The sequence below is a fragment of the Microbacterium sp. SA39 genome (assembly GCF_000967865.1).
In the GTDB taxonomy this organism is placed as follows: domain Bacteria; phylum Actinomycetota; class Actinomycetes; order Actinomycetales; family Microbacteriaceae; genus Microbacterium.
In genome coordinates, this window is record NZ_JXRU01000037.1 from 115,344 (window position 1) to 285,157 (window position 169,814).

160 protein-coding genes, 5 tRNA genes and 1 pseudogene (1 of these 166 only partly in view) are annotated in these 169,814 nt (G+C 68.1%); 107 read left to right on the forward strand and 59 right to left on the reverse strand.

What is annotated here, in order from left to right; translation table 11 throughout:
• The 34 genes from RS85_RS13945 to RS85_RS14105 form a co-directional block, all read left to right on the forward strand.
• Nucleotides 1–67 carry the end of a serine/threonine-protein kinase gene (locus RS85_RS13945; RefSeq protein WP_046014066.1) on the forward strand. 1,586 nt of this gene lie to the left of the window's left edge, so only the last 67 of its 1,653 coding nucleotides appear in the window; its start codon lies off the left edge, out of view; it ends in the stop codon at nucleotides 65–67.
• Nucleotide 68: 1 nt separating this feature from the next.
• Nucleotides 69–1,484: an RDD family protein gene (locus RS85_RS13950; RefSeq protein WP_046014067.1), complete on the forward strand. Its 1,416-nt coding sequence runs from the start codon at nucleotides 69–71 to the stop codon at nucleotides 1,482–1,484.
• A 58-nt stretch (nucleotides 1,485–1,542) separates the two neighbouring features.
• Nucleotides 1,543–6,054, forward strand: a complete 4,512-nt coding sequence (locus RS85_RS13955; RefSeq protein WP_046014068.1) for an FtsK/SpoIIIE domain-containing protein — start codon at nucleotides 1,543–1,545, stop codon at nucleotides 6,052–6,054.
• Between the two features lie 79 nt (nucleotides 6,055–6,133).
• Nucleotides 6,134–6,838 carry a WXG100-like domain-containing protein gene (locus RS85_RS13960; protein WP_235282445.1) on the forward strand — a complete coding sequence of 235 codons (705 nt, stop codon included), beginning with the start codon at nucleotides 6,134–6,136 and terminating at the stop codon, nucleotides 6,836–6,838.
• Nucleotide 6,839: 1 nt separating this feature from the next.
• The gene (locus tag RS85_RS13965; protein WP_046014069.1) at nucleotides 6,840–7,412 is read left to right on the forward strand and encodes a Tox-REase-5 domain-containing protein; all 573 of its coding nucleotides are present in this window, start codon (nucleotides 6,840–6,842) and stop codon (nucleotides 7,410–7,412) included.
• 12 nt (nucleotides 7,413–7,424) lie between these two features.
• On the forward strand, nucleotides 7,425–8,180 hold the full coding sequence (locus RS85_RS13970; RefSeq protein ID WP_046014070.1) for a hypothetical protein: 756 nt from the start codon (nucleotides 7,425–7,427) through the stop codon (nucleotides 8,178–8,180).
• A 55-nt stretch (nucleotides 8,181–8,235) separates the two neighbouring features.
• Entirely contained in the window at nucleotides 8,236–8,643 is a 408-nt protein-coding gene (locus RS85_RS13975; RefSeq protein ID WP_152642432.1) for a hypothetical protein, read from the forward strand.
• A 44-nt stretch (nucleotides 8,644–8,687) separates the two neighbouring features.
• Entirely contained in the window at nucleotides 8,688–8,981 is a 294-nt protein-coding gene (locus tag RS85_RS13980) for a WXG100 family type VII secretion target (protein WP_235282446.1), read from the forward strand.
• Nucleotides 8,982–9,109: 128 nt separating this feature from the next.
• Nucleotides 9,110–9,334: a hypothetical protein gene (locus RS85_RS13985; RefSeq protein ID WP_046014073.1), complete on the forward strand. Its 225-nt coding sequence runs from the start codon at nucleotides 9,110–9,112 to the stop codon at nucleotides 9,332–9,334.
• A gap of 10 nt (nucleotides 9,335–9,344) precedes the next feature.
• On the forward strand, nucleotides 9,345–11,042 hold the full coding sequence (locus RS85_RS13990; protein ID WP_046014074.1) for an ABC transporter substrate-binding protein: 1,698 nt from the start codon (nucleotides 9,345–9,347) through the stop codon (nucleotides 11,040–11,042).
• Between the two features lie 82 nt (nucleotides 11,043–11,124).
• Nucleotides 11,125–11,826, forward strand: a complete 702-nt coding sequence (locus RS85_RS13995) for a WXG100-like domain-containing protein (protein ID WP_046014075.1) — start codon at nucleotides 11,125–11,127, stop codon at nucleotides 11,824–11,826.
• Nucleotides 11,826–12,395 carry a scabin-related ADP-ribosyltransferase gene (locus tag RS85_RS14000; RefSeq protein ID WP_052703575.1) on the forward strand — a complete coding sequence of 190 codons (570 nt, stop codon included), beginning with the start codon at nucleotides 11,826–11,828 and terminating at the stop codon, nucleotides 12,393–12,395. Before RS85_RS13995 ends, RS85_RS14000 begins: the two co-directional genes overlap by 1 nt.
• 149 nt (nucleotides 12,396–12,544) lie before the next feature.
• Nucleotides 12,545–12,898 (forward strand): hypothetical protein, encoded by a 354-nt coding sequence (locus RS85_RS19080; protein WP_152642433.1) that lies wholly within the window; start codon nucleotides 12,545–12,547, stop codon nucleotides 12,896–12,898.
• Nucleotides 12,898–13,347 carry a hypothetical protein gene (locus RS85_RS19085; protein WP_052703577.1) on the forward strand — a complete coding sequence of 150 codons (450 nt, stop codon included), beginning with the start codon at nucleotides 12,898–12,900 and terminating at the stop codon, nucleotides 13,345–13,347. The genes RS85_RS19080 and RS85_RS19085 overlap by 1 nt, the downstream gene beginning before the upstream one ends.
• 186 nt (nucleotides 13,348–13,533) lie before the next feature.
• Nucleotides 13,534–13,707: a hypothetical protein gene (locus RS85_RS19735; RefSeq protein ID WP_160298631.1), complete on the forward strand. Its 174-nt coding sequence runs from the start codon at nucleotides 13,534–13,536 to the stop codon at nucleotides 13,705–13,707.
• Nucleotides 13,708–13,840: 133 nt separating this feature from the next.
• Entirely contained in the window at nucleotides 13,841–14,266 is a 426-nt protein-coding gene (locus tag RS85_RS14015; protein WP_046014076.1) for a hypothetical protein, read from the forward strand.
• A gap of 100 nt (nucleotides 14,267–14,366) precedes the next feature.
• A complete protein-coding gene (locus RS85_RS14020; RefSeq protein ID WP_046014077.1) occupies nucleotides 14,367–14,639 on the forward strand; it encodes a hypothetical protein in 273 nt (90 codons plus the stop codon).
• Nucleotides 14,636–14,959, forward strand: a complete 324-nt coding sequence (locus tag RS85_RS14025) for a hypothetical protein (protein ID WP_046014078.1) — start codon at nucleotides 14,636–14,638, stop codon at nucleotides 14,957–14,959. Before RS85_RS14020 ends, RS85_RS14025 begins: the two co-directional genes overlap by 4 nt.
• 67 nt (nucleotides 14,960–15,026) lie before the next feature.
• A complete protein-coding gene (locus RS85_RS14030; RefSeq protein WP_235282447.1) occupies nucleotides 15,027–15,368 on the forward strand; it encodes a hypothetical protein in 342 nt (113 codons plus the stop codon).
• Complete coding sequence (locus RS85_RS14035) at nucleotides 15,365–15,649, forward strand: hypothetical protein (protein ID WP_046014080.1); 285 nt, start codon at nucleotides 15,365–15,367, stop codon at nucleotides 15,647–15,649. Before RS85_RS14030 ends, RS85_RS14035 begins: the two co-directional genes overlap by 4 nt.
• A gap of 199 nt (nucleotides 15,650–15,848) precedes the next feature.
• A complete protein-coding gene (locus RS85_RS14040) occupies nucleotides 15,849–16,406 on the forward strand; it encodes a hypothetical protein (RefSeq protein WP_052703578.1) in 558 nt (185 codons plus the stop codon).
• Nucleotides 16,403–17,572 (forward strand): hypothetical protein, encoded by a 1,170-nt coding sequence (locus RS85_RS14045; RefSeq protein ID WP_046014081.1) that lies wholly within the window; start codon nucleotides 16,403–16,405, stop codon nucleotides 17,570–17,572. Before RS85_RS14040 ends, RS85_RS14045 begins: the two co-directional genes overlap by 4 nt.
• Before the next feature lie 224 nt (nucleotides 17,573–17,796).
• Nucleotides 17,797–18,279: a hypothetical protein gene (locus tag RS85_RS14050; RefSeq protein WP_046014082.1), complete on the forward strand. Its 483-nt coding sequence runs from the start codon at nucleotides 17,797–17,799 to the stop codon at nucleotides 18,277–18,279.
• Between the two features lie 26 nt (nucleotides 18,280–18,305).
• A complete protein-coding gene (locus RS85_RS14055) occupies nucleotides 18,306–18,956 on the forward strand; it encodes a hypothetical protein (RefSeq protein ID WP_200894843.1) in 651 nt (216 codons plus the stop codon).
• Nucleotides 18,953–19,483, forward strand: a complete 531-nt coding sequence (locus RS85_RS19090) for a hypothetical protein (RefSeq protein WP_052703579.1) — start codon at nucleotides 18,953–18,955, stop codon at nucleotides 19,481–19,483. Before RS85_RS14055 ends, RS85_RS19090 begins: the two co-directional genes overlap by 4 nt.
• 82 nt (nucleotides 19,484–19,565) lie before the next feature.
• Entirely contained in the window at nucleotides 19,566–20,267 is a 702-nt protein-coding gene (locus tag RS85_RS14065) for a WXG100-like domain-containing protein (RefSeq protein WP_046014083.1), read from the forward strand.
• A gap of 3 nt (nucleotides 20,268–20,270) precedes the next feature.
• Nucleotides 20,271–20,912, forward strand: a complete 642-nt coding sequence (locus RS85_RS14070; RefSeq protein ID WP_046014084.1) for a hypothetical protein — start codon at nucleotides 20,271–20,273, stop codon at nucleotides 20,910–20,912.
• 81 nt (nucleotides 20,913–20,993) lie between these two features.
• The gene (locus RS85_RS14075) at nucleotides 20,994–21,695 is read left to right on the forward strand and encodes a WXG100-like domain-containing protein (protein ID WP_046014085.1); all 702 of its coding nucleotides are present in this window, start codon (nucleotides 20,994–20,996) and stop codon (nucleotides 21,693–21,695) included.
• Nucleotides 21,695–22,297 (forward strand): hypothetical protein, encoded by a 603-nt coding sequence (locus RS85_RS14080; protein ID WP_046014086.1) that lies wholly within the window; start codon nucleotides 21,695–21,697, stop codon nucleotides 22,295–22,297. The genes RS85_RS14075 and RS85_RS14080 overlap by 1 nt, the downstream gene beginning before the upstream one ends.
• Nucleotides 22,294–22,779: a hypothetical protein gene (locus RS85_RS19095; RefSeq protein WP_052703580.1), complete on the forward strand. Its 486-nt coding sequence runs from the start codon at nucleotides 22,294–22,296 to the stop codon at nucleotides 22,777–22,779. Before RS85_RS14080 ends, RS85_RS19095 begins: the two co-directional genes overlap by 4 nt.
• A gap of 372 nt (nucleotides 22,780–23,151) precedes the next feature.
• Nucleotides 23,152–23,853: a WXG100-like domain-containing protein gene (locus RS85_RS14090; RefSeq protein ID WP_046014087.1), complete on the forward strand. Its 702-nt coding sequence runs from the start codon at nucleotides 23,152–23,154 to the stop codon at nucleotides 23,851–23,853.
• Entirely contained in the window at nucleotides 23,853–24,497 is a 645-nt protein-coding gene (locus tag RS85_RS14095; protein WP_052703581.1) for a polymorphic toxin type 15 domain-containing protein, read from the forward strand. Before RS85_RS14090 ends, RS85_RS14095 begins: the two co-directional genes overlap by 1 nt.
• Nucleotides 24,498–24,507: 10 nt before the next feature.
• Nucleotides 24,508–25,068, forward strand: a complete 561-nt coding sequence (locus RS85_RS14100; protein ID WP_046014088.1) for a GAD-like domain-containing protein — start codon at nucleotides 24,508–24,510, stop codon at nucleotides 25,066–25,068.
• Between the two features lie 137 nt (nucleotides 25,069–25,205).
• Nucleotides 25,206–25,928 (forward strand): hypothetical protein, encoded by a 723-nt coding sequence (locus tag RS85_RS14105; RefSeq protein ID WP_046014222.1) that lies wholly within the window; start codon nucleotides 25,206–25,208, stop codon nucleotides 25,926–25,928.
• Between the two features lie 21 nt (nucleotides 25,929–25,949).
• Here the strand turns inward: RS85_RS14105 and RS85_RS14110 are convergent, their stop codons facing one another.
• Both RS85_RS14110 and RS85_RS14115 read right to left on the reverse strand, forming a co-directional pair.
• Nucleotides 25,950–26,420 (reverse strand): dehydrogenase, encoded by a 471-nt coding sequence (locus tag RS85_RS14110; protein WP_052703582.1) that lies wholly within the window; start codon nucleotides 26,418–26,420, stop codon nucleotides 25,950–25,952.
• A gap of 54 nt (nucleotides 26,421–26,474) precedes the next feature.
• Nucleotides 26,475–27,464 (reverse strand): malate dehydrogenase, encoded by a 990-nt coding sequence (locus tag RS85_RS14115; RefSeq protein ID WP_046014089.1) that lies wholly within the window; start codon nucleotides 27,462–27,464, stop codon nucleotides 26,475–26,477.
• Nucleotides 27,465–27,516: 52 nt separating this feature from the next.
• On the opposite strand from RS85_RS14115, the gene ypfJ reads away from it, so the two are divergent.
• Nucleotides 27,517–28,407 carry a KPN_02809 family neutral zinc metallopeptidase gene (gene ypfJ, locus RS85_RS14120; RefSeq protein WP_046014090.1) on the forward strand — a complete coding sequence of 297 codons (891 nt, stop codon included), beginning with the start codon at nucleotides 27,517–27,519 and terminating at the stop codon, nucleotides 28,405–28,407.
• Nucleotides 28,408–28,428: 21 nt separating this feature from the next.
• Complete coding sequence (gene pip, locus RS85_RS14125; RefSeq protein WP_200894844.1) at nucleotides 28,429–29,421, forward strand: prolyl aminopeptidase; 993 nt, start codon at nucleotides 28,429–28,431, stop codon at nucleotides 29,419–29,421.
• A gap of 31 nt (nucleotides 29,422–29,452) precedes the next feature.
• Here the strand turns inward: pip and RS85_RS14130 are convergent, their stop codons facing one another.
• The 6 genes from RS85_RS14130 to RS85_RS14155 all read right to left on the reverse strand — a co-directional run bounded on the left by RS85_RS14130 (nucleotide 29,453) and on the right by RS85_RS14155 (nucleotide 35,017).
• Nucleotides 29,453–31,264 carry an aldehyde dehydrogenase family protein gene (locus RS85_RS14130; RefSeq protein ID WP_082087635.1) on the reverse strand — a complete coding sequence of 604 codons (1,812 nt, stop codon included), beginning with the start codon at nucleotides 31,262–31,264 and terminating at the stop codon, nucleotides 29,453–29,455.
• Nucleotides 31,265–31,292: 28 nt separating this feature from the next.
• Complete coding sequence (locus RS85_RS14135; protein WP_046014091.1) at nucleotides 31,293–32,681, reverse strand: MFS transporter; 1,389 nt, start codon at nucleotides 32,679–32,681, stop codon at nucleotides 31,293–31,295.
• Between the two features lie 28 nt (nucleotides 32,682–32,709).
• Nucleotides 32,710–32,973: a glutaredoxin domain-containing protein gene (locus tag RS85_RS14140; RefSeq protein WP_046014092.1), complete on the reverse strand. Its 264-nt coding sequence runs from the start codon at nucleotides 32,971–32,973 to the stop codon at nucleotides 32,710–32,712.
• A 48-nt stretch (nucleotides 32,974–33,021) separates the two neighbouring features.
• The gene (locus RS85_RS14145) at nucleotides 33,022–33,999 is read right to left on the reverse strand and encodes a cation transporter (RefSeq protein ID WP_046014093.1); all 978 of its coding nucleotides are present in this window, start codon (nucleotides 33,997–33,999) and stop codon (nucleotides 33,022–33,024) included.
• Complete coding sequence (locus tag RS85_RS14150; protein WP_235282448.1) at nucleotides 33,996–34,490, reverse strand: transporter substrate-binding domain-containing protein; 495 nt, start codon at nucleotides 34,488–34,490, stop codon at nucleotides 33,996–33,998. The genes RS85_RS14145 and RS85_RS14150 overlap by 4 nt, the downstream gene beginning before the upstream one ends.
• A gap of 71 nt (nucleotides 34,491–34,561) precedes the next feature.
• Nucleotides 34,562–35,017 (reverse strand): adenylyltransferase/cytidyltransferase family protein, encoded by a 456-nt coding sequence (locus RS85_RS14155; protein WP_046014094.1) that lies wholly within the window; start codon nucleotides 35,015–35,017, stop codon nucleotides 34,562–34,564.
• 119 nt (nucleotides 35,018–35,136) lie between these two features.
• Between RS85_RS14155 and RS85_RS14160 the strand changes: the two genes are divergently transcribed.
• Nucleotides 35,137–36,357, forward strand: a complete 1,221-nt coding sequence (locus RS85_RS14160; RefSeq protein WP_046014095.1) for a glycosyltransferase — start codon at nucleotides 35,137–35,139, stop codon at nucleotides 36,355–36,357.
• Nucleotides 36,358–36,361: 4 nt separating this feature from the next.
• Here the strand turns inward: RS85_RS14160 and RS85_RS14165 are convergent, their stop codons facing one another.
• From RS85_RS14165 to RS85_RS14190, 6 genes are all read right to left on the reverse strand, one after another.
• Nucleotides 36,362–37,777 carry a sugar nucleotide-binding protein gene (locus tag RS85_RS14165; protein ID WP_046014096.1) on the reverse strand — a complete coding sequence of 472 codons (1,416 nt, stop codon included), beginning with the start codon at nucleotides 37,775–37,777 and terminating at the stop codon, nucleotides 36,362–36,364.
• 7 nt (nucleotides 37,778–37,784) lie between these two features.
• Complete coding sequence (rfbB, locus tag RS85_RS14170; protein WP_046014097.1) at nucleotides 37,785–38,783, reverse strand: dTDP-glucose 4,6-dehydratase; 999 nt, start codon at nucleotides 38,781–38,783, stop codon at nucleotides 37,785–37,787.
• Nucleotides 38,780–39,652, reverse strand: a complete 873-nt coding sequence (gene rfbA / locus RS85_RS14175) for a glucose-1-phosphate thymidylyltransferase RfbA (protein ID WP_046014098.1) — start codon at nucleotides 39,650–39,652, stop codon at nucleotides 38,780–38,782. Before rfbA ends, rfbB begins: the two co-directional genes overlap by 4 nt.
• A gap of 96 nt (nucleotides 39,653–39,748) precedes the next feature.
• Entirely contained in the window at nucleotides 39,749–41,005 is a 1,257-nt protein-coding gene (locus tag RS85_RS14180) for a hypothetical protein (RefSeq protein ID WP_046014099.1), read from the reverse strand.
• 14 nt (nucleotides 41,006–41,019) lie between these two features.
• On the reverse strand, nucleotides 41,020–41,667 hold the full coding sequence (locus RS85_RS14185) for a hypothetical protein (RefSeq protein ID WP_046014100.1): 648 nt from the start codon (nucleotides 41,665–41,667) through the stop codon (nucleotides 41,020–41,022).
• Nucleotides 41,668–41,728: 61 nt separating this feature from the next.
• Nucleotides 41,729–42,661 carry a glycosyltransferase family 2 protein gene (locus tag RS85_RS14190; protein ID WP_046014101.1) on the reverse strand — a complete coding sequence of 311 codons (933 nt, stop codon included), beginning with the start codon at nucleotides 42,659–42,661 and terminating at the stop codon, nucleotides 41,729–41,731.
• Between the two features lie 98 nt (nucleotides 42,662–42,759).
• Here RS85_RS14190 and RS85_RS14195 point away from each other — a divergent pair, with 98 nt between their 5' ends.
• The 5 genes from RS85_RS14195 to RS85_RS14215 all read left to right on the forward strand — a co-directional run bounded on the left by RS85_RS14195 (nucleotide 42,760) and on the right by RS85_RS14215 (nucleotide 50,054).
• The gene (locus RS85_RS14195; RefSeq protein ID WP_200894845.1) at nucleotides 42,760–43,503 is read left to right on the forward strand and encodes a CDP-alcohol phosphatidyltransferase family protein; all 744 of its coding nucleotides are present in this window, start codon (nucleotides 42,760–42,762) and stop codon (nucleotides 43,501–43,503) included.
• On the forward strand, nucleotides 43,496–44,554 hold the full coding sequence (locus RS85_RS14200; protein WP_046014102.1) for a hypothetical protein: 1,059 nt from the start codon (nucleotides 43,496–43,498) through the stop codon (nucleotides 44,552–44,554). Before RS85_RS14195 ends, RS85_RS14200 begins: the two co-directional genes overlap by 8 nt.
• A complete protein-coding gene (locus tag RS85_RS14205; protein WP_046014103.1) occupies nucleotides 44,551–45,909 on the forward strand; it encodes a phenylacetate--CoA ligase family protein in 1,359 nt (452 codons plus the stop codon). The genes RS85_RS14200 and RS85_RS14205 overlap by 4 nt, the downstream gene beginning before the upstream one ends.
• A gap of 161 nt (nucleotides 45,910–46,070) precedes the next feature.
• A complete protein-coding gene (locus RS85_RS19895; RefSeq protein WP_046014104.1) occupies nucleotides 46,071–48,815 on the forward strand; it encodes a right-handed parallel beta-helix repeat-containing protein in 2,745 nt (914 codons plus the stop codon).
• 90 nt (nucleotides 48,816–48,905) lie between these two features.
• The gene (locus tag RS85_RS14215) at nucleotides 48,906–50,054 is read left to right on the forward strand and encodes a glycosyltransferase family 4 protein (RefSeq protein ID WP_046014105.1); all 1,149 of its coding nucleotides are present in this window, start codon (nucleotides 48,906–48,908) and stop codon (nucleotides 50,052–50,054) included.
• 33 nt (nucleotides 50,055–50,087) lie between these two features.
• On the opposite strand, the gene RS85_RS14220 is transcribed toward RS85_RS14215, so the two are convergent.
• Complete coding sequence (locus RS85_RS14220) at nucleotides 50,088–50,783, reverse strand: arsenate reductase/protein-tyrosine-phosphatase family protein (RefSeq protein WP_046014106.1); 696 nt, start codon at nucleotides 50,781–50,783, stop codon at nucleotides 50,088–50,090.
• Between the two features lie 117 nt (nucleotides 50,784–50,900).
• On the opposite strand from RS85_RS14220, the gene RS85_RS14225 reads away from it, so the two are divergent.
• Both RS85_RS14225 and RS85_RS14230 read left to right on the forward strand, forming a co-directional pair.
• Nucleotides 50,901–52,295 carry a polysaccharide biosynthesis tyrosine autokinase gene (locus tag RS85_RS14225; protein WP_046014107.1) on the forward strand — a complete coding sequence of 465 codons (1,395 nt, stop codon included), beginning with the start codon at nucleotides 50,901–50,903 and terminating at the stop codon, nucleotides 52,293–52,295.
• The gene (locus tag RS85_RS14230) at nucleotides 52,292–53,626 is read left to right on the forward strand and encodes a hypothetical protein (RefSeq protein WP_046014108.1); all 1,335 of its coding nucleotides are present in this window, start codon (nucleotides 52,292–52,294) and stop codon (nucleotides 53,624–53,626) included. Before RS85_RS14225 ends, RS85_RS14230 begins: the two co-directional genes overlap by 4 nt.
• Here the strand turns inward: RS85_RS14230 and RS85_RS14235 are convergent.
• Nucleotides 53,623–54,810 carry a DUF1972 domain-containing protein gene (locus tag RS85_RS14235; RefSeq protein ID WP_046014109.1) on the reverse strand — a complete coding sequence of 396 codons (1,188 nt, stop codon included), beginning with the start codon at nucleotides 54,808–54,810 and terminating at the stop codon, nucleotides 53,623–53,625. The genes RS85_RS14230 and RS85_RS14235 overlap by 4 nt on opposite strands.
• Nucleotides 54,811–54,871: 61 nt before the next feature.
• On the opposite strand from RS85_RS14235, the gene RS85_RS14240 reads away from it, so the two are divergent.
• Both RS85_RS14240 and RS85_RS20220 read left to right on the forward strand, forming a co-directional pair.
• On the forward strand, nucleotides 54,872–55,894 hold the full coding sequence (locus RS85_RS14240) for a glycosyltransferase family 4 protein (RefSeq protein ID WP_046014228.1): 1,023 nt from the start codon (nucleotides 54,872–54,874) through the stop codon (nucleotides 55,892–55,894).
• A 196-nt stretch (nucleotides 55,895–56,090) separates the two neighbouring features.
• Complete coding sequence (locus RS85_RS20220) at nucleotides 56,091–61,490, forward strand: PKD domain-containing protein (RefSeq protein WP_046014110.1); 5,400 nt, start codon at nucleotides 56,091–56,093, stop codon at nucleotides 61,488–61,490.
• Between the two features lie 82 nt (nucleotides 61,491–61,572).
• On the opposite strand, the gene RS85_RS14250 is transcribed toward RS85_RS20220, so the two are convergent.
• Both RS85_RS14250 and RS85_RS14255 read right to left on the reverse strand, forming a co-directional pair.
• Nucleotides 61,573–62,520 carry a glycosyltransferase family 2 protein gene (locus RS85_RS14250; protein ID WP_046014111.1) on the reverse strand — a complete coding sequence of 316 codons (948 nt, stop codon included), beginning with the start codon at nucleotides 62,518–62,520 and terminating at the stop codon, nucleotides 61,573–61,575.
• Between the two features lie 4 nt (nucleotides 62,521–62,524).
• Nucleotides 62,525–64,057, reverse strand: coding sequence for a sugar transferase (locus RS85_RS14255; RefSeq protein WP_046014112.1), 1,533 nt, complete (start codon nucleotides 64,055–64,057; stop codon nucleotides 62,525–62,527).
• A 337-nt stretch (nucleotides 64,058–64,394) separates the two neighbouring features.
• On the opposite strand from RS85_RS14255, the gene RS85_RS14260 reads away from it, so the two are divergent.
• The 3 genes from RS85_RS14260 (at nucleotide 64,395) to RS85_RS14270 (ending at nucleotide 67,244) form a co-directional block, all read left to right on the forward strand.
• Entirely contained in the window at nucleotides 64,395–65,528 is a 1,134-nt protein-coding gene (locus RS85_RS14260) for a low temperature requirement protein A (protein ID WP_046014229.1), read from the forward strand.
• Between the two features lie 170 nt (nucleotides 65,529–65,698).
• On the forward strand, nucleotides 65,699–65,986 hold the full coding sequence (locus RS85_RS14265; protein ID WP_152642434.1) for a hypothetical protein: 288 nt from the start codon (nucleotides 65,699–65,701) through the stop codon (nucleotides 65,984–65,986).
• 139 nt (nucleotides 65,987–66,125) lie between these two features.
• A complete protein-coding gene (locus tag RS85_RS14270) occupies nucleotides 66,126–67,244 on the forward strand; it encodes a fatty acid desaturase family protein (protein ID WP_200894851.1) in 1,119 nt (372 codons plus the stop codon).
• Nucleotides 67,245–67,322: 78 nt separating this feature from the next.
• Here the strand turns inward: RS85_RS14270 and RS85_RS20085 are convergent.
• From RS85_RS20085 to RS85_RS14285, 3 genes and pseudogenes are all read right to left on the reverse strand, one after another.
• Nucleotides 67,323–67,514: pseudogene (locus RS85_RS20085) on the reverse strand (response regulator transcription factor); the annotation flags it as partial.
• Nucleotides 67,515–67,647: 133 nt separating this feature from the next.
• Nucleotides 67,648–69,024: a hypothetical protein gene (locus RS85_RS14280; RefSeq protein WP_052703583.1), complete on the reverse strand. Its 1,377-nt coding sequence runs from the start codon at nucleotides 69,022–69,024 to the stop codon at nucleotides 67,648–67,650.
• A gap of 206 nt (nucleotides 69,025–69,230) precedes the next feature.
• Nucleotides 69,231–69,536 (reverse strand): DUF7882 family protein, encoded by a 306-nt coding sequence (locus RS85_RS14285; protein ID WP_052703584.1) that lies wholly within the window; start codon nucleotides 69,534–69,536, stop codon nucleotides 69,231–69,233.
• 109 nt (nucleotides 69,537–69,645) lie between these two features.
• Here RS85_RS14285 and RS85_RS14290 point away from each other — a divergent pair, with 109 nt between their 5' ends.
• From RS85_RS14290 to RS85_RS14305, 4 genes are all read left to right on the forward strand, one after another.
• On the forward strand, nucleotides 69,646–69,954 hold the full coding sequence (locus RS85_RS14290) for a hypothetical protein (protein ID WP_046014115.1): 309 nt from the start codon (nucleotides 69,646–69,648) through the stop codon (nucleotides 69,952–69,954).
• Nucleotides 69,955–70,085: 131 nt separating this feature from the next.
• Entirely contained in the window at nucleotides 70,086–71,411 is a 1,326-nt protein-coding gene (locus RS85_RS14295; RefSeq protein ID WP_046014116.1) for a VCBS repeat domain-containing M23 family metallopeptidase, read from the forward strand.
• A gap of 48 nt (nucleotides 71,412–71,459) precedes the next feature.
• Nucleotides 71,460–72,305, forward strand: coding sequence for a hypothetical protein (locus RS85_RS14300; RefSeq protein WP_046014117.1), 846 nt, complete (start codon nucleotides 71,460–71,462; stop codon nucleotides 72,303–72,305).
• Between the two features lie 59 nt (nucleotides 72,306–72,364).
• Nucleotides 72,365–75,418, forward strand: coding sequence for a hypothetical protein (locus RS85_RS14305; RefSeq protein ID WP_152642435.1), 3,054 nt, complete (start codon nucleotides 72,365–72,367; stop codon nucleotides 75,416–75,418).
• Nucleotides 75,419–75,430: 12 nt separating this feature from the next.
• Here RS85_RS14305 and RS85_RS14310 read toward each other — a convergent pair whose 3' ends face one another.
• Nucleotides 75,431–75,751 (reverse strand): hypothetical protein, encoded by a 321-nt coding sequence (locus tag RS85_RS14310; RefSeq protein WP_082087638.1) that lies wholly within the window; start codon nucleotides 75,749–75,751, stop codon nucleotides 75,431–75,433.
• Nucleotides 75,752–75,842: 91 nt separating this feature from the next.
• The gene (locus RS85_RS19840) at nucleotides 75,843–75,995 is read right to left on the reverse strand and encodes a hypothetical protein (protein WP_162836777.1); all 153 of its coding nucleotides are present in this window, start codon (nucleotides 75,993–75,995) and stop codon (nucleotides 75,843–75,845) included.
• A 175-nt stretch (nucleotides 75,996–76,170) separates the two neighbouring features.
• Here RS85_RS19840 and RS85_RS14320 point away from each other — a divergent pair, with 175 nt between their 5' ends.
• The gene (locus RS85_RS14320) at nucleotides 76,171–76,656 is read left to right on the forward strand and encodes a hypothetical protein (RefSeq protein ID WP_052703586.1); all 486 of its coding nucleotides are present in this window, start codon (nucleotides 76,171–76,173) and stop codon (nucleotides 76,654–76,656) included.
• A 128-nt stretch (nucleotides 76,657–76,784) separates the two neighbouring features.
• On the opposite strand, the gene RS85_RS14325 is transcribed toward RS85_RS14320, so the two are convergent.
• The 3 genes from RS85_RS14325 to RS85_RS14335 all read right to left on the reverse strand — a co-directional run bounded on the left by RS85_RS14325 (nucleotide 76,785) and on the right by RS85_RS14335 (nucleotide 77,102).
• Nucleotides 76,785–76,857, reverse strand: a tRNA-Phe gene (locus RS85_RS14325).
• A 69-nt stretch (nucleotides 76,858–76,926) separates the two neighbouring features.
• Nucleotides 76,927–77,000: transfer RNA gene (locus RS85_RS14330), tRNA-Asp, on the reverse strand.
• A 29-nt stretch (nucleotides 77,001–77,029) separates the two neighbouring features.
• A tRNA-Glu gene (locus RS85_RS14335) sits at nucleotides 77,030–77,102 on the reverse strand.
• A gap of 210 nt (nucleotides 77,103–77,312) precedes the next feature.
• Here RS85_RS14335 and RS85_RS14340 point away from each other — a divergent pair.
• The gene (locus tag RS85_RS14340) at nucleotides 77,313–78,662 is read left to right on the forward strand and encodes a M23 family metallopeptidase (RefSeq protein ID WP_046014121.1); all 1,350 of its coding nucleotides are present in this window, start codon (nucleotides 77,313–77,315) and stop codon (nucleotides 78,660–78,662) included.
• Between the two features lie 81 nt (nucleotides 78,663–78,743).
• Here RS85_RS14340 and RS85_RS14345 read toward each other — a convergent pair whose 3' ends face one another.
• Genes RS85_RS14345 through RS85_RS14355 form a run of 3 tightly spaced genes read right to left on the reverse strand, consistent with a single transcriptional unit; the run spans nucleotide 78,744 to nucleotide 80,963 of the window.
• Nucleotides 78,744–79,235 carry an inorganic diphosphatase gene (locus tag RS85_RS14345; RefSeq protein ID WP_046014122.1) on the reverse strand — a complete coding sequence of 164 codons (492 nt, stop codon included), beginning with the start codon at nucleotides 79,233–79,235 and terminating at the stop codon, nucleotides 78,744–78,746.
• A 43-nt stretch (nucleotides 79,236–79,278) separates the two neighbouring features.
• Nucleotides 79,279–79,965, reverse strand: coding sequence for a TMEM175 family protein (locus RS85_RS14350; RefSeq protein ID WP_046014123.1), 687 nt, complete (start codon nucleotides 79,963–79,965; stop codon nucleotides 79,279–79,281).
• 29 nt (nucleotides 79,966–79,994) lie between these two features.
• Complete coding sequence (locus tag RS85_RS14355) at nucleotides 79,995–80,963, reverse strand: LysR family transcriptional regulator (protein ID WP_046014124.1); 969 nt, start codon at nucleotides 80,961–80,963, stop codon at nucleotides 79,995–79,997.
• A 116-nt stretch (nucleotides 80,964–81,079) separates the two neighbouring features.
• On the opposite strand from RS85_RS14355, the gene RS85_RS20090 reads away from it, so the two are divergent.
• The 3 genes from RS85_RS20090 to tilS are packed head-to-tail and all read left to right on the forward strand — an operon-like array spanning nucleotide 81,080 to nucleotide 84,250.
• On the forward strand, nucleotides 81,080–82,453 hold the full coding sequence (locus RS85_RS20090; RefSeq protein WP_046014125.1) for an MFS transporter: 1,374 nt from the start codon (nucleotides 81,080–81,082) through the stop codon (nucleotides 82,451–82,453).
• A complete protein-coding gene (locus RS85_RS20095; RefSeq protein ID WP_046014126.1) occupies nucleotides 82,450–83,223 on the forward strand; it encodes a 3-hydroxybutyrate dehydrogenase in 774 nt (257 codons plus the stop codon). Before RS85_RS20090 ends, RS85_RS20095 begins: the two co-directional genes overlap by 4 nt.
• A gap of 34 nt (nucleotides 83,224–83,257) precedes the next feature.
• Nucleotides 83,258–84,250 (forward strand): tRNA lysidine(34) synthetase TilS, encoded by a 993-nt coding sequence (gene tilS / locus RS85_RS14370; protein WP_046014127.1) that lies wholly within the window; start codon nucleotides 83,258–83,260, stop codon nucleotides 84,248–84,250.
• On the opposite strand, the gene RS85_RS14375 is transcribed toward tilS, so the two are convergent.
• Nucleotides 84,251–84,850, reverse strand: a complete 600-nt coding sequence (locus tag RS85_RS14375; protein WP_046014128.1) for a DUF937 domain-containing protein — start codon at nucleotides 84,848–84,850, stop codon at nucleotides 84,251–84,253.
• A 97-nt stretch (nucleotides 84,851–84,947) separates the two neighbouring features.
• Here RS85_RS14375 and hpt point away from each other — a divergent pair, with 97 nt between their 5' ends.
• The 4 genes from hpt to folP are packed head-to-tail and all read left to right on the forward strand — an operon-like array spanning nucleotide 84,948 to nucleotide 89,026.
• Nucleotides 84,948–85,499, forward strand: coding sequence for a hypoxanthine phosphoribosyltransferase (gene hpt / locus RS85_RS14380; RefSeq protein WP_046014129.1), 552 nt, complete (start codon nucleotides 84,948–84,950; stop codon nucleotides 85,497–85,499).
• Between the two features lie 59 nt (nucleotides 85,500–85,558).
• On the forward strand, nucleotides 85,559–87,559 hold the full coding sequence (gene ftsH, locus RS85_RS14385) for an ATP-dependent zinc metalloprotease FtsH (RefSeq protein ID WP_046014130.1): 2,001 nt from the start codon (nucleotides 85,559–85,561) through the stop codon (nucleotides 87,557–87,559).
• A 1-nt stretch (nucleotide 87,560) separates the two neighbouring features.
• Complete coding sequence (gene folE, locus RS85_RS14390) at nucleotides 87,561–88,217, forward strand: GTP cyclohydrolase I (protein ID WP_046014131.1); 657 nt, start codon at nucleotides 87,561–87,563, stop codon at nucleotides 88,215–88,217.
• Complete coding sequence (folP, locus tag RS85_RS14395) at nucleotides 88,217–89,026, forward strand: dihydropteroate synthase (protein ID WP_046014132.1); 810 nt, start codon at nucleotides 88,217–88,219, stop codon at nucleotides 89,024–89,026. The genes folE and folP overlap by 1 nt, the downstream gene beginning before the upstream one ends.
• 7 nt (nucleotides 89,027–89,033) lie before the next feature.
• On the opposite strand, the gene RS85_RS19745 is transcribed toward folP, so the two are convergent.
• The 6 genes from RS85_RS19745 to RS85_RS14420 form a co-directional block, all read right to left on the reverse strand.
• Nucleotides 89,034–89,183, reverse strand: a complete 150-nt coding sequence (locus tag RS85_RS19745; RefSeq protein ID WP_160298632.1) for a hypothetical protein — start codon at nucleotides 89,181–89,183, stop codon at nucleotides 89,034–89,036.
• A 90-nt stretch (nucleotides 89,184–89,273) separates the two neighbouring features.
• Complete coding sequence (locus RS85_RS14405) at nucleotides 89,274–89,825, reverse strand: hypothetical protein (protein ID WP_046014134.1); 552 nt, start codon at nucleotides 89,823–89,825, stop codon at nucleotides 89,274–89,276.
• Between the two features lie 77 nt (nucleotides 89,826–89,902).
• Nucleotides 89,903–90,028, reverse strand: a complete 126-nt coding sequence (locus tag RS85_RS20155) for a hypothetical protein (protein WP_268748009.1) — start codon at nucleotides 90,026–90,028, stop codon at nucleotides 89,903–89,905.
• Between the two features lie 23 nt (nucleotides 90,029–90,051).
• The gene (locus tag RS85_RS14410) at nucleotides 90,052–90,981 is read right to left on the reverse strand and encodes an alpha/beta hydrolase (protein ID WP_160298633.1); all 930 of its coding nucleotides are present in this window, start codon (nucleotides 90,979–90,981) and stop codon (nucleotides 90,052–90,054) included.
• Between the two features lie 329 nt (nucleotides 90,982–91,310).
• A complete protein-coding gene (locus RS85_RS14415) occupies nucleotides 91,311–91,718 on the reverse strand; it encodes a hypothetical protein (protein WP_235282451.1) in 408 nt (135 codons plus the stop codon).
• Nucleotides 91,719–91,723: 5 nt separating this feature from the next.
• Nucleotides 91,724–92,095 (reverse strand): DUF6507 family protein, encoded by a 372-nt coding sequence (locus tag RS85_RS14420; RefSeq protein ID WP_046014137.1) that lies wholly within the window; start codon nucleotides 92,093–92,095, stop codon nucleotides 91,724–91,726.
• A gap of 127 nt (nucleotides 92,096–92,222) precedes the next feature.
• Between RS85_RS14420 and folB the strand changes: the two genes are divergently transcribed.
• The 6 genes from folB to RS85_RS14450 are packed head-to-tail and all read left to right on the forward strand — an operon-like array spanning nucleotide 92,223 to nucleotide 96,829.
• A complete protein-coding gene (gene folB / locus RS85_RS14425) occupies nucleotides 92,223–92,618 on the forward strand; it encodes a dihydroneopterin aldolase (protein ID WP_046014138.1) in 396 nt (131 codons plus the stop codon).
• Complete coding sequence (gene folK, locus RS85_RS14430) at nucleotides 92,615–93,154, forward strand: 2-amino-4-hydroxy-6-hydroxymethyldihydropteridine diphosphokinase (protein WP_046014139.1); 540 nt, start codon at nucleotides 92,615–92,617, stop codon at nucleotides 93,152–93,154. Before folB ends, folK begins: the two co-directional genes overlap by 4 nt.
• The gene (locus tag RS85_RS14435) at nucleotides 93,151–93,633 is read left to right on the forward strand and encodes a DUF3180 family protein (protein WP_046014140.1); all 483 of its coding nucleotides are present in this window, start codon (nucleotides 93,151–93,153) and stop codon (nucleotides 93,631–93,633) included. Before folK ends, RS85_RS14435 begins: the two co-directional genes overlap by 4 nt.
• Complete coding sequence (locus tag RS85_RS14440) at nucleotides 93,584–94,165, forward strand: PH domain-containing protein (protein WP_046014141.1); 582 nt, start codon at nucleotides 93,584–93,586, stop codon at nucleotides 94,163–94,165. Before RS85_RS14435 ends, RS85_RS14440 begins: the two co-directional genes overlap by 50 nt.
• Nucleotides 94,162–96,132: a PH domain-containing protein gene (locus RS85_RS14445; protein ID WP_046014142.1), complete on the forward strand. Its 1,971-nt coding sequence runs from the start codon at nucleotides 94,162–94,164 to the stop codon at nucleotides 96,130–96,132. The genes RS85_RS14440 and RS85_RS14445 overlap by 4 nt, the downstream gene beginning before the upstream one ends.
• Nucleotides 96,133–96,136: 4 nt before the next feature.
• Entirely contained in the window at nucleotides 96,137–96,829 is a 693-nt protein-coding gene (locus RS85_RS14450; protein WP_046014143.1) for a DUF2520 domain-containing protein, read from the forward strand.
• Between the two features lie 16 nt (nucleotides 96,830–96,845).
• Here RS85_RS14450 and RS85_RS14455 read toward each other — a convergent pair whose 3' ends face one another.
• Entirely contained in the window at nucleotides 96,846–98,717 is a 1,872-nt protein-coding gene (locus tag RS85_RS14455) for a DUF2207 domain-containing protein (RefSeq protein WP_046014144.1), read from the reverse strand.
• An 80-nt stretch (nucleotides 98,718–98,797) separates the two neighbouring features.
• On the opposite strand from RS85_RS14455, the gene lysS reads away from it, so the two are divergent.
• Nucleotides 98,798–100,330 (forward strand): lysine--tRNA ligase, encoded by a 1,533-nt coding sequence (gene lysS, locus RS85_RS14460; RefSeq protein WP_046014145.1) that lies wholly within the window; start codon nucleotides 98,798–98,800, stop codon nucleotides 100,328–100,330.
• A gap of 13 nt (nucleotides 100,331–100,343) precedes the next feature.
• Here the strand turns inward: lysS and RS85_RS14465 are convergent, their stop codons facing one another.
• A complete protein-coding gene (locus tag RS85_RS14465) occupies nucleotides 100,344–101,462 on the reverse strand; it encodes a DUF4192 family protein (protein ID WP_046014146.1) in 1,119 nt (372 codons plus the stop codon).
• A 112-nt stretch (nucleotides 101,463–101,574) separates the two neighbouring features.
• Here RS85_RS14465 and RS85_RS19845 point away from each other — a divergent pair, with 112 nt between their 5' ends.
• From RS85_RS19845 to RS85_RS14480, 3 genes are all read left to right on the forward strand, one after another.
• Nucleotides 101,575–101,748, forward strand: a complete 174-nt coding sequence (locus RS85_RS19845; RefSeq protein ID WP_162836778.1) for a hypothetical protein — start codon at nucleotides 101,575–101,577, stop codon at nucleotides 101,746–101,748.
• Nucleotides 101,749–101,839: 91 nt separating this feature from the next.
• Entirely contained in the window at nucleotides 101,840–103,300 is a 1,461-nt protein-coding gene (gene cls / locus RS85_RS14475) for a cardiolipin synthase (RefSeq protein WP_046014148.1), read from the forward strand.
• A 38-nt stretch (nucleotides 103,301–103,338) separates the two neighbouring features.
• Nucleotides 103,339–104,076 carry a hypothetical protein gene (locus RS85_RS14480; RefSeq protein WP_046014149.1) on the forward strand — a complete coding sequence of 246 codons (738 nt, stop codon included), beginning with the start codon at nucleotides 103,339–103,341 and terminating at the stop codon, nucleotides 104,074–104,076.
• Nucleotides 104,077–104,100: 24 nt separating this feature from the next.
• Here the strand turns inward: RS85_RS14480 and RS85_RS14485 are convergent, their stop codons facing one another.
• On the reverse strand, nucleotides 104,101–105,099 hold the full coding sequence (locus tag RS85_RS14485; RefSeq protein ID WP_046014150.1) for a diacylglycerol/lipid kinase family protein: 999 nt from the start codon (nucleotides 105,097–105,099) through the stop codon (nucleotides 104,101–104,103).
• A gap of 105 nt (nucleotides 105,100–105,204) precedes the next feature.
• Between RS85_RS14485 and serS the strand changes: the two genes are divergently transcribed.
• From serS to RS85_RS14505, 4 genes are all read left to right on the forward strand, one after another.
• Nucleotides 105,205–106,566 carry a serine--tRNA ligase gene (serS, locus tag RS85_RS14490; RefSeq protein WP_046014151.1) on the forward strand — a complete coding sequence of 454 codons (1,362 nt, stop codon included), beginning with the start codon at nucleotides 105,205–105,207 and terminating at the stop codon, nucleotides 106,564–106,566.
• Nucleotides 106,563–107,384, forward strand: coding sequence for an HAD family hydrolase (locus RS85_RS14495; protein WP_046014152.1), 822 nt, complete (start codon nucleotides 106,563–106,565; stop codon nucleotides 107,382–107,384). The genes serS and RS85_RS14495 overlap by 4 nt, the downstream gene beginning before the upstream one ends.
• A 42-nt stretch (nucleotides 107,385–107,426) precedes the next feature.
• Nucleotides 107,427–107,511: transfer RNA gene (locus RS85_RS14500), tRNA-Ser, on the forward strand.
• A 24-nt stretch (nucleotides 107,512–107,535) separates the two neighbouring features.
• Nucleotides 107,536–108,771 (forward strand): LCP family protein, encoded by a 1,236-nt coding sequence (locus RS85_RS14505; protein ID WP_046014153.1) that lies wholly within the window; start codon nucleotides 107,536–107,538, stop codon nucleotides 108,769–108,771.
• Nucleotides 108,772–108,811: 40 nt separating this feature from the next.
• Here the strand turns inward: RS85_RS14505 and RS85_RS14510 are convergent, their stop codons facing one another.
• Entirely contained in the window at nucleotides 108,812–109,399 is a 588-nt protein-coding gene (locus RS85_RS14510) for a TetR/AcrR family transcriptional regulator (RefSeq protein WP_046014154.1), read from the reverse strand.
• Nucleotides 109,400–109,492: 93 nt separating this feature from the next.
• Here RS85_RS14510 and RS85_RS14515 point away from each other — a divergent pair, with 93 nt between their 5' ends.
• The gene (locus RS85_RS14515; protein WP_046014155.1) at nucleotides 109,493–111,781 is read left to right on the forward strand and encodes a glycoside hydrolase family 3 C-terminal domain-containing protein; all 2,289 of its coding nucleotides are present in this window, start codon (nucleotides 109,493–109,495) and stop codon (nucleotides 111,779–111,781) included.
• 51 nt (nucleotides 111,782–111,832) lie between these two features.
• Here RS85_RS14515 and RS85_RS14520 read toward each other — a convergent pair whose 3' ends face one another.
• Together RS85_RS14520 and RS85_RS14525 are read right to left on the reverse strand one after the other, a co-directional pair.
• A complete protein-coding gene (locus RS85_RS14520) occupies nucleotides 111,833–113,233 on the reverse strand; it encodes a rhamnulokinase (RefSeq protein ID WP_046014156.1) in 1,401 nt (466 codons plus the stop codon).
• Nucleotides 113,230–115,272 (reverse strand): bifunctional rhamnulose-1-phosphate aldolase/short-chain dehydrogenase, encoded by a 2,043-nt coding sequence (locus RS85_RS14525; protein WP_046014157.1) that lies wholly within the window; start codon nucleotides 115,270–115,272, stop codon nucleotides 113,230–113,232. The genes RS85_RS14520 and RS85_RS14525 overlap by 4 nt, the downstream gene beginning before the upstream one ends.
• A 116-nt stretch (nucleotides 115,273–115,388) precedes the next feature.
• Here RS85_RS14525 and RS85_RS14530 point away from each other — a divergent pair, with 116 nt between their 5' ends.
• The 3 genes from RS85_RS14530 to RS85_RS14540 all read left to right on the forward strand — a co-directional run bounded on the left by RS85_RS14530 (nucleotide 115,389) and on the right by RS85_RS14540 (nucleotide 118,476).
• Nucleotides 115,389–116,147, forward strand: coding sequence for a DeoR/GlpR family DNA-binding transcription regulator (locus tag RS85_RS14530; protein ID WP_052703587.1), 759 nt, complete (start codon nucleotides 115,389–115,391; stop codon nucleotides 116,145–116,147).
• A 67-nt stretch (nucleotides 116,148–116,214) separates the two neighbouring features.
• Complete coding sequence (locus tag RS85_RS14535) at nucleotides 116,215–117,000, forward strand: SDR family oxidoreductase (RefSeq protein WP_046014233.1); 786 nt, start codon at nucleotides 116,215–116,217, stop codon at nucleotides 116,998–117,000.
• 27 nt (nucleotides 117,001–117,027) lie between these two features.
• The gene (locus RS85_RS14540; protein WP_046014159.1) at nucleotides 117,028–118,476 is read left to right on the forward strand and encodes a rhamnulokinase; all 1,449 of its coding nucleotides are present in this window, start codon (nucleotides 117,028–117,030) and stop codon (nucleotides 118,474–118,476) included.
• 31 nt (nucleotides 118,477–118,507) lie between these two features.
• Here RS85_RS14540 and RS85_RS14545 read toward each other — a convergent pair whose 3' ends face one another.
• Nucleotides 118,508–119,440, reverse strand: coding sequence for a sugar-binding transcriptional regulator (locus RS85_RS14545; protein ID WP_046014160.1), 933 nt, complete (start codon nucleotides 119,438–119,440; stop codon nucleotides 118,508–118,510).
• Between the two features lie 142 nt (nucleotides 119,441–119,582).
• Here RS85_RS14545 and RS85_RS14550 point away from each other — a divergent pair, with 142 nt between their 5' ends.
• The 4 genes from RS85_RS14550 (at nucleotide 119,583) to RS85_RS14565 (ending at nucleotide 124,363) form a co-directional block, all read left to right on the forward strand.
• On the forward strand, nucleotides 119,583–120,626 hold the full coding sequence (locus RS85_RS14550) for an NAD(P)-dependent alcohol dehydrogenase (RefSeq protein WP_046014161.1): 1,044 nt from the start codon (nucleotides 119,583–119,585) through the stop codon (nucleotides 120,624–120,626).
• Nucleotides 120,626–122,215 (forward strand): sugar ABC transporter ATP-binding protein, encoded by a 1,590-nt coding sequence (locus RS85_RS14555; RefSeq protein ID WP_082087640.1) that lies wholly within the window; start codon nucleotides 120,626–120,628, stop codon nucleotides 122,213–122,215. Before RS85_RS14550 ends, RS85_RS14555 begins: the two co-directional genes overlap by 1 nt.
• Nucleotides 122,212–123,219 carry an ABC transporter permease gene (locus RS85_RS14560; RefSeq protein ID WP_046014162.1) on the forward strand — a complete coding sequence of 336 codons (1,008 nt, stop codon included), beginning with the start codon at nucleotides 122,212–122,214 and terminating at the stop codon, nucleotides 123,217–123,219. The genes RS85_RS14555 and RS85_RS14560 overlap by 4 nt, the downstream gene beginning before the upstream one ends.
• A 70-nt stretch (nucleotides 123,220–123,289) precedes the next feature.
• Complete coding sequence (locus RS85_RS14565; protein ID WP_046014163.1) at nucleotides 123,290–124,363, forward strand: substrate-binding domain-containing protein; 1,074 nt, start codon at nucleotides 123,290–123,292, stop codon at nucleotides 124,361–124,363.
• A gap of 78 nt (nucleotides 124,364–124,441) precedes the next feature.
• On the opposite strand, the gene rhaI is transcribed toward RS85_RS14565, so the two are convergent.
• The gene (gene rhaI, locus RS85_RS14570; RefSeq protein WP_046014164.1) at nucleotides 124,442–125,608 is read right to left on the reverse strand and encodes an L-rhamnose isomerase; all 1,167 of its coding nucleotides are present in this window, start codon (nucleotides 125,606–125,608) and stop codon (nucleotides 124,442–124,444) included.
• Between the two features lie 142 nt (nucleotides 125,609–125,750).
• On the opposite strand from rhaI, the gene RS85_RS14575 reads away from it, so the two are divergent.
• Nucleotides 125,751–126,755: a LacI family DNA-binding transcriptional regulator gene (locus tag RS85_RS14575; protein ID WP_046014235.1), complete on the forward strand. Its 1,005-nt coding sequence runs from the start codon at nucleotides 125,751–125,753 to the stop codon at nucleotides 126,753–126,755.
• Nucleotides 126,756–126,772: 17 nt separating this feature from the next.
• Here the strand turns inward: RS85_RS14575 and RS85_RS14580 are convergent, their stop codons facing one another.
• Entirely contained in the window at nucleotides 126,773–129,388 is a 2,616-nt protein-coding gene (locus RS85_RS14580; RefSeq protein WP_046014165.1) for a glycoside hydrolase family 78 protein, read from the reverse strand.
• A gap of 92 nt (nucleotides 129,389–129,480) precedes the next feature.
• On the opposite strand from RS85_RS14580, the gene RS85_RS14585 reads away from it, so the two are divergent.
• Nucleotides 129,481–130,329 carry an NAD-dependent epimerase/dehydratase family protein gene (locus RS85_RS14585; protein ID WP_046014166.1) on the forward strand — a complete coding sequence of 283 codons (849 nt, stop codon included), beginning with the start codon at nucleotides 129,481–129,483 and terminating at the stop codon, nucleotides 130,327–130,329.
• A gap of 14 nt (nucleotides 130,330–130,343) precedes the next feature.
• On the opposite strand, the gene RS85_RS14590 is transcribed toward RS85_RS14585, so the two are convergent.
• The gene (locus tag RS85_RS14590; protein WP_046014167.1) at nucleotides 130,344–131,228 is read right to left on the reverse strand and encodes an SMP-30/gluconolactonase/LRE family protein; all 885 of its coding nucleotides are present in this window, start codon (nucleotides 131,226–131,228) and stop codon (nucleotides 130,344–130,346) included.
• A 39-nt stretch (nucleotides 131,229–131,267) separates the two neighbouring features.
• Between RS85_RS14590 and RS85_RS14595 the strand changes: the two genes are divergently transcribed.
• Both RS85_RS14595 and RS85_RS14600 read left to right on the forward strand, forming a co-directional pair.
• A complete protein-coding gene (locus tag RS85_RS14595; RefSeq protein WP_235282452.1) occupies nucleotides 131,268–132,230 on the forward strand; it encodes an aldo/keto reductase in 963 nt (320 codons plus the stop codon).
• Nucleotides 132,227–135,226 carry a glycoside hydrolase family 2 TIM barrel-domain containing protein gene (locus RS85_RS14600; RefSeq protein WP_046014168.1) on the forward strand — a complete coding sequence of 1,000 codons (3,000 nt, stop codon included), beginning with the start codon at nucleotides 132,227–132,229 and terminating at the stop codon, nucleotides 135,224–135,226. Before RS85_RS14595 ends, RS85_RS14600 begins: the two co-directional genes overlap by 4 nt.
• Before the next feature lie 129 nt (nucleotides 135,227–135,355).
• On the opposite strand, the gene RS85_RS14605 is transcribed toward RS85_RS14600, so the two are convergent.
• Genes RS85_RS14605 through RS85_RS14615 form a run of 3 tightly spaced genes read right to left on the reverse strand, consistent with a single transcriptional unit; the run spans nucleotide 135,356 to nucleotide 139,896 of the window.
• On the reverse strand, nucleotides 135,356–136,615 hold the full coding sequence (locus RS85_RS14605) for a four-carbon acid sugar kinase family protein (RefSeq protein ID WP_046014169.1): 1,260 nt from the start codon (nucleotides 136,613–136,615) through the stop codon (nucleotides 135,356–135,358).
• Between the two features lie 27 nt (nucleotides 136,616–136,642).
• On the reverse strand, nucleotides 136,643–137,899 hold the full coding sequence (locus tag RS85_RS14610; protein ID WP_046014237.1) for a RuBisCO large subunit C-terminal-like domain-containing protein: 1,257 nt from the start codon (nucleotides 137,897–137,899) through the stop codon (nucleotides 136,643–136,645).
• Complete coding sequence (locus RS85_RS14615; RefSeq protein WP_046014170.1) at nucleotides 137,899–139,896, reverse strand: glycoside hydrolase family 127 protein; 1,998 nt, start codon at nucleotides 139,894–139,896, stop codon at nucleotides 137,899–137,901. Before RS85_RS14615 ends, RS85_RS14610 begins: the two co-directional genes overlap by 1 nt.
• A gap of 209 nt (nucleotides 139,897–140,105) precedes the next feature.
• Here RS85_RS14615 and RS85_RS14620 point away from each other — a divergent pair, with 209 nt between their 5' ends.
• The 4 genes from RS85_RS14620 to RS85_RS14635 all read left to right on the forward strand — a co-directional run bounded on the left by RS85_RS14620 (nucleotide 140,106) and on the right by RS85_RS14635 (nucleotide 143,979).
• The gene (locus tag RS85_RS14620; protein WP_046014238.1) at nucleotides 140,106–141,449 is read left to right on the forward strand and encodes an ABC transporter substrate-binding protein; all 1,344 of its coding nucleotides are present in this window, start codon (nucleotides 140,106–140,108) and stop codon (nucleotides 141,447–141,449) included.
• A gap of 64 nt (nucleotides 141,450–141,513) precedes the next feature.
• Entirely contained in the window at nucleotides 141,514–142,395 is an 882-nt protein-coding gene (locus RS85_RS14625) for a carbohydrate ABC transporter permease (protein WP_046014171.1), read from the forward strand.
• Nucleotides 142,396–142,397: 2 nt separating this feature from the next.
• Nucleotides 142,398–143,312 carry a carbohydrate ABC transporter permease gene (locus RS85_RS14630; RefSeq protein ID WP_046014172.1) on the forward strand — a complete coding sequence of 305 codons (915 nt, stop codon included), beginning with the start codon at nucleotides 142,398–142,400 and terminating at the stop codon, nucleotides 143,310–143,312.
• A 4-nt stretch (nucleotides 143,313–143,316) separates the two neighbouring features.
• Nucleotides 143,317–143,979 (forward strand): aspartate/glutamate racemase family protein, encoded by a 663-nt coding sequence (locus tag RS85_RS14635; RefSeq protein WP_046014173.1) that lies wholly within the window; start codon nucleotides 143,317–143,319, stop codon nucleotides 143,977–143,979.
• A 241-nt stretch (nucleotides 143,980–144,220) separates the two neighbouring features.
• Here the strand turns inward: RS85_RS14635 and RS85_RS19750 are convergent, their stop codons facing one another.
• Both RS85_RS19750 and RS85_RS14640 read right to left on the reverse strand, forming a co-directional pair.
• Nucleotides 144,221–144,385: a hypothetical protein gene (locus RS85_RS19750; protein WP_160298634.1), complete on the reverse strand. Its 165-nt coding sequence runs from the start codon at nucleotides 144,383–144,385 to the stop codon at nucleotides 144,221–144,223.
• Between the two features lie 121 nt (nucleotides 144,386–144,506).
• Nucleotides 144,507–145,487: a sugar-binding transcriptional regulator gene (locus tag RS85_RS14640; RefSeq protein ID WP_046014174.1), complete on the reverse strand. Its 981-nt coding sequence runs from the start codon at nucleotides 145,485–145,487 to the stop codon at nucleotides 144,507–144,509.
• A gap of 152 nt (nucleotides 145,488–145,639) precedes the next feature.
• On the opposite strand from RS85_RS14640, the gene RS85_RS14645 reads away from it, so the two are divergent.
• The 4 genes from RS85_RS14645 to RS85_RS14660 are packed head-to-tail and all read left to right on the forward strand — an operon-like array spanning nucleotide 145,640 to nucleotide 151,248.
• The gene (locus RS85_RS14645; RefSeq protein ID WP_046014239.1) at nucleotides 145,640–147,142 is read left to right on the forward strand and encodes an apiosidase-like domain-containing protein; all 1,503 of its coding nucleotides are present in this window, start codon (nucleotides 145,640–145,642) and stop codon (nucleotides 147,140–147,142) included.
• 3 nt (nucleotides 147,143–147,145) lie between these two features.
• Entirely contained in the window at nucleotides 147,146–149,239 is a 2,094-nt protein-coding gene (locus tag RS85_RS14650) for a beta-galactosidase (RefSeq protein ID WP_046014175.1), read from the forward strand.
• A 27-nt stretch (nucleotides 149,240–149,266) separates the two neighbouring features.
• Nucleotides 149,267–150,184 (forward strand): NAD-dependent epimerase/dehydratase family protein, encoded by a 918-nt coding sequence (locus RS85_RS14655; protein ID WP_046014176.1) that lies wholly within the window; start codon nucleotides 149,267–149,269, stop codon nucleotides 150,182–150,184.
• Nucleotides 150,181–151,248: a mandelate racemase/muconate lactonizing enzyme family protein gene (locus RS85_RS14660; protein WP_046014177.1), complete on the forward strand. Its 1,068-nt coding sequence runs from the start codon at nucleotides 150,181–150,183 to the stop codon at nucleotides 151,246–151,248. Before RS85_RS14655 ends, RS85_RS14660 begins: the two co-directional genes overlap by 4 nt.
• 5 nt (nucleotides 151,249–151,253) lie before the next feature.
• On the opposite strand, the gene RS85_RS14665 is transcribed toward RS85_RS14660, so the two are convergent.
• Nucleotides 151,254–152,327, reverse strand: a complete 1,074-nt coding sequence (locus RS85_RS14665; RefSeq protein ID WP_160298635.1) for a LacI family DNA-binding transcriptional regulator — start codon at nucleotides 152,325–152,327, stop codon at nucleotides 151,254–151,256.
• A 103-nt stretch (nucleotides 152,328–152,430) separates the two neighbouring features.
• On the opposite strand from RS85_RS14665, the gene RS85_RS14670 reads away from it, so the two are divergent.
• Genes RS85_RS14670 through RS85_RS14695 form a run of 6 tightly spaced genes read left to right on the forward strand, consistent with a single transcriptional unit; the run spans nucleotide 152,431 to nucleotide 158,690 of the window.
• Nucleotides 152,431–153,630, forward strand: coding sequence for a Gfo/Idh/MocA family protein (locus RS85_RS14670; protein WP_046014179.1), 1,200 nt, complete (start codon nucleotides 152,431–152,433; stop codon nucleotides 153,628–153,630).
• 33 nt (nucleotides 153,631–153,663) lie between these two features.
• Complete coding sequence (locus RS85_RS14675; protein ID WP_046014180.1) at nucleotides 153,664–154,881, forward strand: sugar ABC transporter substrate-binding protein; 1,218 nt, start codon at nucleotides 153,664–153,666, stop codon at nucleotides 154,879–154,881.
• Nucleotides 154,882–154,940: 59 nt separating this feature from the next.
• Nucleotides 154,941–155,894, forward strand: coding sequence for a carbohydrate ABC transporter permease (locus RS85_RS14680; RefSeq protein WP_046014181.1), 954 nt, complete (start codon nucleotides 154,941–154,943; stop codon nucleotides 155,892–155,894).
• A 12-nt stretch (nucleotides 155,895–155,906) separates the two neighbouring features.
• Nucleotides 155,907–156,767 (forward strand): carbohydrate ABC transporter permease, encoded by an 861-nt coding sequence (locus RS85_RS14685; RefSeq protein WP_082087642.1) that lies wholly within the window; start codon nucleotides 155,907–155,909, stop codon nucleotides 156,765–156,767.
• A 58-nt stretch (nucleotides 156,768–156,825) separates the two neighbouring features.
• Complete coding sequence (locus RS85_RS14690) at nucleotides 156,826–157,614, forward strand: ThuA domain-containing protein (protein ID WP_046014182.1); 789 nt, start codon at nucleotides 156,826–156,828, stop codon at nucleotides 157,612–157,614.
• Entirely contained in the window at nucleotides 157,611–158,690 is a 1,080-nt protein-coding gene (locus RS85_RS14695; RefSeq protein WP_046014183.1) for a Gfo/Idh/MocA family protein, read from the forward strand. The genes RS85_RS14690 and RS85_RS14695 overlap by 4 nt, the downstream gene beginning before the upstream one ends.
• A gap of 22 nt (nucleotides 158,691–158,712) precedes the next feature.
• On the opposite strand, the gene RS85_RS14700 is transcribed toward RS85_RS14695, so the two are convergent.
• The 6 genes from RS85_RS14700 to RS85_RS14725 are packed head-to-tail and all read right to left on the reverse strand — an operon-like array spanning nucleotide 158,713 to nucleotide 164,703.
• Complete coding sequence (locus RS85_RS14700; RefSeq protein WP_046014184.1) at nucleotides 158,713–159,567, reverse strand: phosphogluconate dehydrogenase C-terminal domain-containing protein; 855 nt, start codon at nucleotides 159,565–159,567, stop codon at nucleotides 158,713–158,715.
• On the reverse strand, nucleotides 159,564–160,361 hold the full coding sequence (locus RS85_RS14705; RefSeq protein WP_046014185.1) for a sugar phosphate isomerase/epimerase family protein: 798 nt from the start codon (nucleotides 160,359–160,361) through the stop codon (nucleotides 159,564–159,566). The genes RS85_RS14700 and RS85_RS14705 overlap by 4 nt, the downstream gene beginning before the upstream one ends.
• A complete protein-coding gene (locus tag RS85_RS14710; protein WP_046014186.1) occupies nucleotides 160,358–161,140 on the reverse strand; it encodes a triose-phosphate isomerase family protein in 783 nt (260 codons plus the stop codon). The genes RS85_RS14705 and RS85_RS14710 overlap by 4 nt, the downstream gene beginning before the upstream one ends.
• Complete coding sequence (locus RS85_RS14715) at nucleotides 161,140–161,610, reverse strand: ribose-5-phosphate isomerase (protein ID WP_046014187.1); 471 nt, start codon at nucleotides 161,608–161,610, stop codon at nucleotides 161,140–161,142. The genes RS85_RS14710 and RS85_RS14715 overlap by 1 nt, the downstream gene beginning before the upstream one ends.
• A complete protein-coding gene (locus RS85_RS14720; protein ID WP_046014188.1) occupies nucleotides 161,603–163,342 on the reverse strand; it encodes a dihydroxyacetone kinase family protein in 1,740 nt (579 codons plus the stop codon). The genes RS85_RS14715 and RS85_RS14720 overlap by 8 nt, the downstream gene beginning before the upstream one ends.
• Complete coding sequence (locus RS85_RS14725; protein WP_200894848.1) at nucleotides 163,339–164,703, reverse strand: MFS transporter; 1,365 nt, start codon at nucleotides 164,701–164,703, stop codon at nucleotides 163,339–163,341. Before RS85_RS14725 ends, RS85_RS14720 begins: the two co-directional genes overlap by 4 nt.
• 120 nt (nucleotides 164,704–164,823) lie before the next feature.
• On the opposite strand from RS85_RS14725, the gene RS85_RS14730 reads away from it, so the two are divergent.
• The 4 genes from RS85_RS14730 (at nucleotide 164,824) to RS85_RS14745 (ending at nucleotide 168,785) form a co-directional block, all read left to right on the forward strand.
• The gene (locus RS85_RS14730) at nucleotides 164,824–165,552 is read left to right on the forward strand and encodes a FadR/GntR family transcriptional regulator (protein ID WP_046014190.1); all 729 of its coding nucleotides are present in this window, start codon (nucleotides 164,824–164,826) and stop codon (nucleotides 165,550–165,552) included.
• Nucleotides 165,553–165,637: 85 nt separating this feature from the next.
• Nucleotides 165,638–165,726: transfer RNA gene (locus RS85_RS14735), tRNA-Ser, on the forward strand.
• Between the two features lie 154 nt (nucleotides 165,727–165,880).
• Nucleotides 165,881–168,343, forward strand: coding sequence for a glycosyl hydrolase family 95 catalytic domain-containing protein (locus RS85_RS14740; RefSeq protein ID WP_046014191.1), 2,463 nt, complete (start codon nucleotides 165,881–165,883; stop codon nucleotides 168,341–168,343).
• 43 nt (nucleotides 168,344–168,386) lie between these two features.
• Entirely contained in the window at nucleotides 168,387–168,785 is a 399-nt protein-coding gene (locus RS85_RS14745; RefSeq protein ID WP_046014241.1) for a VOC family protein, read from the forward strand.
• 194 nt (nucleotides 168,786–168,979) lie between these two features.
• Here RS85_RS14745 and RS85_RS14750 read toward each other — a convergent pair whose 3' ends face one another.
• A complete protein-coding gene (locus RS85_RS14750) occupies nucleotides 168,980–169,522 on the reverse strand; it encodes a DUF3800 domain-containing protein (protein ID WP_046014192.1) in 543 nt (180 codons plus the stop codon).
• Nucleotides 169,523–169,672: 150 nt separating this feature from the next.
• Between RS85_RS14750 and RS85_RS19550 the strand changes: the two genes are divergently transcribed.
• On the forward strand, nucleotides 169,673–169,814 hold a 142-nt coding region (locus RS85_RS19550; protein ID WP_200894772.1), incomplete at its 3' end, for a helix-turn-helix domain-containing protein.

Genomic DNA, 169,814 nt, shown 5'->3' on the forward strand with positions numbered 1-169,814 from the left:
CATCGACGTGATGCTGCGACGCGACGACGGACGGGTCTCCGAGCGCGTGCGGGGGTGCGTCGACTGACATGATCTGGGAGATCGACGAGCAGAAGCAGACGATCGAGGGACTCGACGCGCAGGGCCGCCCCGATCCCGCGTACGCCGCGGCCCTCGGGCTGCTGCGCGCCCCGTTCGGCCGACGCGCGCTCGCCGCGATGATCGACGGCGGTATCTGGGTGCTGCTGCAGCTGCCCCTGTGGATCGGTGCACTGCCGCTCGTGCTCAAGCTCGCGAGCGGATCGATCTCGTCCTACGGCTTCATCAATCACCCGGATTTCGTGTTCTCGGTCGTCATGGCATCGGTGTCGACGCTTCTCAGCCTCATCTTCCTCATCGTGCAGCTGCTCCTCCACGGCCTGAAGGGCCGGACGATCGGCAAGGGCCTCACGGGTCTGCGGAGCGTCGATGTGCGCACGCTCGAGCGTCCACGCGTCGGCGCCGTGCTGCTTCGCTTCCTCATCGTCGTGGCCGCAGGCATCGTCCCCGTGCTGGGACCGGCGGTCATCCTCGCCTCTCCGACGTTCGATCCCGAAGGCCGCGGGCGCGGGCTCCACGACAAGGCGACGAAGATCTGGCTCGTCGATGTGCGCAACGGTCTGAACCCCTATGACGAGAAGCGCATGCGCGTCGCGCGCAAGGTCGTCAAGGCCGAACCCACGCCGGAGCGCTCCGCGCTGCCCTCCCTCGCCACCCCGGTGGACCCGGGGGCGCAGCCGCAGTACCGGCCGGGCAGCCGGGTGAGTGCCGGAGTGCTCGGAGTCGCACGACCGTACGAGGCGCACGAGCGTCCGACGGTGGGTCTGCCGACCGTCGCGCCGGTGGTCGATCTCAGCACGGGCGAATCGGGCAAGCCGGTGCTCGGCGGGTACCGCATCCCGGACGGAGAGCGCACGGCCGGCACGGACCGCTCGGTCGCTGCCGCTCCGACGGCTGCCCCCGTCGCGGCGCAGCCGGCTACCGCTGCACCGGCGCCGCAGCCCACGGCCGTTCCGGCGCCGCAGCCCACGGCCGTTCCGGTGGCGCAGCCCGCGCCGCCGGCATCCGACCCGGCATCCGTCCCCGCTCCGGCACCGGTCTCTGTTCCTGAGCCGGTCGCACCGCCCGCCCCGGAGCCCGCCGTCCGCTTCGGGCTGCGCTTCGACACGGGCGAGAGCATCCTGATCACCGAGCCGGTGGTCCTCGGACGCAACCCGGATGCCGCCGAGCATCCCGGTGCCCGCGCGATCGCACTCGTCGACGACAGCCGTTCGCTCTCGAAGACGCACATGCTGGTACGGCCGGTCGAGGGAGGCCTCGAGGTCATCGACTGCCGCTCGACGAACGGGTCGGGCCTGATCCGCGGCGGCACCGAGTACGGCATCGCCGCGGGGACGCCCGTGCAGACGGTGGACGGCGACAGGATCCGGCTCGGCGACCGCGTGGCCGCGGTGGTCCGCGCGTGATCGCACGTGAACGAATGACGATGGTCGCTGGCGCGCTCTGCGCCGTGGGGGGATACACATGAGGCTGAAGCTGACTCTGCACCGTCAGGGGGGCGAACCCGTCGACATCGTGATCACGACGGACTCCACCGCCACGGCGGGCGATGTGGCGCGCCACGTCGCATCGGCAGACCCGACGCGCTCGACCCCGGTCGCCGAAGGCGATGTGCTCACACTGGCGGTCGCGCCCCCGAACGGCGAACGTCTCGTGCCCCTGCAGCCCGACGTACCGATCGGCGAGGCCCCGATCGGATCCGGCTTCGCGGCATCCATCATCAACTACGGTCCTGACCATTCCTTCGCGGGCCAGCGGGATGCCGCGGGCGTGCTGCTCGCGACATCGGGAACGCTCGCCGGGCAGGAGTTCCCCATCTCCTCGGGGCACGTCTTCCTCGGCCGAGACGCCGGCAACGACGTCGTCCTCGCGGACCCCATGGTCTCGAAGCGGCACGCGCGGCTCGAGGTCGGCACCCACATCGAGGTCGTCGACCTGAACTCCGCCAACGGCGTGCTCGTCGACGGCCTCGCGGTGCAGCGCGTACGGATCGAGGAGGGCGAGCCGTTCGTCATCGGTGGCACGACGCTCGTGCTGCGCCTCGCCCGCTCCTTCGACGGATCGGCCGGCGAAGAGCCGATCATCGAACGCGGCGGTGGTCTGATGTTCAACCGCAGCCCCCGCGTCGAGGTGCGCTACCCCGGCACGGCCTTCAAGTTGCCGCGCCTGCCCACCGAGAAGATCGGCAAGATGTTCCCGTGGGCGATCATGGCCGCCCCGATCCTGATGGGCATGGCGTTGTACGCCATGAACGGGAACCCGCGTTCGCTCCTGATGATCGTGATGACCCCGCTGATGGCGTTGGGCAACATCATCAACCAGTCCGCGCAGAGCAAGAAGAGCGGGAACCATGAGGTGCTCCTCTTCGAGAGGCAGTACGAACAGCTCGAGGAGGATTTCTTCCGGGGCAAACCCGAGGAGGAGCGCGCCCGCAACGCGGAGGCGCCCGCGGTCGCCGAGATCTACGACCATGCGATGCGACTCGGCCCGATGCTGTGGACGAGGCGGCCGGAGCACTGGAACTTCCTCGGTCTGCGGCTCGGAAGCTGCCGACTCCCGGCGCGGAACAAGATCGACGACGCCGAGGTGCCCGACGGGCTTCCCGAGTTCATCGATCGCGTCGACCGCTTGCGGGAGCGCTACGAGTTCGTCGATGACGTTCCGGTGTTCGACACCATGGCGGATGCCGGCTCGATCGGCATCGCCGGCCCGCAGGGTCCCGTCGCCGACACGATGCGCGGCATCGCGGTGCAGATCCTGGGGCTGCACGCCCCGAACGACGTGGTCGCGGTGGCGTTCGCCGATTCGGCGTGGACGCCGGAGCTGGATTGGCTCAAGTGGATGCCGCACACCTCCAGCGAGAAGAGCCCGTTCCGCGACATGGCGCTCGCCGACTCCGCCCCGACGAGTGCGGCTCTGCTGAGCACGCTCGAGGAGTACGTCCAGCGAGCGGGAGAAGGCCGCGGCGAGCCGCGCGGGCCGTTCAAGGAGGAGTGGAATCCGCTGCTCTACGGCACCGACGTCTCGCGCGCGGCCGGTGACCATCTGGGCACCCCGCCGCTGTCGGTCATCGTCTTCGTGAGCGGTGACGCACCCGTCGATCGCGGACGCCTCACCGATGTGCTCGAGCGCGGCGCCGATCACGGCGTGCACGCGGTGTTCGTGTCGCCCACGGTCGAGTCGCTCCCGGCCGTGTGCCGCAGCTACATCGACGTCACCGACGGGCTCGACGATGCGCGGGTCGGTCTCGTCCGCAACGGCGAGTACTTCGAACACGTGCGGGTCGAGGGTGTCTCGAACGCGTACATGCACATGCTCGCTCGGCGCCTCGCACCGGTGCTGGATGCCAGCACGGCGGTGCACGACTCGTCCGACATCCCGGGCTCGGTGATGTTCCTGCAGCTCGTCGACCCGGCCATCGCCGAGGACCCGCACGTGGTGATCGAGCGCTGGCGGCAGAACAACACGATCGTCGACCGCTCCCCGAGCCCGAGGCCCCGCCTGAAGAAGGCCAGCACTCTGCGCGCGATCATCGGTCAGGGTGCGAGCGACGCCATGGCCCTCGACTTGCGCACGCAGGGTCCGCACGCGCTCGTCGGTGGGACGACGGGTGCCGGAAAGTCCGAGTTCCTGCAGGCGTGGGTGCTGGGCATGGCGGCGGCGCACAGCCCCGACCGCGTCACCTTCCTCTTCGTCGACTACAAGGGCGGATCGGCCTTCGCCGACTGCGTCGAGCTGCCGCACTGCGTGGGCCTCGTGACCGACCTGAGTCCGCACCTCGTGCGCCGCGCCCTGACCAGCCTGCGCGCCGAGCTGCAGCACCGCGAGCATCTGCTCAACCGCAAGAAGGCGAAGGACTTGATCGAGCTCGAGAAGCGGCAGGACCCGGAGGTCCCGCCCGCCCTCGTGCTGGTGATCGACGAGTTCGCCGCGCTGGCATCCGAGATGCCGGAGTTCGTGGACGGCGTCGTCGACATCGCGCAGCGCGGTCGTTCGCTCGGCATCCACCTGATCATGGCGACGCAGCGCCCAGCCGGCGTCATCAAGGACAACCTGCGCGCGAACACCAACCTGCGCATCGCTCTGCGCATGGCCGACGAAGCCGACTCGCGCGACGTCGTCGACGACGGCGTGGCTGCGACCTTCCCGGCATCCATCCCCGGACGCGCGATCGCCAAGACGGGTCCCGGCCGCCTGGTGCCGTTCCAGTCCGCCTACGCCGGCGGATGGACCACCGAAGAGGATGGGGCCACGGCCGAGGTGCGCGTGGCACCGCTGCGCTTCGGTGCCGCGGGAGAGTGGGAGCCGGATCTGCCTGCCGAGTCCGACTCGCACGAGGTCGACCTCGGCCCGAACGATCAGAAGCGCATCGTGTCGACGCTCATCCGGGCGAGCGAGACGGCGGCGCTCCCGCGTCCGCGCCGGCCGTGGCTCGACGACCTCGCGCCGCTCGTCGATCTGCGCGACCTTGCGAACGAGGGCGACACGCGCATCCCGATCGCCCTCGTGGACGTGCCGGAGAAGCAGCTGCAGCAGTCGGCCGTGTTCGCGCCCGACCGCGACGGCTCGCTCGTGATCTACGGCACATCGGGATCGGGCAAGTCGACCGTGCTCAAGACGATCGCGACTGCGGCAGGCATGCGGCCCGATCTAGGCCGCGTGCAGGTGTACTGCCTCGACTTCGCGTCCGGTGCGCTGGGCGCCCTGGCGACCCTCCCGCACGTCGGGTCGGTGGTCGACGGTGCGGACGTCGAGCGCATCCAGCGACTGCTGCGCACCCTCGACGGGGAGATGGATCGCCGTGCCGCCGCGTTCTCCGCGGCCAGCGCCGCCTCCGTCCAGGAGTATCGCGACCTGAAGGATCCGCGGATGCCGCGCATCCTGCTGCTGATCGACAACTACCCCGAGTTCAAGAAGGACTGGGAGGTCGCGGCGGGCCGCAGCGCGTTCTACCGCATGTTCATGCGCATCCTCGGCGAAGGCCGCACGCTGGGCGTGCACACGGTCATCACGGCCGACCGCGGGAACGCGGTGCCGAGCGCCGTCGCGGCGAACATCTCGCGACGCGTCGTGCTGCGCATGGGCGACCCGAGCCAGTACATGCTGCTCGCGGCGCCGCGCGACGTGCTCGACGAGCAGTCGGCACCGGGGCGCGCGATCGTCGACGGTCACGAGGCGCAGATCGCCGTGCTCGGCGGGACGCTGAACGTGGTCGAGCAGACCAAAGCCCTCGCGGCGCTGGGCGACGAGCTCCGTGCGAACGGCGTGCGCGACCTGCCCGAGATCGGCGCGCTCCCGACCATGGTCCTGTCGGCGGAGATGCCGACGAAGATGGACGGGATGCCGGTGTTCGGCGTCGCCGACGACACGCTCTCCGCGCACGGGTTCGAACCCATCGGTTCGTTCGTCATCACCGGACCTCCTGCGTCGGGCAAGACGAACACTCTGAAGGCGCTCGTCGTCGCCATGGAACGGTTCGATCCGAGCATCCGGTTGTACCACTTCGGTACCCGCCGTTCTGAACTCAAGGACTTCCGTCCCTGGGTGAAGAGCGCGACGCGTCCGGAGGACGAGAAGGATCTCGCGACCGAGCTCGCCGAGCTCGTGGTGAGCGATGCTTCCGGCGGTCGCATCATGATCGTGATCGAAGACATCCCGCATCTCGCCGACGGCCCGGCGGATCGTCCGATGCGCTCGCTTCTGCAGGCCATGAACAACAGCGACCACATGCTGATCGCGGATGCCGAGATCAGCCGCGCCAGCGGCAGCATCGGCGTGCTGGGCGAATGGAAGATCGCCCGACAGGGGATCGTGCTGAAGGCCGACACCTACGACGGCGACGCGATCTTCAAGACGCCGTTCGGACGGGTCAAGCGCACCGACTTCCCGGTGGGGCGAGGAATCTTCGTGCAGGCGGGTCGCACCGTGACGATGCAGATCCCGTTCGTCCCGGACGCGCCGGCAGCGCGGGTCTAGTGCGCAGGGGAGTGGGCACCTCTGCCCATTCCCGTTCGCGCAAGCGGTACCTAAGCTCCCCCGAGGAGGGTGGTGCGCCATGGGGATGATGTTGCCGAACGAGCTCATCTGGGTGATGGAGAAGCTCGGGTTCGAGTGGCCGGATGTCGACGAGGACGAGCTACGCCGTGGAGGCGACATCGTCAACACCTTCCGGGGCGAGTTCGAGGGTGCTGTCCAGTCGATCGACCGCAAGATCAACGGCGACCTCGCGGCAGCCATGCGAGGGCAGGCGGGGCCGGCGTTCGTGTCGGCGTGGAACACGAACCGATCGCAGAACCTGCAGAAGATCATCGACGTGCTCGGTCCCGTCCCCGCGGCGATCGACGTTGCGGCCACCGTGGTGACAGGGCTGAAGATCAAGGTGATCGCCGACGTGACGACCACCATGATCGCGCTGGTGGGAATGCTGACGAATCCGATCACCGCGGTGGGTGCGGGGCCGATGCTCATCATCAAGAAGAGAGTGCTCAACGCAGCCGTCGACATGGCGGTAGAGGAAGCCCTCGGGCAGCTGCTGCCGATGATGATCGAGCCGCTCGCGGAGGAACTGCCTGCAGTGATCGCCGCAGCATTGGACGCCCCGGTCGTCGAGGCCGTCGTCGGGGACACGGACGAGTTCTACGCCGATCTGCAAGCGCTCGAACAGGCACAATCCGAATTCGAGCTGAGTTCGACCGACATCGACAGTCTGATCGATCGGCTGATCGTCGATCTGTCCGGACTGAACATCACGGGGAGCTGACGTGGCCGGCAAAGCAGACGAGATCGGTGAGATCGCCGGGCGCGCTTTCAAAGACGTCGGCCATACGCTGAAACCGGTCGCGGAGCTGCCGACAGGCCTGATGCGGAAACAGCGTCGCAACCAGGACGACGTCGAGGAGAACGACTCTGCGGATGGCCTGTTCGACGGAGGTCAGCCGACACGGTCAGGTTCTGATGCGCGAGGACTGACTGATGGTGGTCCTGGTCACTGGGCCGAATCGCCGAGGCGGACCAAAGGCCAGGAATACCAGGAGTTCATCACAGGTGTCGAGCGGGGCACCGAGTATCGAGTCGATGGTGTGAATTTCGATGGGTATGACGGCACTCGTGGTGTGCTTCTCGATGCCAAGGATTGGCGGGATTTCCCCCCGGTGGACAGAGACTTCTGGCACAAGGGAACGTTGAACGAGATCGACAACCAGGTGACCGCCGCGGACGGGACGCCGATCGAGTGGCATTTCTCGACGCAGTCTGCGAAGAGCGAAGTCGATCGCCTGCTGCAACGGAACGACATGGTCGGTGACATCACCACCGTCTTCACGCCGGTTGGCTAGCATGGGAGCGCTATGGACAGCTTGAAGCCCTACTTCGGAGTCTTCTGGGGTGCGCGTGCGCAGACATTCGGTGAGTTCGCCGATCAGACGCGTGATTTCCTGCTCGGCTTGAGGAGCATTCATCCCGCATTCGCGACGCTGTACGTGCTGGGTGACAAAGCCGGCGATGAGGAGAAGCTCGGGGATGATCTCGAGAACCTCGACGCGCTCACGCGGGAACGAGGCTGGAACCGAAGCTCGCCCAGAGCGTGGTTCAGCGTCCTCGACCCTGACGGGTATCCGACACGCGAGACGGTGGTCGACGTCGGGTGGAGCCTCAGCATCGTGAACCAACCCGAGGGCGCGAAGACGCGCGACTTCGTGAGCATCGCGATCACGTCGGGGCAATCGGGAAGGCGAGTTCATCGAAATCGTGTCCTGCTGATGGTCGACGATGGGTCCTCGGCTTTGGTCGCTCCCGCTGTGGCGGAGCGGGTCTTCCGGTATCTGATCGAGTTCTGGCAAGCCGAACGAGGATGGCTCACCGAGGAAGGGTTTCGCTCGGCGGTGTGGGATGAGTCCACCCGCGAGCAGCTTGGCTGGCTGAATTTCCGAGACGATCCGGCCTTCGCCCGGTTCCTGCCCTCCGACACTCCGCTGGAACCGTACCGTGAGGGCATCATCTTCCGAATCGGCGACGGAGATGTGTTGAGCTCCGGAGACCAGGCGGCTGTCGCCACCGGCCGGGCGATACAGGACGCAGTGCGGGCTGAGCGAAGCGAGACATGACTCGCGCCGCGGCGTGTCCGGATCTCTGGTGACGTCGTACGGACCGTTCGCGGAGATGACCCCGTCCGGGCAGGTCGGCTGGATCGACGTGCGAGACGGACCCATCATCGATCAGGTCCGGCGGATGCTCGGCCACCTCGATGGTGCCGACAAGTACACATACAGCATCTGGCGCGGGCCGGATCCGGTCGAGGGTGACGGAATCCTTGTTCCGATCAGCGACGAGCGAGCCGTCCGGGTGGGTGCCCACGAGGTCTTCACCGCTGATGAGGCGGCCGCCATCTTCGACCACTTCTACCGGACTGACAGCGTGTCCGACGAGTTCCAGCGCCGCGAACTCGACCTTTCACAGGATCAGTCGGTTCGACATCGCGCGATTCGACGCTCTGACGACTCACACCGCAGACTCATGGGCACCACTCCCCATTTGTCGATCGGGGATCGTTGGCTAACCTCTTCGTAAGAGGCCGAGCGGCCTGAACGAGAAGACAACTGGAGGCGGTTCTCATGGCCCATGATTTTGGCGCAACGTACAGCGAGATGGAAAGCGCCTCGGCGCGACTTCGCGACGGACGCAGTGCAGTCAGCGACACGCTCAAGGAGCTGCAAGGCATCATCGACGATCTCGTGCAGGACGGCTTCAAGACGGAGAACGCGTCTGACGCCTACGCCACGGCGTACGAAGAGCTCACGACGTCGCTCGACGACGCCGCAGAGGCCGTGAACGACATGGCACAGGCCCTGGACCGCATGGCGGACCAGATCCGCGACACCGACGCCAACATGGCCGGCGGCGCCTGAACCATCGCGCATCGAGAGGTCGTGGGGTTGATCGCAAGATCAGCCCCACGGCCTCTCTCCATGCATGGGGCATGAGCGGACCGCCCCGAATAGAATCAGTCGGGGAACACGACCGGAGGACACGAGCGATGAGCGGAACACAGAGCTACTACTGGTACAACCTGACCTCGCAGTCGGTGGTGCGTGCGGACGAGCGTCCTTCGGAGGACGTCATCGGCCCGTTCGGCTCGCCGGAGGAGGCAGAGGAGTCGCCCGCGATGCTGCTGGAGCACGCACGCGCCTGGCTCGAGAGCGAAGAGAGCGAGCCGTTCCGCGCGCTGGTCGAAGAAGAAGACGGCACCGACCTCACGTGACGGACGGCTCATGAGGGGGGAGCGCCGCGTCGCGGCACCGATCGCTGCGCTGCTCGCCGTCGGGCTGGTCTCGTGCACCCCGGCGCTGCCGGAGACGGTCGTGCCGGACACGCAGATCACCGTCGGCTGGACCGGCGGCTTCACGTCGGTCAATGCCGCAGCCTCTCCCACCCGGGGCAACGTCGACATCGCGGAGACGATCCGCGCCGACTTCGGCGATCTCGTCGACGGCGAGTTCGTGGCCGACGAGGGCTTCGGCACGGTGACGATCGTCTCCGATGATCCGTTCACGGTGCGGTACGACCTCGCCGAGCCGGTCTGGTCGGACGACATCCCGCTCGACGCCGCGGACCTGCTGCTGGCATGGGCGGGGACGGCGGGTTACTTCGTGGCTTCCGAAGATGCGGCCGCCGATGCGGATGCCGTCGAGATGGAGGTCCCCGCTCTCGACGAGTTCGCGCGGGCGATCGACGTGACCTATCCGCAGCCGACCATCGACTGGCAGCGGGCGGTCTCCGCTCCCGTGCCCGCGCATGTCGTCGGACAGCGCGCCCTCGGTATCGACGATCCGATGGAGGCCAAGCAGGCCGTCATCCGCGCGATCCAAGAGGGCGACGACGACGCGCTGGCCGAGATCGCCACGGTGTGGAATGAGGATTTCGAGCTCGGGAAGGACGGGAAGCTCGCCGACGAACTTCTGCTCTCCAGCGGTCCGTTCCGGATCGACGAGGTCAGCGAAGACGAGGACGGACAGAGCGTCGCGCTCGTGCCCAATCCGTCCTATCGCGGTCTCGTGACGCCGAAGGTCGCCCGCATCGAGCTCGTTCCGAACGGTGACGCGCCGGAGAGCGAGGCCGGCGAGCGGCTCGACGTCGTGCAGCTCGCTCCCACCACCGCGAACCGCGAGATCATCCGCCAGCTCGAGCGCCAGGATTTCACGGTCGACACCCGGCACGACGGGACTCTCTGGGCGCTGATGCTCGACCCGACCGGGGTCTTCACCGGGGCGCAGGCCCGGGCGGCATTCCTCCGCACGGTGCCGGCGACGGCTCTCACCGAGCGCGGGTCCGGCGTCTGGGCGACCGCGTACACAGGCACCACCTCGATGCTGTCGGCACCGGGTTCCCGTGCGTACGACATCGTCAACGAGGACTCCGGTTTCTCGGCCGCGCTCGCCACTCCCGCCGACGACGCCGCCCTGGAACGGGAGAGTGCCGGGATCGCGCCGGGTGCGTCGGTGTGCGTGTTGTACGACGCCGGCAGCGAGTTCGCGGTGGGCGCGTTCGCCGCCCTGAGCGAAGCCGTCGCAGAAGCGGGCTGGAGCATCGCGGACTGCGGCAGTGCCGACTTCGCGGGTTCACTCGCGGCGGGCGCCTGGGATGCCGTGATCGCCCGGGTGCCGATCCCCGAGACGCCGGAGCAGATCCTCGATCAGTGGGGCAGTCAGGGCGCGGCATCCATCAGCGGGAGCGTCGATCCGGAACGCGATGCGCTGGTTGCCGAGTACGCGCAGACCACCGACGTGTACGAGGCGAGAGACCTTCTCGCCCAGATCGAGGCGACCATCGTCCGCGCCGCTGTCGCCCTGCCCATCGCCGTGAACCCGCGGGCGACGATCATCGATCGCGCCGTGACCGGCATCGCCCCGCGCACGGGCGCCGCGGCACCGCTCACGTACGGCGTCACGCAGTGGGAAGTCGTGCCGTGATTTCGGCGGGGTGGGTTGTTCTCCCCATCGCGGATATGCGGTCGCGACTCATAGAGTCTTCAATGGAGGTGTCGCTGTGGGAATGATGTTGCCGAATGAGCTTGTCTGGGTGATGGAGAAGCTGGGTTTTGAGTGGCCGGATATCGATGAGGACGAGGTTCGTAAGGGTGCCACGTTGGTGCGGAACTTCGGGTCGGATCTGGAGGGTGTGATCCAGGCGGTCGATCGTCAGGTGAATGGTGATCTGGGTGGGGCTCTGCGGGGTCAGACGGGTCCGGCGACGATGTCCGCGTGGAACACGAACCGGTCGCAGAATCTGCAGCAGCTGATCGACATCATGCCTCCGGCGGCGACGGCGATGGATGTCGGTGCGGATGCGATCTTCGCGTTGAAGATGAAGGTCATCGTGGATGTGTCGTCGACGTTGATCACCCTGGTGGCGATGTTGACGAATCCGATCACGGCGGCGGGTGCGGGTCCGATGCTGTTGATCAAGAAGAAGTTGTTGAATGCGGCGGTGGATATCGCCGTGGAGCAGTTGTTGATGCAGTTGGCGCCGATGTTGATCGAGCCGATGGCGGAGAAGCTGCCCGCGGTGATCGATGCGATCCTGGACGCGCCGATGGTGGAGGGTCAGGTCGGGGACTCGGATGAGTTCTATGCGGACCTGCAGGCCCTCGACGACGCGCAGTCGACGATGAAGCTGCATGGGTCGGACATTCAGACGTTGACGTCGAATTTCTTCTCGGAGTTCGAGGCGTTGGACTTCGGAGGGGATGACTGATGAGTGCGATCAAGCCGATCATCCGTGAGGTGAAGCAGTCGGTGCTGAAGGGCTTCGCTCACGCGAAGGACAAGCTGCACCAGCTCGCTGACAACCTCACCCAGCATGTCGATGACGTCGCCATCCGGGTGCGGGGCCAAGACCGGTTCGACGGTGCACCCGACGCGCCGACTCCTCTGCCGCCGAATCGCTTTCGCACCGACGACCGGACTCCTGAAAACATCTTCGCCGATGGCTTCCGACCGCGCGACCCGTCGCGGACGGATCTGGAGCAATACGTGCTGTATAACGTGCCTTCCAACTTCGTCGGCACCTCCAAGGATCCGACGTTGTATCTGAGGCCCCCGATCCCGACGCCCGACCCCGGATACCGCTACGTCATCCAGGACCCAGGTAATGGGGTCGACGTCAATCAGGCGTTCCCGAACAACCCCTATGCGAGCGAGTTCGAGGTGGCCTATCCGGGCGGAATCCCGACAGAGTTCATTGTCGGAGCGCAGCGAATAGGTGACGACCGTACAAGCCTCGGGGACTTCATTCCCAACCCGAACTTCCAAGGGGTGAGATAGTGGCTGAGATGAGATGGACGTATCAGATCGACCCCGCCTACGACCCTCGCGGCGAGATCCCAGGAGAAGCCGTCATCTCTGCCGCTCCGTGCGATGACGCGGGCAATGTGACGGGGCCGTGGCAGCAGAACCCGAACTACCGACCGACCGTGCTCGCCCAGCTGCTCAGCTCCCTTCCTGCAGACAGGTTTGTCATCGCTTTCGGGGCTTACTTGAGGGGAGAGTATTCCCGGGCGCAGCTTCGCGGCGAGTTCGAGAAGACAGAGTTCCACGCTCTCGCCACCGAGGATCGGGAGTCACTGCTGGTCATAGACGAGGGCGACGGGCCTGCGTATTCGTTGTTCACGACGCGCGAGCTTCTTCCTCGTGATTCGCCTCCTCCGACGATCGCTTTGCGAGGATCGCAGATTCTGCCGATTGCATCGAACTGTCGTGGCTTCGTGATCAACCGTTCCACCTTCGGATCGTTGTGGCTGCCCACCGCTGATCTTCTCGAGGATTGATGAAGAACCTGACATACGACGGCATCATCGCCGCTGCGGGAAATGTCTCTGTCCCCGCGACGGTTTCCGTAGTGCAGGATTTCGATCGACCGAACGGAAGGGAGTACACCGTCACGGTCGAGTTCGATCGACACGAGTTCACCGGCATGGGCGCAGATGCGTTCTGGGCCTTCGAGCGAGCGCGTGAACAGTACGAGCCTCTCGGGTGGAGGGTCGCGGTCCAAGGCGCTTCGGTGCATTGCTTTCCCAGCGGCATGCAGGGCGAGGCGGGCGCCCTCGTGGTGTACAGGCACCCGGAATCGCTCGAAGATGCGCAACCGGAGCCGGTCGTGACCTTCGCGGCCGCGGCGCTCGACGAGATCGTGACCTTCGCCGAGCAGATGGCAGCGCAACGAGAACGGATGGAGCCGTTACGCCGATCAGGTCAGACCGACAGGCGCCGACCATGAGAATCACCCCGTGATTCTCGTACGTACGTCGTCCTCAGGCTTCGGCATCGATGTAGCGCTGCTCGACGAGATACGTTCGCGGCGAGTGGACTGAGCACGGCTCGTCCTGGTGCCTGCGAGATTTGCTCCGCATTCTGGGTCACGGGTCTCGGACGGGCGGAAACGCTCGGCGTCAGCGACGAGTTCATGGCAGAGATCCGCCGCTGCCGCCACTGTGGCGCGTACTGGGAGGTCGGTGCGTTCAGTCACCCCAAGGTGATCACTCGGGCGCAGGCGACGCGAGAACTCCCCGACATCGATCGCCTCGAACAGGGGCTCGGGATCGCGTTCCCCGATCCGCAGACAATCGAAAGCGAGTGAGTCGGACAATGCCGACACGCCCGCCCATGGCCTGACTCGATGGTCAGGACATTCTGGTCACACGAGGGATCGTTCGGGAGGAAGAGACGCACATGACGACACCAGTCATCGACCCCGCAGATATCCTGAAAGCATGACGGCAGGGTCGCGCGGGATCCAGGTGATGCGCGAAGGGATCGTGCGAGACGCCACTGTATCGTGGCGGTTCGAGGAGCCCTTCTCCTGGGTCGTGGAGGTGCGCAGCTCCGGATTCGGCACGGCCGAAGCACGCGCGGACGACGCGTTCGAGGCGCTCTGTCTCGTACGGGAAGAGCTGGAGCCGTTCGGCTGGCGGATCGGCGTAGCGGGTTCGCACGCCGATGTATGGCCGAGCGGAATGGCCCGCGACCAGGGCGGCGGTCTGCGCGCGTATCGGATGACATCCGAGAGCGTGGGGGATCTCGTGGACACGTTCGAGCCGGTTGAACCCGCGTCGGTGACCACGGTGGCCGTGCAGCGGTCGGAGACCGAGCGGCTGTACGACGCGATTCGGCATCGGGCGCGAACGGGTGAGGACTGATGAAGAATCTGACCTACGACGGCGTCATCGCTGCTGCGGGTGATGTCTGTGTTACCTCGATCACGCCAGACCGATCGGCGCCGACCATGAGAGTGGACCCGTGACAGCGCACGTCGACTCGACGTACCCGGGTGCCTGCGAGGTCTGCTCGGGGTATTGGGCGACGTACGCGCCGGAGGCGCGCGCCGCGATCATCGGCGAGAGCGAAGAATTCATGGCAGAGGTGCGTCGCTGCCGCTCCTGCGGCACCTACTGGGAGGTCGGCGCCTTCAGCTACCCCCAGGTCATCTCCCGCGACCAGGCTCGGCGCGAGCTTCCTGAGCTCGATGCTCTCGAGCAGGCGCTGAGTATCGACTTCCCGAACCCTGCATGAGCCTGAGCGAAGCACGCACGATGATGGATGCCACGCTCACCGCCGCGATCATCGCGTACGTCGGATACGGCTCGCGGCGTACGCCGGGAGCCGATGACGCGGCGGTCCTCGCGATGGACGTGCCCGACGCCGAAGCACTCCTCGGCGAGGTGAAACAGATCGTGAAGGCCAGCGACGCCCTGAGCATCCGCAGAGAGGCCTTCGGCGATCAGGACAAGTCGACTCTCTTCGGCATCGAATTCGAGAAGATCCGCCCCGGCCTGAGCGCTGAGGCTCTTCGCGCTCTCTCCTGGCGGTGGTCCTACCATGCGTTCTTCTGATGGGCGGCGGTAGCGTGCAGTACCAGCCCCGGCTTCGACGGAGGAGCGACAGATGCCGCATGACGACATGACCGTTGACGATGTGCTCGACCTGGTTCGCGCGCATCTCCCCGCTGCGACGAAGGCGTACAGGAGGTCGGATGTCGAACTGACCTTCGTCCTGTACGACGCCTTCGCCGTGCGCGGCTCGTACGATGACTACGGCAGCGGCAGCTGGGGATTCGGCATCCTCTTGGGCGGAGACGCGTCGGTGTCCGAGGTGCTCGGAAGGCGGCTGTCGATCCGCGGAACTCGGGATCAGGTTCGGGAAGCACTGAAGGCCATCGACGAGTATGTGCGGTTGCGGGTGGGGCGCGAATATCTCGCGGCCTACGAGGCCGCGTACGGGGCGAGAGGGTTCCAGCCGTGACAGACCAGAACACAGATCTGAGCGAAGCCATCGTGGTCTACCTCACCAACTACCCCGGAAAGAACGAGGCCGCGTTCGAGGCGCGGTACGGCTCGACGGGAATTCGCGAGCAGGTACGTGCGATGCTGGACGAGACGATCAGCACCCGGATCGACTGGGCAGGCATGTCCCTCAGCGAGATCGGTGACGAGCTCGAACGCGTGATGCACGTGAGGCACCCGGAGCTGTCGGATGCCGCGATCAGCAAGCTCCGCAACTACTACACGTACCTGGTCAAATGAGGGGGAACTGACCGATGAGCGCGATCAAGCCGATCATCCGCGAGGTGAAGCAGGCGGTCCTCTCGGGCATGGCCCTTTCACGCGACAAGCTGCACCAGCTGACCGACAACATTGGCAACCATGTCGATGACGTCGCGAAGCGGGTCCGCGGACAGGATAAGTTCGAGGGCCGCGATGCACCGTGGGCGCTGCGCGGCGGATGGGACCGGAACTCCTCGACGCAGCCGGGCGACTATGGGCCGGCGGGCGGTACGACCACGATCACAAGAACGACCGTCCGGACCCGGAGGACTACCTCAGCGAGGACTACATCCGGCGGCACCTCGCACGGTTCGATGACGGTGAGAGCCGCATCTACGTCACGGACTCGCTCAACAACTACGGGCCCGCGCAAGCGGATCACGACGCCTTCGTCTTTCCGACCGAGGACCTCGACCGGGTCCTCGACGAGGCGGGCCACGACACCGACAAGCTCGAGGATCTGCTCGGGTTCGATCGGGGCTCGCTGCGCGACGACGACGGCAACCCCCTCCAGATCGAGATCCGGCACTTCTCGCCCGATGAGCTCGACGGACTCACCGTTCCGTCGGGACGCGAGGACGGTGCGAACCAGAACTGGCTGCCCGGCGGCTATCTGCCGACCGGCGTTCCGGAGGCCGTGATCACGATGCCCGACACGGCCACCGGCTCGCGCAACGGCGGCGGCGGGCCGGCATCGTGGCCGGGAACCTCCGGCGGCAGCTACGAGTTGCGGTGACCCGCACCATGATCTTTCGCAAGAGGCAGCGCTCGGTCGGCCCGGACCTTCCGGACGGCACTCGCGCCCTGCATCCGTTCGATGATCGGCTCGGACGCACATCGGGGGTCGCGCAGATCAGCGCCGCGGATGCCGAGGCACGCTGGGAGGCGGGGGAGGAACTCCACCTGGTCCCCGCGCACGACCCGGGCGACGTCGTGCCGTGGTCTCTCACGGCCCGACGCGGTCACGACTACGTGGTGAACGAGTACGCCGCTGACGGTCGTCGCATGCGGAGTGAGCGGTGGGTGCAGGACGGCGACCGGGTGCGCATGGCCCGTGGCGAGGCGCGGTTCGAACAGGGTGGCGCTCAAGGGCCTCCCGCGTATCAGGTGGAATGGGATGCGTACCCCGGTGGAGCGATGCGGATCGAGATCATCGGTCCGCGCGTGGAGGACGACGAGGTGACCGGATTCCGGTCCGCTGCGCAAGCGCAGATCGAGCGGCCCGCGCCCGCCCTCGACGCGGTTCTCGACCTGCGGGAGGCCGACGACCTCGACCCTTCCGACTTCTCTGGCCTCGCCCCGCGGGAAGCCGCCGAGCTCTATGCGCGCAGCCGTGCCCGGGGTGCGGCTCCGCTCACGACCCAGGACGTGTTCGGGGAGGCATCGCTCCGCACCGGGGCGGTCGTCCTCGCCACGTCGCGCCAGATCGTCGGCGTGATCGACGCGATCGTCCACTCGGGCGCCACCGCAGGCAATCCCGCCGCGAACGTCCCGGTGCTCCGACGGGGATCGGCGACCATCATCCCGCTGGGGGCGCAGGGCGATGCACCGGAGTACTGGGCCGACGTGCGCGCCCAGTTGGTGGCGCTCTCGAACAGCGTGCGATGGGCTCTCGAGCATCGGGCAGGAGGGCGGGTCACCCTCGACCTCTTCGACGTGCCGGCCACGGAGGTGCGCTCGTATCGGTCGCGCCTCGTGGCAGCAGGCGCGACGCGCGCCGGTCTCTGGCGCCCCGAGCCAGCTCTCGCCGTGGTCCTCGTGGTGTCGGGGGATCCGGATGCCGGCACGCTGACGCACGCACTCCACCTGATGCCGAGCGCGTGGGTGACGTCGCCCGAACCGCTCGAAGAGCCGATCGACGTCGCCTGGTCCTGGGCAGAGGTCGAAAGTGCTGCCGGATAGTCTGGTGAGAAGCCGAGGAGAGGATCGCAGCGCATGTCGACTGCCGTCGAGGGTCTGAACGTGAGCGTCGTCCCGCGGATCTATGGGGCGAACGAGCTCGGAGTGCTGGCGATCACCGCACCCGGTGAGGCGCACCCCCGCGTCCAGTACGCCGGCGGCGAGCTCTTCGTGGGACTCGACGAATCGAGCGACCGAACCGCGATCACCGAGGGCCAGGCGGAGGGGTGGGCCCAGCCCTGCCCCGAAGTCGCGGTCGCTGCCGTCTCGCCGAGGAACTCTACGACGCGGGCGCCCCGCTCGTCAGTGCGCACCCGATCGTGCGGACGGATGCCGAGTGGGCGCCGTTCCCGTGGCGCGAGCAGTTCCCCGCGCTCGAGATGCGGTTCGAACGCGTCCTCCGCCTGTTCAGCGTGCGCGCGTACGAGGCCCAGACGGCGGCCCTGCAGCGCCCGGACGTGCGCTACATCGACCCCAAGGTCCGCGTGCTCGATTCCGGTGTCACGACCACGTTCGCGGCGTGGCCGAAGGGCGTCGCGTCGCTTCTCCCCGTCGTCGACAACGTGATCGTCGCGAACAGCTCCGGCGAGGGCACGCAGCTCAGCGTCACGACCATGGCGCAGTTCCTCGAGGCAGGCGGCGACGCCATCGTCCGTACAGGTCTGTCGCCGGCGCGGTACTTCGTGCCGGGCGAGGCTCCGCGCAATTGACTTCTGGTCGACCGATGGATTTCGACATGGACCTGCACCGAGATGCCGCGCTGGCGTTCGGGGCGACGTCGTTGCGCGCGGGGGGAATGCTCCCTTATGAAGGGCGCTCGCTGCTCGGCCGGCCGGAGGGCCTCCCTCCCGAAGTCTTCGTGACGCGAGAGGACGGATGGGTCGCCCCGAACAATCCGATCCTCATCCGCGGAGCTGCCAGGATCATGCCGCTCGCGTGGCGCGGCGAACCCGAGAGTGGCTACAACGCCTACGCGGAGGTGGGGCAGCTCGCCGCCTTCGCGTCGAGGGTTCAGGACACGGGCTCCTACTGGGCGGGTCCGTGGCGCACGCTCGGCGAACTCGAGGAGTGCGACGGCGCCAGCATCCGCTCGTATGTCGACGCGCTCCGGGCGGCGGGGGCGACGCAGGTCAGCTCCTGGACATACTCCGATGCCTTCGGCGTGGCGCTCGTCGGGGCCGGCGTCGAGGATGAAGCAACGGTGTCGCTCGCACTCCACGTCGTGCCCGTCGGTTGGGTCTCCGAGCGCTACGCCAGCGGCCCTGTCCCCGGCATCGATGTGAGATGGTCGTGGGCAGAGGTGATCGATCTGTTCGCCGCCCGGATCGCCGCCGAGCAGCCGCCCGACTCGGCCGCGGCTCACGAGCCGGAGCGAGGCATGCGATGAATTGGCCCGCGAAGATCACGGAGCTCATGCGGTTGAAAGCGCAGATCGATCATCTGGACGTCGATCACATCTTCCCGCACACGCTGCCATCGGTCGCGGCGACACCCGACCGGTTGGCCGCGTACGAGGAGCACACGGGACTGAACCTCGATCAGGGGCATCGGTCTTTTCTTGCCGCGGCGGATGGATGGAGCGCGTTCTTCGAGACGCAGGATCTCTTGAGTGTCGAGCAGTTGGCCTCAGGCGAGCACCGTGACCTCTTCACGGCCTGGATCGATACGGCTCCGCCGCAGGCCCGAGCGCAAGGATATTCCTCGAGGACTCTGTTCCCGATCGCCGTCGATCTCGACATGCCGTTCCACGCGGCGATGCCGGTGATGGATGCGCGTGTGGCGAGTCAGGTCCTCTCCCTGGACGCGACGGGGATCATCGAGACGTTCGACTCCTTCGAGGCGTACTTCGATGGGATGATCGCCTACACCCGGCGCACCCTGGTCGACTTCGAAATGGGAAAGTACCGCCTCTGACGCGAACGCATGGGCTGATCTCCCCATCGCGTCGGCATCCGCTTCCTGGGTAGCGTCAGGGCCGGAGGTGGTCGACGTGGGAATGATGTTGCCGGACGAGCTCATCTGGGTGATGGACAAGCTGGGCCTCGAGTGGCCCGACATCGATGAGGACGAGGTGCGCAAGGCCGCCGTCTACGTGCGCGCCTATCGCGACGACATGGAGGCGCTCGTGCAGACCGCCGACCGCCGGATCAACGGCGAGCTGGCGGCCGCGATGCGCGGTGAAGCCGGCACCGCGCACGTGACGGGGTGGAACCGCAACCGCTCGGAGAACGTCCAGCAGCTGCTCGACATCCTGGGTCCGGCCGCCGTGGGCATCGACATCGCCGCCGACATCGTGCTGGCTCTGAAGATGAAGGTGATCGTCGATGTCACCCTCACGCTCGCCCAGCTGATCCCACTGCTGGCTGCAGGACCCCTCGGGGCGGGCGGGGCCGCAGTGCTCATCCTCGCGCGCAAGAAGCTCTTCTCGATGGCGATGGAGATCACGCTCGAGAAGGTCATCGACGAGGTGCTTCCTCTGGCGATCGAACCTCTTGCAGAGCAGGTCCCTGGGCTGGTGATGGCGCTCATGGATGCGCCTGTGGTCGAAGGCACGGTCGGCGATGTCGACGAGTTCTTCGCGGATCTCGATGCTCTCGACCAGGCGGCCTCCGACATGGATGCTCACGCCGCCGACGTCGAGGACCTCACTGATCGGCTGCTCGCCGACATCGCCAATCTGCAGATCTCGGGAGCCTGACCCATGACGCTGAAGAAGTTCATGCACGACCTCGTGGACGCGGTCGACGGTGCGGGGCATGAGTTCAAGCAGGGTTTCGCGAGCGCCTTCCGCAAGCGCGGCGGCAAGCACAGAGCGGATGCCGACGTCATCCGCGGGTGGGATCGACGCAACGTCGACTACGAGCCTCGCCATCGTGGCGATGGTAAGCCACCGACATCGCACGCGAAGGACTACGACATCCGGGATGACGTGCGGCGGGGGCTCGATTCACTCGGGCACGTGCCGAAGCACGCCGATCCCGACTACGACGCCGCGCGGGACCTCGGGACCTCACTGGGCAAGGACGTCCGCGGCCTCCCGGGGGATGTGCTCGACGAGGTGAAGGGCGTGCCGAAGAAGGCGCCGAAGCAGCTGCTCGAGGAGCTGTACGAGGACGCGATCGGTCAGGACAACCCCGACAAGTACGGCCAGACGCCCCAGGGAGACATGCGGCTGCTCGCGCCGGCGAGCGAAGCCGCTGATCTCAGCGGTCTGAGCAACGGCGAACTCGAGGAGCGGTTCGGGCTCGCCCCCGGTTCGCTCGACGGGGCGACCGTCGAGGTCACGTCGATCCCGGGTTCCCGCTTCGCCAGCGTCGAGTTCGAACGTCCCGAGCAGAGATGATTCTCCCGGCCGGGGAGCGCTACCCATGGTGTGAATAAGCGAGGGCGACGTACAGTCTGAGCAGGAGGTGTCGCTGTGGGGATGATGTTGCCGAATGAGCTTGTCTGGGTGATGGAGAAGCTGGGTTTTGAGTGGCCGGATATCGATGAGGATGAGGTTCGTAAGGGTGCGAGCCTGGTGCGGAACTTCGGGTCGGATCTGGAGGGTGTGATCCAGGCGGTCGATCGTCAGGTGAATGGTGATCTGGGTGGGGCTCTGCGGGGTCAGACGGGTCCGGCGACGATGTCCGCGTGGAACACGAACCGGTCGCAGAATCTGCAGCAGCTGATCGACATCATGCCTCCGGCGGCGACGGCGATGGATGTCGGGGCGGATGCGATCTTCGCGTTGAAGATGAAGGTCATCGTGGATGTGTCGTCGACGTTGATCACGCTGGTGGCGATGTTGACGAATCCGATCACGGCGGCGGGTGCGGGGCCGATGCTGTTGATCAAGAAGAAGTTGTTGAATGCGGCGGTGGATATCGCGGTAGAGCAGTTGTTGATGCAGTTGGCGCCGATGTTGATCGAGCCGATGGCGGAGAAGCTGCCCGCGGTGATCGATGCGATCCTGGACGCGCCGATGGTGGAGGGGCAGGTCGGGGACTCGGATGAGTTCTATGCGGACCTGCAGGCCCTCGACGACGCGCAGTCGACGATGAAGCTGCATGGGTCGGACATTCAGACGTTGACGTCGAATTTCTTCTCGGAGTTCGAGGCGTTGGACTTCGGAGGGGATGACTGATGAGTGCGATCAAGCCGATCATCCGTGAGGTGAAGCAGTCGGTGCTGAAGGGCTTCGCTCACGCGAAGGACAAGCTGCACCAGCTCGCCGACAACCTCACCCAGCATGTCGACGACGTCGCCCGGCGCGTGCGCGGCCAGGACAGTTACAACGGCCCCGAGGGCAATGGGGTGCCGGGCTCCGGCCGGCCCGACAACGGTGCGGATTCCGGTCGCGGAGTGGACAGGGGTGATGGCCGCGACCACCTCGGTCATTACGCCAACGGTCAGGAGAACAAACCCTGGGTGGACAAGGAGAAGCTCGGCCTGGAGAACTATGGCAACGACAACGACGTCGAGGTCATCACCACCCAGGTGCGAGTCGACTATCCCGGTTCACCCCAAGACGGTCGTCGGTATGACGGGCTGGTGAGGAACGACGATGGTCCGAATACGTACGACGGGATCGAGATCAAGTCGGGCGACGCCATTGCCAACTACACGAGGCCGGGGAACACGCAGTATCAGTTCGACAATGCGGTGAACGACGGCACGCCCGCCCATGGCAGACTCGATGGTCAGGACATTCTGGTCACACGAGTGATCGTTCGGGAGGAACCATGACGCGGTACGGACCCTACGCGGAGACCACCCCTCGCGGGCAGACGGGCTGGCTCGACGGGGCACGCCGGCCTGTGCCCGAGCATCTGCGTCTCATGCTCGGTCACCTGGACGGCGACGGCAAGTACACCTACAGCATCTGGCGTGCGACGAATCCGGAGAGCATCATCGTGACGCGCAAGGATGCCGGCGACACGTTCCTGCAGGCGGCTGGTTCGGCGTCGGCCATGACGATAGAGATCCGGAAGCCCGGCCCCGACGGCAAGGGCCGTCTCTACACCGTCGGTCGGGACGTTGCGACCGATAAAGCCGCGATCCTCATTCCGATCAACGACAAGCGGGCGGTGCGGGTCTCCGCCAACGAAGTCTTCTCCGCGGACGAAGCGGCCGCGATCTTCACGAAGTATCACGAGACTGGCACCCTCGCAGAGCCGTTCGTCTTCCGCGAACTGGACCTGTCCCAGGACCAGTCTGTGGCGCGCTAGGAGACCGAGGATCGATTGCTTTCTCTACGTCGACAAAGTTGGCGCCGGTCCTGAGCATTCGAGCATCCCGATCAACTCCGCTTCTCCCTGAACCGGATGGACGGCTCGTCGTTCTGGGCGTACAGCCTGGAACCGACCGAGTTCCCGAGCCGTACACGCTCCGCGAACTCGATGTGACCCGGTGACGGTGGGCTGATCCACCCATCGCGCGACACGGCGTCACTTCGGTTGGGAACCTCGGTATGCGGGAGACGATCGCGGCGATCCATGCGGATGGTCGGTCTGGTACTGTCCTCCATCGCGGGCAACGCTACCCATGGTGTGGATGAGTGACGGCCACGTACAGTCTGTGCAGGAGGTGTCGCTGTGGGAATGATGTTGCCGAATGAGCTTGTCTGGGTGATGGAGAAGCTGGGTTTCGAGTGGCCGGATATCGATGAGGACGAGGTTCGTCAGGGCGCCACTCTGGTGCGGAACTTCGGGTCGGATCTGGAGGATGTGATCCAGGCCGTGGATCGCAAGGTCAACGGCGACCTCGCCGGAGCGATGCGGGGCCAGACCGGGCCCGCCACGATGAGCGCCTGGAACGCCAATCGTTCGCAGAACCTGCAGCAGCTGATCGACATCATGCCGCCGGCGGCGACCGCGATGGACATCGGAGCGGATGCGATCTTCGCCTTGAAGATGAAGGTCATCGTCGATGTGTCGTCGACGTTGATCACCCTGGTCGCGATGCTCACGAATCCCATCACGGCGGCCGGCGCGGGCCCGATGCTGCTGATCAAGAAGAAGCTGCTCAATGCAGCGGTCGACATCGCCGTCGAGCAACTGCTCAACCAGCTGGCGCCGATGGCGATCGAGCCGCTCGCAGAGCAGCTTCCCGCCGTGATCGACGCGATCCTCGATGCGCCGATGGTGGAGGGGCAGATCGGAGACTCGGATGAGTTCTACACCGATCTGCAGGCACTGGAAGAGGCGCAGTCCACCATGAAAGTGCACGGCGCGGACATCCAGACACTGACGTCGAACTTCTTCTCGGAGTTCTCGGCGCTGGACTTCGGAGGAGATGACTGATGAGTGCGATCAAACCGATCATCCGCGAGCTGAAGCAGGCCGCACTCAAAGGCGGCGTGCACGCCAGGGACAGGCTGCACCAGGTGACCGACAACATGAACGACCACCTCGAGAGCGTGGTCCGGCAGGTCAGGGGCAACGACCGCTTCGAAAGCTCGATCGACGTGAGTCTCAAACGCTTCAAGAGGAATCCGAAGCATGACTCGACCGAGTACAACAGCCAATATAACGAGCAGATGGACACCCTGCAGAGCATGTCGGCGGCCGACTGGCTGCGGAATCGCATCGAGTACTTGAATAACGGCCGCACGTCCGACTCGCTCCGGGCGCAGCAGGATGCCCGAGAGGACGCGCTCCAGAACCGGATCGCCGAACTCATCGAGAACGACGACATGGACTTCGATCAGGCCACCGAGGTCGCGGAGCGATGGATGACCACTCAGGCTGCACTGCACCGACTTGATGGAATCGCGGGTGGAGACGTCACGGATGTCCCGCGGGTAGGCGACACGCGGATCAACTCCTCGCTGGGTTCCCAGTGGAGGTCGCGAGTGGGTGACATCGACACGGCGATCATCGATTTCGTGAACGCCAACCCCGGCGTCGACCTGAACAACGTCAACATCAACGTCATCCTCCGTTAGGTTGAATAGCATGGTTGAGATCGCTGATTTCGTGGTGCACGCGCCGGTTCCGGCGGAGATAGTCGAGGACTACCGCGGCCGCGTTCCCGACGAGCTCGTGGAGATCTGGGAGCAGTACGGGTACGGAACCTTCGCGGACGGTTTCCTGCGGGTCATCGACCCGAAGCTCTACGAGGCCGAGGTGGGGGACTGCATCGGCAAGACCCAGGGCGACGGGATAGCGATCCCGATCATGGTCACCGGCCTCGGGGACCTGATCACCTGGGAGCCCAGCCGCCCTGGTGTCACCGGCATCCTTTACCGGCTCGGCGACACGACGGGTCTGGGTTCGCTGAAGACGTTCCTCACACTGACTCGTGCAGGCGGAGCCAAGCACCTGTCGAGAACGCTGAAGTGGGACATCTTCCCGAAGGCGGTCGCGGCGCACGGCGAGCTGCCGTACGAGCAGTCGTTCATCTTCGTCCCCCTGCTGTCGTTGGGTGGTCAGGAGAAGGTCGAGAACCTGCACAAGCGGGAGACCATCGCCTCGATCCAGGTCGCTGTAGACCTCCAGGGCGTCATCGGGCACTGAACGGCTGTTCGGGAACCATCCAGCCCGTCGCGAGATTCAGACTCGCCGTGGCAAGATGTTGCGTGGGGGGTCCTTTCGTGACTGATGTGAATGCCACAACGGAGCTGGAAGCTGTCGACACGACGGAGGCGAGGGGGATCGCACCGTTGCGCCTCGAGTTCGCCGGCGAGTGGCACGACCTGCCGACCGATCGACCGTTCATCGTCGGACGCGAGGGCGACCTCGAGATCGACGACAACCCCTATCTGCACCGCCATTTCCTCGAGCTGCAGCACCGTGACGGGCTGTGGTGGCTCGCCAACATCGGGGTGCGGCTGGCCGCGACGATCTCCAGCGCCGGCGGTGCGGTGCAGTCCTGGCTCTCGCCGGGTGCGCGCATGCCCCTCGTCTTCGAGCGCAGTGTCATCGTGTTCACGGCCGGCCCGTTCACCTATGAGCTGAGTCTGCACACCGAGCAGGCGCCGTACGACGTGTCCCGCCAGGTCGAGGCGCAGATGAGCGGCGAGACCACCGTGATGCCGGCCAGCTTCACGCCGCTGCAGAAGCAGCTGATCGTGGCGCTTGCCGAGCCGATGCTGCGCCGCGAGGGCGTGAGCATGAACGAGCTGCCGTCATCGAGCGATGCGGCCAAGCGTCTCGGGTGGACGATGAGCAAGTTCAACCGCAAGCTCGACAACGTGTGCGACAAGCTCGACCGCATGGGAGTGCAGGGCCTCCGCGGTGGTGCCGGCAAGCTGGCGACCAACCGGCGCGCGCGTCTGGTCGAGTACGCGGTCACCTCGCAGGTCGTGACCCGTGCCGACCTGCCGCTGCTCGACGACGAGGCGCTGCGGAGTCAGAGCGACTCCGACGGCGACTGAACCGGCCGGCTCAGGCTCCGCTCAGCGCGTCGCGTCGGCGAGGTGGCGAGCGTCGTGGCTCAGCACCTTGACGATGATGCCGTGACGGCGCAGCTCAGCGGCCGTGCGCCGGCCTTCCTCGGCGTCGCGTCCGAGGGCGTGGATGTTCGCGACGACCAGCACGTCACCGACGTTCAGCGTGGCGATGAGTCGGCCGAGCCGATCGCTCCAGCTCTCGAGGATGTCGGGCGCCGGATGGCGGAACCCCTCGATCGGCACGCCGAAGCGGGTCAGATCTTCGCGCTGCTCGGTCACCGACGGCATCCCCTCGCGGGAGACGACGAGGCCCACCAGACGCGAACCGACCGGGCGGGCGAGCCACCAGTCGCGGTTCTGCTGCAGCTCGGTGAAGCACTTCGGGCACTCGGCGGCGGCGTGCGGCAGGTGCAACGGGCTGGTGAGCACGTCGTCGACCGACGCCGCTGTCTTCATGGGCTCAATCGTCTCGGTCATCGCGCACCTCCGGCATCCATTCTGCCCTGATCCGGCGCCTCGCGGTGACCAGTCTCAGAGCATGCCGAGCGATCGCACCGCCTCGCGCTCGTCGACGAGCTCGGCGACCGACGCGTCGATGCGGGCGCGAGCCCAATCGCTCAGCTCCAGCCCCTCCACGATCTGCCATTCGCCGTCCACAGAACGCACCGGGAAGGACGAGATGAGCCCCTCCGGTACGCCGTATTCGCCGTGCGAGACGACGCCGGCCGACGTCCAGTCGTCGGTGCCGTGGACCCAGTCGCGCACGTGGTCTATCGCCGCATTCGCGGCGGAGGCTACCGACGACGAACCGCGCACCTCGATGATCTCGGCACCGCGCTTCGCGACGCGGGGGATGAAGGTGTCCGCGAGCCAGGCCGGCACGTCTCCGACGATCTGTTCGAGCGCCTCGTGCACCGGCCGACCCCCGACCGTGGCGTGCGAGATGTCGGGGAACTGGGTCGCCGAGTGGTTGCCCCAGATCGGTACGCGCCGGACCGTGTCGACCGGAGCGGCGAGCGCGAGGGCGAGCTGTGCGCGCGCACGGTTCTCATCCAGCCTCGTGAGCGCGGTGAAGCGCTCGGCGGACACGCCGTCGGCGGATGCGGCGGCGATCAGCGCGTTGGTGTTGGCCGGGTTTCCGACGACGGTGACGCGCACGTCGGATGCCGCGTTGGCGGCGATCGCGGCGCCCTGGGGGCCGAAGATCCCGGCGTTCGCCGCGAGCAGGTCGGCGCGCTCCATTCCGGGTCCGCGTGGTCGCGCACCGACGAGCAGCGCGAGATCCGCACCGTCGAATCCGACCGCCGGGTCATCCGTCACCTCGACGTGCTGCAGCAGCCCGAAGGCGCCGTCCTGCAGCTCGAGCGCCGCACCCTCCGCGGCCGCGAGTCCCTGCGGGATCTCCAGCAGTCGCAGCCTGACCTTCTCCTCCGGGCCCAGCAGGTCGCCGGCCGCGATGCGGAACAGCAGCGCGTAGCCGATCTGCCCGCCCGCGCCCGTGATGGTGATCGTCGTCGTCATGTCTTCGAGCCTACGTCCGTTGCCCTCCCGTCGCTCGGAGTACCCTCGACGCATGACCTTCAACCCCGACGCCGACCTCTCGAACAACACCACGCGTCGACGCGGACGCAACACCGCCATCGCCGGCGGTGGCGCCGTGGGCGTGCTCGGCATCATCGCGCTGATCGCCGGTCCGTTGCTCGGCATCGACCTCTCCGGCCTGTTCGGCGGTGGCACGGCGCCCGGCGGGGGCAGTGAGCCCGCGGGTGGCTCGGTGATCGAGAACTGCGACACCGGGCAGGACGCGAACGAGAATGTCGACTGCCGCATGGCGGGTGCGCAGCTCGCGCTCGACGAGTACTGGGGCGAGAAGGTGGAGAACTACGGCGCCCCGCAGCTGATCGTCGTCGACGGTGCCACGAACACGGCGTGCGGCACGGCATCCAACGCGGTCGGTCCCTTCTATTGCCCCCCTGACCAGACCGTCTACATCGACCCGACGTTCTTCCAGCTCATGCAGCAGCAGTTCGGAGCATCCGCCGGCAACCTCGCCCAGCTGTACATCGTCGGCCACGAGTGGGGTCACCACATCCAGTCCATCACCGGCGTGATGGAGCGGTATCCGAACAACGGCACCGGCCCCGACAGCAACGGTGTGCGAGTGGAGCTCCAAGCCGACTGCTACGCCGGCGCATGGATCGGCCGTATCTCGGAGCAGGAAGACGACAACGGCGTTCCGTACCTCCAGCCGACGACTGAAGAGCAGCGAATCGACGCCTTGAACGCGGCCTTCACGGTCGGTGACGACAACATCCAGGAGCAGTCGTCCGGAACCGTCAACCCGGAGAGCTTCACGCACGGCACCAGCGAGCAGCGTCAGCGCTGGTTCGCCGAGGGGTACCAGAACGGACTCGGCGTCTGCGAGCAGCCTCTCACCCTCCCCGGCGATCAGCTGGATCCGTAGCACCGATAACGGGGGAGGTCGATGACGATGAACCTGGATGCGCTGTATCCGCCGATCGAGCCGTACGAGACGGGCGAGCTGCTCGTCGGCGACGGCCACCGCGTGTACTGGGAGGTCAGTGGCAACCCCGAGGGCAAGCCGGTCGTGTTCCTGCACGGCGGGCCGGGCAGCGGGACATCGCCGTGGCAGCGGCGTTTCTTCGACCCTGCCGTCTACCGCATCGTGCTGCTCGACCAGCGCGGCTGCGGTCGCAGCACCCCGCACGCCAGCGCGCCGGACGCGGACTTCCGCTTCCTCACGACCTTCCATCTGATCGCCGACCTCGAGCTGCTGCGCAAGAACCTCGGCATCGCGGCGTGGCAGGTGTTCGGCGGTTCCTGGGGGAGTGCGCTCGCGCTCGCGTACGCGCAGGCGCATCCGGATGCCGTCACCGAACTGGTGCTCCGCGGGATCTTCACCCTGCGACGAGAAGAACTCGAGTGGTTCTACGAGGGCGGCGCTGCCGCGATGTTCCCGGACCTGTGGGAGGAGTTCATCGCCCCGATCCCGGTGCTGGAGCGCTCCCGCATGATCGAGGCCTACGACCGTCGGCTCTTCGATCCGGACCCGGCCGTGCACGTGCCGGCCGCCGTGGCCTGGACGACCTGGGAAGCATCGACGGTGAACCTGCTGCCGGATGCCGAGCAGATCGCCGCGATGGCGGACCCCGCGAAGGCGACCGCATTCGCGCGAATCGAGAACCACTTCTTCGTGCACCGCGGCTGGTGGGAAGAAGGTCAGCTGATCGCCGGGGTGGACGCCATCCACCACATCCCCGCGGTCATCGTGCAGGGCCGCTTGGACGTCTGCACCCCGATGATGACCGCGTGGGATCTGCACCGCGCCTGGCCGGAGGCGGAGTTCGTCGTGGTCGACGGCGCAGGACATTCGGCCGCGGAGCCCGGCATCCAGCAGGCACTGCGCGCCGCGACCGACCGGTTCGCCACACCACAAACGGTCGTTGAGCGAGCGTAGCGAGACGAAACGTCAACGACCGGATAAGGCGTCAGGCGCGTAGCGCCTTCATCAGCGTCTTCACGAGGCCGAGAACGCCCCCGTTCGCGCGGTAGCGCGTAAGGCCCTCGCTGACCGCGGCGCCGGTGCGTGCCGAGACGAACCACGGCGGCTTCGGCAGGATGGTCACGCGGCCGCCGCCGCCCTTCGACAGGCTCAGGGAGCCAACGATCCACCTCGGGAACGGACGGAACGGGCCGCGGATCACGGAGCGCTCGACCCGGTCCAGCAGCAGGGCGTTGTGCACGACGCCGATGCCGCTGCCGACGTCGTCGATCGTGTTCCCCGGGTAGGCGCCCCAGGTCAGCGTCGGCGTGATGAACCCGAACGCGGTCCACCCGTTGATCGCGATCGAGCCGTACCGCAGCGCGGTGATCGCCCGTTCGAAGCCCGCACCGAGCTTCTTCTCGGTGACGGGGTCGATCAGCAGGTTCGCGCCCAGGGTGCCCTGCAGCTTCTCGTTGGCGTGGGCCACGGCGGCGTCGAGGAAGGCCTGACCTGTACCGGGTACCGTCACCACGCCGAGGACAGGAGCGAAGTACTCCGTGGTCTGCAGCGCTGCCGGGTCGTCGTCCCCCTCGATCTCGACGAGGAGCCGGTCGCCGAGCACGAGAGCGTCCGGATACTCGTCGGCCGCGCCCTGCATCCTCGAGGAGGAGCCGGGGTACCAGATCGGTCGTTCGGGAGCGTTGGCGAAGGCCCGCCGGAGCGCCGCGCGGAAGGCGTCGGCCTGATCCCAGTCGGAGGACAGGATGACGACCTGCCCGGCGATGCAGTTGTGGCCGGAGTTCTGCAGCCGCATGGTCGCGACGTGCTCGGCGTGGTAGGTGATATCGGCATCCGTCCACCGTCCCGGCACGATGATGATGGGCGAGACGCCGCCGAGCTCCGCGGTGATCGGTTTCTTGAGCTGCGGGTGGTTCTCGCGCCGTCGCCGCGCGGTGGCCGCGGCTCCCGCGCCCTTCGACGGACCCCAGACGATCGCGTCGAACGTCGCGGCGGAACCCGTGATGTGCACGTGCGCGAGGCCGGGGTGTGCGGTGAGGTGGGCGCCGACCTCCGGACCGCCGCGGACGATGCGCAGGAACCCCGGTTCGATGAGCGGAGCGAGGGCCCGCTTGTACACGGGCACGAGAGCATCCTGCGTGGGATTCACCTTGAGCAGCGCGGTGCGGTTGTGCGCGAGCAGTTCGTACATGACGTCGAGGACGGGGATCGAGGTGATGTTCCCGGCACCGAGCACGAGGCCCACACCGCCGGAGTCGGCGGGGGTGCGCTGCCCGAGCCCTGCGGCGGCGCGTGCGGCGTTCGGCGTGACGCCCGGCTCCATCCAGACCTCACCGGTGTATCCCGAGAGCAGGAACCGATCAATGCCGGTCAGCGGGAACGCGTGAACGCGCGTGCGGCCGCCCGGTGCCCGGGTGAGGCGGATGCCGTCGAGCGCGTTCCGCCCCGCGGCGAGGCGCGAGAGAGTCTCGATGTACGCGTCGAGCGCGCCGAGCACGCTGTACGGCCCGCTCAGCCATTCCTCGCCTGCGAGCCGATGCCGCGCGTCGAGGCCCTTGGATGCGGACGCGGTCTGCGCCCAGTCCTCCGACGCCGCGGCGACGCTCGTGCGCACGGCCCGCAGCAGTGTGACGCGCTGGCCGACGGTGAGCGCGGACCACGTGCGCGCACCGATCTGCAGGTGGCCGATCGCGACGTCGAGCCGCTCGCGCACGCCCTCGTCGAGCGCGGGAGCCGCGGCTTTCGGCGTCGGCGGCGCGGGGGCAGTCGGGGCGTCGGGCGTGGTCGCAGAAGTCATCGGCGTCTCCTTCGGACGGGGTCCCAGCTTATGCGCCGGTGCGGGCGGCCACATCGATGTCGTGCCGGCGCAGGCGGTAGCGGCGGAGCGTCAGCAGGCTCGCCGCCATGAGTGCCGCCGGCACGATGCTGAAGCTGAGCACGATGCCGGTGATCGCGGCATCCGGCTGTTCCACGGCAGCTCCGGCGACCGTCGACACGTAACCCGTCGCCGCGAGCGTCAGCGACACGGCGGTCGCGCCGAGCGCGAACCCGACCGTCTCGCCGGCGGTCCAGATGCCGGTGAACGTCCCGGCCCGACCGGGCCCGCTCACGCGCTCGTCATACGAGATCACATCGGGCAGCATCGCCATCGGCAGCGACTGCAGTCCCGCGTACGCGACGCCGGCGACCGCGACCGAGGCGTAGATCCATGCTCCGGGCGTCCACACGGCGGCGGCGATGGTGAGCGCGGCCGCGCAGAAGAGGATGATGGCCATCGCGAAGGCCCGTTCCTTGCCGACCCGCCGCGCGATCACCGTCCACGCGGGCGTCGCGAGCAGGGCGGGGCCGACGAGGGCGACGAAGACGAACGTGACGGCATCCTCGGAGGCCAGCACCCAGGTCGCGACGTACTGCGCGCCGGCGAGCATCGTGCCCGTCGCGAGAGCCTGCAGCAGGAAGGTGCCGAGCAGGGCGCGGAACGGCTGGCTGCGACGCAGAGCCCGGAAGCCGGAGAGGTACTGATCGCGCCAGGCGGATGCCGGGGCGACCGCGGTCGACGCCTCGGGGCGTCTCGCCGCGCCGGCGACCCGGGCGGCGATGAGCATGCCGATTCCGATCACGAGACCTGCCGCGATGCCCATGATCAGGTAGCCGAGGACCGGATCGGATCCGGCGTTCCGCAGAGCGGGCCCTCCGGCGCCGAAGAGCAGGATCGATGCGGTGAGCACGACCACGCGCCAGCCGAGCAGACGGGTGCGCTCGTCGTAGCCGGCGGTCAGCTCGGCGGGCAGGGCGACGTACGGCACCTGGAACAGGCTGAACGCGGTCGCCGTCGCGAGGAAGGCCAGCAGCACGCAGATCGCGCCGGTGATCGGACCCCAGGAGGGCGGCACCGCGAAGGTGAGTGCGAAGAACAGCGGGAGCGTCACGGCGCCGGTGATCATGAAGCCCCGCCGCGAGCCGGTGCGCGCGAGCTGCCGGTCGGACGCGGCGCCGATCAGCGGGTCGATGACCACGTCCCAGATCTTCGCCAGCGTGACGATGAGTCCCGCCGCGAGAGCGGCCACACCGAGATTGTCGGTCAGGAAGTACGTCAGCACGAGGCCGGGAAGGGTGGCGTAGCCGCCCGTACCGACGGAGCCGATCGCATACAGGGCGATCGTTCGCGGCGACAGCCGGACGGATGCTCGTTCGGGTCGAGCCTCGGTGCTCATCGCGCCAGTGTATCGGCGCGGTGATCGATCAGATCAGTGCGAGTTCGCGCAGCTTCGACTCGACGTCGGCGTTCGACGGCTCGACGTGGTGCGAGGAGTCGGGGTACAGCACCACCGGGATGTTCATGCGTCCCGAGATCTCCTTCGCGACGTCGGCCGCGGCGGGGTCGGCCTCGAGGTCGACGTAGGTGTACTCGACGCCGAGCGTGTCGAGCTGCTTCTTCGTGCGGCGGCAGTCGCTGCACCATTCGGCGCCGAACATCGTGAGGGTGTCAGAGGAGGGTGAAGTCATGATTCCAGCCTACGGCCGCTCAGCTGAGTGGGCTCCGAGCCCGGGGAATCATCGACCGGTGTCGGCCTCGTCGGGGAGGCGCTCGGACGGGACGATCACGACGTCCTGCACCTTCCAATCGAGCCTCGCGACGCCTTCGGCCGTATCGGTCAGCTCATGGACGGTGACCTTCCGTCGTCGCGGCACGACGAACGCCTCGATGTGGAAGACCTGGCCCTGGTCGCGCATGCGCACCGCGGCATCCGACACCCAGGGAAGCCCGCGGAGGTAGGCGACGATCTCGGCGGCGAGCGGATGCGCCTTCTTGCTGTCGTAGGTGCGGGCGCGCTGATCCATGAGGTCGACGATCGCGGCCTTCGTGTTGCGGAAGCCGTCCCAGATGATGCCGAGCGAGATGAACAGGGCCGCGGCGCCGTCGAGCCACCACACTCCGGCACCGACCCCGAGCACGCCGACGATCGAGGCGACGGTCGTCTGCCAGTCGGCCTTGGCCATATCGGCGTCGGCATACAGCAGCTTGTTGTGAAGCACGGGTGCGAGCTTGGACTTCGCCGGGCCGTAGAAGAACACCGGGCCGATGATGACGACTGCCATCACACCGACCATGAGCCAGCCCTGCCAGATCGTCTGGCCGAACAGCACGACGGTTCCGATCGTGGGATGCTCGGCGGCGATGAGGCCGGTGACGGCCTCGACCGCCAGGTTCACCCCGACCGCCAACAGGGCGACGCCGGCGACGAGATGACCGACACCCATCGCCCGGTGCAGGCCGTACGGATGCTTCAGGGTGGGGCGCCGCCGCACGAAGATCAGGGCGGTCAAGAACGCGATCTGCGGGATCAGGGAGAGCATGTCCTCGATCCAGGCCGTGCGCATCGCCTGGGAGTTGCCCACCACGAGAGCGATCACGGCGATCGTGATCGAGGTGTAGACGATGGTGAAGATCTCCCACCGCACCGCCCGCCGGATCGCTTGTTCCTGCTCTTTCGGCAGGGTCGTCCGTCCGAACTGGTTCGTCTTCGTCATCGGCCGACCTCCTCGTCCAGGAAGGTCTCGAGGGTGGAGAGGAAGGCGTTCTCGCCGAGCGGCACCAGCATGACGATCTCGCGGCCATCCGCGCCTTCGATCCCCGGATACCCGCGGCTCACCCCGGCGCGCTCGACCCAGGGGGTGTCGGCCGTGATGCCGCCGGCGATGAGGTCGAGGTCACCGGCCTCGAGCATCGTGACGAGGGTCTCCTCGGAGGCGACGGTCCAGTCTGTTTCGGCCCGGATGCTGTCGGCGAACTCGTCGACGAGTTCGACGATGCTGCCGGACGGCTCACCGTCTCTCACCTCGACGAGGTCGCCGTCCGGCGAGGTGCCGACGCGGAGCTCGCTCCCGGTGACCGCGTCCAGGGTGCCGTCCGGGTCTGTGGGAATCGAGAGTCCGCAGCCGGCGAGGGTGCCGCAGAGCGCCAGTGCCGCGATGACGAGAGCCGTTCGAGGGAGACGAGGGGAGCGCGGCGAGGTCTTCACAAGTTCAGTGTGCCCCGCGCGCCCTGCGGCTCGCAAAGGCGTTGACGCGCCTGCAGGGCGTCGTGAACTGATCAGCGAGACATCGCGGCCGCGGGCGTTCCGGCGCCCGCGGTGATCGCGTCGAGCGCGCGGCGCAGCGACGAGCTGGACGTGTGGGCCGTGTACGGGAAGTACACGACCTCGACACCCACCTCGGCGAACTCCTGCTCCAGACGCAGGCCCTTCTCGGTGCCGCGCCAGTCGTCGCCCTTGAAGAAGTGCGTGAACTGCACATCTCGCCAGGAGTCCATCTTCGACGGCGTGGACTCGACGTAGACGTCGTCGACGAAGGAGATGTGCTTGACGATCTCCGCTCGCTCCGCGGTCGGGATGACGGGCTCGATGCCCTTCACCTGGCGCAGCATCTCGTCGCTCACGACGCCGGCGATCAGAATGTCGCACTGCTGCTTGGCGTGACGAAGAAGGTTCAGATGCCCGACGTGAAACAGGTCGAAAGCACCAACGGCATAGCCGATACGCGTCCCCATGATCTCCCCAGATCAGTATTTCCCCAGAAGGCGGATCCCCATCCGCCGTGCGACTCCCACAGCCGCGATCTTCGAGTGTAGCAGCAACGTGTTCCTCACCCACAGAAACCCATGAAACGATGGATGCCGCAGACCATGCGCAGGCAGAAGCGGGGGAGCACGTGGGGGCAGCCGTCACGGTCATCGTGCCGACCTTCAACGAGAGCGGAAACGTCGCCGAGCTCGTGGCGCGCACCGCCGCCGCGCTCGCGGGACGCGACGCCGAGATCCTGTTCGTCGACGACAGCACCGATGACACTCCCGCCGAGATCGCCCGCGTCGCCGCGGACGCGCCGATCTCGGTGCGCGTGGTGCATCGCGCCGAGAACACGGGTGGCCTCGGCGGCGCCGTGGTCGTGGGGCTGGAAGCCGCGGCATCCGACGTCTGCATCGTGATGGACGGCGACCTGCAGCATCCGCCCGAGCTGCTGCCCGCCCTGCTCGACCGGTTCGCGGTCGGCGACGCCGACGTCGTCGCAGCCTCGCGGTATGTCGGCGGCGGTGACACCAGCGGTCTCGGCACGGCCGTGCGCTTCGGCGTCTCACGCGCGGCGACCTGGCTGACCCGGGCGATGTTCCCCATCCGCCTCGCCCGAAGCACCGACCCGATGACCGGATTCTTCCTCGTCGACCGGAGCCGGCTCGACCTCCCGGCGCTCCGGCCGCAGGGGTTCAAGATCCTGCTCGAGATCCTGGCGCGCACCGACCTGCGCATCGCGGAGATGCCGATGGAGTTCGGCGAACGGCGGCACGGCAGCTCCAAGGCCAGCATGCGGCAGGGGGCGACCTTCCTCGCCCATCTCGCGCGCCTGCGCTTCGGCAAGATGTCTCTCTTCGCCCTGATCGGCCTGATCGGTGCCGTGGCGAACCTCGCGATCATGTGGGGCCTGACCTCGGCAGGCGTGCCCTACGTCTGGGCCGCCATCATCGGTGCCGAGGTCACGATCATCGGCAACTTCCTGCTGCAGGAGCGGTTCGTGTTCGCCGACATGCGGACGGACGCCCGGGCGCTCGGCATCCGCTTCGCCACGTCGTTCGCGTTCAACAACGTCGAGGCCGCCCTGCGCATCCCTGTGATGGCGCTGATGGTGGAGACCTGGCACATCTCCAGCGTGTTGGCCACGGCCCTCTCGCTGATCGTTGCCTTCTTCGCCCGATTCCTGTTCCACTCGCTCGTGGTCTACGCGCCCGAACGGCGGCGCAAGTCCGACGGCAGCGTCGGCGAACCGCCCGTCGACACCGCCGCGCAGCGTGTGATCCGCGCGATCGACGTCGAGGTGATGAAACCGGGCGAGCTCTAGCCGCTCAGTCCTCGTCTGCCGAGAGATAAGCCGCGAGGGCGGCGCCCGCATCGCGCGGGGTCCAGCCGGTCGATTCGATCCGGCCGAGATCGAGCACGCTGTTGAGCGGGCGCGGGGCGATCGGACCCTCCTGGCCTGCGAAGTACTCGTCCGTCGTCACATCGCTGACCGCCGCAGGGTCGTGGCCCGTGAGCCGGTACACCGCACGGGCGATGCCGGCCCAGGACTGCGCCTCGCCGGCACCGGTCACGTTGTACACGCCGTAGGGCGCCGCCGTCGTCACGAGGTGCCGGATCGCGGAGGCGAGGTCGGAGGTGAACGTCAGACGTCCGATCTGGTCTCCGACCACGCGGGGGGCGCTGCCGCGCTCGGCGAGCGAGGCCATGGTGCGCACGAAGTTGCGCCCCTCGCCGATCACCCAGGAGGTGCGGACGATGTAGTGCCGCGGCACCGTGGCGACGATCGCGTCGCCGGCCGCCTTGGTCTGCCCGTACACGCCGAGCGGGCGCGCCGGGTCGGTCTCCGAATAGGGCCCCTGCTTCGTGCCGTCGAACACGTAATCGCTCGAGACGTGCACGAGCGTGATGCCGTTCTCGGTGGCCACCCGGGCGAGCGCCGCGACCCCGGTCACGTTCGCCGCCCACGCGTCGGCGCGGCCGTCCGCCGTCTCGGCGAGGTCGACCGCGGTGTAGGCGGCGGCGTTGATGATGGTGCCGAAGTCACGCCAGTGCCGGGCACCCGCCGGGTCGTCGCGCAGATCGAACTTCTCACGGGTCGCATACTCGATGTGGTCGGCATCGCCCAGAGTCTCGCGCAGAGCGAGTCCGAGCTGGCCGGCCGCGCCGACCACCAGGGTCTTCCGGGGCCCGATCGGTGTCACATCGGCGAGGCGCGGATGTGCGAGGTCCTTTGCCGAGATCTCGACCTCCGACAGCAGGATCGGCCAGGCGATCGCGGCGGTCTCGTCGGCGAGGTTGAGGAACGAGTACTCCGCGTCGGCCGACCAGTGGTCGTTCACGAGGTAGGTGTACGCGGTGTCCGCCTCGAGCGTCTGATAGGCGTTGCCGACGCCGCGGGGCACCAGGATCGCGCGTGACGGGTCGATCTCCGCCGTGAAGACCGCGCCGAACGTGTCGCCGGCCCGCAGGTCGACCCAGGCGCCGAAGATCCGGCCGGTCGCGACCGACACCCACTTGTCCCAGGGTTCGGCGTGGATGCCGCGGGTCGTGCCGACGGCGTCGTTGAAGGAGACGTTGTTCTGCACCGGACGGAAGTCGGGGAGTCCGGCGGCGACCATCTTCTCGCGCTGCCAGTTCTCCTTGAACCAGCCGCGGGAGTCGCCGTGCACGGGCAGCTCGACCAGCAGCAGACCGGGGATGGGAGTCTCGGTCACCGCGAGCGTCTTGCCGAAGTCGGTCATCACTGACTCACTGCCCCTTCGCGGCGTAGAACGACTCGGTGGCGTCCTTCGACGGCGCCCACCAGTCCTCGTTCGCGCGGTACCAGTCGATGGTCGACGCCAGTCCCGACTCGAAGTCGGAGTACTGCGGCGACCAGCCCAGCTCGGTGCGGAGCTTCGTCGAATCGATCGCGTACCGCAGGTCGTGGCCGGCGCGATCGGTGACGTGGTCGTACGCGTCGGCCGGAAGGCCCATCTGCGTGAGGATCAGCTCGACGACGGACTTGTTGTCCTTCTCGCCGTCGGCCCCGATCAGATACGTCTCGCCGATCGCACCCTTCTCCAGAATTGTCAGGACTGCCGACGAGTGGTCGTCGGCGTGGATCCAGTCGCGCACGTTCTGCCCGGCGCCGTACAGCTTGGGACGGATGCCGCGGATCACGTTCGTGATCTGCCGGGGGATGAACTTCTCGACGTGCTGGTACGGGCCGTAGTTGTTCGAGCAGTTCGAGATCGTCGCCTGCACCCCGAACGATCGCACCCAGGCGCGCACGAGCAGATCGCTCCCGGCCTTCGTCGACGAGTACGGCGACGAAGGGTTGTACGGGGTCTGCTCCGTGAAGCGCTCCGGGTCGTCGAGCTCGAGGTCGCCGTAGACCTCGTCGGTCGAAATGTGGTGGAGGCGGCGGTCGTGCCGGCGAGCGGCCTCGAGCAGCGTGTACGTGCCGATGATGTTGGTGTCGAGGAACGGACGCGGGTCGTGCAGCGAGTTGTCGTTGTGCGACTCGGCCGCGTAGTGCACCACCGCGTCGGCCTTCGCGAACAGGGTGTCGACGAGTCCGGCATCCGCGATGTCGCCCTCGACGAGTTCCACACGATCCTCGGGGAGCCCGGCCAGCGACGCGCGATTGCCCGCATAGGTGAGCTTGTCGAGCACCGTGACGTGAGCGTCGGTGTGCGCGACGACGTGGTGCACGAAGTTGGATCCGATGAAGCCGGCGCCGCCGGTCACGAGCAGGCGGGTCATGCGCGGCCCCTCTCCAGGAGCGTCAGAAGGTACGAGCCGTAGCCCGACTTCACGAGCAGTTCGGCGCGGGCCCGCAGCTCGTCGTCGTTCAGGAAGCCCTGCCGCCACGCGACCTCCTCCGGCACGCCGATCCGCATGCCGGTCCGGCGCTCCATCGTGCGCACGTAGTCGGCGGCATCCGTCATCTGATCGAACGTTCCGGTGTCGAGCCAGGCCGTGCCGCGCGGCAGCACTTCGACCTGCAGCTTGCCGCGTTCGAGGTACTCGCGGTTCACGTCGGTGATCTCGTATTCGCCGCGCGCACTGGGCTGGAGGTTGCGCGCGATCTCGACGACGTCGTTGTCGAAGAAGTACAGACCGGGCACCGCGTAGTTGCTCTGCGGGTTCTTCGGCTTCTCCTCGAGCGAGACGGCCTGACCCTCGGCGTCGAACGCGACGACGCCATACGCCTCGGGCTCGGCGACCCAGTAGGCGAAGACCGCGCCGCCGTCGATGTCGGCGAAGCGCTTGAGCTGCGTACCCAGACCGGGGCCGTACAGCAGGTTGTCGCCGAGCACGAGGGCGACACTGTCGTCGCCGATGAAGTCCGCACCGATCGTGAAGGCCTGAGCGAGGCCGTCGGGGGAGGCCTGCTGCGCGAAGGTGAGCGAGATGCCGAACTGCGAGCCGTCACCGAGCAGCCGCTCGAAGTGCGCGGCGTCGTGCGGCGTCGTGATGATCAGGATGTCGCGGATACCGGCGAGCATCAGGGTCGACAGCGGGTAGTACACCATCGGCTTGTCGTAGACCGGGATCAGCTGCTTCGAGACGCCCAGCGTGATCGGATGCAGCCGGGTCCCTGAACCACCCGCAAGAATGATGCCCTTCATGATCCCCCTCGTGAAAACGTCGATGTCCGTGGTGGCGTCACAGAGCGGACGGCCATCCCCTGCCGTCCACGACCCCCACAGCCGTATCCGACGACTCTATCGGTTCGGGTCGGGAGGCGCCGAGGCGGGCACGAGCCGACTCGCATCATTCCTGCGTCGACGTCCGATCTCCGCGATCGGGATCGCAGTCAGCGCGAGCAGCAGAGCGAGGGTGCGCGAGGAGGTGAGCAGCGGACTGAAGAACGTGTCCCATGCGCCGAGGAGCAGCAGCAGGACGGCGAGTCCCGATGCCGCCTTGAGCGAGATGCTGCGGGCAACCGCGTACACCGCGCACGCGACGAGCATGACGGAGAAGAGCGCTCCGACCGGGCCGAAGCGCAACCACATGTCTCCGAGCACGGAGTGGACCTCGTACTGTCGCCCGAACATATAGCCCTCGACGTAGCCGTTGTCGGGGTCGTAGTTCAACTCGCTCATGCCTGTCTTCGCGATCCAGACGTCCTGCGAGGTCGGCAGGACTCCGCTCCCGAAGCCCTGCGGGCGGTGCGAGATCAGTGCGGTTGCAGCACCGAGTTCCGGGCGCCCTCCGGCGATCAGCGAACCCGAGGCGTCGATCTGCGCCTGAGTGCGCTGCTGCGCCGCGTCGCCGAGAGCGCCTTCGAGGATCAGGGCCTGCAGCATGCTGAACGCCCCCAGGCTGAGCACCGCCAGCAGCACCAGCGTCTGCACCGGGCGCGGGCGCCGCTGTCCGGGCGGCATGAAGATCTGCCACAGCACGATCACGCCGGAGAGAAGCAGGAATGAGGTCATCGACCGTGAATCAGACGCCAGACAGACCACGGCGAGAGCACCCAGTGAGACGACGTCGAGCCACCGCCTCCGGCTCGTGGAAGCGAGTCCGAGGACGATGATGATCACCGGAACCGCGAGAGAGTACTTCCACAGATTGGCGGAATTCCCGCCCGTGAGCGCCACGTTCATCAGCGCCCCCACGCCGAACGCGACGGCCGTGGCGCCGATGCCCAGCAGAGTGCGGGCCCAGAGCAGCACGCCGACTCCGCCGGCGAGCGAGAGGAGCGTGAACGTCTGCTCGAGCATCAGCGATGTGGAGGTCGGGCGGGTGCCCTCGAAGATCGTCAGCACGCCTCCCCACACGGCGGCGATCGCCGCAAGGGCGAGGAGCGGGCGGATGAAGCGGAACTCCTTCATCGTCGGCCACCACACCGGAAGCAGTGCCACGGCGGTGAGCAGCGACAGGCTCACACCCGGTCCGAGTTGATAGCGGAACGCGGATGCGGCGGCTGCAACGGCCGCGATGATCGCCGTGGTGGTGTACTTCTCCAGATGGAGCATGTCGGCTCTCGGGATCAGCGGAGATCCCCGCGGAACACGGCGGTCTTGGCGCCGAACAGATAGTCCACGGTGAGGGTGACGTCTTCACGAGCGGATTCCGCGATGGAGAACACATACGTGCCCTCCGCGGAATCGCCGGGAGCCAGAGTGCCTTCGAACGGTGCTCCGCCGGGCTGGGTCAACGCGCCGGCCGGCGCACGGTCTTTGCCGGAATAGGCGTTGACGACGATGTACTCGAGGTCGACCGGCTCCGTGCCGTCGTTCAGGATGCGGACGGTCGCCCTGATCGCTGGGCCGGAGGTCTCTCCGGCGCTGGTCGCCTCGCCCTGCACGGCCTGGAGGCTGGAGAGCGAGATCTCGATGCCGTCGTCCGTGACGATCGTCTCGTCGGGGGCGACGGGGGAGAGCTCGGGGAAGGGAGCATCGCTCTCGAGCGGAGCGGGGGTGGGCGTCTGCGCGGGACGCGGAGCGTCGGGGCTCACGATGTCACGCGGAGGTACAGTCGGCGTGGCCGACGGTGACGGCGATCCCGCCGGGCTGCCCGAGAACAGCGGCGGGAGGACGAATGCGGCGGCGACCGCCAGGGCGATGACGACGATCAGGATCGTGAGTGGGATCCAGGCCCGACGACGTGTGGGTTCCGACCCCTCGGCTGCTTCCACCGTATGACCCCCATGACCGATACCGCGCGGTGCCCCGTTGGACGAGGGGCGTGCTCAGAGTTTAGACCGAGACCTCGCGGTCTGAACGAGCCGAGGTCATCAAGCGGCGTCCGTCGCGCACGCCGCGCCAGGCGGCTCGCAGCGGTGGTATCGGACGCAGGAACTGACGGCGCCCACCACGGAGCAGCACCTGCCAGGCATTGCGCCCCGCGCTGCGCGACCACGCCTCGGCATCCTTCCGGTCCAGCAGCAGCGCCGCGAAGAGCAGCCGATTGCGGATGTTGTAGTAGTAGTACAACTCGGATTTCGCCTCTGCACGCTGTCGTGCGGAGCGATGAGTGCCGCCTTCGTCGTGCACCGCGACGGCCTCGTCGACGACCAGGAGCCTGCCACCGGCCCTGCTCGCACGCACCGAGATGTCGACGTCCTCCCAGTAGAGGAAGTAGTCGTCGTGGAATCCGTCCAGTCGCTCCCACAGCGGGCGCGGAACCCACAGGCAGGCGCCGCTCAGCCACGGCATCCGACGGGCGTCGGGCTGCTCCCGTCGCCGCCGCGGACCGCCCATCGAGCCGTCGTCGAGGTAGACGTCCATGCCGGCGAACCAGGTTCGTCCGTGCGCGTCCTCCACGCGCGGGGAGGCCAGCGTCATCCCGTCCTGGGTCGCTGCCGCGAGGGCGCGAGTCGAGCGCGCGTCGATATGCGCGTCCGGATTCAGGAGCAGGACGTCGGTGGCGCCGAGCTCTCCGAAGGCGACCGCGGCGCCCGCGTTGACCCCTCCTCCGAAGCCGGCGTTGTCCGCCATCGCGACAAGATGCCACCCCTGTCCGGTACACAGGTGCTCGACTCTGACCCGTTCCTCGGGGCTGGAGAGGTTGTCGACGACGATGATCCGGGCATCGGGCACGGCGGCGGCCGTGGCCGTCAGGTTCTCCTGCAGAAGGCGGGACGACGCGTAGTTGACGACGATGATCCCCAGCACTCGTGACTCGCTCATCGATGGTCCTTCCAGATCGCGACGGATCCGCCCTCCAGGGGTGCGAATGCTGTCGATATAGTGAAGGCTACATTTCGACGCCGCCTGGGGGATTTGTCGTGTCAGAGATCCGTGCCGCCATGACGCTGCTGAAGCAGGCGCAGAAGTCGTCGAAAGGCGCGGCGGCGTACTCGCGCTACGTCAACCGACCGCTCGGGCGTCCCCTCGCGGCGACCGCCTACGTGCTGAAGATGACCCCGACCCAGGTGACGATGGTCAGCGCCCTGTGCACGCTGACCGGTGTCGTGCTGATCGCCCTGCTCGCCCCGACGCTGTGGTCGTCGATCCTGGTGACCGCCCTTCTCGTGCTGGGCTACGCCCTGGACTCCGCCGACGGCCAGCTCGCACGGCTCACCGGCACCGGTTCGCTCGCCGGTGAGTGGCTCGATCACTTCTTCGACTCGCTGAAACTCGCCACCATCCACCTCGCCGTGCTGGTGTGCTGGTTCCGGTTCTACGAGATCGAGGACCACTGGCTGCTGGTGCCACTCGCGTTCGCCGCGATCGCGAACACCTTCTTCTTCGGCATCATGGCCGCCGACTTCCTGCGGCGCATCCACCGCCTCCAGGCCCCCGTCCAGACTGCCGAGGCGCCGCGAGAGGCCTGGCGCTCCGGCTCGCTCTACTCGATCGCGGTGATCCCGACCGACTACGGCTTCCTGAGCCTGGCGTTCGTGCTGCTGTGGTGGCAGGACGGATTCGTCTTCGTCTACACCGCCCTCGCCGCCATCAACGCGCTCATGCTGTGCCTCGCCGCAGTGCGCTGGTACCGTTCGATCCGCGGATTGGGCGCCGATGCCTGAGTCCACCCGTCCGCTCCGCGTGATGCAGTCCTTCGGGACGCCGCGCGTGACGACCAATCCGTACATCACGATGCTCGATGAGGCGCTCGCCGCCTCCCCCGAGGTCGAGCACTTGCGATTCTCGTGGCGTGAGGCGCTCCTCGGCCGCTATGACGTCTTCCACTGGCACTGGCCCGAGGTGAAGCTCCACGGTGGCAGCGCCGTATCGTCCGTCGGCAAGTACGCGCTCGCCGCACTGCTCGCGCTGCGCCATACTGTCGATCGACGTATCGCCGTCGTGCGCACCGTGCACAACCTCGAGCTGCCCGACGACAATGCGGCTCGACTCTGGCTGCTGCGTCGCATCGACCGCCAGCCCGACCATCGGATCCTGCTCAACGAGACCACGCCGCTTACGCCCGAGACGGCGCAGACGGTGATCCTGCACGGTCACTACCGCGACTGGTACCGGCCGGAGCCGGGGGCCGCGGCCATGAAGGGTCGGCTCGGCACGTTCGGGGGTGTGCGTCGGTACAAGGGCGTGTCGGGCTTCGTCGACGCCTACGCCGAGGCCGTGGCCATCGATGACGGCATCAGCATGGTCGTCGGCGGCAAGGCATCCAGCAAGGAGCTGGCCGACGATCTGCGCGCCCGTGTGGCGGATCTGCCCGGGGTGACCCTGCAGCTCGACTTCCTGAGCGATGCGGAACTCGTCGAACTCGTCACCTCCTGTGAACTCATCGTGCTCGCCTACCGTTTCATGCATAATTCCGGCAGTGTGCTGGCTGCGCTCTCGCTCGACCGGGCGGTGCTGGTTCCGCGCAACGCGCCCAACGAGGCTCTGGCCGCCGAGGTCGGCGCCGAGTGGGTGCAGATGTACGACGGCGAACTCGACGGTCGACGTCTCGTCGATGCGCTGTCCGCGGTGCGCCGGATCGCATCGGACCGCCCCGATCTCTCCCGGCGCGAATGGGTGGATGCCGGAGCGGCGCACGCGAACGTCTATCGTGCGGCGCTTCATGCCCGCAGGGGTCGGCGCCGACCGCGCGGAACCACGGCGGTCGGAGCATGATGCGGGAGGCGGCGTTCCGGCTGAAGACCGCGCTCGGAGGCCGCAGCAGCACCGACGCGTACCGCGAGTTCCTCGCGATGGACGCCCTCGATCCGGAGGCCATCGCCGAGGTCTCCGCACGGCGTTCGGCGGAGCACGCGCAGTTCGCCTTCGCGCGCAGTCCGTTCTACCGCGACCTCTACTCGTCGCATGGCTTCTCGGCCGCCGACCTGCGCGACCCGGCTTCGTTCTCGAGCCTGCCGATCGTCGACAAGGCGATGCTGCGCGAGAACTTCGACCGGATCCGGACCGATGAGGCGAATGATCGCACCAGCGTCACGTCCAAGACCGGCGGAAGCACCGGCCTTCCCCTTCACCTGCTCCGCGACCTGCGATTCCCTGCGCGCGCGCTCGAGTGGCGCCTGTTCCAGTGGTGGGGTGTGAACCCGTGGGACGACCGGGGGATCGTCACGCGTCACGTGCTGACCGGGGCCGCTCGAATCCGGCATGACCTCGGATGGCTCCCGTCACGGCGGGTGCAGCTCGACGCATTCCAGATCACCGATGAGGCCGTGACCGAGTTCGTGAGCGCCTGGAGTCGGGTGCGACCGCGATTCCTCATCGGCTACGGCGGCGGGGTGCTCGACACGGTGCGACGGATGCAGAGGCTCGGGCTCACCGTCACGCCTCCGCGTGCTGTCGCGGTCACGGCGGCACCGCTCACCGCGGGTACGCGCGCCGAGATCGAGACGGCGTTCGGCGCTCCCTGCTTCGACCACTACCGCTCGGCGGAGATCCCCTGGATGGCGGGCGAATGCGCGCATCAGAGCGGCCTGCACGTCTTCGCCGACGCCCGTCGGATCGAGATCGTCGACAGCGAGGATTCGGTCGTCGCCGACGACGTTGAGGGCGAGGTCATCGTGAGCGATCTGACGAACCGGGTCTTCCCGGTCGTGCGCTACCGCCTGGGGGACATCAGCCGTTTCCTCCCGGGGACGTGCGCCTGCGGGCGGGGGCTCCCGCGCCTGGGAGCGATCTCCGGCCGCTCCTCCGACGCCGTGCGTCTGCCGGACGGCACCACCATCGCGGGAGCGCTGGGCCATATCTTCGACGACTCCCCTCTTGCGATCCGGCAGTTCGAGATCGTCCAGGACGCGGACTATTCCGTCACTCTGCGGTGCATCCTGAGTGATGCGCCCGACGCCCAGGCGGGCATCGATGCAGCAGCCGCGAAGCTGCGTTTCGCGACGAAGGGGATCGTGCCCGTGACGGTCGAACGCGTCGACAGCATCCCGCAGATCGGGGGCAAGATGCGGTTCATCCGCAGTGCCGTCACCTCGCTTCCCGCGGACGGTTCTGCCCCCGCGAGCGACTGAGATATCGGTTTGACAACGATCTTCGCGAACATCTGTATAGAATGATCCCTGGCCGCCGCCCTCCGGGTAGGCGGTGCGTACCGATACTGCACACCATCTCGCCCGGAGGGGGCTAGCTGGAGGGGCGCGGTGTACGCGGGCAAACCCCCAAGGAGAACCAGTTGCGTTCGCGACGTAAGTCCATCCGATCCCACCCCTCCCATACGATCGCCGCGAGCACCGCGGCAGCCATCGCCGCCGGAGCACTGATCGCCGGCCTCTTCGGCGCTCCCGCTCAGGCAAGCGAGTCACCCGAGCCGGACCCGTCGTCGACCGCGGACTCCGCGCCGACGGCCAGCGACACCCCAGCACCTGCTGCCGACGGCGTCGACGAGGCGAAGAGCACTGATCAGCCGGCCGAACAGCCGACCGAGGATACCGCCGACGTTCCAGCCGCCGAGCAGAAGGCAGCGCCATCCGCCCTCGCCGCGCCGACGGTACTGCTCGCCGACGACTTCACCCGCAGCACTGCGGCAGGGTGGGGTCGCTCCGACAACGATCTCGCGTATTCGTCGTGGTCGTCGCGCAACGACGTGGCGGGCGTCGACGGTTCGGCGGCGACGCTCTCGCTCAACCCTGGCGAGTCCGCGTATCTGACTCCCCGTGCGGTTCAGGCGGGCGACGTCAAGATCTCGGCGGACATCCGCCTGAAGGCCAACGGCGGACGCAGCTACTACGCATACACCACACGCGTGCAGAGCGACGGATCGTCGTATCGCCTGCGGGTGGTCACCGACGCGGACGGGAAGGTTCAGCTCTCGGTCCTGCGCAGCAAGGACCGCATCGACACGGAGCTGAATTCCGTCGCTGTGCCTGAGAGCCTGCTCGGCGACACCTGGTTCACGCTCGACGCGACCGTGACCGGCACCGACGACGTCCTCTTGGAAGCGCGTCTCACACCTCAGGGTGAGACTCCGGGAGCGCCCCAGCTCATCGCCACCGACCGCTCGGCAGCGCGCCTCTCCGCGCCGGGTGGCCTCGCCGTCTGGGGCTACGCCTCCAGCAGCGCGAAGGGACAGACCGTTCTGCAGATCGACTCGCTGTCGGCCGTGGTCGCGACGACGCCGCTCAGCGGCGAGCAGCCGGTCGAGCCCGAGCCGCCGGTCGAGCCCGAGCAGCCGGCCGAGCCCGAGCAGCCCACAGAGCCCGAGCAGCCGGCCGAGCCCGAGCAGCCGGCCGAGCCCGAGCAGCCCACAGAGCCCGAGCAGCCCACAGAGCCCGAGCAGCCTCAGCCGGAGCCGAACACGTCCTCGCGCGGCGCGGCGACGGTCGGAACCGCGACCTACGCGGTTCCGACGGGCGCGGTGTTCGTGAACGGCGCCTCGTCGTCCGGAGCGCAGAACGGCTCTGCGGAGTCGCCCTTCCGCACCGTGCAGGCCGCAGTCGACGCGTCCCGCGCCGGATCGACGATCGTCATCCGCGGTGGTGAGTATCACGAGTCCGTCAACGTGCCGTTCAGCAAGACCCTGGTCATCCAGGCCTACCCCGGTGAGGCCGTGTGGTTCGACGGCTCGAGGAGCGTCACGTCGTGGACGCAGTCCGGTTCGAGGTGGGAGAGCGGGGGATGGAAGTCCGAGTTCAGCAGTGACATGCTCAACGGCAACGCGAGCTGGTTCGTCGACCCCAAGTACCCCATGGCCAACCGTCCCGACATGCTGTTCATCGATGGGGTGGCGCAGAAGCAGGTGGCATCGGCGGCGGAGGTCGTCGCGGGCACGTTCGCGGTCGATTACGCCTCCGACCGGTTGATCCTGGGCACCGACCCGGCCGGTCGCCAGGTACGGGTGAGCGACCTCCCGCAGGCACTCAACGTCCAGTCGGCGAACTCGGTCCTGCAGGGCTTCGGCGTGCGTCGCTACGCGACGTCGTACGACGTGCTGGGAACCGTGCGCATGCACAACGTCGGGACGGTCCTGCGCGACCTCGTGATCGAGGACAACGCCACGATCGGACTCTTCGTGGGCAACGACCGTGCGACGGTCGACAACCTCACGATCCGTCGCAACGGGCTGCTCGGGTTCTCGCTCACCACGGCGTACGACTCGAAAGTCACCGACTCGCTCTTCACTGACAACAACGTGGAGCACTTCAACGGCTCTCCGGTCGCCGGAGGCATCAAGGTGACGCGTTCGCGCGGTGTCCTCATGAGCAACGTCGACACCAGCCGCAACATCGGCAGCGGCACCTGGTTCGACGAGTCGTGCTTCGACGTGAAGATCGTCGACGTCACCTCCAACGGCAACACCGAGATCGGCATCCATGCCGAACTGTCCTCGCGGGTCACGATCGCCCGCAGCCAGGTGTTCGACAACAAGGAGGGCATCCGCATCTTCGACACCGAGAACGTGCTCATCACGAACAACGATCTCGGCAACAATTCGCGGCACGACATCAACCTGATGCAGGACGAACGTCGTCAGGCGACGCACCGCGTGGGTCGCGACCCACGGGTGAGCGGCGCGGACCCGACGGTCACCTGGATCACGCGCAACATCGACATCCGCAACAACGTGTTCGGCGCGGGAGGTCCGCGGGCCATCTTCGCTCATGACACGGCGACGGGCCGCGCCGTGGACACCTGGAACCTCAGCATCGCGGGCAACCTGTTCAGCAGTTCCGCCGGCGGGCCCTCGATGGTGACGTGGGGTGGCTCCGGTGACGTCTACGAGACGTTCCAGACGCCCCAGGCGCTCGCCTCCGCGAAGAACGGATCATGGGCCAACGCCATGACCGCGAAGCCGGAGCCGTTCGCGTCGATGGCAGACGACATCAAGGCCAACGCCTCGATCGCTCTGCCGGTCCTTCCGGAGGTCGCGACCCTGCTTGGGCTCACGACGGGAGCCGAGCTCCTCGGCAGCGGCAACTGACGACCGCCTCCGCCCGCCATCGTCCGCCGGACCATGGCGGGCGGATCGCGTCCGGGACGAACGCCGGGTGGAAGCGGGCACAATGGAGACGTGACACACGACACGCGTTCGCCGTTTCTGCTGGTCCACGCCGGGTGGGAGCTCTTCGGCTCCGATCGGATGCTGTTGGAGACCGCGGTCGCACTCACCCGGGCCGACGAGCGCGTGGTAGTCGCCTTGCCGGAGCCGGGGCCGCTCGTCGAGCACCTCCGAGCGGCCGGCGTCGAGGTGCTGATCCCACCGATGTTCGCGTTGCGCAAGTCCGTCCTCCACCCGCGCAATTGGCTGCGAACCGTGCGCGACGCGATCCGCGGAACGGTCGCGGCCGTCACCATCGTGCGCCGACTGCGCCCGAAGGCTCTTTACGTCAGCACCATCGTGCTTCCCCTCTGGCCGATCGTCGGGCGGCTCCTGCGGGTTCCGACGGTGACGCATGTGCACGAGGCGGAGGCCTCGGCGGCGCGCGTCGTGAACCTCGTCCTCTACGCCCCGCACCTCGCGTCCCATCGACTCATCGTGAACAGTGAGTTCACCCTCCGCACCGTGGGCGACAGCATCCCCGCGCTCGCGAGGCGTGCGACGGTGATCCCCAACGGCGTCGCCTCTCCGAGCGACGTCCCCGCGCCACGAGAAGACCTCGACGGCCTGCACGTCGTGTACGTCGGGCGCATGTCGCACCGCAAGGGTCCCGATGTGGCGCTCGACGCGATCGGCCTTCTCCGACGACGAGGAGTGGAAGCCGATCTGCAGTTGATCGGCGCGGTGTTCGCGGGCAACGAGTCGTACGAGGAGGTTCTCACCGCCCGGATCAAGGAACTCGGTCTGGGCGACCAGGTCACCCACCACGGTTTCCGCGCCGACATCTGGCCGGTGCTCGCCGGAGCAGATGTGGTCGTCGTCCCTTCGCGCCAGGACGAATCCTTCGGAAACACCGCGGTGGAGGGCATCCTGGCGGCGCGGCCGGTCGTTGCGAGCGACATCGCCGGGCTGCGGGAGGCCGTCGGCGGATACTCCGCTGCCCTCTTCGTGCAGCCGGGGGACGCCGAGGCGCTGGCCGACGCGCTCGCGACGATCGCCGCGGACTGGGCGACCTACCGATCGCGCGCCTCATCCGCCCGCGAAGCGGCTCTGCAGCGCTTCGCCCCTGACGCCTATCGCCGATCTGTAGCCGACCTGATGAAGGAGCTCGCGCGCGACTGACTCAGCGCCGGCGTCGCTCCTCGGCCGCCGTCGTCAGCGCGCGTTCGCCTTGGACTTGGGCTTGGAATCATCCTTCACCGCGGTCGGTGCCGACGGCGAGGCGCTGAGGAACTCCGTGACCTGGGCGTGGAAGCTCTTCACATCCCCGACGGTGACACGGAGCATCGCGTGGTGCTCGCGGTCCGATCGGTGGTGGGCGTCGGCGATGTCGTAGGGCTCGCGGCCGGGCCTACCGAACAGCGAGCGTCGCGACGGGGGCAGCGTGACGAAGCCGCGTCTGGTGTGCAGGGCATCGGCGTAGACCCGGAGCTCTCGCTCATCGTCGGCGAGTGAATCGAACTGTGCCACGAGTTCCAGCTCGGGTTGCCGCACCGGCTCGGCACCCAGATGGATGGCCTCGCGCAGCGTGAACGCACGCGAGCGCACCTCCGGGGCAAGCGTGGCCACCACTGAGCGCTCGGCGCGACTCGCGGTCAGGATCAGGTCCGCGGAGCGCAGGTCATCGATATCGACCGCCTGCGAACGATGCGTCTCGGCGGACGCGGCATCGGTCTCCTCGGCGGCGATGGAGGCCGAGACCTGGCAGATCTCCAGGGCGCCCCGGCCGACGCGCGTCCCTGCGCTCGAGATCTGCCAGTCGCCCGCGCCGGTCTGAGCGCGCATCACGATCTCCATCAACGGCGATCGGCAGACGTTGGCTTCGCAGACGAAGATCAGTCTGTGCGTCACAAGTTCCCCCTCGTGGAACCGTCGACTCCGGTTCGATCATCCAACATAGGCGATAATGGGGCCGATGGCGCATCGCGCGACTTCGCGTCGCGCTGTGTCGAGGGGATACGGGGACACATGACACTGCAGGACTACTTCCAGTCGCTCAAGAGCCACTGGATCGTGATCGTCCTCCTGACCCTGGTCGGAGGAGGATCCGCCTACGCCTACTCGCAGTTCGTCGACCCCGAGTACCGCGCCGAGTCCCAGGTGATGGTCATTCCCACCCGTGGTGAGAACACGAGCGAACTGCTGCAGGGGTCCAACTACGTGCAGAGCCTCGTCCAGACCTACACGCTCCTGGTCAGCTCGCCCACCGTCCTCGATCCCGTCATCGAGAACCTCGGTCTCGAAGAGACGCCGAACCGCCTCGCGCGGCGCGTTGACGTGAACGTGCCGCTCAACACGGTCGTCATCGAGATCGGCGTCACGGATGCCGACGGCAAGACCGCGAGCGACACCGCCAACGCGATCGCCGACCAGCTCGCCGACGCGGTGCGCAACGTCTCGCCGACGAGTGCCGATGGCGAACCCGCCGTGCGCATCGAGACCATCTCCGCCGCGCGCACACCGACAGTGCCCGTTTCTCCGAACACGCGCAACAACGTGATCCTGGGCGCCGGAGTGGGCTTCGTCGCCGGTGTCGTGTTCGCGGTGCTCCGTCGCCGCCTGGCCACCCGGATCACCACGGCGCGCTCGCTGAGCGAGGTCACCGAGGTCGCTCTCCTGGGCGAGATCCCCGAGGCTTCGGACAGCCAGGCCATCGCTCGAGTCATCCGTTCCCAACCGGACGGCCGGGTGGCGGAAGCGATGCGACAGGTCGCCGCCAGCCTCAAGTTCGTCGACGTCGACAAGCACCGCCGAGTCATCCTCGTCACCTCCTGCTCGGCGCAGGAAGGCAAGTCGTCGGTCAGTCTCGGACTGGCCATCACCCTCGCCGAGGGCGGTCGATCGGTCCTGTTCATCGAGGCCGACCTCCGCCGTCCGAGCACGGCCCGCTACACCCAGCTGGAGGGCGCGGTGGGGCTCACGACCGTGCTCATCGGCGATGCCGAGCTCGACCAGGCCGTGCAGCAGTGGGGGCGACCGGGCCTGGACATCCTGACCGCCGGCGCGCAGCCGCCCAACCCCGGCCAGCTGCTGTCCAGTGGCGGGTTGCATCGCGTCGTCGAGGCAGCGCGCGAGTCCTACGACTACGTCATCATCGACACCGCACCGGTGCTGTCGGTGAGTGACGCGCTGTGGCTGTCGACGATGGCCGACGGCACGCTCTTCGTCGTGCGATCGAACCGCACCAAGGGCGCCGACCTCACCCGGGCGCTCACCTCGCTGGAAGCGACCAGGACCCCGGTGCTCGGTATCGTGCTCAACGGCGTGCGCGGTGCCGCCAAGAACCCGTATTACACCGACGATCGCTCCACGGGTCTCGGCCGGCGTCTGTTCCGTCGCGGCGCCCCCGGCTCGTCGCAGTGAACTCCGTCCGCGCTCTCAGCGCGCGTGCGCTGACCATGGTGATCTCGCTCGTCTGCGGCGTGATCACGACGCGGATGATCCTCGGCGAGACCGACATCCAGCACTACGCGCTGTACTCCCTGCTGATCACGATCCCTTCGCTGCTGACGTTCACCGACCTCGGCAGCGGCGCCGTCCTCGTGAACGCCGTCGCCACCAGCGACGACATCCGCGCCGACCGCACTCTGCGGCTGCAGATCACCTCGGTGGGCCGCGTACTGCTGATGTTCGCGACCGGCTTGATGCTGATCAACACCGTGCTGCTCGTCACCGGCGGATGGCGGGCGCTGTTCGGCGACGCGGGCGCGATCCCGGGTGCCTCACTCGCCGCCTTCCTCTGCATCAGCCTTTTCAGCCTCTCGATCACATTGGGCGTGTGGTTCCGCATCCTTCTCGGACAGCGCCGCAACCACATCGTGATCCTCGTCCAGGGCGCGATCTCCCCTGTCACCCTCGGCGGAGTCTGGCTCATGCTCACCTTCGGCGGCCGCGACTTCGACGCCTATCTCGCGATCGCCTCCTACGGGGCGTCGCTGTTCTCGGCGATCGTCGGATTCCTGCTCGTCACCCGATCCACCGCGCCGCTCATCCCCGATGCCCTGCGGATGCTGCTGCGCTTCCGCAGCGTCCGCGGTGTGCGCGTGATGGACGTCGGCTGGCCGATGCTGGCGCAGATGATCACCTATCCGATCGCGGTGGGATCTCAGCGCTATGTGCTGGCGCAGTTCGGCACCCCCGTCGACGTCGCGGAGTACGGCGTGGCCGGGCAGGTCTTCTTCGCCCTCAACGGCCTCGTCATGGCGGCGGGGGTCGCGCTGTGGCCCCAGTTCGCCCGTCTCCGCCATAAGGGCGAACTGCGTCGAGGCCCATTCCTCCTGTCGCTGATCTTCGCCGGCGCGATCGCGGCGGCCACGTTCATGGTCTGGCTGGTCGCGCCCTGGCTGTTCGAGTTCATCACGCAGGGCGAGCTCGAGGTGCGCACGCTGACGATCCTCTCGTTCGGATGCATGATCATGCTGACGGCAGCGGTCTACCCGCTGGGCATGTTCATCATGGACAAGCCGGGCATCCGGTTCCAGGTCATCCCGACGCTCGCCATGGCGACCGTCAGCATCGTCCTGTCGATCGTGCTCACACCGATCCTCGGAATCGTCGGACCCCTGATCGGGGTGTCCTTCGCACTGACCGTGTGTCAGATCATTCCGTACTCGATCTACATCCATCGACACCGCGACCGTCTGCTCGGGGTCGAGGCTCAGTCGAAGGCGGAGACGCCGACCGACGTCGACTAACCGGGCCAGTCCGCCTGGGCGCGGCGCGCGCGGCGCGCTGCGGAGTGGATGGACTCGCCGCGAGCGATGCGGACGGCGAGGTCCTCGTACGCCGAGGTGACATCGTCCCAGGAGAAGGCCTCAGCGGCGCGGCGGCGCAGCGCCGCGGAGTCCTCGATGACCGCGTCGTCGTCTGCCTCGGCGGCATCGACCGCGCGGGCGACATCGGCCGGACCGGTGAAGTACCAACCGCGTCCGTCGAGCACCTCGCGGTTGAACACAACGTCGTAGGCGATCACCGCTGTGCCGGCTCCCATTGCGCGGAGCAGCGAGGGATTCGTGCCGCCGACGGAGTGCCCGTGCAGGTAGGTGGAGGCGTGGTGGTAGAGCGCATCGAGGAGCTCCTGGTCGTAGACGGCTCCGAGAAGTCGGATGCGCGGGTCCGCTGCGGCGATGCGCTCGATCGCGGCCGTGTACTCCGCCGCGTAGGGAGCCGAGCCGACGACGACGAGAGGCTTGACGGCCTCGGATGCCGCATAGCCCTCGACGATCTCCCGCACATGATTCTCCGGTTCGAACCGGGCGACGACGAGGTGGTACCCGCGCGGTTCGAGGCCGAGCTCGTGGATGCCGGCGACCGGGGCGTGGTCGAGCAACGGCGCACCGTAGCGGATCAGCTCGCTGTCGACGCCGAACTGATGTTCGTAGTAGTCCGCGATCCCCGGCGCGTCGGAGATGATCGCGTCCGCACGCCGGACGCCGAACGCCTCGGCCCAGCGGTAGTAGGCCTTGCCGCGCGAACCCCACTTCGATCGACGCCACTCCAGGCCGTCCATATGGAGGGCGACCGGGATGCGGCGGGCGCGGAGAAGGGGCAGGAACGGCGAGTTCGCCGCATTGAAAACGAAGGCCGCGTCGGGGCGGCCCCTGGTGATCGAGTGCAGCGTCGAGAGCGCCGTATGGCTCAGCGTCTCAAGCGCCTTGTGGCGAACCGCGAGGAGCGTCACGCGCCGCATGCCGAGATACGTCTCGCCGACGGTGCCGGCGTCACGTCCGTAGACGAGCACACGGTGACCGCGCTGCACGAGACGGCGTCCGACCTCTTCCACGGCGGTCTCGAAACCACCATAGGCGGCGGGGATGCCGCGCGTGCCGATCAGTGCGATGCGGAGCGGCGGCGTCGAAGAGATCGAATCGGAGCGCATCGCCTCAGTATGCCCGAGCCGGGGCCGCAGCCTCGTCCTGGCCTCCGACTATCCTGGGGCGGTGTCTGCATCGCACCGAGCCGATCGTCCCCTGTCGTGGGGTTTCCCCGCCGAGCAATCGGTGAGCGTGTGGGAGGAGCGGCACTCCCGCGGGGAGGTGCCGAGCGTCTGGCCGTACGGGCTCGACGGAGTCCGCGAGTTCGCCCCCGTGCACGTGCTCGATCTGCCGGCCCCTGACCGCCTCGCGCGGCTCCGGGCGCGCGCCGGCCTCGGACCCCGTTCGCGCGTCGGCCTGGCCTTCACCTGGGACGAGAACGCCGCTTTCCGGCTGCAGGTGACTCGCCCGCACGAGCGCTTCGTCTCCGGAGTCATCTGGCTCACCGATCTGATCGAGCGGGGCGCTGTTCCCGCTCGACTCATCGAAGTGCTCCGTCGCGCCGAGGCGCTCTGGGTTCTCAGCGAGGCGCAGGTCGAGCCGCTGCGCGAGCTGTTCGGTGCGAGGGGGCCGCGCGTCGTCGCGGTCCCGTTCGGAGTGGATGCCGAGTTCTTCTCACCCCGCCCGTATCCCGCGCAGCCGCGGATCGTGAGCATCGGGAACGACCGCGATCGAGACCCGCAGACACTCTTCCGCGCGCTCGCGCTCGTGCGCGAAGCGCGACCGGACGTCGAACTCGTCGTGCAGACCTCGGCGTCGGGCGCGCCTGACGGCGTCGAGGTCGTACAGCGGATGACTCACCGCGAGCTGCGCGAGCTCTACGGCACGGCGAGTGTCGTTGCCACCGCCACGCGTCCCAACCTCCACGTGTCGGGGATGACGGTGACCCTGGAGGCTCTCGCGACCGGGCGCCCTGTCGTGAACACCGACACGCCGGGCATGGGGCAGTACGTGGCCGAGGGGCGGACGGGCAACCTCGTGCCGGTCGGAGATGCCGACGCCATGGCCCGGCGTCTGATCGCCCTGCTCGACGATCCCGCCGGTGCCGAGGCGATGGGGCGGGACGGCCGTCGAGTCGTCGAGGAGAGCTTCCGGACACAGGTGATGTGCGCGCACCTTTCCACGCTTCTCCTCTCCGTCGCGGAGTGACACGCGGTTCGAGGAGAACTCGCCGAAACTCGTCATGGCGCGACTGGGCCGAGTGCGCTATCGTTGGCGCGGATGCGTCTATGGGGGACGCTGGGGGATTTCAATCTGCTTGCCGCCATGCGGCAGTGCCTGGGGAGGCGCTATGCGAGTCCAACGACTCGATTCGATCGGTCATGATTTCAATTCACGGGCCGGAATGTTCCGTCGTGTCGCGATCGGAGTCGTCACCGCTCTGGTACTCGGTCTCCTGGGGACGATGCTGACTGCGCCTGCTGCGCAGGCCGACACGGCCCCGACAGATCCGACGCTGCCGGCGACGGTGAGTGCCGATCCGCTGCCGACGACGCAGATCAACGGCATCGTGTGGGCGCAGGCGGTGGCAGGCAACAAGGTCTACGCCGGCGGTCAGTTCACCAGCGCGCGCCCCGCGGGCGCGGCGGCAGGAACGAACGAGACCCCGCGCTCGAACCTCCTCGCCTACGACATCACGACCGGTGTGCTCGACGCATCGTTCAACCCGCAGGTGAACGGCCGCATCCTCGCGGCCGCGGTCTCACCCGACGGATCCCGCCTCTACATCGGCGGCGGCTTCACCGCCGTCGATGGCCAGAACCGCTATCGACTCGCCGCGTTCAACACCGCCACCGGGCAGCTGATCGGCAACTGGACCCCCGGCACGAACACGGTCGTCCAGGGCATCGTCGCCACCGACACCACGGTCTACGTGACCGGCGAGTTCTCGAACATCAGCAACACCACGCGTACCGGCGTCGCCGCTCTGAGCGCGTCGACGGGCGCCGTACAGGCCTTCAATCCGGTGCTCGCCGGCGGGTACGGCGCACGCGCCGTCGTCGTCTCGCCCGATAAGTCGAAGGTCGTCATCGCCGGATCGTTCACCTCGACCAACGGATCGACGAATCCCGGCCGCGGCATGGCGGCGCTGGACGCGACGACCGGCGGAAGCCTTCCTTGGGCGATCAACAGCGTGATCCGCAACGGGGGGACCGGCGCGTCCATCTACTCCCTCGCCTCTGATGGCGACAGCGTGTACGGCAGCGGCTACGACTTCGGCGGTTCCAAGACGGAAGACGACTTCGAGGGCGCGTTCCGCGCCAACTGGAGCGATGGCTCGATGGTCTGGATGGAGGACTGCCACGGTGACACCTACTCGGTGTACCCGACCGGCGGCGTGCTCTACACCGCGGCGCACTCGCACTACTGCGGCAACATCGGAGAGTTCCCGCAGCTCGATCCGTGGAACTTCAACTTTTCACTCGCCTTCGACAAGAACCCGTCGGACCGCACGATCACGCCCGACATCTACGGTTACCGCAGCTTCACCGGCAACCCTGCCGCCAAGCTGCTGCACTGGTACCCGACGTGGCAGCCCGGCACGGTCTCCGGAATGAGTCAGGCGGCCTGGTCGGTCACCGGCAGCGGCGACTACCTCCTCTACGGCGGCGAGTTCACGGCCGCGAGTGGTACTGCTCAGCAGGGCCTCGTGCGCTTCGCGAAGCCGGGCAAGGCGCCGAACAAGGTCGGCCCCACCATCAAGGGCGGCGCGTACCAGATCAGCGCGCAGTCGTTCCGCCCCAGCCAGGTGCGGGTGGCATGGTCGGCCAATTACGACGCCGACAACGCCAAGCTCACTTACGACGTGTACCGCCGCGACATCACGCAGCCGATCTACACGACCACGGCCGACTCGACGTATTGGGTCCGCCCGCGCATGACCTTCTCGGACACCGCGGTCACCGGCGGGCAGGCGTATGAGTACCGCGTGAAGGTCACCGACCCGAACGGCAACTCGACGACCTCTGACTGGACGTCGGTGACTGCTGCGACGTCGGGCACCGCGAACACCTACAACTCCGCGATCCTCGACGCGGCGCCGAAGTACTACTGGCCTCTGAACGAGACCTCCGGTGCCTCCGCGATCGACTGGATGGCGGGTAACGACCTCAATCTCGCAGGTGGCACGACGCGAGGCCTGCCCGGCCAGGTGCAGGGAGAGGCTTCCGCGTCCACTGCCTTCAACGGCTCGAACGGAACGGCCGCGTCGTCGGTCTCCGAGGTCGCGCCGAACACGTTCTCCGTCGAGGCATGGTTCCAGACGACGAGCACCAGCGGTGGGAAGATCGTGGGCTTCGGCAACAACGCGACCGGGGTCTCCGGAAGCTACGACCGCCACATCTACCTGAGCAACACCGGTCAGATCACTTTCGGCGTGTATCCGGGTGGCACGCGCACTCTCACGAGCAGCAGCGGCTACAACGACGGAAAATGGCATCAGGTCGTCGGCACGATGAGTTCCGCCGGCATGGTGCTGTACGTCGACGGGGTTCGCGTGGGAGCGCGCACCGACACGACGACCGGTCAGGACTACAGCGGATACTGGCGGGTCGGGGGAGACAGCCAGGGTGGCTGGCCTTCGGCCGGTTCCTCGAACTTCCTGAACGGGCGTATCGCGGACGTTGCGGTGTACCCGACCGCGATCTCGCGGAATGACGTCGATGCCCACTGGGTCGCCTCCGGGCGCACGTCAGCGCTGCCGGCAGCGCCGGCCGACGCATACGGCAAGGCCGTGTTCGATCTCGATCCGACGTTCTATTGGCGTCTGAACGAGACCTCCGGCACCGTCGCGGCGGATGCCGGTCGCGACGCCAGCACCGGAGCGTACAAGACCAGTGGCAACGCGTCGATTCAGCGCGGACAGACCGGAGCTCTGGCCGGAACGACCGACAAGGCGATCCGCTTCACCTCGTCCAAGGTCGGTTCCACGTGGACCAATCGACAGAACGTGATCAGCGACCGTCAGTACGTCTCTCCGAACACGTACTCGATCGAGACCTGGTTCAAGACGACCTCTAGCGGTGGCGGCAAGCTGATCGGCTTCGGCAACAGCAACTCCAACAATGCCAATGCGAGTTCCAACTACGACCGTCACATCTACATGGATGGGGCCGGCCGGCTCAAGTTCGGCGTCTACAGCGGCGGAACGCAGATCCTGACCGCGCCGAGCACCTACCGTGACGGGCAGTGGCATTATGTAGTGGCGCAGCAGTCTGCGAGCGGCATGCAGCTGTTCGTCGACGGTGTCGAGGTGGCCTCGAACGAGGTCTCGACCGCCGACCAGTACAGCGGCTACTGGCGGCTCGGAGGAGACACGACCTGGGAAGGCGACCCCTTCTGGGTCGGCACGCTCGATGAGCCGGCCGTGTACGCGGCTCCGCTGACGGCGAGCCAGGTTCTCCAGCACTATCAGCTCGGCGCGACGGGCACGCCGAACGAGCTGCCGGTCGCTCAGTTCACCGCGGCGACCACGGATCTCTCTGTCGCGTTCGACGGATCGACGTCGAGCGACCCGGAAGGACCGATCGCGGACTACAGCTGGGACTTCGGCGACGGACAGACGGGCACGGGCGTCACCCCGACCCACGTCTACGATGCGGCCGGCACCTACACGGTGACTCTGACGGTTCGTGATGGCGGCTCGCTGACATCCTCGATCAGCCACGACGTGATCGCCCGGAACCCGAACGTGTTGCCGACGCCCGCGTTCAGCGAGACCAAGGACTTCCTGAAACTCTCTGTCGATGCCTCGGCCAGCACGGACACTGACGGTACGATCGCCGCGTACGCATGGAACTTCGGTGACGGCGCGACGGCCACCGGGCCCACCGCCGAGCACACCTACGCCGCAGCAGGCACCTACCAGGTGTCGCTCGCGGTGACGGATGACCGGGGCGGCTCGGCGACAACGACCAAGTCGGTCCTGGTCGAAGCGGCCAACGTCGCTCCGACCGCCGTGGCCAACGTGGTCCGGGGGGCGGACGGAATGTCCATCACTGCAGAAGGCGCCGGATCCAGCGACAGCGACGGCACGATCGCCGCGTACGCATGGAACTTCGGCGACGGCGCCACGGCTACCGGTGCCACTGCGACGCACATGTACGCGACGGCGGGCACGTACACCGTGACTCTGAAGGTCACGGATGACGACGGGGCCACTCATCAGGTCACGGCCTCGGTCATCGTGGCTTCTGCGGCGACCGAAGACGTCATCGCGAAGGATGCCTTCGAGCGCACCACGACGGCGTCGTGGGGCACAGCTGAGGTGGGCGGCGCCTGGGCGACGACCGGCGGCGCGGCGGCGTTCTCCGTCGGAGACGGCGTGGGCAAGTTCGCGCTGGCTCCCGCGGCGACCCGGGAAGCACGACTGGCCGGAGCCTCCGGCACCCAGACGGTCACGTCGCTCACGATCGGCTCGAGCAACGCCACGAACGGCGGCGCGTTCAACCTGACGGTCAATGGCCGTCAGGTGGGAAGCGACACGTATTCGGGGCGTGTCAAGATCGAGGCGAGCGGTGCGATCCGGCTCTACCTCCTGCGAGGCGAGACCGCGATCGGTAACAGCGTCGTGCTGGCCGGGAACTACGCCGCCGGTGAGAAGCTCTCGCTCGCGCTGTCGGTCCGCGGCACGTCGCCGACGAACCTCTCGCTGAAGGTATGGCGGACCGGAACGACCGAGCCCGCCTCACCGCAGTTGCAGGCGACCGACACCACGGCTGCTCTGCAGACGGCTGGTTCTGTGGGGCTGAAGATGGCGGTCAGCTCGGTGTCGACGGTGTCGACGGTGATCTCGATCGACGACTACAAGGTGGTGACGGGCGCCACGGTGACTCCGCCCGCCAACCAGGCGCCGACGGCCGCGTTCACCTCGACGACGAGCGGGCTCACCGCGAACGTCAACGGGGGGACCTCGAGCGACTCAGACGGCACCATCGCCTCGTACGCCTGGAACTTCGGCGACGGGGGCATCGCGACCGGTGCGACCGCGTCGCATGCGTACGCCGTGTCCGGCACGTACAACGTGACGCTCACGGTGACCGACGATGATGGGGCGACGCGTTCGATCACGAATCCTGTGACGGTGACGGCACCGGTGAACCCGCCGGACCCGGCGGCTCCGGTTCCGCTGGCGACGGACGAATTCAACCGAGCCGTGACAGGCGGTTGGGGCACTTCCAACCTCGGCGGTGCTTGGGCGACGACTGGCGGCAACGCCGCATTCTCGGTGGCGGCAGGGCAGGGCGTCGTTACGCTCGCTCCGTCGCACACTCGAGAGGCGCGCCTCGCCGTGTCCGCCACCAACACGGTGCTGGATGTCACCTTCGCCGCTGACGTGGCGTCGGTCGGTGGAACCACCAGCATCACGCTGCACGGCCGCACCGTCGGGACGTCGGTCTACTCAGCTCGCCTGCGGCTCGAGCCGGCCGGTGTGGTGCGCATGTACATCCTCCGCGACGAGACGGCCATCGGGAACAGCTTCGTTCTCCCGACCGCCTATGTCGCGGGGCAGGTGCTGCACGCGCGCCTCTCGGTGACGGGAACCAACCCGACGACCATTGCTGCCAAGGCATGGGTCGAGGGCCAGACGGAGCCGCTCGCATGGCAGCTGCAGGGAACGGATGCAACAGCGGCCATGCAGGCTGCGGGCGGAGTCGGTATCAAGACCGCTGTCAGTTCGGCGTCGACCAACGCGTCAACGAAGCTCTCCTTCGAGCGCTTCGCCGCAGTGGTGCCGCAGCCGTAGAAACTGTCGGAGGAGGGGTGTGCGGCTTCGGCCTCACACCCCCTCTCTGTCCACCTCGCGCTCCAGGCGATGGCGCAGCCTTCTACGCGGTGCCGGTGGTCGAACGCGCGTACTCGGGAGTGACTCGACCGAGGGCGCCAAGGATGCGTCCTTCGGCGAACCAGGCGCGACGCTGCAGCACCGCATGCGCCGCGACGTTCCCGCGCCAGTGGGCCAGCATGCCCCGAATGGAGAAGACGATCAGGCGCAGCACTCCGCCGCCCAGATGGAGGGCACGCAGGAGCACCCTGCGAAGAGGGGAGCGGCTCCGGGTGAGGAGCGTGGTGCGCATCTGTCCCTGCGAGACCGTGCGTCGGCGTACGAACTCCCTCGTGGTGCGAGCGAGAGGGATCTCGTCCCTCACCACAGAGTCGGCCGAGGCGACGATGGACCCCCCCGCCGCGAGCACGGCTTTCCCGAAGAGCATGTCCTCCCCGCCGGCGAGTCCGAGGCTGGCGTCGAATCGCACCCCCATCGACCGCACTTGCGTTGCGTCGATCAACACGTTCCCCGTGGCGAGGGCGTCCAGGTACTGGCCGGTCCTGCGGCGGCGCCGGCGCATGAAGCCGCCGGCCACGATCCAAGGGTCGGTCCCGTCTGGCCACACATACTCGACGTAACCCATCACGACCGCTGGGCGATGCGAGGCCCAGACCTCGATCAGCGTTTCCAACCATCCGGCCTGGGGCATCACGTCATCGTCGACCATCGCCACCAGCTCCCCGACTCGGGCGGCGTCGAGCGCCGCTTGCCGCGCAGCGGCGATACCGGGAGTGGGTTCCGACACGTAGTCGACTCCGGCGTCAGTCGCGATGTCTACCGCCGAGCGGAGAGGGTCGTTGTCCACGATCGCGATGCGCACACGGCCGATCGCGCTGCCCGCGTGAGCGCGAATCGCCGCGACGAGAGCGGGAAGCAACTCGGTTCGACGATATGTCGTCACAGCGACCAGGACGGGCGGACCTTCGCCCTGCGGCGACGAATTGCTCATCCGATCAGTATGCCCCGCGGGGCTGCACCATGACCTTCGCGGTGCGCCACATGATCTGGAGGTCGTTCATGACCGACCAGTTCTCGACGTAGCGCAGGTCGAGACGCACACTCTCATCCCATGACAGATCGCTGCGACCGGAGACCTGCCAGAGACCCGTGATGCCCGGCTTGATGTACAGGCGACGGAACACGGTGCCGTCGTAGGCGGTCACCTCGCTGGGCAGGGGCGGACGCGGGCCCACGACGCTCATGTTCCCGATGAGGACGTTCCAGAACTGGGGAAGCTCATCCAGTGACAACTTGCGCAGCACGCGGCCGATGCGGGTGACCCGGGGGTCGTCCTTCATCTTGAACAGAAGGCCGGCGCCCTGGTTCTGCTCCTTCAGAGCGGCGAGCTGCTGCTCGGCATCCGTCTTCATCGAGCGGAACTTGATCATCTTGAACCGCCGGCCGTCCCGCCCGACCCGCTCCTGGAAGAAGAAGACGGGGCCGGGAGAGTCGAGCTTGATGAGCAGAGCCAGAGGAAGCGCGAGGAGCCCGATCGGGACGAGAGCCAGCGCGGCGACGGCGATGTCGAGAGCGCGCTTGAGCAGGTGCTGTCCGCCCTCGTAGGTCGGGATCTGCACCTGGATGAGCGGGAGCCCCTCGACCGGAGCGAACGAGATCCGAGGGCCGGCGACATCGGTGAGCCGGCTCGACAAGACGAGCTCGGCAGCGGTGCCCTCGAGCTGCCAGCTCAGCTGCTTCACGAACTCGGGGTCGCCCTCGGGACGGCTGGCGACGATGATCGTGTCGGCGCCCAGCTCGGCGGCGACCGACGACACGGTGTTCACGTTCCCCAGAACCGGGAACCTCGTGCCGTCGATCTCCACCTCACGGGCATTGCCGTCGAGGAGCGTCGCGCCGACCACCTGGTAGCCGGACGCGCCGATCGGATGCAGCGTGCGCACCACGTACTCGACGTCATCCCTGTTCCCCACGACGAGTGTCCGGGAGGTGAACCTCCCGGACACTCGTTGCGCCTGGAGCCAGTGGCGCCACAACCACCTGGTCACCAGAAGTGTCAACACACCGACCGGCAGCCCCAGCAGCAGCGTCAGTTGCATCGACTCCCATGCGAGCAGCACCGCCACGATGGCGATGATCCCGAAGGCGAGCCCGCTGGCGTGAGCCACGCCGCGGTACTCGGTGGCGCTCGCACGGAACAACGCGGCGTCCCGCGTGTGCAGAGCGCTGAGCATGAGGTACCAGAGCGCGGCGAGGGGGATGCCGTCGCGAAGGACCTCAAGCCCGGCGACGCCGGTGATCAGCTGGACCGTCGCGGTCAGGCCGACGGCGAACAGGATGACGGCCGCATCCGTGATCCGCAGTCGCATCCGATAGCGACGCTCCCACTGACGGCGTCTTTCCAGAGTTGCGGAGGCGCGGGGTGTGACCACCGTGCGCGTCACCGACTTGGTCGCTCTCGGAGCAGCGATCGGCATGAAGACCGCGCCCGGACGAGAGATGCTCAGAGCATCCTCGACGGAAGTCATGCCGAGGCCCCTTGAGCCGTGAATGTACGCAAAAATCCCCAGTGCGACATCAGTTGTTTCCCCAGATTTCCCCAAACCATGAACCCCACGTTCACGGCAATCGTCTGCGTCCCGACCCCTCGGGTCCTGCTGAAACTCGGTGATCCCACTCACGGAGTGCATTTCGCCGTCCCACACGGCGGTCGCTAGCAGCAGGCACAGCAGACTCAGATCACTGTAGCGGAAGGAGGGCGCCAGCGGAAGGTTTATCTGCCGAATGGATGTATCGGTTTTTTCGGACGGCTATTCTGACGCGGTGACCGCGAACCCCGACGCCCCGCGCTTCCAGCTCCGCCCGATGGCGCCCCGAGACCCCGCTCAGCCGCACCGCGCCGCCAGCCCCCTGGAACTCTTCTTCGATCTCGTCTTCGTCGTCGCGGTCAGCATCGCCTCGGCCCAGCTGCATCACGCACTCAGCAACGGTGACTTCCTGCACGGGGTCACCTCTTACACGATGCTCTTCTTCGCGATCTGGTGGGCGTGGATGAACTTCACCTGGTTCGCCACTTCCTTCGACACCGACGACTGGCTCTATCGCGTCACGACCTTCGTGCAGATGGGAGGCGTGCTGGTGCTGGCCGCGGGGATCCCTCGAGCCTTCGACGAGGGCGACTTCACGATCACGGTGCTCGGCTATATCGTCATGCGCGTCGCGATGGTGGGGCAGTGGCTCCGCGCCTCCCGCGCGGCAGGCCCTCTGCGAGAGGCGACGCGACGGTATGCCCTGGGTATCGCCGCCGTGCAGGTGCTCTGGATCCTGTTCCTGCTGATTCCCTCCGGTACGCTGCAGATCGCGGCCTTCGTGATCTTCGCGCTGATCGAGATCAGCGTGCCGGTGTTCGCGGAGCACCGCAGGCAGACGCCGTGGCATCCGCACCACATCACCGAGCGGTACGGGCTGTTCACCCTGATCGTGCTCGGCGAGAGCCTCCTCGCCTCGGCGAACGCGATCATCGACGCCCTCGACGAGGTCGACGCGCTCGGTCCGCTCATCGCGATCTCGGTGCTCACGCTGGTCGTCACGGCATCGCTCTGGTGGATCTACTTCTGGCCGCCGCATCACCGCGCCATCTCGTCCTTCCGCCGCTCGCTCCGCTACGGCTACACGCACTACTTCGTCTTCGCCGCTGCCGCCGCGTTCTCGGCAGGCATCGAGGTGGAGATCGACGTGCTCACCCACGAGAGTCGCATCTCGAACCTCGCCGCGTCCTTCACCGTCACGGTGCCCATCGCCGTCTTCCTCATCGGCATCTGGTGGATCGCGATCCGCGAGAACGCGGATCGGGTCGTGAACACGGTCGTGCCCGTCGGTTCGCTTCTCGTGCTGTTCGATCCGGTGCTGCCGATCCCGGTGACGCTGTCGGCACTGATCCTGGTGATCGTCGTGGTGACTCTGGTCCTTCGTCCCCCGGTGCCGCGCGACGAAAACTGAATGCTGCTATGCTGATGGAGCAACGTGTGTGCTGTGCCCCTCTCGGCCGCCACGTCGCCACTGATCAGGGCCATCACGGACCACGCACATCGATGCGCGCGGCATCCGCTCTGAATCTCACAACTTGCGGAGCGCCCACGCGTGCCCGCCACACAGCAATGAGCACCACCATGAGCATCACCACTTTTCCCCCGTCCGATCCGCTGGCCTGGAAGCAGGCCGACGCCGACGTCCACGTCGCCACCCGTGCCGGCGAGTTCGCCGGTTTCGTCGAGTTCGACGGCACCGCCCACCTCGTGCGCGACAACCACGGCACCGAGCTCGGCGCCTTCGATTCCCTCGACGACGCCCGCTCCGCACTCGAGCGCAACCACGAGGTCCGCACGCCGCGCGCGCACGGCCGCGGGAGTCAGTTGCCCATCGCGTTTCGACGTCGGCCGCGGCGCGCGCGAGCCTGACCGAAAACACATCGGTCGCGCCCCGTCAAGGGGGGCGAATGTATTCCCGGAGGCGCATGCGGCCGGGGTTAGTGTGAGGTAAGCGTTGGGCAGTCGCCTTGGGCTTCCATAGCTCAAGGGCTCCGATCGACGGGAGAGCATCATCTCCATCACCAAGGTCGAAACGACCGCAGCAACGCTGGGACCGATTCGTCAGACGTACGCCGGGAACGCTGAGTTCCCCCCGATGGCGCAGGCCTACAAGCAGGTCTCGCAGGTCGTGAAGGAGACAGGTCTCCTCCGACGGGCGCAGTGGTTCTACGTCGCCGTCGCCGCCGGCATCGCCGTCGCGCTCGGCGGTCTCATCACGGGCTTCATCCTGCTCGGCGACAGCTGGTTCCAGTTGCTCATCGCCGCAGGCCTCGGCATCGTCCTCACGCAGATCGCCTTCCTCGGTCATGAGGCGGCGCACCGTCAGATCCTGACCACGGGCCCGGCGAACTTCAAGCTCGCCCGGATCGTGATCGCCTTCATCGGCATGAGCTACGCGTGGTGGGACTCGAAGCACACCAAGCACCACGGAAACCCGAACCAGGTCGGCAAAGACCCCGACATCGAGGTCGACACGATCTCGTTCCTCGAAGAGGATGCCGCGAAGGCCAAGGGTCTCATCAAGCTGATCACCCGCAAGCAGGGCTGGCTCTTCTTCCCCCTGCTCACGCTCGAGGGGCTGAACCTCCACTTCCTCGGCCTGAAGTACCTTCTGACGACGAAGAACGTCAAGGGACGCTGGATCGAGCTCAGCATCATCGCTGCTCGTTTCGTGCTCCTCCTCGTTCCCGTGTTCATGATGCTCCCGCTCGGAATGGCGTTCGCCTTCCTGGGCGTGCAGTTCGCCGTCTTCGGTGTCTACATGGGTGCCGCGTTCGCACCGAACCACAAGGGCATGCCGATCATCGAGCCCGGCGCCCGTCTCGACTTCTTCACCAAGCAGGTGCGCACCTCCCGCAACATCAGCGGTGGATGGGCGACCACCTGGCTCATGGGCGGCCTCAACTACCAGGTCGAGCACCACCTCTTCCCGAGCATGCCGCGTCCGCACCTCGCCAAGGCGCGGGAGATCGTCCGCGACTACTGCCTCGCGAATGACGTGCCGTACACGGAGACCAACCTCCTGCGTTCGTACAAGATCGTGATCGACTACCTCAACCGGGTCGGCCTCTCCGCCGGCGCGGACCCGTTCGACTGCCCCGCCGTCGCGCAGTTCGGCCGGGCGTAACAGCTCAGCATCAGCCCGGCATCGCGAGAGCTTTCTCCGCGGTGCCGGGCTTTTCTGTGCGCGGCCCGCGCGATCGGCTCAGAGCAGACCGAGCTCCGGCGCCAGTGTGACCGCCCTCGTGCGGTGCGAGACCTCGAGCTTCTCGAAGACGTGCAGCAGATGCGTCTTCACGGTCGCCTCGCCGATGAACAGCTCGCGGGCGATCTCCGGATTCCTGCGGCCTCTGGCGACCAGGCGGAGCACCTCGCGCTCACGCGGACTCGGCGCCGGCCGCGAACCTCGATCACGTCTTCTGTCATGCCTCTCACACTGCCCGCCGGGAGCGTCCGGCGACGGCCGTGGAACGGATGAGGGCGGCATCCACCGATCGGTGGATGCCGCCCTCAGACCCTGGAGGAACGTGTCAGCGCTTGCTGCTCTCGTCGGCGTCGACCACGTCGATCGTGATCTTCTCGAGCGGGCGGTCGTCGTCGAATTCGTCCTCGAGCACCTCGTCGCCGCGGAACTCGTCGCCGGACGTCTCGTCGGCGGATGCTGCTGCGTCGGTGGTCGGAGCCGACTCGGTGACCTCCGGGAGTGCCTCTTCGGAGAAAAGGCCGTCCGGTCGGATCAGCTCGCGCACTTCGGCCATGAAGCTGGTCAGCTGCTGCTGCTGCCAGCGCAGCTGACGGGTGCGGTCCTCGGCGTCATGCAGCACGGCGGTGGTGTGGCCGGTGACCGAGTCGACGATCTTCTGAGACTTCACACGCGCCCGGTCGAGGATCTCGCGAGCGCGCAGCCGTGCGTCGGCCTCGATCGTCTGCGCCTGCGAGCGGGTCAGACGCTCGTAATCCTCGGCCCTGGCCGAGATGCGCTGGGCGTGCTCGAGCGAGGCGGCCACCTGCTCGTTGGCGTCGGTCGTGATGCGCTCGGCGTGAGCGACGGCCTGGTTGTGCAGCACGAGGAACTCCTGTTGCGCATCGTCCTGTCGGCGCGTCAGCGTCTCTTCGAACTCGAGGACCCGCGCGTTCATATCGCGCACCTCGCGCTCGGCATCCGCACGCAGCTGGGTCGTCTCACGGGTGACGAGCGAGCGCAGCGCCGCAGCGCCCTTCTCGGCCTCCGTGCGGATCGCGGTCGCTTCCTGCGCTGCCTGGTTCACCTTCTCGGCGGCGTGCGCGGCCTCGCGCTCGATGCGCGCCTCGTGCGCGGCGTACTCGGTGTCCATCTTCAGACGCACCTGGTCGGCGTCGCGCTGCGCCTGGGCGGTGATGCGCTCGGCATCGGCCTGTGCCTCTGCGCGCTGTGCGGTGACCTCCTCCCGAGCCGACGACATCAGCCGGTCGGCCTGCACTGCCGCGTTCTGGATGAGGACGTTGGCCTGTTCCTCGGCGACGCGCAGGATGGCCTCGAACTGCTGACGCGACGGCGCCTCCTTGCCGTCGGGCTGCGGCGCGTCGACGAGTTCCGAGGTGAGCGTGGCGATCTGCTGCTCGGCGTCGGACGCCTTGGCCGCTGCGGCGGTGAGCTCGCCCTCGAGAGCCTCGCGAGCCGACCGTTCCTCGGCGCGAATCGTCTCGACCGTCTCGGTCTCGCGCGCCTTGGTCTCGGCGAGGTCGCTCTTGAGCTTGTCGAGCTCGGTGCGGAGGGTGCTCAGCGCGGCATCCACTTCGCCCTTGTCATAGCCGCGGAATCCCACAGTGAACGGCGCCTGCGGTTCGCGCGGGTTGGTCTCGATCAGCTGATCGAAGAAGTCTGGCGACCGCTCGTCGCGATCGTTGCTGCCGGAGGATTCGCTCATGAGGTTCAAGCCTTTCTGACGAGGCCACGTCGCGGAGCTGCGGGTCCGTCCCGTCGTGCGGGAGCGCGTGGGCCGTTGGGGAGGTCGTGTGGGGCTCACGCCACGGCCGAGACCTGGCGGAGGTCAGGCCGAGCGCTGGTGCGCATCCAGCCTAGTTGCGTCTGCCGTCTCATGCGCGCTCAGTTTCCACGGGCGGCGATGGCGTCTCAGCGCCCCGCGACCAGATTGTCCAGCACGAGTTCTCCGGTGGCGTTGAGGGCCTTCATCATGTCGGCGATCAGGTGCGGATCGACGGGAGGCGGATCTGCGCTGTCGAAACCGAACTGCAGCGGGATCGCCGGATGGATCCAGACCGTGGCCCGCTGGTCGACGGCGTGGTCGATCGGGCGCCACGTCATCATGAAGCTCTCCTGGCGGCGGAGCTTGGTCGCGATGACGATCTTCAGATGCGCCAGCGTCTTGTCCTCGATGAGGATCGGTTCCGAGGTGCCGTCGTAACGGAGTCTGCCCATGAATGAAAGGTACACCGCGCGGCACGGCCCCGAGCATCGTCGTATGCCCGGGAATCGCCGCGTGCGCAATCCCCTTCTGAAGAGAAATGCGTCAGGCTACGTTCTGCGGATGACGGACAACGGGGAGGCGAGCGGAATGAGTGAGACGCGGACCATGGTGCGTACCCAGGTCACGGTCGACGACGTCCGGTTCCTGCTGGCTCAAGGCCAGGATCTCGACGCTCTGAAAGGGGCGATCGAGGCCGCCGTGCGATCGGGACCGCGGTTCGTCGAATTCATCGTGGTCGGGAACCGCTCGGTGAGCGTCCTCATGTCGGAGGGGACCAAGGTCGTGATCTCCGTGGACACGGTCGAGTTCGACCACCGCGACAACGGCGATGACTCCGCACCTTTCGGCGGCGCCTACGACCTCCTCTGACGACGGCGATCGATTCGACGGTTTCTGCGCGATGCAGGGCGATGCTCACGGGCTGACCGTTCGGCCACTGGTACGGTGACGGCGGAGGACACAGAGTCCCTGGGGCCGAACGAGCAAGAGAGCACTCCGAGATGAAGCGAGCATCCCGTTGGCGTCTCGCGCGTGTCGGCATGATCGTCGCCCTGACCCTGGTCCTCGGAGTTCTCGTACCCTCTCTTTCGGGCAGCGCTCCGGCCGTTGCGGCGACCGACGGTCAGATGGTGTATCCCTCGTCCGGCAACATCCAGTCGAAGGTCGGCGACGGATGCCGCGGCAATTACCGCGCTCACGAGGGCATCGACATCACCGGCGGAGCCTTCATCCCGATCGTCGCCGCCTACGACGGTGTGGTCAAGACCCGCACGTACCACAGCGGCTACGGCAACTACGTCGACATCGAGCACCCCGGCGGGTACGTCACCCGCTACGCCCACATGAACGCGCCCGGTTTCTTCGCGCCGGGAACCCGGGTCACCCGGGGTCAGCAGATCGGGATCGTGGGCAAGACCGGGGCCACCTCGGCCTACCACCTGCACTTCGAGGTGCGGCTGAACGGGGCCGTCTACACGTCCATCAACGGCGGATTCACCTGCCTCTCCAACGTGACGGTCGGCAACTTCATCCCGCTGGTCTTCCCCGGTCTCGGTTCCGGTCCCGGCTCTACGGTCTCCTCCGCCGACTACACCGGAGATGACAAGTCGGATCTGCTCGTCGTCGCGGGCAACGGCGACCTGAGACTCCGCGCTGGCACGGGAACCGGCGGCTTCCAGTCTGCATCGACGCCTTTCGCAGGATGGGGTGCAACCAGGAGGCACGTCACCCGTTCCGACTTCAACGGTGACAGCAAGGCCGATCTGTTCGCTGCCCGCGCCGACGGCATCCTCGAGTTCTACGCCGGTACGGGAGCCGGCGGGTTCCAGGCGGTGACGACGCCGGGCGATGGCTGGTTCGACATGCTGCATGTCACCTCGGGAGCGGATTTCACGGGCGACGGTCGGCAGGACGTGCTCGGCGTGGCATCCGACGGTGTCATGACCGTCTATCCGGGTAACGGCACGGGCCGATTCGGGGGGCCGTACACGGTCGTCGGTACCGGCTGGCAGGGATTCCTCTACGTGGTGGGGGGCGACTTCGGCAACGACGGGCGTGGCGACATCCTGGGGGTCGCCGATACCGGCGATCTCTACTACTACCCGGGGGTGGCAGGCGGCTTCGGTGCGGCTCGCATGGTCGGCGGCGGATGGCTGGAGGTGACGGCGGTCACCGGCGGCGTCGACTACGACGGCGATGACCGTGCCGATCTTCTGGGCCGCAGCCGTGCGGGGGAGCTGTTCCTGTACTCCGGCAACGGTGCCGGAGGATTCTCGAAGAGAACGCTGGTCAGCTCGGACTGGGCTGATCAGCTCGCGATCCGATAGCGGTCCGGCACACGTCGGTATCCGGTCGCTTCCGCGTATCGTGGGCGCATGGCCGACCCTACGCTCGAGGACATCGCGAGGGCACTCTGCTCCGGGCCTCCTGAGGACTTCGTCTCCGCGCGCAACACCAGAGCCAAGGAAGCGGAAGATGCCACTGTCGCCGCGGAGATCCGTGCCCTGCGCAAGCCGTCCACCGCGGCCTGGGTCGTGAACGTCTTCGCGCAGGAGCGCTCCGATCAGTTGGACCAGGCGCTGCAGCTCGCCGCCGAGCTCCGCGAGGCGCAGGAAGATCTCGACGCTCCCGCCCTCGCGAACCTCGGCAGAGAGCGTCGCCAGCTCACCCGGAGGCTGGCCGAGACCGCCGCGGATCTCGCGGGGTCTCGTGGCGAGCGCATCACGCCGGCGACCCTCGAGGCCGTCGAGCAGACCATCTCGGCCGCGTTCTTCGATCCTGACGCCGCTGCCGCCGTCGCCTCCGGACGCCTCATTCGAGCGCTCGAGCCGACCGCGAGCGCCGACGACGTACGCGATGCCGTCGCGGGGGAGATCAGGGCTCTCGCACCATCGCCCGCGAGACCGGCGGACGAGTTGCAGGCCCGCCGCCTGCGTCGCGAGGCCGAGAAGCGCGTCACTGCGGCGGAAAAGGAGCTCGCGGCGGCGGAGCGCGAGCTGGCGAAGCAGGACAAGGCGCTCGACGCGCTGCAGACCCGCGCCGCCGAGCTCTCCGAGGAGGAGGCCGACCTCGAGGCGCGGCTCGCGAAAGTGCGAAAGGAAGCGGAGCAGCTGCGGAAGGAGAAGCCGACCGTGGAAACGCATCGCATCGAAGCCGCAGAGCGAGCGGATGCTGCCGCCGTCGAGGTCGACGACGCACGACAGGCGGTCGAAGAACTCTAGGCGTACTTCGAGAGCCCGCTGCGCACGTCGAACCGTCCGGACGTCGATAGAGTTCCTCCATGCGAGCGACGACGGCCGTACGACAGAGGTCGTCGCGCTTTCGCGGGGTCGTCGCACTGAGCGTCGTCCTCGTGCTTCTCGCCGCGGGTGCGGGGGTCGGCGTGGTCTTCGGCGATGCGCTCGGCATCCGCGCGGAGCCCGCTCAGCAGATGGGCGGGGAATCGCGCGCGGTTCCCGTGGTGGCGGCATCCGTCCCTCCGCCGGCGATCACCGTGGTCGGCGGAGAGTCGACCGAGCGGATGCGCGTCGCTGTCGACGAGCTCGAGGCGGCGTTCTCCGGCGTCGACACGCGGGGCACCGCGTCGCTGGCCGTCGTGATCTCCGGTCCGCCCGCAGATGAGGCCGACGAGGAGAGCTACCTCCTGACGGGTACTCGGGACGCGCTGCGCATCGAGGCGTCCGGCGAGGCCGGTGCAGCACGCGGAATCTACGACACCGCCGCCGTGATTCGGCAGGGGAGGGACATCGCCGCCGGCATCGGAGCCGAAGTCACCTCACGACTGCCGTTCCGGATGGTCGATCTCGGTGCTGTCGGCGTCGTCGCCGACCCTGAGGAGTGGCGGGCAGGGACCGATTACTCGCACGCGTCGAAGGCGTTCGCGGATGTGTTCCTCGCCGATGCGCCCTACATCGACCAGGACGCGCTCGCCGAGGCGTACGAGGACTATGACGCGTTTCTCCGTCGAGTCATCGCGGACGGGTACAACGCCGTCGCTTTTCCCGGGTTCGTCGAATTCGTCACATTCGACGACGTGGAGGGCGTCTATGCGGACGGCGACTCGCACGTCGACAAGGCTCTGGCTCTCAGGGAGGCGTTCGGCCCGTTCTGGGATCGCGCAGAGGAGCTCGGGATGCAGGTCTTCCTGCGTACCGACATGCTCACTCTCACCTCGCCGCTCGAGGCATACCTCACCGACCGGTTCGGCTCGCTCGACACTGCGTCGCCGGAGCTGTGGGAGGTCTACACCGCAGGGCTCGACGAGCTGTACGCCGCGGAGCCCGCGCTCGACGGCGTGCTCGTCCGGATCGGCGAGGCGGGACGCGTGTACGACGTCGAGGGCTGGGACTACCACTCGTCTCTCGCGGTGACCACGCCTGAGGCGGTCCGCGCGATGCTCACGGCGCTCACCAGCCAGGCTGAGGATTCGGGACGCGAGGTGATCTTCCGCACCTGGAGCGTCGGTGTCGGCGAAGTCGGGGACATGCATACGAACGTCGAGTCGTACGAGGCCGTGCTCGGCGGGATCGACTCGCCTGCGCTCATCGTGTCGACGAAGTACACGCTCGGCGACTTCTACAGCTGGTTGCCGCTCAACGACACCCTGCGCCAGGGGGATCACCGTCGCATCATCGAGTTCCAGAGTCGCCGTGAGTTCGAGAACAACGGCGCTTTCCCGAACGATCTCGGCGCCGAGTACGCGTGGGCGCTGCAGGAGCTGCTCGCGTCGAACGACCGCATCGAGGGGATCTGGGCCTGGGCGCAGGACGGCGGTCCGTGGCGCGCCGGCCCGATGATCCTCTACGGAAAGGCCGGGTTCTGGCAGCTCGCCGACCTCAACTCGCAGTTGGCCGTCTCGCTCGCGCGGGACCCGGATGCCGACCCGGCCGAGGTCACGGCGGGCTGGGCTCGGGAGTGGTTCTCCGACGACCCGGCGACCGTGCAGGCGATCGCGGACGCGATGGCCCTGTCGCGCACCGCGATCGAGCACGGGCTGTACATCGCGCCGTTCGCCGAGCAGCGCGTCTCCGCGATCGGACTCGAGCCGCCGCCGATGATGTGGATCTTCGAGTGGGACATCCTCACCGGCGACTCGGCGGTGCTCGACGTGATGTACACGATCTCCCGTGACCGCTTCGGCGAGGCCGTGGCCGGCGGCGACGTCGCGTCGGATGCAGTGGAGCAGATGCAGGCACTCGTCCAGGGCACCGACGCGTCGACCTGGCGTGACCCCGCTCTGCGCGAGGCGTTCCTCGGGAGTCTCGAGTACGAGCAGGACACGCTCGAGCTGCTCGGCTCGTACCGCGCCATGATCCTCCACCAGGCCGCCTGGCACGACACTCTCTCGCCGGACTCCTACGCCGCATGGCAGAGCGCCCGTGACACGTACCAGGTACAGGCCGCCGCTCACCTTGGCACCTACGAGGGCGATGTCGCGCATCCGGCGTTCAACCTGACGGCCGCCGGCCTCGGCGTCGAACGTGCGGACCGCGATCTTGCGATGGCGTGGCTGGCCCGGGTGCTGCTCGTGCTCACGGCGGCCTGGGTGCTGATCGGCATCCTGTCCGCGCGCACGCGGCTGGTCCGGCGTCCGGGCGCGATGGCCGCGCGCGCGACCTGGGTCAGTGCGACGCGCCCGTGGCGCGCGGGGGAGTCGACGCTGGGGATGCTCCGCGCCGATCACGTGCTGCTGGCCCTGGTTCCGGGCGCTCTGCTCGTCGCGACGAGGGCCGTGCAGACCTCGTTCCTGTCCTGGGTGCATCTCGCGGTCACGCTCGGCGCCTGGACCGTGTTCGTCGCCCTGCTGCTTGTGCTGTTCCGTGGACGGTGGGGGTGGGCGGTGCTCGCCACCGTCGGTGGAGTGGTGGTGCTCCGGTGCGCGCTCGTACTGGCCGCTCTGTCGTTCATGGGCCCCGGCGGATACTGGTTCGCGTTCTGGACCGATTCGGTGCGCCGCACGCTCTACATCACGGTGGCGTTCGCCCTCTTCGTCTGGCTTTTCGTCGCGGTCGGGTGGGCGCTCGCCGTGCGCATCGGAGTGCGACGGGCGTGGGGCGGGATGCTCGCGGCGGTCGGCGCCGGGCTCGCCGTGCCCTCCGCGGTCATCGCGGCGGTCGGGCTGGAGCGGGCGCTCACGGTCTGGAACGACCAGATGGGCCTGCTCCCGTGGGGTCTCTCTCGGATCCTCGGCATCACGGTCTACCTCGACATCCCCGCTTCGAGTGCGTGGGTGGCGGCGGGGACCGGAGTGGCGCTCGCGGCCGTCGGGTTCGCCCTGCTCTTCATCGGAGGAGCGGTCGGGGCGCGTCGCGACGCGGTGCCCAGCACGGGTTGAGGAAGAGGCCAGTCAGGCGAGGGACCGGTGCTTGCCGCGGACGGGTTGGAGACGGCCCCGCAAGAACGGCAATGCCGGCGCCCGGTACTCGAGCGCCGTCGTCTCGGCTGCGTCGAAGGCTACCTCGGCCTGCCCGAAACGCCAGACCCGGTTGAAGAGGAAGACCTCGAGCACGACCGGTCGGTCGGAGGGGACCTGCCAGGTGCCCAGACCCCACTGCGTCGGCTGACCGCGTCCGGCGATGACCAGCGTCGGCCGGACTCCGGCGTACAGCGCGAACCACGGCTTGTGCATCGTGAGTTCGATGCGTCGCGAGCCGCTGGTGTCCGGCATCGATGCTCCTGCGATCGGGGGATGTCGTCACCGGCATCCTCTCACTCTCGCGTCGAGGACGCGGACGAGAGGATGCCGGTGGCGGGGGAGTTCAGCCGCCCGAGGGGTTCTCGACAGGGGTGCCGTCGTCGTCGAGTCCGTGCTCGGTCGTGGCTTCGTCCGCCTGTTCGGGCGCGCCGCCGGAGGCCGTGTCGGCCTCTTCGTCGCCACCGGGAGTGCCGTGCGTGTTCTGAGGATCGCTCATCGTGTTCTCCTTCGTTCCGGTTCGTTCGTCTCGCGACCGTAGACCGAGGGATGCTGCGGGGGAGAGGCCCTTGACGGATCGAATCCACCGCATACGGCAGAATGCGAGCGTGAAGCCATCGAACGTCGCCGAACCGGCGAGGCCGCGGTCTCGACCGGTCCAAGGACTTTTCATCGTGGGTACCGCGCTGGCTGTGTGGTGGCCGGCGTTCACGATCGGCGCCTGGGGCACGCTCTTCTTCGACCAGTTGCTCACGGTGTGGGTGATCTCGACCGCGGCGTGCCTCATCGTGCTGGTGCAGCCTCGACCCGCGCACCATCGGATCCGGCGAGCGATCGCCCTCGCCATCCCGTCGGTCTGGCTGTTCCTGTCGTTCTTCACCGACCCCGGCGACGACGAGCTGCTCCTCATCGTCGACCTGCTGGCGATCTTCATCGCCGTGACGGGGCTGCCGCTCACCCTCTGGGTGATGTTCAAGCTGTTCTGGCCGGAGGCGATGGGGCGGATGCCGAAGCGCCTCACGGTCGCCGCCGTCGTCATCGTGGGCGGAATCGCGATCGGAAGCTTCGCCCTCGGTGCGAACCACCCGCTGTTCCTCACTTGCGAGGACTTCGCGATCTCCGGCAACTCCGAGCCGCCGGGATGCGTGAAAGTGGGATAGGAGGGGCGTTTCGTCTCGCTTCGCTCGCTCAACGACCGGGAGGTCGGAGCGCTCAGCAGGGGAAAGCAAAACCCCCACCATGTTAGAAGCTAGGTGGGGGTTTCTAAGGTGACGTAATGATCACCCTGTGGCTCCGACGGGCGTCGATCCCGTGACCTCACGATTTTCAGTCGTGCGCTCTACCAACTGAGCTACAGAGCCGTGCGACCGGCGAACCTGTCGCGTCCTAGACGAAGAGCCCCCTCCGAAGAAAGAGCTCATCGCATGGAGCGACCCTGACGGGACTTGAACCCGCGACCTCCGCCGTGACAGGGCGGCACGCTAACCAACTGCGCTACAGGGCCATACTTGTTTTCAATTGTATCGGATGGAGTGACCCCAACGGGATTCGAACCCGTGCTACCGCCGTGAAAGGGCGGCGTCCTAGGCCGCTAAACGATGGGGCCGGAGTCAGTCCCGAAGGACTTCCTTGCCGACGCTCAAGCATAAGGGATGTTTCGAGCAAATCGCGAATCGAGGGCGCGGCGGCTTCCTAGAAGTGGCATTCAGGAGGACGATGGGCACGTCAGGCGTGCCACGGCATCCGACTTCACCCCTGTTGCAGATGTGAATGTTGTTGTTAGTGTGACATGTGTGAAACCGGCGGAAGGGGCCGAGTGAACGACAGGAATACACGGGATGCTGCTGCGGCGGCATCCGCGGAATGTGGCTGTGCGCCCAGTCCGACGGAGAGCCGCGCCCTCTCGAAGGCCGGGATCAGCCGCCGCGGAGCCCTGGGGCTCGGCGTGCTCAGTGTGGTCGCGCTCAGTGCTTTCGGCGTCTCATCGGGAGTCTCCGCCGCCTATGCCGCCTCGTACCCCAGCTGGGACGACGTTCAGAAGGCGAAGCAGAACGAGGCCGCCGCCGCAGCCGAGGTCACGCGCATCGAAGGCCTCATCCAGGCACTGACGCAGAAGGTCGCCGAGACGCAGGCCGCAGCGCAGGTCGCCTCCGACGAGTTCTACGTCGCGCAGCAGGCGTATTTCGCCGCGATCGCCGAGGCCGATTCGTTGCAGGCGAAGGCTGACGAGCAGGCCGCCGTCGCCGACGAGTCGGCACGCAAGGCCGGCCAGGTCGCGGCGCAGCTCTACCGCAACGGTGGCGACGACACTTCGCTCGAACTGTTCTTCGCGGGTTCTGCCGACAACGCCGATCAGCTGCTCGCGCGCTTGGGCACGATGGACAAGCTGCTCGAATACAACCAGTCGGTCTACGACGACGCGGTCGCCGCTCGGAATTCTGCGCAGTCGCTGAGCGATCAGGCCGTCGTCGCGCGGAACGAGCGCGATCGTCTGCAGCAGGTCGCGGAGGAGAAGATGCAGGCGGCACAGGCCGCGGCCGACGCCGCGCAGGCCGCGCTCGACGAGCAGTCGACGAATCTCGCGACGATGCAGGCGCAGCTCGCCGCGCTCAAGGACACCACGGCCACGACCGTTGCCCAGTACCAGGTCGGCGTCGAGATCGAGAAACAGAAGCAGCGGGAGCGCGAAGCGGCCGAAGCCGCGGCCAACGCCGGTGGCAACAGCGGCGGCGGCGGCACTGCGGGCTCAGGCGGCTGGGTGCGTCCGCACGGCGGCGATCGCAGCTCCGGTTACGGTCCCCGCTCGCAGCAGTGCAACTCGCGCGGCTGCTCGTCGAGCTGGCATTACGGCATCGACTTGGCCAACGGATGCGGCGCTGCCATCTACGCCGCGTACGGCGGAACGGTCGAGTACGCGGCTCCGAACGGCGGCTACGGCAACTACGTCCGCATCCAGCACGGCGGAGGCGTCGCCACAGGCTACGCGCACATCAAACTGCAGGGCTTCGCGGTGCGCCGCGGGCAGTGGGTCGACGCCGGTCAGGTCATCGCCTACGCGGGCAACACCGGCGGATCCTTCGGCTGTCACCTGCACTTCGAGGTCTACATCAACGGCCGGTACACCAACCCCGCCGACTTCATGGCCGACCGCGGCATCTCGATCTGAGCATCCGCCACCTCGACGACATGCAGAAGACCCCCGGCCGCCAAGGGCGGAACCGGGGGTCTTCCTCGTCGAGGGCAGCGCTCAGTGGCCCTGCTCGCCGAAGCGGACGATGGCTTCGTCGAGGATGCGCTGCGCCTCGGCAGCGTTCCCCCACTCGTCGACCTTGACCCACTTGTTGGGTTCGAGGTCCTTGTAGTGCTCGAAGAAGTGCGAGATCTCCTTCTTCGTGTAATCGGCGATGTCGTCGATGTCCTGGATGTGCGCCCAGCGCGGATCCTTGGAGAGAACCGCGACGAGCTTGTCGTCTCCGCCGGCTTCGTCGCTCATCTTCAGCACCGCAACGGGGCGTACCTCGACGACGACGCCGGGGTAGATGGCGTGGTCGAGGAGCACGAGCACGTCGAGAGGATCGCCGTCCTCGCCGAGCGTGTTGTCGAAGTAGCCGTAGTCGGCCGGGTAGCCGAAGGTCGTGTAGAGCACGCGGTCGAGATGCACTCGCCCGGTCTCGTGGTCGACTTCGTACTTCACGCGGCTGCCGCGCGGGATCTCGATGACGGCGTCGTGTGCGCCCATGCGTGTGCTCCTCAGGATGACGGGTTGGATGCCGCGGACCAGCCTACTCGCGCGCGCCGGAACCGCCGGTTCCTTCGTCTCCGACGGTCTCATCCGCGCGCCCCGGAGTGCGTCGGGGCCAGAGCCTGTTCAGTGCGTGCGCGAGCACTCCGGTGAGGAGCAGGAGAAAGAGCGCGAAGTAGCCCTGGTCGCCGATGGCGACGGCGATCCCGAGCGCCAGGGCGAAGAGGATGATCGCTGCGACGTCGCCGGCCACCTCCTGCCGCACGCGTGAGATCGGCGCGCACGTGAGGTCGGGATGCCGCAGCAGGTAGAGCTTCGCTGCGAGGGTGGCGCTCTGAGTGAGGATCAGGGTGCCGATGTAGACCGTCTCCTGCAGCGGATCCGTGTCCATCTGCCCGAGCATCGCCGTCGGCACGGGCAGCCAGACGATCGTCGCCAACCACGCGATGTTGATCCAGAGGAGCGCGGGAGTGATCGCCGTGACCTCGGTGTACTGGCGGTGATGCTCCATCCAGAAGTTCGCGATGAGCAGGAAGCTGAGCGCGAAGCTGAACAGCTGCCCGCCGTTCGCGGCGAAGAACTCTCCTGTGGCCAGGCCCTCGGTGCCGGCATCCGACACCGCCTCCAGCAGAGGGAGGATCAGCAAGGTCATGGCGATGGCGACGACCGCGTCCGCGAACGCCCTGAAGCGGTCGGTCGAGAAGCGGAGGCTCGTGTGATCGGTCACGGCGCCAGACTAGACCGCTCGGGGATCTGTCAGGCCTCGCCGGCCGTCGGAGCGCCCAGAAGTGCGTCCTGGACAGCGGCGGTGCGACGCCGCAGCGCATCGGCGACCGCGGCCACGGCCGGCTGACGCAGCGAGTCCGGCCGCAGCACGAGCCAGTACGGCAGGCGCTCGGCGAACTCCCCTGGCAGAAGGCGCACGAGGTCCGGATGCCGGTCGGCGAGGAAGCACGGCAGGAACCCGATGCCCGCCCCGGCCCGGGTGGCCTCGACATGCACGAAGACGTTCGTGGAGCTGAGGGAGTCTCGCATGCCGGGGACCAGGCGCCGGGGTGCATCGAGGACATCGACCTGCAGCATCGAGTCGACGAAGTAGACCAGAGGGTGCTCGCTCAGCTCGGCGATGCCGGCAGGTGTGCCGAACTCGTCCAGATAGCCGCGGGCGGCGTACATGCCCAAGGTGTAGTGGCCGAGCAGGATCGCCTCCGCGCGGTGCACCTGCGGCTCGCCGACCACGACCTCCATGTCCAGACCGGAGCGGTGCTGGAGAGCGCGGCGGGTGACATTGACGATCTCGACGCTGAGACGCGGATGCCGCCGACGCAGTTGTGCGAGGGCGGGAGCGATGACGAATGCGCTGAACCCGTCGGTGGCGGACACGCGCACGACGCCGGCGATGTGGTCGGCTTGCTCGCCGTCGTCGTGGATGCTCGCCAGTGCGGCCTCGACGTCCTCCGCGGCCCTCACGGCTCGGCGCCCCAGGTCGGTCAGCTCCCATCCGCCCGGGGTGCGGGCCAGCGCCCGCCCGCCGAGACCGGCTTCCAACGCGGCGATCCGGCGGGAGACGGTGGTGTGGTTCAGCCCGAGGCTTTCTCCGGCGGTGGTGAAGCGCCCGGTGCGCGCGACAGCCAACAGGACGAGGAGGTCGTCGGGGCTGGCGGAGAATTCAGGTGATGAGTTCACATCTGCAATTCTGCACCCCGTCTCTGCTCGACTGGTCATTGGTGCACAGAGTGCGACGTGCTCATACTTGCTGTGGCTTCCCCCACCCGGTGGGTCGCGGGGCCCAGGGCAGCAGCTGTCGATGCGGACACTGCAGAACACGAAGGAGTGCACCCATGAGCGTCAGGAAAGCGACGACCGTCCCCGAGACCGAGCCTCGGACATCCGGACTCAAGAAGATCGTGGCCGCCTCGATGGTGGGCACCGTGGTCGAGTGGTACGAGTTCTTCCTCTACGCCACCGCCGCCTCGCTGGTCTTCGGAACCTTCTTCTTCCCGGATGCCGGCACCGAGCTCGACGGCATCATCGCCGCCTTCCTGACTTACGCGGTGGGCTTCGTCGCGCGTCCGCTCGGAGGCATCGTGTTCGGCCAGATCGGGGATCGGCTGGGGCGCAAGCACACCCTGCAGATCACGATCATCCTCGTGGGCGTCGCCACGTTCCTGATGGGGTGCCTGCCGGGGTTCGACACCATCGGCTACTGGGCGCCCGCGCTGCTCGTGGCGCTCCGCTTCATCCAGGGCTTCGCCGTCGGCGGCGAGTGGGGCGGTGCCGTGCTGCTCGTCGCCGAGCACAGCCCGGACAGGTCCCGAGGCTTCTGGTCGAGCTGGCCGCAGGCCGCGGTCCCCGTCGGCAACCTCCTGGCCACGCTGGTGCTGCTCGGGATGTCGTGGATCCTGCCGTCGGATCAGTTCCTGGGCTGGGGCTGGCGCGTCGCCTTCTGGCTGTCGGCGATCGTCGTCATCGTCGGCTACTACATCCGCACCCACGTCAGCGAGGCACCGATCTTCCTCGAGGCCCGCGCCCAGGTCGAGGCCGACAAGGCCGCAGGCTACGGCGTGCTGGAGGTCGTGAAGAAGTACCCGCGGGGCATCTTCGGGGCGATGGGGCTGCGCTTCGCGGAGAACATCCTCTACTACATCATCGTGTCCTTCACGATCGTGTATCTGAAGACCGTGCACGAGTACGACACCAGCCAGCTGCTGCTGGCCCTCCTGATCGCCCACGTCATCCACTTCCTGGTGATCCCACAGGTCGGCAGGCTCTCCGATGCGTTCGGCCGCCGGCCGGTGTACCTGGCCGGTGCGGTGCTCGGCGCCACCTGGGCGTTCTTCGCATTCCCGATGTTCGACACGCAGAACCCGTTCCTGATCATCGCGGCGGTCACCATCGGACTCTGCTTCCACGCTCTGATGTACGCCGGACAACCGGCCATCATGGCCGAGATGTTCCCCACGCGCATGCGCTACTCCGGTGTCTCGCTCGGCTACCAGGTCACCTCGATCGTCGCCGGGTCTCTGGCGCCGATCATCGCGACCGCGCTGTTGCAGCAGTACCAGTCGTGGATGCCGGTGGCGGTCTACGTGGCCGCGGCCTGCGCCGTCACGGCCTTCGCGGTGATCACGATGAAGGAGACCCGCGGCGTCTCCCTGCTCGACGTCGACGCCGCCGATGCGCGCGCGAACGGTCTGGTCAGGGTCGCCCGGTGAGCGCCGCACCGCAGCCGCTCGCCGGCCGGCGGGCTCTCGTCACCGGCGGGGCCAGCGGAATCGGACTGGCCGTCGTTCAGGAGCTCGCGGCTCGCGGCGCGCACGTCATCGTCGCCGACCGGGATGCCGCGGGGTGCGAGACCACGGCGACGGCGGTGGGCGGTTCGGCCTGGACCGTGGACCTGCTGGATCCGGCGGCGCTCGCGGATGACCGGCTGGCAGACGCGCTGGCCGGGGTGGACATCCTGGTGAACAACGCCGGGATCCAGCACGTCAGCCCGATCGAGGACTTCGATCCCGGTGAATTCCGCAGGATCACGACCCTCATGCTCGAGGTGCCGTTCCTGCTGATCCGCGCCGTTCTCCCCGCGATGTACGAGCAGCGCTTCGGACGGATCATCAACGTCTCCTCGGTGCACGGGCTGCGCGCCTCGCCCTACAAGTCCGCGTACGTCGCGGCCAAGCACGGGCTCGAGGGGCTGTCGAAGGTCACCGCGCTGGAGGGCGGCGAGCATCGTGTCACCAGCAACTGCGTCAATCCCGGGTACGTCCGGACGCCGCTCGTCGAGAAGCAGCTTGCCGATCAGGCCCGCGTGCACGGCATCCCCGAGGCGGAGGTCCTGGACCGGATCATGCTCACCGAGAGCGCGATCAAGCGACTGGTCGAGCCGGCCGAGGTCGCAGGACTCGTGGCGTGGCTGGCGAGCGACGAGGCGGCCATGGTGACCGGGGCGAGCTACACGATGGACGGTGGCTGGTCGGCTCGATGAGCGGGACAGCGACGCACCCCGCTAGCGTTGAGAGGTGCCGTCGCTGAAACCCGCAGTAGCCGAGATCCGCCTCGCCGTGCGCACCGCGCTCGCCGGCCTCCCCGAAGGGGCTGCTGTGGTGGTGGCGCTGTCGGGCGGCGCGGATTCACTCGCGCTCGCCGCGGCCACAGCGTTCGAGGCGCCGAAGCGCGGACTCCGCGTCACCTCGCTCACCGTCGATCACGGACTGCAGGGCGGATCGGACGAGGTGGCAGCCGCCGCTGCGCACATCGCCTCAGGTCTCGGCCTCGAAGCGCAGGTGGTGCGCGTTCAGGTCGACGATGAGGGAGGCCCGGAGGCAGCGGCCCGTGACGCTCGGTATCAGGCTCTGCGCGATGCGGCATCCGCGGTCGGGGCATCCGCCGTGCTCCTCGGCCACACGCTTGACGATCAGGCCGAGACGGTGCTGCTCGGACTGGCCCGCGGCTCCGGCGCGGCGAGCCTGCAGGGCATGGCGCCTTCGCGCGAGGACGACGACGGGGTGCGCTGGCTCCGCCCACTGCTCGGTGTGCGCCGGGAGACGACGCGCGCCTTCTGCGCGGCATCCGATCTGACGCCTTGGGACGACCCGCACAACTCGCACGACCGCTACGCGAGAGTGCGAGTGCGCGACCGGGTGCTCCCCGTGCTCGAGACCGAGCTGGGGCCGGGGATCGCCGAGGCGCTGGCCCGCACCGCCGAGCAGCTCCGCGAGGACGCCGAGGCCTTCGACGAGATGATCCACGAGACGATCGAGGACATCGTCGAGCATGCGGAGGCGGGGATATCGGTCAGCGTCGCTGCTCTCGCCGCGAATCCCGCCGCCCTGCGGAACCGCATCATCCGCCTCGTCGTCGACAGCGAATTCGGCGTGAGCCTGACCCGCACGCAGACCGTCGAGGTCGCGAGACTCGCGACGGACTGGGCGGGTCAGGGACCGATCGATCTGCCCGGCTGCGCGGCGGTTCGCCGCGGCGGGCAGATCGTCTTCACCGCGCGGGGGCGCTGACTACTTCTTCCCGCCGAGCAGGCCACCCAGAAGGTCGCCGATCCCGCCGCCGCCCGACTTGCCGCCTCCGAGCAGTCCGCCCAGCACGTCGCCGATCCCGCCGCCGCCCGCGTTGCCGCCGGAACCGCCGTTGCCGCCTCCGAGCAGGCCGCCGATGATGTCGCCGATACCGCCGCCGGATTCCTGCGCACCGGCATCCGTCTTGGCGGTCTTGTCCTTCGTGGCGTTGGCGATGAGTCCCATCACGATCGGCGCGAGGATCGGAAGGAGCTTGCCGAAGTCGATACCGGGGGTCGCCTTGGACTCGGTGAGCTTCGTGGTGACCTCTTTCTCCTTCTCGCCGAGGATGTGCGCGACGATCTTGCCGCCGTCGGCCTGATCGACATCGTCGACCTTGGCCGCACTCGTCGAGCCCTTGTGCTTCTGCAGCGCCTTCTGGATCGCCGCGGAGCCCTCTTCGGTCTCGGCATTCTTCGCCAGGCCGCCCAGCAGCACCGCGCCACCCTGCTCAATCGCGACCTTCGCATCGTCGCGCGAGACGCCGAGCTTCTCGGCGATGTCGTCGACCGGAACCTGCTTGAGGATGTCGTCAAGAGCCATGGTGAATCCTTCCGTCGGTGGGCGTCAGCCCGTCTCCCCGCCACAGTAGTGCGGATGCCGGGATCGAGCACGTCTTCGCGTCACCTAAAATCGATCCATGCGCGCCGCGGAAATCCAGGACGACCTTTCCCAGATCCTCGTCACTGAGGAGCAGATCCTCGCCAAGCTCGACGAGCTCGCGGCGCAGGTCGCCGTCGACTACGCGGGCAAGGAGCTCGTTCTCGTCGGCGTGCTCAAGGGGGCGGTGATGGTGATGGCGGACTTCGCCAGGGCTCTGCCGTTCCACGCCCCGATGGACTGGATGGCGGTCTCGAGCTACGGTGCGAGCACCAGGTCCAGCGGTGTGGTGCAGATCCGTAAAGACCTCGACACCGATCTCAACGGCAAGCACGTGCTGATCGTCGAGGACATCATCGATTCGGGCCTCACGCTCAGCTGGCTGCTCGAGAACTTCCAATCCCGCGGTGCGGAGTCGATCGAGGTATTGGCGCTGCTGCGCAAGCCCGAGGCGGCGAAGGTCGTGATCGACTGCAAGTACGTCGGATTCGACATCCCCACGGATTTCGTCGTCGGATACGGACTCGACTACGCCGAGCGGTACCGCAACCTGCGCGACGTCGCGGTCCTCGCGCCGCACGTCTACAGCTGATACGCCGTGGGTGAACGCACAGCGGGAGCCTAGGGCACGCGCGATACGCTGATCCGACCATGGATGTCAAGAAGCTCACCCGGAATCCGCTGATCTACGTCGCGCTGATCGGCGTGCTGCTCTTCGGCGGCTTCCTGCTGATCTCGAACCTCGGCGCCCCCAAGCAGATCACGACCGAGGAGGGGCTCGAACTCCTTTCCGGCACCACGGTGACCGAGGTCGTGACCACCGACGGCGACCAGCGCGTCGACCTGACGCTGTCGAAGCCGTTCGAGGGCGCGGAGAACGTGCAGTTCTACTACGTCGAGGCGCGTGCCGAACAGGTGGTCTCGGCCATCAACGAGTCCTCGCCGAAGGACGGCTTCAACGACGCGGTGCCGCGGGCGACCTGGTTCGACGGCTTCCTCTCTCTCCTCCTTCCGCTGGTGCTGCTCGGTCTGCTGTTCTGGTGGCTGCTCTCGTCCATGCAGGGCGGCGGCGGCAAGGTCATGCAGTTCGGCAAGTCCAAGGCCAAGCTCGTCAACAAGGAGACCCCGAGCGTCACCTTCGCCGACGTCGCCGGTGCCGATGAGGCGATCGAAGAGCTCCACGAGATCAAGGAGTTCCTGCAGGATCCCGCCAAGTTCCAGGCGATCGGCGCCCGCATCCCGAAGGGCGTGCTGCTGTACGGCCCTCCCGGAACCGGCAAGACGCTGCTCGCGCGCGCGGTCGCCGGTGAGGCCGGCGCCCCGTTCTACTCCATCTCCGGATCCGACTTCGTCGAGATGTTCGTCGGTGTCGGAGCGTCACGTGTGCGCGACCTCTTCGGCCAGGCCAAGGAGAACGCCCCCGCCATCATCTTCATCGACGAGATCGACGCCGTGGGCCGTCACCGCGGCGCCGGGATGGGCGGCGGCAACGACGAGCGCGAGCAGACGCTCAACCAGATGCTCGTCGAGATGGACGGCTTCGACCCGAACGCGAATGTGATCGTGATCGCGGCGACGAACCGCCCCGACATCCTCGACCCCGCTCTGCTGCGCCCCGGACGCTTCGACCGTCAGATCGGCGTGGACGCGCCCGATCTCAAGGGGCGCCAGAGGATCCTCGAGGTGCACAGCAAGGGCAAGCCCCTCGCGAAGAGCGTCGACCTCGAGGTCGTCGCCCGCAAGACTCCCGGGTTCACCGGTGCCGATCTCGCCAACGTGCTGAACGAAGCGGCGCTGCTCACCGCGCGCTCGAACGCCCAGCTCGTCGACAATCGCGCGCTCGACGAGGCGATCGACCGCGTGATCGCCGGACCGCAGCGCCGTACCCGCGTGATGCGCGACAAGGAGAAGCTGATCACGGCGTACCACGAGGGCGGACACGCGCTCGCCGCCGCAGCGATGAACTACACCGACCCGGTCACGAAGATCACGATCCTGCCCCGAGGCAAGGCGCTCGGCTACACCATGGTGCTGCCGCTCGACGACAAGTACTCGGTCACCCGCAACGAGCTCCAGGACCAGCTGACGTATGCGATGGGCGGCCGCGTCGCGGAGGAGATCATCTTCCACGACCCCACCACCGGTGCCTCGAACGACATCGAGAAGGCGACCTCGATCGCCCGCAAGATGGTCATCGAGTACGGCATGACCACACAGGTCGGTCCGGTCAAGCTCGGCAGCGAGGGCGGCGAACCCTTCGCCGGCCGCGACATGGGCCGGGGCCGCGAGTACTCCGAGCGCGTCGCCGAGCGGGTCGATGCCGAGGTGCGCGCCCTGATCGAGCAGGCGCACAACGAGGCCTACGAGGTCATCAGCGCGAACCGCGACATCCTCGACAAGCTCGCGCTGGCTCTGCTCGAGGAAGAGACCCTCGACCACAACCAGATCGCCGAGATCTTCACCGAGATCAAGAAGCTCCCCGAGCGCCCGCTCTGGCTGTCCAGCGAGGACCGTCCGGTCTCCGAGCGGCCGCCGATCGAGGTGCCGAAGAAGGACGTCTCGCTCGCGGCATCCGTCGAGGCTCCGGCCTCAGCGCCGCGTGCGCAGCAGGGGTCGGCCAGCGCCGGCAAGCCGCGCCCCGCGACGGCCTGACGTGACCGTCGACAGGGCGCGCGTCGAGCGGCTCACGCGAGAGCTGCTGGAAGCGATCGGCGAAGACCCCGATCGGCCGGGGCTGAAGCAGACGCCCACGCGCATGGCCGAGCTCTACTCGGAGTTCTTCGCCGGAGTCGGTGCGGACGCCGCGGAGCCCCTGGCTCGCACGATCAGCGTGACCCGCGGGCCCGCCCCCGATACTCTCCCGTCGGGAGCGGTGCTGCTGCGCGACATCCGCTTCCGCTCCGTCTGCGAGCACCATCTCCTGCCGTTCGCGGGTCACGCCCACCTGGCGTATCTGCCGGGCGAGCAGGTGGTCGGTCTCGGCGCCCTCGTGCGAGTGGTCGAGATCCTCGCCGCCCGCCCGCAGGTGCAGGAGCGGCTCGGAGAGCAGATCGCAGACACGATCGCGGAGCACCTCGACACCCGCGGCGTGCTCGTGGTGCTCGACGCTGCGCACGGCTGCGTGACGATGCGCGGTGGCAGGCAGACCGAGGCGTCGACGCTCACGATCGCCGCGCGCGGCGAGTACACGGATGCTGCCGCCCGGGCCGAGCTCATCACGCTGATCGGCTCGGCGGCAGGCTCTTCTGGCGTCGACCGGCCGCAGCGAGACGAAATGCCCCACCGTTCGACGGCTGAGGGATCACACTGATGACCGGGATCTGGGGCATCGTCAACGTCACCCCCGATTCGTTCAGCGACGGCGGCCGGTATCTCGACGTCGATCGGGCTGTCGCCCATGGTCTGCGACTGCGCGCAGACGGAGCCTCAGTGCTCGATGTGGGTGGGGAGTCGACCCGTCCCGGTGCGGAGCGCGTCGGCGCCCAGGTCGAGCAGCAGCGCGTGATCCCGGTGATCGAGCGGCTCGCCGCAGCCGGGGTGCCCGTCAGCGTCGACACTCTGAGCGCAACCACTGCGGCTGCCGCCGTGCGTGCGGGGGCTCGGATCGTCAATGATGTCTCAGGTGGCCTCGCCGACCCCGACATGCGTGCGGCGGTCGCGGAGTCTGGCGCCGACTACGCGGTCGGGCACTGGCGGGGTTCTTCGGCCGATATGTACGCGAACGCCGAGTACCGCCGTGTGGCGCGAGAGGTCGCTGGAGAACTGCAGGAGCGCATCGGCGAAGCCGCGGCATCCGGCATCGCGCCGTCGCGCCTGATCGTCGATCCCGGCATCGGCTTCGCGAAGGCCGGAGCGCAGAATTGGGATGTGCTGCGCGGACTCGACGAGATCGTGGCGCTTGGCCCGCGTGTACTCGTCGGCACTTCGCGGAAGCGGTTTCTCGCCGAGACTCTGCAGCGGGATGCCGCGACCGATGACGAGATCTCCGAGATCCGCCGTGATCTGGCCACGGCTGTCACCAGTGCTCTCGCGGCGCGTGCGGGCGTGTGGGCGGTCCGCGTGCACGATGTCGCCTCCACTCGCGATGCACTCGCCATCGCTCATGCCTGGCGCGGATAACTGATATCTAGGCCCGGAGATCAGCTGCGCAGCTGGTGATCGGGCGGGCGTTCATGTCTCGTTCGGGCGTGCACCGCGGGGAGCCGTCGTCGGCGACCGCGGCCTCGTAGGTGAAGTTCACCTCTCGTGCCTGATCGAACAGGTCAGCATCACTCATCGGTTCCGCACATCCCGTCAGGGCCAACAGACCGCCGATGCTCAGCGCAACGGCGACTGCGCGATGGATGACTCGACGGGTGGTCATGTGTCAGTTGTCGGGCCAGTAGCGGGGCGTGCCGTCGTCGTTGTAGCCGAAGCTGGGGGGATCGGCGGGGTGTTCGAGAAGGGCACGCGGGGTGGCCTGAGCCGAGTCCTTGGGAAGCATCGCGCTGGCGATCGTGTGGGAGTCCCCGGGTTGGCAGGTGCTGTCGGCGTAGATGGTGCCGATGTCGTAGTTGTCGCCGGGGCTGATGTCGACGGTGAGACGGTCGATGTGCGCGTCGGGGTTTCGGGCTTCGACGACGATGTCGGTGATGCCGTCGGTATAGGTGCGGGCCGTGATGTCGGTCCACCCGTTCTCGTCCAACCACGCCCCGATCCGCTCCGCTGCTTCAGCGGGGGTGCCGTCGAGGTGCCACTCGGGAGGAGTTGCTCGAGACATCCGGAACCTGTACCCGTCCGAATCGCAGCTCTGCGGTCGATCCCCGTATTGATCGATCTCCCACTCCCCGTCGAGGATCTGCAGTTGCACGTCGGCGACCGCGGCCTTGTAGGTGAAGTTCACCTCTCGTGCCTGATCGAACAGGTCAGCATCACTCACTGGTTCCCCACAACCCGTCAAGCCGGCAAGAATGCCCATCGTGACAATCGCGAATCCGGCTCGTCTTCTGATCCGTCTCATTGTCGGCCTTCCGCGGTGGCCATCGCCTCGACGAGGTCGACCACTGTCTGTTTGAACGACTGGGACACGGGATCAAGGTACCCGACGGCCTCGTTGTCCATCACCGGCACGGGATCCCCCATGGGTGTGCTCTCGGCTCCGTCGATCAGGTAATACCACTGGGTGCTGCGTTGGGAGTTGTGCCCCTCAGTGCGCTCTCCCATCTCACCCCTGCCGTCGCCGTACCCGGTGACCCATCCGCCGTCGGAACTGAAGGTGTCCACACCGCGAAGGGTACGAGGGTCGACCGGATGCTCGGAGCCCGGTCACCGTCCGATGGGTGCGATGAAATCGTCTGTCGCATGAGTGGCGTGCACCGCACGGAGAGGGTGCCCTGAGAGATCTGCCGTTCCAGCGCTCGAGCGGCGTCTTCAGTGACGCCGGCCGAGCCGTACAACCAGACATTGTCGACGAGCTCGGGATTGTCGGCGATCATCTGCGCGCCCGCCGTCGTCGCCAGGGAATGCAACCCGAGATTGCGCTGCGCACCAGGACTGCTCACCTCGAACCCCCGTTGCAGCTGCGCCAGCCGCTCTGCGCCACCACCGGGCCGTTCGATGTTCCAGGCGTTACTGGTGCCGCCAGAGTCCCACTCCATGAAGAGCACCACGGCGGACTCGGCAGAAGGATCGGCCCGTGTCAACGCACGAGATAGAGCCTTTTCCATTTTGACCGCGCTGTCGGCCCATTCGCCGAGCGATGCCATATCGGTCTCGATCCCGTGCGTGAGGGTGGTGATCTGGTCGGCGTTGTCGACATCGCCGAATCCCAAGCTCGCTCGCGGACTGTTGTCGTCGGTCTCCAGGAACAGCGACAAGAGAAAGACAGGTGTCTGGTCGGCACTGCCACTTGCATCCTTGAGCATGTCGTCCAGCTCTCGCAGCTGTCCCCGGTGCTTGTCATCGAGGTCGTCGCGTGCGAGGAGCTGCTTCAACGTCTCCCGATTGAACCGGGTTCGATCTTCGGCGCGCAGTCCGTTCAAGTTGTTGACCGCGAACGGGGCGAGGGCGAGCAGCTGTGCCAGGGGGGCCGCCATCCAAGGGTCCGCGCCCGTTCCGGCCGTGGACTCCGCTGCGAGTCCTTCCCACAGTCGAGCCGCGCGCTCCGGAGCGACGAAAACGACTGCTCCTGCGAAGTCGGGGTGCGCGGCGATCCACGCCTCGACCTTCGAAGAATCGGCGATACCCAGCCAGTCGATGCGCGAGGCCACCGCTGCGGAGAGAGACGTCTCGAGGTGATCAGCGAGCCCTACCGTCGTCGTCGGGCCCATCGGATATGGCGACGCGGTGACACCCCAGAAAGTATGTGAGACGCGCAGTGCCGTGCCGTGAGCGCCGTAGACCTCGTCGCCACCGGTGAGCACGCTCAAGTCGCCAGCCAGGCCCTCCTCTGCCTCCTCGAGATCGCGACGGAAGCGTTCGATGTCAGCGTGGAGCGTGTCGATCGCGCTGTCGTCGCGCTCACAGCCGCGATCCGCTCAGCGAGCGAGGCACGGCGGAGGTGCAGGGCAGCGAAGACGTACATCGCGTAGTCGTCGAGCAGACGGCTCGCCGCCAGCAGCACAGTCGCGAACTCCTGGGCGGCGGCGTTCGGCTGATCCAGCAGGAGGTGTGCGCCCTCCGCGCCGGCCACCTCGAAGACTTCCGGCAACCGACTCCAGCGATCCAATGCATCATCGCTTGCTGTCGACATGACGCGAGCCGCGCCGGCGACCTGCGCGGCGAGCTGCTCGATCTGCCCCACATCGAGCACCTGAGGCAGCGCTGTCGACACCAGGTTCACCATGTCGGAACCAACGAGTAGGCGCCACGGGGTGCTATGCCCCAGGCGTCCTCCGCATAGCGTTCCGCAGCTTCGACGTTGCCCGCCATCTCGACATCGCCGGCGATGATCGCGACCGTCGCCGCCCCCACGCCCTGAGCGGCCGCGCTGATGGCGTACATCACCTTGCCCGGAACCAGTCGGCGATCCGACATGAACGACGACCATGCGTGCGAGAGAGCCGTCCGCCCGTCGATACTCAGCACTGATTCGCCCGCGGAAGCAGCGTCATCGATTTCGGAATGCACTTTCTCGAAGTCGAGACCGAGATCGTCGATGCCGGCCAGCACTCCCGCGACGCCATCTGGATCCACACGCCACTCGCTCATCCTGCGACCCCCCGATCGTGGTGCGCGACACCGCACACCACGAGCCTACTGTCGACACCGACAACCAGCCAGATCGCCGACACATATCACCCTCGGGGACCGACCGTCTCCCCCGTACGCTAGATGCATGGACTTCCTTGACGAGATCGCCCTCACCGGGCTGACCGTGTTCGGCCGTCACGGCGTGTACGACCATGAGCGGGAGTACGGCCAGGAGTTCACCGTCGATCTCCGGCTGCGTCTCGCGCTGGAGCAGGCCGCAGCGACGGATGATGTGAACGACACCGTGCACTACGGGGAGCTGGCGCAGAACGTGGCCGCTGTGGTCGCCGGGGAGCCGGTGAACCTCATCGAGACCCTCGCTGAGCGGATCGCGGTCGTCGCCCTCGAAGACCTGCGCGTGCAGAACGTCACGGTCACCGTGCACAAGCCGCACGCGCCCATTTCGCTCTCGTTCGCCGACGTCGCGGTCACGGTGCACCGCACGCGCACGCCCGACGGCCTGGAGGACATCACCGCATGAGCCGGAACCTCGCCAAGCCCCTCGGCATTCCGGAGCCTCGGCCGGGGCGACCGGACGCCGTCGCGGTCGTCGCCCTCGGTGCGAACCTCGGGGACCGCCAGGCGACAATCCTCTCCGCTGCCGAGCGCATCGCCCGGCTGCCGCTGGTGACCGACGTGCGCCTGTCCCGTCTGCTCGAGACGGTCGCGCTGCGCGTGGACGGCCCCGATCCCGAGGCTCCCGCCTACGTCAACGCCGTCGCGCTGGTCACGACGCGGCTCGCTCCGGAGATTCTGCTCGGGATGCTGCACGCGATCGAGGATGAGAACGGCCGCGAGCGCCACGAGCGCTGGGGTGACCGCACGCTCGACCTCGACCTGATCGCTTACGGCGACGTCGTCTCGGATCACCCGCGCCTGCGGCTCCCGCACCCTCGTGCCGCCGAGCGGCTGTTCGTGCTGGATCCTTGGCTGGATCTGGACGCCGAAGCGGACCTCGTCGGCCACGGCAGAGTCGCCGATCTCGCAGCCGAGCTGCGGGCGCGGGGCAACGGATGAGACGCACCTCGGCAGGCCTCCTCGCCGTGCTCGTTCTCTTGACGGCGGGCGCCGGCTATCTGCTGGATCATCTGCTGACCGCGGGCGGCCGCGCCACGTTCACCCCGTCGCTGCTGTTGCCGGTGCTGCTCCTGCTGATCGCGGTCGCATCGCTCGGCGTCGCCTGGCCGGTGCGGCACAGTGTGCGCTCGGGCACCAGGATCGATCCGTTCCGCGCCTTGCGGGCGGCGACCCTCGCCCGCGCCTCGAGCCTGCTCGGGGCGATCATGGCGGGTTTCGGCGCGGGGCTCCTGCTGTTCCTCCTGTCGCGGCCCATCGATCCGCCGGTAGGGTCGACTGTGGCCATGCTGGCCCTGATCGGGAGCGCGATCGTCCTCGTGATCGCCGCGCTCATCGCCGAACAGTTCTGCACCCTGCCGAAGGATCCTGATGACTCAGAACCCAGAGACCGCGCCCCTGAACCCGGCGGAGGGCACTGATCGCGACGCCCTCGACCAGGGTACGTACACGCAGCTGCGCACGGCACGGAGCGAGGCCCGCCTCGAACTCGACGGCACCTGGCACCAGATCTCGCCGCGCTACGTCGTGTCGCAGATCGTGCAGAACGTGATCTTCATCGCCTTCATCGCCGTCGTGGCGCTGGTGCTCAGCCTCGTCCTCGATCAGGACTGGGTGTGGATCCCCGCCGGCGTCATCCTGCTCTTCACGGTGATCGCGCTCATCATCCTGCCGCGCCAGGCGAGGGCGATCGGCTACATGCTGCGCGCCGACGACATCGTCTTCCGCAAGGGCATCCTCTGGCAGCGCATGATCGCGGTCCCCTACGGGCGCATGCAGCTCGTCGACATCACCCAGGGTCCGCTCGACCGCGCCTTCGGCATCTCTCAGCTGAAGATGGTGACGGCTGCGGCGACAACCGGCGTGCAGATCCCCGGGCTCACCCAGTCGGCATCCGAGGCGCTGCGCGACACCCTCATCGAGGTCGCCGAGACCCGCCGGACCGGCCTGTGAGCGAGCAGCAGTTCCCGGCGGCCCCGAACGCGCCGTCACCCGCCCAGGTGGGTGACCCGTCGACGACTCTCGCGGACGGCGAATGGCATCGGATGCATCCGCTCACGCCGCTGTTCAAGGGCGGGCTCGTCCTGATCATCGTCGCCGGCCTCCTCATCGCGAACATGCGGGACCGGATCATCGCCTGGTTCGTCACGCTCTTCACGCCGGAAGACGTGAACTACGGCGACTACACGGGCGGCGACCCGGTCGACTGGGTGTTCGAGAACAACCTGATCCTGCTGGTCCTCCTCGGCGTGCTCGGCCTCGTCATCGTGCTCGTGCTGGCCTTCTGGCTGCTGTGGCGCTTCCACCAATTCCGCATCACCGGCGATCATGTCGAGGTGCGCAAAGGCATCGTCTTCCGCTCGCACCGGCGCGCACCGCTCGACCGGGTGCAGGGCGTCAACCTCACCCGTCCTTTCCCTGCCCGCCTCATCGGACTCGCCAAGCTCGAGGTCGTCGGCGCCGGCAACGATGCGAACGTCGACCTGGAGTATCTCGCCACATCGCGCGCCGAGTCGGTGCGCTCCGACATCCTGCGGCTCGCCTCCGGCGCCAGGGCGGCGCGTCAGGCCGCCCTCAACCCGCAGTCACCTCTCGGGGGGACGGGTGCCGCACCGGCATCCACTCGGGCTCAGCTGCGCGGTTCCGTGAACGAGGGCGTCACCAGCCTGATCTCCGGCGTCGATCTGGCGGATGTCGCTCCCGAGAGTGTCGTGAAGATCCCGACCGGTCGTCTGATCGGATCGCAGCTGATCTCGGGACTGCTGTGGGTGCTGTTCTTCGGTGCGATCTTCGCGATCGCGCTGGGCAGCACGATCATCGGCATCCTCGTCGACGGCGACCCGGAGGGCGGAGTGGTGCTGCTCGGCATCGGTCTCGGCATGGGGATCCCGATGACCATCGCGGTCGTCGGTATCACCTGGGCGCAGATCTCGAAGTCCCTGCGCTACTCGATCGCTCCCACGCCGGACGGCGTGCGCATCACGTACGGGCTGCTCACGACCGTGACCGAGACCCTTCCGCCGGGACGCATCTTCGCCGTCGAGGTCTCGCAGTCGCTGCTGTGGCGTCCGTTCGGCTGGTGGACGATCAAGATCAACCGGATGAGCGGGAAGAGCGTCGCGGCGCAGCAGTCGGGCAACGCCCAGCAGTTCAACGTGGTGCTGCCGGTCGGCAAGCGCGCCGATGTCGAGCGCGTGCTGGGCCTCGTACTGCCGGATGTGCCGGCCGCGAGCATCCCCTTCCTCTGGGAGCAGGGCATCGTCGGCCCGGCCGATGGCGACCCCTTCCGTCGGATGCCGCGCCGGGCGTGGTGGCGTCGTCCGCTGTCCTGGAAGCGCCATGGCTACACGGTCGCCGACTTCGGACTGCTGCTGCGCCGGGGATTCGTGTGGCGCAAGCTCGCGATCTTCCCCCTGGCGCGCTTGCAGGGCGTCTCGCTCTCGCAGGGGCCCATCGACCGGGCGCAGCGCGTATCCGGCGCGCAGGTGCACACGGCTCCCGGCCCGATCACGGGATACCTCTCCGGACTCGAGCGCGAGGACGCGCTGGCACTGCTCGGCGACGTCAGCCGGGCGGCGGCAGAAGCCGCCTCCCGGGACACCAGCCATCGCTGGAGCGAGCACGCTGCGCCTCCTGCGCCTCCCTCGTACGTGCCGCCTGCGTATGCGCAGCCCGCGTATGCGCACCTTCCGGCGCCCTCGGGGCCGCCCGTCGCGCTGCCTGCTCCGCCGGTCGGGCCGCCTGCTCCGCCGGTAGGACCGCCGCCGGTCTCGCCGCCGCCTCCTGCTTCCCCGGTGGCGCCACCGGTTGCGCCTCCGCCCGCTCCACCGGTCGCGCCGCCGCCTGCTCCGCCGGTCGCGCCGCCTCCCGCTCCGCCCGTGGCGCCGCCGCCCGCGCCGCCCACCACGAACGGGGAGTGACGCGGTGCTGCGCGACGGGCGTCTCGGCGTCGGCATCATCGGCGCGGGCCAGGTCGGCCCGGTGATCGGTGCGGCTCTCGGCGGCGCGGGACACGCGATCGTGGGTATCACGAGCGGCTCGGACGACGAACGCGCATCCGCAGTGCTGCCCGGAGTGCCGGTGCTCGACGCTCTCGAGGTCGTTCGCCGTGCGGAACTGGTGATCATCGCCGTCCCGACGGACCAGCTCCCCTCGCTCGTCGCGGGCATCGCCGAGGTCGGCGGGTGGCAGATGGGCCAGCTCGTGCTGCACACCGATCCTGCCCACGGCGCGGAGGTCCTGCGACCCGCCGCTGAGCAGGGTGCGATCCCCCTCGCCGTGCACCCGGCGATCACCTTCACCGGAACCTCGATCGACCTGCGACAGCTGCACGCCGGTTTCGCGGCGGTGACCGCGCCTGCTCCGGTGCTGCCGATCGCGCAGGCGCTCGCCGTCGAGATGGGCTGCGAGCCGATCGTGATCGCCGAGGAGGACCGGCCCGCCTACACGGACGCCATCCAGGCGGCGACGGAGTTCTCCCGGTCGATCATCCATCAGTCGACCGCGCGGCTGCGCGCGATCGGTGTCGAGAACCCGGGCGGCTACCTCTCGGCGCTCGTGCAGTCGACCGTCGAGCGGGCCCTGCGCGAAGCATCCGGTCCTCCACCGCTGCTCTGACGGCTCACTCGCCGCGTCACCGGCCGCCGGAGAAGCCCCCGCCACCTCCGCCACCGGAGAACCCGCCGCCGAACGACCCGCCGGAACTCGACGACGTGCCCGCCGATGGCGAGGTGTACGCGGCCGCTGCGTGCGACGAGGACGTGAACGAGGAGAGATACACGCCGAGGTACGGAGTGCTCGGGTCTCCGATCCAGCCGGGACCGCGCTGTGCGGCCGAGTACGCACGCTCGAGCACGTCGCCCCACTCCTTCTCCATGCCGAAGAGCATCGCGTAGGGCAGAAGCCGCTCGTAGACGTGGATCACATCCGCGGTGCCCTCCTGCCGCCGCTCGGCGCCGCTGTACGACTGCAGCATGCGCAGGCGGTCGGCCTCGGCGACGCGGATGAACTCCTCGACGCCCTTCAGATGCTCGAGCTCCCGGGCGCCCTCGGGCGTCAGCACCGTGTGCTTCGAGAACGAATACCAGCTCGCGATGAGCACGAGGACGACGCCGAAGGAGCCCGCCACGAGCGCAGGTACCGCGGAGATCCGACCGCTGATCACCCCGGCGAGCGAGAGTCCGAGACCGGCGACCGCGACCGCGATCGCGATCCATTGCACGATGGCGGCTCCCCGGCTGCGGGCCGTCGTGGTGAGCCCTCGCGTCTGCGCTGCGGTCTTCCCGCTCTGCACCAGCGCGCTCATGCGCCCCGCGAAGGACTCGCTCGCGCGCGGAACATCGACGACACCGCCCTCATTCGCCTTCAGGAACAGCGCGTCCAGGGCCTCCACGTCGAGCTGGTCGGAGATGCGCGATCCGGCGATGCGGCGCAGCCGCGGATTCTCCGGCGACCCGCCTTCCTCGATCCGCAGCGTTCCGCGCACCGCGAGGTGCACGATCTCGGCCGGGATGACGTCCTTCGCGCCCGGCACGATCGCCGCGGCGAGCAGCGGCGGCATCGAGTCGGGCACGTCGTACTGGGCCACGATCACTCCGGTGGCAGTTCCGCGGCGTCGTTTGAACGCGGAGACGCTCAGCCAGGCGCCCACCGACAGGCCCGCGGCACCGATGGCCGCCGCCCAGGGCAGGGTGTCGGTCACCGGATTCGGCGTGCGGGCGGACGGCTGCACGACCGTGGCCGGCTCGAAGCCGATCGCGACCGTCACGCCGTCGCCGGCCGGACGCTCTCCCGACTCGACCCGGAACATCGCGCGATCGCCGTCGATCACCGGCCCCTCGAGGTCGCACGTGTCGGTCGAGCCGGAGACGCCTGCGTAGCAGCTCGCCGATCCGGCGAGTCGTTCGCTCATCGCGGCGTCGAACACGATGTCGGCCCGGAAGCGTTCGATGGGTTGGGTGCTGTCGAGCGGGAGAAGATCCCAGTAGAACTCGTCCACCGCGGGGTTTCCGGTGCCTTCGCCTCGAGAACCTCTCGTCGCGCCGGCGGCCAGCACGACATCGCGCATCTCGTACTCGATCACGTATGTGGTCAGGCCCTGCACGTAGTCGTCGTCGCCGGTGAGGATGAGGAGCAGACCATCCTCCTCGTCGGTCTCGAACGGCACGTCGACTCCCGCCTCGTCGGTGACCGAGAGGACGCGCGTATCGATTCCGGCGTTCTGGTAGGACGTCGGGAGTCCGCGGACGATGCCGCGGTTCTGGTCGTATTCGGGGAATCGAGCGACGAGCGTCTCGGTGACGTTCATCCGGGCTCGGCCCTCGTCGTCGACTCCGACCTCGTACAGCGCATCCCATGAGGCGTAGGAGAAATCGTCGACGTCGGTCTGCGCTGCAGCGGACCCCGCCGCATCGGCGGAGAGTGCCACTGCTGCGGTAGGCATCGAGACCGCGCTCAGGGTGAGGATGAGGACGGCGGTGGCGCGGATGATCCGTGAGGCGGTCATTCTCCGAGGCTACCCAGCCCGCGCGAAGGAGTCGGCGTGCCGCCTCGGTAAACTGGGGAGGACTTCAAGGAGCCCCGCACATGACTGACGCGTCCGCCGCGCCCGATTCGGCCTCGGCCGACCCTTCGAACGAAGAGGACGTCCACGAGCAGAAGGCCGTGCGTCTCGCCAAGCGCGAGCGTCTGATCGAGAGGCGGAAGGATGCCGCGGGCGGCGCCTTCCCCGTCAGCGTTCCCGTCACGCACACGATCCCCGTGCTCCGCGCGCAGTACGGCGAGCTGGAGGCAGGCGCCGAGACCGGCGTCGTCGTCGGTGTCGCCGGGCGCGTGGTGTTCAGCCGCAACACCGGCAAGCTCTGCTTCGCGACGCTGCAGGCAGGTGACGGCTCGCGCATCCAGGCGATGATCTCGCTCGCGAATGTCGGCGAGGAGTCGCTCGCGGACTGGAAGGAGTTCGTCGATCTCGGCGACCATGTCTTCGTCCACGGCGAGGTGATCTCCAGCCGCCGCGGCGAGCTCTCGATCATGGCCGACGAGTGGACGATCGCGTCGAAGGCGATCCTCCCGCTGCCCAACGCGTACTCCGAGCTCAGTGAAGAGGGGCGCGTGCGGAGCCGCTACCTCGATCTGATCGTCCGTGAGCAGGCGCGCACCACGGTCCGCGCTCGCGCGGCGGTGAACGCCAGCCTGCGTGCCACCTTCGCGAACCACGACTATCTCGAGGTGGAGACGCCGATGCTGCAGGTGCAGCACGGCGGAGCATCCGCTCGCCCGTTCGTCACGCGCTCGAACGCGTTCGACACCGAGCTCTACCTGCGCATCGCGCCGGAGCTGTACCTGAAGCGCGCGGTCGTCGGCGGCATCGAGCGCGTGTTCGAGATCAACCGCAACTTCCGCAACGAGGGTGCCGACTCCACGCACAGCCCCGAGTTCGCGATGCTCGAGGCCTACCAGGCCTACGGTGACTACGACCAGATGGCCGCGCTCACGCAGGAGCTCGTGCAGCAGGCGGCGATCGCGGTGACCGGCTCGACGACCGTGACCTGGGCCGACGGAACCGAATACGACCTGGGCGGCGAGTGGGACCGCATCTCGATGTACGAGTCGCTCTCGGCGGCATCCGGTCGCACGATCACGCCGCGGGACTCGGTCGACGATCTGATCGCCTTCGCCGAGGCGAGCGGCGTCGATCTGCCGCCGCAGGCGACACACGGCAAGCTCGTCGAAGAGCTCTGGGAGCACTTCGTGAAGAGCGACCTGGTGCGTCCCACGTTCGTGATGGACTTCCCCGTCGACACCTCGCCACTGGTGCGCGAGCACCGGTCGATCGACGGCGTCGTGGAGAAGTGGGACCTGTACATCCGCGGCTTCGAGCTGGCCACAGGGTACTCAGAGCTCGTCGATCCCGTGATCCAGCGCGAGCGCTTCGCCGAGCAGGCGAAGCTCGCGGCACGTGGTGACGTCGAGGCGATGCCCATCGATGACGAGTTCCTGCGGGCCCTGGAGCACGGCATGCCGCCGTCCGGAGGCATGGGCATGGGCATCGACCGTCTGCTGATGGCGATCACCGGGCTCGGGATCCGCGAGACCATCCTCTTCCCCCTCGTCAAGTAGCGGGCGCGCCCGGTCATTCCACAGGGCCGCGGCGGAACGCCCACTCGGGAAGGATCGCGCCGCCGATCATCGTCTCGAGGAGAGCCGCAAGCCCGTACTCCGGATCGATCTCGCGAACCAGCGCGAGGTAGTGACCCGCGTGGGTCGATCGGCCGAGAGCCCACGAGAGCCAGGCGGCCGCCGTGAGCGGCGCGGGCCGTGAGGTGCGAGGCGCGCGCGCCGCTGCGAGACGGACGACCGACAGTGCGTTGCGGAGCCGCACGAGATCGGGCGTGCGGCCGCGGCCGAGGAACACCTCGCCCAGGTCGTCGGGGACGCTGGTGCCCGACCCCGCGAAGGCGAGCTGAGCGGAGAGAGTGCGCATGCCACCGGTGAGATCGGTCGCCCATTGCGCGATCGCGACGTCACGGAACAGCGGCCGATCGAGGCACCAGAGCAGAGCGGCTGTCGCGAACGGCGGCAGATCGTCGGGTTCATGCACCACGGACTCGAAGAATGCCGGGACGTCTTCGAGCATCACGAGAGCGGCGATGGCCAGCGGGTTCTCACGCCCGGTGAGCGTGCCGCACTTGTCGCGGCAGAGAATATCGGTGAGGTCGGCGAGTGCCTGGCCCACGCGCTCCTTCTCGGCGAGGTCGGCGTGCGGGAGTGCCGTGCCGGCGAACTGGTCTTCGTACACATCGCCGTCGGCACGAGGTTCCGTAACGGGCACGATGTCGGCGAGGGCCCCGATCTCGGGGTCGCCGACGAGGTAGCTCGACCAGCCGGCCGGCGTCACGCACAGGGCGTCGACGACGCGGAGCCCGGCGTCCTCCGCGCAGCCGAGCAACTCCTCGACCTCGACCGCGAACGGCAGGACGAGACCATCGCGCGTGGGATGCGGCTCGGAATCGGTGTAGACGACCACGGCGACGGCATCCGTCCCGTCGACGCGAGAGACGAGGCCGACGGCGGTGTCGGCGTACTCCTCGAGGGAGATGTCGGGGTCAGGCAGATCGAGGCGCATCGCCCCATAGGAGCGGGAGCCGCGGAACGGGAGGATGACGATGCTCTCGCGGGGAGTGAAGCCGGCGAGAGCAGGGACGAGGCGGAGGAATTCAGCGGAACCGGAGGCTCGGAGCAGTGTGGTCATTCCAGGAGTGTCATCGAACGGCGAGGCGCGATGTCGCGAAAACGGCGCCTGTGGACCGGCGACCTGGAAGGCGCCGACTGTGGACGAAGAGTCGCTCGCGTACGATGGAGGGATGGAGAACTTCTGGATCGCTGCGGCATGGTCGATCCTGCCGACCATCGGAGTGTGCATCGTGTTCTTCATCGTGATCCGCGGCATCCTGCGGTCCGACCGTACCGAGCGCAAGGTGCACGCGAAGATCGAGGCCGAGGAGCGCGCGGCGCGCGGCCTCCCCCCTCGCACCTGAGCGGCGTCCGAGCCATCGGCTACTGTGTAGCCCATGCGCGACGGACCGCGCGACCCTCCGGTGATCGTCGCCGGGGGAGCGAGGGGAGACGATGACGCCGGAGGCCTGGGGCTGGTGGATCGCCGGCTTCCTCTTGGTCCTCGACCTCGTCATCCGCACCACGGCGATCATCGTGATCCCGCGCAATCGACGGCCCACCGCCGCGATGGCCTGGCTCTTGGCCGTGTTCTTCATCCCCTTCATCGGCGTCTTCCTCTTCCTCCTGATCGGCAATCCGCGTCTTCCACGCGCGCGTCGTCGCAAGCAGGACCAGATCAACGAGTACATCGCGCAGACCAGCGAGCATCTGCATTTCGGCACGCTCCGCCCGGATGCACCGGGATGGTTCGGCCCGATCGTGGAGATGAATCAGAGGCTCGGAGCTCTGCCCCTCTCCGGCGACAACGGCGCGCACCTCATCTCGGACTACCAGGAATCACTCGACGCGATGGCCGACGCCATCCGCGAGGCGGAGGACTACGTCCACATCGAGTTCTACATCCTGCAATCCGATGAGTCGACCGACAACTTCTTCCGTGCGATGGAAGAGGTCGCGGCCCGGGGCATCGAGGTGCGGGTGCTCCTCGACCACTGGGCGAATCGCTGGAAGCCGCGTTACCGGCAGACGATCAAGCGGCTGAACGCGATGGGCGCGAACTGGCAGCTGATGCTTCCCGTCCAGCCGCTCAAGGGCAGGATGCAGCGCCCCGACCTCCGCAACCATCGCAAGCTCGTCGTCGTCGACGGCAAAGTGGCCTTCCTCGGCTCGCAGAACGTCACCGACTCGACCTACAACCTGCCGAGGAACATCAAGCGCGGGCTGCACTGGGTCGACCTGATGGTGCGCATCGACGGGCCGGTCGTGCTCAGCGTGAACGCGATCTTCCTCAGCGACTGGTACAGCGAGACCGACGAGGTCCTCGAAGAGATCGACATAGCGCATGCCGAGATCGGCTCCGGCAACCTCGACTGCCAGGTGGTCCCCTCCGGGCCGGGATTCGAGCTCGAGAACAACCTGCGGCTGTTCCTCGGACTGCTGTATGCGGCCAAGAAGCGCATCATGATCGTCAGCCCCTACTTCGTCCCCGACGAGGCGCTGCTGCTCGCCGTCACCGCGGCCGTGGACCGCGGTGTCGAGGTCGAGCTGTTCGTCTCCGAAGAGGGTGACCAGGCAATGGTCTACCACGCGCAACGCAGCTACTACGAGGCGCTCCTCAAGGCGCAGGTGCGCATCTGGATGTACCGCAAGCCCTACATCCTCCACACCAAGAGCCTGACGATCGACGACGAGGTCGCGGTCATCGGCTCGAGCAACATGGACATGCGCTCCTTCGGTCTGAACCTCGAGGTGTCGATGCTCGTGCGCGGCGAGGAGTTCGTCGCCGAGATGCGCGCCGTCGAGGACAAGTACCGTTCGCTGAGCCGCGAACTGACGCTGGAGGAGTGGATGCAGCAGCCGCTGCGATCGACCGTCCTCGACAATCTCGCCCGCCTCACCTCCGCCCTGCAGTGAAGGTGCTTCCGGAATCATGGACGAGTACCCTGTGTCCCATGGCCCCTCGTACGCGTCTCGCCGTCCTCCTCTCCTCTCTTGCCGGGATCGCGCTTCTCGCCGCGGGATGCACGACGACACCGGGCGCGGAGACTCCGACCAACTCCCCGGCGCCGAGCGCGACCACGGGTGACGACGCCGGCGACATCGAGGGAGTGCTCCTCGACGATGGCCGCATGTTCGCCGTCGTCACCTGGGGATCGTCCGGCTGCATCCCGCAGGTCGACGAGGTCGCAGCCGAGGGGCAGACCGTCACGGTGACGCTCGTGGACCTCGACGACGAGAACGGCGAGGAGAAGGTCTGCACGGCCGACTTCGCGCCCCGCGCGAGCATCGGCGCCCTTCCGGAGGGTGTCGATCCGACCGCCGAGATCACCCTGAACGTCACCTACGGCGACGTCACCGACGACGCCGAGCTCGACGGCGGCGCCGCCTTCTCCGGGAAGCCCGGCAGTTCCACGGAGTATCAGCCCTCGGCCGGCTGGTTCGACGACGGCAGCCTGGTGCTGCTGACCTGGGGTTCCTCGTCGTGCGCGCCGGTCGTGGAAGCCGTCGAGGGGGCCGGAAACGCGGGCACCGTCACGTTCGTGACCGATGCCGAGCAGGTGTGCACCATGGATATGGCGCCGCGCGCGACGATCATCGCCTTCCCCGACGACGAGGTGGACGACGACGACTTCACACTCACGCTGACCGGCGGCGGACTCGAGGGCGACGTCAAGGTGCACAGCAGCTGACCACCGGACCCCGGGCTGTGCGGCTCAGAGCAGCGACACCGGGTGGCCGGCAGGGAGGGCGAGCAGCAGCGCGCCGGGATCCGCGCGGCAGGTGATGCGCACGGCCTCGCCGAACTCGTCGCCGTCGAGCTCCACCGGCGTCGGAGCCGGTGCCGCTGCCTCCGCAGCGACACCGCGGAAATAGTGCACCGAGGCGTCCCTGCCGCGCCGTTCGAGCACGCGTCGTCCGGCACGGAACCGCCGCAGGACCGAGTTGTCCCACCAGATCTTCCGCCAGACGCCGAGCCAGCCGAGCACGCCCGTCGGCTGGATGACGGCGAAATCGAGCCTCGAGTCGGTGATCGAGGCATCCGGAATCAGGGCGATTCCCGCGGGCAGCGTGCCGCAGTTCGCGAACAGGATGCTGTACACCTTCGTCGAGTGCAGGCGTCCGTCGTCGATCTGGTACACGGCGCGGAACGGTCGCGCGCCCGGCAGCGATCTGGCCGCACCGTCGACGTACGCGATCCACCCGACCGATCTCTTCAGGTCGGAGCGCGTGTTCGCGATCATGTCGGCGTCGAGGCCCATTCCGGCCAGCACCACGAAGGCGTGCTCCGACTGGTTGCCGTCCGCGCGGACCAAACGTGCCCAGCCGATGTCGATCGGATGCCGGAAGTCGCCCAGCGCTGCGCGGATCATCTCGGTCGGATCGCCGAGCGGCAGCCCGAGGTTGCGCGCCAGCAGGTTGCCGGTGCCGCTCGGCAGGATCGCCAGCGGCACCCCGGAGTTCGCGATCGCCTCGGAGACGGCGCGCACGGTGCCGTCTCCGCCTGCGACGAGTACGACATCCACGCCGCGGGCCAGCGCCAGTCCGGTCGCCGCCTGTCCGGCATCCTCGATCGTCGTGGGGTAGAACGCCGGATGCTCCCATCCGGCTTGCTTCGACTGGTCGCGCATCAGGGCTCTGAGACGCTTGGCGTCGACCTTGATCGGGTTGTACACGAGCGCCGCCTGGCGGCGGGCGGAATCGCTCGTGGTCATGGCGCTACTCTAAGCCCGGTCCGCGGGCGTCTCGCGTCTCGCCCAGGCCTGCGGGGGCTCGTCGGGCGCGGCTGACCGCACGGGCGCGCGCCCTAGACTTGGTGGATGATCGACCTCGCACTCCTCCGCGATCAGCCGGAGATCGTCCGCCGTTCACAGGCTGCTCGTGGGAATGACCAGGGCACCGTCGACGCCGCACTCGAGGCCGACCGATCGCGGCGCCAGGCGCTGACGGCGTTCGAGGAGCTGCGGGCCGAGCAGAACGCCTTCGGCAAGCAGGTCGCCAAGGCGCCGAAGGAGGAGAAGGCTGCTCTCGTCGCCCAGGCCAAGGATCTCGCCGAGCGTGTGAAGCAGGCCCAGTTCGCGGCGAACGAGGCTGCCGAGGCGGCATCCGTCGCACTCGCCCGCATTGAGAACGTCGTGATCGAGGGTGTGCCGTCCGGTGGCGAGGCCGATTTCGTCGAGCTGCGTCGCGTCGGCGACGTGCCGACCTTCGACTTCGAGCCGCGCGACCACCTGGAGCTCGGCGAGCTCCTCGGTGCGATCGACATGGAGCGCGGTGCGAAGGTGTCGGGTGCGCGCTTCTACTTCCTGCGCGGCATCGGCGCCCGCCTCGAGATCGCCCTCATGAACCTGGCGCTGGACAAGGCGCTGCAGAACGGGTTCGTGCCGCTGATCACGCCGACGCTCGTGCGCCCGGAGATCATGCAGGGCACCGGCTTCCTCGGCGAGCACGCCGACGAGGTCTACCACCTCGACAACGACGATCTGTATCTCGTCGGCACCAGCGAGGTCGCGCTCGCCGGCTACCACAAGGACGAGATCGTCGATCTGACCGACGGCGCGCTCCGCTACGCGGGATGGTCGACCTGCTACCGCCGCGAGGCCGGTTCGCACGGCAAGGACACCCGCGGCATCATCCGCGTACACCAGTTCAACAAGCTGGAGATGTTCGTCTACACGAACCCGGAGGATGCCGAGACCGAGCACCTCCGTCTCGTCGCACTGCAGGAGGAGATGCTGACCTCGCTCGGCCTCTCCTACCGCGTGATCGACGTCGCCGCCGGGGACCTCGGATCGAGCGCCGCCCGCAAGTACGACATCGAGGCGTGGGTCCCGACCCAGGGCGCGTTCCGCGAGCTCACCTCCACCTCGAACTGCACCACGTTCCAGGCCCGGCGCCTCGACGTGCGGTACCGGCCGGGCCCTTCGACAGGCTCAGGGACCCACGGCGAAGGAGCAGCGACCCAGGCGGGGGCGAAGACGCAGCACGTCGCGACGCTGAACGGCACGCTCGCCACCACGCGCTGGATCGTCGCGCTGCTCGAGACCCACCAGCAGGCCGACGGTTCGGTGCTCGTCCCGGAGGTGCTGCGCCCGTACCTCGGCGGACTCGACATCATCCGACCACTCGGATGGGTCGACGCCGACGCCGCCCTTCCGCAGGCTCAGGGACCCACTTCATGAGCGCACCCTGGCTCGTCGGTCTCGACGTCGACGGCACGATCATCCTGCAGGACGAGTCGATGAGCCCCGGCGTGCCCGAAGCGGTCGCCCGCGTCCGCGACGCGGGTCACGAGGTCACGATCGCCACCGGCCGCAGCTGGATGGCGACGCGACGGTATGTCGAAGAGCTCGGACTCACCGCGGAGTACGTGGTCTGTTCGAACGGCGCCGTCACCATGCGCCGCGTGGGCGAGGAGTGGGAGCGCTGGAACGTCGAGACCTTCGACCCGCGGCCGGTGCTCGCGCTGCTGCAGGAGCGTCTGCCGGAGGCGCGTTACATGGTCGAGCTCGCCTCGTCGCAGCGGCTCTACACGGCAGTGCTCGACGACTGGACCCTCGACGGTGGTCGACAGGTCGACTTCGACGAGCTCGGCGTCGAGCCGGTCTCGCGCATCGTCGTCGTCTCGCCGGGGCACGATGAGGAGGATTTCCATCGGCTGGTGGCGGATGCCGGACTCAATGAGGTCTCCTACGCGATCGGCTGGACGGCCTGGCTCGACATCGCCCCGCAGGGCGTCGACAAGGGCACCGCGCTGGAGCAGGTGCGCACCGAACTCGGCATCGAGGGCGAACGCGTCTTCGTCGCAGGCGACGGCCGCAACGACATCGGCATGTTCGGCTGGGCCCGGTCGCATGGCGGGCGCGCGGTCGCGATGGGGCAGGCTCCCGCCGAGGTGAAGGATGCCGCGGGTGAGATCACGGACGACGTCGCCGACGGCGGTCTCGCGTCGGCTCTCGACACGCTTCCAGCACCCGCCCAGGTCGACGCGCGAGAATAGAACTCGGCTAGACTCACGCGTTGTCGGCAGTTGCGACTGTCGGGAGGGTTGTCCGAGCGGCCGATGGAGCTGGTCTTGAAAACCAGTGGGCAGAGATGTCTCGTGGGTTCGAATCCCACACCCTCCGCATACTGACCTTGAAAGGCCACGAGTGAGCGAGAACTCCCGACGCCGTCGCACCATCGCGCGTCACGGTCAGCAGCGGACCCCCGGGGCGGTCGGCCAGCTGATGAAGTTCCTCGCGATCGGTCTCGCGGTCGTGCTCGTCAGCGGGTTCGGCGTCGGCGCCTACATCCTCTATGACTTCTCCAGCACCGTCTCCGCCAACGCGGTCGATCTGGAAGGTCAGGAGCAGCTCCCTCCCGAGATCGGCGCGTACAAGGAGGGCTTCAACCTCGTCCTGACCGGAGTCGACACGTGCGAAGAGGAGTACAAGGACCTCTTCGGAGATCGCTGCACCGGCCGTGATGCCGAGGGCACGCTCAACGATGTGAATCTGCTCGTCCACGTTTCGCAGGAGCCGCGTCGCATCACCGTCGTCAGCTTTCCCCGAGACCTGATGATCCCGATCCCGGAGTGCACCGACGCGGAGGGCAACGTCCAGTCGGGCATGAGGAAGCAGCAGCTCAACGTCGCGTACTCGGACGCGGGACTGAACTGCGTCGCGAAGACGATCGGCGAGCTCACCGGCCAGGAGATCCAGTTCGCGGCATCCGTCACCTTCGGCGGCGTGATCGAGATCACGAATGCGATCGGTGGCGTCGAGGTCTGCCTCGCGAACCCGATCAAGGACCGCTACACCGGCCTCGACATGGCTGCCGGCCAGCACTACCTGCAGGGTCTTCAGGCCCTGCAGTTCCTCCGCACCCGCCACGGTGTCGGCGACGGCAGTGACCTCGGCCGCATCGGCAACCAGCAGCAGTACATGTCGAGCCTGGCGCGCACCCTCATCAGCGGCGAGACGCTCGGCAACGTCCCGATCATGCTGAAGCTGGCGAACATCGGGCTGAACAACCTCGAGACCAGCACGTCGCTCGCCGATCCGATGAAGATCGTGCAGATCGCCCTGGCCGTGAAGTCGGTGCCGTTCGAGGACATCGTCTTCCTGCAGTTCCCGACGGTCGCCGACAGCTCGGATCCGAACAAGGTGGTGCCGAACGAGGCGGCCGCGAGCGTCATGTGGGATGCCATCGCGGCGAATGCGCAGTTGCAGATCACACATCAGAACACCAGCGACGAGGGGGTCGTGGTGCAGGAACCTGCCGCGCCGGTCGACGGCGCGACTCCTGACCCGAACGCCACTCCGTCGGAGGTCGTCGCGCTTCCTGACACGATCAAGGGCAACTCGGCCGCACAGCAGACGTGCTCGAACGGCAACGTCCGCTAGTCAGGCGTGCGGATGCGCCTCGCAGATCGCGGGCGCTGCCCTAGGGGGAGGCTTCCGCTGCAGCGGGATGCTGAAGCGCCTCGATGAGTGCGGCCATGATGCCGGGCATGTCGACCGTGGGGTCGATCATCCACTGCAGCTGGAGGCCGTCGGATGCCGCCTGGATGATGCGCGCCAGCGTTTCGGGATCGAGCCCCGGACGCTGCTCGTCGGTGGTGAAGTTCGCGGCGATCGTCTCGCGCAGATGTGCGCTGCGCTCGAGGAAGTACGCGTGCGCCGGGTGCCCGGGGTCGGCGGCGTCGACGGAGAGGCGTGAGAAGAGTGCGACGAGCCCTGGCACCCGGGTGTTGTGTCGGATCACCTCGAGGAAGCCGTCGCGCGCGTCCGCTGCGCCGAGGAAAGCCGGGTCGAGCCCGTCCTGCTCGTCGCGCTTTCGCAGCACAGCGGTGAACAGCTCCTCCTTGGACCCGAAGTAGTGCAGGAGGGCCGCGGGGGTGACGCCGACGACCTCGGCGATCTCCTTCAGCGAGGCGTTCTGGTAGCCCCTGCGACCGATGACGTCGAGCGCGCTCTCGAGGATCTCCTCGCGCCGCGCGACGCCTTTCGCGTACGAACCTCGTGCAGCCATGACTCGACACTAATCCTGAACGACGTTTGGAATCTAATACTGAAGCGCATATAGTTTTCGCAAGGACACCGCCGTCGCCGCGAAAGGAATCCCATGACCGAGATCTCGGCCCCCGACCTCACCCTCGAGGAGAAGGCGTCGCTGACCAGCGGTGCGGACTTCTGGACCACGAAGGGCGTCGGGCGCGTCGGCATCCGCTCGGTGATGATGACCGACGGTCCGCACGGTCTTCGCAAGCAGGCGGGTGGCACCGATCACCTGGGACTCGCCAGCAGCGTGCCGGCCACCTGCTTCCCGCCCGCGGTCGGCATCGGGTCGTCGTGGGATCCGGAGCTCATCGAACGAGTGGGCGCGGCGATCGGCGTCGAGGCTGCCATCGAAGACGTCGCCGTCGTGCTCGGCCCCGGGATCAACATCAAGCGCTCGCCGCTGTGCGGGCGCAACTTCGAGTACTTCTCCGAGGATCCGATCGTGTCGGGCGTGCTGGGTGCCGCCTCCGTGCGCGGGGTGCAGTCGCAGGGCGTCGGCACGTCGCTCAAGCACTTCGCCGCGAACAACCAGGAGTTCGACCGGATGCGCGCCAGCTCCGACGTCGACCCGCGTCCTCTCCGCGAGATCTACCTGCGCGGCTTCGAGCGAGTGGTGAAGGATGCCGCGCCCTGGACGGTCATGTGCTCGTACAACAAGCTCAACGGCGTCTGGACCTCGGAGAATCCGTGGCTGCTCACGAGCGTGCTGCGCGACGACTGGGGCTTCGACGGTCTCGTCGTCTCGGACTGGGGCGCCGTGAACGACCGTGTCGCCGGCGTCGCGGCCGGGCTCGACCTGGAGATGCCGGCATCCGGAGGGCGCACCGACGCGCAGCTGGTCGAGGCCGTGCGCGCGGGAACGCTCGATGAGGCCGTGCTCGACACCGCGGCATCCCGCGTGATCGATCTGGTCCGCAAGGCGGGAGAGCGTCCGGCTGTCTCGGCTCCCCTCGACGTGGACGCGCATCACACGCTCGCCCGTGAGGCCGCGGGGCGTTCGATCGTGCTGCTCAAGAACCACGGTTCGCTTCTGCCCCTGGCGCCGGAGCAGAGGGTCGCGGTGATCGGTGCGTTCGCCACCGAGCCGCGTTTCCAGGGCGCCGGCTCCTCGCTCATCAATCCCACGCGCGTCGACAGGGCGCTGGACGAACTCCGAGCTGTGGGCGGCGACAACGTCTCCCACGCCGCGGGGTTCTCCGTCGAGGGCGGCGCGGTCGCGGCATCCGGTCGCTCTGCCGACGAGTTGCGCGCCGAGGCAGTCGCGGTCGCCGCGGCGGCGGACGTGGCCGTGGTCTTCCTCGGGCTGCCCGCGGCGGAGGAGTCCGAAGGCTTCGACCGCGAGCACATCGATCTCCCGGCAGTTCAGCTGGCGCTTCTCGAGGCCTTGGTCGAGGCGAACCCGCGCACCGTCGTCGTGCTCTCCAACGGCGGAGTGGTCGCGCTGCCCTTCGCCGACCGCGTGCCGGCGATCGTGGAGAGCTGGCTGCTCGGACAGGCGGGCGGCAGCGCTGTCGCCGACGTGCTGTACGGCACGGTGAACCCGTCGGGCAAGCTCACCGAGACGGTCCCCGTGCGTCTGGAGGACAACCCTTCGTTCGGCAACTTCCCCGGCGAGTTCGGTCACGTGCGCTACGGCGAAGGTCTGCTGGTCGGCTACCGCTGGTACGACGCGAAGGGTCTCGACGTGACGTTCCCGTTCGGCCACGGGCTGTCGTACACGACGTTCGCGTACGGCGACGCCACGGCATCCGTGGAAGCGGACGGGGACCTACGCGTGCGCGTCGAGGTGACGAACACGGGTGATCGGGACGGCCGCGAGGTCGTGCAGGTGTACGTCGCCCCCGAGCGGTCGATCGTGCAGCGGGCGCCTCGCGAGCTCAAGGCGTTCGCATCCGTCGCGCTCGCGGCGGGCGAGACTCGCACCGTCGAACTCGTCGTGCGCCGCGAGGATCTCGCGTACTGGGACGTGCGCATCGACCGCTGGGTGGTCGAAGGCGGGGAGTACCGAATGGAGGTCGCGGCATCGAGTCGCGACATCCGCTCGTCAGTCCGGGTGTCGGTGGTCGGCGACGACGTCGTCATCCCGCTCACCCTGAGCTCGTCGATCGGGGACGTCGTGGCGCATCCGATCGCCGGGCCCATCGTCATGGGTGCGCTCGGCGGATTCCTCGGAGAGCTCTCCGGCGCCGATTCCTCAGCCGCATCGATGATGCCGAACGATGAGGCGATGGAGAAGATGATGGCGTCGTTCCCGATCGGCCGACTCATCGGATTCCCTGGCGTCGACGTGTCGCACGAGCAGGTGGAGCAGTTGCTCGCGGCGGCCAACGCGGGGGAAGTGCCGTCCGAGTAGGCCTGTCGGCGGGTGCGGGGGCGGGTGCTGATGCTGCGACGACCGCGGAGATCAGCCCTGCGGCGCGAACCGTGTCGGGGCGTGGGTCGCGGCGACGAGCGCCCGCAGCTCCTCGAGCATCGCGGGGGCGGCGCCGAGCGCGCGCGCCTGCACGAGCACGTTGCCGAGTGCTGTCGCCTCGACCGGGCCTGCGAGCACGGGGAGCCCGGTGCGGTCGGCGGTCGCCTGGCAGAGCAGTCCGTTGAGCGATCCTCCGCCGACGAGGTGGATGCTGTCGAGCTCTCGACCGGACAGGTCGGATGCCGTCGCCACCGCTGCCGCGAAGGCCGCGGCGATCGACTCGATGATGCTGCGCACGAACCCTGCCCTCGTCGCAGGGACAGCGTCGCCGAGCAGCGCACCGATTCGGGTGGGCATATCGGCGGGCGCGCTGAGCGACGGGTCGTCCGCGTCGAAGAGCGCCACGTCGGCACTCCCTGCGGACGCCGCGGCCAGGAGTTCCGCGAGGTCGAGCGAGACGCCGTCCTCGGCTTCCCACGCGCGCACGGTCTCACTGAGCAGCCAGAGCCCGGTGACGTTGTGGAGGAAGCGGTAGCGGCCGTCGACGCCCAGCTCATGCGTGAAGTTCGCGTCCCGCGCGGCATCCGTCAGTACCGGCTCGTGCAGCTCCAGTCCGACAAGGCCCCACGTGCCGCAGGAGATGTACGCGGCTGACGGCGACGACATCGGCACGGCGGCGACGGCGGACGCGGTGTCGTGCGATCCGACCGCGATGACGGGCAGCCTCGCTCCGAGTCGCTCGGCGATCTCCGGACGGAGTTCACCGATCACCGCGCCGGGAGCGACCAGCTCGGGCAGCACCCCCTCCGGGATGCCCAGGCGTTCCGCGAGATCCGTGTCCCACTCGCCGGTCTCGACGCCGAGCAGTCCGGTCGTCGAGGCGTTGGTGCGCTCGGCGACTCGAACGCCGGTCAGGAGGAACGCGAGCAGATCCGGGACGAGGAGCGCGGTGTCGGCGTCGCGGAGCTCATCGTCGACCCGGTACTGGTACAGCGTGTTGAACGGCAGGAACTGCAGGCCGTTGCGGCGGTAGAGCTCGGCGAACGGCACGAGATCGTGCACCTCCCTCACCCCACGGGTCGTGCGCTCATCGCGGTAGTGGAAGGGTTCGGCCAGCAGTTCGCCGTCTCGGAGCAGTCCGTAGTCGACAGCCCACGAGTCGATGCCGATGCTCTCGATCGCGGGCTCGCGGCGGATCGCCTCGGCCAGGCCGTCGAGGATGTGCTCGTACAGCGCCGCGAAGTCCCAGTGCAGGCCGTCCTCTCGCTCGACGGGCCCGTTCGAGAAGCGCGAGACGAGCTCGAGGTCGAGTGTCCCGTCGCCGACCCGTCCGATCATGACGCGCCCGCTGGTCGCTCCGAGGTCGACGGCCGCGACCGCGCGGACGCTCATCGCAGGAAGGCGGCGGCGACGCCGGAGTCGACCGGGATGTGCAGGCCGGTCGTGCGGCTGAGCTCGGGCCCGGTCAGCACGAACACCGCGTCGGCCACGTTCTCCGGGACGACCTCGCGCTTGAGGATCGTGCGGTTCGCGTAGTACTGGCCGAGGTCTTCTTCGGCGACACCGTAGGTCGCGGCGCGGTTGGCGCCCCAGCCGGACGCGAAGATGCCGGAGCCGCGCACGACGCCGTCGGGGTTGATGCCGTTCACACGGATACCGTACTCCCCGAGTTCCACAGCCAGCAGGCGCACCTGGTGGGCCTGGTCGGCCTTGGTCGCCGAGTAGGCGATGTTGTTCGGACCGGCGAAGACGGAGTTCTTGGAGGAGATGTAGATGATGTCTCCGCCGAGCTTCTGGTCGATGAGCGCTCGGGCTGCGGCCTTCGAGACGAGGAACGATCCCTTCGCCATCACGTCGTGCTGCAGGTCCCAGTCCTTCTCGGTGGTCTCCAGCAGTGGCTTCGACAGGGACAGCCCGGCGTTGTTCACGACGAGGTCGACCCCGCCGAAGGCGAGGAGCGCGGCGTTCAACGCGGCCTGGATGGCATCTGCATCCGCCACGTTCGCCGCGACGCCGATCGCGACATCGGTGTTCCCGAGCTCGGCGGCGGCGGCCTGTGCCTTCTCGAGATCGAGGTCGGCGATCACGACGCAGGCGCCTTCGGCGGCGAGACGGGTGGCGATCGCCTTGCCGATGCCGGATGCCGCTCCGGTCACGAACGCGATGCGGCCCTGATGCGACTTCGGTTTCGGCATTCGCTGCAGCTTCGCTTCCTCGAGCGACCAGTACTCGATGCGGAACTTCTCAGCATCCGAGATGGGGGAGTAGGTCGAGAGCGCCTCGGCGCCGCGCATCACGTTGATCGCGTTGACGTAGAACTCGCCGGCGACGCGGGCGGTCTGCTTGTTGGCGCCGTAGGAGAACATGCCGACGCCGGGGATCAGGACGATGAGCGGGTCGGCGCCACGGATCGCGGGGGAGTCGGACGTCGCATGGGCGTCGTAGTAGGCCTGGTAGTCGGCGCGGTACTCCTGGTGGAGTTCGCGCAGTCGCGCGATCTGCTCATCGACGGATGCCGTAGCCGGCAGGTCGAGGATGAGCGGCTTGACCTTGGTGCGGAGGAAGTGATCGGGGCAGCTGGTGCCGAGAGCCGCGAGGGCAGGTGCTTTCTCGGATGCCAGGAAGTCGAGGACCACGTCGGCATCGGTGAAGTGCCCGATCTGCGGGCGGTCGTGCGAGGCGATGCCGCGGATGGTGGGAGCGAGGGCTGCTGCGCGCTCGCGGCGCTCGGCCTCGGGGAGCGCTTCGAAGCCGGAGCGGACGCCGCCGAACGGCTCGGACTTCCCGTGCTCGGCGATGTAGGCGGATGCTGTCTCGATGATCCACAGGGAGTTCGCCTCGGCCTCTTCCGAGGTGTCGGCCCAGGCGGTGATGCCGTGACCGCCGAGGATGCAGCCGATCGCCTGCGGGTTCGCTTCTTTGATCGCGGCGATGTCGAGTCCGAGCTGAAAGCCGGGGCGACGCCACGGCACCCAGGCGACCTTGTCGCCGAAGATCGTCGCGGTCAGTGCTTCGCCGTCCGCCGCCGTCGCGATCGCGATGCCGGAGTCGGGGTGCAGATGGTCGACGTGCGCGGCGTCGACGAGTCCGTGCATGGCGGTGTCGATCGAGGGCGCTGCGCCGCCCTTGCCGTGCAGGCAGTAGTCGAACGCGGCGACCATCTCGTCTTCGCGTTCGAGTCCGGGGTAGACGTCCTTCAGCGCGAGCAGGCGGTCGAGGCGCAGGACGGCGAGACCCGACTCCTTCAACGTGCCGAGGTCTCCGCCGGAGCCCTTGACCCACAGCAGCTCCACCGGCTGGCCGGTGACGGGGTCGGTCGCGGTGCCCTTGGCCGAGGTGTTCCCGCCGGCGTAGTTCGTGTTCTTCGGGTCGGCGCCCAGGCGGTTCGACCGCTCGATGAGGGCGGCGGAGGTGGGGTTGGCATCGGCCATGCGGGACTCCAGACGTTGTTATGTCTTGTGAAGTATGACAAAAGATAACGAAACGCGCAATGTGTTCCATCCGGCCTGGCTTGTGAATCTCTGTTGTGTGTACCAGTGTTTGTGACATGAGCATGGGGTCCCTCGACGGCGAACAACGCAAGGCGACGCTGGCCGCGGTCCTCGAACGAGACGGCATCATCCGTCTGTCCGCCGCTGCCGAGGAGCTCGGGGTCTCGACGATGACCGTTCGCCGCGACATCGTCGACATGGAGATCGCCGGGATCGTCCGTCGCGTACGCGGCGGGGCGATGCCCGCGCTCGGTCCCAAGCCCTTCCAGGAGAGGAGCGCGCGATCCGCGCGCGCGAAGGCGACGATCGCAGAGAAGGCGTTGCGCCTGGTGCCGAACAGCGGCGCCGTCGCGCTCGACGCCTCTTCGACCGTGGCCGCCCTGGGTGCCACGCTGGGCGGCCGGAACACGATCATCGTCGCCACGAACTCGTGGGAGGTGTTCCAGGCCGTGCGTCGAACGGGAGGGCCACGCCCGCTGTTGATCGGAGGCGAGCCCGAGGAGCGCACCGACAGCTTCGTCGGGCCGATCGCCTGCGAGGCCGCCGCCTCCATGCTCTACGCGCGCTTCTTCGCGTCGGCCAGCGCGATCGACGTCGATCACGGGTCCAGCGATGTCTCCCTCTCGGAGGCGCAGGTGAAGCGTCAGTTCGCGTCGGTCGCGGGGGAGACCATTCTCTGCGTCGACGCGACGAAGCTCGGGCAGCAGGATGTCGCGCGCAGCTTCGACTGGGAAGCCGTGGGTGTGCTCATCACCGAGCTCGACCCCGCGGACCACAGACTGGATGCCTATCGCGAGCGGGTCGAGATCCTGTAGAACCGCGGCAGGCCGCTCATATGAGCGCCCGGTGTTCTTGGATGAGCGTCGCGACTATGCTCGCCTCATGTCTGGAAACATCACTGGCCCGCTCCACGGCCGCATCGCGGTCGTCACGGGTGGCGCACGGGGCCTCGGCTACGCCATGGCCCGATCTCTCGCGGATGCCGGAGCCGATGTCGCTCTTCTGGATCTGCTCGACGGTGTCCGCGATGCCGCGGAAGCGCTGGCGGCGGACACGGGGCGCCGGTGCGTCGGCATCACCGTGGATGTCACGGCTGAGGCATCCATCGCCGACGCCTTCGGCTCCGTCGCTCGCGATCTCGGCATCGCCGACGTGCTCGTCAACAGCGCAGGGATCACGTCGGGTACTCCTCTCATCGACACGCAGCTGGCGAGCTGGCAGCGCGTGCTCGACGTGAACCTCACGGGCACGTTCCTCGCCGGTCGCGAGTTCGCACGCCGGCACGTCGCTGCCGCTCGCGGGAATCCGGCGAGCATCGTCAACGTCTCATCGATGTCGGCGTTCGCCGTCAACATCCCGCAGACGCAGGCGGCGTACAACACCTCGAAGGCCGCGGTCTCGATGCTCACCAAGAGCGCGGCGATCGAATGGCTGCCGCTCGGCATCCGCGTGAACGCGATCGCACCCGGCTATTTCGCGAGCGACATGACACGGGATTTCGTGGCGTCGAACCCGGAGATGGCGGAAGACTGGGTGCGCCGCATCCCTGCAGGACGCATGGGTGAGCCGGATGAACTCGGCGGACTTCTCGTCTACCTCGCGAGTGAGGCCTCGAGCTATGTGGTCGGTCAGAGCATCGTCATCGACGGGGGATACACCACCGTGTGATCACCGCGCGGACCATAGGCTGAGACCATGCCCGCACTGCCTTCCCGCTCGGCGAACTTCCGCGCCGCAGCGATCGACCTCGGCGGTTCGAGCGGTCGTGTCGTCAGCGCCTCGGTCGGTGACGGGCAGCTGCGGATCGACGGGGTGCGCCGGTTTCGCAACCGCGCGTTCACCGACGAACTCGGGCTCCGCTGGGATGCGCAGCGCCTGCACCGCGACGCCATCGCGGGGCTTCGGTCGCTGCGGGAGGAGGGCAGCGCCTTCGCCAGCGTCGGAGTGGATGCGTGGTCCGGCGACTACGGTCTGCTCGGCTACGACGGACTCGTCGATGCGCCGTTCCACCAGCGGGATTCGCGCACGGACCGCAGCTTCCCTCTTGTGGAGGCGCGGCTCCCTGCTGCCGACACGTTCCGGCAGACGGGTGTCACAGCGCTGCCGATCATGACGATCTACCAGCTCATGGCCGACCAGGCGGTCGGGCGTCTCGACACCGTACGGCGGATGCTGCTGATCCCCGATCTCATCTCGCACTGGCTCGGCGGTGAGGAGGTCTCCGAGGCCACCAACGTCTCGAGCACCGGTCTCGCCCTGCCGTACGGCGAGGGCTGGGACACAGAGCGGATCGACGCCCTGGGTCTGCCCGCCGCGATCTTTCCCGGCACTGTCGGGCCGGGAACCGTGACGGGCCGCATGAACGACGGCATCCTTGCCGGGGGCGATCGGACGGAAATCACCGCGGTCGCGTCTCACGACACCGCGAGCGCGGTCATCGCGGTCCCCGCCGAGAACGAGCATTTCGCCTACGTCTCCTGTGGCACGTGGATACTCACCGGCGTCGAGGTCGATCATCTCATCACGAGTGAGCGTGCCCGCGCGGCCGGCTTCACGAACGAGCTCGGTCTCGACGGCACCGTGAGGTTGTTGCGCATCGCTGCCGGACTCTGGATCGTGAACGAGTGCATGCGAGAGTGGGGCATCGACGGCTGGGGCGCGAGGAGTACTGCCGCTCGCCGTGCGCTGATCGCCCGTGCGGAGGCGGCTCCGGCATCCCGCATCCTGATCGACACCGGCGATCCGCGTCTGCTGCGCCCCGGCCAGATGACGGCGCGCATCGCCGCGCTGATCGCGGAATCGGGAGGGCAGGCGCCGACCGATCATGCAGCGATCGTCCGGCTCGTGCTCGAGAGCCTGGGCGCGTTCGTGGCACGACAGGTAGAGGAGTCCGCCGCGCTGTCGGGTGTCGACGTCCGGGTCGTCCACCTCGTCGGCGGGGGGTCCGAGTCCCCGATCCTCGCGCAGGCAGTGGCCGACCGATCTGGGCGACCGGTTCAGGCCGGGCCGTCCGAGGCGACCTCGATGGGCAACATCCTGGTGCAGGCGCGCACGCACGGCGCTGTGCGCGGCGGACTCAGCGACCTGCGACGAGTCGTGCGCGCGTCGACGGTGCTGCGCCGCTACGAGCCGCGCCCGCGGTGAGTGGGCCGGGGCGGTCGAAGCCGCGCCGGACTCAGACGCCGGTCTCGAGCAGGCGTCGAGCGAGGGCGGCGTCGGTGACGAGGGAGTCGATGAGCCCTGACCGCAGGGCAGCGGCGACGGCGCCGGTCTTCGACGGGCCGCCCGCGACGGCGATGACCTCGGGGATGCGGCGGAGCTGCTCGGTGGACACCGCGAGCGAGCGCTCGGCGACCGAGCCGACGGGGGTGCCCGTCTCGTCGATCAGGGTCGCGCAGATCTCCGCTTTGACGCCCGAGGCCAGCAGCTCGTCGAGCACGCCCGCCCTCCCTGCATTGTCGTAGAGCTGCGAATCGGGCGGGCTCCATGAGCCGATCGCGACGATGGCCTTGGTGACGTGGTCGAACCGCCGGAAGGTCTCCATGATGCCGGGCTCGCGTCGGAGGGCTGACGCGGTCGCGGCTGTCTCCACGAGCAGCGGGGCGAAGATCGCACGCGACCGGCCACCCGAGATGCGGCTGACCTGACGGATCACCTCGACACCGTTCTCGGGAGTGGGGGCGGCGACGCCGGCGAGCTGCACGACCTCGCAGGTCGCGAGCGTGCGCAGGTGTCCCGCCATCGCCGTCAGGGTGCGGCCCGCGGTGAGGCCCAGCACGTCGCCCTCGGTGACGATCTCGCTGAGGAGGTCGGCCGCGGCACGACCCAGGCGATCCTGGATGAGCTCGGGGGTCGTGCCGGGCGTGATGACGGCGAGGGCGCGCGTGAGGCCGAACCTCTTTCGCAACTCCATCGAAAGGTCGAGGTCGAGCGAGTCGGGCGCCTCGATCGTGATCTTCACCAGCCCTTGCTCGAGAGCTTCCTCCAGCATCCGGGCGATCTTGAAACGCGAGACGCCGAGCTCGTCGGCGATCTCGATCTTGGTCAATCCGTCCAGATAGTGCCGTCGCGCCACGTGCGAGATCCGGACCAGTTCATCGGGTCCCATGCTGCCTCTTCACTCTGTCGGGGGATGTCGAGTCAGCTTACCCCGGTTTCGGTCGATGCGCTCATATGAGCGCATGCTTGTCTCATCCGTCAGGGATGCCCTAGGGTCGGTCGAGCACTCACGACTGCACCGAAGGAGCCCGATGAAGAGCATGGAAACGCCGACGACGATGCGTGCGAGCGTGCTGGTGCGGGCGGGTGAGCTCACAGTCGAGACCCGCCCCGTACCCGCACCGGAGGCGGATCAGGTGATCGTGCAGGTGACCGCCGTCGGCATCTGCGGTTCCGACGTCCACTACTTCCACGAGGGCCGTATCGGCGACTTCATCGTCGAGGCACCCCTCGTGCTGGGGCATGAAGCCGGCGGTGTGATCATCGCGGTCGGCGACGAGGTCGACGCCGCTCGGCTCGGAGAGCGCGTATCGATCGAGCCGCAGCGCCCGTGCCGCCGATGCGAGTACTGCCGGAGCGGCCGTTACAACCTCTGCCCGCAGATCGAGTTCTACGCCACCCCACCGATCAATGGTGCGTTCGCCGAGTACGTCGCCATTCAGCAGGACTTCGCCCACAGAGTTCCGGCGTCGGTCAGCGACGAGGCCGCAGCACTCATGGAGCCGCTCTCTGTCGCGATCGCCGCGATCCAGAAGGCCGGGGTCCGCCCTGGCGACCGCGTCCTCATCACGGGCGCAGGCCCCATCGGCATCGTCACCGCGCAGACCGCTCGTGCGTTCGGTGCGACGGAGGTCGTGATCAGCGACCCGATGGCGGAGCGACGTGAGGTCGCCCTGCGCTTCGGGGCGACGCAGGCGATCGATCCGGCCGCCGAATCCCTCGGCTCGGGCTATGACGCCTTCATCGATGCGTCGGGGTCGCCGGTCGCGGTGAAGCAGGGCATCTCTGCTCTGAGGTCCGGCGCCGTCGCCGTCCTGGTCGGCATGGGCGCGGACGAGATCGCACTCCCGGTCTCGACGATCCAGAACCGCGAGCTCGTCATCACCGGTATCTTCCGCTATGCGAACACCTGGCCGACGGCGATCGCGCTCGCCGCCTCCGGGGCGGTCGACCTCGACGCCCTGGTCACCGGCAGCTTCGGGCTCGACGAGGTCCGCGAGGCTCTGGACTCGGCATCGCATCCGTCCACCCTGAAGAGCATCGTGCGTCCCGATCGCGACTCCGTGGAGCGATGATGACCGATCTCGGGCAGACGGGCGCGATCATCGTCCACGAGCATCCCGACATGCTCGAGTGCATCGACGTGCACAAGGCCTTCGGCGGCGTTCCGGTGCTCAAGGGCGTGGGGCTCCGTCTCGTGCCCGGCACAGTGACCGCGCTCGCCGGCGAGAACGGCGCCGGGAAGTCCACGCTCATGAAGATCGCCTCCGGACAGATGAGGGCCGACAGTGGACGCGTGCTCGTGCGAGGAGACGAGCTCGCCGCCGGATCGGCACGCGACGCCCATCAGCGCGGCATCGCCATCGTCCCGCAGGAACTCGCGTCGATCCTCGATACCACTGTGTACGAGAACATCTTCGTCGGACGGGAGTTGCGCGGTCGTCTCGGCCTCGTCGACCGACGCCGCATGGCACGGGAGGCGAAGGAGATGCTCGCCGAGTTCGGCGTCGACATCGACCCTGCGGCGCGCATGGGTTCTCTGCCCGTCGGCCTTCGGCAGATCGTCGAGATCGTGAAGGCCACGAGCACCGGAGCGCGGGTGCTGCTGCTGGACGAGCCGACGAGCGCGATCGCCGAACGCGAAGTCGCCCGTCTCCTCGCGAACTTGCGGATGCTGCGCGACCGAGGGGTCGCGATCCTCTTCACCACGCACAAGATGGAGGAGATCCGTGCGATCGCCGACCGGGTGGTGGTGCTCCGCGACGGAGGCCTCGTCGCCGACGAGCCGCTCTCCGCGCTCAGCGACGATGACATCGTCACCGCCATGATCGGTCGAGAGCTCGAGGACCTGTTCCCCGAGCTCCCGCCGGCGGCAGACGATGTCGCCCTGTCGGTGCGCGGGCTCACCTATTCCCCGGCACCGGAGCCGGTCGACCTGCAGGTGCGCCGCGGGGAGATCGTGGGGCTCGCCGGGCTCGTCGGCGCCGGACGCACCGAGCTCATCGAAGCGCTGTTCGGGGTGCGCGGCTCGACCGCCGGGGAGATCAGCATCGGCGGCGCCCGGGTCCGCCGCGGACATCCTGCCGATGCGATCACCGCGGGCATGGCGCTCGTGCCCGAGGACCGCAAGGGAGCAGGGGCCGTGCTCAGCATGGACATCCTCGCCAACGCGACGCTAACGCGCATGAGCAGCTTCTCCGTCGCGGGATGGCTCAAGGGGAAGAGTCGGACCGATGCCGTGGCTGAGGTCATGCAATCCGTGCGGCTGCGCAGCCGCGGTCTCGGGCAGCTGATGGAGACGCTCTCCGGTGGCAACCAGCAGAAGGTCGTGCTCGCACGGTGGCTGACCGGCGAGGTGAAAGTGCTGCTGCTCGACGAGCCTACGCGCGGTGTCGACATCGGCGCCCGGAGCGAGATCTATCGCATCATCACCGACCTGGCGGCATCCGGTATGGCCGTCGTCATGGCATCGAGCGATATGCCCGAGATCCTTGCCCTGTCCCACCGCGCCCTCGTGCTCAAAGGCGGCGGCGTGGTGGCGGAACTCGACCGCGCCGCGCTCGAGCAGCCCGACGTCCAGGACCGCATCTTCCGCCTCGCGAGCGGACTCGACACCTCCGAGGTTCCTGACGGGACCACCCCTTTCGCAAAGGACGACCAATGACCGACACCCGAACGGCACTGCCGAGCATCCTGCCCGAATCCGAGGTGCGACGCTTCAGCCCGACCTGGTTCGGGGACCTCGCCATCCGCTACGCGATGGTGATCGTGATGGTGCTCATCATCGCGTTCTTCCTGTACCGCAGCGCGCGCTTCGGCACAGTCGACAACCTGCAGACGATCCTCGTCGCGGCCGCTCCGTTCGCGTTGATCGCGCTCGGTCAGACGCTGGTGATCCTCACCGGAGGCATCGACCTGTCCGTCGGCAGCGTGATCGCCGCCGCCGCCGTGTTCGGCAGCCTCACGGCGAAGGCCTTTCCCGATCAGATCTGGCTCGCGATCGTCGCCGGGGTCGTCGTCGGCTTCGTCGCCGGCGCGATCAACGGCTTCGTCGTGTCGGTGATCCAGGTACCACCTTTCATCGCCACGCTCGGCATGCTGACCCTGGCGTCCGGCATCGCCTACGTCGCGGGGAACGGCGCCCCCATCACCGGGCTTCCGCCCGAGTTCTCCCGCATCGCCAACGCGCAGTTCGGCGGATTGACCCTTCCCGTCATCCTCATGATCGTCGGCATCCTCGGACTCGCGATCATCATGCGACGGACCGCATGGGGCATGCGCGTCTACGCGATCGGCGGCAACCCGATCGCCGCCGGCATCGCGGGCATCAATGTCGGCCGCACGATCTTCAGCGTGTACGCGATCTCCGGCATGCTCGCGGGCATCTCCGGCGTGATGCTGGCGAGTCGGGTCACGCTGGGCGCTCCGAACCTCGGCGTCGGGTACGAGCTCGACGCGATCGCGGCGGTCGTCATCGGCGGGGCGAGCCTGCTCGGCGGACGCGGATCCATCTGGGGCACCGCCCTTGGCCTGCTGCTCATCCAGACCCTCAACAACGGTCTCGACATCCTGACCGTCCCGGCCTACTGGCAGAAGGTCATCAAGGGCGTGCTCATCGTCGCGGCCGTAGCCGTGGACGTCTGGGCGACGCGACGCCGAAGTCGCTAGACGGAACCGCCGGAGAAGTCGGCCTCGGCCGCACAACGTTGTCATCGCACCACCAACCGAGAGGAATCCCATGTTCATCAAGAAGAGCCGCATCGCCGCGACCTTCGCCTTCACGGCGGTCGCCGCCCTGTCGCTCGCCGCGTGCGGCGCCGGCGACCCCAACGCGGGCGCCGAGACGAGTGAGGGCGGCGAGGAGCGCATCACCATCGGTGTGAGCGTCTACGACATGTCCTCGTTCGTCACCGAGGGCAAGGAAGGCATCGAGCGCTACGCCGACGAGAACAACATCGAGATCCTCTGGAACTCCGCGGGACTCGACGTCAACACCCAGGCGACCCAGGTCGATCAGTACGTCACGGCCGGCGTCGACGCGATCGTCGTCATCCCGGTGCAGGCCGACTCGCTGCAGCCGCAGATTGCCGCAGCGAAGGCGGCGGACATCCCCTTCTTCGATGTCAACGCATCGCTCGACAGCGACGACCTCACGGGTTCGGTGCAGCCGGACGATGTGGCAGCGGGCGAGCAGGAAGCGCAGATGATGATGGATGCCCTCGGCGGCAAGGGGAACGTCATCATCCTGCAGGGCCCACTCGGCGGTTCGGGTGAGATCAACCGCGGCAAGGGCATCGACAACGTCCTCGCCGAGTACCCGGACGTGACGGTCCTCGCCAAGGACACCGCGAACTGGAAACGCGATGAGGCGGTCAACAAGGTCAGCAACTGGATCTCGGCCTTCGGGGACGACATCGACGGCGTGATCGCGCAGAACGACGACATGGGGCTCGGTGCCCTGCAGGCGCTCAAGGAAGCGGGCATGACCGATGTGCCGATCGTCGGCATCGACGGAATCGCGGACGGTCTGGAAGCCGTCAAGAACGGCGACTTCATCGGCACCTCGCTGCAGAACGGCACGGTTGAGCTGTCCGCCGGCGTCGCCTACGCGGCTGCCGTCGTGCGTGGAGAAGATGTCGAGGAGAACCCCGTCTACCTGATGCCGGCCATCACGAAGGACAACGTCGACGAGGCCATCGGCCACGTCGTCACCGAGCGTGAGGCTTTCCTCGAGAACCTCACCGAGATGACCAACAAGAACCTGAAGAGCGGCAACATCGCGTACGAGGGGCTGACCGGCCAGAAGGAGTGACCGGTCGCATCTGAAGAGAAGGGGGAGGGCCGCGACTGAACCGGCCCTCCCCCTTCTCTGCGCTGTCGGGACGCGCGCTCAGGCGCCCCAGCCTGCCTGCACGCCGCCTACGCGGTGGGCGGCGATCTTCTGCTGGTAGCCGGATGCTGCGTACGCGGCCATCGGGTCACCGGCGAGGCCGCGCGACTCGCGCCATTCGGCGAGGGCAGGGCGCACGTCGGTGTAGAACGCATCCATGAACACCGCGTTCGCGGCGAGCACGTCGCCGGACTTCTGCGCCGCCGTGAGTGCTTCGCGGTCGACGAGCAGCGCGCGAGCGGTCATCTCCTGCACGTTCAGGACCGAGCGGATCTGTCCGGGGATCTTGTCCTCGACGTTGTGGCACTGGTCGAGCATGAAGGCGACATCCGGGTTGTTCAGTCCGCCGCCGCGGATGACCTCGAAGAGGATGCGGAAGAGCTGGAACGGGTCGGCCGCCCCGACGATGAGGTCGTCGTCGGCGTAGAACCGGGAGTTGAAGTCGAACGAGCCGAGCTTTCGTAGGCGCAGCAGCTGCATCACGATGAACTCGATGTTCGTGCCGGGCGCGTGGTGTCCGGTGTCGAGGCAGACCATGGCCTTGTCGCCGAGCGCGCTCACCTGGGCGTAGGACGTTCCCCAGTCCGGAACATCGGTGTGGTAGAACGCCGGCTCGAAGAACTTGTACTCGAGCACGAGCCGCTGGTCGTCGCCGAGACGCGCGTAGATCTGCTGGAGCGACTCCTGCAGGCGGTCCTGGCGGCCGCGGAGGTCGGCCTGTCCCGGGTAGTTCGAGCCCTCGGCGAGCCAGATCTTGAGGTCGCGGCTGCCCGTGGCATCCATGACGTCGATGCAGGCGAGGTGGTGGTCGATGGCCTTCTGGCGGATCGCCGCGTCCTCATGGGTCAGTGCGCCGAACTTGTAGTCGTCGTCCTGGAAGGTGTTCGAGTTGATCGTGCCCAGCGCGACGCCGTGGTCCTCGGCGTGCTTGCGCAGGTCGTCGTACGAATCGACCAGGTCCCACGGGATGTGCAGGGCGACGCTCGGCGCGAGAGCGGTGTACTTCTGCACCTGCGCGGCATCCGCGATCTTCTCCCACGGATCGCGCGGGGTCCCGGGCGTTCCGAACACCTTGAAGCGGGTGCCGGAGTTGCCGAACGCCCAGCTGGGAAGCTCGATGCCCTGCCGCTCGAGAGCGGCCAGGTGGTCGGAGGAGAGGATGCTCATGTCGTGCTGCTTTCATCGTTGAATGAATCGTTTCAAGCCCTGCGATGACGACATTAGGCGATGAGTTGACTGCTGTCAAGACGCGTGAGAGTGTGTGAACGCACAGGCTCATGAGTCGTTTCAGGAGTCGGGAAGAGGGATGATGACGGTCAGCGTTCGCGAGGTGGCTGAAGACGCCGGGGTGTCGGTCGGGACGGTCTCGAATGTGCTGAACCGCCCGGAGAAGGTGTCTCCGGCGACGGTCTCCCGCGTGCAGGCGTCGATCGCTCGCCTGGGTTTCGTGCGCAACGACGCCGCTCGACAGCTCCGGGCGGGACGCAGTCGCACGATCGGCCTCGTCGTTCTCGACATCAGGAACCCGTTCTTCGCCGAGATCGCGCGGGGTGCCGAGGAACGAGCGGATGAGAACGGACTCTCCGTGCTGGTGGCCAACAGCGACGAGAAGCAGCAGCGAGAGGCCAGACATCTCGATCTCTTCGAGGAGCAGCGCGTCACGGGCGTGCTGGTGACGCCGGTGTCGGAGTCGCTGCCTCGGCTCGCGCAGATGCAGGAACGCGGGACGCCGATCGTCCTGGTCGACCGGGAGTCCCATGACGAGCGGATGGCATCCGTTGCCGTCGACGATGTCGAGGGGGGTCGCGTCGCCATGGAGCATCTGCTGTCGGTCGGTCGCCGTCGCATCGCGTTCGTGGGCGGACCGGTGGCGTTACGACAGGTGGCAGACCGCCTCAGCGGTGCCCAGGCTGCGGCCGCCGAGGAGGGGGCGGGCGTCGAGTTCATCTCGACCAGCGCGCTCACCGTCGAGGAAGGGCGTCGAGCCGGGCGTCAGATCCTGGCGCGGAATCGCGCTGATCGGCCGGATGCCGTGTTCGCGGCGAACGACCTGCTGGCGCTCGGTGTGCTGCAGAGCCTTGTGATGACCGGCGACGCGCGCGTGCCGGAGGACATCGCACTGATCGGCTACGACGACATCGACTTCGCCGCGGCCGCGGTGATCCCGCTGAGCTCGGTCCGTCAGCCGGCGGCACCGATCGGCTCGACGGCCGTCGAGCTGCTCCTGCGGTCGATCGACGATCCGGACGGCGACTACGAGCGGAACGTGCGCTTCCGTCCCGAGCTCATCGTCCGCGCCTCGACCGCGGGCTGAGCGGGCGCCGCGATTCGTCAGGCCGTGCCGAGGGGACGCGCCCAGGCTCCTTCGAGACTGTGGCTGCCACTTCCCACCTCGAAGGTCTCGCCGCCGGGCAGCTGCACGGTCGCCGTCGATCCGGTCGGCACTGTGACATCGACCCGCAGCGTCTCGCCGTCGAGTCGCCAGGCGATCTCCGCTCGCCCGTATGGGGTCTCATGCGCGGCGCGGGCGTGCGTGAACCCCCCGCCCGGCTTCGGTGCGAACCGGATCGCGCGGTACCCCGGAGCAGCGGGGGCGAGGCCTGCCACGGTGCGGTGCATCCAGTCGGCGACCGCCCCGAGGGCATAGTGATTGAACGACGTCATGCTCCCCGGGTTCACGGTGCCGTCGGGACGGAGGCTGTCCCAGCGCTCCCAGATCGTGGTGCCGCCCTGCACCACCGCGTAGAGCCACGAGGGCGCCTCGGTCTCGAGCAGCAGATCGTAGGCGGCATCCGCATGGCCGGTGACGGTGAGCGCGTCCGAGACGAGCGGCGTCCCGACGAACCCGGTCGCGATGCGGTGACCGGCCTGTTCGACGAGCGCGGCGAGGCGGGCTCCCGCGGACGCGAGCACCTCGTCCGGGACGAGGTCGAACGCGATGGCCAGGGAGTACGCCGTCTGCGCGTCGCTGGTCATCCGGCCGTCCGGCAGCAAATAGGTCGCAGTGAACGCCGTGCGCACCTCGGCCGCGAGCTTTGCGTAACGGGCGTGATCGTCTGTGAGGCCGAGTACTTCGGCCATCCGGGCCACCCGATCGGCGGAGCGCGCGAAGTACGCGGTGGCGACGAGGTAGCGGTCGGTCGTGGCGTCCGCGGGGTCTTCCGGTGGAGCCGCGGGGTCGAGCCAGTCGCCGAGTTGGAAGCCCTCGTCCCAGAGACGGTCCTCCCCGGCGAGCCGTTCGAGCAGGTCGACCCACTTGCGGGCGCTCTGATACTGATCGCTCAGGATGCGGGTGTCGCCGAAGCGCTCGTAGAGCGTCCACGGCGTGAAGGCCGCCACGTCGCCCCATGCCGCGCCGGGGCGGATCGGCGTCCACTGCTTGTCGGCGGGGATGACCGGCACGTACCAGGGCACCGTGCCGTCGGGCAGTTGCTCGATCGCGACGTCCTTGAGCCAGCTGGACAACATGCCCGAGACGTCGTAGAGGAAGGATGCCGTCGGCGCGAACACCTGAAGATCGCCGGTCCAGCCGATGCGCTCGTCGCGCTGCGGGCAGTCCGTGGGGATGTCGAGGAAGTTGCCCCTCATGCTCCACACGACGTTCTCGTGCAGCCGGTCGACGAGGGCGTTCGACGACTCGAACCACCCGGTGCGCTCCATGTCGGTGTGGTAGACCCGGGCGACGATGTCTCCGGCGGCGACCGCGGCATCGAGCGCAGCCGCCTCTCCCGGCCAGTCGACCTCGGCGTAGCGGAACCCGTGGAAGGTGAACCGCGGTTCCCACTCCTCGACGCCGCTGCCGGCGAGGATGTACGCGTCCGTCGACTTCGCGTCGCGCAGGGGACGCGTGTAGATCTCGCCCTTCTGCAGCACCTCTGCCGTGCGGAAGCGCACGATGTCGCCGGCGCGACCGGATACGCGGAAGCGCGGGCGGCCGACGAGGTTCTGACCGAAGTCGAGCACGCGTCGGCCGCTCGGGGTCGTGAGCAGCTCGACAGGCGCGACCTCCTGGGTGCAGCGGACCGGCGGACCCTCCGGAGCGGTGAGGGTCGCCGGGTCGCGGTGGGCGGCGACGACTCTCGACCAGCCGCTCGCGTCGTACCCCGGACGCGACCACCCGGGGAGCTCGGCGGCGATCCGCGCGTCGTAGGTCTCGCCGTCGTAGTTGCCCGAATGCAGGATCGGACTGGGCGCGGCGCGCCAGTCGCCATCCGTCGCGATCGTCTCGGTCGTGCCGTCGGCATAGCGCAGTTCGAGCTGCGCCAGCAGCGACAGGTCGGTGCCGAAGATGTTGCGGAAGCCGCCGCGCCAGCCCATGCGTCCGCGGTACCAGCCGTCTCCGAGCCACGCACCGATGGCGTTGGCGCCCGGAGAGATCTCGTCGGTGACGTCGTAGGTGTAGTAGCGCAGCTTCTGCCGGTACGGGGTCCAGCCGGGCGACATGGCGTCGTCGCCGATGCGCCGCCCGTTGATCTCGACCTCGTAGACCCCGTGCGCCGTCACGTACAGGCGGGCCGATGCGAGGCCGCCGCGCGCGGAGAAGTCGCGTCGGAGCACGGAGGGGCGGCGCTCGTCACTGAGGGGATTCTCGTTCCAGTTCGCGCCCACTGCCATGGCCGACCAGTCGTCCGGGGCGAGCAGTCCGGTCTCCACCGCGGCCGGCTCGCTCCATCCGGAGACGGAGCCGTCGTCTCCCGTGACCCGCACGCGTACGACGGCGCGTTCCCGCGAGGCGAGCGGAGCCGAGGGCCAGTCCCGCAGGACCGAGTCGGAGTCCTCGACCGAGACGGTCGTGACGTCGCCCGAGCGCGTCACCTCCAGCTCATAGGCGATCTGGGTCCAGCCCGCCGGTGCCCGCGTCTTCCAGGAGATGCGGGGAGCGGGCACGCCGATGCCGAGGGCGTGGCGGTGGTGCTCGAAGGTGGGCGCAGCGACGTCGATGCTCATGAGTCTCCTGATTCGGATCTGCCTCGATCATCCCGGATCGATTGACACGTTTCAAGTCGAAACGGGAAGATGAGGGGAACGAAAGGGTTCTCATGCGCATCGTGGTCACCGGCAGTTCGGGCAAGCTCGGCAGAGCGACCGTCGAGAGGCTGCGAGCCGACGGTCACGAGGTGGTCGGGTTCGACATCATCGGAACGCCGGGGCCGGGCTTCGTCCGCGTCGACCTGCAGGACTACGGGCAGGTACTCGATGCCCTGCTCGGCGTCACGGCCCGTCACGACGGGCTCGACGCCGTCGTGCATCTCGCCGCCCTGCCCGTGAACGGGCTGGTGCCGGATGCCGCCACCTTCACGAACAACATCAACGCGACCTTCCACGTGCTGCACGGCGCGCTGCGCGCCGGCATCCGCACCATCGTGCAGGCGTCGAGCATCACTGCCATGGGCTTCCCCGACTACGCGAACCTGACCTCGCTGCCGGTCGACGAGAGCTACACCGAGGCGAACAACACCTACGCGCTGGGCAAGATCGCGGAGGAAGCGATGGCCGCGCAGCTCGTGCACTGGGCCGAGGGGGCCAGCATCACGGCGCTGCGCTTCACCAACGTCGTCGCCGAGGACGAGTACGCGACCTTCGAGCGCGCGGGCGTCGCCGACTACCGACGCGATCTGCTCGGCACCTACGTCGACGTGCGAGACGCCGCGACGGCCGTGGCCCTGGCCCTTCAGCACGCGGCTCCGGGTTTCGAGGTCTACAACGTGGCGGCATCCGACTCGGGTGTGTCGACGCCGACCGTCCAATACGCCGAACGGAACTATCCCGGGGTCGCGCTTCGGGAGGGGGTCGGCGAGTTCGAGACCCTGATGTCGATCGACAAGGCGCGCGACCGGCTCGGCTTCGAGCCCGTGCACCTCTGGCGCCAGGAGTACACCGCCTCGTAGCAGGGCTCAAGTGGTCACGCCGCAGTGGTCGTGGTGCGGATCCGGTAGAGGCCCGTCGTGGCGGTGAGGAAGAGGTCGTGCCCGTCGTCGCCACCGAACGTGCAGTTCGACACCGTCTCGGGAACGGCGATGTGCTCGAGCAGCCCGCCGTCCGGTGCGTAGACGTAGATCCCGTCCCCGGCCGAGGTCCACAGCCGGCCCTCCCGGTCGACGGCGAACCCGTCGGATGCACCGACGGGAGGTCTGGCGAACTCGCGCCCTGCGCCGACGACCGTCGGCCCGTCGACCTCGAACACGTGGATCTGCTGAGCTTCGGGCTGGTCGGCGTAGAAGCCGGTGTCGGAGACGTACAGCCGGGAGCCGTCGGGAGAGAACGCGATGCCGTTCGGGTGGACCATCGTCGTCACGACGGGTTCCGCCTCGCCGGTGCGCGGATCCCAGCGGAACACGAAGCAGGCGTCGTACTCGGAGGTGCCCGGGTGTCCCTCCCGGCCGCTCGGGTCGATGCCGTAGGGCGGGTCGGTGAACCAGATCGCTCCGTCGGATGCCACGGCGAGATCGTTCGGGGAGTTGAACCGTCCGCCGCTCCAGCGGTCGACGAGGACCTCGGGGCCGCCTGCCGCCTCGCGCTCGATCGCACGTCGTCCGTGACTGCACTGGACGACCCGGCCTTCGAGGTCGAGCGTCCTGCCGTTCGTGAACTCGGCGGGCTGGCGGAACGTCGACACCTCGCCCGTCACCGCGTCCCACTCCAGGATGCGGTCGTTCGGGATGTCGCTCCAGCGCAGCCTCCTGGTCTCCGGCAGCCAGACAGGTCCTTCGCTCCAGACGGTGCCGTCGGCGAGGCGCTCGAGGTCCGCTCCTGGAGCGAGCAGCGATGGGGTCAGGTCCGTTGACATGTCGATTCTCCTTTGAATAAACTTGCGCTGAAACGGTTCATGACCGACCGTAGCATTCGCGACGAGGGGATTCCCACGATGACGCCCCGGCCGCTGCCGCCCGTTCTGGTACTCGGCACCTCGGGCCTCGGCTCCGGCGATGAGGACGCCGCGCTCGAGACCGCCCTGTCGCTGCTGCGCAGCGGACTCCTCATCGACACCTCCCACAACTACTCCGGCGGAGCATCCGAGCGCACCCTCGGCGTGGCGCTCGCAACGCTCGCCCCGAACGAGCGATCGTCCGCGGCGGCGCGGATCCTCACCAAGGTCGACCGGGATCCGGAGACCGGTCGCTTCGACGCCGACCGCGTCCTGCGCTCGGCCGAGGAGAGTCTAGGGCGGCTCGGCGTCGACGCGGTGCCCCTGCTGCACCTGCACGACCCCTACGTCGTCACCGTCCGCGACGCCCTCGCTCCGGGCGGCGCCGTGTCGGGCCTCGTGCGCCTGCGCGAGGAAGGAGTCGCCGCGTCGATCGGAATCGCCGCAGGACCCGCCCCCCTGGTGCAGCGCTACGTCGACAGCGGGCTGTTCGACGCGGTGCTCTGCCACAACCGCTACACGTTGGTCGATCGCAGCGCCGCGCCGCTGTTCGAGGACGCCCGTCGTCGCGGCATGCGGGTGTTCAACGCGGCGCCCTTCGGCGGCGATCTGCTCGCCCGCGGACCGCGGCCCGGGGCGAGATACCACTACCGCTCGGCATCCGACGAACTCAGAGGATGGACGGCCGGCGCGGAGGCGGTGTGCCTGCGGCACGGGGTGTCGCTTCCGGCGGTCGCTCTGACCATCTCGCTGCACGCCGACGTCGTCGACGCCACGGTCGTCGGCGTCTCGTCGCCCGCGCGCCTCGAGGCCCTCCTCGGTCTGGCCGACACGACCATCCCCGAGGCGGTCTGGGCAGAGCTCGACGCCCTCGGCCCGGCGCCGTCTCCCATCGATGACAGCAGATACGGCGACGACGCATGACCGACCGTTACTGGGAGAGCACGGCGCCCGGTGCGGGCAGACGCACGCCACGAGCGGATGCCGTGACCGACGCTGCCGTCCTCAGCCTCAACGGCACGTGGCGCTTCCGGCTCTCCCCGACCGCCGCCGGCAGCGGCGAGGCCTTCACCGAGCCGGACTTCGATGACTCCGGCTGGGATGAGCTGCGGATCCCCTCGCACTGGGTCCTCGAGGAGTTCACCCCTCTCGCCGGCGGTCCTCGACGCCGCATGCTCGGAACCGAGGAGGGGCCGCTCTACACGAACACCGCGTACCCGATCCCGCTGGATCCGCCGTACGTGCCGACCGAGAACCCGACCGGCGATCACCGTCTCGTCTTCGACGTTCCGGCCGACTTCGGCGACGCGGTGCTGCGTTTCCAGGGCGTGGACTCGTGCGCGAAGGTCTGGCTGAACGGCGAGGAGCTCGGCTGGTCGACGGGGAGCCGCCTGCCGTTCGAGTTCGACGCTCCCGTGCGGGCCGGTCGCAATGTGCTGGCGGTGCGCGTGCACCGGTGGTCGGCCGGCACCTATCTCGAGGACCAGGACATGTGGTGGCTGCCCGGCATCTTCCGCGATGTCGAGCTGATCTCCCGCCCGCCCGGCGCGATCGACGATCACTTCGTGCACGCTGACTACGACCCCGCGACGGGGATCGGCACGCTGCGGATCGATGCATCGATCAACGCCGTGGTCGAGATTCCCGAGCTCGGCATCACGATGCCCGCCGGGCAGACCGCGGCGATTCCCGTGGAACCGTGGAGCGCCGACATGCCGCGGCTGTATCGCGGCATCCTCCGATCCGCGGGCGAGACGGTCGAGCTCGCGGTCGGATTCCGCCGGGTCGAGATCGCAGACGGCGTCTTCGTCGTCAACGGCGCTCCGGTCACCTTCCGCGGCGTGAACCGGCACGAGCACCACCCCGATACGGGCCGCACCCTCGACCGCGACACGATGATCCAGGACATCGTCCTGATGAAGCGCGCGAACATCGACGCGGTGCGCACGAGCCACTATCCGCCGCATCCGGAGTTCTTACGATTGTGCGACGAGTACGGGCTGTGGGTCGTCCTCGAGGTCGACCTCGAGACCCACGGCTTCATCTACGAGGGCTGGGAGCACAATCCGCCGGCGCTGCCCGAATGGCGCGACGCGATCATGGACCGTCTGCACCGTACGGTCGAGCGCGACAAGAACCACCCGAGTATCGTGGTCTGGTCCCTGGCGAACGAGAGCATGTCGGGCGACGGCTTCACCGAGATGCGGCACTGGCTCGACGAGCGCGACCCCTCCCGCGTCGTGCTGTACGAACGCGACCCGAGCTATCGCGACTCGGACTTCTACTCCCTGATGTACCCGTCGCTCGAGCTGCTGGAGAGCATCGGCCGGCGCGAGGAACCCCGCGGCGGGCGGCTGAGCATGCACGGCATGGTGTTCGACGATCCCGACGAACCGCTGCCCGCCGGTGTGTCCGAGGCCGAGGAGGCGCGCCGCCGCGGCCTGCCGTTCCTGCTCGTCGAGTACGCGCACGCGATGGGCAACGGCCCCGGCGGACTGCAGGACTACTGGCGCGTGTTCCGCTCGTACGATCGCCTCTGCGGAGGGTTCGTCTGGGAGTGGATCGACCACGGGATCAACGCGGTCGACGAGCACGGCCGTGCCTTCATCCTGCAGAGCGAGGACATCGACTACGAGCCCCGGGGCGGCCGCTTCTCGCTCGACGGACTCCTGTTCAGCGACCGCACGCCGAGGCCGGCACTGGCCGAGCTCGCCAAGGCGCACGAGGTGATCCGCATCGAGGTCGCCGACCGGGTGCGCATCGCGAACGAGCGGCATACCGCCGACACCTCTGATCTGCGATTCCGCTGGTCGGTCGAGGCGAACGGAGAGCGCGTCGGGAGCGGGCCGCTCGAGGTGCCGACGATTCCCCGTGGGGGCCGTGTCGAGATCGCTGTCCCGGATGCCGCGGCATCCGCTCTCCGCCAGACGGATGCCGTCCTGACCGTCGAGGCCGCGCTCGCAGCCGAGACGCTGTGGGCGCCCGCCGGTCTCGTGGTCGCGTGGGGGCAGCGGGTCGCCCCCGCCGTCTCGCCGCCTGGTCGGACCAGCCCGGTGCGCGCAAGCGACGCCGCCGGGCCGCAGGAGGAGGACGTGTTCCGGCTGGGGTCGGCCGCGTTCGATGCGGGGACCGGTCGGCTCGTCCGACTCGGTGGGCTGCGGTTGGACGGACCGTGGATCGACCTGCACCGGGCCCCCACCGAGAACGACCGCGGGCAGGGGGACACCAACAACCTCGCGGCCGTCTGGCGGGCGACCGGTCTGCACCGGCTGCTGCACCGCGTCGACGAGATCACGCCAGACGGGAATCGGCTCCTCGTGCGCGGACGCACTGCTCCGCGCACGCACCCGCACGGCGTCGCCTGGACGATGACCTGGCAGCCCGACGGCGACGGCATCCGTCTGGACACCGTGGTCGACTTCGTGGGGCCGTGGGCGGACACGCCGTTCAAGCACCGCGACATCCCGGTGCCGCGGCTGGGCCTGCGCTTCGCGCTGCCCGCCGCCGCCGACCGCGTCGCCTGGTTCGGACGCGGACCCGGCGAGACCTACGTCGACTCGCTCGAGGGCGCGCGCATGGGCCGCTTCGATCGCACGATCGACGCGCTGCAGACTCCGTATCCGATCCCGCAGGAGAACGGCAATCACACCCAGACCCGCTGGCTGCAGGTCACAGGCGAGGGGATGCCGACACTGCGCGTCGACGGAGGGCCGTTCGACTTCACCGCCCGCCGGTGGACCTCGGAGCAGCTCGAAGACGCCCGGCGTCCGACCGACCTCGAGGCGGGCGGCTTCGTCTGGCTGAACATCGACCATCGCCAGCAGGGACTCGGCTCGGCATCCGTCGGCCCCGCGCTCCCCGAGCAGTATCGCGTACCGCGAGAGCACACCGCCTGGAGCGTGCGCTTGTCCGTCCGCTGAGCCTTCCGGTCGCGAAAGGTGCCGTCTCCGCACCGCCGAGACGGCAGAGACTCGACCGGAACGACGTCTGACGGCGACAACTGCGACCGGAGTGGCCGGCCGACGCTGATCGGCGCTGCTGCTCCCCGCTCAGCCGTCGAGGGCGGCGACGTCGAGGAACAGCGTGTCGGCGCCGACCTGGCCGCCTTTGAGAAGCAGCTCGAGAGCGTCGACGCGGGCATCGCCGGAATGCGGATGCAGCAGCACGACGTTCCCCCAGGGGTTCGCGGCGATGCAGAGGGCATCGATGCCGAGCAGGCGCGTGATGCGGCTGGAGGTGTCGCCGCCGCAGACGATCACGCGCCGGGCGACGCCGGCGCGGGCTGTCGCGAGGACGATGGATGCCGCGGCATCCGCGATCGCCTCGAGGAGGGGGCGGTCGCCTGCCGATGTCGTGTCGGCGTCGGCCGAGGAGAAGACGACGCTGCGCCCGGCCGCGAGGGCGTCGCGGGCGCTCTCGGACGCCTCGGCTGCGGCATCAGCGCTGAGGGGCAGGGGAGCCACCAGCCAGCCCGCCGCAGCGGCAGCCTCCGCCTGGCGGCGGGTCTGCGGGGACCGGCTTCCGGAGACCACCAGCACGGGCCCCGCCGCGCGCGTGGCCACAGGCACTGCGGATGCTGCGCCGGGTGACGCGGCGGCGATGCCGTGCGAGAGTCCGCCGGAGCCGATCGCGAAGACAGGTGAGGGCAACTCGTGCAGGGCAGCGCCGACGACTCGGAGATCGTCGTCCGACACGGCGTCGAGTACGACCGCCGCGTCGTCGCACTCGCGCAGTCGCTCCGCGAGCGTTCCGTACACGGTGCGCGCGACGGTCCCGATCGGGAGAGCGGTCTGACGCCCGAGGTGCACCGCGAGGTCGGCCTCGGTCATGGGGGTCGACGGGTGGGTCGACATGGTGGGCTGTCGGTCGAGACGATGCACGACGCCGTTCTCCGAGGCGAAGTGCGTGCCGAAGAGGGTGTAGCGGCCGAAATCCGGCTGGGCGAACAGCATCGGCACGAGCCGCTCGGCGACGACCTCTCGTCCGAGTTCGATCACGCGTCCGAGGCTTCCGATCTCCGGCGAGGAGTCGGCGGTCGAGCACGCCTTGTACTGCACGATCGGCGCACCGGTCGAGACCAGGGCGCGCAGTGCGGGCCGCACTTCGGCGTCCATCTCCGCCGGGGGCAGGGATCGCGCGATGCCGGCGATGCCGACCACGTCGACGGTGTGTGCAGCGGCCTGCAGAGACTCGGCCGAGGGCAGCGTGGTGAAGAGCCTCCCCGTCCAGCCGCGGCGCGCGAACTGCAGCAGCGCATCGACGCTGCCGGTGAAGTCGTCACCGTAGAAGGCGGCTCGGATCTCAGTCATGTCACCACCTCTCCGTCATCGCGGGTCTCACGCGCGGACGGGGCCGAACACCTCGGTCGCCCGGCGCAGAGCATCCGATCGCTCGACGGCATCGTGCACCGACTCGCCACGCGCCGCAGACGCCCAGGCGTCGCGCATGCTGCTCACTCCTGCCGCGGCGCCGTCGGGATGACCGTGGATGCCGCCGCCGGCGAGCACGAGCAGATCAGTCGTGCCGACGGCGCGGTAGGTGGCGTGGGCGAGACCGCCCCACTGCCCGCTGGAGAGCACCGGAACGGTGGGGGCGATGCCGAGAAGCGGTTCGCGGACCGCCGCGATGGAGTCGAGCACCTCGTCGTCCGTCTCGTAGAACTTGTTGCTGATGCCGTTGGTGTGCAGATGATCGGCGCCCGAGAGGCGGGCGATCTTCTGCCACGCGCGAAAGCCTATCCCGACCTGCTCCGACCGGCCGATCGCACCGAACATCGTCCGATGGCCGTGGATCGGCACGGCGGTGTGCGTGCTGAGGAAGTGCAGGCCCGCGAGCCCCACGAGGTTGACGCAGGCCATCACGCAGGTGCCACCGGCGGCCACCACGAGGTCGTGATTGGCTTCGAGCCGGTCGATGTCGTCGGTGATGTTGAACGCGTACATCGGCATCCGTCCGGTGCGGTCGGCATGCCGGTGGAGCACCGGCATGACGGCGGCGACTCGCTCCGACAGAGGAGAGGACGGGCCGTTCCCCTGCAGCTCGTCGTCTTTGATGAAGTCGATGCCGGCGTCAGCGAGCTCGCCCACGACCTCGGCGAGCTCGGCGGGAGTCAGGCCGATGCTGGGCTTGATGATCGTGCCGATCATCGCGCCGTCCGTCGCACCCATCAGGCGCCGCGTTCCGGCCACACCGAAACGCGGTCCCTGGTAGCGCTCGCCGAAAGCGGGAGGCAGGTCGAGGTCGATCAGCCGGACGGCGGCCAGCTCCTTGATCTCGAACAGATTGCCGGCGACCGCCGCGAGCAGGTTCGGGAGGGACGGGCCGAAGTTGTCGAGCGGGAAGCGCAGCCGCAGCACGGCCCGGCGTCGCCCGGACGGGTCGCCCACTGCGCCCGGCAGAGGAGAGGCGCCGGTGAGCGGGATCTCCTGGAGCGACTCGACCTGGGCTGCGAAGCGCGCCCTGACGTCGTCGGACTCGCGCTGCACCCGCACGAACGTGCCGGTCGACTGCTCGCCCGCCAGCACCTCCGCCGCGTGCTGCAGCGGGAGCGAGGTCTCGATGACATAGGTCGCGATGACGTGATGCGCGCTCATCACGGTCCCCACACCAGCGGGAGCCACACGGACATCTCGCCGGCGCCCCGGTTGCCCCACGCGTGATAGGGCACGAGACGCGCGGGAGCCGTGGTCACCTCGGCCTCGCCCAGCAGGTCGTACAACGCGTCCTCCGAGGTCGTCGGCAGCACGGCGATCTCGGTGTCGATGGCGATGACGCGGTGGCCGTCGATCTCCGTCGCGACCGGTGTCAGGGCCGCTCCGCGGCGGAGCGCCGCCTGCTCGAGCATGACCGGCTCCGGAAGGTCGGCGCTCTCGAGCGCGTAGACGACCGGACCGCGGCGCACCGCGACCTGGTTGGCCGTCTCCTCCGCCAGGCGGTGGCCGCGCAGCATCCGCACCGGCATCGGCAGGGTCATCACGACGACGTCGCCCTCCGTCCAGTCGTGTTCGATGCGCGTGTAGGTTCCGGGGGCCGAGACCTCGACTGTGGCGCCGTTCACCGTAGCGGTGGCGCCTTCGCTCCATCCGGGGATGCGCAGATGCAGCGGGAGACCGCCGCCGGATGCCTCCGTCACGGTGAACGTGATGGTCTCGCTCCAGGGGTAGTCGCTGTCCTCGCGGAGGGCGAGTGACCGACCGTCCTCGCTCGACACATTCAGCTCGCTGCCGCCGTACTGATGCACGTGGAGGCCGTCTTCACCGACGGACGCGGCGCGCTCGTGGAAGCGGGCGAGCGTGCGGGCGATGTTCGGCGGGCAGCAGAAGCACGCCAGATAGCCCTCGCGCAGCCGCTCGTCCGAGGGCGGGGGCGGAGGCGTGGGGTGGATCGCGGTGTCGCCGGGACGCCGCAACGGGTACGGGAGGTCGCGCACCTGCCGCAGGGCGTTGGTGTAGAAGTACTCGGACCCGGCCAGGCTCACGCTCGCCAGCAGGCTGTTGTACGCGACCTGCTCGATCACGTCGGCGTACTTCGCGTCGCCGGTGAGGGCGAGCATCCGCTCGCTCCAGAAGATCATCCCGATGTTGGCGCACGACTCGTTGTGCGCGGTGGTGTGCGGCAGCTGGTACGCGCGGCCGTACGCCTGATGCACGCGGCTGATGTCGCGCTGCCAGGGCGAGGCATCCGGTGAGGCGCCGTCGTACAGCGCCCCGCATCCGCCGGTGATGTAGAGCTTGGTGTCGATGACGTCCTGCCAGAGGCGTTCCAGCACGCTTTTGAGCTCGGGGTCGCCGGTCTCCAGCACCAGGTCGGCGAGGCCCGCGTAGAGGTAGTTGGCGCGCACAGCGTGTCCGGCGACGACCGTCTGCTCGCGGATCGGCACGCGGTCCTGGTTGTCGTCCCCGCCCTCGAAGTCGTCGCGCACGCGCACGAACGCCTCGGCGAGGCGCAGGTGACGCTCGTCGCGGGTCACGCGGTAGAGCTCGATGACGGCCATGTAATGCGAGGGGCAGATGGCGCTGCGGGCGAGCTCCAGCGGCTTGTTCGTCGCGAGATCCTCGAGGAAGTCGGCGGCCTTGCGCGCGGCGTCGAGCAGGGTGTCGGATCCGGTGACCTCGTGATGCCTGACTCCGGCCGTGATCAGGTGGCCGAGGTTGTAGGTCTCGAAGTGGAAGCGGTCGGTGAGGGCTGCGACATCGACGTCGTTGCGGTCGGCGATGATCGTCGGGGTGTGCAGGTAGCCGTCGGGCCGCTGCACCGAGGCGATCAGCGCGGCGATGTCCTCGATGCGCTGCGCGAGTTCGGCGTCGGGATCGGTCTCGAGGCTGGCGATCGCCGCCTCCAGCCACTTGTAGAAGTCGCCGTCCATGAAGGAGGGGCCGAGGTGCTCGCCCTCTTCCAGCCCGGCGGCGATGCGGAAATTCGCGAGCCCGGGGCTGACCGCCGGGTCTCTGAGGGATGACCAGATCTGCGGGACGGTGACGTCGCGGGTGCGATCGTGGATCGCGCCCCAGAAGCCGTGGGACCAGCGGGCGTTCTCCGCGCCGAGCGGCCGCAGCGGGCTCGTTCCGCGCAGAGTCTTCGTCGTCGACATGACGTGTTCCTTCCGAGGCGGCTGCCAGCGGTGGCAGCAGTCAGATCAAGCAATCTGCAAGACATCGCAGGACCGCATGATCATGCATGCTAGCGCGATTTCGGCGGTGTGTGAATATATTTTCAATACTGATTGTTGACACACCGTTGAAACGATTCTACTCTCGTGTCATACCCCGCATCGCCCTGCACTTCGTCAAGGAGGACGTCATGAACACCCACAGCACCCGAGGCCGCAAATGGCTCGCGCTCGGAATCGTCGTCGCCGCAGCACTCCCTCTCGCGGCGTGCGGCGGCACCGGTGACAACCCCGGCGGCGGTGGCGGCGGGGGTGCCTCCGACGGCGGCACCGACCCCGAAGCGTTCACCGTCATGACGGCGAACGAGAACACCGTCATCGGCCCGACGCTCGACGCCCTCGCTGCCGATCAGTGCAAGGCGGAGAACGACGCGCTCCCCATCGAGCACCAGAAGATCGCGCAGGCCGACACCGTGCAGCGCGTCACGCTGCTCGCCAGCCAGGATGCGCTTCCCACTCACACGATCGCCGGCACCGCGCTCATCCGCCCCGACGGCGACCTGGGCGCCGCGGGCCTCGTCGGTGATCTGAAGGCCGCGCTCGAGGAGAAGGACGCCTGGGACAACGTGCTCCCCGCCGCAGCATCCACCGTCGAGCAGGTCTACGGCGGTTTCGTCTCGCTGCCGTATCAGTACAACATCGAGGGCATCTTCTACAACAAGCAGATCTTCGAAGAGCTCGGCCTCGACGAGCCGCAGACCTGGGACGAGCTCGGCGACGTCTCGCAGGAGCTGCAGGATGCCGGCTACACCGCCATGGCACAGGCCGGTGCCGCGGGCTTCCCGTTGACCCGACTGCTCGGCATGTACATCTTCCGCAACGTCGGCCCCGACGCCATGAAGGCGGTCGCCGACGGCGACGCGAAGCTGACGGACCCCGAGTACGTCGAGGCAGCCGACGCGCTCGCCGCCTATGCGGAGAAGGGGTACTTCGGCGAGGGCTTCTCGACCCGCGACCCCGACGCCACGTCGAACCTGTTCCTCACCGGCGAGGCCGGCATGGCCTATGACGGAACCTGGCTGCTGAGCGCGATCAACGACCCCGAGCGCAACCAGATCGGCGGCGAGAACGTCGGCTTCATGCCGTTCCCGGCCGTCGAGGGCGGCGAGGGATCGATCGACCAGTACCCCGCCAACGCCGGAGCGCCGATGATCATCGCCGCCGGGCAGTTCGGCCCGAAGGTGAAGGACTGGGTCGCCTGCATCTCGGAGAACTACGGCCAGCAGGCGCTGCAGGACACCGGCTCGATCTCCGGCTTCGCCGTGAACGGCGAGGTCACCGACATCAGCGAGAACACGCTCGAGATCCAGGAGCGCATCTCCGGCATCGACGAGACCGTACTGTGGTTCGAAGCCCTGATGGACCCGAAGAGCAACTCGCTCGCGTCCACCAACGGCACTCTGCTGACCACGGGCCAGATGTCTGCGGAGGACTACATGACGGCGCTGCAGGACAGCATCGACGCCAACCGTTGACTCCGAAGCCGACTCCTCGCCGTCGTGGCGAGGAGTCGGCTTCTTCCGAGAAAGGACCGAGCGAATGAACTCGATCTTCGGAGATCGCAAGACGATCTTCATCCTGCTCGGCCCGGCCCTGCTGCTGTACACCCTGTTGAAGATGGTGCCGGTGCTGTGGTCGTTCGGCCTGTCGTTCTTCGAGGGAAACACTCTCCGCGGCTTCGAATGGGTCGGCATCGAGAACTTCACCACGTTCTTCACCGACAAGGCCGCGCTGCAGTCTCTCGGCGTCAGCGTGTTCTTCGCCGTCGTCGCGACGATCGGCCAGGTCGCGCTCGGCTACGGACTCGCGCTCCTCTACGTCTTCGTGCTGCGCAAGGGCTCGTCCCTCGTGCGCACGATCGTGTTCTTTCCGGCCATCCTCCCCACGGTCGCCGTCGCGCTGCTGTTCAAGAGCTTCGTCGCGGTGGGAGACAACCAGGGGCCGGTCAACGACATCATCAACTTCTTCGGCGGTGAAAGCGTCGAGGTGCTCGCTTCCACAGCAGGCACGATGGCGACCGCGATCGTCATGACCCTGTGGAGCTCGATGGGCTTCTACGCCGTGCTGCTCTACGCGGGTCTCCTCGACATCCCCGAGGAGATCATCGAATCCGCTCGGCTCGACGGCGCCAACGGTCTGCGCCTGGTCAAGAACATCATCCTGCCGCTGTCGCTGCCGATCCTGCTCTCGTCGATCATCTTCAGCCTGAACTCCACTCTCAAGGTGTTCGACAGCCTCCTCGCGTTGAACAACGGCCAGCCCGGCACGTCGACCGCTCCGCTCACGCTGTACATGTACCGCACGGCGTTCGAGTACGCCGAGTACGGGTACGGCTCGACCATCGCGCTCGTCCTGACGATCCTGTGCCTGGTCTTCACCCTCGCGATCTTCCGATCGCAGCGACAGAAGGCGGAGGTCTGATCATGACGACGACGCAGACACCGACACAGCTCACCGTCGCGACCCCCACGGTCCTCCGGCCACGCCCGGGTCAGGGGCGACGCACCGCGCTCCGCGCCCTCCGCCGCATCCCGGTCTGGATCCTGGTCGCGCTGCTCATGGTGGTCGTGCTCTATCCGCAGGTGTGGATGGTGCTGGGCTCCTTCAAGACGCAGGCCGAGTTCCTCTCGGATCCCGCGCTGTCGCTGCCGAAGACCTGGCAGTTCGACAACTACATCACGGCCCTCACCAACGGCGATGTCGCGCGCAACTACCTCAACAGCATCATCGTCACGATCCCCTCGGTGCTGCTGATCGTCTTCATCGGCGTCGCCGCGGGATACGCGCTCGAGGTCATGATCTGGAAGGGCCGCAACGCGGTTCTGCTCTACGTGCTCGCGGGCATCATGGTGCCGGGGCAGATGATCCTCGTTCCGCTGTTCATCGTCTACTTCCGGCTCGGACTCACCAACACGATGCTGCCGATGATCATCACCTACACGGTGATGGGGCTGCCGCTGACGACGTTCCTGATGGCCACGTACTTCCGGGCGGTGCCGCGCGAGATCTTCGAGGCGGCGACGGTCGACGGGTCGGGTCCGCTGCGCTCGTTCTTCCTGATCGGGATGCCGATGATGAAGAACGCGATCCTCACCGTGGGGATCGTGCAGTTCTTCAGCGTCTGGAACGACCTGCTGATCGCGCTGACCTTCACCACGAGACCCGAGCTCGCGACGATCCAGGTCGGCCTGCTCAGTCTCAGCGACGAGTACGGCTCCACCCAGTACGGGCCGCTGTTCGCGGCCGTGAGCCTGAACATCGTCGTGCTGATGATCGTCTTCCTGGCGCTCAACAAGAAGATCATGGCCGGCATGGCCGGCGGTGCCCTGAAAGGATGATCCGATGACCTCCCGAGCGCCCCGCGTCGCCTTCCTCCACACCGGCGCCGTCGTGATCCCGCCGGTCGCCGACCTCGCGCGCGAACATCTCGGCGGGGCGACGACGGTGAACTACCTCGACGACAAGATCGTCGCCGACCTCGGCGACCCCGAGCGATCCGCCTCCGTGCCGGAACGCCTGATCGACCTCGCCCAGGCGGCTCGCGCCGGAGGTGCGGACGTCGTGATGTTCACGTGCTCGTCGATCTCGCACCTCGCCGGGTCCACGGCGGATGCCGTCGGCATCCCGGTGCTGCGGATCGACGAGGCGATGGCCGATGACGCCGTCGCCGCGGGTGAGCGCATCGCCGTGCTTGCCACCCTGCCGACGACGCTGACGCCCACGCTCGCACTCCTCCGCGAGCGGGCCGAGCTCGCCGGTCGCACACCGGAGTTCGTCAGCGAGGTCGTCGCCGGAGCCTTCGAAGCCGTGGCAGGCGGCGACCGCGCCACGCATGACCGTCTGGTGGGCGCGGCGATCGAGCGCGTGGCCGCGGACGCCGACGTCGTCGTTCTCGCGCAGGCCTCGATGGCCAGCGCAGCCGAGGGTGTCGACGTGACCGCCCGCGTGCTGACGAGTCTCGCCCTCGGCATCCGTCGGCTGAGCGAGGCCGTCGCGGCGCTGTAGGGCCGTCCGCCGCGCGACGCTGGTTCATCGGAGGGAACCCGCTGCTGTCGGAGCAGTCACCCGTGGCGGCGATTCGACATGATCGGCACGCGGAGGTGCGCCGCGCGGCCCAGGCGTTCATGGACGGCGGCGTCGACGAGTGACGGCAGAGGCTCATACCTGTACGGTCACCGGGCTCAGGCTGGTCCCGTGGGGGCCAGCACGGGGTTATCACGTCGGCAAGCATGAGTATGCTCAGCCGTCAGCGGTCGCCCGGACAGCCGACGTGCACCGTCAGGATTGGGGGCGTTTCGACATCCTCGGTCAGACGTTCTACGTCGCTGAGAACCACGAGACCGCCTACGCCGAAGTTCTCGCCGGGTTCAAGCTCAGCCTGTTCGACCACAGCCTGGAACGCGTCGCTCACAGGTTTGGTATCACTTTGACTTAGACCATGTCGCAGTGGAGCCAGTGGCGCTGGCCCGGACTTCGTCGTGCCGGTGAATGAGCGCGCTCGACGGAGCCGTAGAGCCGTCGGGGTCCTCGCGTCAGATCGCCTCTGCGAGCCGCTCGGCGGTGTGCAGGTCGGTGACGAGCGCCGTGACCCAGCCGCCCGCGATCGCACCGCGGATCGCGTCGAGCTTGCGCTCGCCGCCGGCGATGCCGACGCGGCGGGGGATCCGCAGCAGGCTGTCGATCGGGATCGCGATCACGCGGTCGTCGATCTCGCCGGTCACGGCGGAGCCGTCGATGCGGTAGACGTGGTGGCAGATGTCGCCGACCGCACCCTCGGCCAGCAGCTGGGCGCGATCGTCGTCGGCGAAGGCGTTGCCACTGGTGGACAGCACGTCGGAGGGGTCGATGCTGCCGATGCCCATGATGGTCATCGTCAACGACTCCCAGTGGCGCATCGTGTCCTGCATCGACGGATCGCGCAGCAGGCTGTCCCGCACGGCGGGATCGGCCACGATGCCGGGCGCCTGCACGTAGATCGGGTCGGCGCCGAGCATCCGGGCGAGTGCTCCGAGCAGCCGGTGCGAGTGCCCCTGCGCTTCCGGTGCGCCCGTGCCGCCGAGCAGCTGCACGACCTCGATCGCGCCGCGGGTGGGGAGCGGGCGCATCCGATCGGTCATCGCGAGCACGGAGCGGCTCCACGATGAGACGCCGATCCGGTCGCTCCCCGAGAGAGAGGCTTCGAGGTACCCGGCGGCGCCCGCGCCGATCGCGGCGAGCATCTCGGTCTCGTCGGCATCCGGTTCCACGTCGACGATGACCGCCTCCGAGAGTCCGTAGCCGGCTTCCAAGCGCTCTTCGAGCTCGGCATGCACACCGGGGGCGACCGTGACGATGGTCCGCACGATCCCCGCGGTCTCGGCGCGCTTCAGCAGACGGGACACCTTCGCCTGCGAGATGCTGAGGGCAGCGGCGATCTCCGACTGCCGGATGCCGCGTTCGTGGTACATTCGCGCCACCTTCGTGAGCAGGCGCAGCTGGCCGTCGACAGGTGCGGTGAACGGAGTCGACGACACTGAGAGTCCTCCTGCATCAGGCAGCGGATGGAGATTCGCTGATGAAAGTATATTCTCGCAGATCCGATCTGAATAGAGATTCGCCCAACTAAGATTATGCAAGGATGAGTCATCGCCACCCGCCGACGGGTGACCTTCGACGCAGGAGGATGATGATGTTCCCCAGGTACGACGCCATCGAGCTCGCGTTCGAAGGGGCCGAGGTCCTGCCGGTGGACGCCGAACCTCCCTTCTCGGTGCGGCTTCAGCAAGGGGATCAGACGCTCGTCGTACCAGGGTTCTGGGACGGCGGGACGACGTATCGGATCCGCTTCTGTCCTGAATCGATCGGCACCTGGACCTGGCAGGTCGAAGGCGCGAGGACCTCGCTCGATCGCATCTCTGGATCGTTCGAGGTCGGTCCGGGAGAGGGGAACGGCCCGGTGCGGGTCGCTCACCGCTTCCACTTCGCGCACGCGGACGGCACGCCCTACCGTCCGGTCGGGACGACCGCCTACAACTGGCTGCACCAGGAAGAGCCCATGTTCACGCGGACCGTCGACGACATCGCCGGGATCGGCTTCAACAAGCTTCGGTTCATGGTCTTCCCCCAGGGTGGCGGCTACGTCGAGCACGTTCCGACGCTGATGCCGTTCGAGAAGACCGACGGCCGCTGGAACGTCACTCGCCCCGTGCCGGAGTTCTTCCAGCGCCTCGACCGCGCCGTCGAGATGCTCGGCGCTCGCGGCATCCAGGCCGATGTGCTCATCTACGACGCCTACGACCGCGGCCAGTTCGGACTCGACGCGCTGAGCGAGGAGGAGGATGCCGTGTACCTGCGCTACCTCGTGGCGCGGCTGTCGGGGTACCCGCACGTGTGGTGGTCGCTGTGCAACGAGTTCGACCAGCTCGAGCGACCGGACGATCGGTGGGACCGCACCGGCGCGCTCCTCGCGGCCGTCGATCCGCACGACCACCTGCGGTCGATCCACAACTGGGTTGAGATCTACGACAACAATCAGCCCTGGGTGACGCACGCGTCGATCCAGAACGGCTCCGCGGCGGAGGAGTTCGGTCGCGCGAACCTGTATCGCGACGTCTGGAAGAAGCCGGTGGTGCTCGACGAGATCAAGTACGAGGGAGACATCCCCGATCGCTGGGGGCACCTCGACGGTCCCGAACTCGTGCACCGCTTCTGGATCACGACCGTGGCAGGCTGCTACGCCTCGCACGGCGAGAGCTTCCTGACCGAGAGCGGGAGCCTGCACATGGTGGAGGGCGGTGTGCTGCGCGGAGAGTCTCCGGCGAGGCTCGGATTCCTCCGTCGTGTTCTCGACGATCTCGTCGTGCCGGGGCTCGACCCCATCGACAAGTGGGATGACCCCGCGTTCCTCGCGGGCCGGCAGCGACGCCAGTACGTGCAGTATCTCGGCCGCTCGGCCCCCGACTCGTGGCCGTTCCGGATTCCGGTCGACTCCTCCGTCGAGAGCCCTGAGGTCGGCGACGTCTTCCAGGTCGACGTCATCGACACCTGGAACATGACGATCACCCCCGTGGCGCGATCTTTCACCCTCACGGAGGTGACGCGCAACGAGGCGTTCGACCGCGTGTCTGCCCCGGTCGACCTTCCCGAGGGGGAGTCGATCGCCCTCCGCCTCACGCGCGTCGACGCCTGAGCGATGACTCGTCTGGCGGACGGCGCGAGGAAACCGTGGGGCGGGGGTCCGCGACTCGGCGCCGCCTACTACAACGAGTACCTGCCGGATCCGTCACGTCTCAAGGCCGATCTCCGGCTCATGGCCGCGGCCGGGATCACCTGCATCCGGGTGGGGGAATCGGTGTGGTCGACGTGGGAGCCACGCGACGGCGAGTTCGATCTGGATTGGCTGGAGCCGATCCTCGACGCGGCGGCGGCGCACGGCATCGACGTCATCCTCGGCACGCCGACGTACGCGGTGCCGCCGTGGCTCAGCCGCCGGCATCCCGAGTTGGCCGTGGTGCGCAAGGACGGCTCTTCCGTGCCGTGGGGTGCCCGGCAGGAGGTCGACTACACGTCGGAGGTGTTCCGCTTCTACGCGGAGCGAGTCATCCGCGCGGTACTCGGCCGCCACGGCAGGCATCCGGCGGTCATCGGCGTGCAGCTCGACAACGAGGCCGGTCTGCACCTCATCCACAACCCGCACGTCGTCGAGCGCTTCCGTCGCTGGGTCGCCGACCGCTACGGCGATGTCGAGAGGTTGAACCGCGAGTGGGGCCTGGCCTATTGGTCGCACCGGATCTCGGAGTGGGACGAGCTGTGGGCGCCGTCCGGCAACACGACCCCGGCGTACGACCTGGCGTGGCGCCGGTTCCAGGCCGAGCTCACTGCGGAGTACATCGGCTGGCAGGCGGGGATCGCGCGCGAGCTGATCGCCGACGACACGCTGCTCACCACGTGCATCGCGTATCAGCGGCCTGCGATGGACGACGTCGCCGTCGGAGCGCACCTCGACATCGCCAGCGGCAACGCGTACTACCTGGCACAGGACAGCCTCGAGTACGAGCGCGAAGGGGCTGGCGGCCAGTGGTACGCCGACGACGTACCCCAGCTGATCCTGGCCGCCGACCGGATGCGCGCGACCCGGCAGACGCCCTTCCTCGTCACCGAGACAGGGGCGACGTCGATCGGTGGCGCCTCGCTGACCCGGCCGCCGTACGACGGCCAGCTCACGCAGGTCGCCTGGCTGCTCGCGGCGCGCGGGGCGCGCCTCGTCTCCTACTGGCACTGGCACACGTTGCATTCGGGCGCCGAGGTGCACTGGGGCGGGATCCTCGGTCACGACCTCCGGCCCGGCCGCGTCTACGCGGAGATCGCGGAGATCGGACGGCAGTTCGCCGCCGCGTCGGAATGGTGGGCGGATGCCGAGCCGGATGCCGACATCGGGATCGTGTACGCCCATGACAGCGAATGGGTGATGGCCTTCGAGCCTCCGCTGGCGGCGGGCCGCGTTCCCGACCGCGGATCGTATGCGCGGATCGTCGGGGCGTTCGGCCGCGCGGCGATCGACGCGGGACTCCAGGTCGGCTACGTGAACGAGCGGCAGCTGACCGACGCGTCGGCGCTTCGCGCGCGCTTTCCGGCTCTGATCGTGGCCGGGCTCATCGCGGCATCCGATCGCACGCTCGAGATCCTCGCGGAGTATGTGCGGCAGGGCGGCCGCCTCGTCGTCGGACCGCGCACCGGCTTCGCCGACGACGAGGGGCGGATGCGGGCAGTCGCGGCGCCGGTGATCCTCGGGGCGCTAGCGGGAGTCACGTATCAGGAGTTCGCGGCGCCGCCGATCCCGGTGCCGCTCGAGCGGGACGGCCTCGTCGTCGGTGCGGCGCACGGCTGGATCGACGCGCTGGAGCCGGGCGAGGCGACCGCGGTCGTCGGGTACCGGCATCCGCACTACGGGCGGTGGGCAGCGGTCACGCGGAATGCGGTGGGCGCAGGGGAGATCACCATCGTCGGTACACTGCCCGACCGCGCATCGCTCGTCCGCGTGATCGCGGACGCTGCGGCTGTCGACCCGTCGGCGTCCGGGGTGGTCGTCGATCGGCCGTCGTCGGTCACCGTGCATTCGCTGACCGGTGCGCGCGGGCGGATATGGGTACTGCACAACTGGTCGGGCGAGCCGCGGGAGATCCGCCTCGCCCGTGCCGTGGCGTCGGGGATCAACAGCACCGCCCACGAGGCGGGTGACGTGGTCGCGCTCGCCGCGTGGGACGTACGGGTCTGGCGAGAGGCCTGATCCGTCGGATCGGAGAGAGGGGAACACATGCGCGTCGCAGTGACCGGAGCATCGGGCCGACTGGGGCGATCCGTCGTCGAGGTGCTCGCCGCGGCCGGGCACGAGGTGCACGGCCTCGACCGCGCGTGGGGCGACGGGGTCGCACCGGTCGATCTGACCGACCCCGCGGAGACCGCCGACGTGCTGGCGACCATCGCGCCGCAGGCGCTCGTGCATCTCGCAGCGATCGCGGTGCCCTTCAGCGCCCCGGAGCGCGAGATCTTCTCCGTCAACACGAGCATGGCGTACACGGTGATCGAGGCCGCGGTCGCCGCGGGCGTGGAGCACGTGCTCGTCGCCTCGAGTCCCACGGTGCTGGGCTACGGTGCTCCCGGATGGGCGCCTGACCGACTGCCCTTCGACGAGTCGGCGCCCTGCTCCCCGGCGAATGCCTACGCGCTGTCGAAGGTGTGCGTGGAGGAGACGGTCGCCGCTTTCGCCCGCTCGACACCGACCGTCAGGTTCGCGTCGTTCCGACCCTGCTACGTCATCACGCCGGAGGAGTGGAACGGCGCTCCCACCCAGCAGGGCCACACCGTGCTCGACCGGCTGCAGGACCCGGGGCTCGCCGCGGTCTCGCTCTTCAACTACGTCGACGCCCGTGATGTCGGCGAGTTCGTCGCCGCATGGCTGGCGGCAGAGCGGTCACCGAGCGGCGCGTGTTACTTCGTAGGGGCGGAGGACGCCCTCGCCACACGCCCGCTCGACGAGCTGCTGCCCCTGTTCCACCCCGGCGCCCGCGACGCCGCACGCGCCCTCGCGGGAACCGTCGGCGCTTTCGACACCTCGGCCGCCACCCGCGACACGGGCTGGGTGCCTCGTCGCTCGTGGCGCACCGAACTGCCCCCCGACGCACGTGCTGCGCTCGCGGCATCCGATTCCCCGACGGAAGGGAGGGCGCCATGAGCGCCATCGCCCGGATCGACGTCCGTCCGCTGTCGGTCCGGATGCCGCGACCATGGGTTCCGGAAGCGCCCGACCTGCACCTCGTGCGTGTGGATGTGGCGGATGTCGACGGGGGAGTGGGCACCGGGTTCTCCTGGACGCCCTCGATCGGCGCGAGCGCGGTGGCCGCGCTCCTCGAAGACGACATCCGCCGCTTCGCCCTCGGGCGCGACAGCGATCCGCGGGAACTGTGGCCGGCGCTGTGGGCCCACCTCCACGAGGCCGGTGGTGGCGGCATCACCACGATCGCGATGGCCGGTATCGACTTGGCGCTGTGGGATCTGCGAGCGCGCTCGCGAGGTGCAGGCATACCCGATCTGCTCGGCCGGGTGCACGAGCGGCTCCTGGTCTACGGTTCGGGCGTCAATCTGCATTACTCCGAGGCCGAGCTCGCCGCTCAGGTCGAGCGCTGGGTCGATCGTGGCATCCGGGCGGCGAAGATCAAGGTCGGCCGGGCAGACCTCCGGGAGGACGTGGCGAGGGTCGCCCTCGTGCGTGACATCCTCGGACCGGATCGGCAGCTCATGATCGACGCGAACCAGCGATGGGATCTCGACCGCGCGACGCGCGCTCTGGGCGATCTCTGCGCGTTCGACCTCACCTGGATCGAAGAGCCGCTGCGCTCCGACGACACGGCCGCCTACCGCGAGCTCGCCCGCCGCATCGAGACGCCGATCGCGCTCGGAGAGAACCTCCACACGGTGCACCGCTTCCGGGAGGCGATCGACGCGGGATTCGCCGCGGTCGTCCAGCCCAATGTCATCCGCGTGGGCGGGATCACGCCGTTCCTCGAGATCGCCGCGCTCGCCGAGGAGCGCGGCGTGATGCTCGCCCCGCACCTGCTGCCCGACCTCTCGGCGCAGCTGGCGGTGACGCTCCCGTCCGCGACGTGGGTGGAAGACGTGGAGGATGCCGGCTTCGAGGCGCTCGGCATCCTCGCCGCCCCCTCACCCGTCCGGATCGACGGCGCCTGGGCGACGGTGTCTGCGGTGCGGGGGGTGGGGCTGGATCTCGTCGCGCGGTGAGGCGGCTATCCGCGCGATGGGGCCTCGGCGATCGACTGGCCGGGCACCATCTCGCAGGGGAGCAGGACGGCGGCGAGCTCGGCCTCGGGGTTCTCGATGCGGTCGATGATGGTGTCGACGCCGAGGCGTCCCAGCTCGTCGGCAGGCGAGCGCATGAAGGTCAGCGCCGGATCGGCCATGCCTGCCATGTGGCTGGATGAGCCGAGCGAGATGATGGAGAGGTCCCCCGGCACGCGCACGCCGGCATCGCGCAGGCCGATGACGATCCCCGGTGCGGCGTGTTCGTTGAGCAGCAACAGTGCTGTCGTCTCCGGATGCTCGTCGCGGAAGGTGCGTCCGAACGCCCTTCCCTCGGAGGAGTCCTCGCTGCAGTACCTCACGGACCCCCGCAGGCCGGCGCTCTCCATGTTCGTCAGAAAGCTGCTTCGCGAGCGCTCGGCAGGACCATGTGCCTCGAAGCGCCCGGCGCGCGTGCCGCCCGTCACCAGACAGAATTCTCGGTGCCCGAGGTCGGTCAGCGTCGCGACCGCGCTCGACACGGTGGCCGCGAAGTCCACGTCGACGTAGGCGAGACCCTCCGGCTCGGCCGTGCGTCCGATGAGGGCGAACGGGGTCCGACCCGCGATCAGCGCGGGCACGCGACTGTCGTTCAGCTGCACCTCCATCAGCAGCACCCCGTCGACCAGTCCGGTGTCGGCCAGTGCCATCGTCTCGTCGGAGTCGTTGCTGATCGGCCACAGGACGAGCTGATAGCCCCGCTCCCGCGCGCGCGCCGTCGCACTCGTGAAGAAGCCCCCGACGGTGCCGCTGAGCGGTCGTTGAAGGGCGGGGTACAGCATCCCGATGATCTTGGTGCGACCCCGGGCCAGGGCGGCGCCGACCGGATTGCGACGGTACCCGAGCTCCCGCATCGCCTGCTCCACGCGCGCCGTGGTCGCGGAGGAGATCGGCTTGCTGCCGTTGACGACGAACGAGACCGTCGCCACCGAGACGTTCGCGCGCGCTGCGACGTCGCGCATGGTGACCATGACGCTCCTCTCGGGCGAGGCGATCCTGCGGGATGCGGATGAGTCCATCATCGCGGATGAATATGTTGACAACTCCAACATATGACTGCATACTCGGACAACGGCAGTTTAAACGCTTAACCGGGACTCTGATCGACGGCGAACAGGAGTGGTGATGACGCAGGTGTCTGAGAGCGATGTGCTCGGAGTGGGGCTCGTCGGCACGTCGTTCATGGGTCGTGTGCACACCCAGGCCTGGACTCTGGCGCCGCGCGCCTTCGACCTCGCGCTCACGCCCCGGGTCGTTGCCGTGGCGGGGCAGAACCCGGAGCGGACGGCCGCGTTCGCCGCGCGCCATGACATCGCCCGAGCATCCTCGGACTGGCGGGACCTGCTGGACGATCCTCACGTCGATGTCATCGACATCTGTGTGCCGGGCGACCTCCACGCGGGCATCGCGGAGGCAGCTCTCGCCGCGGGCAAGCACGTGCTCTGCGAGAAGCCGCTGTCCAACTCGCTCGCCGAAGCCGAGTCCATGGTCGCCGCCGCACGGTCGGCCCGCGAGCACGGCATCCAATCGATGGTGGGGTACAGCTACCGCTTCGTGCCGGCACTCGCGCACGCACGAGAACTCGTGCGCACCGGCCGACTCGGGAAGATCCGACACGTGCGCGCCCAGTACCTCCAGGACTGGATCGTGGCGGAGGACTTCCCTCTGGTGTGGCGACTCGACCGCGAGCGGGCAGGCTCCGGAGCGCTGGGAGATCTCGGCGCCCATATCGTCGACGCGGCGACCTTCGTCACCGGCCACCGCCTCATCGGGGTCAGCGCGCTCACGGAGACCTTCGTCACAGAGAGGCCGCTCCCGGCCGAATCCGGTGCACTCGCCGCCACCGCAGGAACGGGGCGCGGCCCCGTCACCGTCGACGATGCCGCGGTGTTCATCGGCCGCACCGACGGCGGGGCGCTCGCGACGTTCGAGGCGACGCGCTTCGCGTCGGGCCGGAAGAACGCGATGCGGCTCGAGGTCAACGGCTCGCTCGGGTCGATCTCGTTCGACTTCGAGAACCCGAACGAGCTCTGGTTCCATGATCACACGGTCGACGAATCCGAAGCGGGCTTCCGGCGGATCCACGTGACAGAGCCGTCGCACCCGTTCGCCGGAGCGTGGTGGCCCGCAGGACACGGACTCGGGTACGACCACGCCTTCGTGCATGAGGTGGTCGAGTTCACGCGGGCCATCGCCGACCGCCGCACGCCGGATCCGTCGTTCGAAGACGGCCTCGCGGTCCAACGGGTTCTCGACGCGGTCGAGCGCAGCGCCGCCGGCCAGGCCCGCTGGGTGCCGCTCGACCCGCGCGAATCCGACCTCTGACCCACACCTGCATCACACACGAAGGAGTACACGATGCGCACACGAAAGACACTCATCACCCTGGTGGCGGGCGCCGCCGTCCTGCCGCTCGCCCTCGCAGGATGCGGCGGCGGAGGCTCCGCATCGAGCGGCGACGCCGATACCCTCACCATCCTCGACTACTACAACAACGAGCCGGACAAGACGCTGGTCCAGAAGATGCTCGATCAGTGTGCGGACGACATCGGCGTCACGATCGAACGTGAATCCGTGCCGGGCAAGGACCTCATCCAGAAGGTGCTGCAGCGCTCCTCGTCCAAGACGCTCCCCGACGTGCTGATGCTCGACAACCCGGATGTGCAGGAGATCGCCGCGACCGGCGGCCTCACCCCCCTGAGCACCTTCGACGTCGACACCTCAGGGTTCGCGCAGGGCATCCTCGATGCCGCGACGTACGACGGCGAGGTATACGGCCTCGCCCCGGTGGTGAACACCCTCGGCCTCTTCTACAACGTCGACCTGTTCGAGCAGGCGGGGCTCGAGCCGCCGAAGACCTGGGACGAGTTGAAGACGACGGCGAAGGCGCTGACCACCGGAGACCAGTACGGGCTCGCCTTCTCAGCGATCGCGACGTACGAGGGCAGCTGGCAGTTCCTGCCGTTCATGTGGACCAACGGCGGCGACGAGACCGATCTGCAGAGCCCCGAGAACGCGGAGGCGCTGCAGCTCTGGGTCGACCTCGTCGGCAGCGGCTCCGCCTCTGAGAGCGTGATCAACTGGAGCCAGGGCGACGTCAAGGACCAATTCGCGGCGGGCAAGGCCGCCATGATGGTGAACGGACCCTGGAACATCCCCGCCCTGAACGAGACCGATGTGAACTGGGCGTCGGTCCAGGTGCCGGTGAACAAGGTCGGCCAGACCCCCGTCGCCCCGCTCGGTGGCGAGGTGTGGACGGTGCCGCAGACCGGCGACAAGGCGAAGCAGGCCAAGGCCGCGGAATTCGTCGAGTGCATGGCCGGCGACGACATCGAGCTCGAGGCGGCGGAGTCCCGGTTCACGGTCCCCACGAGGACCGAACTGATCCCCGAGTACGTCGAGAAGGTGCCGTCGATGGAGGCCTTCGCCGAGCAGGTCGTCAACGCACGCTCGCGGACGGGCCAGCTGGGTGAGGAGTGGCCGGAGCAGGCCACCGTCATCTACACCGCGATCCAGCTCGCACTCACCGGCAAAGCCACTCCCGACGAGGCCTTCGAGCAGGCAGCCCAGGGCTGACCCGATCGACGTCCGCAGGTGCCCCGCGTGACCGCGGGGCACCTGGAAGGGAGTTCGTGATGACGACGACAGCAACAGCAACAGCAACAGCAACAGCAGACGCCCGGCGCACGCCACCGGCGCGTCGCAGGCCCAGGTTCCGTCGCGAGGGCCTGGTCAAGGCCATGTTCATCGCGCCGGCAGCGCTCTACATCCTCCTGTTCTTCGGCTATCCGGTCGTGAAGAACCTGGTGATGAGCTTCCAGGAGTACACGACCAAGACGTTCTTCACCGGCGAGGCACCGTGGGTGGGGTGGGCGAACTACCTGACCGTCGTCAACAGCGGCCTCTTCTGGCCGTCGATGCTCAACACCGCGCTCTTCACGGTCGGCTCGATCGCCGGGCAGTTCGTGATCGGGCTCGCTCTGGCGGTCTTCTTCCGCCGGAAGTTCCCGCTCAGCGGCTTCCTGCGGGCGATGCTCCTGCTGCCGTGGCTGCTTCCGCTCATCGTCGCCAGCGCGACCTGGCGGTCGATCCTCGATCAGGACAGCGGCATCCTCAACGAGTTCCTCACCTCGGTGGGGCTCAGTGCGATCCCGTGGCTGAACAGCCCCGATGTGGCGCTGGTCGCGGTGATCCTCGTGAACATCTGGATCGGCATCCCGTTCAACGTCACGATCCTCTACGGCGGTCTGCAGGACATCCCCGAGGAACTCTACGAGGCCGCATCGCTGGACGGTGCGACCGGCTGGAAGGCGTTCTGGCACATCACGCTTCCCAACCTCCGCCCCGTGATCAACGTGGTCCTCGTGCTGGGCGTCGTGTACACGCTGAAGGTCATCGACATCATCCTCGGACTCACCAACGGCGGCCCTGCGAACGCGACCCAGACGATCGCCATCCGTTCGTACCAGTCGTCGTTCGTCGACTTCGACTTCGGCGTCGGCGCCGCGTTCAGCAACATCCTCATCCTCATCTCGCTCGTGTTCGCCGTCATCTATCTGCGCGGCAACCGCAAGCCGGTGGACGAGTAGGAAGGCACAGACATGACCACGATGACCATCGTCACCGGCGGCAGGGCGAACCGGCGGGCGATGCCGCGCTCGGGGCGGCCGCTGCTGTTCACCGTTCTCGGCGTCGCGTTCCTCGCCATCATGCTTTTCCCCGTGTACTGGATGATCAACGCGTCCCTCCAGCCCTCGGGCAACACGCTCACGGCATCGCTGCTGCCGCTCAACCCCAGCTTCGCCGGGTACGAGAAGGCGATCGCCGACCAAGGCCCGAACCTCGTCACGAGCCTGCTCATCTCGGTGGGAACGGTGATCTTCAGTCTGGCGATCGCCGCCCCTGCCGCGTATGCGCTCGCGCAGTTCCGCTATCGCTGGATCAACGTCGCGCTGCTCGCCGTGCTGATCGCACAGATGATCCCCGGCGTCGTCATCGCCAACGCGCTGTACGCGGCCTACAACGACCTCGGGATGCTCAACTCGATCGCAGGTCTGATCCTCGCCGACGCCACCCATGCCATTCCGTTCTCGATCATGATCCTGCGCGCCTTCATGATGAGCGTGCCGCCGTCCATCATCGAGGCCGCGCGCGTGGACGGCGCAGGCCACCTCCGCGCCTTCTGGTCGATCGTGCTGCCCGTCGCCAAGAACTCGCTCATCACGGCCGGCCTGTTCGCCTTCCTCTTCTCGTGGAGCGACTTCCTCTTCGCGCTCACCCTGACGACGACGGACGACATCACTCCGGTCACGCTCGGCATCTATCAGTACCTCGGCACGCAGGTCGCGAACTGGAGTGCGGTCATGGCGACGGCCGTGCTCTCCTCGATTCCGGCGATCGTCCTCCTCGTCCTCGCGCAGCGCTATATCGCCGCCGGCGCCACGGGCGGGGCGGTCAAGTAGCCGCCGACCATCGCTCTGCCCGCATACCCCCGAAAAAGAACTCCGAAGGATGAAAGAAATGACCGGCACCACCACGCCCGAGTACCCCATTCGCGTCGTCGTCTGGGGAGAGAACCGGCACGAGCAGGTCGAGCAGAAGGTGCGCGACATCTATCCGCTCGGCATGCACACCACCATCAAGGAGGGCATCGAGGAGAACCTCGGTGAACGGGCGACCGTCACGACCGTCACGCTGGACGACCCGGAGCACGGGCTGACCGAAGAGGTGCTGGCGGCCACCGATGTGCTCGTCTGGTGGGGGCATGCCGCGCATGGTGAGGTCTCCGACGAGGTCGTGGACCGCGTGCAGCGTCATGTGCTGGAGGGGATGGGCCTCATCGTCCTCCACTCCGGACACTGGTCGCGAATCTTCGGCCGCCTCATGGGAACCACGTGCACGCTGCGCTGGCGCTCCAAGGATGATCGCGAGATCGTCTGGACGGTCGACCCGACGCACCCGATCGCCCGGGGCATCCCGCATCCGTTCCTCATTCCCGCGCAGGAGATGTACGGAGAGTTCTTCGACGTTCCAGCGCCGGATGAGCTGGTCTTCCTGTCGACGTTCTCCGGGGGAGAGGTCTTCCGCAGCGGCATGACCTACCGGCGCGGCTTCGGCAAGATCTTCTACTTCAGCCCGGGCGACCAGGACTACCCGGTCTATCACCAGGCGGAGGTTCGTCAGGTACTCGCGAACGCCGTGGAGTGGGCGAAGTCCCTGCGTCCGCAGCGCGAGATTCCGGTGCTGCTGCGCTACGAGAAAGAGGACTTCTACAACGGGCGGGGCTACGAAGGAGCGATGGAGCGATGACGAGTCCGCTGCGCCTGGTGCAGGTCGGGGCGGGGGGAATGGGGCGCGCCTGGCTGCGCACGATCGCCGAGAGCCCAGAGGTCGAACTGGTGGGCCTGGTGGACCTCGATCTCGACGTCGCTCGCGCCGCCCTGACGGATGCCGGAACGCCCGACGTTCCGGTCGGCCGGAGTGCCGCAGAGGTCGCCGACCTGGTGGGTGCCGACGCCATCGTGAACGTCACCGTTCCCGAGGCGCACCTCGTGGTCAACGAAGAGGCGCTCGCCGCCGGTTACCCGGTGCTGTGCGAGAAGCCTGCTGCGCCGACCGTGGCGGCCGCGCTCATCCAGGCGGGGATGGCAGACCTGTCGGGGCAACTGCTCATGATCAGCCAGTCGCGACGCTACTTCGCCGCTCTGCGGGAGCTGCGACGGCAGGCCGAGGGGCTGGGCTCGATCGGCACGGTCACGACGGAGTTCTTCAAGGCTCCGCACTTCGGCGGCTTCCGCGAGGACATGGCGCACGTGCTACTGGTCGACATGGCCATCCACGCGTTCGACGCCGCGCGCTACGTGATCGGTGCCGAACCGGTCTCGGTGTACTGCGAGGAGTACAACCCGACCTGGAGCTGGTACGCCGGGGCGGCGAACGCGGCCGCGGTGTTCGAGTTCGAGGGCGGCATCCGCTACGTCTACAACGGGAGCTGGTGCTCGGGTGGTGCGGAGACCTCATGGAACGGGGAGTGGCGCGTGAGCGCTGCGGAGGGAACGGCGACGTGGGACGGTGAGCACGCACTGATCGTGCATCGACCGGACGCGGGGGATCCCGTCCAGGTCGCCACCGACCCGATCCGTGAGGAGATCGCGGGGTCGCTCGAAGCATTCGTGCACGCGCTCCGCTCCGGAACCGAACCGGAGAACAGCATCCGCGCCAATCTGCGGAGCCTCGCGATGGTCGAGGCGGCCGTGGCGTCCGCCGAGTCGGGATCCCGTGTGCGAATCGACGACGTGCTGGCGCGGGCGCGGGAGACCGCGATCGCGCAGACCCGTCGCGATGACGTGCGCGAATGGCTCGGGGCGGCGCCGGTCGCGCGCTGACGCCGCCCCGAGCTCCGTCGGCTCAGCGCTGGATCGCGTCGAGGTGCAGCATCCGCGCGAGGTTCTTGTCGAGCTCGTCGTCGCGGAAGATCTTCTTCCAGTCGTCCTTGATGATGCTCTCGCGGCCGTAATCCATCGCGATGAGGCAGGCGTCGGAGAACGGGTTGTCGCCGCGCAGGCCGTTCGCGAGCGCGACCTGCGTGTGGCCGTAGAGGATGCTGCGCGCCGCCGCCTCGGGCACGCCCATGGTGTTGACCGTCTCCTGCAGGGCCTCGTTGAGGAGGTCGCCGATCATGCAGGCGACCGTCTCGACGAGGGTGGGCTCGAGCTGCGCGAGCTGCTTGATCGTGACCCAGTGGACGTCGATGACCGGCGCGTAGATCGCGCGGACGGTGGCCTCGACGATCGCCTTCGCCTCGGGGTCATCGCTCTCGACGGCCGCGATCGCGTCCTGCGGGGCGGCGATGCCGCCGAACGTGTCGGCCCACTGCTCGGGGGTCTCGCGCTGCAGGAAGATCGACGGGTGGCAGGGGTGCGCGACGGCCTGGATCACGTCGTCGCGCGTGGTGAGCAGCCCCGCGTAGGCAGCGGCCGGGTCGAGCGTCAGCACGATGGCACCCGCGCGCAGCTGCGGCACGAGGTCTGCGGTGACGGGGCCGAGCGCGAGGTCGGGGACAGCGAGCACGACGATGTCGGCGTCGGCGACCGCGGCCGCGGCATCCGTCAGCTCGCGTCCGGCATCGGTCGTGCGCTGCTGGCCGGCCGGCGAGTTCTCGACGTACCAGACGGTGTGGTCGGTCTTCGCCAGGTTGTTCGAGACGCGCATGCCCATCTTGCCGCCGGCGCCGATCACCGCGATCTTGTAGGTGGTGCTCATGATGCTGTACTCCTCAGGTATTCGAGTGCGGTGCGGGTCCATTCCCGCTCCGTCCGGATGGTGGTCTCTGCGTCGTCCTGCCAGGGCAGCCAGTGCTCGACGATCTCGTTGATGCCGCGCTCGCGTGGTCGCACGGTCGCGAGCAGGTGCGCGTAGTCGTGGAGGCCGGTGCCGAGAGCAGCACCGGAGTAGGTGAAGCCGACCCAGCCGGGCTGGCGGGCGAAGGCGAAGTCCTTGACGTGGATGTTCTTCGTCAGCGCGGTCGTCTGCTCCACGCAGGTCTTCGGGTTCTCGAGCTGGGCGACGACGTTCGCCGGGTCCAGGCAGATGCCGAGGTTCGGGCTGCCGACGCGCTCGATGACGGCGATGAGGTCGGCCGTCGGCACCTGCTCGTACGTCTCCAGCGCGAGAGTCACCCCGGCGGATTCGTAGGGGCGGATGCTGTCGCGCAACCAGGTCTCCGCCTTGACGAGCGTGGGCCGCGAGTCGGGGCCGTAGAGCATGCTGCGCACGACCTGGGCGTCGAAGATCGCGGCGAGCTCGAGGAGCCGTGCGAGGTGCGCGGGGTCGATGCCCTTCGTGCCCAGCTCGATCGTGAGACCGAGGTCGCGGGCGGACGCTGCGGCCGCGTGAAGCTCCTCGTCGGTCATCTGCTCCAGTGGTGCGTAGTCGCAGATCTGGAACAGGTCGACGCCCTGCGCGCGGGTGTCCTCGAACGCCCCGATGAGACTCAGTGGTTCGGGCGCGCGATCGGAGTGCTGCCAGAAGTAGGCGTAGGTTCCGAGGCCGATCATGAGGCACCTCTGGCGGATGCCCGTCGAAGGGCCAGCTCCGCCGCCTCGTCGAGCACCGTGACGAGGGCATCCGGATCATGCGCGAACCGGCCGAGGAAGACGCCGTCGACGTCGTCGCCGAGGGCGGTGAGCAGCCCGGGGCCCGCGGCTCCGCCGTAGATCACGGCCGAATCGGCGCGGTCGGGGTCGGCATCGAGGGCCGAGCGCAGCGCAGCGGCGACGACGCGGATGTGATCGTGGGGTGCGGGTTCGGGCGCTCCGATGGCCCACACGGGCTCGTAGGCCACGATCACCGATCCCGCCGGTGCTCCGACCAGCGCCGCGCGCAGCTGTGCGACCGCGACGGCGGCAGCATCCGCCGGTTCCTGGCGCTCGGTCTCGCCGATGCACAGGAGCGGAGTGAGTCCCGCGCGCAGAGCGGCGGCGGTCTTCGCGGCCACGACCTCGTCGGTCTCGGCGAACAGGCGTCGCCGCTCGGCGTGACCGATCTCGGCGATCGACGCGCCCACCTCGGCGAGTTCGGATGCCGAGACCTCGCCGGTGAAGGCGCCGGTGTCTGCGGCTGCGACGTCCTGCCCGCCGATCCGCACCGGAGTGCCCGCGAAGGCGGTGATCGCGGGGAGCACCTGCAGGAAGGTCGGGGTGATGAAGAGCTCGACAGCGCCGGAGTGCACGGCGTCATGGGCACGGACCCGCGTGGCGACCTCGTCGAACCAGGTCGTCGCCTGCTGATGACCGAAGTACATCTTGAGGCTGACGCCGACCGTGACCTTCGCCATCAGCAGGACCCGGTGGACTCGTATTCGCCGATGACCGCCACCTTCTCGGCCGAGGCGCTGCTCGGGTCGAAGCGGTACGTCAGCCACTCGCGCACGAGGCGGCGGGCGAGCTCGATGCCGATGACGCGCTGGCCCATCGTGAGCACCTGGGCGTCGTTGGAGAGCACGCCGCGCTCGACCGAGAACGAGTCGTGTGCGGTGACGGCGCGGATGCCGGGCACCTTGTTCGCGGCGATCGCGACGCCGAGACCCGTGCCGCAGATGAGCAGCGCGCGGTCGGCCTCGCCCGCAGCCACCAGCTCGGCGGCGGCGATCGCGACGCGCGGGTAGGCGGTGTGCCCATCGGCATCCACCCCCACGTCGACGAGGCTCGCGACGATGCCGTTCTGCTCGAGGTCCTTCTTCAGGATCTCCTTGTAGTCGAAGCCGGCGTCGTCGCTGCCGATCACGAGGCGGAGGGTGTCAGTCATGGCTGTTCCTTTCGAGGTCGGCGAACAGGTCGCCGACGGCGGTCACGATGAGCGCGAGCGAGTGCGCGCCGGGGTCGGGCGTGCCGACACTGTTCTGCCCGTGGGCGCGGGCACGGCCCATGCGGGGGAGCAGATCGGCGGTGGCGGATGCAGCGCGGGTGGCGGCATCCGCAGCGGACCGCCAGGCGTCGACGAACGAGGCCCCGCCGTCGACCGCGGCGGTCAGGGTGCTGCTGAAGGGCACGAGCGCGTCGACGAGGGTCTTGTCGCCGACCTCGGCCTTGCCGTACTCCATCACTCCGCGGGTGCCCGCGTCGATGCCGGCGGCCACGGCAGCGGCATCCGGTCGTCCGGCGTCGCCGAGGCGGGTGGCGATCGCGTTCAGGATGACGCCCCAGAGCGCGCCGGAGGTGCCGCCCGCCCGGTCGGCCCAGGCGTCGGCAGCGTGCGTGAGGGTGGTCGCGGCGCCCGCGCCCGCTTCCGCCGCGGCGGTGGCGGCGGCGAGAGCGGCGTGCGAGCCGCGCTGCATGCCGATGCCGTGATCGCCGTCTCCGGCGATGGCGTCGATGCGGCCGAACTCCTCGACGCGCTCGTCGACCGTGTCGACGATGCGCTGCACCGCGGCCTGTACGACGGCGGCGACGTCGACGGACTCGTCATCGCCGGGTTCGACGGCGACGTCGGCGACGGCATCCATTTCGGCGACATCTGCGCGCTCGGCGGCGACGACGGATCCGCGGCGGTAGGCCGGGGTGTCGACCGGGGTGTCCCAGAGCTGCTCGAGCTCGTCGTCCAGCCAGAACAGCGTCAGAGACGTACCGGCCATGTCGAAGCTCGTGCAGTACTCGCCCACGTGCGGGTCGACCAGCACGAGACCGGCATCCGCGAGCAGCTGGGCGATGCGCCGGTAGACGACGAACATCTCCTCGTACTTCAGCGAGCCGAGGCCGTTCAAGATCGGCACGACGCGGGCGCCGGCGACCTCGATACCAGCGGGAACCTCGTCGAGCAGGCGGCTCACGAGCAGCTCGGCCAGTCCGTCGGCCGTCGGGATGTCGGTCTCCTCGATGCCCGGTTCGCCGTGGATGCCGAGTCCGATCGCCATCCGGCCCGCGGGCACGGTGAACAGCGGCTCGGGGGCGCCGGGGAGCGTGCATCCGGAGAAGGCGACGCCGAACGACCGCGTGCGTTCGTTGGCGAGAGTCGCGACGCGCGTGACGCCGGCGAGGTCGTAGCCGGCCTCGGCGGCCGCGGCGGCGGTGCGGAACACGGTGAGGTCGCCGGCGATGCCGCGGCGCTTGTGCTTCTCGTCGGGCGAAGCGCTGAAGATGTCGTCGGTCACGGTGACCGTCTCGCACGCGATCCCTTCGGCGCGGAGCTTCTCCTGCGCGGCGTCGAAGTTCAGCACGTCGCCGGCGTAGTTGCCGTAGCTGAGGAAGACGCCGGCGCCGCGATCAGCGGCCTTCGCCACCGTGTGCACCTGCTGGGTGGAGGGCGAAGCGAAGAGGTTGCCCATGACCGCGCCGTGCGCGAGGCCCTGGCCGACGAGCCCGCCGAACGCAGGGTAGTGGCCCGAGCCGCCGCCGATCACGACGGCCACCTGCCCGGCGGGGACGACGGTGCTGCGCACCACGCCCCCTGGCACTCCGCGCACCGAGCGCTCGTTGGCCGCGATGAAGCCGGCGATCATCTCATCCGCGAAGTCAGCGGGGTCGTTCCAGAGGCGGGTCATCGTGTCTCCTCGACGGGGGCGGCGGGAGCCGCAGCCGCCGCGCCGGGGCGAACCCGGGTGCTGCGGGCGAGCACCACCATCAGCACGGCCGACAGCAGCATGAATCCGCCGACGATGAACATCGGCACCTGGTAGCCGCCGGTCCAGTCGTGCACCGCACCCGTGATGTAGGGGGCGCTGAAGCCGGCCAGGTTGCCGATCGTGTTGATGAGAGCCACTCCCGCCGCGGCGGCGACGCCCGTGAGGAACTGGGTCGGCAGCGTCCAGAAGTTCGGCAGGGCGGCGAAGATCGCGCACGCGGTCACCGTGATCACGGCGATCGTGGCGACCGGCGAACCGGTGAACAGGGCGAGCGGGATCGAGACCGCACCGGCGAGTGCGGGGATCGCGATGTGCCAGGTCTTGAGGCCGCGCTTGCCGGCATCCCTCGACCAGAAGTACATGACGATCGCCGCGGGAAGGTACGGGATCGCGGTGATGAGGCCCTTCTGCAGGACGTCGAAGGTGCCGCCGGTCTCGGTCTGGAAGCCCTCGATGATCGTGGGAAGGAAGAACGCGAGGGCGTAGAGGCCGTAGATGAAGCCGAAGTAGATGAACGACAGCATCCAGACGCGTCCGCTGGAGAACGCGAAACGCACGGAGACGTGCTTCTCACTCGCGGCGGTCGTCTTGCGCTCTGCCTCGAGGGCCGAGGTGAGCCACGTCTGCTCCTCGAGGGTGAGCCACTTGGCGTCGGAGGGCTTGTCCTTCAGGTAGAACCAGGCGATGATTCCGACGACGATCGCCGGGATGGCGACGCCCATGAACATGAAGCGCCAGCCTTCGAGGCCGAAGAAGACGCCGTGCTGCTGGATGAGTGCGCCGGCGAGCGGGGCGCCGATCACGGTGGTCAGCGGCTGTGCCAGGTAGAAGAGCATGAGGATGCGGCCGCGGTACTGCGAGGGCACCCAGAGGCTGAGGAAGAGGATCGCGCCCGGGAAGAAGCCTGCCTCGGCGACACCCAGCAGGAAGCGGAGCACGACGAGCTGCTCGAAGTTCTGCACCCAGGTGAAGAGGAGCGCGACGATGCCCCAGCTGACCATGATGCGGGCCAGCCACCGGCGGGCGCCGAACTTGTGCAGTGCGAGGTTCGAGGGGACCTCCAGCAGGATGTAGCCGATGAAGAACACCCCCGAGGCGAAGCCGAATTGCGCGGCGCTCAGGGCCAGATCGTCATTCATCCCGTTGGGAGAGGCGAATCCGATGGCGGTGCGGTCGAGGTAGTTGATGAAGAACATCAGCGCCACGAACGGCACGAGACGTATCGAGACCTTGCGGATCGCGGACTTCGCGACAGGCGTTTCGGTCTGGGTGGTGTCCACAGTGACTCCTGTATCGACGGTGATCGCGCGGGTTCCTGCTGTGCGCACCATCCATACTGCACAACCGGTTGACCAATTTCAAGTCGCCTGGGATATTTCGGTGACGGTAGGTTGGCATCCATGCCCGCCTTCCCCGGTGAACCCGTCGACGACATCGCCGCTGCGCTGACGGCCATCCCGTCGGGCACGCCGGTGTCGGAGGTCGCCCGCCGTCTGCTCGACCTGTTCACCGGAGGATCGATCGCGCCGGGCACGCGTCTTCCTCCCGAGCGCCAGCTCTCGACTTCGCTCGGCGTCGGGCGGTCGGCGGTGCGCGAGGCGCTCGCCGCGCTGGAGCTGCTGGGCATCGTCGACGTGCGTCCGGGCTCCGGCACCTACCTTCGCGGAGCAGCGAGCGAGCTGCTGCCGCAGACGCTGCGATGGGGGCTGCTGATCGGAGAGCGCAACACGGCGCAGCTGCTGGAGCTGCGCGAAGGGCTCGAGATCTTCGTCGCCCGTCTCGCGGCCGCCCGTGCGGATGCCGCGATCATCGCGCGCCTCGAGAAGAGCGTCGAGCGGATGCGCGATCGCATCGACGACCTCGCCGCCTTCGCGCGCGCCGACCTCGACTTCCATCACGCGCTGGCCGAGGCCGCTCGGAACGAGACCCTCACCGACCACGTGCACGTCGTGCGATCGCTGCTGCAGGTCTACGCCGACCGCGCCGTGCATGACCGTGCGCACGCCGAGCAGGCCGTCGCCGAGCACAGCGCGGTGCTGGATGCCGTGCGCGCCGGCGACCCGGATGCCGCGGCATCCGCCATGGCGATCCATATGGCGACCGCCACCACGCGCCTTCTCGACGCCTGACCGGCGGGCTTTCCGCCCGGTTCGTGCCCGCGCATCCGACCCGTTATGATGGCTAGGTGCATCCGTGCTTTCGGTTCGGATGCCTGGAGACGTCGCATAGTCCGGCCGAGTGCACCACCCTGCTAAGGTGGAGTTCCCTTACGGGAACCAGGGGTTCAAATCCCCTCGTCTCCGCAGTGAAAATCCCCGCTCAGGCGGGGATTTCTTGGTTTCTGGACACGGGCTCCATCTCACGCGATGCTCGCTTTCCGATAAGGTCGAAACATCATACGTCTGCAGTATGCTCGCGTGGTCGGCACCGATGCCGGCGTGACAAGAGGGAGCCTGCGTGTCCCAGGAGAGACTCTTCGACCCGTACGAGGTCGTGAAGAAGCATCGCACTCGGTTCTCCGCACCCCCGCGCCTGGTGCCCGCCGGCGGCGTCGACGTCTCCGGTGGCGGCCGGTGGCGGATCTGGGAGCACGCGGGCACGAAGATCGATGCCCCGATCTTCGGCAACGGCGACATGCTCGCCGCCTTCGCGGGGCCGACGGAGTTCCCTCAGTTCTGGGTGACGACGAACGACTTCTGGCAGATGTCGAGCAACGCGAACTGGGAGTTCTTCCACGACAACGCCGTGGCCAAGCACGACCCCGCGGTGGGTCTCGGCAGCCCGCGCCCGGTGGGCCGCCTGGTCTTCGACATCCCGGCACTGGCCGGAGCATCCTTCGAGGCGTGGCAGGAGTTCGCCACCGCCACGACGCACGCCCGCTATACGACGGTCGACGGGGCCGAGGTCGAGATCATCAGCTGGGTCGCCGCGCAGGAGAACGTCCTCATCGTCGAGTTCACCGCCGACCGCGAGACCGCCGTCGGAGTGGACTTCCGCTTCCCCGACGAAGTCGGTCAGGGGTGCGACGTCGGCGTCGACTTCGAGGGCTCGGGCGGCCAGGACGCCTCCCTCTCCGGCACCTTCGTCGGGCTGGTCGGCGGCAAGCCTGTGCAGGTGATGACCCGACGCGCCGGGCTGATCTCGGGCAGTCGCACCTTCGCCGACGGCGTCGACGTTCCGACCAAGGTCGGCTTCGCGGGCCGCTTCCTCGGTGAGCACGGCCTGGAGGGCGTCATCCGTTCCGGCGAGACGCTGACGTTCGTGCTCCCGCTGCGTTCCTGGGCGAAGACGAGCCGTCCGGTGGAGTACGCGCGTTCGCGGGCCACCTGGATCACCGCCGACGACCTCGCGCTGCTCCGGGAACAGCATGAGAACTGGTGGCGCGAGTACTGGGGTGTCTCCGGCATCCACATCGGCGACGCGCTGCTCGAGGAGAAGTACTATCTCGGCCAGTTCATGATGGGCTGCCTGTCGCGGGACCCGGACTTCCCCCCGAACATCCTCGGCATCTCCACCTTCGATCGGATGGCGTGGAACGGCAACTACAAGGTCAACTACAACCACCAGTCGCCGTACCTGGGTCTGCTGGCCGCCGGGCACTTCGAACAGGCCGACGCGCACGATGCGCCCTACCTCGCGATGCTGGACATCGGTCAGGAGATGAGCCGCAGGCTGCTCGGGCACGGCGGCGTCTACCTGCCGCTGGGTCTCGGCCCGGCGGGCATGGTCAGCGAGGCCCTGCTCCTGCATATGAAGTCGCCCGCCGTGCACGGGGCGATCAACATGCTCATGCGCTACCGGCTCACCCTCGACGCCGGCTACCTCCGCAGCGTCTATCCGTTCCTGCGCGCGGTCGCCGAGTTCTGGGAGCACGATCTCGTGGAGGACGACGGCGTCTTCCGTATCGTCGGCGACGGGATGCACGAGCGGCCGACCTCCCACGTGCTCGCGCACGGCCTGCCCGAGAACCCGGGCAACACCCTCGGGTATCTCCGCACCTTCTTCCGCCAGTTCACCGAGGCGAGCACCGACCTCGGCCTCGATGCGGAGCACCGCGAGCGATGGCTGCACATCGCCGCGCACCTGAGTCCGTACCCCGTCGGCGTCATCGCCGACATCGCTGAGAACGAGACGCTGTGGAACGAGGGGGAGGCGACGATCGTCGACCTCGTGCCGGAGAGTTTCCAGCGCGAACCGGTGTTCCTCAACGAGGAGAAGGGCAGCGCCTGGTCGCTGCACTTCCCCGGCAACATCATGCAGATCTACCCCGGCGGCGCGATCGGACTCGGCTCCCCGCACGACGAGCTCGCCGTCGCCCGGAACACCGTGCACGCTCTCGCGCTCACCGAAGAGGGGCTGGGGGCAACGGGTGCGGCCGTCGACGCACCGACGGATGCCGACGCGCACCCGCACTTCCGCAAGGCCGGTGCCTGGAACGCCACCAACCTCAGCTGCCTCTTCTTCCCCGCCGCCGTGCGGGTCGGCTACGACCCCGAGGTGATCTGGCGCGAGCTCTCCGAGCGACTCGCTTTCCGCGGCATGCCGAACGGCTATATCGAGGGCAACCCGCACGGCATCGAGAACCTGTCCACTGTGCCGAACACACTTCAGGAGATGATGCTCCTCTCGCACGAGGGCGTGCTGCGCCTGTTCCGCGGTTGGCCGCGACGGCTCCAGCCGGATGCCGCGTTCACCGGGCTGTGGGCCACGGGCGCGTTCGTCGTGGAAGCTGCGCTGGCCGAGGGCGAGGTCGTCTCCGTCGGCATCCTCAGCCATCGCGGCCTCGAGTGCCGCGTGGAGAACCCCTGGCCGGGCAGGGAAGTGCGCGTGGAGGGGCCCGGTGGTGACCGCATCCTCTCCGGCGCGGAGATCGTCTTCGGAACCGTCGAGGGCGGCCGCTACCGTCTCGCGGTCGTGTGACCGGGGTTGATGCGGCGTGGTCTTGCGCGGCAGGATGGTCGGCATGTCCCTGGGTGAACATCCGGTGCGAGCGTCGATCGTCGTCACCGACATGGCGCGCGCTGCCGCTTTCTACGAAGGCGTGCTGGGCCTCGCCGTCGTGCAGGTGAGCCCGAGCGCCGACATCGCCGAGGGCGCACGGGTCTACGCGGGTGGGCGGGGGACTCTGCTCAATGTGTTCGAGACACCGGCCGCAGGCTCGACGCGGTCGACCGTCGCGACCTGGTACGTCGATGACCTCGACGGGATCGTCGCCGAGCTGACCGACGCGGGCGCCGAGTTCGTCCGCTACGAGGGCTTCGGCCAGGACGCGCGGGGCATCGGTCCTCGGGCGGGCGGCGGGCGCATCGCCTGGGTCGAGGATCCCGATGGGAACACCCACGCGATCGAAGCCGACAGCTGAGGGGAACGCCGGCTGCTCCGGGGCGTTGGGAACGTACGCATCTCACCGCATTGTCAGGGATCCGTGCTACGTTTCTAGCGCAGGAAGGAAACTTCCCGCCTTGCCGGACCCCCGCCACCGCGCGGGGGTTTCGTGCGTCAGGGCCAGATACGCGCGCGCCCCCTGGGCCAACGTGCCGCGTCGTCGACGATCTGCTACATCTTGTGTTTCTGACGATGGGCGCGCATGTCGCTTTCCGAAACCGTCCAGATGCGGTTGAAGAGATAGGTAACCAGGTCAGCCGCTTGTAGTGCACGGTCCGTATGGGACTCGATGAAGTTGATCTCCGGGCTGACATTCGGCAATCGGCTCGACCGATAACCATACGTGCCGGCCACCTGGTAACGGTTGAAGTTGCTGCGACTGATTTCGGCGGTGTGATGCTCGTCGGCGACGACTCGTACCTGAGGCTCGGAAGAATGGCAGCAGTCGTTGATGCGCTCAAACAGGTGGCTAAACGCGAGCTCACGCGCCGGAGTGACGCTCGGATATCCCCGAGCGACCTGGCGACGGATGTCTACGCCCTCGATATAAACGCGAGCACCACTGTCGAATACGGCCTGCATCACCTCCTCGAAGATGCGGAAGCGGATACGAAGCGGCACCGATCTCCATGGCTGCTCGTGAGCGCGCATCATCGTGCTGCCGTGAAGCTCGGCCCCTTCCAGAATCGAGAAGGTCGCAGCGTGCTTTGTCATGATCGCGTCCAGCGAGCCCCGGAGATACTGGGCTTGGGCGTCGTCGAGAACTAGGTGTTCTTCCCAGGGACGTTGTGAACGGCTGAGTTAGCGAAGACCTCCGGGCAGGATGTGGGTTACCACACTCACATTCCACACACGGAGGTCTTCGTGACTCACGCTAACGCACCCCTGACGCCTGTCGGTCGGGCTCGTCTGGCGGACCTGATCAACACTCAAGGCTGGTCGGTACGGCGAGCGGCCGAGCGGTTCCAGGTGTCGCCGGCAACAGCATCGAAATGGGCTCATCGAG

What these genes read in the sequence shown, in the direction of transcription:
- RS85_RS13950 (WP_046014067.1), top strand. Translation starts at nt 69, where the DNA reads ATGATCTGGGAGATCGACGAGCAGAAGCAGACGATCGAGGGACTCGAC.
- RS85_RS13955 (WP_046014068.1), top strand. Translation starts at nt 1,543, where the DNA reads ATGAGGCTGAAGCTGACTCTGCACCGTCAGGGGGGCGAACCCGTCGAC.
- RS85_RS13960 (WP_235282445.1), top strand. Translation starts at nt 6,134, where the DNA reads ATGGGGATGATGTTGCCGAACGAGCTCATCTGGGTGATGGAGAAGCTC.
- RS85_RS13970 (WP_046014070.1), top strand. Translation starts at nt 7,425, where the DNA reads ATGGACAGCTTGAAGCCCTACTTCGGAGTCTTCTGGGGTGCGCGTGCG.
- RS85_RS13975 (WP_152642432.1), top strand. Translation starts at nt 8,236, where the DNA reads ATGACCCCGTCCGGGCAGGTCGGCTGGATCGACGTGCGAGACGGACCC.
- RS85_RS13980 (WP_235282446.1), top strand. Translation starts at nt 8,688, where the DNA reads ATGGCCCATGATTTTGGCGCAACGTACAGCGAGATGGAAAGCGCCTCG.
- RS85_RS13985 (WP_046014073.1), top strand. Translation starts at nt 9,110, where the DNA reads ATGAGCGGAACACAGAGCTACTACTGGTACAACCTGACCTCGCAGTCG.
- RS85_RS13990 (WP_046014074.1), top strand. Translation starts at nt 9,345, where the DNA reads ATGAGGGGGGAGCGCCGCGTCGCGGCACCGATCGCTGCGCTGCTCGCC.
- RS85_RS13995 (WP_046014075.1), top strand. Translation starts at nt 11,125, where the DNA reads ATGATGTTGCCGAATGAGCTTGTCTGGGTGATGGAGAAGCTGGGTTTT.
- RS85_RS14000 (WP_052703575.1), top strand. Translation starts at nt 11,826, where the DNA reads ATGAGTGCGATCAAGCCGATCATCCGTGAGGTGAAGCAGTCGGTGCTG.
- RS85_RS19085 (WP_052703577.1), top strand. Translation starts at nt 12,898, where the DNA reads ATGAAGAACCTGACATACGACGGCATCATCGCCGCTGCGGGAAATGTC.
- RS85_RS19735 (WP_160298631.1), top strand. Translation starts at nt 13,534, where the DNA reads ATGGCAGAGATCCGCCGCTGCCGCCACTGTGGCGCGTACTGGGAGGTC.
- RS85_RS14015 (WP_046014076.1), top strand. Translation starts at nt 13,841, where the DNA reads ATGACGGCAGGGTCGCGCGGGATCCAGGTGATGCGCGAAGGGATCGTG.
- RS85_RS14025 (WP_046014078.1), top strand. Translation starts at nt 14,636, where the DNA reads ATGAGCCTGAGCGAAGCACGCACGATGATGGATGCCACGCTCACCGCC.
- RS85_RS14030 (WP_235282447.1), top strand. Translation starts at nt 15,027, where the DNA reads ATGACCGTTGACGATGTGCTCGACCTGGTTCGCGCGCATCTCCCCGCT.
- RS85_RS14040 (WP_052703578.1), top strand. Translation starts at nt 15,849, where the DNA reads ATGGGACCGGAACTCCTCGACGCAGCCGGGCGACTATGGGCCGGCGGG.
- RS85_RS14055 (WP_200894843.1), top strand. Translation starts at nt 18,306, where the DNA reads ATGGACCTGCACCGAGATGCCGCGCTGGCGTTCGGGGCGACGTCGTTG.
- RS85_RS19090 (WP_052703579.1), top strand. Translation starts at nt 18,953, where the DNA reads ATGAATTGGCCCGCGAAGATCACGGAGCTCATGCGGTTGAAAGCGCAG.
- RS85_RS14065 (WP_046014083.1), top strand. Translation starts at nt 19,566, where the DNA reads ATGATGTTGCCGGACGAGCTCATCTGGGTGATGGACAAGCTGGGCCTC.
- RS85_RS14070 (WP_046014084.1), top strand. Translation starts at nt 20,271, where the DNA reads ATGACGCTGAAGAAGTTCATGCACGACCTCGTGGACGCGGTCGACGGT.
- RS85_RS14075 (WP_046014085.1), top strand. Translation starts at nt 20,994, where the DNA reads ATGATGTTGCCGAATGAGCTTGTCTGGGTGATGGAGAAGCTGGGTTTT.
- RS85_RS14080 (WP_046014086.1), top strand. Translation starts at nt 21,695, where the DNA reads ATGAGTGCGATCAAGCCGATCATCCGTGAGGTGAAGCAGTCGGTGCTG.
- RS85_RS19095 (WP_052703580.1), top strand. Translation starts at nt 22,294, where the DNA reads ATGACGCGGTACGGACCCTACGCGGAGACCACCCCTCGCGGGCAGACG.
- RS85_RS14090 (WP_046014087.1), top strand. Translation starts at nt 23,152, where the DNA reads ATGATGTTGCCGAATGAGCTTGTCTGGGTGATGGAGAAGCTGGGTTTC.
- RS85_RS14095 (WP_052703581.1), top strand. Translation starts at nt 23,853, where the DNA reads ATGAGTGCGATCAAACCGATCATCCGCGAGCTGAAGCAGGCCGCACTC.
- RS85_RS14100 (WP_046014088.1), top strand. Translation starts at nt 24,508, where the DNA reads ATGGTTGAGATCGCTGATTTCGTGGTGCACGCGCCGGTTCCGGCGGAG.
- RS85_RS14110 (WP_052703582.1), bottom strand. Translation starts at nt 26,420, where the DNA reads ATGACCGAGACGATTGAGCCCATGAAGACAGCGGCGTCGGTCGACGAC.
- RS85_RS14115 (WP_046014089.1), bottom strand. Translation starts at nt 27,464, where the DNA reads ATGACGACGACGATCACCATCACGGGCGCGGGCGGGCAGATCGGCTAC.
- ypfJ (WP_046014090.1), top strand. Translation starts at nt 27,517, where the DNA reads ATGACCTTCAACCCCGACGCCGACCTCTCGAACAACACCACGCGTCGA.
- pip (WP_200894844.1), top strand. Translation starts at nt 28,429, where the DNA reads ATGACGATGAACCTGGATGCGCTGTATCCGCCGATCGAGCCGTACGAG.
- RS85_RS14130 (WP_082087635.1), bottom strand. Translation starts at nt 31,264, where the DNA reads ATGACTTCTGCGACCACGCCCGACGCCCCGACTGCCCCCGCGCCGCCG.
- RS85_RS14135 (WP_046014091.1), bottom strand. Translation starts at nt 32,681, where the DNA reads ATGAGCACCGAGGCTCGACCCGAACGAGCATCCGTCCGGCTGTCGCCG.
- RS85_RS14140 (WP_046014092.1), bottom strand. Translation starts at nt 32,973, where the DNA reads ATGACTTCACCCTCCTCTGACACCCTCACGATGTTCGGCGCCGAATGG.
- RS85_RS14145 (WP_046014093.1), bottom strand. Translation starts at nt 33,999, where the DNA reads ATGACGAAGACGAACCAGTTCGGACGGACGACCCTGCCGAAAGAGCAG.
- RS85_RS14155 (WP_046014094.1), bottom strand. Translation starts at nt 35,017, where the DNA reads ATGGGGACGCGTATCGGCTATGCCGTTGGTGCTTTCGACCTGTTTCAC.
- RS85_RS14160 (WP_046014095.1), top strand. Translation starts at nt 35,137, where the DNA reads ATGGATGCCGCAGACCATGCGCAGGCAGAAGCGGGGGAGCACGTGGGG.
- RS85_RS14165 (WP_046014096.1), bottom strand. Translation starts at nt 37,777, where the DNA reads ATGACCGACTTCGGCAAGACGCTCGCGGTGACCGAGACTCCCATCCCC.
- rfbB (WP_046014097.1), bottom strand. Translation starts at nt 38,783, where the DNA reads ATGACCCGCCTGCTCGTGACCGGCGGCGCCGGCTTCATCGGATCCAAC.
- rfbA (WP_046014098.1), bottom strand. Translation starts at nt 39,652, where the DNA reads ATGAAGGGCATCATTCTTGCGGGTGGTTCAGGGACCCGGCTGCATCCG.
- RS85_RS14180 (WP_046014099.1), bottom strand. Translation starts at nt 41,005, where the DNA reads ATGCTCCATCTGGAGAAGTACACCACCACGGCGATCATCGCGGCCGTT.
- RS85_RS14190 (WP_046014101.1), bottom strand. Translation starts at nt 42,661, where the DNA reads ATGAGCGAGTCACGAGTGCTGGGGATCATCGTCGTCAACTACGCGTCG.
- RS85_RS14200 (WP_046014102.1), top strand. Translation starts at nt 43,496, where the DNA reads ATGCCTGAGTCCACCCGTCCGCTCCGCGTGATGCAGTCCTTCGGGACG.
- RS85_RS14205 (WP_046014103.1), top strand. Translation starts at nt 44,551, where the DNA reads ATGATGCGGGAGGCGGCGTTCCGGCTGAAGACCGCGCTCGGAGGCCGC.
- RS85_RS14225 (WP_046014107.1), top strand. Translation starts at nt 50,901, where the DNA reads ATGACACTGCAGGACTACTTCCAGTCGCTCAAGAGCCACTGGATCGTG.
- RS85_RS14235 (WP_046014109.1), bottom strand. Translation starts at nt 54,810, where the DNA reads ATGCGCTCCGATTCGATCTCTTCGACGCCGCCGCTCCGCATCGCACTG.
- RS85_RS20220 (WP_046014110.1), top strand. Translation starts at nt 56,091, where the DNA reads ATGTTCCGTCGTGTCGCGATCGGAGTCGTCACCGCTCTGGTACTCGGT.
- RS85_RS14250 (WP_046014111.1), bottom strand. Translation starts at nt 62,520, where the DNA reads ATGAGCAATTCGTCGCCGCAGGGCGAAGGTCCGCCCGTCCTGGTCGCT.
- RS85_RS14255 (WP_046014112.1), bottom strand. Translation starts at nt 64,057, where the DNA reads ATGACTTCCGTCGAGGATGCTCTGAGCATCTCTCGTCCGGGCGCGGTC.
- RS85_RS14260 (WP_046014229.1), top strand. Translation starts at nt 64,395, where the DNA reads ATGGCGCCCCGAGACCCCGCTCAGCCGCACCGCGCCGCCAGCCCCCTG.
- RS85_RS14265 (WP_152642434.1), top strand. Translation starts at nt 65,699, where the DNA reads ATGAGCATCACCACTTTTCCCCCGTCCGATCCGCTGGCCTGGAAGCAG.
- RS85_RS14280 (WP_052703583.1), bottom strand. Translation starts at nt 69,024, where the DNA reads ATGAGCGAATCCTCCGGCAGCAACGATCGCGACGAGCGGTCGCCAGAC.
- RS85_RS14285 (WP_052703584.1), bottom strand. Translation starts at nt 69,536, where the DNA reads ATGGGCAGACTCCGTTACGACGGCACCTCGGAACCGATCCTCATCGAG.
- RS85_RS14290 (WP_046014115.1), top strand. Translation starts at nt 69,646, where the DNA reads ATGACGGACAACGGGGAGGCGAGCGGAATGAGTGAGACGCGGACCATG.
- RS85_RS14295 (WP_046014116.1), top strand. Translation starts at nt 70,086, where the DNA reads ATGAAGCGAGCATCCCGTTGGCGTCTCGCGCGTGTCGGCATGATCGTC.
- RS85_RS14300 (WP_046014117.1), top strand. Translation starts at nt 71,460, where the DNA reads ATGGCCGACCCTACGCTCGAGGACATCGCGAGGGCACTCTGCTCCGGG.
- RS85_RS14305 (WP_152642435.1), top strand. Translation starts at nt 72,365, where the DNA reads ATGCGAGCGACGACGGCCGTACGACAGAGGTCGTCGCGCTTTCGCGGG.
- RS85_RS14310 (WP_082087638.1), bottom strand. Translation starts at nt 75,751, where the DNA reads ATGCCGGACACCAGCGGCTCGCGACGCATCGAACTCACGATGCACAAG.
- RS85_RS19840 (WP_162836777.1), bottom strand. Translation starts at nt 75,995, where the DNA reads ATGAGCGATCCTCAGAACACGCACGGCACTCCCGGTGGCGACGAAGAG.
- RS85_RS14345 (WP_046014122.1), bottom strand. Translation starts at nt 79,235, where the DNA reads ATGGGCGCACACGACGCCGTCATCGAGATCCCGCGCGGCAGCCGCGTG.
- RS85_RS14355 (WP_046014124.1), bottom strand. Translation starts at nt 80,963, where the DNA reads ATGACCAGTCGAGCAGAGACGGGGTGCAGAATTGCAGATGTGAACTCA.
- RS85_RS20090 (WP_046014125.1), top strand. Translation starts at nt 81,080, where the DNA reads ATGAGCGTCAGGAAAGCGACGACCGTCCCCGAGACCGAGCCTCGGACA.
- RS85_RS14375 (WP_046014128.1), bottom strand. Translation starts at nt 84,850, where the DNA reads ATGGCTCTTGACGACATCCTCAAGCAGGTTCCGGTCGACGACATCGCC.
- hpt (WP_046014129.1), top strand. Translation starts at nt 84,948, where the DNA reads ATGCGCGCCGCGGAAATCCAGGACGACCTTTCCCAGATCCTCGTCACT.
- ftsH (WP_046014130.1), top strand. Translation starts at nt 85,559, where the DNA reads ATGGATGTCAAGAAGCTCACCCGGAATCCGCTGATCTACGTCGCGCTG.
- folP (WP_046014132.1), top strand. Translation starts at nt 88,217, where the DNA reads ATGACCGGGATCTGGGGCATCGTCAACGTCACCCCCGATTCGTTCAGC.
- RS85_RS19745 (WP_160298632.1), bottom strand. Translation starts at nt 89,183, where the DNA reads ATGAGTGATGCTGACCTGTTCGATCAGGCACGAGAGGTGAACTTCACC.
- RS85_RS20155 (WP_268748009.1), bottom strand. Translation starts at nt 90,028, where the DNA reads ATGGGGGATCCCGTGCCGGTGATGGACAACGAGGCCGTCGGGTACCTT.
- RS85_RS14410 (WP_160298633.1), bottom strand. Translation starts at nt 90,981, where the DNA reads ATGGCGGCCCCCCTGGCACAGCTGCTCGCCCTCGCCCCGTTCGCGGTC.
- RS85_RS14420 (WP_046014137.1), bottom strand. Translation starts at nt 92,095, where the DNA reads ATGAGCGAGTGGCGTGTGGATCCAGATGGCGTCGCGGGAGTGCTGGCC.
- folB (WP_046014138.1), top strand. Translation starts at nt 92,223, where the DNA reads ATGGACTTCCTTGACGAGATCGCCCTCACCGGGCTGACCGTGTTCGGC.
- folK (WP_046014139.1), top strand. Translation starts at nt 92,615, where the DNA reads ATGAGCCGGAACCTCGCCAAGCCCCTCGGCATTCCGGAGCCTCGGCCG.
- RS85_RS14435 (WP_046014140.1), top strand. Translation starts at nt 93,151, where the DNA reads ATGAGACGCACCTCGGCAGGCCTCCTCGCCGTGCTCGTTCTCTTGACG.
- RS85_RS14440 (WP_046014141.1), top strand. Translation starts at nt 93,584, where the DNA reads ATGACTCAGAACCCAGAGACCGCGCCCCTGAACCCGGCGGAGGGCACT.
- RS85_RS14455 (WP_046014144.1), bottom strand. Translation starts at nt 98,717, where the DNA reads ATGACCGCCTCACGGATCATCCGCGCCACCGCCGTCCTCATCCTCACC.
- lysS (WP_046014145.1), top strand. Translation starts at nt 98,798, where the DNA reads ATGACTGACGCGTCCGCCGCGCCCGATTCGGCCTCGGCCGACCCTTCG.
- RS85_RS14465 (WP_046014146.1), bottom strand. Translation starts at nt 101,462, where the DNA reads ATGACCACACTGCTCCGAGCCTCCGGTTCCGCTGAATTCCTCCGCCTC.
- RS85_RS19845 (WP_162836778.1), top strand. Translation starts at nt 101,575, where the DNA reads ATGGAGAACTTCTGGATCGCTGCGGCATGGTCGATCCTGCCGACCATC.
- cls (WP_046014148.1), top strand. Translation starts at nt 101,840, where the DNA reads ATGACGCCGGAGGCCTGGGGCTGGTGGATCGCCGGCTTCCTCTTGGTC.
- RS85_RS14480 (WP_046014149.1), top strand. Translation starts at nt 103,339, where the DNA reads ATGGCCCCTCGTACGCGTCTCGCCGTCCTCCTCTCCTCTCTTGCCGGG.
- RS85_RS14485 (WP_046014150.1), bottom strand. Translation starts at nt 105,099, where the DNA reads ATGACCACGAGCGATTCCGCCCGCCGCCAGGCGGCGCTCGTGTACAAC.
- serS (WP_046014151.1), top strand. Translation starts at nt 105,205, where the DNA reads ATGATCGACCTCGCACTCCTCCGCGATCAGCCGGAGATCGTCCGCCGT.
- RS85_RS14495 (WP_046014152.1), top strand. Translation starts at nt 106,563, where the DNA reads ATGAGCGCACCCTGGCTCGTCGGTCTCGACGTCGACGGCACGATCATC.
- RS85_RS14510 (WP_046014154.1), bottom strand. Translation starts at nt 109,399, where the DNA reads ATGGCTGCACGAGGTTCGTACGCGAAAGGCGTCGCGCGGCGCGAGGAG.
- RS85_RS14515 (WP_046014155.1), top strand. Translation starts at nt 109,493, where the DNA reads ATGACCGAGATCTCGGCCCCCGACCTCACCCTCGAGGAGAAGGCGTCG.
- RS85_RS14520 (WP_046014156.1), bottom strand. Translation starts at nt 113,233, where the DNA reads ATGAGCGTCCGCGCGGTCGCGGCCGTCGACCTCGGAGCGACCAGCGGG.
- RS85_RS14525 (WP_046014157.1), bottom strand. Translation starts at nt 115,272, where the DNA reads ATGGCCGATGCCAACCCCACCTCCGCCGCCCTCATCGAGCGGTCGAAC.
- RS85_RS14530 (WP_052703587.1), top strand. Translation starts at nt 115,389, where the DNA reads ATGAGCATGGGGTCCCTCGACGGCGAACAACGCAAGGCGACGCTGGCC.
- RS85_RS14535 (WP_046014233.1), top strand. Translation starts at nt 116,215, where the DNA reads ATGTCTGGAAACATCACTGGCCCGCTCCACGGCCGCATCGCGGTCGTC.
- RS85_RS14540 (WP_046014159.1), top strand. Translation starts at nt 117,028, where the DNA reads ATGCCCGCACTGCCTTCCCGCTCGGCGAACTTCCGCGCCGCAGCGATC.
- RS85_RS14545 (WP_046014160.1), bottom strand. Translation starts at nt 119,440, where the DNA reads ATGGGACCCGATGAACTGGTCCGGATCTCGCACGTGGCGCGACGGCAC.
- RS85_RS14550 (WP_046014161.1), top strand. Translation starts at nt 119,583, where the DNA reads ATGAAGAGCATGGAAACGCCGACGACGATGCGTGCGAGCGTGCTGGTG.
- RS85_RS14555 (WP_082087640.1), top strand. Translation starts at nt 120,626, where the DNA reads ATGACCGATCTCGGGCAGACGGGCGCGATCATCGTCCACGAGCATCCC.
- RS85_RS14560 (WP_046014162.1), top strand. Translation starts at nt 122,212, where the DNA reads ATGACCGACACCCGAACGGCACTGCCGAGCATCCTGCCCGAATCCGAG.
- RS85_RS14565 (WP_046014163.1), top strand. Translation starts at nt 123,290, where the DNA reads ATGTTCATCAAGAAGAGCCGCATCGCCGCGACCTTCGCCTTCACGGCG.
- rhaI (WP_046014164.1), bottom strand. Translation starts at nt 125,608, where the DNA reads ATGAGCATCCTCTCCTCCGACCACCTGGCCGCTCTCGAGCGGCAGGGC.
- RS85_RS14575 (WP_046014235.1), top strand. Translation starts at nt 125,751, where the DNA reads ATGACGGTCAGCGTTCGCGAGGTGGCTGAAGACGCCGGGGTGTCGGTC.
- RS85_RS14580 (WP_046014165.1), bottom strand. Translation starts at nt 129,388, where the DNA reads ATGAGCATCGACGTCGCTGCGCCCACCTTCGAGCACCACCGCCACGCC.
- RS85_RS14585 (WP_046014166.1), top strand. Translation starts at nt 129,481, where the DNA reads ATGCGCATCGTGGTCACCGGCAGTTCGGGCAAGCTCGGCAGAGCGACC.
- RS85_RS14590 (WP_046014167.1), bottom strand. Translation starts at nt 131,228, where the DNA reads ATGTCAACGGACCTGACCCCATCGCTGCTCGCTCCAGGAGCGGACCTC.
- RS85_RS14595 (WP_235282452.1), top strand. Translation starts at nt 131,268, where the DNA reads ATGACCGACCGTAGCATTCGCGACGAGGGGATTCCCACGATGACGCCC.
- RS85_RS14600 (WP_046014168.1), top strand. Translation starts at nt 132,227, where the DNA reads ATGACCGACCGTTACTGGGAGAGCACGGCGCCCGGTGCGGGCAGACGC.
- RS85_RS14605 (WP_046014169.1), bottom strand. Translation starts at nt 136,615, where the DNA reads ATGACTGAGATCCGAGCCGCCTTCTACGGTGACGACTTCACCGGCAGC.
- RS85_RS14610 (WP_046014237.1), bottom strand. Translation starts at nt 137,899, where the DNA reads ATGAGCGCGCATCACGTCATCGCGACCTATGTCATCGAGACCTCGCTC.
- RS85_RS14615 (WP_046014170.1), bottom strand. Translation starts at nt 139,896, where the DNA reads ATGTCGACGACGAAGACTCTGCGCGGAACGAGCCCGCTGCGGCCGCTC.
- RS85_RS14620 (WP_046014238.1), top strand. Translation starts at nt 140,106, where the DNA reads ATGAACACCCACAGCACCCGAGGCCGCAAATGGCTCGCGCTCGGAATC.
- RS85_RS14625 (WP_046014171.1), top strand. Translation starts at nt 141,514, where the DNA reads ATGAACTCGATCTTCGGAGATCGCAAGACGATCTTCATCCTGCTCGGC.
- RS85_RS14630 (WP_046014172.1), top strand. Translation starts at nt 142,398, where the DNA reads ATGACGACGACGCAGACACCGACACAGCTCACCGTCGCGACCCCCACG.
- RS85_RS14635 (WP_046014173.1), top strand. Translation starts at nt 143,317, where the DNA reads ATGACCTCCCGAGCGCCCCGCGTCGCCTTCCTCCACACCGGCGCCGTC.
- RS85_RS14645 (WP_046014239.1), top strand. Translation starts at nt 145,640, where the DNA reads ATGATGTTCCCCAGGTACGACGCCATCGAGCTCGCGTTCGAAGGGGCC.
- RS85_RS14650 (WP_046014175.1), top strand. Translation starts at nt 147,146, where the DNA reads ATGACTCGTCTGGCGGACGGCGCGAGGAAACCGTGGGGCGGGGGTCCG.
- RS85_RS14655 (WP_046014176.1), top strand. Translation starts at nt 149,267, where the DNA reads ATGCGCGTCGCAGTGACCGGAGCATCGGGCCGACTGGGGCGATCCGTC.
- RS85_RS14660 (WP_046014177.1), top strand. Translation starts at nt 150,181, where the DNA reads ATGAGCGCCATCGCCCGGATCGACGTCCGTCCGCTGTCGGTCCGGATG.
- RS85_RS14665 (WP_160298635.1), bottom strand. Translation starts at nt 152,327, where the DNA reads ATGATGGACTCATCCGCATCCCGCAGGATCGCCTCGCCCGAGAGGAGC.
- RS85_RS14670 (WP_046014179.1), top strand. Translation starts at nt 152,431, where the DNA reads ATGACGCAGGTGTCTGAGAGCGATGTGCTCGGAGTGGGGCTCGTCGGC.
- RS85_RS14675 (WP_046014180.1), top strand. Translation starts at nt 153,664, where the DNA reads ATGCGCACACGAAAGACACTCATCACCCTGGTGGCGGGCGCCGCCGTC.
- RS85_RS14680 (WP_046014181.1), top strand. Translation starts at nt 154,941, where the DNA reads ATGACGACGACAGCAACAGCAACAGCAACAGCAACAGCAGACGCCCGG.
- RS85_RS14685 (WP_082087642.1), top strand. Translation starts at nt 155,907, where the DNA reads ATGACCACGATGACCATCGTCACCGGCGGCAGGGCGAACCGGCGGGCG.
- RS85_RS14690 (WP_046014182.1), top strand. Translation starts at nt 156,826, where the DNA reads ATGACCGGCACCACCACGCCCGAGTACCCCATTCGCGTCGTCGTCTGG.
- RS85_RS14695 (WP_046014183.1), top strand. Translation starts at nt 157,611, where the DNA reads ATGACGAGTCCGCTGCGCCTGGTGCAGGTCGGGGCGGGGGGAATGGGG.
- RS85_RS14700 (WP_046014184.1), bottom strand. Translation starts at nt 159,567, where the DNA reads ATGAGCACCACCTACAAGATCGCGGTGATCGGCGCCGGCGGCAAGATG.
- RS85_RS14705 (WP_046014185.1), bottom strand. Translation starts at nt 160,361, where the DNA reads ATGATCGGCCTCGGAACCTACGCCTACTTCTGGCAGCACTCCGATCGC.
- RS85_RS14710 (WP_046014186.1), bottom strand. Translation starts at nt 161,140, where the DNA reads ATGGCGAAGGTCACGGTCGGCGTCAGCCTCAAGATGTACTTCGGTCAT.
- RS85_RS14715 (WP_046014187.1), bottom strand. Translation starts at nt 161,610, where the DNA reads ATGACTGACACCCTCCGCCTCGTGATCGGCAGCGACGACGCCGGCTTC.
- RS85_RS14720 (WP_046014188.1), bottom strand. Translation starts at nt 163,342, where the DNA reads ATGACCCGCCTCTGGAACGACCCCGCTGACTTCGCGGATGAGATGATC.
- RS85_RS14730 (WP_046014190.1), top strand. Translation starts at nt 164,824, where the DNA reads ATGCCCGCCTTCCCCGGTGAACCCGTCGACGACATCGCCGCTGCGCTG.
- RS85_RS14745 (WP_046014241.1), top strand. Translation starts at nt 168,387, where the DNA reads ATGTCCCTGGGTGAACATCCGGTGCGAGCGTCGATCGTCGTCACCGAC.
- RS85_RS14750 (WP_046014192.1), bottom strand. Translation starts at nt 169,522, where the DNA reads ATGACAAAGCACGCTGCGACCTTCTCGATTCTGGAAGGGGCCGAGCTT.